This window comes from Vibrio ruber DSM 16370, assembly GCF_900163965.1.
GTDB classification, from domain to species: domain Bacteria; phylum Pseudomonadota; class Gammaproteobacteria; order Enterobacterales; family Vibrionaceae; genus Vibrio; species Vibrio ruber.
On sequence record NZ_FULE01000046.1, the window covers coordinates 1 to 163422 of the forward strand.

A 163422-nucleotide genomic window follows, 5' to 3' on the forward strand; every position below is an offset into this window, starting at 1 on the left:
AACTCAGTTTTACCAGTTGTTCCATGGCAATCACTCAGTTTTTTGCAACTTTACCGCTGACAAGTCCAGGTAATATCCCAAAACATTATGAATCCTTATTGGAACAAATGAGCTACTTTAAGCTTCCACCAAGGCGGGAAGACAGAACTTACCCAAGGTGGGTAAAGCCAAAACCCAGAAAGTATCCACATAAAAAGAACAATGCCAGTCAGCTTAACTGACTGGCATTACTCCTGAGAGTGCTTTTTAGATAAACTTCTATTTCTTGAATATGATTTAGAAACGATATTCTGCACCAATGGTTGCTTGTTTTAAATCAGTGTTGGTATCTGCGCCATTGTTAATATCATTGGCATTTAAGTCAACGTCATACCAAGTATATTCTGCATTGACTAAAAAGTTGTCTGTGACTTTAAATCCAACACCGGCACCAGCAAATACAGCCTCGTCATCTTCATCACCACTGACACCTAAGATATCGTAATCTGTGGTGTACCAAAGCTGGCCGCCTTTCGCGTAAAGTTCTACGCGATCACCAATCGGCGCCGTTAATTTTAGCGCGGCTGTATAACCGTCGGTTTCAGCGCTTGCTACGTTACCACCATACGAACCGAAGTCGATATAACTCCCTTCAATACCAATGTAACGATTTAATTTGAAACCAATGAGTCCTTGCATCACATCGTTGTCATCATCAAAATCGTCTTGGCCATCAATCTTGACGTAACCGTAGTTACCGCCAACATAAATCCCACTTTCATCGTCCAAAACTGCTGCGTTTGAAATGGTGCTGAACGTTGTTAAAGCCATGGTACTCGCTAGAATTGGAAGGATCTTTTTCATCTTTTTACTCCTAGTGATTTTGAATAAGTCATCATCGTTGATGCGCGACTGTTGTTTAGCGAAAGCTACATATTTTAAATAACAGCAACCATGCCAACATAATAATTTTCACTAAAATTAAAATATCATGTCCATAATGGTTATATTTTTTCTGGCGTTTGCTAAAACATACTTTTAATTTAACCGAAAAAAATTATGCCATGTTATTACTTTGTCATGAGTAAGTTAAAGTTGGACTTGAATATTCAGAGTGTATGGTTAGCACGTTATTTATAAATGCTGATTTTTTGTGTGTTGTTTAAACAGTGTTGACACACTTTAGATGGAAATCTCTCCACTCAATCGTCATATACAGGGAATTTTCATTCGTTCTGTTGGTCTTAACGAACGTGCTCAATCGGCTTCATGGTGATTGCTGAATATAACCGATTGTCCACACGAAGAAAAGCTGCGGTGGTTTGTTTGATATCGGATGTCTGTCTGACTCTCTGACAAGGATCTGTTGTGAGTGAGAAAGATTGCATGTCACCGCGGAATCGTGAATATTAATGCTGCGATTTATTTTACCGTGCTTCACGATGTTGCCATCAGCACGATAACTATCCATAAAATCAAGAAGAGATTGATATAGTGTTTGATTCTTTCTTTCCGAAACCTAAATTATTTTTCCTTAGCTTTGTGATTTGGGCATTACTGTGTGTGATCTGCTGGTACACCGGTGGGCGTGAGTTAGGTGCTGATTTTAGCCTCGGCTATCTGGTCGGGATGGGGTTTCCACCGCCGCTTCTTGTGGACGCCGCTCCTGCGGCTCAGGCTGCTTTTCAACAAGCACAGGAGAGTGCGACTAATGCCTGGCTGTATCAATATATGTTTGTCTGTTATGCCCTGTTTATTGGCGTCTGGTTCAAGTCCGGTGGGCAAAAATGGGCACGCTGGTCTGTTGTCGGGTCTGGTTTGATCGTATTTATTACTTGGTTTCAGGTCGAAGTCAGTGTGATGCTCAATGAATGGTATGGTAATTTTTATAACCTGATCCAGAATGCACTGACAAATCCCAACAGCATTACTCTCGGTGAGTTTTATGGTGAACTGACAACCGTTGCCGTGATTTTGCTTATTGCCATTATGGTCGCAGTTTGTAATCACTTTTTTGTCAGTCATTATGTGTTCCGATGGCGTACCGCAATGACGGATTATTATACTGCTCGTTGGCAACAAGTCCGCCATATTGAGGGGGCATCACAGCGGATTCAGGAAGACACGATGCGCTTTGCTTCGATCATGGAAAGTTTAGGGGTCAGCCTATTAAATGCGGTGATGACACTGATTGCTTTTTTGCCCATTTTATGGGGGCTCTCCGGCCATGTGAAAACCTTGCCATTCGTTGGTGAAGTATCTCAGGGGTTGGTCTTTGTTGCCATTATCTGGTCAATCATCGGTACGGTATTGTTAGCGGCTGCCGGGATAAAATTACCGGGATTAGAATTCAAGAATCAACGGGTTGAGGCCGCCTACAGGAAAGAATTGGTCTACGGTGAGGATCATGAACATCGTGCTGAACCGCAAACCTTAAAACAATTATTCAGTGATGTCCGGCATAACTACTTCCGCCTTTATAAACATTATGTGTACTTTAATATCGTCCGTTATGGTTACTTACAGGTTGGCTCATTCATTCCGATCATTGCTCTGGCACCGTCGATTGTCGCGGGGGCTTTTACATTGGGGGTCATGCAGCGAATTATCAATGCATTCGGGCAGGTTGAAAGCTCCTTTCAATATCTGATCAACTCATGGACAACGATTGTTGAATTATTGTCCATCTATAAACGTCTGAAAGCATTCGAAGATCAAGCGAATGATTTGGAAAATATCCCGCTCATCGAAAATCCGGCTGAAAACTAATCTTATCAAGGGCTTCTGCTAGGAAGCCCGAGTTATCCGCTGTGTTCTCTTCTGGCCTTTACTGTAAATATGACAGATCCCTGAATGATCGGGTGTGGTTATTGTTCTACTCGATTATGAGAGATTCCTTCCGCAGTTGATGACGATTTTGACATTTGCATTACACAAACGACATTATGTTATTACATTATATTTTTTCCTGTCACGATATCCTTGGTTAACAGAAGGTGCTTTCGTTGCAGACACAAAAATGGGCGGAAGATGGATGCGAAGCCGTGCTATGCTTTTGCCTGAGACGTTCAGTCAATAGAGAGGAGAGTATCAATGAAATATGGACTGATTGCTATATTCGCGTTGTTTTTGAGTGCTTGTTCTTCAACTTGGAACGGTGTGAAAGAAGACTCTTCTGCAATATGGGACACAACCAAAGAGAAATCGAGTGAAGTTTATCATTCAACGAAAGAAGCAATTCATGAGGCCACCGCTGAAGAATAACTTGTTCTCGCTATGATTTGATTGGGGTTTAACTGACCCGATATGTGTTGGACGCTGTTGTTATCGATGTCATTTTGCCGACATTGAGTATGGATGGATAAAGCGTTCTCAACAGCAGCGTATCTCTGATTGGCAGCCCACTGAACATAATACAGACAATCCCAGTCGTTTAAACGGGTCGTTATGCCGTCAACGTCTGATAGAAGTAGACCTGAGAAAAAAGAAGTAGAAAGAATGCCTGATAATAACGCTTTATTGCTGGATAACCAGCTATGTTTTGCCCTTTATTCGACCTCTTTGGCGATGACCCAGATGTATAAACCGCTATTGGAACCGCTGGGGCTAACGTATCCGCAATATCTCGTGTTGCTGATTCTTTGGGAGCAAGATGGTATCGGTCTGAAAGATATCGGTGAGCGATTAGGACAGAAATCCGGTGCTTTAACCCCCGTGATTAAGCGGATGGAGCAAGAAGGGTTGATCGATCGCACCCGACAGCTACACGATGAGCGTTCATTGAATGTGCGTCTGACCCCGAAGGGGCGGCAACTGAAATCCGAAGCAATGAAAATTAATCAGTGCCTCCTTGAGGCTTGTGGTATACCCACTCGGGAACTGATTGATATGAGAGATAAAATTACGACATTAAGAAATAACTTACTCAAGCACCAGCCCAAGTAGGTAATCTGTCAAAAAAATATATTGCGCAATAACTATTATTGCAATAATATTGTCTCATGAAAGAGAAAAGCTGTGGGCTTTTTTTAATTTGAATAATTATCGCAATAACTAACTGGAGGTTAGTCATGAATATTCTATATACAGCACAAGTAACAACCACAGGCGGACGTGACGGAAAATCTGTTTCTGACGATAACAAATTACAAGTGAATCTTAGCACCCCGAAAGAATTGGGGGGTGCCGATGGTGAAGGAACAAACCCAGAGCAGCTTTTTGCTGCGGGCTATTCTGCCTGTTTTATCGGTGCGATGAAGTTTGTCGCGATGCAGGAAAAGATCAAATTATCTCAGGATCTGAGTGTGACGGCAAAAGTCGGCATTGGTCAAAATGAGGCTGGTTCCGGTTTCGGGATTGATGTCGAGTTGCACATTTCTCTTCCGAATCTTGAGCGTAGCGTCGCACAGGCGTTGATCGAAAAAGCGCACCAAGTGTGCCCATATTCAAATGCCACTCGCGGTAATATTCGGGTTGAATTGGTGCTTGTATAACATCTTGAATGTGACATCTATGTCTATAGTGAAGATATAGCAAGGACAGGCACGCTTAGCGTGCCTGTCTGCTTTCGGTCGAAATATCACCCAATCTTTTATTGGCTTTTCAGCGACTCATCCAGCCACGCATTAAACTGAGAATAAGGTAGTGCTCCGTTGATCGTATTAAGCCGTTGCCCGCGGTGAAAGACCATGACCGTTGGAATACTGCGAATCTGAAATTGCGCTGCCAGTGTCTGTTGCGCCTCAGTATCAATCTTGATAAACCGAACCGCCCGGAGACGTTCTTGTGCCGTTTGCTCAAAGATCGGCGCAAACCCGACACACGGGTTACACCAGGGGGCCCAAAAGTCGACGACCACAGGGGTATCACTATTCAAAATGGCCTGAAAATTATCGACTGTCCCTTCAACAGGTAAGCCGTCAAGGAGGAACTGTTTACACTTACCACAGACCGGGAGCTCAGAAATACGCTCGGTGGGGACACGATTCATCGCCCGGCATGATGGACAGCGGGTTTTTATACTGGTCATAGGACGCTGACTTTAATCACTCGGTGAATAGGAAGTCATAAATTAGCACCAAATAAAAGTCGATAACAACCATGAATTAAGCATGGAAAAGCGTATACCTCTGGCGTGTGGTTGCCGATTGTCTGCTTTGATTGAATGGTTCGTTTATGCTGAATTTGTGGGATGGATCCATGCGCTTTTTTACCGGATAGCATATGCTTAAAGGATAATATATCTTAGGGTGGTTATTTGGTAATTTTGTCTCTGATACTTGATGGAGGTTAGGATGGCGTATAAAAAGCATGGCCTCACCATTGGACTGGAACGGGTCGATCACGAATTTTTTGTATCGATTAAAGCCGTCGGGACATTAACGCATCATGATTATGAGATGATCACACCACTTCTCGATGCTGCACTGGTCAAAGTGAATACTCCGAAAGTCGATGTGTTGTTTGATGCCTCCGAGCTGGAAGGATGGGAGCTTCGGGCCGCATGGGATGACTTCAAACTGGGGCTGCAACATGGTGCGGACTTTAATAAAGTCGCACTTTATGGTCATCAGGACTGGCAAGCTCTGGCAGCGCAGGTCGGAAGTTGGTTCATCTCAGGAGAGATCCGCTATTTTGACAATCATGATGAAGCGATTCGATGGTTGCAGGATTAACCGAACCGTGAAAGACGATTACTGTGATATGGGTCAAAGTTATGCTTTGGCCCATATTTTTATTACATGAATTTTATCGATTAACTTAACAATTTATTTACACTGGGTTGGTTTTAATTCCATTTTTGCAGGTCTGCACTCTCTAATTGTGCTTTTTATCACTAGACTTTAGTCATACATCCACTATTCAAATCAAACACTGAGCGTCATGTTGGTCATTTAAATTTCATCGCATTGGGTCTGTTTCGTATTCGAATAATAAGAAGTTTTACAGAAGCTGATGCACATTATTTTAGGATGCCATGATGTTTAGTAATTTTACCATCCGTATGCAGCTCGGCCTGTCTTTGGCCTTTTTAACTGCGATCATTGTTTTTTCCGGGTTACAAAACCGGAATTCACTGAACCTGCTGGAACGTAATATCCAACTATTTGCTGAACCTCTGAGAAAAGCTCAACGGGATGTGCTCAATGCTGACCGCGATTTGTATCAGGCGCTGAAGGGGCAGCAAGATGCGCTGCTGACGAATGACGAGAAGATATTAAAGGGAGCACACGGTGACTATCAGGAAAATGCTCAACAAGCTTATGAACGTATGCAAAACTATTTGCAATATATGAATGAGCGTCAACAAATTGTTGCGCAATTCAATGACTTCGACCGTATTTTTAAAGACTGGAAGGATCAGTCCGATCGGGTGTTTTCACTGATAGAAAAAGGTGATAAGACGCAGGCTTACACAAAATTTATCGAGTCTGAAAAATATTTTGAGCTCCTACGTAACGAGTATGATAAAGCCGGAGAGCTGGTCGATCAGCTGGGAAATGAACTCTATGGGCACTCAAGTGATGTTGTCGGACAGAGCATTTTCTGGAATATGATGATTTCTCTCATCTCGGTGGTGATTGGGCTGATATTGGTATTTTTCATTCCCAAAGCGATTACGTCTGCGATCTATTCCGTGAAAGATAAGATCGATGACTTAACTCAAGGGGATGGTGACTTAGTGAGCCGCTTGACGGTGAAGAAAAAAACCGAACTGGGAGATTTGTCTTCAAGTGTGAATCACTTGCTGGAGCAGCTCCAACAACTGGTGAAAAGTGTAATTGACGGGGTTGAGAAGCTGGGGGCGGATACCAGTCATCTTCAGGATGTTGTCAGTAAGACCGAAACGATTGGTCACAATCAGCAACAGCGACTGGAACTGCTATTTCAAGCGTTTGAGCAAATCAATCTGGCAATTCAGGAAATTACGACCAATGCACAGCATACGTCTTCTAAAAGTGAGGAGGCCAATCGCGCTGCGAGTAGTGGTATGACACTGGTGGATAAAAACGTCGCGTTGAACGATAAACTGTCAGTGAGTTTTCAAGAAGCCAGTCAGAAAATGTCATCACTTGCCGCAGATTCTGACAATATTACTTCAGTGCTGGATGTGATTCGTGGCATTGCTGATCAAACGAATCTACTGGCATTGAACGCTGCAATTGAAGCGGCACGAGCCGGTGAACAAGGACGTGGTTTTGCGGTTGTCGCTGATGAAGTAAGAACGTTGGCACAACGGACACAATCTTCGACAGAAGATATTCAGGAGATGATATCCGGCCTTATCACCGGCGTGAATGAAACGCAGGCGGCCATTCAAGGCGGGGAAGATGCTGTCACTGAATCAGTCGGTATGGCTGATGAAATGAGACATGCATTTCAGGAAATCAGTGAACTGATTTCCACGGTTCAAGAAATGAATATTCAGATAGCGGCAGCGACAGAAGAGCAGAGTTCGGTGATTGTCGATGTGAATCAAGGCATCTTTGAGCTGAAAGAACTGTCGGATAAAGCCACCAGTGTCCATCAGCGTGTGGCCGATACCGGTAATGTGGTGGCCGATATTTCGTTGCGCCTTTCTAACCTTGTGAGTCAGTTTAAAGTGTAGTTATCAGCGAAAAGATGAGCCGTAACACGGTACATCGGGGATGAAGCATTTTGTATAGGGGAGAGAGTCATGGACTCTCTCCCCTAACTTATTGTGTTTGATTGCATATTGACAATTTTTCTACAGTAACAGCGAACTGAAAAGAATGAGGGAGATCCCAAATACAGGGACTTTAAATTGATTTATATTCACTTTTGGCTGCAAATTGCCAAAAATGTGATCAAAATTTTTAAAATAGTGTTTTGAGCTAAAATTTGACAAATAATTGTCAGTTTATTGGACAGTACGATTTTTTAGTTTTTGCGAATAGGTGCCACGAATTACAGAATCTGTTCCGGCTGTCGATATACGTCGTATGATGTTTAAAAATGTCGGATATGACATTTTTTTGATATATCTAATTGTTATAATTTAAATGGAATACTTTTTGTTGATATACCACATTATGGAATGTAGCGACTGTTGTTGGCTACAAATTTGAGAAAGGGTCATGGATATAGTATGAAAAAGGTATCATTTAAAGCTAAATTGCTTGCCATCGTTGTTGCGATTATCTGTGTGACGATATTCACCGCCTACGTGAGTGCTAATTTTTATATCAGTCGCTATATACATCAAAGTGATAGTCAAGTGATCCGGACACAGATTGACACGATCCGTTCTGTGGTGGAAGGAAAGCTGAAAGACAATATCGTGCTGGCTCAGTCAACGAAGTTCAGTTTTTACGAGGTCAAACAGGCAATAGAAAAAACCGGCTTCAAAGATGCGATTAAAGTTGCCTTCGGTATGACCATCAACCGGGATGGTGCCATTAAAGATCCTCAGGCAGCGCAACCATATATGGATATCTTTAAACAGGCGAATGGTGAACTGACCGTCAGCGATGTTTTTATGGATGATGGTAAACCAACCATTACCATCACCGTGCCTGAGAACAAAGACTCCGGTAACATTTTCTACATTGATCTCTCTTATCTCGGTAATCTGCTCAGCTCAATGTCTACTGACGGCAGTTATCTGGAGTTGGTGGATGACAAACAAACGCAGATTTTTTCCAATAAGATTGAGGGGCATGATCTGACCCCACTGAATGCGAAGATTAATGTCGCCGGAAAAGAGTGGATACTCACCGGATACATCGATAACGACTATATTCAAAATGACACAGATGAATTGAACGGTAACATTACAATTGCGTTGATCATTGCCGCGATTATTTTGATCCCGATTGCGATTTTCCTGATTAACTGGGTGTTCAAGCCAATCCTTTTGTTGAAGAATTTGATTGCTGATCTGGCGAATGGAAATGGTGACCTGACCCATCGTTTGACGGTGGATTCAAAAGATGAGCTGGGCATGATTGCGGATGGTATCAATCAGTTTATCGAAAATCTGCAGAATATGATGCGACAGGTGAGGGAATCGACAGATACGATTAGCCGGGAAATCGCCCAACTTGAAGAGCAAACCGATTCGAATAGTAAGCTGCTTCAGTCACACAGTCAGGAGATTGAACTGACGGTGACCGCCGTGAACGAAATGAGTTCGACGGCATCTGTCGTGGCAGAAAATGCGGCCAACACCGCAAGCCAGACCGAAGCAACCAATAGTGAAGCTGAGCATTCTAAAGAGGTTGTCCAACGGGCTGTTGCACAAGTCGGTGCATTGGCAGAAGAAGTGGAAGAGACGGCGCGATTCATTGCTGATATGAACACCCATACAGAAGAAATCGGTAAATTGCTGGGTGAAATCGGCGGGATTGCTGAGCAGACTAACCTACTGGCTTTGAATGCTGCGATTGAAGCGGCGAGAGCCGGAGAACAAGGGCGTGGTTTCGCGGTAGTTGCGGATGAGGTGCGGGCGTTAGCTTCGCGGACTCACCGGAGTACCGAAGATATTGTCCAGATGTTGGAACGCCTGAAAGCCGGAACAGCAACCGTGGTTTCCAGTATGGAATCAACCCGCAACAGCTGTCGGACAACAGAAGAGTCAACCACTGTCGTGGTGTCTTCATTGGATAAAGTGACATCGTCAGTTAATGAAATTAATGACCTGTCGATTCAGATTGCAACATCAGCTGAAGAACAAAGCAGTGTGACCGAAGATATTAACCGCAGTATGGTCGCTATTCGTGAAGTGATGCATACCATTAACGAGAATGGTGACAACACCGCAGAGACAACCCGTCGTCTGATTACCATCAATCAGCAATTATTAGCGATTGTTAATAAGTTTAAAATTGAATAATTTGTGTCATGATGACTATCCGGCCTGAGCGTCAGCTCAGGCTGGTGATTTTCTCACCCGCATTCCATTCCTTATTTCATTTTGCCAGTCTTGGAGGGCATCAATGAAGCTATATATTGGTAATAAAAATTATTCAACGTGGTCACTCAGACCATGGATTTTATTGGCAAAATCAGACATTTCGTTCGATGAAGTGCAGCTATCGCTTGATACGCCACAGTTTTACACAGCTTTGGCATCCGTGACTCCGACACTGAAAGTTCCTTGTCTGATCGATGGTGACATTACGGTATGGGATTCGCTCGCAATCTGTGAATATATCAATGATACCTATCTTTCAGGAAAGGCATGGCCTGCCGATCCGAAGGATAAAGCCACCGCGCGTTCACTGGCGGCAGAAATGCATTCAGGTTTTTCGGCACTGCGTCGTGAAGCGCCGATGAATATTCGTGCGACTCGCTCATTGAAGTTGTCTGAAGCTGCGCAGCAGGATCTCAAGCGGATTGAAGCCATTTTTGCCGGGCAGATGACACGTTTCGCGGATCAGGGGGGATGGCTTTTCGGTCAGTACTCTATTGCTGATGCGATGTTTGCGCCGATAGTGATGCGCTTAAAAACGTATCAGTTGAGCTTCGGAGAAACAGCTCAGCAATATGTGAATCATGTATTGTCGTGCCCGGTGTTGCAGCAATGGATTGATGCTGCGCTTGAAGAAACTGAAATTGTTGAGGCTGATGAAGCCGGAGAGCCTGTCAGTCAGTGAGTCATACCGGGGCATCATGACTGAACGATTTGAGATCTTGATGCTTCTGTTTCACAAACGTCGATTTTGAGCCAGCAGCGATGCTAAATCGACATATCTTTTCGCGGGCTGAATACCCATTGAAAGCTCGCAACAGATTCCACTATCAATCAAGTCAATATGCCGTATATCTGTTTGTATTCATTCCAGAACGAATGAATACAAACTGGTGCGGTATTTTTTATTTTTAGCTTATTTTTGTTGTTTAATTGTGCATTAATAGTGAAAAAATTGTTATTCTGCATTAATATAGTGCATGAACGTGTCTTAATTGTGCATATATAAAATATCGATAAAATTGAAAATATCAGAAGCACTTTATATTTATATGCAGTAGAATCCCCGTTTTGAGGCATTTATTTAAGTATTCATGCATTTTAGGTGTTTAAATATATTCCTTCCTCTGAGGTTGGAAAGAATAGCCGCCGATGGCATGAATTGTGCTGTTTTCAATGTTTATCATATATGAGATATCACTATGAAAAGAATAACGAATTTGAGTCTGCTTCTGCTGACTCTCGCTGCTCCTTTTGTTCAGGCTGCGGATCAGCCGCTGGTTCGGTTGGGTGTTGAACCTGGGTACGCACCTTTTGAGATGAAAAAGCCAGACGGCACCCTGACCGGATTTGATATCGATTTAGGGAAGGAAATATGTAAGCGAATTGATGCGCATTGTGTCTGGGTTGAAAGTGATTTTGATGGCCTGATCCCTTCTCTGAAAGCGAAAAAAATCGATGCGATTCTCTCTTCTATGTCGATTACACCCCAGCGTCAGCAGGAAATTGATTTTACAGACAAACTGTATGGCACGCCTGCCCGTTTGATTACGCCTAAAGGTGTCTCTCTGCAACCGACGGCTGCATCCTTAGGTGGTAAACGTGTTGGTGTTTTTCAGGGCACCACGGCTGAAACTTATGCAAAAGAGCAATGGGCATCCAAAGGGGTGGATGTCGTGACTTATCAGAATCAGGATCTGGTTTATGCCGATTTAGTCAATGGTCGTCTTGATGCTGCATTTCAGGATGCTGTTGCCGCGAGCGATGGCTTTTTGAACCGTCCTGTCGGTAAAGATTTCGCGTTCAGCGGCCCTGAAGTCAATGATGAAAAATACTTTGGTGTCGGTGCTGGGATCGGGGTACGTAAAACCGATGAGGCACTCAAAAATAAAATCAATGCTGCTTTACGCGACATGCTGAAAGACGGCACTTATGATGAGATTGCTAAGCAATACTTTGATTTTGATATTTACGGTAAATAAGCCGTCACTCCTTTCCGCTCCTTCGTTCGAGGGAGCGTTATTTATTTAGGAAGGCATTATTTAGGAAGGCATTATGCTTTATGGATATGGTGGCATTATCTTTGATGGTGCAATCATGACGATTGAACTGGCAGTTCTTTCGGTAATTTTCTCGATTATTCTGGGGTTGTTCGGGGCTTGCGCCAAACTTTTTGGCAATCGCCCGATGATCGTACTGGCTCATGTTTATACCACGCTGATTCGCGGGATTCCCGACTTAGTGCTGATGATGCTGATTTTTTATGGTTTGCAGCTGGGACTCAATCAGATCACTGAAGCTCTGGGATGGCAACAAATTAATATTGACCCATTCACCGCTGGCGTTTTGACCATTGGCTTCATCTATGGTGCCTATCTGACAGAAACGTTTCGCGGGGCTTTTCTAGCCGTTCCCAAAGGGCAGATTGAAGCCGGAACGTCCTATGGTTTTACACCGTGGCAAGTCTTTCGGGTGATTTTGTTCCCACAAATGATGCGTCATGCCTTACCGGGGTTGTCCAATAACTGGCTGGTGATCCTCAAGTCAACCGCGCTGGTTTCCATTATCGGCCTTGCCGATGTCGTCAAGGCAACGCAGATGGCCGGCAAAGGAACCTATCAGTTTTTCTACTTTACGATTGTTGCGGCTGTGGTCTATCTGATTTTTACCACCTTATCAAATCTGGCATTTTATTGGTTGGAACGTCGCTATGCATACAGCCATAGAGGTCGTTTGTCATGATTGAAATACTTGAACGCTACGGCAAAGCATTTTTGTGGACAGATGGTTACCACTTTACCGGTGTCGCTGTGACGCTATGGTTACTGGTTATTTCGGTGTCGCTGGGATTTATTGTCTCTATCCCACTGGCGCTGGCCCGGGTGTCTGAGAATCGTTGGTTGTCGTTACCCGTCTGGCTATTTTCATATCTTTTCCGGGGCACACCGCTGTATGTTCAATTGCTGATTTTTTATACAGGGGTCTATACATTAGGGTTCGTCCGTTCAACGGAGTTTCTCAACTGGTTTTTCCGCAGCGGATATAACTGCACGATTTTTGCGCTGTTTCTCAATACTTGCGCTTATACCCTTGAGATTTTTGCCGGTGCAATCCGGGAAACCAGTCAGGGAGAGATTGAAGCGGCAAAAGCATATGGCTTCTCCCGCTGGAAACGCTATCGGTGTATTGTGATTCCTTCAGCATTGCGACGTGCCATTCCCGCGTATAGTAATGAAGTGATTATCATGCTTCATTCGACATCCTTAGCATTTACGGCCACGGTGCCCGATATTCTGAAAATCGCCCGGGATGTCAATGCAGCAACATATAAATCATTTCATGCCTTTGGGATTGCAGCCATACTTTATTTAGTGATTTCATTTTTGCTGGTAGCCCTGTTCCGGCGGGCAGAAAAGAAATGGTTGCGTCATCTGCATCCGATACCAGTCAAACATTAGAACATCGATTTTTAGGTTTCCGGTGGCGGCTCACATTTGACGGGCTTGAGAATTCAGGAAACTGATTTTTTCAGGAAACCGATTGTTAAGGAACAAGCATTATGCAAAACACAAAACTGGCCGTTAGTGATCTCCATAAAAAGTACGGCCAGCATGAAGTCATTAAAGGCGTTTCTCTACAGGCAAATGCCGGTGACGTGATTAGTATTATCGGCTCATCCGGCTCGGGGAAGAGTACGCTGTTACGCTGTTTGAATTTTCTTGAGAAACCATCGGCAGGCGCAATCTATATCAATGGTCAAGAAATCCAGATGAAACGCGATTCAGACGGACAACTTAAAGTCAGTGACCATAAACAGTTGCAGCTCCTGCGTACTAAGTTGACGATGGTGTTCCAGCACTTTAACCTGTGGAGTCATATGACGGTGCTGGAGAATGTGATGATCGCTCCGGTTCAGGTGTTGGGTATCAGTAAGCAAGAAGCACGAGAAAGAGCGATTGCTTATCTCAATAAAGTCGGTATCGATGAACGGGCGCAGCAAAGTTATCCGACCCATTTATCCGGTGGACAGCAACAACGCGTATCGATAGCCCGAGCCTTGGCGATGGAACCGGAAGTGCTGCTGTTTGATGAGCCGACTTCTGCGCTCGATCCTGAGCTGGTCGGTGAGGTGCTGAAGATCATGCAGCAACTCGCTGAAGAAGGGAAAACCATGATCGTGGTCACTCATGAGATGGGATTTGCCCGGCATGTTTCAAACCATGTCATTTTTCTTCATCAGGGAAAAATTGAAGAAGAAGGGCACCCGGAAGATGTATTCGGTCAGCCGAAAAGTGAACGTTTGCAGCAGTTTCTTTCCGGTGCCTTAAAATAACGAGAAAAAGCAGCATGACAAGGCTGCTTTTTCATATCCGTATTGACACCATAAGTGCTCTGAATGATAAATGCAGCCTCATCGATTTACCAAGTTGCGATCTATCTGCCCGGTCATTACTCTTGGTATGCTATTGGCTCGTTGGAAGCCCCTTTTCGCGTTGCCAACGAGATTCTCGGTGAAGAGCGGTTTCGGTGTATTTATGTGAGACCAGAGCACGAGTCTTCCGAACTATCTTGTTTAACCAATCCTGTCACGTTATCTGATGCCTTTACGTGTGATTTACTGGCAATTGTTTGTGAGTCGCTGCCGGACAAGGCTGCATCACCGCTGGAAAAGAAAAAACTGCAATATTTCTATCAACAGGGAAAAACCATTCTTGCCAGCAATGCCGGGGTATTTTGGCTTGCTGACAGTGGGTTGCTGGATCATCGGCGTGCCGCAGTTCATTGGTCTTTGATGGATAGTTTTAGCGAACGTTATGAATCGATTGAACTGTCCGATCATCTCTATGAGCGATGTGAGCGGCTTATCACCACAGCCGGGCTGTCGGCAACGCTCGACTGCCTGGTGGATTTTCTGGAAAATACCGAAGGTAAAGAGCTGGCCTATGCTGTGTCTGATCAGCTGTGTATGGATCGTATTCGGCCGGCAGAAGAGCGCCAGCGATTACCATTTAAGCAGTTTGGCGGGGATATCCAACCGCGTTTAACAATGGCTGTTGAACTGATGGAAAACAATCTGGAAGAACCGTTGTCAACGGATGAAATTGCCGAATTAGTGCATATCTCGCGTCGTCAGCTCGAACGCCTGTTCAAGCGTTATCTTGATACGATGCCTGCCCGTTATTATCTTCAGCTCCGTTTGAAAAGGGCGCGCCAGCTGCTGCTGACGACGCATACCTCAATTGTACAGATTGGATTATTGTGCGGGTTTTCCAGCGGGCCGCATTTTTCCAGCGCGTATAAAGCTTACTATCAAATCACGCCCCGTGAAGAGCGCTCGAAGATGTTACAGGCGAAATAGCCAGTAAACTGCTCTTTTAAGCACGGCTGGCGTTTACCGTAAGATGTCTCCGCCGGCGCTGATAATCAAATAACTTTGTTTTGCGAATAACTTTGTTTTTCGAATAACGACCTCTTCCTAATTATAATGTCTTGGCAATCATACTGCCTGCGGCTGCGAGCATCATGAGCCCTGCGCTGCGAAAGAGCAGCATCTGAGCATTTTGGCTGGCAAGAAATCGTCTGACCTTCAGTGCTCCCAGAATAAAAATCGAACCAACTGCAATTAATACCGCAATGGTGAGTGGTACCAGCAACAGTCCCCAGGTTTCTATCGAGACGGTATCCAAGGTGATAACCAGAGGTAAGATTGCCAGATAGAATGCGATCGTTTTGGGGTTGCCTAAAGTAATGGTGAAACCGGAAAACCATGCTGAGGTCAGCTCTCGTCTGGAAGCTTTTTGATCGATCTGGATACTTTCCGGCTTGCAAGTAATGAATTGCCATGCCAGCCAAGCCAGATAGAGAGAAGAGGCCCAACTGATCAGTGTGAATAAAGTACTGAAGTTGTGCGCGATCACTGCGAGGCCAAATACCGCAAATGAGAGGTAGACTAAATCACCCAGAATCAACCCGGCCAGCATCGTAAACCCGGTGATTGCACCGCCACTCACGCTTCTGGCCACCAATGCGGTCATTCCGGGGCCCGGAATTGCAGCTGCGATGCCGAGGGCTGCAATATAGGCAAATATCTGTGTTGATTCTAGCATGGTTATGTATCCTACTTATATTGAACTGATTCTATCTGAGCCGTGCTGAACATGACCTGTGCAACAGGCTCCTTCAGGTTGGGTTTGATTGATTCTGGTGGAGCACTTCTCTGGCAAAAACCAGATCCTGAACGGCAAGACCGACAGATTTAAATAATGTACGTTTAGGGCGATTTTCCGGAATATGTGTACCTAATTCACCAATTTCCCGGCTGAGATGTTCACTCGGCAGATAGCCTTTCTCTTTGGCTTGCTGAAGACACTGAGAGGCATTCCAGCATGACTCTTGCGAATCAACATAGTGTTCAACCGCACCATAGATTGCTGGATCCAATTCTTGAAATCCAATCGCTGATGCACCGACCGCATTGATATGGCAGCTTTGTGGCAAGTCACCGAGGTGCAGCAGTGGTGCCCGGGCTGCGGTGACGGTGCAGATAATATCGGCGTCGGAGACTGCCTCGGCTGGTGTCTCTGCAATCGTTATCGTGATGTTGTTGAGTACGGGATGTTCAGCACACCATGTTGCAAATTGATCAACGTTGGTCGGATTTCTGCCCCAGATTGTCACCTGCTCAATCGGGCGTACGGCAAGCATGGTGAGTAAGTGTTTACGTGCTTGCAGGCCTGTACCCAGTATCGCCAGTCTGGTTGCTTGTGGTGGAGCAAGTAAATGTGTTGCCCAGGCAGAGGCTGCCGCAGTTCTGAGTTCGGTGATTGAACCCGCGTCAACCGTTACCATTTCTCCGTTTGCCTGTTCATCGAATAACAGGATACATCCTTCATGAGAAGCCGCGCCTTGGTGCGGATTAAAATCGACCAAGACAGATTTCAGGCCGAAGCCTGAATATTTGCCCTCAGAGATATAAGCGGGCATTGTTCCCATCAGTCGTCCGTCAGGTGCCGGGATAATACTACGGACTGACTGCATCACTTTTCCCTGACTCTGTAAAGCAAAAGCAACCTGACTTAACTCAATCGCAAGCTGGATGGAAAGGGCTTGTTCAACATGTTCCCGGTTGTAGTAGCGCATACTATCCACCTTATGCTTCGACCATATCCAGAAATTGTGCCTCAACAGCGGTGTCTGCCAAACTGTTGAGTAAGGTTGACATGGTCTTCTGGGAGATACCTAAAATCACGTCAAGCATATTTTGTTGTGTGAAGCCTGCATCTAAAAAATGGCGCGCCTTATCTTTAGGAATGGATCCCTGAGCAAGAATGACCGCTTGTGTAAATTGGTGAAGTGCTGCTAACCGGGGGGGAAGTTGCTCCGGGCGGTGGATCATTTTATCGACAATGTCACTGGCGACACCTTGGTGAATCGCAATCCAGCGATGGGCTTTAATCGTATAAGGACATTGGTTAATCACACCGGTTGTGAGCCAGACAACCGCTTTTTCTGCTTCATCGAGTGAACATTGTGAAAATCGGTCATGTGCAAACTGATAAGAAGCCAGCAAGTCAGGGGATTCAGCCATGTATGCACTTTGGTTGGGGATCCACCCGAAATTATCAATCGAACTTTGCAGTAGTGGACGACTGTCATCCGGTGCGCTGTCAATTGTGTGTAATTTCATCTCTATCATTTTTCTCTTCCTTTTTTGGTTCTTCTCGATCAATCAGCAGGTGAATAAACAGCACTTTATTGCGAAGATTTACATCCGAATACAGACCACAACATATGGATGGGACGGACATTGGATATAAACGATAAATTGTGCAGATCTGCTGCAATTTCTGTCGTTAAAGCAATATCGGCCTCATGTTGAGTCACGGCATTGGCAGCTTCACTGGTGGAATTCTTTTCAATAATGGTTTCGATCTGCAAACCTTGCGGTAGCAACTCATGAATTAATGGGATCGGTGCCGGATGAGACGCAATTCTCAGTGGTCGGCGCGGTAATGTACGATTAGTCGCAATCCCGTATAAAGGGGTATCAAAAACAAATGTTGCTAACAGATTCAAATGAGAGTCCATATAGAAATCATTAATTTTTTGATAGGCATTGGCGACAATCAGTAATCCGTTGTCTTGTTTGGTATGATCGCGCGCCAGCTCATAAGTTTCGTTCAGATTGATGGGATTCAAACTGTCAGAATAGAATTCTTTCATCCGTTTACAAAAATACTTTGAAGCGAATTCACTACTGGTCCCCGGCGGACCTAATGTATAAACAGGGTGACATGTTGCGTGAACAAGCCCCATGTCCATAAAATGCGTGTTCATTGGTCTATCTCTCCATGATAATCATCAATTCACACTCGTTAACCAGTGTTTAAAATGGCTCAGTTGTCCCCGAACCGATTTGAGATACAAACGTTGAATTTCTGAGGTGAGACTGTGTGGTTCAGCACTATTGAAATAACAGTGATCAATCTGCTCTACAGGGGTGACTTCTATCCCCGTCCCGGTCAGAAAACATTCATTTGCAGCAAAGAGTTCGGAGGGGGAAATATCTCGCTCCTCAACTTCAAGACCTAACTCTTCTGTTGCCAGAGTAATCACCGTGCTTCTGGTAATACCCTCGAGAATGTGAGAGTTAATCGCCGGTGTAATGAGTTTATTTTTTTTGACTAAGAAGACATTCGATGTCGTCGCCTCGGCAATGTTGCCGTGAACATTGAGCATGATGGCATCATCGTATCCGGCGCGGTACGCTGACTCCATTGCGAGTGCCGAGTTGATATAGCTGCCGGTAATTTTTGCCCGTGCCGGAATCGAATTATCGGATACCCTTCTCCAGTTTGAAATGGTACAGCGCAGGCTCTTCTGTGCTGATACCGAAGGCATGTTTAAACTATTAATCGCCAGCCCTGAACTGACACCAGAGAGTTTGACCCCAAATCCTTGCCCGGGAAGCAGGCTCTTTTTAAAGGCAATCGGGCGGATATAACAATCTGTGCCGGCCTGATTTTTTCTCAGCAGCTCAAGAATAATTGCTTTCATCTCTTGATGAGATGGTAAGTGATCAATCAGGAGAAGTTTCGAAGAATTGATGAACCGTTCAATATGCGCATCTAACTGAAAAATGTTCAAAGTGCGCTGGTCTTCTGCAAGATAAGCCCGGATCCCTTCAAAAACCCCTGTCCCATAATTAAATGCTTGTGTTGTAATCGGAATCGAAGCTTCCATCGCTGGTTGGTATTCATCGTCCAGATAGATAAAAGGGTGGTGGATATCTGGATGCGCTTGCTGTGGTTTTGTTTGAGTGACGGTGTCGGTCATTATTGAAACCCCCGACCTAATAGTGCAATGGCTGCGTCGCGATCAGCGTTATCGCCTTGTGCTCTTAAATCATGCAGTCTGGCGGCTTTCCAGCTGACCATTGCAGATGTACTGGTAATATTGGTGGTCTCACCAACCTGAATATCGATTTCAACGTGGCGGATTTTGTCTGCCATATAAGCCTTGGTCTGCGCGAGCATCACGGCTTGTTGCGGGATATCGTCGATTAACTCAACGATAATATTTAAGTGATCGATACCATTTTTTTCATCAATCTGAATGGCATAATCTAAGCAGCCGGTCAGTTTTTCCAGCAGGGCGGCCTCAATATCCCACGCGCAGTAGTTGCAACCACCTAACGTTAATGTATCCCGAACCCGACCAATCGGAACAATCTTCAGCCGACCGTCAGACATGCGTGTTGCTCTGACCATATCTCCGGTACGATAGCGAATGAGTGGTTTCTGCCCCTGATATAAGTGAGTGATTACCAACTCACCGCTGGTTTCGGTTTCTGAAGCCGGGAGCACTTCACCACTGTTCGGATCGACTAACTCATAGTAGTTATTCATCGGGACGGTGTAGAGTGACTGGTCGCGGTCACAAACTGCTAAAATAGACGATTCCTGAGAGGCGTACATACAATTGTATACTTGTGCACCCCATGTTTCACCGATGTTCCGCAGCAAAGCCGGTGTGGTTAATTCTCCTAATGTCAGAATGACCCGTACACTTGTTTCTGCCGGAGATACATGATGTTTCTTGAGGTATCGGGCGAGGTTGATTGCCACTGCCGGTGTGCACACCAGTGCTGTAATTTGTAACTCGTTGATGAGTGCCATCGTGCGGTTCATACCGACAACCGGAGAGCGAGGCCACATTTTGACCACACTATGGCCTAAACTGCGGAATACATCTTCAAATGTATCACCCGTTGAGTGCAATTCGGTCGGCCCCATGACGCCAACAATATGCTTATCGCCATGCTGTTGAAAAATTTGTCCGTAGCGCAGAATCAGGGGCGTATTATTATAGATTGAGTCTATTTCACTCCGGGGACATGGTGTGGGTGCCCCTGTCGTGCCGGTTGTTTCGTAGTATATCCAACTTTTATCGAGTGGTGCCGAAGCAAGGCAATTTCTATTTTCACGGAGATCATTCTTGGTAGTAAATGGTAATGTGCTCAACGCAGAAAGAGAAAATTTATCGATATCTGACGCTGTTATTCCTGATAAATGTTTTTTATAAAAACCAGAACCATCGATAACATATTTTAGAACTTCTTTAAGATTTTTTTCTTGATGATGAATCAGTTGCTGTTGAGAATATTCGCCATTTTCAAATTTTTCATGTTGATGAAAAATATCTTTGGCTTGTTTTACCAATTCATCTTTAAAAATCGCATACATGAGATCATCCTTAATAAATTCTCTATATGTTTAATTGGAGGTTATTAAATGTCTGGCGGTTTATTTAAATAACGGCAGATTACCCGTTAATTTATTAATGGTTTTTTTCGGACCAATGATACCAATCGCAACCAGTTCAATATGTTGGCTCGTCACCGAAGATATTCTTTCACCATATTCATCATACGTTTTACATGATTGCGCCAATGCACTAAAAGGCATGGTATAAATCTGTTCATCTTGCTCAGCGATGGCAAGCAGGTTTTGGATATGTTCTCCGGTCGACAGTAGAACCGGGAGCGGTGCATATATGACGCCGGGGTAATTAACGTTATCCATACTGTGCATATCAGGGCCAACAAGATTTGTTACTGTTTTACCAAAACTGATACCAATGACACTGGCAGCATTAATGGCTAAGCCGGGGGGTAAGTCTTGATCAACAATAATGGTGCATTTGTGTTTGCTTGCATCAAATTCCATGAATTTATCTCTCATTTTTTAAATCGTATTTACAGGGTGGATAACAAATCCAGATATCCGGTTGCCAGAGAAAAATCGGTGGACAAGTCAATATCGACAATATTCCATTCAGCAATCGCTTTCCATTTTTCAACACCTTCTCTATGATTTGGATGAACGATATATTTTTCCAAATCATCTGTGTTGTTAAATATTCCAATGACGATAAAGTCGGCAGCAATTTCCCGGCGAGATATATTTCGTCCACATATCCATCCTTTTATTTCCTCAATATGGCGAGGATGATTACGTGTTGCTTGTTCTGCCTCGATTGCATTTGTGGAAGACCAACTCCAGTTTTTTTTAAAGGTAAATAGCACAACATGTAGAATCATTAAATTCCATCCTTGGTGAACTAATAAATTGTGATGAACTGTAACTATTGTTTTACCAACTATGTTTTACCAGCCATGTTTTGACGTTGTTGTTGTTAAACATTATGCATCAGAATGATAGAAATTTGTTACCTATATCACGTTAGGAAAAATGCTTGTAGGGCAAAATTACCCGATAAATGGCAAAAAAATGAAAGGATTTAACCCTAGTGGCGCTGACAAAGACAGATACTCAAATTTTGACCTTATTGCAACAAGATGCACGAATGACCAATCAGGAGCTGGCAGATCAAATCGGCATGTCATCTTCACCCTGCTGGCGTAAAGTCCGTAAGTTGGAAGACGATGAAATTATTCAAGGGTACCGTGCGGTTTTGGATCGGAAAAAAATAGGCTTGGGTGTGATGGTTTTCGTCCGGGTGACGATTGATAGCCACAGTGAAGCCGAAGCACGTAAGTTTGAGCAAGAAGTGACTGCGCTTGAGAATGTTGTTGCCTGTTACAGTATCGGGGGCGATGCTGACTTCTTGATTCAAGTCGTCTCTCATGATCTCGATTCTTATGCGGAATTTGCAATGTCAGTGATTCGGCGTTTACCGGGGATTAAAGAGATGCAGAGTATGTTCGTTTTGAAGGAAATTAAACCCTTTGCATCGCTGCCTGTCGGAACGGCAACCAGTGTGTAACAAGTACCACCTCTGGAGGTGATGATATCGTTTACATTCGGGGATGTTCACGGTCTACTTCGGTGCTGGTCTGTGTTGCAATGATCAATGGAAATAACTTTTTATCTCTACCTCTCTCTTGTGGAGATCCTATGATGTGCCTGACTTCAGGCGCATTTCTCTGCCTATCTTGAGGCTGTTTTATTCACGCTCCCGGACTATCTTTTCAGAGGCATAATGTGATCTCTTTCTGATAGTTGCATATCTGTGGAAACGTTTTCACTAAACGGTGAGACGATCACAGTTTTATTACAATTCACTCAATATAGTACGCAACATCTCCAACAACATAACGATAAAACATCCCTATGAATGAAACATATAACGAGACTCATATTGAGCTGAAAACCAAATTATCCTACGGTCTTGGCGCATTAGGTAAAGATTTTGCCTGTGCACCTATTTATATATTTCTGATGTTCTACTTTACCGATGTTGTTGAACTCTCTGCCGCATATGTCGGGATGGTATTTCTGGCAGCCCGGGTGATTGATGCGATCACCGACCCGATGATGGGCATTGTGGTCGATAACACGCGCTCTCGTTACGGCAAATTTCGTCCGTGGATTCTGATTGGGTCTGCCATCAATGCGTTTGTGCTGGTTGCTCTTTTTTGTTCACACATGTTTGAAGGCACCACGGCTTATGTTTATGCCGCGGTGATTTACATTTTATGGGGGTTGACCTATACCGTGATGGATATTCCGTTCTGGTCAATGATTCCTGCTATTTCCGGATCGCGCCGGGAACGCGAAAAGTTAGTCGTCTGGCCGCGGCTGTTTGCCAGCTTTGCCTGGTTTGTGATCGGTAGTTATGGTCTATGGATGGTGACAAAACTGGGCGGTGACGATCAGGGTCAAGGGTTCTTTGAACTGTCGCTCATCATTGCGGTTTTATTTATCCTCAGTGCACTGATTACGTTTAAGAACGTCAAAGAAAAGGTAGTTGCAGGACAGACGGTTGAGAAATTTGGCCTGAAAGACGCCATCAGTATTATTGGCGGTAATGATCAGTTGAAAGTATTAATTGCGACCGTACTGGCGTTTCAGATCGGTAATATGCTGGTTGGTGGCTTCGCCATTTACTACTTTACCTATGCTGTCGGTAATAAAGAGCTGTTCCCGGTTTATATGATGGTTGCCGGTGCGGCTGAAGTTGCCGGGATTTTCCTCTTTCCGCGACTGGCGGCATTATTGCCGCGCAAACATCTGTGGGTGATCGCCTGTATGTTCCCGATTTTGTCATGCCTGCTATTGGTCGTCATGGGCGTGGTTGATCCGGGCAACGTGTATTTAATTGGTCTTTCCGGTGCGGCGATCAAATTCGGTGTCGGGATCACCAACGGTCTGCAAACCGTGATGCTGGCTGACGTGGTCGATTATGGTGAGCATATTACCGGCCGCCGCAGCGAAAGTGTGATTTTTTCGGTTCAAACCATGCTGGTTAAATTTGCCAGCGCGGCTGGTGCATTTATTGTCGGCGTCGGTCTCTCCGCGATTGGTTATGTGCCGAATGTACAACAATCAGAAGGAACCATTCTCGGACTGCAAGCATTAATGATTGGTATTCCAACTTTATTGATGATTGTGAGTGCGTTAGTTTATAAACGTTATTATCGTCTGCATGAAGGATTCCAGCCGGAGGTGCTTGAAGATCATCCTTTCAATACGGTCAAAGAAACTACCGCGTAACTACTTAGCCACTTCAAAACAACTGCATTGATGAGAAAAACACAGGCAGGATGGATATTTCCCTCCTGCCGACAACGAGGTATTCATGCGAACTTTTCAAGATATTATTGCCAGTCGAGACTGGCAGAATCCGGGCGCTGTCCGGATGCATACTCTGTCAGCTCACGTTCCGCTACACAGCTATCGTCAAATCGAAGATGCCCGTCAGAGTCTTGCGAGTAGTCGCCATTATCTGAACGGACAATGGGCATTCAAATTCTATTCTGCCCCGGAAATGGTGGATGTATCGGTCATTGAGCCGGAAAGTGACTTATCGGCATGGGAACAGATTGAGGTTCCCGGTAACTGGCAGCTGCAAGGGTTTGATCATCCGATCTATACCAATGTGAAGTATCCGTTTCCTGACTGCGCACCCACGGTACCCGCACAGAATCCGACCGGGTGTTATGCTCGTGATTTTGTTGTGGAACCAGCCACCGGAGAACAGACTCGCATCCTGTTTGAAGGGGTAAATTCAGCGTTTCATCTGTGGTGTAATGGTCAATGGGTTGGTTATGCGCAGGACAGCCGACTACCGGCAGAATTTGACTTAACGGGTCATATCCATCCCGGTCATAATCGTCTTGTCGTCATGGTGATACGCTGGTCTGACGGTTCTTATCTGGAAGATCAGGATATGTGGTGGCTGAGTGGTATTTTTCGCGATGTATATATTTATCACAAGCCCGCTATCGCAATCAACGACGTTTTTATCCGTCCGGAACTGGATGCACTCTATCAGGACGGGGCACTGCGCGTGACGACGAAACTCAGTCAGCAGACAGCCAACCACCGGGTTGAGGTGATGCTGTTTGATGCCGCAGGCCAGCCGGTCGTCATGCAGGAAGATACGTGTTGCGCCACCAATCAGCATGCGGTTGATGAGAAAGGCGGCTGGGCGGATCAGGTCGAACACCATCTGACCATCTCTCGTCCCCGTCACTGGAATGAGCAAACCCCTTATTTGTACCGTTGTGTCGTCGCGCTGTTGGATGAGCAGTCACAGGTGATTGAGTGTGAAGCCTTCTCGGTCGGATTCCGCACCGTTGCCATTGAAGATGGGTTGCTCAAAGTCAATGGTAAAGCCCTGTTGATTCGCGGTGTGAATCGTCATGAACACCATCCGGAAACCGGTCACTATGTCGATGAAGCGACGATGGTCAAAGATATTCTGTTGATGAAGCAGCACAACTTTAATGCGGTGCGCACCTCGCATTACCCGAATCATCCGCGCTGGTATGAACTCTGTGATCAGTATGGTTTGTATGTGGTCGACGAAGCCAATATCGAGACGCACGGCCAGTTTCCGATGTGCCGTTTATCTGAGGATCCGCAATGGAATCATGCTTACATGCAGCGCATGATTGGCTTGGTGGAACGGGATAAAAATCATCCGTCAGTGATTATCTGGTCATTGGGGAATGAATCCGGTATCGGTCTGAACCATCATGCCATGTATCAGTGGACTAAGCAGCGCGATCCGTCACGCCCGATCCAGTATGAGGGGGGCGGTGCCGATACGGCTGCCACGGATATTATCTGTCCGATGTATGCCCGGGTTGACCAGCATCAGGGGGGTACGAATCCGAAATATGCAATTAAAGACTGGATTGGCCGGCCCGGTGAACAGCGTCCGCTAATTCTGTGTGAATATGCCCATGCAATGGGGAATAGCCTCGGCAGTTTTGATAAATATTGGCAGGCGTTTCGCCAGTACCCACGCCTGCAAGGCGGATTTATCTGGGACTGGGTTGATCAGGGGCTTTCAAAGTGGGATGAGCACGGCCGGCATTACTGGGCATATGGCGGGGATTTCGGCGATGAAATTAATGATCGTCAGTTTTGTATCAATGGCTTAATCTGGCCGGATCGTACGGTTCATCCGACATTATTGGAAGCGAAGCGAGCTCAGCAGTTCTACCGGATTGAATTTGATGGTCAACATCGGTTGACGTTGTTCAGTGAACATCAGTTTGCCGAAGAAGCACTGATTTGTTGCTGGACGGAGCTGGAAGACGGCGTCGCAATTTCGGCAGGGGAGCACACGGTTGTGATAGCACCTGAAGCGGAACACTGCATCGAATTGCCTCTTGAGCAGCGTCTTTATCAGCCGGAGAAAATTTATCATCTGAATATTGATTTACTGTTAGCGGGACAGACGCTTTGGGCGCCGGCTCGTCATTCGGTGGCGCAGGCGCAGTTTGAACTGAAGGCTGCATCTCCCCGCTTACCCATGGACAAGGTAACACCATCGACCGACATTCATGTCTCTGAATCAGATGAGCAGGTGATTGTCACGGTCGCAGAGCAACAGTGGACGTTCCACCGAGGCAGCGGTTATCTCACGCATTGGGAGCGACAGGGAGAGCCGTTATTAGCGGCACCGTTGAAAGATAACTTCTATCGTGCACCGCTCGATAATGATATCGGGACCAGTGAAGTAGATCGACCTGACCCGAATAGCTGGATGGCGCGCTGGAAGCAGGCCGGGCTTGATCGTCTGGCAGGACGGTGCGTCAGTATGACGGTTGAGTCAGGGCAGCATTGTGTGATGATTAAAACGCAATTTGATTATACCTCGCCGACCGGACAGGTATTGCGGACGCAATGGTGTTACACGGTGAATCAGCAGGGTGAAATGCGGGTTGATGTCGATGTGTATCCATGTACGACATTACCGTCTCTGCCACGAGTCGGATTTTCTTGTGCACTGCCGTTAACCGAGCGTGTGACATGGTTTGGCCGCGGGCCGCACGAAAACTACCCGGATCGTTGTCTGTCCGCACGCTTCGGACATTATGATGCGACAGTGAGCGAGATGCATACGCCTTATATTTTCCCGACGGATAACGGATTGCGTTGTGATACCCGAAAACTCGCGTTGGGAGGAATTACGGTGCAGGGGACGTTCTATTTCAGTGTCAGCCGCTACTCACAGGCAATGCTTGAAACCGCCAAGCATACCCATGAGCTGAGTGCTGATGATGTGATTTACCTGAATGTGGATGGCTTTCATATGGGGATCGGTGGTGATGATTCCTGGACACCGAGTGTTCATCCGGAATTCCTGTTAGATGCAGCGCACTATCATTATCATGTCGTGTTGTCATCAATGCGTCCATAATTGAATTCGTCCTCCGGTTTCCTGATTGACGCTCAGGAAACCGGTTCAATAACAGACTTTTTGAGATTTAATGGTGAAAAACGGAGCAGATAATTGATGTGATCAGCGCAGTGACCATTGCGCTTTATGACTACTTTCTATGACTACTCTTCATGAGGATCATGCCTCATTACCACGTAATATGGATCGGTGTGCCAACCGGCACCAAACGAATCAATTCATCCATCTCTTGATTGGTTAGGGCAATACAACCATTGGTCCAGTCAAAACTTTGAATAAACTCCGGAGGACGCTGATAACCGTTCTTCAAGCCATGAATATGAATATCACCACCGGGATTTAAGCCGTGTTGCTGCGCATAGGCAATGTCTTTGGCAGACGGATAACTGATGTGAAACGCTTTATAGAAATTGGAATGAAGATTAATCGCATCGAGCACATAGTCACCTTCGGGTGTCCGCTGATCACCTTCCTGATGTTTCGGATCTTGCGGAAACTTGCCGAGGGCAATGCGATAGGTTTTGATCGTCTCTCCTTGTTCCAGCAGATAAAGCCGTCGTTTGGACTTATCAACGAGCACCTGGTCGATTTGCGCCATAGCGGAAAAACTCAGGCAAGTGATGAACATCATTAGCACAAGAGAGGGAGATTTTGTCCGCATAGATGGTCTGAGTCCCTGATTGATCGTGAGATGGAAAGTCACCGTTAAAACCAGTGACATACGCAAGTGATACAGAAACAAGTTATACACCGGAAAGCGATCTGGCGAAAGCCAGCCCATATCATTGATCGCGGTTGGTCACAGGTTGGTTACATGATGACAGTTTGATACATGGCGACAATTTGATCGTGAGATTGGGAGCAATTGACAGGGCATCACTGCGCGAAGCGCAATAATGCCCTAAATGCTCAAACCCGCGGATTTAAAGGTCTGGTAAGGTCTTGTCCTGCTTTTTACGGTTTTTCTTGTGCTGTTTTTCCGCTTCAGCTAACAATCGCAGCAGTGGTTTCGGGTCGTAGGCTTCTTGCCGGGATGAGTAGATCGACGCCTGAAGTTTGCTCACTTCATTTTCGATCGGTTCTCTTTCTTGCGCAGATAATCCCAGCTCAGCCATTTGGACTTGCACCAGATGTTGAATGCGAATCCCGTCTTGCTGCTTTAAGGCGTCTTGCAGAGACAGATGCTCAGTGGCTGTCGGCAAGTCCGGTGTTGCTACGGGAGACAAGCGCTTGGTATGCCAAATACGATAGAGCCAGCAACCCGTCGTCATAATCCAGAGGAACGCAAAAAGCGCAGTCAGGTATGGCCAGATGCCGGGATCTTTAATCTGGATCTCCTGAGGGGCGGCAGATGCTTTTTCGGGGGATTGCGGCAGAGATATCACTGTATCGACCGGTGCACCTTTGGCGACATTGAGTGTCAGGCCGGTGAGCATCGCCCGGCGTTGGCGGTGTTTCTGCGTATTCCACCAGTTGAAAGACATCCCCGGTAATTTGATTTGGCCGGATTGATTGGGGATCAACACCTGTTTGAGCGTCATCACCACCTCATCGTTATCCAACGTTTTAAATTGCGGTTTTTCCTGATAGACACGCACGCTATCCGGGTAGTTGATTTGCAGGTCGGGGATTTTATCCTGACTTACGCCTTTGATCTTCAGTTCAAGCGTCCGGGTGATTGAGTCTCCCACTTTGAGCGCGGCACTGCTACCGGAGATTGGCTTCCCTTGACTATCCGTCCAGCGTTGTGTGAGGGATAGGCTGGCAGTCGGGAGCCAGACACCTTGATAGTTTTTCGGTTTTGCCATGACCTGAATCGGGAATTGCTTGGCCGTGGTACTGAGGGTCAGCACTTTGGTTTCACCATTCATGCCACTATAGAGCAAGGTACTGCGAAACTGAGGTTCTGTGATGGTAAAGCGCCCCGGCTTTTGGGCGGTGACCCTGAATGTCTGCTGCACGACGGTGACCGACAAGCCATTGATAATCTCGCGGTGTTGTTCTGAGTCACTGGCGGCTTCTAAATTCATGCCCTTCACCGACGGAGGCGTGATCTTGGTATCCTGAAGACGACGAGGGTTGACCTTCACCATCATTTTGACATGCAATAGCGTACTTTCATCCGGGTAGAGGGTCTCTTTGTCGAGGGTTGAATGAATTTCTATCAGATCACCAGTATTCGGTAATGTGGAGTCTTGGACGACCTGAATCGCAATCGGCTGGGTCTTTTCTCCATTGACTTCAAAGCTGGGAATGGTGACGATCCCGGTACGCGTTGCAGCAATCGAGACATCCCACTCACTCCGGACGCTGCGATCACCGTTGATAATGTTGGTCGATGTGCCAAAACTCGGACGATTGACGAAAAAGTCGGGGGTGAGTTTGTCAAAATTCACATCGTCGCCGGACGCTTTTTGATCGGTGATGATCTGAAGCTGGAATAATTCATTCCGGGTCACCTTATTCTTGCTGACAGTCGCATAGGTAGCAGCCTGAGTGCTCAGGCTGACCATCAGACCGATGAACAGGATCCAGAATATACTTTTAAGTGAGTGCCGGGGTCTGTTTACCATGATTTGTGATTGTCCTCTGGTGGTTCTTTCTGTTCAGCCTGAAGCATCAGTTCTGCCCGCAGCAGACGGCTGGGATCTCTGGCATTTTCAACCTGTTCCAATTTACGGAACTCAGGATCAGAGGGGCGTTTCTGTGTGTGAGATGGTGACGCCTGATCCGCTTGATTATTTGATGCCTGTTGCTGCTGAAATTGCTTAGCCGGCGCATTTTTTTGCGTTTGTTCATCCTTGGGCTGCACATCTTTGCCTTGACGCAGGGAGCGATTTTGCTCTGATTGCTGGCTTTGGCTTTGGCTTTGGCTTTGGCTTTGGCTTTGGCTTTGGCTTTGGCTTTGGCTTTGTTGCTGTGACTGATGACGCTGAGCTTGCTCTTGTTGCTGCGACTTGGCTGTCTGTGACTGTCTTTTTGACGTCTCTTTTGAAGACTGCCCCTGCTGAGACTTGCTCTGCTGTTGGCGCGAGGATGAAGATTGGTTTTGCGCAGCGGTGTTGCTATTTTTTTGTTGCTGTTGCTGTTGCTGTTGCTGTTGCTGTTGCTGTTGCTGTTGCTGTTGTGCTTTTTTCACCACATCAAGGTTATGCCGGGCATCCTGATTGTCAGGATCTTGCGCCAGCACCTGCTGATACAGATCAATCGCCTGTTGCAAATCACCGTGCTTAGCGTACGCATTTGCCAGGTTATACTGCTGACGTGGTGTCGGAGACTTGATGGATGAGAGTGCTTCAATCGCTCGCTGATAATCTCCGGAACGATAATAGGCCGCTGCTTTCCAGTCCGGGTCGGAAAACTGCTGCGCTGATTGTTGATAGTCCTTGGCATCGAAGAGACGTTTCGCTTCCTGATCGTGATTGAGCCACGGTGATGCTTGCACCCGGGGCACGATTCCCGTTGAAATCACCAAGACCACCCAACCAAAAATCAATCCTTTACGGAACATCATCAAAGCCGGAATCAGCAACAGCGGAATAAGCCAGTAACCTTGATTTATCCGGTCTGTCACTTGCTGCTTGCCGGAGATTTGATGTTCAGCGGTATTGATTTGCGTTGCATCAACCAGTGTATCTACATCCTGATTGTTGAGCTGAACTGAAATAAACGTGCCGTGTAGTGACTGAGCCAGAGATTTCATGTCACTGAAATTAGCTTTGGCAATCACGGTCTGACCCTGCGCTGTTTTGAGTAGTGCGCCATTTTCCGTTGGGATTGGTGCTCCGGAACGTGAGCCCATGCCTAATATTGCCAATTGCCAGCGTGTACCGGAAAGCAAATCGCTAATCTCTTGGCGCTCATTGGCGTCAAGTTCATCGGTGATTAAAATAATTGCGCCCTGATGGAGCCCGGCATCCTCCATCATTTGAATTGCTTGTTTGACACCTCGGGCGGCATCAGCGCCTTGATACGGCATAATATCAGGGGTCAGATTAGGGAGCAGGTTACGAATGGTCGCAGTATCGGTTGTCATTGGGCTGATGGTGTAGGCATCTGCCGCATAAGCCACCAGACCGGTGACCCCTTCTTTCCAGCGTTTCAGTAAATCAACGGCTTTATAGCGCGCTTGGATGAGTCGGCTGGGCTGATTATCGGTGGCATACATCGAGCGGGACATGTCCATCACCAGTACCCGGGCTGCGGTATTGCTATAAGTCGGGCGAAGCTGACGTTCGAAGCTCGGGCCGGAAAGGGCCACGATTGCTATGGTCCAACACAGTGCCAGCAGAATCAGTTTATATGTTGACGTCGCTTCATGATACAGACCGAGCGCCTGAGCAATGTGTGGTGCAATCAACGATTGCTGTTTTTTGCGCAAGGCCAGCCATGCGAGCAGCAAGGCGACAGGAAGGAGCCCGATCAACCAGACCGGATTGAGAAATACAAAATCAGACATGATTTCTCCTGACGATCACCAAAATAAATGAAAGGACTAAGGCCAGAGCCAGCGGATAAATGAACCACTCACTTTGTGGACGCCAAGTCTGACTGGCTTGTTGAACCGGCTCTAATTGATTAATGGTTGCATAGATATCTTCCAGATCCTGACTGTTGCGGGCACGGAAATATTTGCCTCCGGTGATGTGGGCAATCTGTTTGAGGGTCTTCTCGTCCAAATCACGAGCGGTATTGACTTTACGTGTGAACACAAAATCTTTCACCACCATTTCTCCGGCGCCAATCCCGACGGTATAAATAACCGCGTGATACTTTTTCGCAATTTCAGCCGCCTGAATCGGATCCAGCACCCCGGCAGTGTTGGTGCCGTCACTGAGTAAAATCATCACTCTTTGCGGTGCTTGTCCGTCAACAAACGTTTTTGTCGCCAGACCGATTCCTTCGCCTATTGCGGTTTCCGTACCGATTAATTTCAAAACGGTCTGATTCAACTGTCTGCGTACGGTCTCGCGATCAAATGTGAGTGGTGTTTGCAGGTAAGCGTGATCCGCGAAGAGCACCAGTCCCAGCCTGTCTCCCTGCCGTTTTTCAATAAATGGGTCGAGGACTTGCTTCACAGCGGTGAGTCGATCAATATACTCATCACCGTTTTTCATATCTTTCTGGCTCATTGAGTAAGACAAATCAACCACCAGCATTAGATCCCGGTGTTTCGGCTGAACGGTGATCGGGTCGCCAAACCAAGCCGGGCGGGCACAGGCAACGACCAGCGCCACCCAAATCGCCCCGGCCATCAATTGACTAAACCAATGGCTGGGTTTAGTCAGGCTGCCTTCTGTCGGGAGATAAGTGAGTTGAATCGCAGCCGGTTGCCGGTGCGGTGGCAGTAATTTAGTGACCAATAGTGGCAGTGGTAAGAGAAATAACATCCACCACCAAATGAATTCAATATGTGCCAAAGATTATCTCCTTCTTCTTCTCTTTGGCGGCAAGGCTTCCTGTACCCAAGTCAGGCAGTCATCAATCAGATGTTGTTGGGATGGTTCTGATTTTAATTTTTGATACAGCACCTTTTGCCACAGGGATTCATTGGGAATAAACAGGGGTTTATTGATTTGCTCGTCTAAAAATGCATACCAGTCATGTCCGGTTAAATGAGCAATTTCCTGACGCGGGAAGTAGCTCAGACACGCTTGTCTGACCAACTCCATGGCATCGGACGGGGTGACATGGGCATGTGAAGATTGCAGTAACCGTAACGCAACTTTTTTCGGAGCCATACGTCTGCGTTTCCACACAATGAGCCAAGTGATCAGCAATATCATGACGATCACACATCCGATGAGGCTTAGCCAACCCCAGGCCAGCGGCCACCATGAGGGGGCGTCCGGCAGGTGCAGGGGCTGAAGGTCAAGTAAATCTGAAATCGATTGTGCCATTTAATAACTTCCGGATAGTTGTTTCAGCAAAGGTGAATCACTTGAAAGCCGGGTATAGGGAATCCCTAAAGACCGACTGAGTAATTCTAGCCTATCTTTCTGAGATTCAAAGGCTTTTCTGATTCCTGCCCGGGTATGCTTTGCTGAAAAATTAAGCCACCGACTTTGTTGTTGGTCAGCGACGAATTCAATACCACGAAAATCAGTATCACCCCGCTCGAGGGGATCATAAATATGGATCAGTCGCACCTGATTATGTCGGCGGAGCTGATTAAATTGCGGTTTGAGATCATCATCATAACGGGTGTAATCACTGATCAGAATTACTTCACTGCCCTTGGGTGATAAGCGGTTTAAGGCGGTCAGGCTGTCTGACATTGAAGAAGCTGCCACGCCATTGGTGTTTGCTGAGACCTCAGTCTGGCTGAGTTGTAACTGTTCTTTCTGGCCGTCGATAATTTTTTGCAGGAGTGCCAGTACGCTGGGTTGATGGCTTTTGGGTTTTATCTCGATCAACCGGTGTCCCAAATCGATCAGGGCACCACACCGATCTTTCTGGGCAAGAGACATCCATGCGAGTAACGCTGCCATATGAGCCGCTTGAACCGATTTCAGGAGTAAACGTGACCCCATATGCATGGTGGCACTCAAATCAATATAGAGAATTACTGGTTTTTCCCGCTCTTCGCTGAAAAGCTTGGTGTGCGTTTTACCGGTCCGGGCTGTTACCCGCCAGTCGATGGTGCGGATATCGTCACCGGGCTGGTAGCGGCGCACTTCGGAAAAATCCATCCCGCGACCCAATTTGCGACTCTGATATTGTCCCGACATGGTTGACCACAGGCTTTTAGCCGGTGGTAACCAAGCGGCACAGTGCTGTTTATAAACCAGCAACTCTTCCAGACATAAAGTGACGCCATTACTATAAGCAGGCAGTTCCATCCCTATCCCTCATCGTTTTTGCTGAATCATGATGTTCCGGTGTCATCAGGCACTGCCGACCAGAGACAAAATATGATTGATAATCTGATTCGGATGAATGCCTTCGGCTTGTGCCTGATAGCTCAGCAGCAGACGGTGACGTAATACCGGGAAGGCCATGCTTTGAACATCTTCAGGGCTGACGAAATCGCGTCCGGCAAGCCACGCACTCGCGCGCGCGCAGCGATCCAGTGCAATCGTTGCCCGGGGGCTGACGCCCATTTCGAGCCACTGTTTGAGTTTGTCGTCATATTTCTCCGGCTGGCGGGTTGCCATGACCAGACGCACGATATATTGCTCGATACTTTCCGCCATATGGATGTCCAGCACCGCTTGGCGGGCACTGAAAATATCTTCCTGAGAGAGTTTTTCCGGCTGTTGTGGTTTTACGCCTTGTGCTTCACCGCGGTTGAGTCGCAGAATCGCCAGCTCACTTTCTGCATCGGGATAATCAACATGAAGGTGGAGTAAAAAACGGTCCAGCTGCGCTTCAGGTAGCGGATAGGTGCCTTCTTGTTCAATCGGGTTTTGGGTTGCCATGACCAAAAAAAGTTTGGGGAGTGCGTAGGTTTTTCGCCCGGCAGTCACCTGACGTTCAGCCATGGCTTCGAGCATGGCGGCTTGTACTTTAGCCGGAGCACGGTTAATTTCATCAGCGAGCAGCAGTGAATGAAACACCGGACCGGGCTGAAACTGGAATTCCCCCGTTTCCGGGCGGAAGATATCCGTACCGGTTAAATCGGCGGGGAGCAGATCCGGTGTGAACTGAACCCGGTGAAAAGAGCCTTCGATAGAATCGGCCAATGATTTGATCGCTCTTGTTTTCGCCAGCCCCGGCGGGCCTTCAACCAAAATATGTCCATCGGCCAGCAAAGCGACCAACACCTGTCTCACCAGTGCTTCCTGACCAATAACCTGACTGTTTAAGTAGTGTTGTAACTGTTGAAAAGCGGTTGCAGATTGCATGACCCGTATTGCTCCAATTTTTGGGATTGATAAAAAATTTGTTGTGATGGTTCAACGACTTCTCGATTAGTTTTACAAACGTCAGAAAAGTTCACTTTTACCCACGAACGGTTGCTGCCGTGATGCCGGTATATCGGCTCAAAACAAATGATAAAAGTATTACGTATGCCATTCACTATTGCTTAGGCGATGAAGTATACTACGCGGCTGATATCTGTCGGGGCAATGCCCGCACCGCAGATTTCGGCCAGAATCTATGTACTTTGGGGAGGTATTGCACCGTATGTCGCTGATAATTTCAACCTCAAAGTCGGAATGATGAATAAGCCCGTTGTCCGTTTTGTAATGATTCAATTGTATCGTGGTGTTATTCGATACCCGTATAGTAAGTAATTCCGGGGCAACCGGGAAAGCAATAAGGCAGTCAATATGTTGTTTTTTAATGCAGTGAGTATAAAAAAGAAAGTGATATGGAGTATGGCATTTGCCGTACTTGCCTCGACGATGATCGTCGGTGGAATTGCCCAGTACCAATCGAGAGACGTGCTGGAACATCGGCTGGTGGATATTGAACTGCCATCGTTTTTAGATGGGATTCGCCATCAGATTGACCGGGATGTTTCTGAGTTACTGTTGGCAGCAGAGCAGCTTGCCAATAATGAATTTGTCAAAGCAACGATTGATACGACCGACATTGACCCAAAGTCAGAAAAAGTATTGATTCAGCAACTGAACAATCTCAAACAGCAATACCATCTGAATGATGCTTCTGTTGCAAACCGCAAAACCGCCTATTACTGGAACCAAAATGGGTTCTTACGTCAGCTCAATCATCAACAAGATCAATGGTTCTATCAGTTTGTCGCTTCCGGAAAACCGACGATGGTGAGTATGTTTCAGGAGCCGAATGGTGATGTGAAGATGTTTGCTAATTACCAGTCGGCTGAGAGTGGCACTTTATCCGGCATGTCAAAATCGATGGATGATATGGTGCGCTTGCTGAACGGGTTCCGGATCGAAGACTCTGGTTTTGTGTTCCTGACTGATGCGCAAGGCAACGTGAAAATTCATCCGGACAAGGCGCAGGCGGCTAAAAAATTGTCGGCTCTTTATGGTGCCGAGGCTTCAGTATTACTTGGTAAGGATGGCTTTCATCTGATTGAGACTCAGTATCAAGGTGAGGCGGTCTTTGTCGCCAGTGAATACATTCCATCCATGCACTGGTATGTGATTGCATCGGTACCGAAGCGTGAAGTTTATGCAGAGATGAATCAGGCCGCGCAAAATATGATGCTGAGTACAGTCGTGATTGCTGCGCTGTTTATTTTTATGAGTGTGCTGCTGGCAAACAGTATTACCAAACCGATTCGACAGATTGCAGCCCGCTTTACCGCACTGGGTAAAGGTGACGGTGATCTTTCCCAGCGTATTGAGATCGTGGGTAACGACGAAATTACTCAGCTTTCGGTCGGCTTTAATGATTTTATCGCGAAAATTCATCAATCGATGCAGGAAGTCGCATCAACGAGCCGGACTTTGTCGCATGAATCCCAGGTGGTCGCAGAGAAAGCCCACTTGACACATGATAACAGCCAGAGTCAGCGTGATCAGACTATCCAGGTCGTCACTGCCATGAATGAGATGGGAGCAACCATCAGTGAAATCGCATCGAATGCCGCCGTTGCGGCTTCAACTGCCAACGATGCATCGGTGAGTAGTGATGCAGGTCAGGTTGTGGTCAATCAGGCCAAAGATGCCATTCATCGCTTGGCTGAAGATATGCAGAAATCGACGCAAGTGGTTGAAAAACTGGCTGCAACAACGCAGGAAATTGGGTCGATTCTGGCGGTGATTCATGAGATTTCCGATCAGACTAACTTACTGGCGCTGAATGCTGCGATTGAGGCGGCCCGGGCAGGAGAGCAGGGACGAGGTTTTGCCGTCGTGGCTGAAGAAGTCCGTAATCTGGCTGGCCGGACTGCGGCTTCAACGGAGCAGATTCAAGTGATGATGACTCAGTTGAAAAATGATTCGAGCAATGCTGTACAGGCGATGAATGCCGGGCAAGAGAGAACGCAAGAAGGGGTCGCGGCGGCTGAAAGTACGGTGGAACAATTACGCCAGATTTCGGAGCGAATTTACGAAATCACCGACAGGAATACGCAGGTGGCGACAGCCACAGAAGAGCAATCTGTGGCGGTGCAGAGTATCAATGAGAACATTGAAGAAATTAACGCAATTAACGAACTGACGACCACGGCCTCAGAGGAGCTGGCAGAAGCCAGCCGCGAACTGAAAAACCTTTCAGAACGGTTGGATCATTTAGTCGGTGGTTTCAGACTCTAATGGGTTCCCCTGGCCGTTATGAGAGTAACGTACAGGGGGACAGACAGGCTTCACCGTACGTTGAAATTGATTTGCGTTGTAATTACAGATCAGTGAACACAGATTAGTGAAGCCGGAGCAATCTGAGCACTGTGTTATTCTGAACACAATGTTATTCTGAGCACAGTGTTATTGCTGAAGTGTACAGCCATATGTGTTACTGAGAGCGTCGGACCGGGTGGTGGAATCGTATCGATCCGCGGCTGGAGCATTTATTGAGAGCAGTGTACACTCGCAAAAAGTTAGTCTGTTAAGATATAAGCAGAGGTGATGTATGAACGATTTTGAACAAGAGCTCGCTGCATTGGCAGAGCAGGATGGCGCTCAGGAAGAAGCGAAGCTGCCTTCTTTGGATGAACAGAAAGCCATTGTCGCAAAGCTGAAAGAGTTAGAAGCAAAAGGGGAGCTGACACCGGAAGTGTTAGAAGAATATTTCGGTCAGTTTGCCGCAGATGCGGGGGTTCCGGTTCACTAAATAAACCGCGCCTGCCTGAACGGGTTATCTGGTCATTCCGGTCATTCGTTCAATGATAACTTTAATAGAACAAATATAACTGAGAATCGCTGACAGGACAGCTCCCCTATCAAGTCTGACTGTCAGCTTTATTGCCAATACAGGAGAAGTCACGTGTTTCATCATATTACCCCTTATGCCGGGGATCCGATTCTGTCCCTTATGGAAGCGTTTATGGCGGATAACCGTCCGGATAAAGTGAACTTAAGTATTGGCCTTTATTATGACGAAGCCGGTCAGATCCCAACTCTGCCGAGTGTTCGTTTAGCAGAGCAAGCGTGGTTCTCCGCAGATAAAGAACCTTGTATTTATTTGCCGATGGAAGGGATTGCTGATTATCGTCAGGCGGTTCAAACCTTGGTGTTTGGTGCAGAACACCGGGCTCTCGGTGAAAAGCGAGTTGCTACCATCCAGACATTGGGTGGCTCCGGGGCACTGATGATTGGCGCTGACTTCTTGCATCGTTATTTTCCTGAGTCAACTGTATGGGTAAGCAACCCAACATGGGAAAATCATAATGCAATTTTTGAAGGGGCAGGTTTTACTGTCGGTAGTTACCCGTATTTTGATCCTGAAACGCGGTTGCTGGATTTCAGCGGCATGATTCAGGCTCTATCGCAATTGCCGGCCAAAGATATCGTGCTGCTACATCCTTGTTGTCATAACCCGACGGGGGTTGATTTAACACCACAGCAGTGGGATCAGGTGATCGATATCATCGAATCTCGTCAATTGATTCCGTTTTTCGATATGGCTTATCAGGGGTATGGCGAAGATAGCGATCAGGATGCTTATGTTATCAGAGCCTTGGCTGAGCGGACATCGGTTTCATTTTTTGTCAGTAACTCGTTTTCAAAGATCTTTTCGCTGTACGGTGAGCGAGTCGGTGGTTTGTCGGTTGTTTGTCGTGATGCGCAAGAAACCGTCAATGTACTGGGACAATTGAAAGCAACCGTTCGGCGTAACTATTCCAGCCCGGCAAAACACGGTGCGGTACTGGTCTCTCGGGTGCTTAACGATCCTGCGTTAAATACACAGTGGCACGCAGAAGTAACGGCCATGCGTGAGCGGATTGCTGCGATGCGACATCAGTTGCATCAGCGTCTGCAGACCTTGTGTCCGGCGCAGGATTTTGATTTTCTGATTCAGCAAAAAGGGATGTTCAGTTATACCGGTTTCTCTGTCGAGAGCGTTCACACACTACGTCAGCAGCATGGTATCTACCTGATTGATAGCGGGCGGATGTGTCTGGCTGGGTTGAATGAACATAACCTTGAGCAAGTTGCGCAGGCATTTGCAGCTGTGGCAGCGACTCTCGCCAGCTAAGCTTCATTATAATAAACGCGGTGCAGTGTTTAATGGAGTGACGGGAGTGTGTCTGCTAATCCGTCGATTGTTTGGTGGAGCTCGGTGATCGGCCGGGCGCCACACAACAAAATGTGTTGTTCGATAATCATGGCCGGCACCGCTTGTATACCGGCCTCAAGCCATTGTTGCTCTGTTTGCACCACCGCAGATGACCATCCCGGATCAGCGAGCACCCGCTGACAATCCCGGCGATCTAACCCCTGAGCAACTGCGATATCGAGTAATATATCGGTATCGTCCATTGCTTTTCCTTCCTGAAAATAAGCCAGAAAGAGTGCTTTTTGAAATGAGGTCTGTTGTTGACTACGCGCTGCCCACATCATTAACTGATGTGCTTTACGCGTATTATAAATACGCATATCCGCAGTAAACTGAAAATCAATGCCCAATTCGTTACCGAGCTCAGTGAGTTTTTGCTGACTCTGTCGGCGCTGTTTTGCGGTCATTTGATATTTTGTCTGTAGATGCTGGTTAAGTATTTCACCGCCTGCTGGCAAGGTGGGGTTGAGTTCGAAAGGATGCCAGTGAATCTCAGGCTGGAGCTGTTTATCCGCACTGAGCTGCCCGAGAACTTTCTCCAATCGTGTATAACCAATGAAGCACCATGGACAGACAACATCCGATAAAATGTCGATTCGCAGCTTCTTCATCGAGACTCTCCACAACCCTACCGATGCTCTCTAGTATACCGATGATTTTATGTTCAAATCGAGTCGTTTACTTAACAAGATGATATGAAAATGATGCAAAAAAGTGATCATAATGTAGCTTGTTCGCGTGTGTCAGCGTAGCGAGAGTGTTTGGTTGTCATAAAATATGATCGAAAGGGCTAAAGAAAAATACCTCTCGGGCGATAAGCAACGAGAGGCATAAATGGCGCGTTTATATGTGTTAAGCGAAGGGAACTTTGAGTTACTTTAAATCTAGTTGACGATGGGGGATTCGGCAAATTTATTTGTCGGATATTTTTGTTTTTTATCTAACTTACTGTTATTGGATGATTATTTTTAATCATGATTACTGAAATCATCATGTTAAATCTGATAGATAGTTTGAGTCAGGTCAGGTATTAACGAGATTGATGAGATTGAATGCGTAAAAACTGATTTACAACAACATCTTGCTGGACGGGGCACCCTAGTATGAAAAACGCCATATCTGATGGCAACACTGTGGGGTGTTCGTTCTTTAACCAGTGAGAGTTATGTTATGGAAAGTCTGATAGATCGCTTTCTGCACTATGTGTCATTTGATACACAATCCAATCCATACCGGAGCCGCTGTCCAAGCACGTCCGGGCAGAAAAAATTGGCGCAGGCAATATATGAGGAATTGCAGGCACTTGGGCTCAGTGATGTAACGCTGGATGCTCATGGTTATGTCATGGCTAAACTGCCGGCAAATGTTGACGGCGTACCACCAATCGGATTTATTGCGCATCTGGATACGTCGCCGGATGCTTCAGGTAAAAAAGTCGTGCCTCAGATTGTTGAAAACTATCAGGGGGGTGACATCGCATTAGGGCGGGGCGATGAAGTGTTGTCTCCGATCCAATATCAAGAGTTACACCAGTTGCATGGGTACAATCTAATCACCACTGATGGGAATACGCTTTTAGGCGCTGATGATAAGGCTGGTGTTGCCGAGATTATCACTGCCATGAAAGTGTTGCTGGAACATCCGGATATTCCTCATGGTGAGCTCTGTATTGCTTTTACTCCTGATGAAGAAATTGGCCGGGGAGCCGATCTGTTTGACGTCGAAAAATTCGGGGCTCAGTGGGCTTATACGGTTGATGGCGGACCGGTTGGTGATCTGGAATATGAGAACTTTAATGCGGCAACGGCACATGTCACCTGTTATGGCGTTTCAGTTCATACCGGAACTGCAAAAGGCAAGCTGGTCAATGCTATGAACATTGCGGCTCAATTCCAGATGATGATGCCCTCTGATGAGACGCCGGAGAATACCGAAGGGTATCAAGGTTTTTACCATTTATCCTCAGCGAATATGGGCATTGCCCGTAGTGAGTTGATTTATCTGCTGCGAGACTTTGATCAACAAGGGTTAGAGCGTAGAAAAGCGCAGATGAAAGATCGGGTGGAAACACTCAATCATCAATTACATCGAGGCCGGGTCGAACTCGAGATTACGGATAGTTATGCCAATATGAAGCAGGTTATTGCATCCAATCCACATATTATTGATATCGCCAAAGACGCAATGATCGATTTGGGCATTCAGCCGCAAATCAAACCGATTCGTGGTGGTACGGATGGTGCGCAGCTTTCTTTCAAAGGGTTACCTTGTCCGAATTTATTTACCGGTGGTTATAATTTTCACGGGATCCATGAATTTGTCACCATTGAAGGGATGGAACAGGCGGTAAAAGTCATTGTAAAAATAGCAGAGAAAACCGCACTGGCTTATCGTGGATAAGTGAGGATCAACGTACAGTATCATTATGATTTATTGACCCTTTGAGATGCCTTCGTCTTTTGAAGTGTGTCAGTTGTTTCGGGTTTATTACTCTACATTATGAAAAAACTCAGATAAACTTGCAGTCATTATATCGCCCCAAATCATCAATAAGGTTGAGCAGTCCCAATCAGTTGATTGCTCCAGACTAAAAGTTTGTTTCTTATTGATGATTGGGATACGCATACAGAGTCTTAAAAAAATCAGTTCTGTTTTTGTGATGTTTGGTTGTGAGAGAGATGCATGGACTATGTAAACAACGTGCTAGATTATCTGTTGTCCCATAAGCTGCTGTTTAGTGTCATTATTGTTGGTTTTATTCTGCTGATTCGCCGCAGTGCGCTTGCGCTGATCCGGGGCGATGGGGCATTTATTACCGAAAAACAGCGTAAGTGGATGTCTCAGACTAAAAACGGTACGTTCGCTACGCTGTTAGTTATCGGTTTTTTCTTGTGGAAAGAAGAGATCAATGAGTTTGCCTTATCAGTGACTGCGATTGCGGTTGCGATTGTTGTGGCATCAAAAGAGATTATTCTATGCTTTACCGGTTCGATTCAGCGGGCGAGCTCTCGCTCTTTCCGTATTGGCGACTGGATTGAAGTCGGTTCGTTATGTGGTGAAGTCATCGAGCACAATATGATGGCAACCGTGATCCAAGAGATTGACTTGGGTGGTGGTCTTTACCATTACACCGGAAAAACCGCAACGCTCCCCAATAGTATGTTTTTTACCTATCCGGTGAAAAACCTGAACTTTATGAAGCGCTATGTCTTCCACAATTTCGAAATCGTGGTGCGAGACTTCGTGAATTTATATACCATTCTTCCCCAATTCCGGAAGCGAATCGAAGTCCATTTTGAGCATTTTATTGAAGTCGCACGTCGTTATAATCTGATGATTGAGAAACATGCCGGTGTCGATTTGCCGGGTGCGGATCCGGTGATCCATATTAGCAGTACCGCAACTGGCGAACAGAAAGTCCATGTGATGATTTTCTGCCCGACAGAGCGGGCTCACGAGCTGGAACAGTTGATCCGGGCTGACTTTATGGCCGTTTATGATGAGCATTTCTCTCATCAAGGTGAACGAAATCAGCTACATGATGTATCTGATATCACCTGATGTCACATCTCCAGCTTGTGAGTTTTCTTGACCTGAATCCCTAACCGCTTTGCTAACCGGGTCAAATTGGCCCGATCTGTTTGGAGCAATCTGGCTGCCTGAGCCCAGTTATAATCTGACTGAATCAACGCCTCTTTGACCAGTTGTCGCTGAAAATCATCGGTTGCCTGCCGCAGGCCACCACTTATAGGGACATGTGAAGAGGTTGTCGTTTCAGAACTGTCTGATGTCTCTGGCGTATTAATGGGCAAGCTTTCTAAAACGCCCACATCCGTTAATGTAATCGTGGTTAAGGCTTGCTGCGGTTGACTGGCTCTGGCTTTTAGCGCTGCCCGATTAATCACATGCTCCATTTCCCGGACATTCCCCGGCCAGTTGTATTGAATCAGGTAATCAAGGACATCTTGTGCCAGTTTTAGGTGAGTCATGCCTAGCTTTCTTCTGGCTTGTTCAAGGAAGTAACCTGCCAGCAGGCTGACATCACCTTTGCGTTCCCGAAGCGGTGGGACATGAATCGGATACACACTGAGACGGTGATATAAATCGGCCCGAAAGCGACCCGCTTCAACCTCTTGTTTCAAATCGCGGTTCGTCGCAGCAAGCACCCGGACATCAATATGTTGGACACGATCCTGGCCGACGGGCTGAATCTCATTATTTTGTAAGGCTCTCAGTAGCTTACTTTGAGCGGCAAGTGGGAGTTCTCCAATTTCGTCAAGAAAGAGAGTGCCTTCATGGGCCAGCGCAAATTTACCGAGTCGGTTTCTGTCTGCACCGGTAAATGCGCCTTTGATGTGACCGAACAATTCACTTTCAATCAGGTTTTCCGGGATTGCAGCACAGTTGACATACACTAGTGGTTGCCGTTTTCTGGCTGACAGATGGTGTATCCGTCTGGCAACCAATTCTTTACCGACCCCGGTTTCACCGAAAATCAGGATATTAAAATCCGATGAAGCGACAACGTCTATCTCATCATGCATCGATTGCATCACACGACTGGTGCCGATGATATCGCTGCGGTCTCTTTCCCAACCTTCCTCATTGAGCTCTTGCAGTCGTTGTTGGGTCTGACGGGCTTGTGTTTCTAACTGAGAAAAGGTCAGCGCCATTTTCAGCGTTGATGCGGCAATCGCGGAAAGCACTTTTAGGTGGCGTGCCGGGATATGGGTAAAGACACCCGTTTCCAGACTATCTAAAGTGAGTACACCGAGTAATTTTTCATCAAAAATCAGTGGTAACCCCATACAGGAGTGAATCGGGACATCACCGTCGTGATGCAGGAGTAGTCCATCGAATGGGTCGGGAAGGGCGCAATCGGCATCAAACCGAACTGCTTGGCGGGCACTGCAAATTTGTTGAAAACGAGGATGTTCGTCGATAATAAAACGCCGTCCGAGGGTGTCTTTGGTCAAGCCTTGCATGGCCAGAGGAATCAGCGTGTCTCCTTGGCGGGACATCAGCGCCACACAATCACAGGGAATGATTTTGCGGATGGTTTCCAGCAGGCGGTTAAATCGATTTTCATCATTGAGACCACTGGCAAGATCTATGGTCATTTCAGCGAGCGTTGACAGCGTTGTGATCGAAAAATTTTGCATAAGATGGCGGCAGTTTTTTGTTCATTTTAATCGCTAAACGAGCGGATGAGAAGGGCGAACCCATAACTGTGACAGTATGATGGTGTCAGGCTAAGATGTTGACTGAAGTGGAGATGAATGAACATCCAATCATAGGAAATATGCGAAACGGTTCATGAAACCAAAAAGCTTGAGACAAAAAATTAGCCAGCATACAACGCTGGCTATTTTTAAAGATTCTTGCCTATATGTTTAATTATAGGACTTTGATGTTTTCAGCTTGAGGGCCTTTCTGTCCTTGTGAAATCACAAACTCAACAGTTTGACCTTCAGCTAAGGTACGGAAACCGTCGCCTTGGATCGCGCTGAAGTGAGCAAAAACATCGGGACCATTTTCTTGTTGGATGAAACCAAAACCTTTAGTTTCGTTGAACCACTTTACAGTGCCAGTCACTGTGTTAGACATAATATATTCCTGGTAAATCAAAGTAAAACTAAGCCGATACCGGCCATTCTAGCGTGGAAAAGTAGATTGCTATTGCGTACAGAACGACCGGGGAGTTACAAAAATCCAACAAGACGTTATGGTAAACAAAGAACTGCTTCCTAGCCTTAGGTGAGTGTAGAGTAATCCTGAGGGTTGTCAATCAAATATTACGGCGAAACGTAAATGTGGCTGATATTTTTGATCGTTTTAGATTTTACTGAGATTTTATTTTCATTGTTACATTATTATTTTTAATGCAGTCATAAAAAACATTTTTTTACTTTTAACGAATTGACATGTCAATACAATGACTCACAATACGTTGCTTTTTTATTCACCACTATAAGAGAAGTGTTTCAAATGAAAAGAGAAAAGAGAAATAAAAACGCCAATCAGTCTCATGAAGTTGAGATTCAACGCGGTACGATTACGGATAATGCACTGAAAGCACTGGTCACCAGTCCGGTGTTTAAAATGCGGGTCGAAAAACCGAAAAAAGGTAAAGGAAGCTTTCAGCGCAAAGCAAAACATCAGGTGCGGGAGCCCTACTCAAAAGCTGCATAACGTTGCTTTTGAATAGAGTTTCTTCACCGTTGTTTAGGGGCTGTTGATCTTTCGTGATGGTTTTTGCAGCAATTTGTCTCGCATTTAGTCAAGGCAGGTCATGTGAAGTGTAGCGATCTACATGAACCATGACCTAACGCTGGATAAATGAGCGACAAATGCTGCCCAGAGGGTTCATCTGAACGTGTCTTGCTCTTTGTTGCGGGTCATTTGCTTAGGATAGCTAAGCGGCATGCCCCGCGCCGCGATCAATACCCGTTCAGATTGAACAAAATTCAACCACGAAAGGTCAACAGCCCCTAGTATATAGAACACAGTGAATGGTGAATTCTTTCAATAGGCTACATTTCAATAGGCTATAGTTGAGAAAAGAAGCAGTGTGAAGGACACGCGACATTGCTTCTTTTCTGTCATATTGCGTTTTCGCTACCTTTTAGATCCGAAAAGGGGTTCAACATGGTCGTTACACTCTTTTGGCTGGAAAAATTACTGCTGACTCTGGGAATCATTCTGATTGTGATGAGTATGATTCGTTATGGGAGAAGAAGTCAGGATTGGCGTGGCGTTGCTACAATGTTCTTTAAACGTATTCCAATGACAATTGAAGAGTATCGTCGTTATCGTTTTGGTGTGGCATTGGTTGTGTTGGCGGTACTACTGCGGATTGTCACGCTGACATTATGGCCGACAGTATAAGCTGAATAAGCTGAGCCTTGAGGTCACAAAACGCATAAAGATTTGTTTGTTCTTCATCACTTTGTGCCTGTAGATGTTGAATTCCCGTATACACTTTGAATGATAAAAGAAAAAGGTAAGGCCGATTATGGCGTTTTCAGTATTAATATGTGATGACTCTGCGTTAGCAAGAAAGCAAATTGCGAGATCATTACCAGCCTTCCTCAATGCTGAGGTTCATTTTGCAGTTCATGGCTTAGATGCGTTGGAACAGCTCAAACAGCAATCGTTTCAGTTAATGTTTTTAGATTTAACGATGCCAGAGCTGGATGGTTTCGGTACCTTGGAAGCAATGCAAAAGATGGCTGATACCACACCGGTTATCGTTGTTTCCGGTGATATTCAGCCTAAAGCGCAAGAGCGGGTACTCGGTCTGGGAGCCAAAGCGTTTATCCAAAAACCGATTGCCGCAGATGTACTGAAAAAAGTGCTCAGTGAGTTAATTGAGCCTCCTAGCCAGCCGACGGTTGTGACCCCCAGTCAGATCGAATATCCGATCCTGAAACGGCGCGATATTTACATGGAAGTCGCCAATGTCTCTATTGGCCGGGCTGCTGATGCTCTCGCGCGTTACTTTGATGTGTTTGTCGAACTACCATTGCCCAATGTCAATATCTTTGAAGTCAGTGAACTTCATATGGCACTGCGAGATTTGGTCGATAATGATCAGGTTTCCGGGGTTTGTCAGGGCTTCAGTGGGGAAGGGATTGCCGGTGAAGCATTGGTGCTTTTAAGTGATTCCAGTGTTTCTGAACTGAAACGATTGATGAATATTCCCGCAGAAAGTGATGACTTAGAAGAGCTCGAACTCTTAATGGATGTGTCTAACATTCTGGTGGGATCATTTCTGAACGGGCTCGGCGAACAGGCCGAGATTCGTTTTTTCCAAAGCTCCCCCGTATTACTCGGGCAACATATTCCGATTGAATCGGTGATCCGCTCGACTGCGGGTTCGTTCAAGAAAACGATGACCTTTGAAGTCAGTTACAACATTGAAGGCACTGCTATTCGTTGTGATCTGCTCTTTATGTTTGTCGATGAGTCTCTACCGCTGCTGGATAATAAACTGGCCTACCTGATGGAGGATTTGTAGTCATGAGCCTGCCTGCTGAATTTGAACAGTTTCACTGGATGGTGGATATGGTTCAAAACGTTGATCTTGGACTGATCGTGATTGATAAAGACTATAAAATTCAGGTCTGGAACGGCTTTATGACTCACCATAGTGGCAAACAGCCACATGAAGTGATTGGTCATACGTTGTTTGAGGTGTTTCCTGAAATCCAACCCGATTGGTTTAAACTAAAAACGAAACCAGTTTACCATCTCGGTTGTCGTAGTTTTATCACTTGGCAACAACGACCCTATTTATTTAAGTGCCGTAATGTCCGTCCTGTGACGCAACAGTGTGAGTTTATGTATCAGAATGTCACTCTTAATCCGATGAGAACACCGACCGGTGCGGTGAATTCAGTTTTTCTGTCGATTCAGGATGCAACCGCAGAGGCACTGATAGCTCAGCGATGTGAGTGTTAGATTCTCAATTAAAACGATAAAGAATTCTCCCATGACGATGACGAATGTTTTTTATTCGACCCAACAGGTTCGTATTGGTGAACACAAAGCGGCAAGTGCCAAAGGGCTGGAAATGTACAGTCTGATGGAACGTGCCGGACAAGCGGTTTTTGCGATTGGGATGGCACAGTATCCCAGTTCTGAACACTGGCTAATCTGTTGTGGTGGTGGCAACAATGGCGGTGACGGTTATATTGTTGCCAGTTTGGCGAAGTCGATCGGATTGTATGTGACGGTCTGGCAAGTTGGTGACCCCGAGTCGCTGACCGGTGATGCCCGGATGGCCTACGAACATTGGCAAAATCATGGGGGAAATGTCTCAGAGCCTCAAGATCGCATCCCTGAGAGTGTCGATGTGGTGATTGATGCCTTACTCGGGACGGGGCTTAGTGGCGTAGTCCGGCCGGGAATGCTCTCATTGATTGAAACCATCAATCAAAGTATGAAACCCGTGATTGCCGTTGATATTCCCTCCGGCTTGTGTGGTGATACCGGTAGTGTCCTTGGCGGAGCGATCGTAGCAAAACATACCGTCAGTTTCATTGGCTTGAAACAGGGACTGGTGACCGGAAAAGCGCGGGAATATGTCGGAGAACTTCATTTTGCCGGTTTGGGCGTAGAAGATGCGTTCGATCAACAGAATCACCCGACAGTAAGAGCAATCCACACCAAAACGCCGGGACAGATGTTACCCAAACGTTTTGCCACGTCACATAAAGGGACGCATGGCAAAGTATTACTCATCGGTGGTAATGACGGGATGGGGGGCGCGATTATCTTAGCATCGATGGCTGCAGCCAGGTGCGGAGCGGGGATGACAGCGGTTTTATGCCATCCACATAATGTGACGCCGTTATTGGTGAGCGCCCCGGAGGTGATGAGTGCTTGCTGGGATAAGGCACAGGCGATTGAACGACGGTTATCATGGTGTGATGTACTGGCCGTCGGGCCGGGACTTGGGCGAGATGAAACTGCTTTTGCTATCTATCAGGCGGTTCATCGCATCGAAAAACCGAAAGTCGTTGATGCCGATGGGCTGTATTTTTTAATGCAGCAACCGGATCAAGATCCACTACGGGTAATTACGCCACATCCGGCGGAAGCTGCTCAACTATTGCAAGTTTCAGTCGAGGAGATTGAAGCGGATCGATATGCCAGTGTACAGGCACTGCATCGTCAATATGGCGGCGTTGTGGTACTGAAAGGCGCGGGAACTTTGGTATATGACGGCAAGCAAATCTCGGTTTGTATGGCCGGAAACCCCGGTATGGCGAGTGCCGGTATGGGAGATGTGCTGACAGGGGTGATCACATCATTGATTGCGCAGGGGTTACCTTTGGTCGAAGCCACCCAACTCGGGGTTCTCATTCACAGTATGGCAGCCGATCAAAACTCACAATCGTATGGTGAACGGGGGCTGCTTGCCAGTGACTTACTGTCCCATTTGCGCCAGTTAGTCAACCACTGAATCCTATATTGCTCACTAAAATACCAGTCTCATCCCATCAAAATTGTCGTCATCGGGTCATACCTGTATTTTTTTAGCCACGATGACGATTCCGGTCAAAAGCGATAATGGGTTCCCAGCAGGAATATCGGGCTCGTGACAGCATCTTGTTCCTGCTCCTGATAAGAAATCTCAAAATTCAGTTCTAATCCGGAGGTGAGCCCTGATGGAATTGTGGCTCCGAGGGTAAAATAAGGCGCAATATTTTTCGATTCGATGTTCGGTAGTGATGTCGTAATCCCCGGATTATTGCCAGCTCTTGTGAAACTCAACCCGCCTTTTGCGTATATCCAAGCAACATCGAATACGGTGTGCTGAATGACGGCACCACCAAATACTTCCTGATAATACAACGTGGGCTGATGAGGAAACTGTGAAGAGAGTGACGCCATTTGGTCTGGATGATCAGTATTTTTGGCATAACCTAAATCAAAGCCAATAGTTGATGTCAGATTATAGTTATAACCGTACTGTGTTACCCAAGCATCTTCCGTACCTGTATGTTTGGATTTTGTGATGCCGGCGCTTTGATAAAAATAGTTTGCATCCGGTCCGGCAACCGCCCGAACAGGCATCATACTGAGTAGAACTAACACTGCAATAATCAGAGAAATGGTCGATTCCATCCTGCACTCCATGCGATCTCTGAGGTGATTTTATCGGTATTTATTCTTATGGAGGCGGTTATGAGAAAGTCAAAGAGGGAGAAAACCTGCCAGCGTTTTTTAACTGTAGCAAATTCGGATGCTATATGCTGCGTTGATGGTGGAAATTTGTATGTTTTTTACGCAGGGCGCACAAAAGTTTATGTGAATGATGTAATAGTGTGAAAGTGGTAAGAATAGCCAATGAAAGACATAAGTATAATTAGGTGTAACTCATTGATTATGAAGCTAAAATGGTAATTGTTTTTGCTGTTTTACAGGTATGCAATCTCTCAGAGGGTAGCATAAAAAAAAGCATAATATCAGTCTTGCAGGAAATAAAGTGATGCCTATAATGCTGAAAACCGGAGCGTCTGCCAACGCTCCGGTTTTTTTGTGTCCGATAATCAGAGAAACTGGCGTCTGCCAACGTCAGATTCGTCGCACTGCGAAATTGAGGCACAAGGTGAATCAATTAAGGAAAAGATAAATGCGTATCGAACAAGAATTAAAATTGGGCTTTAAAGATGTATTGTTTCGGCCGAAACGTTCTACTCTGAAAAGTCGTTCCCAAGTTAATTTAACCCGCGAGTTTACCTTCAAGCATAGTGGGCGTCAATGGTGTGGCGTGCCCGTCATTGCTGCCAATATGGACTCAGTCGGTAGTTTCGGCATGGCTGAGGCTTTGGCGAAATATGATGTCATCACGGCGATTCACAAGCACTACTCGTTACAAGAGTGGCAAGCATTTGTGCAGGCTGCGGATGCCGAGACGCTCAAGCATGTGATGGTCTCTACCGGGACATCTGATGCTGATTTTACCAAAATGCAGGACACTCTTGCCTTGAGTGACGACTTGATGTTTGTTTGCATCGATATTGCCAACGGCTATTCGGAGCACTTGGTCGAGTTTGTGGAACGGGTTCGCAGCGCCTTACCGGACAAAGTTATTGTCGCCGGAAATGTTGTGACCGGTGATATGACTGAAGAACTGATCCTTGCCGGAGCAGATATCGTCAAAGTCGGTATCGGCCCCGGTTCAGTCTGTACCACCCGGGTCAAGACCGGTGTCGGTTATCCGCAATTGTCGGCCATTATTGAATGTGCTGATGCTGCTCACGGTTTAGGTGGTCAGATTATCGGTGACGGTGGCTGTACCTGCCCGGGAGATGTGTCAAAAGCATTCGGTGGCGGTGCTGATTTCGTGATGCTCGGCGGCATGCTGGCCGGACACAAAGAATCCGGTGGCGACATTGTCGTCAAAGACGGGGAAAGTTATGTAAAATTTTACGGGATGTCCTCGAAAAGTGCGATGGACAAATATGCCGGAGGCGTTGCGCAGTATCGCGCTGCAGAAGGCAAAACCGTGTTACTCCCTTACCGGGGCAGTGTTGAAGATACCATTCAGGATATTCTCGGTGGCGTGCGCTCCACCTGTACCTACGTCGGTGCCGCCAACCTGAAAGAACTCACCAAGCGCACCACATTTATCCGCGTTCGGGAACAAGAGAATAACGTGTTTGGCAAGGAGTCGTGAAACAGCTTGTTGATTGGTGTTGAAACAACCATAAAGTGATAATTACAGCTATATCTTGAAATTACTACAGCCCCTAGTGATGTCTGTTTATGACAACTTCATAAAGGGGCTGTTCATTCACCATCAACACGTTCACTTTCAATCACATCGGGCTGCACGATTGGTTTTTGTTGTGAGTATAGGAACCAGAATGAGATGGCTGGTTCTTTGCCACTCTTCGCGATTTTCGCCGTCAAAGATTTCTTTTAACCGTTCTGGTTCTGCAAAACTAATATTCATGATATTTATTGACTCATAATTTATTGTATTCGTTGTTGCTCGGGAGTTAGGGCTTTTGACGTAGGAGTGTAGCCCCCACGTTCCGCTTCTAGCTGCTGAACCCACTTTCGAATAAATAGTATTTTCATGGACATAAACAGCTCTTCCAACTTCTGAACAACTGTAACCCGGCTCGACAACAAAGCTGGCTGCATCATGTTTAAATTCCGGACTGAATGACCGGAGTCAACAACAACAAGTGTTTAAAGCGTGGCAATGGAAGAAAGGTGTGACTAATGAGTCGATTAAGGCTGTACGCTAGCTCATTCTTTGTTTATTTCAGTGTAAATGGAAAATTTCTAATTGTTAGCAACAAAATTGTTATTAAATAAATTGACTAAAATATTATTAATCGCAATGAGTATCTTTCCTATTGACTATTTATGTTTGCGTGTATTAGCATAAATTTTAATAAAAATTGAACAATTATCTTTTGTGTATTTTAATCACATAAAGATAATTTATATAATAATAAATTTCAAAGTCAGACTAGGTGATTTATCACCATCAAAGGATAAAGTATAATGAATTCTTCTTTTCAAGAGAGGATGATGCTATCTATTCGAAAGCATCGATTTGTTCTAGATGAAGCTATTTTTTACAGAAATGAATTGTCATCGAATAATATAATAAAAATATATATTGTTCTAGATAATGGTCATTCTACACTTGTTTGTCGAGAAAAAATATTATCAGATCTTTATCGTATTGATGGTTTTGAAAATACAATGTGGGATATATATTTTGTCTCAAACATTCCTGTTGTTGATGGAAGTGTTGATTTTGATAAATTGCTTTCCCAATCTATATTGGGTAATGAAATTTCAGATATAGAAAGTATCAATATACTACCATCTTCTGAAATTGCTGATATACGATTCGTACTAAAAGAGCATGTCAATCCAAGTCGTCGATTACACTTGTCTGATCTTTTTTTACACCAGTACTTATCTAATGATTATGATAATATTCAGATAGATTCTGCAGAGTATACTGATACTGATTCGAGTGAGTACTATAAGAATATTGTTCGGGAAAGACCTAAAGCAATTAGTTGTGGAGGGGATTTGCCGGAATTTAACCACTCAGCTCGTACAATGAGTGAAGCTTTACTCACTACAGCAAAAATGTATCCAAATCGTGCTATCACATGTATTGATGAATCTGGTCAGGTAGTAAGATTAACTTATCAAATGTTGTTAGCTGAGGCTCAAAAAGTTTTAGCAGGTCTTTCATCATCTGGGATCAAATCCGGTGATATAGTCATTCTTCAGATAAAGAAACTTGATACTTACTTCCCGGTATTATGGGGATGTATTTTAGCTGGTGTTCACCCTATTACTGTTGCAGTTCCTCCGGTCTATCATCCGGATCAAAATGTTGTAAAGAAGCTATTTAATATTTGGAGCCTGTTAGATAAACCTGTTGTTATAACCACTCCTGACTATTATACAGAGGTAGCAGATCTATCATTAATGATGGCAATGGAAGGGCTACGTGTTTTTTCAAGTGACAATCTGATTAAAAATGGCAGTTCTGATGTATATGCTGAAAGAACACCAAGAGATATTGTTTTTTTGCAGCTTAGTTCGGGAAGCACTGGTATGTCTAAGTGTATTCCAGAGACAAGTCGATCAATTATTAGCCATGCTCAGGGTGAGCAGATCTATAATGGAGTCTGTGATAAAAATATCACGTTGAATTGGTTACCTATGGATCATGTAGTTCCTTTGCTAACCTGCCATTTAAAAGATGTATATCTAGGTTGTGAGCAACTGCATGTTGATACCGGATATATTTTATCTAATCCTTTAAGATGGCTTGATTTGATTGATACATATCGAGTGACACATACTTGGGCTCCCAATTTCGGTTTTCGTTTAGTGAGTGAGAAATTATCCGAAGGAACATCGAAACATTGGGATCTTTCTTCTATTCAGTATTTTATGAATGCAGGGGAGCAGGCTACGCTCTCTGTTATTAAAGCATTTATTGACGCTGTTACACCATTTGGAGTTAAACCCCACTCGATGCAACCAGCTTTTGGTATGGCAGAATCATCAACTTGTATTACCTATCAAAATAATTTTGATGTTGATACAGGAATATATCAGGTTCAACCGGATAAGCTGTTCCCACATATACTGCATGCATACTCAGGATCTGGAGAAGAACATTTTTCCTTTGTTTCTTTAGGGAAGCCAGTTCCTGGAGTTGAGATACGTATTGCAGATGAAAATAATGAGACGCTTCCAGAAGGGGTTATCGGAAATTTACATATTCGAGGGGCAGTCGTAACTAGCGGTTATATTCGAAATGATGTGGCTAATACAGAAGCACTTGTCGGTGATGGTTGGTTTAATTCCGGAGACTTGGGTTTTATTAAAGATAAAAACTTAGTATTAACTGGCCGTAAGAAAGAACAAGTAATCGTTAATGGTGCAAATTATTATTGCTATGATATTGAAGATATTGTGTCTTCTGTTTCTGGTGTCTTATCTGGTTATGTTGCATCTTTTGGAGCAAGAAATTCCCAGACAGAAACACATTCGTTAATTATTTGTTTTGTCCTATCTGATGAATCTGTTTTGGACGATTTTTCTATACTATGCCCTATTATTGATGAAATTCGTAGCTGTTTGGCTCGTCAGATTGGATTAAGCCCAGAATTTATTATCCCAATGGCTAAAGATCATTTTCCTAGAACAACTAGTGGTAAAATTCAACGGACGATGATTTGTAATCAATTCATCCAAGGGAAATTTGATCTCTTGCTTAAAGAAATTGATTTATATAGCAATAATGCCAATACTATTCCAGATTATTTTTTCAGTCAGACATGGAGTACTCGAAATGATTGCTCGGTGATATCAGATAGCGATACTCAGCCAGTCGTTATTTTTACTGACACTTATGGTTTAGGTGATGAACTATCTTATCAGCTAAGAAAATCAGGTATTGTATCAATAATCGTTGAGCCCGGGGATCAATATAATATGGTCTCTGAGGTGCATTATACATTAGATCCTCAGGCTCCCTGTCAGATAGAATCTTTATTTCAGACACTCAGGCAAAAGAATCAATTTCCATCTTCTGTTATTTGTCTGTGGAATTATAGGCTGAATAATGTTGTTGATGAGCATTTGAATTTTTCAGGTAATCTTCAGACTATTTTTCATCTTTTATCTTTGGCCAATACACTGGGCAAAGTGACAAGAGAAGATGAGCAGATCCATCTTATGGTTGTTGGCAGTCAGATGTATTCTGTCCTTCCAGATGATACTGTTGACTGGCGGTTAGGGGCGTTACCGGGATATCTTAGAACACTATCTCATGAAAATCCATGTATATCATGTCGTTATGTTGACCTTGAACCTCGTTCATCATTGGAACGGATTGATTCTACCGTCTTAGCTCAAGAATTAAGAATAATTTCATCAGCGACTGAAGTAGCTTATAGACATGGAAAGCGATGGGTTCCACTGTTGTCAAAAGTTCTTTTCCCACAACAAGAAACCGAACTATTTTCCTCTCCTTTCCAGCAGCATGGATGTTATGTGCTTACCGGAGGTTTGGGAGGAATCGGTTTCTTGGTTGCCAGACATTTGTTGCAACATTACCAAGCTCGCTTGCTTTTGATTGGTCGTGACTTATCGTCAGATAAGTCAGAGAAATTGAAAATGCTACAAAGTTTGCAGGGTGATGTACTGTACGAAAGTGCAGATGTTTGTAATCTTGAAGCAATCAGAGCGGCAGTAGAAAAAACAGAGTCTAGATGGGGACAATCATTGAATGGTGCTATTCATCTTGCTGGTCATTATTCAGAAAGAAAAATTGCCAATGAAAAGATTGAATCTGCGCTATTGGACATGGCTCCAAAAGTTCAGGGGGCTTGGGTTTTACACCAAATATTAAGTGCTCGGGAAAATACATTCTGCTTGTATATGTCTTCAGTTATTGGTCTGTTTGGAGGTATAGACGTTGGAACATATGCAGCGGGTAACGCTTTTCTGGGAAGCTTCACTCATTACCAAAATAGTTGTACATCTGTGAGGGCCTACTGCTTTGACTGGAGCATGTGGAACAATGTTGGTATGAATACTGGCTATAAGTTTAAGGATTTATTTCTTGCGAAAGGTTATTTCTTGATCCCCCCACGTCAGGCTTTATTTGCTATGGAAGCAGCATTGCAAACTGGTCCGGGGCGGATTGTCATTGGCCTTGATAAAGAGAATAGAAATATTTCTGCTCGTCTGGATCAGTATCCGGTTTCTTCTGAGAGTTGGTATGGGTATTATGTTTTACGTGATCAGGGCGTTCCATTGCCTGACAAACTGATAAAACAATATAAAACCGACTATGGTATTGCTGGCTTTATTGAATTAGATGAATTTCCACTGACTGACTCGAAGGAAATTGATTATCGTGCATTAGCACTCTACCGGGCAGAACAAAAAGAATATGTTAAACCTGCGAATGACCTTGAATTCAAAATTGCAGAGATTTGGCAAAGAATATTACAAATAGAAGATGTTAGTGTATGTAGTACATTTTTTGAGTTAGGTGGAAACTCACTTTTAGCAATGAAGCTCATTGAGCGGTTGAGTGCTTTTACCGGACATCCCTTGATGTTGAATCAATTATTTGATTATCCGACAATCAGAGAATTTTCAGAGTGGATTGCGACGCTTGAAATTCAGGAAAACCTTTATGAGAACATGTTACTTTCAGGCGCTGAACAAGATCGCTACAAGGCATTTCCATTAACAGATATGCAGCAAGCATATTTTGTCGGACGGCAAAATGTATTTTCTCTGGGAGGAGTGTCATTACACTGGTATGTTGAAATTGAATGCAGCTCATTAGATGTTTCCCGCTTTAATCAAGCATGTAATTCGGTTATCCGTCGTCATGAAGCACTACGAACAGTGATTGTTGAAGATGATCAGCAGTGTGTTCTTGAACATGTACCGACATGGGAAATACCGATAGTGGATTATTCACATCTACAAGATGTTCAAGTTGATAAATGCTTATCTGAAATTAGGGAAGAAATGTCTCATCAGATTATTGATCTAAAAAAATGGCCAATGTTTGATGTTAGACTCTCGGTACTTTCTCCGGAAAAACAAAGACTACATATTAGTATCGATGGACAATTTTTAGACACGAGAAGCTTTCAGATTATCTTGCATGATTTACTGGTTCAATATCAGCAACCAGCGGATAACGATGTATTGGAGCCGTTTGCGTTTTCATTTCGTGATTATGTCCAATGGCAAGAAAACCGACGTCAGGTTCAGGGACAACAACAGTCATTGAACTATTGGCGAGAAAAGATAAAGACGTTAGCGCCGGCCCCTGATTTACCATTGGCAAAACAGCCGAATCAATTGACACAACATCAGACCCGAATTCTTCACCGGAATCTTGCGGTTGATCTGTTGAATAGTATTGAGTCTCAATCACAGGAATATGGTTTAACCTCCGCAGCTGTCTGGTTGACTGCTTATACGACAATATTGGAACGATGGAGTCATTCTCCTCGCTTTACCATCAATGTGCCCGTTTTGAATCGCCCATCTGTACATGATCAGATACATGATGTTGCCGGGTTGTTTTCGACATTTGTTCCTGTGGAAGTTGATTACTCAACTGAAATGACTTTTGTTGAAAAGGTAAAAGATATTCAGTACCGACTTGCTGAAGCGATGGCACATACTGATGTTTCCGGTGTTGAGATATTAAGGGAAATTTTTCAGCAACAGTCTCATATCTCAGATAATCTGATGCCGGTTGTTTTTACATGTTTCCCCACGGGGCTGAGCTCATGGGATAAGACGCTTAGCAAACGTATGAAATCCGTATTAGGGGAGCCGGTCTATGTTGCCAATCAAACGCCTCAGGTCTGGCTGGATTATTTAGTGACCCAAGAAGAAGACTGCGTTCATGTTAGCTGGGTTGTTACGGACGGTCTTTTCCCTGAAGGTATGATTGAGGATATGTTTGATGCTCATTATCAACTTTTGTGTCAGTTGGGCACGATGAGTGAAGCATGGCATTGGTTGCCTCAGTCAAGCTGTCGTTTACCCGAAAAACAAATGGCTGTCCGTCAGCAGAGTAACAACACCGCAACGTCATTTCCTACTCATATGCTGCATGAGTTGTTTGATGCTCAGGCGGAAAGTCAGCCGGAAAGTATCGCTCTGATAGGTGGTGGAAAACGATTCAGTTATCAGGAGGTATTTCATCTTAGTAACCATATCGGTCATCTATTGAGATTGCATGGTATCCAGCCAAACCAGCTGGTTGCAGTCGTTATGAAAAAAGGCTGGGAGCAGATAGTTGCAATTCTGGGGATCTTAAAGTCAGGTGGTGCATATTTGCCCATAGATGCTTCATTACCAGAGGAAAGGCAACATTACTTGCTGGAAAATGCAGATGTAAGTATCGTGCTCACACAGGAAGAATTTGAATATTCATTACGGTGGCCTGAATCTGTTCGAGTTGTTCGTATTAACGATGATATGAAATCTGACGCTTCAGGAAGTGATAAATTGCCTGTTGTACAGTCATGGAATGATCTGGCATATGTCATCTTTACATCGGGATCTACAGGTCAGCCTAAAGGAGTCATGATCGATCATCTCGGGGTTACGAATACGGTGTTAGATATTAATCAGCGCTATCGTGTAACAAACAATGATCGTACGCTTGCAATCTCCTCGCTTAGTTTTGATTTATCTGTCTATGATGTCTTTGGTGTACTGGCTGCTGGTGGCACAGTTATCGTACCTGATGCGGATAAACTACGTGATCCGGAACATTGGTTTGATCTAATCGAACGGGAGCGGGTCAGTGTATGGAATACGGTTCCGGCATTGATGCAAATGCTTGTTGATTATGCTGAAGAATGTCATGGATGTCTTCCTGAATCACTTCGTATTGTTCTGATGAGTGGGGATTGGATTCCTGTAAGTTTGCCGGAACGCATCTGGACGTTGGGGCGGAAAATTGAGGTTAATAGTCTGGGTGGGGCGACAGAAGCCTCAATCTGGTCAATACACTATCCTATACGGAATGTGGATCCTCAGTGGAAAAGTATTCCATATGGACAGCCCTTGCTTAATCAGACCTATCATGTCTTGGATCATCAGCTGGCTGAAAAGCCGGATTTTGTAACCGGGGACTTGTATATCGGTGGTATTGGTCTTGCCCGGGGATACTGGAAAAATCAGGAAAAGAGTCGGGAAAGTTTTATTCTTCACCCAGACACGAAAGAACGCCTGTATCGGACCGGTGACCGAGGTTGTTATTTGCCTGACGGAAATATTCTTTTTCAGGGACGAGAAGATTATCAGGTCAAAATTCAGGGATACCGAATCGAGCTGGGAGAAATCGAGAGTGTTCTAAAAGAATGTGAATCTGCTCAGGATGCTGTGGTTATTGTGATTGAACCTCGGAAGGGGAGTCGCCAACTCGCTGCGATTGTCCAGAAAGAAGGGGAAAAAGAGCTCACAAGTCAGATAATATCTGAAGTATTAGAGAAAAAATTACCGGAATATATGGTGCCTTCAGCCATTGTTGTGGTTTCGAAAATGCCGTTGACATCTAACGGTAAAGTTGACCGGAATGCTTTGGAAAAATTGGCCTGTGAAGCTTATGAACAAAGACAGAACTCACAATCTTCAGTGCCTGTGTCAGATTTAGAAGCAACCTTGGCGAGTGGACTGCAAGATATTTTATCGGTTCCTTCTGTTGATTTAGAAAGTAGCTTTTTCTCGCTTGGTGCGACTTCTGTGGATGTTGTAGCATTTTACCGCAAACTGAAACAGTCGCTGTCATGTGAACTGTCTACTTCAGATCTCTTTAAATACACATCTATCCGTAAACTTGCTGACTTTATTGTATCGAAAGATTCTAAGAATCTTGATTTATCAGTTGCGAAATCTCGTGCCAGTAAAGCTCGACAGTCATCCACCAATGCCCGTTCCCGCAGAAAAAGTCGGTTGGAGAATTACGAACTATGAAAGAATTAACACCGGAAGAGTTACATAGTATTGCTGTTATTGGAATTGGTTGTCGTTTCCCCGGTGCAGATAGTCCTCAGCAGTTTTGGGATAACATGGCTGCCGGTTTGAGTGGAATGGGAGAGTTATCTGAGGACTATTTACAAAATAAAGGTGTTACAAAAGCCGAAAGATTTGATGAAAACTATGTAAGAACATCAGGGGTTCTTAATGGTGTCGAGTTTTTTGATGCTCAGTTTTTCAAAATGCCGCCTTCTGATGTTCGGGTAACTGATCCGCAGCAAAGACTATTATTGGAGTGTGCATATGAGGCAATGGAAGATGCCGGTTATGCCTCTGAACCGGAGGGTTGCCCGGTAGCTGTTTATGCCAGTGTTGGACTGAATACATATTTCATCAATAATCTACACAGTGATTTTGTCCGATCGGATTCGATCGAATATTTAAAATTACTGGTCGGGAATGATAAAGATTATGCAGCCACGATGATTTCTCACCAGCTTAATCTGACGGGACCGAGTGTTAGTCTCAATACGGCTTGTTCTAGTTCTCTTGTTGCGATACATATGGCATGTCGGGCACTATTATCCTATGAGTGTGATATGGCTCTGGCTGGTGGGGCGAAGATTATTGTTCCCCATGGTGTTGGTTATCGATATGTAGAAGGCGGCATATTTTCTCCAGACGGACAGATTCGGGCATTTGATGCTGATGCCCAGGGACCTGCTCCTGGAAATGGGGTTGGGGTCGTTTTGCTGAAACGACTGGAAGATGCACTTGCTGATAAAGATCCTATCTATGCAGTTATTCGTGGTTCTGCCGTCAATAATGACGGTGGAGACAAAATGTCTTTTACGGCACCGAGTCAGGCTGGGCAATCAGCAGTAATTGCTGAAGCATTAGCTATTGCTAATGTATCGGCGGAGACAATAGGTTATGTCGAAGCGCATGGCACGGGTACCGCTTTGGGTGATCCCATTGAGATTTCAGCACTAAGTGATGTTTATACTCAGGATTCTACGAAAAAAAACTATTGTGCTATTAGTTCGGTGAAAACTAATCTGGGGCATTTAGATGTTGCTGCCGGTGTGGCAGGTTTCATTAAAGCGGTAGGCTCACTTTATCGTCAGCAATTATTTCCCAGCCTGAATTTTGAGCGGCCAAATCCTCAAATTGACTTTGATAATTCTCCTTTTTATGTCAACACCCGGTGTCAGCCGTGGATTAGCAATAATGTCAGACGTGCAGCTGTGAGTGCTTTCGGCTTCGGTGGAACGAACGCTCATTTAATTCTGGAGCAGGCTAAGCTTCCTCTGAGAAATGAAATGCACGTAGAGACTAAAGAGGACATCTATCCTCTGTGTTTGTCTGCAAAAACTCCCGATGCATTGCGTGATCTTGTTCGGTCTTATCACAATTTTTTGCAGAACTCTCCGGAAGTTTGTTTGGCTGATCTTTGTTATACGGCTTCTGTAGGCAGAAATCACTATCAATGTCGGGCTGGTTTTACTGCCAGAAATCATCGTGAACTGGAAATCGGATTGTGTGACTTTCTGAAGAAAAAAAGTCAGCCGATATGGGCACCCTCTGGAGTGATGGCTTGGTCTTTTACCGGACAGGGGGCACAGTACCCGGGGATGGGGGAACAACTTTACCGGCAATATTCCGTTTTCAGAAAAGCCATTGATCAATGCGCTTCTCTACTGGAAGTATACTGGAGTGTCCCACTTACCTCTGTTTTGTGGGGAGAACAGAGTACGCTTCTTTCCCAGACTCAGTATACTCAGCCTGCTATATTTGCCTTTGAATATGCGTTGGCACAACTTTGGCGAACATGGACCGGTTTACCTGCCTGTGTCCTTGGACACAGTATCGGAGAATATGCTGCGGCCTGTATTGCCGGCATTTTCTCGCTTGATGATGCAATTAAGATGCTTGTTGCCCGAGGGCAACTGATGGAAGAACTGACCCTATCTGGCAAAATGCTGGCGGTTTTTACATCGGAGGTATTAGTACAGAAACTATTGGCTCAGTTTGAGCATACATTGTCCATCGCCGCAATCAATGGTCCGGAACATGTTACGATTTCAGGTACAGCTGAATGTATTGACGATTTTATAAATATTTTGCATGAACATGCCGTTGACTACCGTCCTTTAGACGTTTCCAGAGCTTTCCACTCCACCCTAATGCAGCCGATGTTGAGCGAATTTGAGCGAGTCATCAGTACGGTGACATTTCACTCCCCCCAATTAAAGATGATATCTACTGTTACCGGGCAAAGTGAGAGAGAGCTCTTTTGCGATAAACAGTATTGGGTTAATCAGATCGAACAATGTGTACAGTTTGAAATGGCGGTACATACACTCCATCGAGAAGGAACACAGCTTTGTCTTGAAATCGGGCCTGTGGATATTTTAAATAAACTTGCACAGCGATGTGTTCCTGATGGTGTTCATTGGCTGACTTCAATTGCATTTCGATATCAGGAACATCATCTGCTTGAAGTACTGACTCGTCTGTATACATTGGGAATAAATATCCACTGGTGTTCTGTATATGCTGAAAACCAATTGCAACGTGTTCATTTGCCGACTTATCCTTTCCAGAGACAAAGGTATTGGGTTGAAGCTGACATCAAAGCAAAATCCGTTCTTCCGGAACCGATAGATTCATCTTCGCATTCTTCACCTTTACATCCACTGTTGGGGCGTCCATTCTCTTCTCCGTTGCTTGAGAAAGACACTTTCTTGTTTGAATCTCAGGTTTCAGCGGATATGCCGGATTTTCTATCCGATCATGTCCTTCATGGTCAGGTCTTTATGCCGGCCAGTGCAATGATAGAGATGATCTTAGAGGCATCGGTTCAGGTGACTGGCAGCACATCTTTGAGTCTTCTTCAGCTAAGTATTTATCAACCACTTCAATTACCAAGAGACGGGGTTGTAACCCTGCAGGTTTCCTTGGTTAAAACAAATGAAGGATATACGGCAAAAGTATTTTCTTTCGAGCTGGGAAGTCGCCGTATCGGAGCCAGTGCTCTGCTACATGCGGAATGTCAGGTTATTGCTGATGAAAACAATCGTATAGCTGATGCCGGATTTACCGGATTATCTCAACGATGTACGGAAGAGGTTAGTGTTAGTGAGCTGTATGATATTCTAAAACAGCAAGGTATTGAATTTGGTCACTCCTTCCGGTTATTACAAACAGTCCGACGGTCTGCAGATGAAGCGTTCGCGACAGTTGAACTACCTGAACATATGCAATCACAAATAGAACAGTATTCTCTCCACCCCGCACTCATTGATGCTTGTTTTCAGACACTGAGTGCATTGGATTTGGGGGGGAATGCTGATGAAACTTTCCTCTTTCAGGGATTTGAATCGATGCATTACCATTCGGGGAAAGTGAGTAAATTAAATTGTGCAGTCCGTATAAGAACCGGGGTAAGTACTTCTTCGGGTTTACGTGTGGCCGATATTCTGATCATGGATTCAGAGCAACAGGCCGTTGCTTCTGTTCTGGGGGTTAAAATTCGGATTGTTCCGAAACATTTGCTGCAAAACAATACCGTTATAGAGGATCAACTGCCTCTTTATAATGTTCAGTGGCAATACAAGCCCCGCAGTTTTGTACGGGCCCGGTTGGAATATTTACCCAGTATTGAAGAACTGATGGCAGAGGTCATACATCAGGATAAGTCTCAGAATAAAACAAGTATCGAAAGTTATTTTGAGCAGCTTAAGTCTGTTGAATCTATGAGTATCGTATATGTTCTGAAAGCACTGCTGAAGCTGGGATGGGGGTGGCAGGCAGGAGAATCGTTTACAACAGAGCAATGTGTCCAAAAATTGGGTGTTATTCCTAAATACCAACGGCTTATGGCCCGTATTCTTGCAATGCTAACTGAAGTGGGTTTTCTGGTTCAGAGTGAGTCGCATCTTTGGCATGTGGTGTCTTTGCCGGAAGACGATGAAGAAGTGATTACGAATCGGGTGTTGGATTCGGTGATTGCTGAGCTGAACATCCTGCACCGTTGCGGTCCGGTATTGGATCAAGTGCTGATAGGCGCTGCTGAGCCTTTGGATGTGTTATTTCCCGATGGGGATGTTACCGATGTCAACCAAGTTTATGAGCATACACCGTTAGCTCAGAGAATGAACCAATTGGTGACTCAAACAGTCATTCGTGTTTTAGATACATTTCCTCTTGATCAGGAAGCCAGTATTCTGGAAATTGGTGCCGGAACCGGTGGTACAACGGCAGCTCTTCTGCCTTCTTTACAGAAACATTCGGTACATTATGATTTTACTGATATCTCGCCGTTGTTTGTTGAAAATGCTAAAGAGCGTTTCAGTGCCTATGATTTTGTCAGTTATCAGACACTAAATATTGAAAGTGATCTGGCCGAGCAGGGTTTTTCCGAACACCAGTATGACATGATCATTGCTTCTAACGTGTTACATGCTACACGAGAGATGCATTTGACTATGGCTCAGGTCCACCGGCTTTTGAAGCCAGGGGGAATTCTCGTAATGCGTGAGGTGATTAAGCCTCAGCGCTGGGGCGATCTTAGTTTTGGCCTGACCGACGGATGGTGGCATTTCACTGATATAGATTTACGCCCGGATTATCCTCTTTTATCGGGTAAACAATGGCAATGTCTGTTGCAAGATAATCACCTGACGAATACACACGTTTACCAGCTTGACGAAGCCAGTGCCGAAGCTTTGATTGTTACTTCCCGGGAGCCGGATATTGAAGTGGTTCCGTCGGCTCATTGGCTGATTTTTGCTGATCATCAGGGTGTCGGTGAATCTATGATGAGATTGTTGACAGCTCGTGGTGATCAGGTGACCCGTGTTACGCAAGGGGATGACTTTGTGAAGACCGATGACGGTCACTTCATACTCAATCCATCGGTAGCGCAGCATTACGACATGTTGAGCCAGCATGTTCCTGTTTCCCGGATTACTTATGTCGTCCATCTGTGGAATCTGGATTTATTGACAAATTATGATTCGCTGGGAGCTTTCACGAAGCAAGTCTCTACAACTTGTGCGAGTGTTCATGCTCTTGAAACATTACTTTCCGCAATGGCAGAGAGTACCTCCTCCGGTAAAGCTTGGGTGGTTACCCGCGGTGCTCAGCAAGTTAGTTATGAGGGCGCTGATGGATTTACTCAATCACTTGCTTGGGGGATAGGAAAAACGCTTTCAGTTGAGTACCCGGATTATTGGGGTGGATTAATTGATTTAGATTCTCACCGGGAAGACGGTATTAATAATGATGCTGAAGCATCATGCTTATGGCGAGAGATCACGGCAAACGATGGCGAAGAACAATTGGCTTTTCGTGGCCGTTCACGCATGGTTGCCCGGCTCACTTCTTTAACATCTGATACCGAAGAACAAGCACAGAAATTCTCTTTTGACTCAGAAGCTAGTTATCTGATCACCGGCGGTCTTGGTAAGCTCGGTTTGAGTGCAGCGACTTGGATGATTGAACAAGGTGCAAAACACCTGATTTTAGTCGGTCGAAATTCTCCGTCACAGCAGGTAGAAGCTGCCCTGGAAGAACTTCGGGTAAAAGGATGCAACATATACCTTAGTCAGACGGATGTTACAGACAGAGAATCGATGACGCGGTTATTTACATCTCTGAAACAGACAATGCCAGAAATTAAAGGTGTTATTCATGCAGCCGGAATTTCCGGAGGAGTAACACAACGATTTGATATCAATCGCTTGGATGAAGTCTTACAGCCTAAAGTTGCTGGTGCTTGGTATCTTCATGAACTCACGAAAGAGATGCCTTTGGATTTCTTCATTTTGTACTCATCGATGGTCTCTGTATGGGGAGCATCCGGACAGGCTCATTATTCGGCTGCAAACGCTTTCTTGGGAGCATTCGGTGCATTCCGCCGACAGCAGAACCTTGCAGCGTTAACAGTCTATTGGGGGCCATGGAAAGACACGCTGGGTCACCATGAACAGGAAATGGCAGAGAAATCCGGAGCACGTTTACTTCGCTCTGATGCGTCGTTAAATAAAATGTTCTCTCTGATCGAACAAGATATAAGTCATGGGATCATTGTTGATATTGACTGGGAAAAATTTAAAGCGGTGTATCAGTCACGAAAAGCCCGCCCACTTTTTACCAATATTGTCACTGATACGTCAGTCGCTTCACCGTCGAATGCGTTAGTGCCTGATGATAATTTGCAACAGATCCTTGCTGAACTTCCTCCTCAGGAACGTTTACCTCGACTGACGACATTCATTTGCAAGGAAATACTGGATGTTCTCGGCTTGCCACCAGAAGATATTGTAAACCCAGAGCAAGGGTTCTTTGATATGGGGATGGATTCCCTGCTAATTATCGATTTACGGAAGCGATTGTCTCGTCAACTGGAAGGCAGCATTGCAGCACAAGTGATGTTTGATTATCCATCTGTTTCCCGGCTGGCTGAGTTTATTTTGTCATCATTGCTTCAACTGGAAAGTCAGGCACCGACAGTCTCAGGGCAACAGTCTATCAATGCGATACAGAATGAATCGGATAACTACGAAGATTTATCGTCAGATGAACTGATGGCTCTATTGGAAGATAGTCTGACTGACTGAAAATAATTATATAAAAAAGGATTTATATCATGGGCAACATCAATGATGCAGAGAAACAAAAGACAGTTATGGCTAGGGCTTTGCGTCAAATAAAGACACTATCAGCAGAAGTGGAAGCATTGAAAGAGCCGATTGCTGTTGTCGGCTTAGGATGTCGTTTCCCTGGTGCTGATGATATTACTCAATTCTGGGATTTGCTCCGCTCTGGCGTAGATATGACGACAGACATGCCGGAAACGCGGTTTGATTTATCCCGCGACTATCATCCGGATCCGGATGTTAAAGGAAAAATGTCAGTTTGCCGGGGAAGTTTTTTCTCTGCGATTGATCAGTTTGATCCGTATTTTTTTGGTATATCTCCAAGGGAAGCACAATCGATGGACCCACAGCAGAGATTGTTGCTGGAAGTCTGTTGGGAAGCTCTGGAGAATACAGGACTGTTGCATGAGAGAAATCTCCCGTCTGCAACTGGTGTTTTTGTCGGTGTCAGTACAGGTGACTATGCTTCACCGTCGTTAATGCTTAATGATTACAAGCAGATTGATGCTTACTCGCTCACCGGGAATGCTGCAAATGCTACTGTCGGTCGTCTCTCTTATGTTTTTGGTTTTATCGGGCCGAATATAGCAGTAGATACCGCATGTTCTTCATCACTGGTTGCTATTCACCAAGCCTGTCAGAGTCTTCGATCCGGAGAATGTGAGCAGGCGATTGCCGGAGGAATTAATCTGATTATTTCCCCTGCTAATACAATTGCGTTGTCCCAGAATAAAGTGTTGTCCCCTGACGGACGGTGTAAAACGTTTGATGCTTCAGCCGATGGCATGGCCAGAGGAGAAGGATGTGGCCTGATTGTGTTAAAGCGGTTAAGCAGTGCGCTGCAAGATGGCAATCCTATCTGGGGGATTATCCGGGGATCAGCGATTAATCAGGATGGGCCAACAAGTGGTTTTACCGTACCTAACGGGCGCTCTCAACAATCATTACTTCAGACAGCATTAGAAAAGGCACAGGTTGAGCCTGATGAGATCGATTATATCGAGGCTCACGGGACAGGAACACCATTGGGAGATCCGATAGAGATTAGTGCGATTCAGGCTGTATTCGGTCAGACAAGACAAAATGTACAGCCGTTAAAAGTGGGTTCTGTAAAAACGAATATTGCCCATACAGAGGCTGCGGCTGGTGTTGCTGGCATCATTAAAGTTTTGTTGTCGATGCACCATGAGAATATTCCGGCGCATTTACATTTTCACCAACCAAATCCTGAAATTGCTTGGGATTCCAGAGTTATTGATGTTGCAGTGAAGCAGACAGTCTGGCAACGGGGGAGCCGAAAGCGTTTGGCTGGGGTTAGTTCCTTTGGTTTTAGTGGTGTGAATGCACATGTGATTCTTGAAGAAGCGCCATTGTCATCACTTTGTATTAAACCGACACATGATATCAAACCGGATGGCGGTCAAAATCATGTGCTTTGCCTGTCTGCTAAAACTTCAGATTCATTACATCATCAGATACGGCGATATATCAGTTACTTACGTGACCAGCCGGAGATGTCTCTTGCCGACATCTGTTATTCGTTAAATACAGGTCGGTTACATTTTGAAAACAGATTATCCGTAGTTGGCCATTCGGTGAACGAAATAGTTTCGCAGTTACAACATATTGTTGAAAACTTTTCGCCGGATAAATTTCGCCCGGCTAATGTGCCTGAACTGGTGATGTTTTTTCCTGAGACAGGTCATTATCGGCCAGATGTTGTGAAGCGTATGTACCATGATTATGCTGTTTTTCGGCAATGTATTGATTACTGCTCCAAATTGCTTATCCCACATCTGAACTACCCTTTATACGACATTCTCTGGTCCGAGACGGCTACAGGTGATTTTGTCGGTACTCTTTTACACGGGCAGGTTATAGGCTTTGTCCTTGGTTATGCAACAGCAATATTATGGGAGAGCTGGGGAATACCGATCCATACAGTCACTGGTGTTGGTAGTGGAGCTTATGCTGCTGCCTGTGTAGCCGGTATTTTGATGCCAGAAGATATCATTGCTTTGATCGTTGCTCAGGATAAGGGACGAAAGGCCTTCACTCAGGCTGTAGAACAAGCGGTTTACCATATGCCGAGTCGTGACTATCTTTCTCTGGCAAGTGGAGAAAACATTGCTCAGCATATGGCGTCGGCAACCGGTTGGCTGGAACAGTTTGATATGGCTAGTGATATGGATCAGCGATCACTACAGATTCGGCTTGAGTCCTCTGGTTATGATGCCTGTCTGATAGTCTCAACTCCGCCTTTCTCTTTTTCATCAGTAATGACATGTGTTTCTGCTTTTCCCGATATGCAGGATGACCACGCCAGATGCGTATTGCTTTCCTCGTTGTATCAGGCTGGTGTCATACTGCGCTGGAACGATATCTATCCGTCGGAAGGTTATCATCGCCTCCATTGGCTGCCTACCTATGCTTTTCAGCGGCAGACCTATTGGAAAAATCTGCCGAAATTATCAGTACGAGGTGATGGTGAAGTACATCCTCTTCTGGGACGAAAAGTCTTGTTGCCGCCAGTTTCATCGTTCATTTGCTTGTTTGAAAACTGGCTTTCGGTTCATTCAGTTACTTATCTAGCTGATCATTCGCTGGATGGCCGGGTCATTGTTCCTGCTGCTGCTCTGCTTGAAATGGGAATGATTGCAGGAAAGGCAGGGCTTAACCAAGATTCTATTGAATTAGAGAATATTGAATTTCAGCAGCCGCTGTATCTTGCTGATGATGGTTGCCTTGTGCAGACAACCTTGTCTGAATCCAAAGATGATTGTTGCTATACGTTTGGCATCTACAGTCGAAATGATGCGGCAGATGAACAATCGTGGCTTTGCCATGTTCAGGGGAAAGTTGTTCTCGTTAGCGAGAAAGATACACCGTCCAATCACGTTTTAAGTTCACTACAGGATTCTTGTCAGCAGGTGCTGGATGTCGATGTTTACAATATTACTTCTGGTGTCTGTTTAGGTGAGAGTTTCCAATGTCAGCGACAGCTCTGGGGCGGTCTGGAGCAGGTTCTTGCAAAAATCGAGTTGCCAGTATCGGTTGAAATGTCCAGAGGAGATGTTCTGCATCCTGTTCTTTTAGATGGTGCTTTTCAACTACTGGCTGCTTTTTTGGACAAGAATGAAAGAGATAAATCAGCACATTTACCTGTTGGCGTAAAACGTTTTCGTGTGTTGTCTCACCCGACAGCAACTTTGTGGGGACATGCCCGTCTGATTCGTGCTCGGCAGAATTCAATTGAGTTAGATTTGTGCCTGTTTTCCGAATCCGGAGAGATAGTTGCCTGTATTGATGGTTTTCAGGTTGTATCACGCAATCCATCTCATACGGCTGCTCAGATTCAGCATCTTCTTTATCGTGAAGACTTGCAGCATATCGAATTATCTACTGATGTCTCGCCAAACCTTCCTGAACCGGGGAACACATGGCTGATTTTTGCAGATCAGGATGGACAAGGGGCAGCCATGGCTGTGGATCTGGAAGATTTGCAGCAACGAGTGTTGCTGGTCTATAAAGAACGGCTTCCGGAAAAGCGGGGTGATAACAATACTCCAGCAGTGGTATATACAGATGCCGACGCTCTTGAAGCCTTATGTCAGGAATACTTAGGCGGTGTTCCAAAACAGGTGGGTTACTTATGGGGGCTTGATATATCAGCGAACGAGGAAGATGTTGCTGACAAAGTCTTCCACACTTGTCGATTATGGATGGAAACAGTACAGGCGTTGAGTCGTTTTGACTTTGTTCTTCCGCCTCGGATATGGCTGATTACCCGGCAGGTTCAGGAGCTTTGTCATGAAGAATCAGCTTCTTTGACTTGTCAGAATTTAGCTCAGGCTCCTTTGTGGAATCTGGGACAGGTTATGGCTTGTGAATTTTCTCAATGGCGTTTTCGGTTTGTTGATATCGATTCGGTGTCAGTGATGTCAGGCCGGGAGTCTCCGTTTCTCCATACGCTGCTGGCTCAGGATGAAGAAGCTCATTTGATGCTCAGGGGAGAGCAAACTTATGCCCGAAGGATTGCGCCATATCAGCCAGAATGGGGAGATGGACATACTTCCGCCTCTATTGATCCTGAAGGTTTGTATGTAGTAACCGGTGGCTTGGGTGGATTAGGGTTTGCTGTCACCGAGTGGCTTGTCAGCCAAGGTGCAAAACATTTGCTGTTACTCGGTAGGAACAGAGCAGGAACTGAAAAAGAGAAACGTATCTCCGAGCTGAGTCATCAGGGAATTGATATTCAGGTAGAGTGCGCCGATGTCAGCCACTACCAGGATATGGATAGAATTTTTTCCGAGCATGGTTCCAGATACCCGATCAAAGGTGTTATCCATACTGCCGGGGTTTTGGACGATGGTATGATCAAAAATTATCTGCCTGAGCGATTGTCTGGTGTTTTAGCACCGAAAGTTGCCGGTGCCTGGAATCTACATCGTTTAACGCAATCATTACCTCTTGATTTATTTGTTTTATTTTCTTCAGCATCCAGTTATTTACCTGGAAATGGTCAAGGCGCATATGCCGCTGCCAATGGCTTTTTAGACACATTGGCATCGTATCGTCGTATGCATCATTTACCTGCACAGAGTATTAACTGGGGACCATGGCAGGACGTAGGTATGGCCTCTGCTTTGAATACCGCTGAACAGGAACGCCTGAAATCAATCGGAATGAAATTTATTTCCGTCAGACAGGGTTGTGAAATTATGCAGGCATTAATTCATGGTCAGTTAAAAGGTGTGCCGTCACAGGTTATGGCACTTGATATCCACTGGCCGCATTACGCCTCGCACTGCAAATTTCCTGCATTACTAAAAGCATTACCTGCCATGAGGGTTCAACGACTAGAGAAAGAAGAACAATCTCATCCGCTAACAAATAGCTCGACTTTGTCAAAGTTCCAAACCAGAACTACAACGTCTCCCTTGTTATCTGTATTAGAGCAGACCCCCGCAGATAATCGACACCGCGTACTAGCAACACATCTGGTTGATATGGTTGCTCAAGTCATGGGAATTGAGCAGGTTGAGATGATCGATATTGATAAGCAACTGTTTGATATCGGTATGGATTCGCTGATGGCAGTTGAGTTTAAAAATATGCTTCAAAATCAACTTGCGTACTCATTTCATTCCACGTTGATTTTTGATTTTCCGACAATTAAGCGACTTGCCGGGTACATAGTGGATGAATGCCTGTCATTTGGCCTGTCAGATGTTACTGACATAGATGAGGTTACCGAAGAAGAAAGTCAGATCGATACAGAGTCAGTTAGTACCCTTGGCATGCTTGAATCCATGACGGATGAAGAAGTTGCCGAATTAATGATGAGTCAGTTTGAAAGTTAATGGATGCATAAGAGAAAAATGACTAATACAGCCTTAGAAGAGCAAAGTTCCCAGCAATTATCTCCAATTAAGCGTGCTTTTCTTGAAATGGAAAAAATGCGCAAGGAGATCGCTTCACTGAAAAAGCAGACAAGTGAGCCGATTGCCGTTGTAGGTATGAGTTGCCGATTTCCCGGGGGTGTCAACAGTCCGGAATCATACTGGCAACTACTGTGTCATGGGATTGATGCTATTGAAGAGATTCCAGCAAGCCGATGGGATATTGAACAATATTACCATGCAGATCCCGAAGCATCCGGGAAAATGTATTGTCGCCATGGCGGTTTTTTAGCTGACATCGATCAATTCGATGCGGATTTTTTCGGAATCACACCTCGTGAGGCTGCAAATATGGACCCTCAGCAGCGTCTAATGTTGGAAGTCGGCTGGGAAGCATTAGAGCGCGCTTGTATTAGTCCTGATCAGTTAGTACAAACTTCAACGGGTGTGTTCATCGGTGTTAGTGGTTCCGATTATGTCAAGATTCACGGTGGAGAAGCCAATGCTTACATGGGGGTTGGTACATCTCTGAGTTCAACGGCAAGTCGGATATCTTATTTGTTGAATCTGAACGGTCCTGCTGTTGCAGTCGATACTGCATGTGCATCTTCATTGACTGCGGTGCATTTAGCCTGCCAGAGCCTGCACGCTGGTGAAAGCCATGTGGCTTTGGCTGGGGGAGTTTGTTTACTGCTCGATCCACATATGAATGTTGTGACTTCTAAAGCCAAAATGCTTTCAAAAGATGGTCGCTGTAAAGCATTTGATGCCTCGGCAAATGGTTATGTCAGAAGTGAAGGCTGTGGCATGGTTGTCTTGAAACGATTGTCACAAGCACAGAGTGATGGAGATACGATTCTTGCCCTTATCAAAGGCAGTGCGGTGAATCAGAACGGGACCAGCGGCGGGCTGACAGTACCCAGTGCCTACGCACAGGAGCAAGTCATCCGGAATGCTTTGAAACAGGCGGGGTGTTCTCCGAAGATGATCGACTATGTTGAGGCCCATGGAACAGGCACATCATTAGGAGACCCAATTGAGATCCGGGCATTGGAAGCTGTTTTTAATCAGGATCGCACGGCTCCGCTATGGGTGGGTTCTGTAAAAACGAACATCGGTCATACTGAGTCTGCTTCGGGGATTGCCGGATTAATCAAGACGATACTAGCAATGCAACATCGGCAATTACCACCTCATTTGCATTTGGATCATCCTTCCCCCCACATTCCCTGGGATAAATTGAATATTCGTATTCCTGTCCGGTTGAGTGAATGGGAGGCTGTGCAGAAAAGCCGAATGGCCGGGATCAGCTCTTTCGGTTTCACCGGAACAAATGCTCATGTGATTCTTGAAGAAGCACCAGTGCCTGCAACTGAGTCAAATCAGGAGCCAATGTCACCTTATGTTTTGACATGGTCTGCCAAAACGAAAGAAGGGCTTAGGGATGTTGCATCACAATTGTCTGCATGTCTGAGTCATACTCAGGAAGATCAACTATCATCTCTGTGTTATAGCGCGAATATTGGAAAGAAACATTTCAAATACCGTCAGGGGATTACTGCGACTTCAAAAGTTGAGTTGCAGTCTCAGTTACAGGAAATGGTTCATTCTGATAGTGAGAAGGTAACTACTACCGAAAGCAATATTGTGTTCTTATTTACCGGACAGGGTTCTCAATATGTCGGAATGGGGCAGACACTGTACCGGAGAAATAAACAATTCAAACAGTATCTGGATGAAATTGAAGATTTATTTATAGAACAGGTGGGTGTTTCCTTATTTAGTTTGCTCTGGGGAGAGTTTTCATCCAAATTGAGTCAGACTCAGTATACGCAACCTGCTCTTTTTGCTTTGGAATATGTACTTGGTCGATTATGGTTTGCATGGGGTCTCGAACCGATAGCCATGATGGGCCACAGTGTTGGTGAATATGCAGCAGCTTGTCACGCCGGTGTGTTCAGTTTTGAAGATGGATTAAAACTGATCGCAGCTCGGGGACGTCTGATGCAGCAGTTATCAGCAAAAGGCGAAATGTATGCAGTGATGGCTGATGCAAATATTGTGGAGACATTACTTGTGCCATTCGCCGGTCAAGTATCTGTCGCTGCATACAATGGACCGAAGCAAACGGTCATTTCAGGGGATCAAACTGCGTTACAATCGATCATTGAACAACTGGATAAGCAACAAATCAGATATTCTCAGTTAGATGTTTCCCATGCTTTCCATTCTCCATTAATGCAGCCAATGCTGGCAGAATTTGCAGTAGTGGCTGCAAGTATTCATTACGGGATCCCCAAGCGGACTTTGATATCTAATGTTTCTGGCCAAATAGCCCAGAATGATATTAGCACTGCGGATTATTGGGTTCGGCATATTCAGGCTCCGGTGAATTTTCTTCAAAGTGTCCGGGTGGCAGAGCAATCCGGAGGCAATATATTTCTGGAAATCGGTCCGCGTCCGACCTTGGTTTCATTAGGAAAGCAATGTATTGAGGATGAATCAGTCTTATGGCTGGGTAGTCTTCAGCCAGGCCGCCAAGAACCTGAACATCTGGCTGAATCTTTAGTCCACATATACCGGTGCGGAAGCCATATTTCCTGGGCTTCGTATTATCAGGGTTCTCGTTGGGAGAAAATGTTGTTACCGGTTTATCCGTTTGAACGTCAGCGGCATTGGTATTCTGAATCTGCATCCGGAAAGACAGCATTGCGTAACCCTGTTGCTCATTCAGAGATTTCTTTGCTAGGTTCTCCGGTTTCGATAGCAACCCTTTATGATGAATGGTGTTATGAGAAAACACTTTCATCTGCATCGTTGGGGTATCTGGCTGACCATAATGTCCATGATCAGATTATTTTTCCTGCTGCAGGATATTTGGCAATGATATCGGCGGCGATGAAGCAATTGCCGGGGGGGGCTGAAGACACCATCATCAACTTCAAAATAGAACAGCCGCTAGTGCTTCCGAAAACAGGCACTATCTCTGTTCAGACATCCCTGAAAAAGCAAGATGATGTCTATATCGGTCGTCTGTTCAGCACCGATGATTCCGGAGCTCAGTCGCAATGGTTACAACATGTAGAATGCCAGATAACATCAGTACATGATACGGTTCGGAATGATGGTCTCGCACAGTTGCACCGTTGGCAGCAATCCTGCCAACAGAGGATTTTCTCTGATCATTTTTATCAGCGTGCGGCCCGTCAGGGGGTGGAATATGGCCCTGCATTTCAGGCAATCGATGAACTTTGGGTTGGTGATCAGTCAGCACTTAGCCATATAAAACTTCCGGAACTGCTGGAAAATGATCTGGATTTTCATCCGGTGTTGCTTGATGCCTGTTTTCAGTCTTTAGGTGGGTTGTTACAGCATCAGGACGCCATCTACTTACCGACAGGCATTGAGCAAGTTTCATTTTACCACTCCAGTGAGCGAGAGTTGTGGTGTCACGTCTGCATTCAGTCACCTGTTCAGACTGACGGAACATCGCTTTATGCCGATTTAGACCTTGTGAATGCTGAAGGTCAGTGGGTCGCTCAATTCAAAGGACTGGTGCTTCGGCAGGTTTCCGGTTCGTCGAAACGAAGCATGACCTGGCAGCAAGCAGAACAGTTGCTTTACCAAGTGCAGTGGCAACAGGCAGACGTGGGTGAAACTCGCTCTGTTGCGGGCCAGTCTTGGATCATTGTCGGTAATGAATCTCAACCTGCCGAACAGGTTGCCAGATTGCTGCGGATGCAGGGATGTGACTGTGCTGTCTGCGATGCGACCGGAGTGGAGTCAATGCTTACTTCTCTTCAGGTTCCTTTCTGTCATGGTGTGATTGTTCTGAGTGAATTTCCTGTCACGGTATATTCGTCTGAGGTAGTGGATGATGGGTTGATTGAATCTTTGAGCGAAATGCCGACACAGATATTGTCTCTGGTGGAAGTTCTGTCCCGACGATTGCAGGATAAACCGCCACAGCTCATGTTGGTTACACATGGTGCCTGTGCTGTACCGAATGATCATCACACATATTCGGTCAGACAAAGCACATTGAATGGTTTGATTCAGGCTATCGATGCTGAGCATCCTGAATTGGCATGTTTGCATCTTGATTTAGACAGGGTTATGCCATCAGAAGACAATGATTTCCTGCCCATCGTTTCTGAGATAACTGCCAACGATGCTGAAATACAGGTTGCTTATCGTGGGAAACAGCGATTTGTCAGTCGTTTTCAACCCTTTGTGCATGATGTTAAAACCAAGACTCAGGATTTCAAAATTCAGTTGTCAGAATATGGTGTGTTTGACAATCTGCATCCGGTAACTATTCAGAAAAGAGAACCCCGGCAGGGAGAAGTTCAGGTTCAGGTTAGGGCCAGTGGCCTCAATTTTAAAGATGTTTTATATACGTTGGGGATGCTTGAAGAACATGCGGTAGAGCTTGGCATTCAGTCGGCAGAGCAACTACCTCTCGGATATGAGTGTGCTGGGGTTGTAACCGCTGTTGGTGAAGGTGTTGATCAGATTCGGGTAGGGACGTCTGTTATTGTATTTGCCGCCGGAACTTTTGCCAGCACAGTCACGGTTAATCAGGACTGTGTTGTCCCTATGCCGAAGACACTGGATTTTGTTCAGGCGTCAGTGTTGCCAACTGTTTTTATGACCGCATGTTATGCACTGAATCATCTGGTTTGTCTGCAGCCGGGAGAACGTATTTTAATTCATGCGGCTGCCGGTGGGGTTGGTCAGGCTGCGGTACAGATTGCTTTGTCACGAGGTGCGGAGGTCTTTGCAACAGCAAGTCAGCCGAAATGGGCTCACTTAGAAAGTCAGGGTATCTGTCATGTGATGGATTCTCGCAGCCATGAGTTCCGTCAGCAGATTCTGACACTAACGGACGGGCAAGGTGTAGATGTTGTTTTGAACTGCCTCAATGGGGATTTTATTCAGAATTCATTTGATGTGCTGGCATCGAAAGGCCGATTTGTCGATATTGGTAAGATAGGTGTGTGGAGTGAGGCGCAGGCTTATCAGTATCGGCCCGACGCTCAGTATTTTTCTTTTGATTTAGGACAGTCAATGGCAGTCACACCGGGGCTGCAGACTCAACTGTTATCGGAAATGGTTGATGGCTACCAGCAGAATTTGTATCAACCACTCCCGGTTCAGTCTTTCCCTGTGGAATCGGTTAAACAGGCATTCCGGCTTTTATCTCAGGGTAAAAATATTGGTAAAGTTGCTCTGTGTATGCCACCCAGAGAAATGGAGAGCAGACCTGAATCGATTGATCCCCTGGCTACATATATAATCACAGGTGGTTTAGGTGATCTTGGACTTGCCAGTGCAGCTCTGCTTGTTGACATGGGAGCTAAACATTTAGCTCTTCTTGGGCGTTCTGCACCTAGTGAGATGGTTTGTCAGGTTCTTGAAAGTTGGTGCTCCCGAGGTGTGAATGTTTCTTCATGGCAAGTTGATATTGCTGAAGAAACAGAACTTGCCTCTGCATTGAACAGTATTCGGGATACGATGCCATTAATAAAAGGAGTCATTCACACTGCAGGTGTATTACATGATGGTGTGATAGAGCAACAGACACGTAATACGATTGAGGAAGTCATAAGGCCTAAAGCAGTTGGTGCATGGTTATTACATCAATGGTGCCGACATGCCGATATCACTCTGGATTTTTTTATCAGTTATTCTTCTCTGGCATCGGTTGTGGGAGCAAAAGGTCAATCGAACTATGCAGCCGCTAACGCATTTCTTGATGGACTGGCACATTATCAAAGACAACTGGGCATTGCCGGATACAGTATCAACTGGCCTCTATGGCAAGATATGGGGATGGGAGCCAGACTTTCGTCTCAGGAGCAGCAGAGGCTTGTAAGGGCCGGATTAACCCCCTTGTCATCCACTGATGGTTTACAGATGTTGCAATTAATTCTGCAGTCACCATCACTTCCGGCTCGGCTTTGTGTGGCACAGATAGATTGGCCGACATGGCTGTCTTCTGTATCTGAACGGATGAAACACACATTTTATCGCCATTTCTATGAACGCTATCAGGAGCGCTGTGAAGCTGAGCATGATCTGCTGGCAGAAATTCGAGATGCTCACTTCAGTGATCAGCCTGTACTGATGTTGGAGTCAGTACTTCATGAAATCAAGAAAACTCTTGGCTTTGCCCATCATCAGACAATGGATGCGGACGCTCGTCTGACCGATACCGGTGTTGATTCATTAATGGCTGTCGAACTTAAAAATCAATTACAAAAACGTTTTTCCTGTCGCTTAGGTAGTACGTTGATTTTCGACTATCCAACTCCCCGGGCGATCGCACAGCATCTGTCAGAAATGTTGTTACCTCATCCGGAGACGGTGGAGGATGAACATGTTTCTGAAACATCACCAGCCCTCGTTACCGAATCTGCATCTGCAGAATTGGAGATAGCAGATAAGTTAGGAAATTTTGCAGAAGATCAATTGGATGAATGGCTCAATGATAAGTTGACTTTTGTCGATGGTTTAACGAATAGCGACTCAATCTAGAACAAGAACAAAATGGAATGATGTAATGAGAGATAATAGTCAGAATGATCGTCAGCGGTTACTCAAGGCTCTGACTGCGCTTGAAAAAATGGAAGGTAAATTAAAATCGTTGACGACAGCGCAAAATGAACCGATCGCAATTGTTGCTGTGGATTGCTGTTTTCCCGGTTCGGTCAATGATCCCGATGCTTACTGGCAAATGTTGCTTAGCGGAGAAGATGCTATTGACGATATTCCCGAAGGGCGTTGGTCGGCAGAAATATTAGAATCATTGTCTCAGGATGTTTCCATGATTCGTCAGGGGGGATTTATCGAACAGATAGAGCAATTTGATGCCGCATTTTTTGGGATTAGCCCCCGTGAAGCGATCGATATGGATCCGCGTCAGCGATTACTACTTGAGACGACCTGGTCAGCTTTGGAACGGGGGAATCTGTCACCGGAACGGCTCATGGGGTCAAATACGGGTGTCTTTATCGGTTACAGCGGTGCTGAATATATTAATGAACAAAATCGTATTGCCCCTGAACGAGTGAACGGTTATATGGGAACAGGCTCGGCACCAAGTGTTGCCGCGGGGCGGATTTCTTATATTTTAGGTTTAAAAGGACCGAGTAGTGTTGTTGATACAGCCTGTTCTTCCTCACTGGTTGCAGTTCACATGGCATGTGAAAGTTTACGCCGAGATGAGTGCAAACAGGCGATTGTCGGAGCGGCTAATCTGATTGTATCGCCACAGACCAGTATTATGTTTGCACGTTCGGGGATGCTCTCTGAAGATAGTCGGTGTAAACCATTTGATGACAGCGCTAATGGTTATGTCCGAGGCGAAGGTTGCGCAGTCATTATATTAAAAAGGCTGTCAAAAGCTATTGCTGATGGGAATGAGATTCTTGCTGTAATTAAAGGATCGGCAGTGAATCATGACGGTACAAGTTCTGGTCTGACTGTGCCGAATGTCCATGCTCAGGAGGAAGTCATTCGTCAGGCTTTGAAAAATGCCGGTATGACTCCGGATGATATTGATTATATTGAAGCGCATGGGACCGGAACACCACTAGGTGATCCCATTGAGGTTGGAGCGCTGACCTCGGTTTTTCATCAGCCTGAAGTCCGAAATCGTCCGTTATGGATAGGTTCGGTCAAGAGTAATATCGGTCATTTGGAAGTCTGTGCTGGGATGGCGAGTCTGATCAAAGTTGTTCTGGCGCTGAAAAATCGCCGGATACCAGCTCACTTGCATTTCCATCGCCCCAATACGCATATTGATTGGGAAGATACATCGGTTCAGGTGGTACGAGAAGAAATGGCCTGGCCTGAATCCGGTACAAACCTGCCATGTGCGGGTGTCAGTGCTTTCGGTTTTAGTGGTACTAATGTTCATATGGTGATTTCAAGTGCTCCGGATTATGAATCTCCCCTGAGTGTGAAGGAAAAGCCGCCAAGAGAACAGATTCTGACGCTGTCCGCAAAAAGTGGTCAGGCACTGAGTGATTTAGTTCAGCGTTATATTGACTTTTTAAAACCCTCAAATTCTGGCCGGGAATATCCACTAGAGCATATTTGCTATTCTGCGAATGTCGGACGGACACATTTCCGACACCGACTGGCACTACATGGTCATACTCATGACAGTCTGTATCGTCAGTTACAGGATTTTCAGAAAGCGTCTCTGGCGCAGAAAACTGCTCCATTTTCCGGGAACAAGGATATTGTATTGCTATTCACCGGACAGGGCTCTCAATATATTGGAATGGGGAAAGAACTGTATGACACCATTCCATATTTTCGTCAAGTCGTTGACCAGTGTGATGCAATTCTACAGCCAATTCTGGGATGTTCAATTTTGCCGATGCTATGGGATGAATCTCAGTCAGCACGTATCCATCAGACGCAATACACACAGCCAGCATTATTTGTACTTGAATATGCATTGACTAAATTGTGGCAGTCGTGGGGAATCCAGCCATCGGCAGTTGTCGGGCATAGTGTTGGTGAATATGCTGCGGCTTGTATTGCCGGTGTATTTAGTTTGAATGATGCATTATTGCTTATTGCAATGCGTGGAAAACTGATGTCCGAACTCCCGGGTGAAGGTGCTATGGTTGCAGTGATGGCTCCGGCGTCTGATCTGGTGGACATTATCCATCCTTTTGCCGAATCATTGTCGATTGCTGCCTGTAATACTCCGACTCAGACAGTGCTGTCCGGCAGCGAAGATGCGATGCAGCAAGTGCTTGATATATTAAAGCAACAAGATATCTCGGCTTATTCATTGGAAGTATCGCATGCTTTTCACTCCCCTCTAATGCAACCAATGCTGGATGAATTCCGGATCGTTGCCGAACGTGTGACTTACCACCGACCAACGATCAAGATTATTTCTAATGTCACGGGACATTTGGCAGATGAGCGATTGATGTCACCCGAATACTGGGTTGAGCATGTGACTGCCCCGGTTCGTTTTATGGAGAGCATCACCAATCTTCAGACTCAGTTACGTGGTGAGATTCGTTATCTGGAAGTCGGACCTAAGCCAGTATTACTAAAGATGGTGCAGCAGTGTTTTAAACAGCAACAGCTCTATGTGTTGGCGAGCATTCAGCCAGAGATACCTGATACCGAGTCAATGATGGCAACTTTGGGGCAACTCTATACCGATGGTGCAAGCGTGCTGTGGCAAAATTTTTATCAGAATTTTGCATTGCAGTTTTGCTCGTTACCGACTTATGCATTTCAACGTCAACGTTTTTGGTTTGATAGTTTTACTCAGTCAGAGCGCCCCCACAAAGAATACACATATTCTTCTGTCGCGACTCATTCCGGAGCTCATCCGCTATCGGGCAAACTGCTTCAGTCTCCTGTGCCTATTTTTGCTCTGGAGTTGTCTCGCATGAAAGATGCATTCTGGGATGACCACCGTGTTTATGATCAGGTTGTCATTCCAGGGGCTGCATTTCTAGAGACAGGATTTGCTGTTGCGAAAGCGCAATTTCCGGACAAAGTGTTCGTTCTGGAAGATATGAACATCCGAGCAATGCTAAGCTTTTCTGCACAGGATGCAGACCCTCTGCATTTGCAAACTGTGCTTCAGCCAGAGCAGAAAAGGACGCGATTTAGTATATACAGTCGTCAACAGGACGCATCGGAATGCGCTTGGACAGAACATGCGAGCGGTTTCTTCCAAGTAACTGAACCATCGGTAGAGTCATCCGAATTCCCTGAATGGATTGAGAATGCATCCGTGGTTGATGGAAAGACGTTGTACCATGTTCAGGACTCTGGCGTATTTTATGGCCCGGCATTTCAAAGTGTGTCATCACTTTATTTTAGTCGTACAGGGAGTGCAGCTGCCTGGCTGGAGGTTGCTGATGCGATAGATACAAGTGCATGGATATTTCACCCAACACTTCTAGATGGATGCTTTCAGACTGTCGGTGCGCTGATGAAACAGCAGAACATGCTTGATGGCCTATACATTCCGGTCAAAATTGGGCGGTTTTATATGCATCAGCCGGTGGGAGACAGTGTCTGGTGTGTCGTTGAGCAGGTAACCGACAACAGAGAGATTAAAGTTGCTGATTTAGTCTTTTATGACGCGGAAAAACGGCAGGTAGGTTATCTTGAAAGTCTCCAGTTACACTGGGTTGAGACACTGCATTTGCAAGAACAGTCGGAAATATCTGCCTCCGGTGATTTTTCGGATGACTGGCTGTATTCGATTTTTTGGCAGCAGAAACACCTGTATACACAGCAAGGCCAAATTGGATTATCTGTAGCGTTAAAGGATGTCGATTTTCAACGATGCATATTGAGTGAGTCGAGTCATGATTTGGGACTCATCAGTCAAGTTTTTGACCAGCTAAGTCTTGTCTATGTCAAACAGGCATTTGAAGTACTCGGGTGGTCATGGAAAGTTGGCGATGTCTTTTCTACGGGGCAACTTGCTACTGATTTTGCTGTTCATCCGAATCATATCCGTCTGTTGAATCGGATGCTTGAAATTCTATCTGAAGCAGAACTACTTGAATTAGATGGGGAAAAGTGGCGGGTTTGCCAGACTTTCGAGCCGTTGGATCTCGAAAGTGACATTGCAGATACGACAGATATGCTATTGGCACACTTTCCGGAAACAGTCAGTGCACTACGTTTGTTAAAACGTTGCGGAGAGAAACTGGCTGATGTCATTACGGATCGAACCGATCCTATCCAATTGTTGTTCCCGGGGGGGGATCTGTCAGATACGACCGCGGTTTATGAAAATATGCCGGAAGCACAGTTGATGAACCGGCAGATGCAATTATGTTTGCAGTCGTTGATTAAAAGTCGGCCGGCATACCGGGGGCTTCGTATTCTGGAAATCGGTGGTGGAACAGGTGGAACGACTTCTTCACTATTGGGAATGTTGGCTGATGTTGCCTGTGAATATACATTTACTGATATATCTCCATCATTTACTGCAAAGGCGAAAGTTCGTTTTAGTGATTATGATTTTGTGAAATATCAGGTTCTGGATATCGAATCTTTTCCACAAAGTCAGGGTTTTCAGCTTGGTGATTACGACATCATTATTGCAGCTAACGTTCTGCATGCAACACAGAACATGACCCGAACGATGACCCATGTGAAATCACTTCTGGCTCCCGGTGGTGTTTGCCTGATTCTGGAAGGTACGATTCGGCAGCGGTGGTTAGATCTGACATTTGGTATGACAACCGGGTGGTGGAGTTTTCAGGATGATGCACTTCGTCCTGATTATCCGTTAATGTCTTCCTCTCAGTGGCAATTGCTGTCAGAAGCGGTATCTCTGGAATCGTTTACTCTTGTTCAGCCAAAAGCTAAAACGTCACAGGCAGTTATCTTGGCTCAATCCCCAGCTGTCAGTGAATATAGTGATCACTACCTGTTTTTAGCCGAAGACTATTGCGCCCCGAGTTGTCATGAAGTGATGAATCATTACGGACTGAATTGTACGGTAGTTGTCCGAGGCGATGCATATTGCAAAATCGATGCGTACAACTACATGATTCGGGAAGATGAAGCAACAGATTACATCCGTCTGTTGCAGGACATCAACCATGAACAGGGCACGCAGACACAGATTCTATATGCATGGGAATCTGGTATTTCTCAGGATCTTGCTGAAAACCATCCTCTTGCTGCCGTCAGTCAGCAAAACTGTCGGAGTCTGTTGTACCTGACTCAGGCAATAACATCAGTCCAACTGCCTGCTTCTCTGACGTTTGCGACTCAAGGAGCACAGCCTGTTGCTGGTTTCGATTGTCCGAATGTTGCACAGTCAAGCTTATGGGGTATGGCGAAAGTTATTGCCATGGAACATCCTGAACTTCATTGTCGCCGGATTGATTTAGATCCTCAGGGTGATCATCATTCTAATCTTCTGTACCTGATTGATGAGTTGCTCAATGATTGTGGTGATGAGCAGGTTGCATTGAGAGACGGAAATCGTTATGTCGCTCGGATGGCGCATTACTATCATGAGAAGAAATTAGTTGCTGACGGGGACAACTGCCAGTTAAGGATTTCTGAGCCCGGTAATTTGTCTACAATGCAGTACGCTGTCTCTCACCGAAGAAAACCAACTGCCGGAGAAGTTGAAATTGAGGTGAAGGCTTCCGGACTGAACTTTATGGATGTTTTAGATGCATTGGGTCTGTATCCGGATCCCCGGCCCGGAGGATTAGGAGGAGAGTGCGCCGGTGTCGTCGTTTCAGTCGGAGAAAATGTTGAAGGCATTCAGGTTGGCGATAAGGTGATGGCTATGGCTCCGGGAGCTTTCGGGCGTTTTGTTTATACAAATGCCCATCTAGTGATGCCGATCCCCACTGCGATGACCTTTGAAGCTGCGGCAACAGTTCCGGTTGCTTTTTTAACGGCCATTTACGCGTTACGCCATGTCGCACAAATTCAACCGGGTCAACGGGTTTTGATCCATGCTGCTGCCGGTGGGGTAGGAATGGCTGCAATTCAGGTTGTTCAGGCCTGTGGTGGTGAAGTGTTTGCCACAGCGAGCCCGGAAAAATGGCCAGTGTTGGAATCACTAGGTGTTCGGCATGTGATGAACTCCCGGACTCTGGATTTCGCCGAGCAAATTATGCAAGAAACACAAGGTCTCGGTGTGGACGTTGTTCTTAATAGCCTGACCGGTGATTTCATCCCTAAAAGCTTGAACATTCTGGCTCATGAAGGTGTGTTTGTTGAAATCGGTAAACGGGATCGTGAACTGTGGGGAGAAGAGCAGATTCATCAAATACGTCCGGATGCACATTTCAGCCTGATTGATTTGATGGCGACTACTGGCTCACAGCCACAAATATTTGCTCCTTTGGCTCAGATGTTATCTGAAGGGTTAGAGCAAGGCGATTATCAGCCACTACCTTCAAAGATCTTTCCGGCAGACAAAGCTGTACAGGCTTTTCGTTTTATGCAGCAAGCGAGACATACTGGAAAAATTGTGTTGGATATGCAGATGTCGTCTGCCATACAGGAACGTAAATCCGGGCAAGCTTTTCTCTCTGTGGAGCGGAGCTATCTGATCACCGGCGGTTTAAAAGGGCTCGGTCTCTTGATTGCTCAGTGGTTGGTTGAATGTGGTGTCCGGCATATTGCTTTAATTGGCCGCTCAGCTCCTGACGATTCTGCTTTATCAACAATTCGTGCACTTCGCGACAGCGGGGCTGACGTTCAAATTTATCAAGTTGATGTGACATCGTATGATGAAATGGCAACACTCTTTCAGCAAATTGATCACGTAATGCCACCGCTTGCCGGTGTCATACATGCAGCCGGCGTTTTGCAAGATGGTGTGTTATCCAAGCAGAGTTGGGCACAATTTTCTAAGGTATTGTCACCAAAAGTGGATGGAGCCTGGCTTCTACATCATTTCACACAGCATATGGATCTCGATATGTTTACGCTGTTCTCATCAGCAACTGCATTGATTGGTAATGCCGGACAGAGTAATCATGCCGCTGCGAACAGTTTTCTTGATGCACTGGCAGGCTATCGTCACTCGCTTGGGCTCCCGGGATTAAGTATAAACTGGGGAGCTTGGTCTGATGTGGGGTCAGCCGCGTCACATTCACTCCTTGAACGTATTCAAATGAAAGGACTGGGTGTCATTACTCCACAACAAGGACTGCGTGCATTTGAATTCTTATGTTTGCCTCAGGTAGCTCATCAGGTTGGAGTCATGCCTGCCCATTGGGATGTGCTTCGTCAGGAATTAAAAAGTAAAGGAAGATGGTCAGATTTCCTGGAAGCTTTTGATGTGACTGATAACAGTACTGTTCCGATGATGCAGGAGCACTCGGCTCCAAAACACAATATCCGTGAGCAGCTTACTCAAAGCGCGCAGCAATCACACTTTGCTCAGATGTCCCGTTATCTCGAAGGTGTGGTTAAAACGATTTTGCAGTTGGATCAACATGATTCTGTAACGAGCGATCGTCCTTTACAGGAACTGGGAATGGATTCTTTGATGGCCGTAGAGCTACGCAATGTCATCGGTACCGGTACAGGGCTGAGATTAGCGTCAACCCTGTTGTTTACTTATCCAACGATTGAACAGCTCAGCCATTATCTTCTGTCAGAGTTATTTCCGGTGGAATCAGAGGAAGCGATTTCAGTTCCCGAATCATACTCAGATACTCCGGCTTCTTTATCGGACATTGATTCAATTACGCAGATTTCAGAACAGGAACTCGAACAAATGCTGGGGGGATTCTATCAGCCCCAAGAGGAAGTATGAGCCTTATGGAAAAATATTTACAGCAGATCGGACATTTATCCCGGAACCAGTTATTGCTGCTGGCTGCCCGCCAGCAGCAATCTTTGGAACATCAGCAGCAGTCAGCAGAGCAACGTTCGATAGAGAAACGACCGGACGTTCAGGAACCGATAGCCATTGTTGGTATGGCTTGCCGATTCCCTGGAGATGTCCGTGATCCTCAGTCTTTCTGGGAGGCTCTGGAAAATGGTCGCGATCTCATGTGCCAGCCTGAAGCGATAGGACGACAATTTGACTCGCGGCATCCGGAAGATCTTTGTATGGGATTACTCCGTGATATTGACTTATTTGATGCGGCATTTTTCGGGTTGTCTGAACGGGAAGTTGAGCAAATGGATCCGCAACAGCGTCTGCTGTTGGAAGTTAGCTGGGAAGCTTTGGAATGTGCAGGGTATAACCCTAGAGGGCAGAAAGAATCACTGACAGGGGTTTTTATCGGTATTAGTTCAAACGATTACGGGCGTTTTTCGACCGGGGGAGATAAGCCCTCTCTTTATAGTCTGACAGGAAATGCCGGTAGTGTCGCTGCCGGACGTATTGCCTACATGCTGGGACTCCAGGGGCCGACAGTATCCATTGATACTGCCTGTTCTTCATCTCTGGTTAGCCTTCATTTAGCGTGCCAGAGTTTAAAAATGGGAGAAAGCAATATGGCACTTGTAGGTGGTGTGAATCTGATTCTCGATCCCTACAATACAGCAAGTTTTTACGATGCTGGCATGTTGGCATCTGACGGTCATTGTAAAACATTCGATGCTTCAGCAGATGGGTTTGCCAGAGCCGAAGGCTGTGGAATGGTTGTTTTGAAACGTCTGAGTGATGCTCAAAGAGACGGGGATAATATTCGGGCTGTTATTTCAGGAAGTGCTGTTAATCAGGATGGGCGTAGTCAGGGGCTAACGGCTCCAAATGAACTATCTCAGGTCAAATTATTACGTGCAGCACTGAAAAATGCCGGTATGAGTACTTCTGATATTGATTATATCGAGTGCCATGGTACGGGAACGGCTTTAGGTGATCCGATAGAATTTTCTGCCCTTGCGACTGTATTTGGTGATGATCAGGCGCGCCGGGGAAATCTAATTATGGGTGCTGTGAAAACCAATATGGGCCATGCAGAAGCGGCTTCTGGTATGGCTGGACTTTTGAAAACTATATTATCGATCGAACATGGTGTTATTCCGCCAAATAAACATTTTCATCATCCCAGTCCTCATATTTTATGGGAGAAATTACCAGTAGAATTTCCGACACAATGTATGATGTGGAGTGATACAGAACATCCCCGGACAGCAGGGATTAGCGCGTTCGGATTTAGCGGGACGAATGCTCATATTGTATTGACACAAGCACCAGAGAAAACCTTGCAGAAAGTGAACCAGGCAGAGCGTTCCCATCATATATTGACATTATCTGCAGAAACCTCCGAGGCATTGGCGACGCTGGCAAAACGTTACAATGAAATGTTATCCGATAAGGAATATTTTGTTGGTGATGTCGGTTTCAGCGCCAATTTCGGAAGGTATGCTGCATCCCATCGGTTAGCTATTGTTGCCGAAAATACAACACAGCTTAAAGCTCTGATAACACAATATATTCAGGGAACTCCATCTTTACAGATTAACCATGCATACAGTGAAAACGAGAAAAAAATCGCATTTCTTTTTTCCGGACAGGGTTCTCAGTATGCAGGCATGGGATATGATTTGTACCGCTCTTCTCCGGTTTTCAGACAGGTGATCGACCGTTGTGAAACAATTCTGGCGTCAGAACTTGATTATGCACTTACTTCGTTATTATGGGGTGAACATACTCATCTTATGCGCCAGACTGAATATACACAACCAGTTTTGTTTGCGTTTGAATATGCACTGGCAACATTGTGGCAATCATGGGGGATTCAGCCGGATATATTAATCGGGCACAGTTTGGGGGAATATGTTGCAGCTTGCATTGCAGGTGTTTTTAGTCTGGAAGATGGTCTGAAACTTGTAGCAACAAGAGGACGTTTGCTAACAGTACGATGTCAGCCCGGCAGTATGATGAGTATTGCGGCACCAACTGATGTCGTTGCGACTATGATTCTTTCATTCCCTGGGGTCGTTATTGCCGCTGAAAATGGTCCGGCAAGTACAGTTGTTGCCGGAGATACCGATTGTATACTGGCATTGGAAGCCCATCTACAGGCACAGTCGTTGACGTATCAGATGCTGGTTGTTTCTCATGCGTTCCATTCACCGCTGGTCGAGCCGATGTGTGAAGCCTTTACGGAAGTGTTATCCCAAATTAAATGGGCTCGGCCTCAGCTTCCCGTGATATCTAATCTGACCGGCGAGCTTGCCGGTGAACAATTGTGTACCCCAGAGTACTGGCTTAATCATTTGTGTGAGCCAGTAAAATTTTATCAGGGAGTGCAACGGCTTGATGCTGATGGTGTGGATACCTATCTGGAAGTCGGTCCGTCGGCAACTTTATTGAGTATGGCTCGTCAATGTTTTCCATCCTCAATAAAACCAGTGCTCTGGTTACCTTCGCTTCGGCGGGGACATGACGAATGGCTGCAAATATTGACTGCAGCTTCTCAGCTTTATGTTTATGGACAGTCATTAGACTGGCAGTCACTTGAGCAGGGATTTCATCGTCAGCGAGTCACGTTACCAACTTATCCGTTTGAGGTTACTGGCCGATCATTCTGGTGCCAGAAGCAAGAGAAATCGTCTTTATCTCATCATGTAACAGCTCACTCTATTAATAATATTGATGATATAGACTCGGTATTATTGCCTCAGATTATTCCAATGGCTGAGGATGAATGGCTATGTTGTCTGACACTGGATCAGCATCACCCTGATTTTTTACAGGATCACCGTGTTCAGGGGACTGTTGTTGTACCTGCTGCCATGTTTATTGAACTGGCACTTGAAGCTGGAAGAGTCGTTCTGAAAGATGGACCTTTGTCTTTAAGTTCGATTGATATATTACGGATGCTGGTTATTCCTGATGGTGAAAAGATTGACGTTCAGGTTAAGATCAAACTGCTTCAAGATGGTACCTATCGTTTTTCGATCCACAGCCACCAGTTCCGCTGGGAGCAGCACTGTAGTGGAATCATTGAGTCTACGATACAGGTCAGGAACACCCCCCAGCACTCTTTGCAGCAAATTCAGCAGCAATGCCGCCAAGAGATTTCGATGTCGGAATATTATACACATATGGCTCAGGGCGGACTGGAACTTGGGCGTCAGTTTCAGACACTAAAGCAAATCTGGAATGGTGAGCAAGTGGCTTTGGCTCGGATTGGACTTTTGGAGGAAAGCGAGCAAAAGGGTTATTGTTTGCACCCACTGCTGATGGATGCTTGTTTTCAGATACTGTCCACATTAATTCCCGAAGATGATGAGGCTCTTTATCTTCCCCGTGCGGTCAATCAGATCCGACTTTTTTCTAAACCAGATTCTGCACAGGTATGGGCGACCGCCCGACTAATCTCGTATTCACCGGAACGGCTACAGGCCGATTTTGAGCTTATCACTGATGATGGTCAGCTTGTCGCTATGATCGAAGGGTTACAACTGGTTCCTTTTTCTGGTCAGCACGCTACACCGATGACCTTTTATCAGCGTCAGTGGATTGAGTGGAAGCCCGATGAGAATGAAGATTTCCCTCTGGTTCAGCAAACATGGCTCATATTCGCCGATCAGTCGGGATTTGCGCAAAAGCTGGCTGATATTTTGGCCGATGAAGGACATCAGGTAACTTTAGCCTATGCAGATTCAATACCGTCTGAATCGGTTGGTCATTCACACAATCAACTGGTATTAGATCCGAACGATAAGTGCGGATTTGAACAGTTGTTATCTATTTGGGGCGTACAGATAGAATCGACTGATAACTTGCATATTGTTTATTGCTGGAGTCTGGATACTTATGATGATGTGGTACAGAGTAGTCGTCTGAATGGTGCAGGCATCCTAAATCTGATCCAAGCGGTACCCAAAACGTTAGGTTCCGATATCCCTCAACTGACATTCGTGACGGAACAAGTTCACTCTGTTTTTAATGGAACAGAAGACCCGGTCATGAATCCGGCAAGCGCTATGTTATGGGGAATAGCTGATGTGATACGAATAGAACACCCTGAATTTGGTTGTCTTTCTGTGGATCTTCAGTGTGATGAACAGTCTGGATATATAGAACAGGCCCGACAATTATGTCGGCTGATCCACCGGCATGGCAAAGTGGATCAGGTTGCCATTCGTCGGGGAAGCTTGTGGAAAGCAGAACTTCGATCAGTGGTACCTTCGCAACAAAGTCATACCAATATTCGTCATGATCGTAGTTATCTGGTTACCGGTGCTTTTGGTGGTATTGGTCAGCAGGTTACAACATGGCTTGCTGAACAAGGTGCCGGGCATCTGATATTGCTGAGCCGGAGCGAGCCTCAGGAAGCACCGGATGTTCTGGAAGAACGGCTAGGTGTGCCAGTGACCGTTTTGACATGTGATGTCTCAAAGGCTGAGTCACTGAATTTTGCTCTTTCTCAGGTATCAGAACAGATATTCCCTCTGGCTGGAATATTACATTTAGCCGGAGAAGCACATGATACTGTTCTGATGAAACAGACGTGGGATGATTTTTCCCGGGTGCTCGCACCCAAGGTATGGGGAAGCTGGCATTTACATCAGTTCACTGAAGAACGTGCTATTGATCTCGACTTTTTTGTCTGTTTTTCATCGGTTGCTTCATTATTTGGTTCTGCCGGACAAGCTGCTTACGCATCAGCTAATGCCTTTATGGATGGGTTAATGCAGTACCGTTGCCAACGTGGTTTACCCGGCATCAGCATCAACTGGGGACGTTGGGATGATACCGGAATGGCAAAGCAGGTCTCCGGACACTTGGAGAAAGTGGGATTACTGCCTATCTCTGCTGAACAGGGGGTACAGGCACTTTTCTGGTTACTGGGTACAAATGAGAGCCAGATTGGAGCGTTCAATATCGATTGGGTACGATTCTTTGAGTATCTGCCTGAAGGTCTGCACCTTTCTATTCTGGATTCAGTTCGTCAGACTATTTCTACTCAAAGTACTTCTATTCAGAGTAATCATGCAGTTAGTCCAGAGATAACACAGTGGCACCATTTGCCACCGACAGAACAACAGCAACAACTGGAGATTTATGTTCGCCGACAGGTGACATCGTTGCTTGGTCATGGGACGGACCGACATGTCCGGCCAAGAGACAAGTTTTTTGATATTGGCTTTGATTCCATGATGGCGGTTGAATTGAAAAATCGACTTCAGTCTGGTTTAGGCCTGACTCTTTCTCCGACTTTATTGTTTGACTATCCCAACCTTCAGGCTCTGAGCTGCTATCTCGGAGAACTGGTTTTTGAACAAAGTCATGATGATGAGTCTGATCCGACACAGGCAGTTTCGGGGAATGTTGATGACATTAAATCACTGGATGACAGTGACATTGATAAGTTACTTGATGATTTAATTGAGGAAAATGTATTGTGATGAAGTCGTTTATTGATGAACTTAAGGGAATGTCTCCGAAGCAACTGATGTTATTGGCAGCTCAGATGAAACGTGAATTGACTGTGGTACAAAAACGACAACATGAGGCTATTGCCATTGTGGGAATGGGCTGTCGTTTTCCGGGGGGCGTCACAACTCCGGAAGTCTACTGGGAGAGACTTTGTGAAGGATATGATGGTATCTCAGATGTTCCTGCGGATCGCTGGGATAATGAGAAATACTACGATCCGGATATCCGGGCTCCTTGGAAGATCAGGACAAAAAAGGCAGGTTTCCTTTCTGATATTGATTTGTTCGATGCGGGCTTTTTTGAAATTTCTCCCCGAGAGGCGATGAATATGGATCCCCAGCAACGCATGTTGCTGGAGGTGAGTTGGGAAGCATTTGAACAGGCGGGAATGACTCAGGCACAACTCTATGGGAAAAATACCGGGGTATTCATCGGCATCAGTGGCGCCGAGTATTTATCTGCTCATATTCAGTCAAATCCGGATGATTTAAATGGTTACATGGGCAGTGGTTCAACGCCTAGTGTTGCTGCCGGGAGAGTTTCTTATACGTTTGGTTTGACCGGGCCCAGCATCACTTATGATACGGCATGTTCTTCATCACTTGTCGCACTCCACCATGCGGTTGAAAGCCTGAGACGTAGAGAGTGTGACAGCGCATTGGCCGGGGCAACCAATTTGATTTTGCTGCCAGAGACAAGCTCGGTCTTTTCTAAAGCACAGATGTTGTCTCCCGATGGGTATTGTAAAACATTTGATGAGTCAGCAAATGGTTTCGTCCGGGGAGAAGGATGCGGGGTCGTTGTGCTCAAACGATTGTCCGATGCTCAGGCGGATGGTGACAATATTCTGGCAGTGATTAGAGGGAGTGCAGTCAATCAAGATGGTGCAACAGCAGGACTGACAGTCCCCAATGGCCATGCCCAGCAGGCTGTGATTCGAGCCGCATTAGATGACGCCGGATTGACTCCAACAGCAGTTGGATATATCGAAAGTCATGGGACCGGAACGGCTTTAGGGGATCCGATTGAATTAGGTGCTCTGGGGCAGGTGTTTCGTCAGGGGTTTAGTCGGGAGCAACCGCTTTGGGTTGGCTCGGTGAAAACAAATGTTGGTCATCTGGAAGCAGCAGCAGGAATGGCGAGTCTGTGTAAGGTTGTGATGGCGTTACAAAAGCGCGCCATACCACCGCATCTGCATTTTCAAACACCGAGTTCGAAAATTTCTTGGGAGACACTTCCTGTCCGGATTCCGACACAGACTCAGGCATGGGAACCACGTGAGGAAACTCGGGTTGCCGGGATTAGTGCGTTTAGCTTTATGGGAACCAATGCCCATATTTTGGTTGAGCAGGCACCTATTCAAAAACAGCTTCCGGATGAACCGATAGCGGAACAACGAAAGGCATTCATGCTGAAACTGTCGGCTAAAAGTCTCTCGGCATTACGGGATATCGCAGCTGATTATCTGGCGAAGCTGCAAGGTGAAAATCTATCTGGCTTGGATAAATTATGTGCTGCAAGTGCTGTTAGACGCTCCGATTTTGCGTATCGGTTGGCTGCTATAGCTGAGACTTCACAGTCGATGGCGGAACAGCTACAAGCGTTTATCGATCAGCGCCAGTCGTCAGGTTTGCTCACTTCAGAGCAAGGGGAGCAGGAGCCGAAAATTGCATTTTTGTTCACCGGTCAGGGAAGCCAATATGTCGGGATGGGGAAGAATTTATATCAGTCGGAGCCTCATTTCAGACATGTATTGGATCAAATGAATGAACAATTTCTACAGCATATGGATGTCTCTTTGTTATCTGTATTGTGGGGAGAAAATCACCATCTTCTTGATCAGACTCAGTACACACAGCCCGCTTTGTTTTCTGTTGCATATGCATTGACAGCATTGTGGGAGCAGTGGGGGATTCAGCCTGATTTTGTTATGGGGCATAGTGTTGGTGAATATGTTGCAGCATGTACGGCCGGTGTATTTTCTTGGCAAGATGGATTCTCTCTCATTTGTGCCCGTGGACGTTTGATGGCCGAATTAGCTCAGCCGGGTGGAATGTTGTCTGTTCTCGCTTCTGTCGAACAAATTAAGCCATTGATCCTCGCAGACAAAGATAATGTTGCGGTTGCAGCCGATAATGGACCACGACAGGTTGTGCTTGCCGGCGATATTCAGACCTTAGAACGTATTCAGCAAACATTGCATACGATGGATATTACGGCAACGATGCTCAATGTTTCTCACGGTTTCCACTCTCCATTGATGACGCCGATGTTAGACGCATTTCGTGACGAGTTGGACAAGATCAGTTTTTCTGCACCGAAATTACCGATTGTTTCCAATATAACGGGTGAGTTGGCCGATGCTGATAAAATCTGTCAGCCTCAGTATTGGATTGACCATGTACTGGCTTGTGTTCAGTTCCGGAAAAGCATTCAGACTTTACAACAGTTTCATGTTGATACTTATATTGAAATCGGTACCGGGAATACTTTGTTGTCAATGGGGCGTCAGGTTTCTGAGAGGCATTCGGTATCTCGTCCTGTGGTATGGCTACCTTCTTTGGATCGGGGTAAGCAGGATGAATGGCAACTGATGAAAACACTGGGATATTTATATGTCCGCCATGCAAATATCTGCTGGTCAGGTGTTTATCCTAAGGGCTTTTCAACCCGCATCGAATTACCGAGGTATCCGTTTCAACGGCGGCGTTACTGGTTTTCAGACTCTCAGAAAACACTTCGGAAGTCTGACATGACCGCTTCATATATGTTTTCTGAAGGAAACTCATTGCTTGGAAAGCAGCTTTCTTTGCCAGCAGATGGTGATATTCGTTTTGAAAAATATGTCCAGTCTGACATGTCGGTGATACTACGCGATCACTTTTTGCTGGGACATTGTGTCATTTCAACATCCTACTATGCTGAAATGTTGTGGCTTCTGGGGCGTCAATTTGATCAAAGCTCTTGCTGGCGTCTTCAGGATCTGACATGGCACTCTCCCTGTATTGTCGCAGACGGGGAAGTAAAGCGGTTACATTCATTAATCACGAATACTCAAGATATGTCGAGGCAGGTTCAGGTATACAGTCAGTCAGTGGTTGAACATACCGATTCCATTGAACCATGGACAATTCATTTTTCTGCAGAGATGCATTCTGTCGATACGCAATCTCTTCAAGCTGTCCCTGAACAGAAAATAAAAGAAGTTCAGGAAACAGGGCGAGTATTTCAGGGGAAAGATTTTTACCAATATCTGTCAACGACAGGATATATGTTGGGAGATACATATCGTTGGCTGAAGAAAGGCTGGACGACTCAGGATCAATGTGTCGCTTATGTACAAATGCCGGAGACAGTGGCACTCGATACAGAAGTCTCTGTGTATCCCGGATTATTCGAATCTTGCTACCAATCCATGATGGTTTTGATTAACCAAATATATCCGGGGGTGCCTTATGCATTAAGCCGGATCAGCCAAATATCATGTTACGAGAATATTAAACCATCAGGCCAGTATAAGACTTGGGTGAAATTGACAACATTACCATCGGCTGCATCCGGGATTCCGGAGTCTCTCCGTGCAGATATCATCTTGATTCGCGATGATAAAGCTATTTGTTTGGTTTTACAGTCGGTTGAGGCTGCTCTGGTTAACGAAGACGCGATCCGAATGCTGGATAGTGCACTGCCAACTGCCGGGGATACTCGGATTTTTCTCACCGAGTTGTCACAGTTATCCGAAGAAGATCAACTTAAATCGCTCCAATTATATTTATGTGCGCTGATTGCTCCGGTTTTACAAATGAATGAACAGGATATTCCATTATATGAACCAGTCACCCGGCTTGGGATTGACTCATTAATGGCGATTGATATCCGAACCAAAGCCAAAAGAACGCTGGGAGTGATATTTTCATTAGAAGCTTTGCTGGGGCGGGGGACATTAAATGATCTGGCTGTTGATGCATTGCAGACACTAAAAGAGAGACATTTCTCGTTCGAAGGGGAAGCAGAAAGCCCGATACAGGATGTTGTTATAGATACACAGGAAGATGTGTTGAATTTATTGGTTGAGGGAGAAATATGATCCAGGAACTGTTTGATCAATTGATAGCTCAGGAAGTTGAGCTTTGGCTTGATGGTGATCGGCTTCGTTATCAGGGTCCGGATTCAGCAATTACTCAAGAATTACTTCATGTACTCAGAGAAAATAAACCTGAGTTAATTTCTTGTCTGAAAAAGTATCCGGAGAAGGGGCTGATTCGCTACCCCCTCAGCTATAGTCAAAAATCTCTTTGGGTCATCTATCAGCAGGATCCGGAAAGCCCTGCTTATAACGTAACTTTAGCAATCAGCTTAGTGCAGGATTGTGATCTGGATGATTTACACCGGGCTGTCCGTCTACTGGTTCAGCGTCACGCATCATTACGGACTATTTACATCGAAAGTGAGGGAAATCCAGTTCAGGTCGTTCAGCGTCAGGGAGCATTTGAATGGAATATTGAGTCCGCTGAAGCCCAAACCAGCCAATTACTAGAACACTGGATCGCTGAAAAAAGCGATAAGCCATTCGATTTGTCCAAAACACCGTTGCGATTTGATATTCGTCAGGATGCGTCGGATAGCTGGACATTGGTCATGACTGTACACCATATTGCTGCCGATTTCTGGTCGTTGGAAATTATGATGAGAGAGTTGATGACTCTTTATCAGGCAGTGAGAAATGAAGGAACGGCTTCACTACCTGCTTTACCGTATCAATACCATGAATGGGTTGAAAAAGAACAGCGTTGGTTGGCGTCGAGTGAAGGTCACATGAGCGAAGCTTTCTGGCTTCATGAAATGTCGGGTGGGCTCCCAGTTGTTCATTTACCTACAGATAAACCCCGACCAGCCAGAATGACCCGTCACGGAAATATCTGTCAGTTAACAATAGACAGCGCGAGAGTGAAACAAATTCGGTCATTATCAAAATCTTATCATGCGACGCCATTTGTTTGCCTGTTAACTGTTTTTCAGGTTCTATTACAACGGTTTACTAATCAGAATCAGTTGGTTATTGGCATACCGACTGCCGGCCGTATTGATGAGCATATGAATAATGTCGTTGGCCATTTTGTCAATACCGTAGTGTTTAAATCTGAGCTGAATTTGCAAGAACGCTTTGGGAATCTGGTTGAAGCATTTCATGTGCGGATTCTGAACTTGATGGAAAATCAAGGCTATCCGTTTCCAAAATTGGTTGAGCAGCTGAATCCTGAACGCGATTCCAGTCGTTCACCGATATTCCAGATTATGTACAACTGGAATCAGACACACGATAGTATCGATAAACGGGGACTGACGTCTGATTATCAGCATCTTATTGAAAAGATTTTATATACCTCCAGTTCTGGTGGAAGTGGGACAACTCATGATTTAGTTCTTACCGTGACGGATGAAGGGGAACAGTTCCAGTGTTCATGGTTGTATAACTCTGATTTATTTGAAGTATCAACAATAGAGAGGATGGCAGCATCTTTTCTTGAACTTGTCGATGAAGTGATTGCCCGACCGGAAAATTCATTATGTGATTATGAAATTATGCCCGGTGACGAGCGGGAGAAGATACTGCAACTCTGGAATCAAAATGTGTCAGCGATGCCTTCAGTTACAACTATCCATGAGTGGGTTGAAAAGCAAGTTGATATTCAGCCAGAGTCTGTTGCTGTCAAAGATAGTGATGGGAAGTCCTACAGTTATCGGACTCTCAATCAGCAGGCTAATCAACTGGCGCGGTATTTGAGGGAACAGGGCGCTGATGAACATACCTATGTTGGTGTGTTTTTGGAACGTTCATTTGACATGCTTGTCGGTATGTTAGCTATTTTAAAAGCTGGTGCTGCTTATGTTCCACTGGATCCTGCTTATCCAGAGAATCGTTTAGCAGCGATTCTTGACGACTCATCTCCTGTGATTGTCTTATCTCAGTTGCATTTAAAAGAGAAGCTTGAGTTTGACTTACTATCATCGGTCAATTTAGTCATTGCGATAGATGATTCTTTGGTAATGAAGACTGTCAGCCAGTTTATGACAACAAATTTGAATCTATCTTTAAGTGCTGATGCATTATCACATATTATTTTCACTTCTGGTTCTACCGGTCGCCCGAAAGGCGTGATGATCCAACACCAAAATGTGATTGCTTTACTAGACTGGGCACAACGAGAGTACCAGCAGACTGATTTATCCGGAGTGCTTGCCGCAACCTCGATTTGTTTTGATCTGTCAGTCTACGAAATTTTCTTCACTTTAATTTCTGGTGGAACGATTATTTTAGTAGAAGATGCATTGCAATTACCTGAGTCTCCGTGGCGCGAGTCGGTGACCTTGATCAATTCAGTTCCTTCTGCGGTGACAGCACTATTACAGCACCATGCTATACCTGAATCAGTCAAAATCGTAAATCTGGCAGGAGAGCCACTCGTTCGCCATTTGGTTGGGCAACTTTATGCCTTATCTCATATCGAGAGAGTCTATAACCTGTATGGCCCGAGTGAAGATACTACCTATTCAACTTATGAATGGGTTCCTAGAGACGAAAAGCGGGAACCAACAATTGGTCGTCCTATCAATAATACATCGGCTTATATTTTGAATGCTGATTTGAAACCTGTCCCTGTAGGTGTTTCTGGAGAGCTTTACCTAGGAGGGAGCGGTGTTTCTCTGGGTTACTTGCATCGTCCGGATCTAACTGATGAACGATTTATTCCAGATCGATGGAGTCATCAAAAGGGGAAAAAGCTATATAAAACCGGGGATTTAGTCCGCTACCTCCCTGATGGTCGTATTGAGTATCTGGGCAGAAGTGATTTTCAGGTCAAAATTCGTGGTTATCGCATTGAGTTGGGCGAAATTGAGAGTGTCATGCGTCGTCTAGATCATATTCTGGATGTAGTCGTAGTTGCAAAGACTGATGGGCAAGGAAATAGTCACCTGGTTGCCTATGTTATTCTTTCTGTTCAGTTGGATTCTTGGCAGGAAGGTATTCGACATCATCTGTATGAGTTGCTTCCTAAGTATATGGTTCCCTCTTTGTTCTTTGCGATTGATGAATTTCCTTTGGCGCAGACCGGGAAAGTTGATCGTCAGAAGTTAAGCGCTATGGTTCCGGAAAGTGGACCTTCGGAAACAGTTTATACTGCTCCTAGTTCGGCATTAGAGCAGGAACTGGCAGAAATATGGCAGCAGGTACTTGGTAAATCAGAAGTGGGGATCTATGATAACTTTTTTGCTTCGGGCGGAGACTCGATTATTGCATTGAAAGTCGTTTCCCGGATGAGGCAATCAGGTTATAGCATTGCTATGAAAGATCTTTTTGAATATCAGAGTATTGCTGAACTGGCTTACTTCATTTCTGAGTATACGACGGTATCCATGACCTCAGACTTTCAGGTAAAAACAATGGAGATCCCGGATTTCGGATATCGGGTTGAAAATTATGTTGATATCGGGAAAGTGGATTCAATTGAGTCTGTTTATCCATTAGCTTCTTTACAGGATGCTTTTCTGCAAGAGCTGGGTGTGGTGGAATGCTCTACTGTCGAGCGTTTGATTGTTCAATATATTGCTGAGCTGGATAAGATTAATGTTCAGGCATTGAAACAAGCTTGGGATAGTATTGTTCAAAGGCACGATATCCTAAGAACCAGTTTCCTGATGTCGGATTCCGGCGAGAAATTGCAATTGGTTCATCAAGAAGTTGTTCTGCCGTTTCAGGAGCTAGATTGGTCTAATCTTGAGCAATCTGAGCAAGAACAAAGTTTTGAACGCTGGCTCGATGAAGATCGACACTCAGGCTTTTTCTTCGAAAAAGCTCCGTTATTACGTGTTCAATTGATTCGGTTTTCTACCTCCTCGTTTAAAATGATATGGAGCTTTCATCATGCCCTATTGGATGGTTGGTCCGTTGATATTATTAAGCGTGAACTAGTATCGTTTTACGACCAATTTGCAAGCCAGCAACAACCGGATGTAACACTAGGGTATCCCTATTACCGTTATATTCAATGGCTACGAGACAAAGTTGCAGATCAGAAAGATAGCCGAAAGTATTGGCAAGACTATTTAGCAGGGAAAGAGCAATATACGCCTTATCCCGCATTGATGAAGCCGTCCGCAGATGACCAGAATTCACATGATTTTCTCCCTGCATATCATACGGTTGAGTTACTGGATTTGTTTTGTCTGAACCAACTGGAATCATTTGCACGGACTCAGCAAGTTACATTGAATGTAATTTTTCAGGCGGCCTGGGCATTATTACTCAGATTTTACTCAAATGAGGATGATGTACTTTTTTCTACTGTTGTTGCTGGACGTCCGTCGGAGCTGGATGGCTGTGATCAGATGGTGGGCTCTTTCTTCCAAGCTTTACCTGTTCGGATTCAAATGTCTTCACACTATGAAAAATCGGTGTGGCTAAAAGCATTACATCTCAATCAGATTTCTATGGAAGAACATAAATATGTCGGGCCAATGGTTATTCAGGATTGTAGCCAACTACCTGAAAATACTCATTATTCCAGTCAGACAATTCTAGTATTCCAGAAGTTTTCTGAAGAAACTAGTGAAGTCGATAGTTTAAATTCATCACATTGGCTCCATCGTCAGCCGGGAGCATCACTGCTGCATATTTCTTTAATTCCTCAAGATGAAACCATACAAGCCTATATACGTTATGACAGAAATAGTTATAGCCCTGAGTCTCTTAATAAAATAATGGAAAAATATAAGGATATAATATCTATTTTATCAATAGAAGGGGTTGAATATTTAGCTGATACCAGAATATTTGATTGATAAAACCAGATAATGCTGAATGTTGATGTCTTTTATTATTCATTTAAACCAGAAATGAAATGAGAGATGTTTAGATAATTATTCAATGAATGAATAATATTAAATATATTGATGACAATGAGAGGAACACTATGAATACCCAAATTCTTAATGAATTGATTTTTAACCCGACAGATAAAGATTTCTTATATAACCCATATCCATTTTATCGATGCTTAAGATGTGAAGATCCAATACATTATTCTTCTTTGGGGTTTTGGTTGGTGACTCGCCACAAAGATATTGAAGATGTACTGAGGAATAAATTTTTTGGTAAAAACTTCGGCGCAGTACTCGAAAAACAACTAAATACAAAAATAGCAGATGAACCTGCATTGAAGATGATTAATTTACAGGTTCTAATGTCCAATCCTCCGGCTCACACCAGGTTGCGAAAACTCATCATGACAGCTTTTGTTTCCAGTTCAATCAAGAAGCTACAGCCCATGATTGAAGAAACAGCCAACATGCTGATTGATCGGGTTGAGGCTGAAGGCAGTATGGACATTATGAAAAATTATGCTGAACGGCTTCCATTGATGGTCATTTGCAAAATGTTAGGGATTGATGCAGAAGCTGATATGGATTTTTTTGTCAGTCGGATTCCCAGTCGGTTGTTGGATTTAAAACCAGTTTCTCGTGAGGAACTTGATGAGATAAATCAGGATGTTATTGAGTTAAGTGCCTATATTAAAAAGCTGTGTGATGAACGTCGGGTGTCTCCTAAAGACGATTTAATTACCCATATGGTTCATGCCCGTGAAGATGGTGATATCTTATCTGATGATGAACTTGTTGCAAATATTATGTTAACACTGGGAGCTGGTTACGAGACCACAACATCACTGATCTCAAATGCGTTGCTGTTGTTGTTCCGTCACAAGGAGAGCCTTGAACAAATTAAAGCTGACCCTTCGTTAACTGCGAATGCAATCGAAGAAGCATTACGATATGAGCCTCCGGTACAGATTGCCGCGAGAACTGCTTTAGAAGATACATCTATTGATGGTCAAGTGATAAAAAAAGGAGAAACAGTGATCCTTGTTCTTTCTTCAGCAAACAGAGATGAAGAGGTTTATTCCAACCCAGATATTTTTGATATTTACCGGGAAAATATTCGTCCAATCTCATTTGGTGGCGGTGCCCACCTCTGCTTAGGGGCGCAACTTTCCCGTGTTGAATCAGCAATTGCTATTAATACAATATTAAAGAGATTGCCTCATCTCTCTTTAGATGATGTTGAACAGCCGAATTGGTCGTTACAATTTACAAGACGTATATTAAATAATTTAATTGCTCATTGGTAAAGCATGAACCATTATGAAGATAAAGAATATCCCAATTGACTTCAATTTGGTATAAACTGTTTGTTTCATCATAAATTGGAAGTCCTCTCATTTGATGCTAGGCTTGTAAGCTCTTCGGATGAAATAGAAAAATTTATAATTTTTATGGGACATTAATGGTTGTTTTACCAACAATGGTAGCTTGAGTGGTATCCTATTTATCTGGACATAAGAGGTCTCTGAAATATAAATGATAAAACTCATATTATTTGTTGAGCTTATAATTGGTTTTGTAAACCGTTAGAATCTGGTTTCACTGTAGTACAACTATCACTGTTGCTGTTCAATGGTAGTGACTTCCTATTTTATTGAGAATGATCTTTATTAAGAATATCTAATATAAAACTCTGTGTTAGCATCTAAATTAGATATTTGTTCTGTCTTTGTCATAGTTTTTATTGAAGGAAATTTTAAATCATGCCTGTTATCACATTTCCCAATGGAGAAAAAAGAGCATTCCCGGAGCCCGTCTCGGTTTTGGATATTGCTAGAAGTATTAGCCCAAGTTTAGCTAAATCTGCAGTTGCCGGGCAGGTGAATGATCAGTTTGTCGATCTCTGTGAACTGATTACCGATGACTCAACGGTACGTTTGATCAAAGATAAAGATCCTGAAGGAATTGAAATAATTCGTCATTCATTTGCCCATATGATAGGTCAAGCTGTTAAGCAACTATACCCAGAGGCTAAAATGGCAATCGGTCCGGTGATTCAGGATGGCTTTTACTATGATATTGAGCATGACCCCTTTACGACAGATGATATAGAAACGATTGAAGCGCTTATCCGAAATTTAGTGAAGAAAAATTACGATGTGATTCGGAAAAGAGTCACTGTAGATGAAGCGATTCAAGTATTCACTGAACGGAATGAACCTTATAAAGTGGAAATTATTCAAGAACTGGATAAAAGCATTACACATGTAAATCTATATATTCATGAAGAATATATAGATATGTGTCGGGGACCTCATGTACCGAACACTCGCTTCTTGCGCCACTTCAAATTGCTGAGAGTATCCAGTGCATACTGGAGAGGTGATTCAAGCAAACAGTCATTGCAGCGCATTTATGGTACAGCCTGGAACACTCAGGATGAACTGGAAGGGTATTTACATGCCTTAAAAGAATCAGAGAAGAATGATCACCGGAATATTGGTCGGCGACTTGACCTTTTTCATATGCAGGAAGAAGCTCCGGGGATGGTTTTTTGGCATCCGAGAGGATGGCGTATTAATAAGACAATTGTCAATTATGTAAGTGAACGGTTAGAAACATTTAACTATGATGAGATTCATACACCACAGTTAGTTGACAAGAATTTATGGAAGAAATCTGGGCATTCGGATAAGTATTCTGAAAATATGTTTGTAACTCATATTGATGGACGAGAATATGCAGTAAAACCGATGAATTGCCCTTGCCATATTCAGGTGTTTAATGATGGTCTGAAAAGCTATAAAGATTTACCGATCCGATATGCTGAGTTTGGATGCTGCCATCGCTATGAACCGTCTGGTAGTTTACGAGGTTTGATGCGTGTCAGATCAATGGTTCAGGATGACGGACATATTTTCTGCCAAGAGAAACAAATTCTTTCTGAAGTCGCTTTATTCACTTCTCAGGTGTTTCAGGTATATCAGGACTTCGGTTTTGAAGATAAAAACGTATCGATAAAAATTGCAACTCGTCCGGAAAAAAGAATTGGTTTAGATGAAGTTTGGGATCGAGCTGAAGCAATGTTGCAGGATGCTGTTACAAAAGCTGGTTTCGATTACGAGATACTTCCGGGAGAAGGGGCATTTTATGGACCTAAAGTTGAGTTCCATTTGAAAGATCGTATGGGACGGGAATGGCAATGTGGAACGGTTCAGTTAGATTACATGGTTCCTGAGCGTCTGGGGGCTGGTTTTATTAATGAAGAAGGTAATAAAGAAGTGCCAGTAATGTTACATCGGGCAATGTTAGGATCGGTCGAGCGTTTTATTGCTATTCTGATTGAACATTATGCAGGAGCGCTTCCAACATGGCTGGCTCCACATCAGCTTGTGATTATGAATATATCTGAGAAGCAATCAGATTATTGTCAGGCATTATATGAAACACTTAAGAAACAAGGAATTAAAGCTAAATTAGATATTCGAAATGAAAAAATCGGGTATAAAATTCGTGAAAACACGTTGAAAAAAATTCCTTACTTAGTTGTTATTGGTGATGCCGAAGTTGAAAGTAATCAGGTATCTTTACGGATCAATACTGGCGAAGACTTAGGAAGAATAGATATTTCAAAATTAATTAGTATTGTCTCTGATGATATTAAATTGAAACACCGTTCCCCATTAGTTGCTTTGGATGAGCAATTAGTAGCTATATAAATATTATTTTCTATTATAACCTAAAAGATTTGGCAATCTGTTAGGTTATAATTTGGTTAGGTTTAGGATATGGATTTAAATATAGATGATAGATGGTTGTATTGCCCCAAAAAAAATAAAGATGCAGAAAAAAGGATATTTATTTTTCCACATGCAGGTGGTACGGCTCAAGGATATAAAAAATGGGCAGAAGTATTATTTGAGAGAAATAATGTTGAAGTTTGTATCGTTCAACTTCCCGGACGTGCTGAACGGATGCATGAAGAACATGTAGTGCATATGCCTAGTTTAGTCAATGGACTTTTAGAATCAATCCAACATTTCTTGGACAAACCATATATATGTTTTGGACATAGTCTGGGATGTTTGGTTTGTTTTGAATTAATGAAGGAGATAAGAAGTAAAAGTCTTAGAATGGCTGAGCTCATGATACTTTCTGCGAAACGTGCTCCTCATTTACCTCGCCAATATGATAAGATCTCCAGTCAGTCAAAATTAGATCTTGTTCGTACACTGAAGACATTTGATGGTACACCTTCATTTATTTTAGATGATGATGATCTACTAAATATACTGTTGCCTATTATGCGGAATGATTTTTTATTAGATGAATCATATATATATAATGATTCAGAATCCCTAGATATTCCATTGATGATATTAGGTGCAGATAAAGACTTGCTAGCTAGTCAATCAGAATTGCTAGCTTGGGAAAAACATACATTAAATAAATTTAACTATAAAATATATAGTGGTTCTCATTTTTATATATTTGAACATGAAGATGAAATACTAAATTTAATGAGTGAGGTTATTAATGAAAATCATATTTAATGAACAAGGGGCTGTTGACCTTTCATGATGACTTTGAGCAGTATGGTAAAGGGTTATAATTTGTAATAAATTAACAACTCCATGCCAAAACTAATGCTAACTGATATGGTGGTAAAGCGGCTTCAGGTGATGAGAGCACAGGCCGCATATATAATAAATCCGAACACAGAATGATTTTTGAACACTACCTGAGTGTCCATCGCATTTAGCATCCTCGCTGCGAACATTCACCCACACAGGAGTGGTTGCGAAGTATCATAAAAGATGAATGTGGCAAGTTAATCGTCAAGCGAGTCGAAGATATGGGGTTGGATGACGTAGGCTCTGAATGGGCCTTGTTTTATAGAAATTTAAAGCTTGATTACGACATGGCCAGTTGTCTGGCCATTGGTGGTATCCTCAATATATTGAGGGACTTCATTTAACGTAATTTCGGTGCAAGTTTGCTCAAAATAACTAGTCGATAATAATTCAGCAATTTTTTCCTAGGCGGTAATCCGTCTGCCATGTGGACAGTTCACGGAATCAACACCTTACAAACGAATATTGCGCAAAATAAATGGCATCATTGTAAACACTGCTTACACCGTATGAAGGGTAAGGCAATTTTTATGATGATTCGTCACTCAATCAGTCTGAAATGCGAGGGGAAACACAAATCAGGAATAGGGTTTTAACTGACCTTAAACGTCAGAATATAGTGATCGGGGCAACCGTCGATATCAAAATCGATCACTTCAAACCCGGCTTGCCGAACTTCATTCATCGCTTGTTGGGGTGAGACCCGGGCATTGCTGCCTTTGTAATCGACGAAAACAAATTTCGTATCGCGGGTTGTCTGCTCGCGCATTTTGAGCAAAAACGCATCACGCTCCTGAATAAAACGGTATGTGTTGGCCATGAATACGGTCTCGACATCAGCAGGAATACATGGATCGTCGCGTTGCGATAAAATAACCCGGACATTGGCAAATGTCTCATCAGAAAACCGCTCTTGCATATAAGCTACCATATTAGGCTCACAATCAATCGCGTAGATTTTTCCCTGACGGATGATCTGTGAGAATAGATTAGAGAAGTAACCGGTGCCGGCACCGATGTCAGCGATGACTTCATGTTCTTTCAGTGCAAGGCTGCCAATGATATGGCTGGTTCTTTGCCACTCTTCGCGATTTTCACCGTCAAAGATTTCTTTTAACCGTTCTGGTTCTGCAAAACTAATATTCATGATATTTATCGACTCATAATTTATTGTATTGATTTATCTGTTCTTTTTTGGGCAGCGTATTGCTCGTGCTAACTCATTGGTTATCTGAACTCATCGGTTACCCGAACTAATTACTTGCCTGAAGTTCACGCAGTAGCGGGAATGTCTGACTGACATTGTCTTGCGTCACAACGAAGCCACAGAAGCGCTGATTCTGATCATAACCTTTTGCGACAATGCCTTGTTCGGTCATACTGATTTGCCAGCTGGCGGCCGTGTGACTGTTTCCCCCGAGCTGAATCGGATAGCGAGGTGTTTTCACTTTCGTAATCATGGGGGGAAGTGTCAGTTCACCGGTGTTAGTCAGCAACTGACTCGCCAGTACGTTGGCACTGAGCACAATCGGTTGTAAAAATGCCATGACCTGACCATTAATCTCAGCGCAGTCACCAAGCGCATAAATATCATCAACTGATGTTTTCATCTGCTTATCGACCACAATCCCACGATTGACTGCTACACCGGCTTGCTGTGCCAGCGCCGTATTAGGGATGATTCCGGCGGCAGAGATGATGCAGTCTGCCTGATATCGTGATCCCTGGCTGGTCACTGCGATGAGGCCACTTGCACCGTGTTCGACCGAGACCACATAGTCGAGACAGGCAATGTTTACCCCATCATGACGTAACTGTTTTTCAAGTGCTGTTGCAACAAAAGCAGGCATCAGGTTTTCCATCAGGTGAGCACTGGGTTCGACAATCTGTACCTGCTTACCGCTGGCACACAGATCCATTGCCAGCTCTGTACCGATCAGGCCACCGCCCATAATCACAATACGTTGGGCTCGGGCGATCCGGTGCTGTGATGTCCGGTATTCTGCCAGACTGTTCAGAGTCATCACTTGATTCACCGCGTCTCCGTGCAATTTCGGAATAAATGAGCTGCCGCCGGTTGCCAGTACCAGCTTAGAAAAATGATAACGGCTCCCGTTGGCCGTGATTGTGTGAGTGTTCGGATCAATTTCATCAACTCTGGTATTCGCGAAGAGCTCAATTTGATGCTGCATTGCAAATGCTTGTCCCTTGGCCGATATCAGGTCATCGGCGGTCTGCTGGCGGGTAAACACATGGCTCAGATCCGGTTTGTTGTACTCGTCGCCACTATCGGCGGTAAACAACTGGATCGGCAGATCGCTATTTTTACGCCGTAATGTTTTGACCAGTTGGTAAGCGGCAAAGCCGCTACCAATAATAATCAGCGGAGCATTCATTAAGCAGCCTCCTGACCATTGTTCCCGTGTTCAACAAACACCTCTTTGCCTAAATGGCATTCAGGGCAAAGAAAATAGTCCGGTACGTCGTCCCATGGGGTGCCCGGAGCGACTCCCTGATTGGGTTCACCGAGAGCCGGGTCGTAAACCCAGTTACAAACCGTACAGATCATACACTGGCAATCCGCCGGGTGTGAATCGGCTACCGGCGGTGTCGCGCTTTCAGTTGGTTCGGCAGCTGTCTGTCCGGGAGATTGTGTGACCAGTCCTTCATTGCTCAGTGCCCACAACTTCGCAACCTGACGGCCATGTTCACGGCAGGCACGCATGGCTTGACCGTCGGGACGCCACTTGGTTTTCAGGCTTAACGCGGTTTCAAATCCGGCATCGGTTAAACGCGCATGGATACGGTCAACGGCACCGCCATTCCAGCCATAACTACCAAATGCAGCAGCTTTTTTGTTTTTGAACCGTAACCCGGTGATCTCTTCCAGCATACCGGCAATTTTGGGCATCATCACGTTATTCATGGTCGATGAGCCGACAAAGATACCCTTCGAACGAAATACATTGGCCAGAATTTCATTTTTATCATGTTTGGAGACGTTAAATACTTTTACCGCCACTTTCGGGTCAACATCGTAGAATCCCTGAGCAATCGCATCGGCCATCATCCGGGTATTGTTCGACATCGAATCGTACAGAATCGTGATCCGATCTTCTTGGTAGTGATCCGCCCACGCTAAATACTGGTGCACAATCTGAGTCGGATTATCGCGCCACACAATACCGTGAGACGTGGCGATCATATCTACCGGCAGATTAAAGCTGAGCACTTCTTTTATTTTTGCCGTGACCAGGCTGCTGAACGGGGTCAGGATATTGGAGTAGTAACGCAGACACTGCTCCATCAATTCGTTCTGATCGACTTCATCGTTAAACAGATGTTCATCGCAGTAGTGCTGACCAAAGGCATCGTTACTGAACAGCACCGCATCGCCGGTGAGATAGGTCATCATACTGTCTGGCCAGTGTAACATTGGGGCTTCAACAAAAATCAGTTGCTTGCTATTACCAATATCAAGGGTATCGCCGGTTTTAACCGTTCTGAAATCCCACTCCGGGTGATGATGGTGGCCGACAATTGAGTCTATGGCCGCTTCAGTACAATAAATAGGAGTTCCGGGGATTTTATCCATCAGCGCAGACAACGCGCCTGAGTGATCTTCTTCAGCATGATTGACCACGATAAAGTCGATTGTGTTCAAATCGATTTCCATCTCCAGATTTTGCAGGAATTGAGTGCTGAAACGGTGATCAACCGTATCGATCAGAACGGTTTTTTCTTCGCGAATCAGATAGCTGTTGTAGCTGGTTCCTTTGGTGATTTTATATTCTGTACCGTGAAAGTCCTGTACTTCCCAGTCACGTTGTCCAACCCAGTGAATATTATTTTTTACATGAATCGTCATTGTTCTCTTACCTTAAAACGGTTATCACAGTTGTTTGGATAAGAGCAGGTTGTGTGCCATAAAATTAATCCAATAAATATCAATTGGTTAGTATTTATTGAATGCGGTTTTTATCTTTTTGACAAAGAAATATAATTGTCTTTATGATAAAGTTTTTGTCATATCGACAAAGTAAAGGTAAAAGCTATGGTGACGGAGCAGGTCGGCAAAGCGTGGGTACAGGTTGCATTGGATATTACATCCGGCATTTCTGATCAGGACAGATTCGACAGGTTACTGGCGACAATCCGGCAAACCTTGAAATGTGATGCGTCTGCCTTACTACTGTTTCGGGATCAGCAGTTCGTTCCTCTGGCAATTAACGGGCTCAGTGAAGATGTGCTGGGGCGTCGGTTTGATGTCCAACAGCACCCCCGTCTTGAGGCAATTGCCAGAGCCGGTGATATTGTCCGCTTTCCTTCCGACAGTGATATTCCCGATCCCTATGATGGTTTGATCCCCAATCATGAAGAAGAACTCAAGGTACATTCTTGTATCGGGCTGCCTCTGATGTTGGATGATCGTCTGATCGGTGCGGTGACGATAGATGCGTTTGACCCGACTCAGTTTGAGCGCTTCAAAGATGATGATCTGCGCATCATCAGTGCTTTGGCTGCCAGCAGTCTTAATACCGCCTTACTCATGGAGCAATTAGAACGGACGGCGGGGGTTGAAGCCAGCGCGTCAAGACGTTCCCGTACATTGAATCAGCAAGGAGACATGATCGGGCAGTCCCCGTCAATGCTGGCACTCAAATCACAGATTGATGCGGTTGCCGATACCGACCTTTCCGTACTGATCATGGGGGAAACCGGGGTTGGTAAAGAGTTGGTCGCGAATGCGCTGCACCGCCAGTCCGGTCGGGCTGAAAATGCTTTGGTGTATTTGAACTGTGCCGCATTGCCGGAGTCTGTCGCTGAGAGTGAGTTGTTCGGCCATGTCAAAGGCGCTTTTACCGGTGCGATCAGTCACCGAAAAGGTAAATTTGAACTGGCGGATAACGGCACACTGTTTTTGGATGAAATCGGTGAACTGTCACTCCCGCTTCAGGCCAAATTGCTGCGTGCGCTTCAGTACGGTGATATTCAGCGGGTCGGGGATGACCGCAACATTAAAGTCAATGTCCGGATTATCGCAGCCACGAACCGAGTGATGCATGATGAGGTCAAAGCCGGCCGTTTCAGAGCGGATCTGTATCATCGCTTGAGTGTTTTTCCAATCTTTGTGCCGCCTTTACGTGAGCGCGATAAAGATATCGTCCTGCTTGCCGGTTTTTTTGCTGAACGATGTGCACATAAATTAGGGGTAGCGAATATCAGTCTGGATGCGGCAACTCTCAGTATGATCCAACGTTACACTTGGCCGGGTAATGTCCGTGAGCTTGAACATGCCATCAACCGAGCCTCCGTAATTGCCAAGTCTGACTCTCCCTCAGAGCCGATTACGCTGTTGCCACACCATTTTAACTTTGCCGTCGAGGTTGCTGATCTCTCCGGGGCGGAAGAGCCGTCAGATCAAAGTATGTCTGAAAACCGGCTGGTCGAACTGCAACATCACGGACTCAAAGAAGCCATTGATCTGTTTCAGGCTCAGTTCGTCCAGTGTGCCTATCTGGAAAATGATAATAATCTCAGTGCTACCGCGAAACAGTTGAAAATGAATCCGGGAAATTTACACCGCCTGATGAAGCGCCTCGGCCTGAAATAAGGGGTGAAATTGTCTGACCCCCACACATAAAAGATTCACCAGTCGATGCAAGTCCGCAGCAAAATGTGGATTTTCTATCGGTCATGTTTTGCTGCTGCCTGATGAGCTGATTGAGTTGTATGCCATCAGGCTGAATGCAAAAATGTTATCTTCATTCAAAAAACAGCCTTCCCAAAATCAAACTGACTTGATAATGCGTGAATCCTGACCTGCATGTTGCATATAATGGTCCGACTTGCAGATCCATTTTTATTTCATATAAATCATCTGGCTGCGGTAGCGTGGTGAATCAGGAAAGGCTTGGTTGAAAAAATACCAGTCACCATGTTCCAACAATCATAAAGAAAGCAACACGAAGGGTGTTTACATGGCAACGTTAGGGTTCAGGCTCACCATCGATGGTGTCAATGATGAGACATTGGTGGTCCGTGACTATCAGGGGATCGAGTCCATCTCAGATTCAGTCGATGATCAAGGCCAGCCGGTTTATGGCTATCGCTATACCATCGATATTGCCAGTCGCAACAGCGACCTGAGTTTCGAGCAGATGGTCGATAGCACCGCACTGCTTGAAGTGCTGCGCGATCATGAGGTCGTGCAAAAAGTTCACGGCATTATCCGCAATTTCAGCCGGGGCGATACCGGTCACCATCATACCTTTTATTCACTTACCTTGGTGCCGTCACTGGAAAGACTGTCGCTGCGCCATAACAGCCGGATCTTCCAGCAACTGGACGTGCCGGAAATTCTCTCGGTGCTGTTTCAGGAAATGAATATCAATGATTACGCATTTTCGGTGCGGCGTGAGTGCGCCAAACGCGAATATTGCGTTCAGTACCGTGAAACCGATTTAGAATTCTTCCACCGTCTGGCGGCTGAAGAAGGGCTGATGTACCGCTTTGAGCATCAGCAAGACAAGCATGTTTTAGTCATCACCGACAATCCCGAAGGGTTCGGCCGTCTTGCCATGCCGGTGCCGTATAACGCCTTGTCCGGTGGGGTGTTTGAGCAACCCTACGTCTCAACTTTGACCGAGCACAAACAGACACAAGTCAGTGATGTGCAGCTGAGCGATTACAGTTTTAAAAAGCCGTCTTACAATATCACTCACTCAGCGACGGCTTCGGATATGAGTTACCAGCGTGGTGACTATGAACATTTTGACCACCCGGGGCGATTTAAAGATGACACCACGGGTCAGGCATTTACGCAGATCCGCCTTGAAGCGCTGCGCCGACAAGCACATACCTTCAGCGGTAAAAGTAACGACGCACAGCTTCAGGCTGGTCAGCGGTTTGATTTGATGGAGCACTTCGACAGTGAGATGAATCGCAATTATCTGCTGATTCAAGTCGCCCATCAGGGCAGCCAGCCGCAGGCGCTGGAAGAGTCCGGAGGCAGCGGTGCGACCACATATGCCAACCAGTTTGCTGCCATTCTCGGTGATCAGGTGTGGCAGATGACACCGCGCAGTAAACCGATCCTCAAATTCCCGACGATGGGGACAGTGGTCGGCCCCGAAGGGGAAGAGATCTACTGTGATGAGCATGGCCGGGTGAAAGTACAGTTCCCTTGGGATCGCTATGGCAGCTCAAATGAGCAAAGCTCTTGCTGGTTGCGTGTGACACAAGGTTGGGCCGGTGCGCAGTACGGGATGATGGCTATTCCGCGCATCGGGCATGAAGTGGTGGTGCATTTCCTTAATGGCGACCCGGATCAACCGATTATCACCGGGCGGACATACAATGCTAATAATGTCACGCCATATACGCTGCCGGAGCACAAAACCAAGACGGTGATCCGCACCGAGACTCACCAAGGGGACGGTTACAACGAGCTGAGTTTTGAAGACCAGTCGGGCAGTGAGAAAATCTATCTGCACGCGCAAAAAGATACCGACACGCTGGTTGAAAACGATGCAACCACGCATATCAAACATAATCAAAGTACCACCATCGATAATGACCGTTACAGCCATATCAAGGTCAATGACCATCACACGGTCAGCGGTGAAGCGCGCACCAAAATCGCCAAAAGCCAGACGCTGATGATTGAAGGCGAGTTGCATGTCAAAGCAGGCAAAGTGTGGGTCAATGACGCGGGTACAGAAATCCACATCAAAGCCGGTGAGCAAGTCATCATCGAAGCCGGGAATGAAATCACCCTCAAAGCCGGTGGCAGCTTCGTTAAAGTCGATCCGTCAGGTGTCTCTCTCAGCGGTGCCGGGGTGAATCTGAACTCCGGCGGTAGTGCCGGGAGTGGCAGTGGGTTTGCGGGTGAGATGGCAGAATTGCCGTTATCTGATGGGGATCGAGTTGAACTGGGAGTAAGTTATGCCGACTAAAAAACCATTGACAGAAATTGCGAGTCATCGTCAATGCCGTTTAGGTGAACGAATTAATTTACCGGATGGGACTCCGGTGAATGCGACCATTCATCTTATGGATGAACTAGGGCATATTTTGGATTCAATCTCTGAAGCACTAAAAGTTGTTGAGAAGAAGATTGAGCACTTCCTGAAAATTGATGATTTAGTGAAGCAAAAGAATATTCCGGTAGAGAAAGTCTCTCAGGTTAAAATCGAAGTAGACATCGATCACGATAAGGCAAAGCAGAAGAACAATCAGTTAGTGCTAGATGTGATTCCAACAGTATTGAAATCAGATTTATTAAAACCATCAGAAGCACTCAATAAGCTAGCAGTCAAGAAACGTAAATTTTATCGAAAAGGTGATAAGGGAGATGAAGTTGAGTTAATTCAGAAAGCTCTAATTCAGCTTGGGTTTGATTTAGGGGCTGCCGGTGCTGATGGTGATTTTGGGAGTGGGACGAAGAGTAAAGTAGAACTTTTTCAAAATAGCTATAAACCTAAAAATGATGTTCATCCAGATTATCAATTAGGTGCTGCTGATGGTATTGTTGGTCAAAATTCGATTAAAGCATTAGATGAGGCTTTGGTTGATGGGTGGAAATATGAAGTTAAATTATGGAAAATTATATTTAATAAACCAACCACTCTGACTGGTACATATAATCAATCAGTAGAGATTGTAAACTCCGATGGAAATGTAATTCTAAAAGTTAGAGGTAGTAGTAAACCTAATCCATTTAAACCTAAAAACTCGTCTATTAAGGGGGAAGATGCTTATCCTTATGTTCAATCTGGTACATATAGTGTTGACCACGGATTACATAAAGGAAAGCCTGCATTAGTATTAAATTCAAATGGTTATGTGCCTACTATAAATATAAACCCTAATCACCCATCATATGGAAAAAATGCTAATTATATCCACATACATTGGGGGTATTCTAAAACATGGAGAGGATCGGCTGGTTGTATGACAATCCATCCTGATGATTGGGCTTCATTTTTATCATCGGTTCCTGTAGGAAAAGGCGAGGTTATCATAAAATGAAAAAGATCATAATATTACTATTTTTATTCACGGATTTTTCTTTTGCACATGAGATAGTTGAAGAATATAAAAAACTTTCTTCAGATTTCATTGTAGAGTATATAAAAGGTAGTGGTAATGCTAAAGAAATTGCATTGAAGCAGTTGGATATAGATCCGTCTGATTCAGCGGCTTTATTACGATTGTCTATCTCTTTAGATGATAAACAGTGTAAAAATATTAAAAGTTATTATCTTGAATTAGGATCTGAAAATGAGATTCAAGATATTTCACGTGCGATTATACAAAGAAGATGTCACTTTAAATAATTATGTTAATAAAAATGGCAATATGGATAATTGGCTAATACTTTATTGATTTTGAATAAATACACATACAAAATAATCGAGCCACAAATGTAGCTCGATTATCACATCACAAATACCAGTCATGTTTTTATAAGATTAGTTTTTATAAAAGACTTTCATCCCCGTCTTCATGATACCGACAATAGTGGGTGGTGATTAAGTTATTGAGATAGAGTAAAACTTCACACATTTCATGTCGGTTTTCCCGTTGTTCCGCCAGAAAAATCTCTTCCAGTTGGCGTAAATATTCGCGGGCTTTTTGTGATAGTTGTGGATCATAGTGGATGGTTTCGAACATAGTAAATTCCCAGGTAAAGTTGGACTTTGTTCCACCACGGAAAGGGACCAATCTTTTGGTGGTGGACTGTATCGGGTTTGGTCCTACCGTTACCTAGGCTACGGCCAGCCCGGAGGCTGCCCAATCAGTCCACCATAATTTTCAGGCGGCACTGATAGTCGCATAAAAACAGTTCGCTGAGAACCGTTGTTTATGCACCTAAGTATTCAAAACGGGGGACCAATCCCGTCCCGGAGTGTTTCCGGTACAGGGTTAGATTAATGAACGTCGGGCACAGGTACAATAGACGCAAGTATGGAAAAAGTATGAGGTTCTTCGAGTCAGTTCACTTTTCTGATGGAATCTAAAAGAGAAGCGCTATTGATGATTAAAACGGGTATACAATCAGCCAGATGAGAATTGGATGAAGGTTATTCAGCGTACAATACAACTCAATTCATTATGGCAACGTTAGGGTTCAGGCTTACCATCGATGGTGTCAATGATGAGACATTGGTGGTCCGAGACTATCAGGGGATCGAGTCCATCTCAGATTCAGTCGATGATCAAGGCCAGCCGGTTTATGGCTATCGCTATACCATCGTTATACACAAAATATATCTTATGATTCTGGAAAGAAGAAAATATAACAAGATCTTAAAGGGGATATTTTGTTATGAAAAATGTAGTAATAAATAGTTTAACAGGAATTTTGGGATTAACATTATCGATGTTTGTCTTCTCATATACATTATATGACCCCCAAAAATTTGATGAAGAGTCATATGAGATAAAAAAAATAGACGTTAATTTTGATGGTAAATTAGACTATGTTGTTTATAGTAAACCATTTATGGGGGATGAGTTGTATTTCTTTGTCAATAAAAATAATAAATATTATCTATCTCTCAAAGGGTATAATTTTTCCCAAGATGGTGGATATATTATGACAAATATTTATCCTGCTTCGGACAAAAGTAATAGATTAAATATAAGGACTTCTTTTCCTGGTGCAGGCAATGGTGAAATAAATTATCTGATTTCATATGAAAATAAAAAATATTTTCTAGATGAAACAATTCATACAGTTAGATATTCATTTGATAAAGATGGACGAGTAGATATTTGCACTGTAAAGCAAAATATAGATTTACAAATGCTCTACTCTAAATCAAATATATCTCTCCATGAAATTCCTAGTGAAGATGAAAGAGATGAAAAATGTACTATATTATTTAAAATAACGGCATCCATTGATGACTTTATTCAAAGAGTACGTGAAGAACCATACAGTACATATGAGACAACTCAACGTTATGAAGCATTGATTAATAAGTATAAAATAACTAATAAAAATGTAACTCAGTATAATGATTTGGCTTACTTCCTAGAAAAGCGTGGAGCATACAAAGAATCCATTTTTGTCCTTAGACATATTGTTAAAGATTTTCCCTCTAGAACTGTTGCATATATAAATCTAGGTGATGCACTTTGGGGAAAAAAAGATAGAGATAAAGCGAAGGATGCATATCAAACTTATATTAAGCTAATGAAAGAGCGTGGGAATGAGAGTAAGATTCCGAAACAAGTATTTAAACGGGTGTCTCTGTGATATTTAAGAGTGTGCTCTTTTCCTTGATAACTATAATGTTATCTGGATGTGTTTCTATGACTAGTTTTAATGATTTGGTTCATACTGATAAAAATGAAATATATTACTTTGATGTGAATCGTGATGGGACTAAAGACGCTGTTATTAATGATCCATCCAATGATGAGATATTGGTATTTCTTAATGTAGATGGAGAATATAAGTATAAGTATAAATCTGGAAATTATAATTTTCAGGGTGTTTATATGGTTGTAAACATTAGAGAAGAAAAAGGTGATGATGTTAATTTATCTTTAATATCAATGTTTTCTGGTGCTGGTGGTCAAGAGAAAAAATACTTCTTAGGTATAAATGATAATAAATTAGAACTTGTTCAAACAGTGACGTTCGATTATTCTTACAATAATGAATCGTATTCATTACGTATCTGTGTAATAAAGAAATCGGGTAAAGAAAAATGCCACGTTAAAAAATCTGACAAGCCTTTTAATTCTAAGTATATAGACGAATACCCTTATACAAATGTTCCATAACTACTCATGTTTTATTGTTAATGCAAATTGCTCAAGAGCCAATAAATCATGTTCAAATCGAGCCGCAAAAGCGGCTCGCTGATCACAAACACCAATCATGTTTTATACAAAACTTTCATCCCCGTCTTCATGATACTGACAATAGTGGGTGGTGATTAAGTTATTGAGATAGAGTAAAACTTCACACATTTCTTGTCGGTTTTCCCGTTGTTCCGCCAGAAAAATCTCTTCCAGTTGGCGTAAATATTCACGGGCTTTTTGTGATAGTTGTGGATCATAGTGGATGGTTTCGAACATATAAACTCCAAGTAAAAATAGATGATGTTGTTCTACCACGGAAAGGGACCAATCTTTGGGTGGTGGACTGAGCCGGGTTTGGTCCTACCGCTACTTGGATGACGGCCAGCCGAAGCTGCCCGATTCAGCCCACCATGATTTAGGCGCACTGATAATCGCATAAAAACAGCTCGGTTAGAACCGTATTTATCTATCCAAGTATTTAACAACGGGGGACCAATCCCTTCCCGGAGTGTTTCCGGTACAGGGTTAGATTAATGAACGTCGAACGCTGGTACAATAGACGCAAGTATGGAAAAAGTATGAGGTTCTTCGAGTCAGTTCACTTTTCTGATGGAATCTAAAAGAGAAGCGCTATTGGATGATTAAGACGGGTATACAATCAGCCGGATGAGAATTGGGTGAAGGTTATTCAGCGTACAATACAACTCAATTTATTATGGCAACGTTAGGGTTCAGGCTTACCATCGATGGTGTCAATGATGAGACATTGGTGGTCCGTGACTATCAGGGGATCGAGTCCATCTCAGATTCAGTCTATGATCAAGGCCAGCCGGTTTATGGCTATCGCTATACCATCGATATTGCCAGTCGCAACAGCGACCTGAGTTTCGAGCAGATGGTCGATAGCACCGCACTGCTTGAAGTGCTGCGCGATCATGAGGTCGTGCAAAAAGTTCACGGCATTATCCGCAACTTCAGCCGGGGCGATACCGGTCACCATCATACCTTTTATTCACTCACCTTGGTGCCGTCACTGGAAAGACTGTCGCTGCGCCATAACAGCCGGATCTTCCAACAACTGGATGTGCCGGAAATTCTCTCGGTGCTGTTTCAGGAAATGAATATCAATGATTACGCATTTTCGGTGCGGCGTGAGTGCGCCAAACGGGAATATTGCGTTCAGTACCGTGAGACCGATTTAGAATTCTTCCACCGTCTGGCGGCTGAAGAAGGGCTGATGTACCGCTTTGAGCATCAGCAAGACAAGCATGTTTTAGTCATCACCGACAATCCCGAAGGGTTCGGCCGTCTTGCCATGCCGGTGCCGTATAACGCCTTGTCCGGTGGGGTGTTTGAGCAACCCTACGTCTCAACTTTGACCGAGCACAAACAGACACAAGTCAGTGATGTGCAGCTGAGCGATTACAGTTTTAAAAAGCCGTCTTACAATATCACGCACTCGGCCACCGCTTCGGATATGAGTTACCAGCGCGGTGACTATGAACATTTTGACCACCCGGGGCGGTTTAAAGACGACACCACGGGTCAGGCATTTACGCAGATCCGCCTTGAAGCGCTGCGCCGACAAGCACATACCTTCAGCGGTAAAAGTAACGACGCACAGCTTCAGGCCGGTCAGCGGTTTGATTTGATGGAGCACTTCGACAGTGAGATGAATCGCAATTATCTGCTGATTCAGGTCGCCCATCAGGGCAGCCAGCCGCAGGCACTGGAAGAGTCCGGAGGCAGCGGTGCAACCACATATGCCAACCAGTTTGCTGCCATTCCCGGTGATCAAGTGTGGCAGATGACACCGCGCAGTAAACCGATCCTCAAGTTCCCGACGATGGGGACAGTGGTCGGCCCCGAAGGGGAAGAGATCTACTGTGATGAGCATGGCCGGGTGAAAGTGCAGTTCCCTTGGGATCGTTACGGCAGCTCAAATGAGCAAAGCTCTTGCTGGTTGCGTGTGACACAAGGTTGGGCCGGAGCGCAGTACGGCATGATGGCTATTCCGCGTATCGGGCATGAAGTGGTGGTGCATTTCCTTAATGGCGACCCGGATCAACCGATTATCACCGGGCGAACATACAATGCCAATAACGTCACGCCATATACGCTGCCGGAGCACAAAACCAAGACGGTGATCCGCACCGAGACTCACCAAGGCGACGGTTACAACGAGCTGAGTTTTGAAGACCAGTCGGGTAGTGAGAAAATCTATCTACACGCGCAAAAAGATACCGACACGCTGGTTGAAAACGATGCAACCACGCATATCAAACATAATCAAAGTACCACCATCGATAATGACCGCTACAGCCATATCAAGGTCAATGACCATCACACGGTCAGCGGTGAAGCGCGCACCAAAATCGCCAAAAGCCAGACGCTGATGATTGAAGGTGAGTTGCATGTCAAAGCCGGCAAAGTGTGGGTCAATGAAGCGGGTACAGAAATCCACATTAAAGCCGGTGGCAGCTTCGTTAAAGTTGACCCGTCAGGTGTCTCCCTCAGCGGTGCTGGGGTGAACCTGAACTCCGGCGGTAGTGCCGGGAGTGGCAGTGGGTTTGCGGGTGAGATGCCGAAATTACCAGTAAGTTATGGTCGTCGACCAAATCCTTTTGATGAACAGGTTCGTTTAGTTAATGCTCAAAACAAAACTTTGGCGAATGTTCCTTATTATATAGAAACAAGTGCTGGCCAAATTTATAAGGGGATTTCAGATAAATCAGGAAAAATAGAAAGAATTCCAACTGAAGGTCAAGGGCAATATAAATTATTACTTGGTGTCAAGGCATTAGAAAAATGGTAAATATCAAACAGGTTAAAATATAATGAATTTAGAACATAGCATTGAAACAAATGATACTGATAATTCTTTATTAGATGTAACAACATCTGATATACCTGGTCGTGCATTCTTCTTTGTAGTTGTCGATGAAGTAGGTATTGATGGGCTATTAACAAGAAAAATATATGCAAGTTTAGATGATCCATATTTAAAGGCCATGAATTTACCTGAAGATAAAATGTTAAAAGAAGTGTTTCCAGAAAGATATGGGTTAAGTGGAAAAGACTTATCATCTTCATCCACAGTTGCTGAACATGTTATGGGTATTAATAAGTCAAAATATACTTCAACAAGTTCTCTTTTTCCTGACGGCTCTCCTCGATTCCAAGGTAAACCAATATATATAGATATAAATAAGGCAAAACAAGCTGGCGCTGAATTGGTTTCAACTCGTGAAATTATTGAAGCACTTGAAAAATATAAAGAGTTAGCACCAAAAAGAGTTAAACGAATTGATCAAATTATTAGCTATGTCAGAGATATCGATAAAGAAGTTTTAATTGCCAATAAAGTGCCTGCTCGAGCTATCTTTACCCCAGAGTCATATACCTTTGTGAAGAATATTGGTCGAGTGGGGAAAGCTGTTCAATTATTTGGTATTGTTCTTACGGCATATGATCTTACAGTGGCTACAAAGGAATCTATTAAAACTGAGAGTATGGCTCCTATAGGTGCTGAAGTTATTCGCCAATCGGGAGGATGGGGAGCAGGGGGTCTTGGATTAAAAGCTGGGGTTGTAGCTGGCGCTGCTTTAGGTATAGAAACAGGTCCTGGGGTTTTTATTACAGGAGCTATTGGTGGAATTATCTTTGGCGCAGCAGGTTATTTCGGAGCAGATTGGGTGGCAGATTTTATTTATGAAAATTAATTTATTTAAAAATTTATTTGGAAATAATAAACAGGATGAAAAACCTTCGTTAGAACTTGATTTCTCAAAGGAATATCCTAGGGTTACTTTATCTGAAGAACTAAAAAAACAGGCTTATAATCTATTTTTTTTAGTTGATAAAAATAATTTTAATGAATTGTCTACATTGCTATTACATCAATATTCAACATTTAATGTCAATTTGATGAGGCATCCTCAAGATCTATCGGATAATAATGGTGGCATATTTAAAATTAACTTATTAGATGATTTCAATGGCATTGTTGTTCATATAATATCTAATGATCATGATTTAATAGATAAAATCCAAAGCCTTAATTTAGCACCACCATTGCCATCTGTTTCTTTTCCTAGTTTAAATCCAGAGGAATATGGGAGTTTACAAGGTGATGTTGATTTTTGGTTTACATGGTTATGGACCCCATATTGGGTATCTCTGACTAGTGAACAACAATCTCAACTTCCTTTAAATGAAGAATGGAGAGAATTTATTGAGGTGAGAATAATATAGAAATTATAAATAACATAGAACATCTGATAGAGAATTGACTTTGTAATATAAAATTTATAACGAAAGCATTATTATCAATTATTATATCAGTAGTATTATTTTTGCTATTTTTAATCACTATTGAAAAAAGCTTATATCCACTATATGAAATCGTGATACTGAATGGGCATAAATATATTGGTGGAACATATGTGATTCATTATTTGACATGCTTAACATTAATGTTTTTATTATATTGATACTAAGCTTATCTCTCATTTTTTCAAAAAATATTATGGATTTCTAGATGTTACTAGTATCATAGCTTTTGATGGGAATGCATTCTTTTTGAAAAATAATGATCATTTAAAAATCATAAATACGTTGATAAATTCAAATAATTAAATTTTCTAGTTCTCTATATCTAAGAGTTACAATATATGAAATATATGCGAGCCGCAAATGCGGCTCGCTGATCACAAACACCAATCATGTTTTATACAAAATGCTCATCCCCGTCTTCATGATACTGACAATAGTGGGTGGTGATTAAATTATTGAGATAGAGTAAAACTTCACACATTTCCTGTCGGTTTTCCCGTTGCTCTGCCAGAAAAATTTCTTCCAGTTGGCGTAAATATTCACGGGCTTTTTGTGATAGTTGTGGATCATAGTGGATGGTTTCGAACATAGTTGTCTCCTAGACTGAGTTAAATTTTTCCATCATCCAAAGGGACCAATCTTTGGGTGGTGGACTGAGTCGGGTTTGGTCCTACCGTGTCTAGGAAAACGGCCAGCCCGGAGGCTGCCCAATCAGTCCACCATAATTTTCAGGCGGCACTGATAGTCGCATAAAAACAGTTCACTGAGAACCGCCAATATGCGCCTAGACTGGTTAAAACGGGGGACCAATCCCGTCCCGGAGTGTTTCCGGTACAGGGTTAGATTAATGAACGTCGAACGCTGGTACAATAGACGCAAGTATGGAAAAAGTATGAGGTTCTTCGAGTCAGTTCACTTTTCTGATGGAATCTAAAAGAGAAGCGCTATTGATGATTAAGACGGGTATACAATCAGCCAGATGAGAATTGGATGAAGGTTATTCAGCGTACAATACAACCCAATTTATTATGGCAACGTTAGGGTTCAGGCTCACCATCATACCTTTTACTCACTCACCTTGGCGTCATTACTGGAAAGACTGTCGCTGCGCCATAACAGCCGGTCTTCTGCAACTGGACGTGCCGAAAATTCTCTCTTTGAATACTTATGTCAATGATAAAAAATAATAACAGGGGTAATTGACTGGTGTTTTGTTTGCTTCGAATTAATCTTTGTATATATGTTCAGAAAGAAAAATTTCTATGGAAATAATTGCAAAAATATTTATATCGATAGTGGCTTGTGTTATTTATTTCATGTTTCATGAAATGATCTCTCAAGTATATATGTATTACTTTAGTCCTATTTCTAGAGGTGTTGGATTGTCTTTTGTTGCATTTTCTTACATATATATAGTTATCCCATATCTCCTGTTATTTACTTTTATTAAAAATTCATACCGATGGATTGTTTATTCTCTTATATCATTTTATTTTATTTATAGTTGGGGTGGTAGCAATCCATATAGAACGCTGCTTATTATTTTTTGTATAACTGTCGCATCCTTATTTATTTACATAGCTGATAAAAAGAATCGATATGTAAGGGTAAGTTAGGTGTTTTTGAGGTAATTAAATGAGGTTGTTAAAGAATATAATATTATACTCATTAGCATTCATAGGCTGTCTTTCACTGCTTTTCTTATCGGTTGTGAAAGTTGATAATACTAATTCTTTTGAAAAAGAAATTGTGAGTGGCATTCTGTGGATTCATGCACCAGATGATAGCAATGGTTTCAAAATATTATCATCTGAACATCCTATGTATAAGATGGTGATATTTAATAGAGAAAAAATGGTGTTGGCTAGTGGCGAGTTTTTATATAAGGGGCATAAGATGAATGAATTACATTTACCAGATATAATAGGATTTGATGGTAAGTATATCCACCTTAAAAACAATGAATATTTAGAATGTTGCAATGTAAAATGTGATTAATCATTTATTGTTTTTTTACAATGGGATATTGCCTGATTTTTCAATGTGACTATGTGAAAATTAAAATGAATATTCTAAAGAAGTTATTACTGTCAATGGCCATATCATCAATGTTATTTCTGTTATATCTGACGATAATTGCTAAAGAATTATATCCGTTGTATGAACGGTTTGTACTGGACGGGCAGAAGTATGTTGGTGAAACTTACACTATATACTACATAGAATATCTGGAATTGGTTTTTTGGGTGATATTATTTATCGTCAGTTGTTTAATATTTTTTATTAAACATACCGGTTACTCCCAAAATAGTAAATGATATCTTCCTGTGACTCATCAGCACTCAAGCCGAGCCGTAGAAGGGCTGATGTACCCGCTTCGTGCATCAGCAAGAAAAGCATATGTTAATCATCACCGGCAACCCCGAAGGGTCTGTCTTGCCATGCCGGTGATGTAGCGACAGCCCGAACATTGCGAGCTTTCATCGTATGGGTGTCTTATCTTAATGCTCCAAATCCTATCGAGCCATTACAATGAAGCCACTCTGAGAATGTACCACCCCCACACCTACCATTACCCCATGCGCCTGTATTATCGTTTTGATCTTCAGCTTGGCGAACCACACCATTGACGACAATATAATCCACTTGAACATCACGATTCCCGCCATCATTTGTAAAACCAACACGAATTTCACCGGTCGCATTCGTTTTTACAGTATAGTCAGCCATGTAATTTGTCGCAGTCCACTGCTTGATTGTGGTTCCTCCTATTTGCAGGTTAACGCTTTCATCGCCAACAACGCCACTTAACCGAACAACGATCGTGTTACTCCCCGTGCCATCATCAGCACCGGTATCTACTAATTGCAACATTTTGGCTGCATAGCGCCGACCCATTTCACGCGCACCTGCAGAATCAAAATGATATTGATCGTGAATATTCAATCCCGCAGCACTGACAACATGTGCGTTGGTAATTAGTGACGGCAATTGTGCGATTAAACGATTATGGCTAGAACAACAGGCCGGGTAAGGCAGCTCACCTGCAATGAAAGGAATATTACCAAGGCCCAAGTCGTTACGCATATCGGTCACTAACTGTTTTACACGTCCGGGCCAAGCCGGATCACCCGTATTACTTTCACCTTGATGGAAAATAATACCTTTTATGACACCTCTCTGCTGCGCTCTGCGTGCAAGATCGATCAGCCATTGATAGCCACCCCTAAAATTATTGGGTGTTGAACCAAAGGTCGGTGTACATGCGTTAAAATCACGACAATTTTTGAGGAAATATTCTATTTTTTGACCACCATGTGCAGCACCGACTAAACCAATCGTTACCTTCGGATCAGAATTGTTTGCCATGACTTTGCCAAAGTTATCGCCGGGGCCTAAAGCGCCAGAACAACGAACTAAAGGCGGTGATGCTACGCGCCATTGACCGTAATATCCGATGCCTCCACATGATTCGTCTTGTAATACCATGACTCTGGGATTCGTGATACGGTCTTGCGGTTCAACCGGTGAGGCGCCTTCCATATTTGATTGCCCGACCATCAAGTAAATATGAAAGTTTGGATCAGGCTCTGCTACAGCATACATCGACATCAAAGCAATAAGTGCCGTTATTATATATTTCATAATCATCACCTTAATTTGGTGTTGTGAGGTTTAATGCGGCAGTAAAAACACGCACTATCACATAATTATTTTATTCATATCGCCACCCATTATCGGGTGGCGAGAGCTTACTGCATGATTATTTTTCGCTGATTAAACCAAGTCTATATGGTAAGCGATTGTAATCTGATACACCTGAATTTGGATTTTGCCCTTGATACAAATACTGCATATTACATGCATTAATCGTAAGGGTTTGATCATATCCTGAACGTATCATCTCACCGTGACTAATATCATCCGTCCATTTTCCGCCTGGGAAAGAAACATTTGCTGCCCCTGCGAAAGGATTTGATTTGGTATCCGCCAAAGGTGTCCAGGGACCATCTAAACTCGTCGATGTCCAAGAGCGGAAATAGCGCGGAGCATATGCTTCCACTAATAATAAATATTTATTAGTGCCTTCCACTTTATAAACGTTAGAGGCTTCAAACAGTCTCGCAACGCTATCTTGCATCACAACTTCATAACCGGAAAAGTTCGGGAAGTTACCAATCGATACTTTTGAACGATACAACTTACCGTCGTCGCCAGAGAAGAATAAATGACAATAGTTATCGTCACAGATCACCCAATAATCGATGCCATTACTCAACCCATTTCTTAATAACGGTTTAGGTGATGTCCAACCAGCCGGATTACTGATATCGGTGTTAGTTGAATATTTAGCGCCCCATTGGTAAATCATGTACCATCTTTTTTCTGGTTCGAAATAGAATACTTGCGGTGCAACTGTATTGCCTGCCCGTGTGGTGCTCATATCGACTTGATTTGCAGAACCGGCTTGTCTCCAGTCACTAAAGTTGAAGTAAACGCCACCCCAAGTATTTCTGGCTGTATCAAATACCGTCGCAAATACGTGATATTTATTGTTGTACCTAACAATAGTTGGATCTTTAATTGACGCCCAATTCTGTCTTTGAGGCGCAATTAACGGGCCTGTTGATGTCCAGCTGTATTTCGATTTCAGATCACACACCTGATTGCCACCGCCGGCCTCACCCCCAATTGAAAAATCATCCGCATAAAAACTCACGGTTTCACTATCAGATTCAATAATGAAATGCTCAAAAGGTGTACCGCTTTGTGTATAAAAGCCGTGTAGTAACGTCCAGTGATTAGCCGATGCAACGGCAGTCGCAACCTGTTCATACTCATTGTACGTTGAGCTATCACCGTCTTCCTGACGTTTAGCAGTTAACGTAATGGGTACATCAGGTGAGCCTGCGGCTAATTTAACCCATACTGCGACGTCATATTGATTACCATTCACTAAGGAACCGACATTAAAGGTAATACCGTGCCATTTGGCAGTGCGTCCAGTAATGAATACACTTGATGAACCACTGTGACTTTGTGTATTGCTTAAACGGATAGAGCCGGCCGTTGTAGACCAATTCATTAAGCTGCCTTCTGCACCACCGTTGTCAGCAAAGTTATCACTGGGTACTTGATAATCACCGTCATCACCGCCGCTGTTATCAGCAAGCAGACGAATATTACCTTGTGCAGCATTGAGTGTAACTTTATCTAATTTAGCGCCATCTTCGCGTCGTAAAATTCTCAGCGTGTGGTCGCCGGCAGTCACGTTATTGAAAGTCTGAAGCCTCACGTTGCCCCAGCCATTGGTGGCGGTGTTATTTTGAGTGACCCAGCCACCCGAATCTAACTGATAATAAAATGAATCATCGTTGCCGCCAGCCAATGACGCCCGAATGTCCAAACCGACATTTGTTGTTTGAGAAACATTGAATTTTATTGCTACCTGTCCGCTGGCAGAATTGGAAGGGCTGCTTAATACTTGATTACTGCCGTTGTTTGACCATTCAATATATTGCCCGTTAGAAGCGCCATTATCTGATTTAACACTCAATGGACTAAAATTACTTTGTCCGGATAAAGACTCTAATTCCACGGACAGTGTGCCACTTCCGGGATTTCCGCCATTACCGATAAACTGATACCAGTTCAAGTTATGCCATCCATTGGCGCGCAAATATACATCATGCACACCGTTTATCGTGGTGTTTAATGCTGATAATTGGGTTTGCCACGTTTGCCAGCCACCCGTGTCATCAATATTAATTGTGGCCACTGGCGAGTTATTCAAATTATCCAAAATAACGTCTAAACTTGAGCCAGTATCTGTTGCTGCACGCAGTTTTAGCTCTTGAGCACCATTGCCAAAATTAACACCAGATACTTTTATCCAATCACCGGTACCCATCATTATATTTAAGGTACCATCAGCCGTGTTCTCAGTTTCTATGCCATTTTCTTCATCAAACATCTCAGCCTGATTGATATTAAATGCATTGACAGTTTTAAGTTGTGGTGCGCCAGCGCGCCCGGCATTCACTTGTTTTATGCTACCGTCAGCGTTGTACTCTAAAAGGTCAACATTGACAGAACGCTGAAAACTGCTCGCGCCACGTGCGTTAGCCACAGCCCGATTATGATAAAAAATGTAACTTTTACCTTTATAGTCAACAATTGAAGCATGATTGTTATTGGAGTTATTTTCCCATGGATTGGGTAAAATCGTACCTCGGTAGGTAAATCCTGTGGTCGGATTATTACTGGTCATATAATTAATTTTCAGACCCGAACTGGTATCGGAAGAATACGATAAGTAATAAGTGCCGTTATGCTTATGCATGTAAAGCGCTTCAAAGAAGTTTGGGACATCGATGGATATTGCACTGCCACTGGTGCTAATCATGTCATCATTTAATTTGATTACACGAGCATTCCCCGGACCACCGCCACCAAAATACAAATAGGCTTGACCATCATCATCAATAAACACGCCGGGATCAAAAATCCACTGCACACTACCGTTTGGTGTACTGCTATCCACCAGTGGGTGGCCTAGTGGGTCAACATAAGGACCTTCTGGGTTATCTGCAACGGCCACACCAATTGAACCGCCACCATCAGGAAAATATAAATAGTATTTTCCATTTCGTTCTATAAAATCAGGTGCGTAGGCCAAATTGGCCCAGCTAGTATTCGTTTTAGAATTCCAAATAATGCCATGATCTTGCCAATTCACCATGTCGTCGGAAGAAAACAAATAGTAATCTTTCAATTGGCTATAATCGGTTTGGTTATCCTGATCGTGCGTGGTCACTACATAGACCCGCCCATTAAAAACACGGGCGGCAGGATCAGCTGTATAGACATGTGATACAATAGGGTTCGCTGCAAGCGCGGTTTCAGGTAAAGTCACACTGCTTGCAAGTATTCCAAGCACCATGGCTGCCGATGCCTTGGCATACATGTTCTTAGAGAGACATTTTATATTCATTGTGTATTCCTTTTACAAATTAATAATGTCCGGTTAGATGTTGTGATGGTTCTCAATTCAGCGACCTGATTAAAATAAGGTCATTTGCTTCGTTAGCATTATTGAAAAAAATAATGTTCGTCAGTTAAGTGTGTCACGTAGTTGAATAAATTTTAGAGTGATTTTCTTGACTATTTTGTCAAATAAAAATCGACTTTTTACGATCATGTAAAACATAGTATTTAACTTTGAAAGTGCAATTTTTAGAATTTGTTTATGGATTATGTTATTTATTATTTTTGATCGCTGCCACTACTTATAGGTACACTATTAATACAATTAACAAAACCGTTTGTGTCTTAGATGAATTTTAGGCTAAGTGTGTATGTAGCACCTAAGTTTGAGTCGTGTTTTAATCATCCCTTAAACTAGGCTTATAGATTAAAATATATTTTTATTTCAATGGCTTAAAGTGATAAGCGCTGTGATAATACTGTAATAAGAGAGCCCCTGTATGTGTTTGCTGCAACCGATGCTTAACAGCCGTATGACAGAAGAATTTAATGATTTTTTTGATTTTAATCTGGCTGTAAATATATCCGGATTAGTTAAGCTCGGCTATTGATAGGTAGAAGGATTATATCTTTTATATTGTTGCCAATCTCTAATTACTGTGAATTTTTAGGACATTAAAAAATCTTTTCTCGAAATTTTAATGGTATATTTTTAGTTTCTGAATAAAAGCCGTTATTCTGTATATTAGTTTCAATTTTCCTTGCTACATCCACAACCGCCTTGAACCAGCCATAATCAGTCTTGCTAATTGTTTGAGTTTTCAACGATACGACTTTACGAACAATATCATGATGATGATGAGTCTCATCGATATCTGAATCATGACCAAATTAAATCATGGAGATCAAGCGGCGGAGCCAGTTTATTTTTTGCTTGTCGCGATACCTTTCTCAGCCCGGTTTTCAAGCTAATTCACTTTTTGAATTGGCTTTGATGTTAAATTTGGTTAGTTTGTGTTGAATGATGTTGGCGTGATTTGAATGAGTGATTGCAAGGAGAGATGTCTTGAACAACGTAAAAGTGATTTTAGTAAACGCTTTTATTGAAAATGGCAGCGGTGGCAACCCTGCGGGCGTAGTATTGGATGCTGATAAACTGTCAGACCAAGAAAAGTTAGCCATCGCACAGGCCGTCGGCTATTCCGAGACGGCCTTTGTCTCGCAAGCGTTATCTTCACAAGCATCGTCTTCACAAACACTGCCACAAGAGCGTGAAGCCGATTTTGAAGTCTCGTTTTTTACCCCAACCGAAGAAGTCGACTTTTGCGGGCACGCAACGTTAGCTACGTTTTCAACTTTGTATCACAGAGGATTGCTCACAGAAGGGCAATACACGCAAAAAACGAAAGCGGGATTGCTCGGTGTGATGATCGAACCGGATGGTCACGTCGTGATGCAGCAGAATTTACCGGAATATATCAAAGTGATTGATTATGAGGACATATCCCCGTTAATCGGTATTGATGCAGCTCTGTTGGCATCAACCGGATTGCCAATTGAGGTTCTCTCGACCGGGTTGCCGGATATTATTGTGCCGCTCCCGTACGGTTACCTCAATCACATCCAAGTCAATCACGATTTACTCAGCGACTTCTCACAACAACATCAGGTGACGGGAATGCATGTGTTTGAGTTATGTGAGGAGAATAGTGAATTTACGGCAAAGTGCAGAAATTTTGCGCCCTTAGTCGGAATTCCGGAAGAATCAGCCACCGGGAGTGCCAACGGTGCACTGGCATGTTATCTGACCAAACACCTGTATGCCGGTCATTCTCGCACTTTTACTTTCGAGCAAGGCAGGGCGATGGGCAGTCCCTCAAGAATTACAGCGTCCGTTGAGTCAGACATGTCAGGGGTCACTCAAGTCTCGGTCGGTGGTTTTGCACAAGCATTTGGGACGCGTTTACTGCCGTAAACATATCCGGGGGGCACGGGTAAAGATATGACTGACATGGATGAAGCTTCAGTGCTCCAAGAGCCAGCCGTAGCTGCTTCATCTTCTCCCGGCCCCACAATATATAACGCATGATATAACAGACGGTGCGTATAACTTAGTTCATACTACATGCAGTCATTTCCTGCCACTGACTGTCTTGATAACAGAGTTTCGGTGGTGCTGCCGATAAATCGTTGGTCTGGCGGCTGCCATTGTCACTAAAAATTACATTCAGGGAAGCGAGTTCCTGATTGAAATCATAGCAATAGCTGTTGTTTTCCTTCGTCATGGCAACACCCGGCCACGATACCGCATTGACAGGAGAGGCTGCTTTGACATTCCAGAAGTAAAGATAAGGTTGGTTAAAGTCCTGCCGGTTGTCATAACACACTTTGTTATTTTGCACCGTAGGATGATCGTTATCTCCGGGTTTAATGGTAAAGCCACACCCACTCAGCGATTTCCAGTTGCCGTTCATGTAACAAGTACCGGATTGAGTGGTGAGATCAACGGTCTTAGAGGCTCCCTGATCCGAGAAAATCACGTTAACTGTCGTGAGCTGGGCTCCGGGTTCAAAGCAAGCAAAATCACCATTTTTCGTCATCGCGACCCCGGGCCAAGTGGTTGCTTTTAATGCGCCTGCCGGGGCAACATTCCAGTAATAGATCGAAGGTGTATTAAACGCGGTATTTTTGTCGTAGTAGCAGATTGCCTGTGCACTCACTGCTGTTGCAGGAACGGGCTCATTCGGTTGCGGCGGTGTTGTTCCGCCATCGATTTTTGCCCCCATGTGAATCGCAGCCGCATTTTGCAAAGGGACACTAAATATGGCGTTACCCTGACTGTCCACGTGAATGATATTGCCGCTGCACGCACCATTATTCGGGTCAAAATTACCGGAGATAATATCGCAGTAGTCCCCTTCAGGCATGCCGGTATTCAGTGTTTTGTCCAGTGCCGCGGTATCACTGCGGTTAATGACGACAAACCCAAGTCCGCCACGGCCGAACGCGATCTGATTGCTACCGTTATCCCACCAGTGAGTAACTTGTTGCTGCGTGGCGGTGACGTTGCGAAAGGCAACCATATTGGCAACACCGCGCCATTGATGGGTACAGATCCAGTCACCGCCATTAAAGCGGCAGGCATTCCCTGAATGGACGCCAGTCGCCGGCGGTGCATCATCACTGTGATTAAATTGATAGCCGGACATAATTTTCGGATAACCGTAAGGGTAGGCCAACATAAACACATTGCCGAGCATGTATAAATTGCCTTGGTCTTTATAGGTCAGCTCGTTGCTGGCATTGGTGCGTTCATCATCATGGTTGGTGACGAATACGACGGCATCATCGCTGGGGAGCCAGCCGCTCCAATGATTCAGCTCTTTCAGCTCATTGATGTGGCCGTTTTTAAATTTACTGCCAAGGGTACGGGCAAAGTTAAACTCCGTGACATCCCCATTGCCAATATATTCTGAAGGCTGGATTGGTTCGCCACCTGCCCCAATCACTTCCTGAAAGATATATGGATTGCCGTTGAGTTTACTTTTTATTGCAGCAATATCGCCTGCCGGAATATGTTTGGCTGCGTCAATTCGGAAACCGGCAACCCCCATACTGATGGCATCATTCATATAGTCCGCAATTTTTTGCCGCACATAGTCTGATTCGGTTTTTAAGTCATTCAGCCCAACCAAATCGCAGTTTTGCACTTGCCAGCGATTCCCGTAATTAATATTGCCGGTACAGTTGTGAAAATCATTGGGGCCATAAGGCACATCGGGGAAGTTGCGATTTAACGCGGCCATATGATTGATGACAGCATCGAGATAAATATCAACGCCTGCCGCTTTACAGCGACTGACCATATCTTTGAACTGCTCGCGGTTACCACTGCGGTTATCAAACTGGTAACTCATCGGTTGATAACGAGACCACCAGGCTGGGTTATCAATACTCTTCTGCGGTGGCGAAATCTGGACAGCCGCAAACCCTTTTGGCCCCAGAAAGTCTTCACACTCGGTCGCAATGTCAGACCAGCTCCATTCAAATAGATGAACAAAGGCGGTTTTGGGCGCATCCTGTGCATATGCCGGAGAGATCCCCAACAGGCAGCTGCATAGCATGATCCCGGTCGATAGTTTGTTGTTCATATTCTCATCCTAACCATTTCAATTTGTCTTGATTGTTCCGTTACCATGTGTTCCGTCAATATGTCACTCAATCATTGGCAAACTGATGCTTGCAACATATCAACACCCATTATCATAGAAACAAATCATGGCGGAGAGCTCATCCACTGGTTCAAATGACCGGGAGGAATACGGCAGGCGTAGAATTGTATGCGCCAACCTTTTTGTGAGAACAGTCACCGAATTAGGGATGAGAATTATGTAACTGGATGAAATATTCATCCGAACTATTGGACTGATCACAAATTCATTTTATGAAGATGAGTTGTTTATGATTTTATTTGCGGGGCTAATGCGTAAAATAAATTTATTCTTAAAGTAAATGATACCATTCATAAATGTTTTATGGATGATGTTGTTGTTTAAACATTGGTTTTTTACGCTATTAATTATTATTTAATTGATTGTGGTCAGGTTTGTATAAATTATTTATGTGCTATGGTTGTTTACAATTTATTGTATTATCAATGATATATAAATATTTTGTTAGGCTAAGATCACATTTCTTTATTTTTTAATATATGGTTTTATCGATAGGGCAAATGGAATGAATTCAATGAGCACTTCCTTTTTACTCCTGAGTCTCGGCAGTTTGATATTTTTAATTACAGCGCTTCCTTTAGCTTTTGGTAAGGTAAAACCGAATCGTTTCTATGGTGTCAGAATAAAATTAACATTTAGCAATAAACAACAATGGTATCGGATTAATAAAATATATGGCTGGGCAATGACATTTTCTGTGATTGCCTTTTTTTCGGTCACACACTTAATGAATACATGGCAGGATGCACAATATGAGGTACTGAATCTTATTCTGTTTGTTGCTCAGGTCATGGTACCAACACTCGTTGTTGTTTTTTTTGTATACCGCTCAGGTAAGGAAAAGTAATTATGAGTCAATCTCCTAGTTTTTTGGAAAATGTAAACCACCTGCGAGCTGCATTTGTGCAAAGCTCACTTTCGTTGAAAGAATTTAAAAATGAGCCTGCGGCAATGATTGAGAAGCATAATCTTAATTTTGCGGTGAAAACAGGCGACCAAGAAATACTTTTTTCAGACTATCTCAACCGGATTTCACCGACCGCCAGACAAGTGGTGGTGAACTCTGTTATTGAAGGGTTGCACATGAGCGATCACCATCCTTCGATTGACGGATACGAAGCCAACGATGAGGATGATGGTTGGATTGATGATGTGCATGGTGGTGTCGCTCTTGCGATTGCTGTCGCGAATGCAGTTGCTCTTGCGAATGCACTTGCGAATGCCAATGCGATTGCTAACGCCAATGCGATTGCCAATGTGAATGCAATGGCCAATGTCGGTGGCGGTGGTGGTGGCGGTCCTTTAGCCTCTCCGCGTAGTCACGGTAACGATATGATGCCGGAAATGCGTATTTATCTGGATGATAGCGCTGTGAGTCCTGAGCTCTCTACTTATCTGAGTGAACGGGGGCTGAATATGTATCGACAGGCTGCTTTGATGAAGCACCTCGCGTGGAAACTCTTGTCACAGTCACGTCCTCACGATGTACAAGAGGGGGTACAACATGGTGCTCAGGTTGCATATAAGGATATGAGTATCCACTTAACTATTGCTACCACAGGTGATGCATATCAAATTACTCAGGCAGATATTGTTCATTAACTGATGCTGTTCCTGTTTGTCTGAAGCTTGTATCAAACATAGGTATAGCAATTGATGAGTGATATTAATCAACTGACGATTCTTACAACGAATCGGTGTACGGCCTCTTGTGAACATTGTCTGATGAACTCTTCCCGGCAAAGGCGGGAGAAACTGAGCTTAGCAACCATATGTGACACGGTTGATCAGTTACTGTCGGCTAGTCGTGATTTTGGACAGGTTATTTTTGCCGGTGGTGAGCCGACATTATTGCGCTCAGAGTTATTGGATGCTATTGCGTATTGCCATGTGAAAGGGCTGAAAACTCGCATTGTCACCAACGCGTCTTGGGCGAGTAGCCGGCAAACCGCAGAACAGATGATCGAGTCACTCCGAGAAGCGGGGCTGGCGGAAATTAATTATAGTGTCGATGACTATCATCTGCCTTTTGTGCCGTTCGAACGTGTTGCTAATGCGTGGCGTGCCAGTAAGAACAAAGGCTTTGAAAGTGTGGTGATTGCCAACTGTTACGGACCGCGATCAACGATCACCCATGAATATATCTGTGCTCAATTGGGCGAAGATATTGCAACATTCTGGGATGATAACGGTATGCCGGCCTCGTTGACGAATCCGGCACCGGACGGAACTCGCTATCTGTTGTCGAACGCACATTTGCAACGGCTGGGGCGTGGCGCAGATATTCCGGATACACAAGTGGTTTTCCCCAAGCATCAGGCGAGCCTGAATATCGCTTGTCCCTGGGCAGTGCGCAGTGCTGCACTGTCTGCTCAAGGGCACTTGGTGGCTTGTTGCGGCACGGAAGCTCATGGCCATGAGTTTCTCGATTTTGGTGCAGTCAACGATACCAACGTGGCAGAATTGCTGGAACGCGGTGATCGACAGTTGGTCGTCCGGGCCTTGCGAAAATTTGGCCCTTATTTCCTGATGCAGTTTGTCCGGGAATTTTCGGATGAGACTCTGTTTCATCCAAAAACCCGTTACAGCTCGGTATGTGAGATCTGTGAGAACGTCCTTAAAAATCCACAGGCGAGACATATTATTCATACACATTTGGATCAACTTTTTCCTCTATTTGAATGACTATGCAAAAACTTACCCAATACTTAAGTAACATTGGTTACGCAGATCTATGTAGCTCATTTTTTCCCGGAGCACCTCGTCTGAGTAACTGGCTGAATGTTCGTGACAATATTACGGATCCGGTATTACGACGTTTTTATCGATTGTTATTGATCAATGAAGCGGTGGATGACAGTGATTTTCTGCCTGAAGAAATGGCATGTTTAACACCGTTCATTGCAAAGCAGGTAATTCGTCATGAGCATGGTCAGTTAAAAGCGCAGAATATGTCCCTGTTGGTGGTGATGGGCAACTGGTTGCTTTTTGAAACACCCAATCCGAATCCGAAGGTCTACTATGGTGATGATTCATTCGGTTTGCTAAGTCGGCTGCGTCCTCAAATGAATGGCGCAACACTCGATTTATGTGCCGGCCCGGGGGTTCAGTCGATTTATAGTGCGGCGAAAGCATCCCGTGTTGTATCAGTCGAAATTAATCCGGTTTCTGCTGCAATTGCCGAGATTAACCGGGAATTAAACCAACTGGATCATTGGGATATTCGTGTCGGTGACTTGTATCACGCTTTGCAGCCGGATGAATCTTTTGATCATATTGTTTGTAATCCACCTTTATTGCCATTTCCCGACGATATTGAATACCCTTTTGTCGGCCATGGCGGTCATGATGGCTGGGCGGTCTCATGGCAGGTGTTGGATGGGTTGCCGCATCATTTGAATGATGGCGGACTCGCTCAGATTATCGGGACAACATTAAGTGACGGTATTGAACCTATCATTATGGAGCGTCTGCGCCAGTGGGCTCGAGCCACGCAGATGGATTGCCATTTATCATTAATTGCTCAGCATCCGCTCAAACCGGGGTGTGAATATTTTGACGGGTTGATTTTTTCTGCTGCCGCCATGGGCGCTGCGCATCCGAATCAACTTACCGAACGCTTTGAACAATTTTTAGCTGAGTTTCATGTCTCGATGTTGGTCAGCCATGTACTGTCCGTGCACCCGGGACGCGGTAAAGTGATGGTGACCGATTTCTTCCATGAATCGCGCGGATCATCCGGGCTCTGGTATATCTAGCTGACGCCTGATCGTCCATGCTTATTTTTCTCTACAGATGACTTTGGTCTCAAGACCTACTGTTCAACGATAAGATTATGGTTATGACTGTGACTGAGCTGATTCATCCCTGTTTGGTATCTTTCGTGGCACAGCCACGACCCGAAAGTCAGGTGCTCTATATGGCTCCGGAGTTGGCGCTTTCGGAGGATGCTGCCCGTGAGCGTTTTGCATGGGTGATTGAACCGCAAAAGTCGGATGGGGGTGAAAGCAAGATTTTTTATGCAGAAAGATACGGTGGTATCGGGATGGGATCTCACGGTGGTGGTGCCCGTTGTGGCTATGACGGAGAAAAATTTCAGCTCAAAGGTATCGGCCCGAATCCATTAGTCGGGGTTATTGATGCCGATAGTCTGAAGCAGAGTAACGGCGAGTTGACACTTGCTTCCGCGCTGTATGAAATGGTTTGGAGTCGGATTTTACAGCAGTGTCTGCCTTATGGCGTGAATGCCTGTCTTGCGGTTTTAGCCCTCCCGGATAGCGTCATTTCCGGTCAATCTCGGGCTTTACTGGTGCGAGAATTATTGATCCGTCCCGCTCATTTTGAGCGTGCTGCGGCATTTCGTCACCCCCGGCCGAGTCCGATTGCCGAGCGGTCGCAAGATGTACGGCGGGTTGCCGCGATGTGTAATCATCTTGCGCCAATCTTACAAGCAACATATTCCCTCGATACGGTTAAAGCGGCACAGGTTGTGCCAGCCGGGTTATGTCAGTTTGCCTGCCGACAAGCACACCAGTTAGCGTTTGCTCAGTCGCACTTTCTTTATCACAGTCTCTCTTCATCTAATTTTTCAGTTGATGGTAAATGGCTGGATTTTACGGCTACATCGCCCCTGAATCCGGCTGGTATTTTTTCTGCGCAAGGGATGGATAGTGCTTGGCTGTCACTGTGGGATCAGGACAGTATTATTGTCGATGTTTTATATTCATTGGTGATGCATTATAGCAAATATCAGCATTTATCCGATGCCACAAAGCAACATTGGATTGAGAAGATCATTACAACATTCAAGGATGAGCTTCACCAAGCATCCGCTTTGTATTTACTGCAAATGGCGGGAGTTCCGGCGCCGATAGCGAAAAAAATTGCTGCTGAAGCGGTCAGTATTGATTGGGCACACGCGCTGATTGAGGTGTTAAAAATTCTGCCGGTCTATCTCTGCACAGACGAGCAAGAGCTGATAAGTCTGGTTGATTTGACTTTCAGTGCGACTGCCCGAGCCGACTGGCCAAAATCATTCATTCAGCAGGAAGCAGTGCAACGCTATTTACAGTTCCGGGTGCAAGTGTGGCAACTCATCCTCATGACCGCGCAAGCTCTGGATATTTCAGAGCATCACCTACGAATCGGCATGACACTCAGTGCGATTAAGCGGACACAAAAACCAGACTATTTTTCATACCACGGCATGATGAATGAAATCGAAACCACACTGAAACAGCATGAGGACTATGCCACTGATAGATGGCAACTGCTTACCCATTCGCTCAGACAATGCTGTGATGCCCTTGTCGAGAGCGGTGTTTTTTACATGACGTATGAGGCTGGTCTCGATGTGGTTTGTTGGCAAGAAGACGGTTACCGTTTGATTTATCATATTGAAAATTATGACTTTTCCGTCGAATATGACAAGCGGCGTGTGTCAATCTCACGTTCGCAGTTAAACAAGATGAGCAATTCATATCCGTTTTTGAATTCATGTCTCGACTTTTACCGTCACCACCGTGCGGAGCAATACATGAATGGGGAGGTGGGATGAATTTGACCGGTGTGGTTCGAGAAGGTGATAAGAAAAGATTGATGCTGCTAGGGAGCGTCACCAGTATTCTTTCCCGACATCCGCAGTATGCAAATCGGCCTGTATCGTGGGTACGTCATCGTGTTGAAGATGCGATTGCACATCAGCAACTTGATCTGTTTTATTATCGGGGAATGCCTGTCGGGTATGTCTCTTGGGCCTATTTGTCCGAGGATATTATCGGGCGGATTTTATATAGTGATTATACCCTGCACTGGACTGAGTGGTATGAAGGCGATTACCTATGGATTGTCGATCACTGCATGTTACGTCATTGCGTTGAGGCGGAAATTATTGCGCAGTTTTGTCAGCTATTTGCCGGACATCGCTTTATTTATTGGGCTTCTCAACTGCCCGAATGTGATCTTATTTTCCGGTTGGATATTGCGAGACAGCGTATTTCGTCAATGCCGGCCGTACGGTTTATGGAGACGATTTCACGACATCATCGTGATCGGGATGAAGAGGATGAATCGCTGCGATGAATCGACCGACATTCCGTCAAGAAGCTATTGATGCACAACGAACACCGGTTGCCGGTGACATTATCCTGATCCGCCCTGTTTCCTTTAGTGTGATTACGACGGTGGCTGCGTTGATGATGCTCGCGATTATGTTGTTATTTACGTTTGGCAGTTATTCGCGCAGAACCACCGTAGAAGGTATGGTCGTCCCCGATAAAGGGATTGTGAAAATTTATCCGCAGCAGACCGGTATTGTGATGCGAAAATTAGTGAGGGAAGGGCAACATGTACAGCAGGGCGATGTGTTGTATACCATCTCGACTGAATTACAAAGCGTCAATGGGGATCGCACGCAAGCGGCTATTTTGCACCAGGTGACGCGGCTCAAACAGTCGCTGCAAGAAGAGTCTGAAAAACTACGCCTGCTCCATCAAGATGAAAACAAAATGCTGCAAGATAAGTTGATTAGCCTCAAACAACAGCGTCAGCGTCTAGATTCACAAATGCAAGCGCAGCAACAAAGAGTGGTGCTGGCAAAAGAGAGCGTCAAACGTTATCAGCAATTACTGAATCAAAATTATGTGGCTCACGAGTTGTTACAGAAGTATCAGGTTGATCTGCTTGATCAAAAATTAAAGCTAATGAGTTATCAACGTGAGTTAACCGGCCTTAAGCAGTCAATCAAAGAGGCCGAAAATCAGCGCGACAGCCAGGTACTCCGCCACCAGAATCAACTGTCACAAATAGAAAGAGACATCATTGATGCGAACCGGACATTGATTGAAATCGAGTCACGTCGCGAGCAGGCTTTTACCGCTCCGGTCAGTGGGATTGCCACGGCATTATTGGCAGAACCGGGGCAAAATATCGATACATTGCATCCTATTGCCACCATTATGCCGAGTCATGCCGTCTGGTTGGCTCATCTTTTTGTACCAAGCTCGTCAATTGGGTTTATCAATCAAGGCGATACAGTCTTAATTCGTTATCAGGCTTATCCTTATCAGAAATTCGGCCAGTACCGGGCTAAGGTGGCATCTATCACACGAACATCGTTATCGGCAGAGGAATTGTCGCGGAGCCACCTCTCGACGCTGGTGATGACCGAGCGAGGGGATGAATTTTATCAGGTCACCGCGGCGTTAGATTCGCAAACTATTACAGCTTATGGCCAGTCACAGCCCCTACAAGCGGGTATGGTATTGCAGGCCGATATTATGCAAGACAGCAGAAAACTATATGAATGGATTTTTGACCCGCTTTTCAGCCTGACCGGGAAATGGTAGCAAGATATGGTTTTCTTCGAACGATTATCACTTGGTTTAGGTAAGAAACTTCCCATCATTCTTCAGGTTGAAGCAGCGGAATGTGGCCTTGCTTGTTTGGCGATGATTGCCAGTTATTATGGTTACCATACCGATCTTGCGATGATGCGCTCTCGCTTTCCGGTATCGCTGAAAGGTACTGATTTGCGCCGGATTATGCACATCGCTCACAGTCTGCAGCTCGGTACGCGTGCCTTACGGATTGATTGCGCGAAAATCCCTCAAGTCCGCAAGCCTTGTATTTTGCACTGGAACTTCAACCATTTTGTGGTGCTCAAGGAAATGAATCGTAAATATGCAGTGATTTACGACCCAGCCAGCGGTATTCAGAAAGTTTCTCATGAGAAATTCTCACAATGTTATACCGGTGTGGCGCTGGAATTGTGGCCGACTCAAAGTTTTGAAACGCGGCGACCCAGCGCGCGGATTCGTTTGAGAGCGTTGATTGGACCAATGACAGGGTTGGCCAGGTCGCTCAGCCAGATTGTGATTCTGGCGTTGGTTCTGGAGATTTTTGCACTTATCCAACCGCTGTTTTTACAATGGGTGATTGATGAAGTGATTGTCAGTGCTGATCGAGATTTACTGACGGTGCTGGTGATTAGTTTCGGCTTGCTTTTGGTTATGCAACAGACGATTAGTGCAGTTCGCAGTTGGGCCATGATGTATTTCAGTACATCAATCAGTGTGCAGTGGCGAGCCAATGTTTTTTCTCATCTGTTAAGTTTACCGATTAAATATTTTGAGCGACGTCATCTCGGCGATGTAATTTCACGTTTTGGTGCTGTAGAAATTATTCAGAAAACCCTGACTACCTCATTTTTGAGTGCCGTGGTTGATGGCTTGGTTACGGTCATTACGCTTGCGATGATGTTCTTATATAGCTGGAAGCTCAGTTTTGTCGCGTTAATCACGATGACATTGTACGGTCTGCTCAGAGCGATTTGGTTTCAGCCGTTGCAGCGAGCTACGGAAGAAGAGATTATTCAGGGAGCCCGGCAACAGAGTTTCTTTTTAGAAACTGTCCGGGGGCTCAAAACCATTAAACTGTTCAATCGACAAAGTGATCGCCGGGAAGGGTGGTTGTCCCTGTTCATCGGCCAAATCAATGCTGGTTTACATATGCAGAAAATGCAACTGCTGTATCAACAGCTGAATGGGATCTTATTCGGGATTGAAGGGTTAGTGATTATCTGGTTGGGTGCATCAATGGTGATTGATAATGTGTTTACTGTCGGGGGACTGATAGCATTCAATGCCTATAAAATGCACTTTGACGGGCGAGTCAGCGGGTTGATTGATAAATATTTTGAAGTCAGGATGTTGCGGCTTCAGGGTGAACGTCTGGCCGATATCGTACTTGCTGAGCCCGAACAACACGAAGATGTACCCTATTTACTGCGGGAAAATGATCAGGTTGCAGCCGATATCCGGTTTGAAAATATTAGTTTCAAGTATGCTGAAGGGGAGCCGATGGTACTTGATGGTGTCACATTGGATATTCAGGCTGGCGAGTCTGTTGCAATTGTCGGTGCATCGGGGTGTGGGAAAACGACACTGGTTCATATACTGTTGGGGGTGTTAACACCTGAGCAGGGACGTATTTGTATCGGTGGTATTGAGCTCGGGCAACTGGGGCATGAGCAGGCGCGGAACTTGATGGGCAGTGTCCTTCAGGATGATGTCTTATTTGCGGGCTCCATTGCTGACAATATCTGCTTTTTTGATACCACTCCCGATTTGGAACGGATTACAGAATGTGCCCGAATGGCAGCAGTACATGAGGATATTACGGCCATGCCGATGGGATACAATACGCTGGTTGGTGATATGGGAACGGTGCTTTCCGGTGGCCAGAAACAGCGGGTCTTACTGGCAAGAGCGTTATATAAACAGCCGATTATTCTGGTATTAGATGAAGCAACCAGCCATCTGGATATTCAACGGGAACAGGAAGTGAACGCTGCGGTTGATCAATTACAGATGACCCGGCTGATTGTCGCCCATCGACCCGAAACGATCGCTTCTGCCTCACGAGTGGTGACCCTCGCCCAAGGCAAAGTGATCAGTGATTCGGATAATCAGCTGGTTGCTGAAGTGATGTGCAACTGAAAACTTGCTCACAGAAATGCCGTTGAGGGGGGTGAGCCAGAGATAAGAAAGGAGGCTGCGATGAAAGCAACGGTTTCATCTTGGGACAGTGCAACAACATTTTTTTGCACACCACTTGAAACAATGTTCAGACTGTCACCCAACGGACAGTGGCTGTCTTATCTGCATACCGATCCTGACCGGCACCATATTGGTCTCAGTCGTATTGATGAGCATTTGAACCTCGAACCGCAATACGATTATCCACTGAGAGATGATGAGTATGTCTTAGATGTGGTCTGGAAAACGGACGAGATATTGATTGTCACGACGATGGTATGTGGTGCGCAGCACAAACAACTCCATATGATCGACATCACTGCAAATCGGTTTACGGATTTATCCGGTGAATTGGCCATTTGTGAACTGGCCTGTATGTTACCCGCCCGGCCTGATGAAATCCTGACTTATGATGAAGATGAGCAAGGTTTAAGAGTCGTCTCCCATCTTAATCTTCGTACGCAGGAGCGAGTTACCTTACTGATCTGCCAGCCGGATGATACACAGCTGTTTTTTGATTGGGCCGGCCAGTTAAGACTGGTTCTGTCTGCGTCTGATTCGGGTTATCAAATCAAGAAGCCGATTCCACAGGAAGGACGGTTTGAGGTGGTCGGTATCTGCCCGTATGATGCGTCGTTTACTCCGATCTTTACCGATGTCGATCCTGACCATGATTTTTTCGCCCTCACCAATATTGAGCGGGACTCGCTCTCTCTGGCTCGGGTCAATATTGCTCAGGCCATGACCATACACTGGATTGAAACCGATGCAGACAAAGATATGACCGGAATTACGGGGGTTGATCCGAATGGTGATATTGAAGGGGTGGTCTTTGCGACGACACCGCAGCAGTATCATTTTTTTAATGCGGATACAGATAGGCTTTATCAGCGAATTAAAGCACGGATCGGGCTGCCGTTGTGTACTATGCTGGCGAAATCGGCAGACGGAGAGCGATTTGTATTTGCGGGGGCATCGGATGTACAACCCGAAATTAGCTATCTTTATGATGCTACAGTCGATCTGTTGGTGGTGCTCGGTAGTGCTTTTCCTCAACTGGATCCGACGACGCTCGCTACCACTCAATTTTATACAGTCCCAAGTTTTGATGGATTACGCATCGAGTGTTACCTGACTATTCCTGAGGTGCAAACACCGCGACCTCTTATCCTTTTCCCTCACGCTGGGCCGTGGGGGCATGACCGTTGGGGATTTAATGCGATTGTGCAGTATTTTTGTGCGGCCGGTTTTGCGGTATTACAGATGAACTTTCGGGGCTCGACCGGGTCGGGTCGTCAGTTTATTCAGGCCAGTATCGGGCACTGGGAAGATGATGTTCAGACTGATATTGAAATTGCATTGAAACATGCCTTACAACACGACGCGATTGACTCCCAGCATATTCATGGATTTGGTATCAGCTTCGGTGGCTATTCGGTGTTGATGCAGCTGATTCGTCACGCGATACCGTTTACTAATGCTGTCATTATCAATGCGCCGTCAGACATGGCATACCTGCTGGAGAATATGCCGAAAGACTGGCAGCCGATTCAAGAAGCGTTCTATCACTTGGTTCATGATCCCAGAATACCGACAGGCCAACAAGCGTTACAACAGGCCTCGCCTTTGCATCATTGTCATCGTATTCATTGTCCGTTGATGATTGTCCACAGCCGGCAGGATCGGATTGTACCGGTTGGTCAAAGTGAAACGCTTGCGGCAACCATGCAGGCGCAAAACCAGTCAGTAACGCTGCATGTGATCGATGATGAAGGACATGAGATTCTAAAACCACAGTCTCTTCGCCGAGTGATGCAGCAATCGCTAGATTTTTTACTTCAGCCTCTGCTCATCCAAAATAGTTGAGCCCTAAAAAGACCCCGGATATCAAAGGAAACCAGATGATTCACTTATATTTGCTGCGACACGGGAAAACCGAAGGCAAGCCGGCACTGAACGGGCATACGGATGTCCGTGTCGATGAAGTGACCCAACAAACTATGGCGCGTGCTTTACTGACCCATTATCAGTTTCAGGCCATCTATACCTCGCCTTTAACCCGTTGCCGCTACCTGGCGGAACAATTAACTGCATTGAATCCGGCCCTGAATTTAACGGTAGATGAACGGTTTAAAGAGCAGAATTTCGGTCGGTTTGACGGGGTGCCGTTTGATGCATTGAAAGACGAATGGGAGACCCTAGAACATTTCTGGGCGGATCCGGCGCATATGCCTCTGCCGGATGCTGAGCCATTGGCTCACGGTGTAGCACGAGTGACCGAAGCGTGGGAAGCCCTGATTGAACAGTGCCAGCATGATACCCTGATCATTGCCCATGGCGGGCCGATTCGCTACATACTGGCGCATGTACTCGGGTTAGACTGGCGCAACCCGCAGTGGTATACCGGACTGGCGATTCCGAACCAGAGTGTTACGCATCTCACTCTCAACCGCTATCAGGGGCAGTCTTATCTGACCGTTAACAGTATTGCATCTCCGCTAACGGTTTGACGGTCAGGATGTTCTCATCACGATTATGCTACGAACTCCGCTAACTCACTGATATGGCGACAAGTGGCCTGAAACGAAAGCGTGGTATGTTTTGCCGCAACACCGCCAATCACAATCAATGCGGGAGATTTGATCTGAGCTTCTTCTGCACGCTGGGCAATATTAGCAACAGTGCCGGTGACAACTTGCTGATTGTCCCGGCTGGCATAACGAACCACCGCCGCCGGGGTACTGACCGGCTTACCGCCATCCATCAGTTGTTGACAGATATGTTTGATTTGGCTCATGCCCATAAGAATCACCAGCGTCCCGCCCAGTCTGGAAAATTGTGACCAGTCGAGCGGGTCTTTACCCTGTTTCAAATGGCCGGTGACCACATGAAAAGAAGACGCACAATCACGATGTGTGACCGGAATTCCTGCACAGGCGAGTCCGCCAATCGCTGAACTGATACCGGGAATCACTTCAAATTCAATATCGAATGCTGCCAGAGCTTCGGCTTCTTCGCCGCCGCGGCCGAAAACATAAGGATCGCCACCTTTCAAACGAACCACATTGTGCCCCTGCAACGCAAGCTGGATCAGGCAGTCATTGATATCATCCTGAGGAATGGGATGATAATTAGGTAATTTGCCGACATTGACCATTTTGCAGTGGGATGGTGCTTCCTGCAAAATCTCATCACTGACCAGACGGTCATAGACGATCACTTCGGCCTGACGAATGCAGTAAAGTGCTTTCACTGTCAGTAACGTCGGATCGCCCGGCCCGGCGCCTACCAACCATACTTTGCCTTTCATCGTTTTACCTCATTTTGATTTATTGGTCGGAGTGACCGTTACGCTTATTGAACTTTTCGTTTATTGAACACTGCCCGTCAGAAAAGATCGTTGATCCAGACGGGGGTTTATATGCATAGACGAATATTTTTCGGGCAGGCGATGTATCGCTGAACAATCCATATCGCTGTGACTATATGACGATAAATTGATGATTATCAATGCAATCTGAAAACATTGTGTCAGTGTGTTCATACGAATAAACATCATTGCTTTGATGATAATCCGATATCCAGCCTCCCAAAGTATGGCCTGTCAATGTTCGGCAAGAACGACTTGCAACATATTGAGGCAATTTGGATACGGATCGGAAGTGAGGTGCAACTCCTCCACAGCCCCCGTTGCTGTAATGCTGACGACCTGATTAAACCACTGTGCAAACGGGAAGGGATCAGGAAGGTTGAAGCTAAGTCAGAAGACGAGTCAAAGCAATTCCGTAACTCCTTCGGTGGGAAGCGAGTAGGGTACAGCCGTCAAATCGTCGATTTGGGGGCGGTTGCTTTATACCCGCAATTCACCAGTAGAACAGAACTTGGTTAAACCGGTCTTGGTTGAACCTTTCTCAGTTAAACAGTGATTGGTGGTCTATGAAAGCAAACCCAAACCGATGCCAGACAACAAGTCAGCAACCGCAATCCTTTATTCAACAGCCGCAGCAAATTGAATCGACCAGTTTTGAGATCATTGATCAGATCATTGAGACCGATTTTCCGACCTATCGTTTCCATCATCCGCTTGAGAAAAAAATCATTACCCGGGCGATTCACACGACCGCCGACTTTGACTGGCTGGAAATTTTAAAATTCTCACCCACGATTCTGGCTGAGTTACCGGCCCGGATTGCGGCCGGATGTGTGTTTTATACCGACACCACCATGGTGCTGGCCGGTATGAATAAATCTCTGTTACGTCAGTTTGGCTGCGAGGTGCGTTGTTATATTGCCGACCCGGATGTGGCAGCGACGGCCAAGGCACAAGGCAAAACCCGTTCGATGGTGGCGGTTGAGAAGGCGTTGGCTGAAAGCGAAAATGCGGTGTTTGTCTTCGGCAACGCCCCGACGGCACTGTTTCAATTACTGCAAAGTGCCGGAGCAAACCGGCCTGTCACTATCGGGGTTCCGGTTGGATTTGTCGGTGCGGCTGAATCGAAACAAGCTCTGTATGACAGCGATTTCCCTTTTATTACCGCTCTCGGGCGCAAAGGCGGCAGTAACGTTGCTGCCGCGATTGTCAATGCGGTGTTGTATGACATGCAGGAGGCGCGATGACTGAACCTGCGCTTCAGGATCTTATCTGGCACCGGGGAAAAGCTTATCGCAAAGGCTATACCACCGGCTCGTGTGCGACCGCGGCAGCGAAAGTGGCGGCCTTGATGCTGCTGCGTCAGCAACTTATCCATCAAGTCTCTATCGTGACGCCTTCCGGCGTCCCCTTGAACCTGAGTGTTGAAGAAGCATCTGTGGCCGAGTCTGAGGCGGTTGCTGCGATTCGCAAAGATGGCGGGGATGATGTCGATGCCACCCACGGGATGTTGATTTTCGCCCGGGTGACCCGCAATCCCGGAACATCCATTGAGATTATCGGCGGGGTGGGGGTCGGTACCGTAACACGGCAAGGGGTTGGCTTGCCGGTCGGTGCTGCGGCAATCAATAAAACCCCGCGGCATACCATTGAGCAGGCCGTCCGTGAGGTCATCGGGCCCAATCAAGGCGTGACGGTCGAGATTTTCGCACCGGAAGGCATTGAGCGAGCCAGGCAAACCTACAATGCCAGGCTCGGGATTGAAAACGGCATTTCGATTATTGGCACCTCCGGTATTGTGACCCCAATGTCTGAAGAGAGCTGGAAACGTTCGTTAGCCATTGAGTTGGAACAGAAAAAAGCCCAAGGCCACCGTCGGGTTATTTTGGTGCCGGGCAATCATGGCGAACGGTTCGTGCGTCAACAGCTGCATCTGAATCACGAGATGGTCGTGACTATGAGTAATTTTGTCGGCTACATGTTGCAAGAGGCGAATCGTCTTGAATTTGAACAAGTCTTACTGGTCGGGCATATCGGCAAACTGATTAAGATTGCCGCCGGGGTTTTTCATACCCATTCGCATATTGCCGATGCACGGCTGGAAACACTGGTCACCCATTTAGCCTTGCTGGGGGCACCGAATGCCTTGTTGCAACAGGTTTATGCCTGCCTGACTACCGAAGAAGCGCTGGCATTGATTGAACAGCATGGCTATCAGGCGGTTTATACCGCGCTGGCGCAGCGGATCTGCACGCGGGTCGCAGACATGCTGCGCTATGCCACTCGTCCGTTCAGGTGTGATGTGGTGCTGTTTTCTTATGACAATCAGGTCTTAGGTGCTCATCGTCCGATTGACGAGATTGTGGAGGATTACCAATGATTTATGTAGTCGGCACCGGACCCGGCCGGGATGACATGATGACGGTCGCCGCACGTCAGTTGATTGACCGTGCCGAGGTGTTGGTCGGCTGGCCGAGATTATTGCGTCTGTTTCCTGATTTTCAGGGGGAACGGATTGCGATGTCGGGCTGTATCGACGTCATCATGCAATCTCTGGCTCAGCTCGCATCGCGTCAGGTGGTGGTGCTTGCATCGGGTGATCCGATGTTATTTGGGATCGGTAAACGTATCTGTCAGCATTTTCCGCCCGATGAGCGGCAAGTCATACCCGGGATCAGTTCGATTCAGATGCTGTTTACTGAAATCGGCATGGATATGAACGATCTGTATATCACCAGCAGTCATGGCCAGTCACCGGATTTCGATTTTCTGTTTGCACACGACAAGGTTGCGTTAGTGACCGACCAATATCTCGGGCCGTATCGAATCGCACAGCAAGCGCTGGTTCGTCAACTGAAACGGACATTTATTATCGGTGAGAATCTGGGCTATGCCGACCAACGGATTTCGATGCTACAGGCAGAGCAGGTGCAGCGTTCATATGACATGAATGTTGTCATTGTCCTAAATGAATGCTCTGAACGAATGTACTGAACGAAAGAGGGAAAGATGAAAGATAGCGAATTTCTCAGGGCCGACAAAGTGCCGATGACCAAGCAGGAAGTCCGCGCTGTAGTGTTGGATCGTTTAGCGCTCGGTCAGGCACAGCGATTTGTCGATGTGGGCGCCGGAACCGGAAGTGTCGCCATTGAAGCGGCACTGCGTTTTCCTGAACTGGCCGTCACCGCGATTGAAAAGAATGACCATGCGGTTGCGATTATGCAGCAAAACCTCAGCCACCACGCTGTTGCGCATATTGAACTGGTACAAGCAATTGCGCCTTGTGAGCTGTCGGTAGCGGCGGATGCCATATTTATCGGCGGCAGTGGTGGCAACCTCACAGCGATCATTGACTGGGCTCTGGCTCATTTGACGGAACAAGGCCGGTTAGTGATGACATTTATTCTGCAAGACAATCTGCATCAGGCGTTAGAGCACCTGAAAAACTGCCCGATCCGAGATCTGGACTGCACACAGATCATGGTGTCTCCGATGACCCCGCTGGGGAGCAGTTACTACTTCAAACCCAATAACCCCACGTTTGTGATTTCATGTACTCGGTGTACGAAAGGGAGCGCACAATGACGGAAACGCTGGACAAAAGCAAAGTCTATTTTGTGGGAGCCGGACCCGGTGACCCGGAGCTGATTACCCTCAAAGGTTATCGCTTGCTGCAACAGGCGGATGTGGTGATTTATGCCGGTTCACTGATTAATCCGGCCTTACTGGATTACTGCAAACCGGAAGCCGAATGCCATGACAGTGCTTACTTACATTTACAGCAGATTATTCAACTGATGGTGGATGGTATTCACCATAATAAGCTGGTGGTGAGACTGCAAACCGGAGACTTATCACTGTATGGCTCGGTTCGCGAACAGGGTGAAGAACTTGCAAAACAGCAGATTGGCTTTCGCTGTATTGCCGGGGTGTCTTCTTTTCTTGGCGCTGCGGCGGAACTCGGGGTTGAATACACCGTGCCGGAAGTATCGCAAAGCCTCATCATTACCCGGATGGCAGGGCGGACGCCGACTCCGGAACTGGAATCGCTGATACGCTTTGCCGGTCATCAGACTTCAATGGCAATTTTCTTGTCCGTCCAGGGGATTGGGGCGGTGGCCGAGCAGCTGGTGCAGGGCGGATATCCGACAGAGACCCCGGTCTCTGTGGTGTATAAAGCCACTTGGCCGGACTGCCAGATACTCAAAGGTACGCTGGCCGATATTGCTCAGACTGTGACGGATGCAGGCATTCAAAAAACAGCGTTAATCTTGGTCGGTCGCTTTCTGGGAGAAGAATACCACTACTCCAAACTTTATGATGCGGCGTTCAGTCATGAATACCGTTAACGGTTTTTCCGTCTCACTGTTCAGCCTGACCCCGGGCGGCCAGCAGATTGCCCGTCAGATCCGTCAGGCGTTTCCGGCATTGTCGATGCATTGCTACTGTGCTGAAAAGTATCTACAGGCCAATTTTCTGCCATTTGACGGCAGCCTAAAGCAGACTGTGGCGCAACGGTTTGGCTGCGATAGCGCCCTGATTTTTATTGGTGCCTGTGGGATTGCCGTCAGAATGATTGCTCCGTTGCTGCAAGATAAATTCACCGACCCGGCGGTGTTGGTGATTGATGAACAAGGGCAGCATGTCATCAGTATCTTATCGGGGCATGTTGGCGGCGCGAATGAACTGGCCCGGGAGGTCGCAGCACGAATTGGTGCGCAGCCGGTGATCTCGACGGCAACCGATGTCAATCAAACCTGTGCTTTTGATGTGCTGGCGCAACAGATCAATGCGGCCAGTGAGCAGTTTCGGGTGGCGACTAAAACCGTGAATCAACTTTTGGTCAGCGGACATGCTGTCGGGATTTATGTTGATCCATGGCTTACAGCAACACTTGGTTTTGATATTCGTCAGTTTGATATTCGCGGCTTAACCATTGTGACTGAACACGATGTTGGCCGTTATGAGTTGTCCGCGCTGATCGATGTGTCGATGCAACATACGCGGCCTGACTGGCCGATCCCCAGCTTTCAGTTGATCCCGAAACGGCTTGTGGCCGGGATTGGTTGTCGGAAAAATATTTCCCCCGTACAGCTATTGACTCTTTTTCAGCAACAACTGCAACACATCAGTATTCACCCGCTCGCGCTGGCTGCGATTGGCAGTATTGACCGCAAATATGATGAGCCGGCGATCCTGCATCTGGCGCAGCAATATCAGGTGCCATTCAAATTATTCAGCGCAGCCGAATTAAGTGCGTGTTCCGCACCGTTTCCTCAATCGGAATTCGTCCGACAGACGGTAGGCGTCGGCTGTGTGTCTCAACCGGCAGCCTGGCTGCTCAGTGACGGTTGTCTGTTGGGAGAAACCCTGAGACAACAAGGTATTACCCTGACCTATGGAGTCATGAAATCATGTTATATGTCGTAGGAATTGGCCCCGGTGGTCCGGAGATGATGACCGCAGAGGCGCGCGCTGCCATTGAAGCGGCTGAAGTGATTGTCGGATATAAAACTTATACCCACCTTGTCAAAGCCTTGGTGGGCGATAAACCGGTGATTAAAACCGGTATGTGCAAAGAGATCGAACGGTGTCAGGTCGCTCTTGATATCGCCCAGTCGGGTAAAACCGTCGCTTTGATCAGCAGTGGTGATGCCGGGATTTATGGCATGGCTGGCTTGATTCTGGAGATGGTAACCAAGCAGACGTGGCATGTTGAAGTGAAAATTGTCCCGGGCATGACCGCGAGTATTGCTGCCGGTGCGGCGCTGGGGGCGCCGCTGATGCATGATTTCTGTCATATCAGTCTGAGTGATTTGCTGACGCCATGGTCCGTGATTGAGAAACGCATCCGCGCTGCCGCTGAAGCGGACTTCGTGATCTGTTTTTACAACCCGCGCAGTCGGGGACGGGAAGGGCACCTGCGTCACGCGTTTGAATTAATGTCCCCTTATAAAGCAGCGGACACCCCGGTCGGGGTCGTTAAAGAAGCGGGACGTCGCAAAGAAACCAAATGGCTGACCACCTTTGCCGACATGGATTTTGAACGGGTCGATATGCGCACCATGGTGATTGTCGGCAATCAGTCTACTTATGTTGAGCAGGGGCTGATGATTACGCCGCGAGGCTACACACTATGATGAGCCCCGCGCATGTGCTGGTTTTCGGCGGCACATCCGATGCTGTCACACTGTGCCGGATGCTGGAGCAGTACCGGATCCGCTATACGTTGTCGGTAGCAACTCCGGCCGGGCTGGCCACGGTACAGTCACTGACGGCACCGGTGATTCAAGGCCGCTTAGATGCTGAAACAATGCGGACATGGATCCTGGATCATCAGGTCGATTGTGTGATTGATGCCGCCCATCCTTATGCGCAGCAATTACGGGAAACCATCGTCGCTGCCAGCCTGAAAACCGGGTGTCCGGTGATTCGTTATGAGCGACCGATACCGGTTGATGTGGCGGCTCATCCGTTGCTTATCAAGGCCGGTAGTATTGCGGATGCCTGTGACCAGATCACGTCGGCACAGCAGAAAATTTTGCTGACCACCGGCAGTAAAGACCTCGCTCAGTTTTGTCAGCGACTTAACGACAAAACAGTGTATGTCCGCGTTTTGCCGACCACTGAGGTCGTCGCGGAATGTGAGTCCCTCGGGTTGAGTTATGCGCAAATTATTGCGATGAAAGGCCCTTTTTCTGCAGCGATGAATCACGCGCTGTACGACATGATCCAGCCGGATGTGGTGATCACCAAAGAGTCCGGTCAGGCAGGCGGATTTACTGAAAAAGTGCAACCGTGTCTTGCACTCGGGATTCCCTGCATTGTGATTCAACGGCCTCCGCTGCGTTTTGTCACCCACTATGTTGAAACGTTACACGATCTTGACGCGTGCGAAGCATTGTTTTGCGCGTGGCAACAGAAGGAATCATTTGATGAAAAAAGCACTGTTAGTGATTAGTTTCGGAACCAGTTATCCGCAAGCGCTGCAAAAAAATATTGCGGCGAGTGAACAAGCTTTAGCCAATGCATTTCCCGACCGGGATTTTTTCCGGGCTTTTACTTCATCGATGATTATTAACAAGTTATCGCAGCGGGACGGGATCGACATTGCTCATCCGCGTGAGGCTCTGGCAGCACTCAAACGTGCCGGATATCGGGATGTGTTGATCCAGTCACTCCATATTATCAACGGGGACGAATATGAAAAAATTGTCCGGGAAGTGGCACATTGCCGACACCAGTTTGAGCGCATCGAAGTCGGTGTCCCTTTGCTGAGTGACTGTGATGACTATCAGCGCTTGATTGACGCGATTGAATACCAGTCACCACCACTTGCAGCGGATGAACGCTTGGTGCTGATGGGGCACGGAACGACCCATCATGCGTTTTCAGCCTATGCCTGTCTCGATCATATGATGCAAACGCATCAGCGACCTTTTATTGTCGGTGCGGTGGAAAGCTATCCGGGTATCGAGACCGTTATCAGTCGGTTGCAACAGGCGCAGGTGCGTAAAGTTTATCTGATGCCACTGATGCTGGTGGCCGGTGATCATGCGATTCATGATATGGCATCCGATGACCCCGATTCATGGAAAGTCCTGATTGAACAGGCTGGGATTACCGCCGAGCCGATTGTGCAGGGATTGGGCGAAAATCCGCTGATTCGTCAGTTATTTATTGATCATTTAACCGCGGTTTCATCCTCAGACATGGCATCACAGCAAGCGGGAGCAGCAAGCCAGACGTCGCAGACTATTCAACCATCCGTCATGACGTCAATGCATGTGAAGGAGCCAGTCGCATGAGTGATGGAAAGTTAATGAATGGTGAAATGTTAAAAAATGGCGGAAAGTTATTTGCAATGGGCACCGGTCCGGGTGCCAGTGACTTAATCACCGTCCGTGCTACCCGGATTCTGGGTCACCTCGATGTGCTGTACGCACCGGCTGGCCGTCGGAAGGGGGACAGCCTGGCCTTGTCGATTGTACGCGAGTATCTGGGGGAGCAGGTGACGGTAAAAGCGCGCCATTTTCCGATGACCAACGATGCCGGAGAAAAACGTCAGGCCTGGGAGCAAATTGCCGCAGAGATAACTCAAGATGTAGCCGCCGGGAAACAGGTTGGTTTCATCACTTTAGGTGACAGTATGCTGTTCAGCACTTGGGTTTTTTTACTGGAACGCCTTGCCCCGCAAGTTGAGATTGAAGTGGTGCCGGGGATTACGTCATTTGCTGCGATTGCTGCCCGGGCGCAATTCCCGTTGTGTATGGAACAACAATCAATGGCGGTGATGTCTTGTACTGCAAATGAAGATGTGTTGCGTCGTGCTCTGGCTGAGCATGAATGTGTGGTGTTGATGAAAGTATATGGCCGGTTTGAAACAATCCGTACCCTGCTGGAAGAACTGGGCTTGCTGTCATGCGCGATTTTGATGGCGAACGCGTCGATGGATAATGAAATCTATTATCCCGATCTGAGCGCTATTCACCCGGGAGATGGTACGGGGGAGTCGCTGCCCTACTTTTCGACTATTTTAGTCAATCGCCGTTTTGCCCATCACCGTTTCGGTCATCAGGGTGCAGAAAAAGCCAATGGTTGCGAGCAACTACAACCGTTCGCCCCCGTATCAACCGACAAATAAGGAACAGACTGATGTTTGCTCGATTCTCCCGCATTCCTTCCGGGGTATTCCTCGGGATGATGATGTTTTTAATGTTCCCCGCCAGTGCCAATGCCATGCATATCATGGAAGGTTTTCTGCCACCGGTATGGGCGCTGAGCTGGTGGGTCTTCTTTTTACCCTGTTTGATTTTGAGTATCAGAAAAGTAAAGCATCTGGTCGCCAGTGACAGTGACAGAAAGGTGTTGTTGGCGCTGTGCGGGGCATTTATTTTCGTTCTGTCGGCGTTAAAGCTGCCTTCGGTGACCGGCAGTTGCTCTCACCCCACGGGGGTTGGTCTGGCGGTGATTCTGTTTGGCTTTATGGTGGTACCGCTGCTCGGCGGGATTGTTTTGCTGTTTCAGGCGCTGTTACTGGCGCACGGTGGTTTATCAACTTTAGGCGCGAATGGGATGTCGATGGCCGTCATCGGGCCTTTGGTCGGTTATGTCTTGTGGGTCATGGCAAACCGACTTCATGTCAGAAAGGATATTGCCGTGTTTTTGTGTGCCGCCGGGGCGGATCTTGCGACGTATTTGGTTACCTCAGTTCAACTCGGATTGGCCTTCCCTGATCCGCAGCTCGGTATGGTTGCTTCGGTGAGTAAGTTTATGGGGGTTTTTCTGCTGACACAGGTACCAATTGCCATTGCAGAAGGGCTACTGACCGTGTTGATTTATGAACAACTCAATAAACGGGCACTGCTCGGAACAACACAAGGTGGACTGAGATGAAAAAGAACATATTGATTCTGTTGTTGGTCGGCTTGGTGATTGTCATGCCGTTCGTATTAGGTGTTTCCGGTGAATTCGGCGGTTCGGATGGTGAAGCGGAATCGGTGATTAGTGAAATCGCACCGGATTATCAGCCATGGCTTGAACCGATATTTGAACCGGCCAGCGGTGAAATTGAAAGTTTGCTATTTACATTACAGGGCTCACTTGGTTCGGCGGTAATTTTTTATATCCTCGGCTTCTATCAAGGGCGTCGGCGTCGTCATGCTATTGATCGATAAATATGCTTATCGGAGCCGGTGGGTTGGTGTCTCACCGGTCTATAAAGGCTGGTTTTATCTCGTCTCGTTGTCGCTGGCACTCACGCTGCCGGTTATCTATCAGGGGGGATTATTTCTGGTGTTAATGATGCTGACCTGTATCGGTGGCCGAATCTCGCTCAGGCAATATCTGCGTTGGCTGCGCTTACCCGGTGGATTCTTGCTGTTCAGCATCATGGCGATGGTACTGACTTATCATCAACGGCCGGACGAGTTGATCATCAGTATGCCGGTTGCTGACGGATTTGTCGGGGTCAGTGGTGAACTTTGGGGGATGGCTGAGCATACATTAATGCGCTGTTTATGCTCGATTGCGGCCACTTTCTGTTTTGTGGTATCGACACCGTTCAATCAGTGTATCCGGCTGCTGAAAGCCACCCGATTGCCATTGGTATTGATTGAACAGGTACTACTGACTTATCGGTTTATTTTTATCTTGATTGAAGAAGCGCACGCCATTTTTACCGCCCAAACGCTGCGCTTCGGTTATATTCGTCGCCGCCACTGGCTGAAATCGCTGGCTCAGTTAGCGGGGATGTTATTGCAGCGGGTTTTGATACGCCATCAGCACATGAAAGCGTCCCTTTTTGTCAAGTTATACCAAGGAGAGTTTCTCTGATGACGTTATCGGTTCAAGCGGTTGATTTTGCCTATGAGGATGGCTCACCCGTGCTCAAGCGAGTGGCGATGAATTTCGCAGCGCATCCTGTTGTCGGTGTCGTTGGGGCTAACGGTTGTGGTAAATCGACGCTGTTTAAGTTATTGCTTGGCTTATATCGGCCACATCACGGTAACGTCTTATGGCAAGGTCAACCGCTGACGTATGCTAAAAAAGCGCTGTTTGAGCACCGTCAGCGTGTCACTCTGGTATTTCAGGAACCGGAGCAGCAAATTTTTTATACCGATGTTTTCGATGACATTGCTTTTAGTCTGAGAAATCTCGGGGTAGACGATACTGAGATCCAGCGACGTGTCAGCGATGCATTATCCTTGGTGGATGGTCAAAACTTAATCAATAAGCCGGTGCAGTATCTCAGTTACGGGCAAAAGAAGCGGGTCGCGATTGCCGGTGCACTGGTATTAGACAGTCAGTATCTGTTACTGGATGAACCGACTGCCGGGCTGGATCCTGCCGGCACGCGGCAGATGAAATCTCTGATTGAGAGATTTGCAGCGCTCGGCAAGCATGTGGTGATGTCCAGCCATGATATTAATCTGATTTATGAGTTGTGTGATTACGTGTATGTGATGGCCGACGGGGAAGTAGTCAGCGAAGGCAAACCAGACACGATTTTTCTCGACCGGGTTGCGATGGAAAGGATTGGTTTGGCACAGCCGTGGCTGGTTCAGATGCATCAGGCGCTGGGTCTCCCGCTATTTCGTAACGAGCAAGAGATGCACAGTTATGCAGCACTCACCAAATGACAACCAAAGACACAATGAATACGGCGTCGGGCCGAGTAACAGAGTGAGCAGAGTGGGGCGGAGCCCACTCTGCGCTGGTTCGGCGCGTGTTGAACGGCCGGTATTACTTCCGGCATACAGAAAAGATATCTTGTGTCGGCCGATAGAGTTGTGTTGACACATTGAGTGCGCCAAGCAGTGAATCAAACAGATTATCATGTGACACCTGAGCGGTTTGAGCCTGCTGTTTCAGGCACGATTGGTCAATATGCTGCGCGGCCCGGTATCCATCGGATAACCACACCATCAACGGGACGTGTTTCTGTTCCTGCGGTGCGATCGAGTAGGGTAAGCCATGTAGGTAGATACCATTTTCCCCTAATGATTCCCCATGGTCAGAGAGATAGATCAGCGCAGTATTATATTGCTCGGAGAGTTGTTTTAACCGGGTAATCGTTTGAGCAACCACGTAATCGGTATAGCGAATAGTGTTGTCGTAAGTATTGACCAGCTGCTCATGGGTACAGTTTTCAATATCGTCCCGCTGACAATCCGGCTGAAAGTAAGCAAATTGTTGTGGATAACGCTGAAAATAGGCCGGCCCATGGCTGCCGATTAAATGAAGAACCACTAAACGATTCCCCTGAAGTGCATTCACATCCTGCTCAAAATTATTGAGCAGAGCCATATCTTTACACCCGGCGAGACTGCATAACGGATCCTGAGAATTGCGTTTCAGCTCCTGATATTTGACATGTTTTGGAATCCCTTTGCTGGCACCATCATTCTCTTTCCAGAAGATATCGATACCCGCCCTTTTTAGCACGTCGAGCAGGTTGTCCTGATGATAGGCGCGTTGCTCGTTATAATTTTTCCTGTCGAGGCGAGAAAACATGCAGGGAACAGAGACTGCGGTTGCGGTACCACAAGAGGCGACATGCCGGTAGGAGATCACCGGCAGCGTATCGGTGAATGGGGTCGTGGGTCTTGGGTAGCCGTTTGCATGGTAATTGTATGTTCTGGCAGTTTCACCCAGAATGAAAACAACCAAAGACGGTTTTTGGCCGGGAGCTGCCGTTTGTTTGGCATCCAATCCGATATGAACATAAGGTAATGGCCGGTAAAAATAGGTTTGATGAATATATTCAGCAATGCCATTAATGTAATACGTCGGAATAATCATCCGTTTGATATAACCATTATTGCGGCCGACCGATGCATAATCCTGATAATATGCCGAGGCAATCAGCACGATTCCCAGTCCGGAAATGAAAATGACACCCAGTTTTTTCGCAATCAAAGGCACTAATTTTTCATGTCTAATGGGGGTTAAAATTAACAATATGGTTGGCAAGACCCCCAGCCCGAGAAACCAGATCACGGAGCGAAAACTCAGATAAGACGAGGCCTCACCGACGTTAGTCTCAATAAAGTTTTCTATCATTTCAGCGTCGAATATCGTGCCATAATTATAAGTGGCATAACTGACAAGGCTCGATGTCAAAAGCAGAACGGAAAAGAATATTTTGGTGATTTTCGGCCACGAAAATAAACTGAAAATTATTGTTAAAGCGAATGTAAAAAAGAATGGAATAGAAATAACGAATCCAGTATTAACTGCATCTAATTGATTAAATATTTCATGCAGTGATTTATAAACCGGCAAATTTAAGATAACAGCAAAATAAATCGCAATGATGATTGTGATGGCATGATGAGATAATTTTAATTGTTTGATCGTATTTATTATTTTCATTTTGTCATGATTCGTTAGTCAGAAAATACTGCGAAATATCTACAGCGTTCAAGTGGTACAAGTTCAGTTACCTATGATTCAATTCCATATGAAAAGTTGCGTAACGTTATAGGTAAAGATGTGATCTAGTCAACAAAAATTAGATCGGATTGAGTTTGATACACAATTAAATTCGTATTTATATGATGGAATAAGACCATTGTCTTGAGATGAGATATGTTTTTATCTTATTGATTATTCAATGAATAGTCACAAAGTAGCGTGGCCGGATAGAAGAAGGCTGTCTGCTGGTATGAACAAAATCCTGTCACGCCGATACATGAGTAACCCTGCGCGTCATCATGCATCGGTGTGACCAGAATTTAATATATTTACTTAATTTGACTGGCGAGCCGGGCTGTTTTATCCAACCAGTTTTTTCGATGTTTGCTACTGGCGCTGATCATTGGGCCAAAATAAGTTGAAGAGGTGTTTTTAATTCCACAGAATTCCAGAATAGTATGTTTTAACTGTTTGTATATTGGGTTACCGTAGATAAGCTTGTACCAGAAAGGAGGCGTATCAAGGGTAATAATGAGTTGAGATGTACGCCCTTTTAATAGTTTTTGAGGAATCGATTTACCCTCTAAATATTTGAACGAAAAGCCCGGTAAAAAGGTTCTATCTATTGCACCTTTGAATTTGGCTGGCATGGCTCCCCACCAGACAGGACTAATAATCACAATATGTTCTGACCATTGGACTTTATTTTGAAAATCTAATAAATCAGGTTCTAAGGTTGTTATTTCACTGTAGCCTTCATCTAAGCTGATTTTGAAATTCAAATCACCAATATGAATTTGTTCAACGTCATGTTTATCTGCCGCAACCGATGTATATTGCTCAGCTAAAGATTTACAAAAACTGTTAGATTTGGGATTGGCATTGATGACTAGAATTTTTGTCATGATCTGATAGCTCCGTATTGTGTCCAGACGGGTAGTTTAAACTCTTACCTAAAGGTCAGAGTCAACCCCTCGAACACACTGATCAATCGAAATACGATATTCTGCGATACGTTGCTTTTGTATTTCCAGCGCTTTTATTTTTTCTTCAACGAGTTCTTGCTGCTGAGCCAGAAAATCACTCACTAACGCCCAATCTAGATCTTCTTGCTCACTTTTTAAGGCGACCAGATCGGAGAGCTGAATCCCAAGAGTTTGTGCTTCTTTAATGATTTTAATCAGGCTGATGTGTTGCTGATTGTAAACACGATATTTGCCAGAGCGGGAAACATTCAATAGCCCGAGTGATTCATACAGTCTGATTGCCCGTTGAGTCGCGCCGGATCGTTTTGATGCTTCATTAATGAACACATTTATCCCCTTGTTCTTTAACCACTTCACATTCTGTAAGAATTGTTGCATATCGTTATGAAAAGACAAGTCAGATCATCCCAAGAATACATTGAAACTCAAGTGTCTTATGCAGTGCTTTTATCTGTGGGGTGTGTGATAGATAGTTTGTCAGAGGAAGAATTTAGTGGGTAGAGAAGGGAGGTCAGACATATTGGTTTTTGACTTGTGTGGCACCAACGGGTGCTGATGCCACATAAAGTATTACATCACAGTGACTTGCGCTGCTTGTAATCCTTTTTGACCTTGTTCAACCACGAACGATACTTTTTGGCCTTCGTTCAGTGTTTTGAAACCAGTTGAAACGATAGATTGGAAATGAACGAAAACGTCATCACCACCGTTGTCAGGAGAAATAAAACCAAAGCCTTTCGTTTCGTTGAACCATTTGACTGAACCAGTTGTTTTATTAGACATAGATACCTCTATATTTGATAATTTTAATTTAAGTGTTGTTAGCTAATAAGCGCTATTATCTATTTTAGAGATATATATTTTATCGTAGGTACGCAAACGAAAAAATCGATGTAGAACCGAGAGAAATTTGATCTTAAAGTAAATAAATAGCTCTTTTCTTAAGAGCTGGTAAGCAGTATACCGATAAAACAGATAAAGGCTAGCTTTTTCTTGTTTTATTTTTTTATAACCCTTCAATGTTATCGGATTAAGCTTGTGTTTAAGTGTAAGGTGTTGATATATATTGATTTTATGGTTTGTTTTGCTTGCTGAGCCAAAAGGGAAATTGGACTTGATTGTAAAAAAACGAAAATGACTATCTATTTGCTATAATGTGTGTATAGTGACTCCAGCTCCTAAACGTGAGTTATTGATGAAACATATAGTTCGAGTATCTTCTTCGCTTTTTTCGAGTCATTTCGTTATACAACGCCTGTAGCAACTTATTCTTTATCTTCCATTAAATAGCCTCATTTTCATCCGTTTAGGTAAATGATGCCCCTGAAATAAATATAGTTCTGGGGGAGTGTTCACAAACATCATTAGCAATATATATAAAGGATATGGATTCAGATTTTTTAGATAATAAATATCAATTTTGGCTGTATAACTGGAATATTCAATTTATCTTGGTGTCAATTATTTTGGTAAAAATAAAAATGACTCTGATTCAATCGTTACCCATTTCCTTGATGTGATCTGTTTAGAAAAGGAACAAGAATGAGAAAGAAACACGTTAAATCTCCCAAAAAACATAAGAAAAGCAACTACGAAGCCAAGTTCGAGCTGATGGTTAAAGAATACCATAGTGCCCAAGAGGTCCTAGATGGAATGTCCGAGGACTCTGCTGACTACGCGCAGCAGAAAAAACACTGTGAATCTCTCTTTGCCAGCGCTGAACGCTTTTTCAAGCAGAATCAATAATCTTCAACTTATCTTCATAAACTGCTGACTCTGATTTACAGCAATCGCCTTGTATGGTGGGCATAACACAATGGCATGGCGAATGCTGTCAGTTGAATGTATGAACGGTGGACTCATGAAAGTCTCCGGCTTATTGGTAAAGTGAGCCTAAAATCATCACTATCGTGAGAGACGGATGTCATCCTTATATTATACGCTTGAATTATTTATCTTTTTTCAGATACTGACTTGTTATGCTTTTAACTGCACTAAGTTACGAAAAGAAGTTCATAAAATTCAATTTTGATGATGTTTATGCTATGTTTCTGATAATTTTGGGGCTGGACATGGTTTTTAATGTAGATGAGTAAACTACTAAATATTCAGGGTCTTCGTGGAATTGCCGCATTATTGGTCGTTTGTTTTCATTTGCTTCCGATAGAAGAAAAATATGGTGATGGGAGAGTTGTACTTCCCGATTTTTTCATACATGGGATGTTCGGTGTCGATCTTTTTTTCGTAATAAGTGGCTTCATAATGGTCTCTATTACAAAAGGTCAGTTTCAACACACGTCAAATGCACTGAGTTTTTTATATCATCGTGCTTCTAGAATATATCCAACATACTGGTTTTATAGTTCATTAGTATTGATTTTTTTTCTTATAAGGCCTGAGTGGGTTAATAGCGCTCAAGGAAACCATGTCAATATTATTTCTTCTTTTTTATTGTGGCCAGAAGAGACACTTCCTCTCATTAATGTAGGATGGACTTTAATTCATGAAGTTTATTTTTATATGGTTTTTTCTATTTTATTAATATGTATTCCTGAAAAACGACTGAGTATATTTCTTTTCATATGGGGTGCTTTAGTTGTTTTTGTTAATTTGTATGTTGTTACAGATAGTTCTGTTATTCATTTGATTGCTCATCCTCTAACAATGGAGTTTATTGCTGGAGCCCTTCTAGCGATTCTTTATCATAAAGACAGTAGCTGGAAATTCGCTGTGTTTTTAATGGTTGCTTCAGTATTATTTTCATCGATATTGATTTTGTTCAATCAATCAAAGTTTCCTAGTGATTGGTGGAGAGTCGGTATCTACGGTACGCCAGCCGCAGCCATTCTTTATTGTCTTGTTATAGCAGAAAGAAGAAATATTGTGTTCAATAAATATTTAGTAAAGATTGGTGATGCATCTTATTCTATATATTTATTGCACATTCTTGTGTTGAGTGCTGTTGGTAGAGTGATTTATGTTCTGTCATCACGAACTGAATTTTCTATACCTAATTATGCTTTGCTTATTGTGTTATTATTTTGTGTTATTATCTCTGGGTTGATTAGTTACAGAATTATTGAACGACCATTATTGAAAATATCCAGAAAATTATACGAATCTATCAGAACGTACAAGTCAAATATAAAAATTAAGGATGATAGGCTTCATTAATCTGATATATTCTTTCAAAATTAATTTATCAGTATATGAAGATTACACAAATCATACTCTTATTCGACTCTGATTTACAGCAATCGCTATGTATGGTGGGTAAAAAAACATAATGTCATGGCGAATACTGTCAATGATGTGAGAAGAAGAGGCGCTATAGGCCCCCGGTCAAATCCAAATAGTTGCCTGTGGAAAATGATGATTTTTCACAGGCTAGCCAATAAATTGCCTCGGCAACCTCTTCAGGTAAACCGCCTCTTTGCAGAGGAATGACACTTTTTAGTCTCTCGATGCGCTCAGGCTCACCACCGTCAGCGTGCATATCTGTGTAAATAAAACCGGGACGAACACAATTGACCCTGATCCCTTCAGCTGCAACTTCTAACGACAACTCTTTGGTCAAAGTGTCAATTGCTCCTTTTGAGGCTGCATAATCAATATACTCATGAGGCGAACCCGAACGTTCTTGTGTCACATGATTGGCAGCCTTTGTATTGGATTTATAGTTGATACAGACGGCGTAGCCATGGTGAGCGAAAAGTTTTGCAGTTGCAGCTGTAGTGGTACGGTGAATTTGGCCACCTGATTAGAGGTGTTAAAATACACCTCATAGCATGACAGGTGAAACTATGACCAAGCGTACCAGACGCACTTTCAGTGCGGAATTCAAACTCGAAGCAGCGCAACTTGTTCTCGATCAAAACTACACCGTTGTTGAAGCTGCAAAAGCCATGGGTGTTGGTAAATCGACAATGGATAAGTGGGTAAGGCAGCTCAAGCAAGAAAAAA

113 protein-coding genes, 5 pseudogenes and 1 riboswitch are annotated in these 163422 nt (G+C 44.9%); of the genes and pseudogenes, 79 read left to right on the forward strand and 39 right to left on the reverse strand.

Annotated elements, in window-relative coordinates; all coding sequences use genetic code 11:
* A pseudogene (locus VR7878_RS21310) lies at positions 1-221 on the forward strand (IS4 family transposase); the annotation flags it as partial.
* A 55-nt stretch (positions 222-276) separates the two neighbouring features.
* Here VR7878_RS21310 and VR7878_RS15940 read toward each other — a convergent pair.
* The gene (locus VR7878_RS15940; RefSeq protein ID WP_077337037.1) at positions 277-843 is read right to left on the reverse strand and encodes a porin family protein; all 567 of its coding nucleotides are present in this window, start codon (positions 841-843) and stop codon (positions 277-279) included.
* 630 nt (positions 844-1473) lie between these two features.
* On the opposite strand from VR7878_RS15940, the gene sbmA reads away from it, so the two are divergent.
* The 4 genes from sbmA (at position 1474) to VR7878_RS15955 (ending at position 4472) form a co-directional block, all read left to right on the forward strand.
* Positions 1474-2748 (forward strand): peptide antibiotic transporter SbmA, encoded by a 1275-nt coding sequence (sbmA, locus tag VR7878_RS15945; protein WP_077337038.1) that lies wholly within the window; start codon positions 1474-1476, stop codon positions 2746-2748.
* Between the two features lie 324 nt (positions 2749-3072).
* Entirely contained in the window at positions 3073-3243 is a 171-nt protein-coding gene (locus tag VR7878_RS21245; RefSeq protein ID WP_162841943.1) for a hypothetical protein, read from the forward strand.
* 234 nt (positions 3244-3477) lie between these two features.
* A complete protein-coding gene (locus VR7878_RS15950; RefSeq protein WP_077337039.1) occupies positions 3478-3924 on the forward strand; it encodes a MarR family winged helix-turn-helix transcriptional regulator in 447 nt (148 codons plus the stop codon).
* 125 nt (positions 3925-4049) lie between these two features.
* Positions 4050-4472 carry an organic hydroperoxide resistance protein gene (locus tag VR7878_RS15955; protein ID WP_077337040.1) on the forward strand — a complete coding sequence of 141 codons (423 nt, stop codon included), beginning with the start codon at positions 4050-4052 and terminating at the stop codon, positions 4470-4472.
* A gap of 98 nt (positions 4473-4570) precedes the next feature.
* On the opposite strand, the gene trxC is transcribed toward VR7878_RS15955, so the two are convergent.
* Positions 4571-5008, reverse strand: a complete 438-nt coding sequence (trxC, locus tag VR7878_RS15960) for a thioredoxin TrxC (RefSeq protein ID WP_077337041.1) — start codon at positions 5006-5008, stop codon at positions 4571-4573.
* A gap of 265 nt (positions 5009-5273) precedes the next feature.
* Here trxC and VR7878_RS15965 point away from each other — a divergent pair, with 265 nt between their 5' ends.
* From VR7878_RS15965 to VR7878_RS16005, 9 genes are all read left to right on the forward strand, one after another.
* Positions 5274-5654, forward strand: coding sequence for a SpoIIAA family protein (locus VR7878_RS15965; RefSeq protein ID WP_077337042.1), 381 nt, complete (start codon positions 5274-5276; stop codon positions 5652-5654).
* A 302-nt stretch (positions 5655-5956) separates the two neighbouring features.
* A complete protein-coding gene (locus VR7878_RS15970; RefSeq protein ID WP_077337043.1) occupies positions 5957-7588 on the forward strand; it encodes a methyl-accepting chemotaxis protein in 1632 nt (543 codons plus the stop codon).
* Between the two features lie 501 nt (positions 7589-8089).
* On the forward strand, positions 8090-9835 hold the full coding sequence (locus tag VR7878_RS15975) for a methyl-accepting chemotaxis protein (RefSeq protein ID WP_077337044.1): 1746 nt from the start codon (positions 8090-8092) through the stop codon (positions 9833-9835).
* A 103-nt stretch (positions 9836-9938) separates the two neighbouring features.
* Positions 9939-10598: a glutathione S-transferase family protein gene (locus VR7878_RS15980; RefSeq protein WP_077337045.1), complete on the forward strand. Its 660-nt coding sequence runs from the start codon at positions 9939-9941 to the stop codon at positions 10596-10598.
* A gap of 517 nt (positions 10599-11115) precedes the next feature.
* Positions 11116-11895: an ABC transporter substrate-binding protein gene (locus tag VR7878_RS15985; RefSeq protein ID WP_077337046.1), complete on the forward strand. Its 780-nt coding sequence runs from the start codon at positions 11116-11118 to the stop codon at positions 11893-11895.
* 73 nt (positions 11896-11968) lie between these two features.
* Entirely contained in the window at positions 11969-12655 is a 687-nt protein-coding gene (locus VR7878_RS15990) for an ABC transporter permease (protein ID WP_077337047.1), read from the forward strand.
* A complete protein-coding gene (locus tag VR7878_RS15995) occupies positions 12652-13371 on the forward strand; it encodes an ABC transporter permease (RefSeq protein WP_077337048.1) in 720 nt (239 codons plus the stop codon). Before VR7878_RS15990 ends, VR7878_RS15995 begins: the two co-directional genes overlap by 4 nt.
* Positions 13372-13472: 101 nt before the next feature.
* Complete coding sequence (gene hisP, locus VR7878_RS16000; RefSeq protein WP_077337049.1) at positions 13473-14246, forward strand: histidine ABC transporter ATP-binding protein HisP; 774 nt, start codon at positions 13473-13475, stop codon at positions 14244-14246.
* 63 nt (positions 14247-14309) lie between these two features.
* A complete protein-coding gene (locus VR7878_RS16005; RefSeq protein ID WP_077337050.1) occupies positions 14310-15272 on the forward strand; it encodes a GlxA family transcriptional regulator in 963 nt (320 codons plus the stop codon).
* 121 nt (positions 15273-15393) lie between these two features.
* Here the strand turns inward: VR7878_RS16005 and VR7878_RS16010 are convergent, their stop codons facing one another.
* The 8 genes from VR7878_RS16010 to VR7878_RS16045 all read right to left on the reverse strand — a co-directional run bounded on the left by VR7878_RS16010 (position 15394) and on the right by VR7878_RS16045 (position 21515).
* Positions 15394-16020: a LysE family translocator gene (locus VR7878_RS16010; RefSeq protein ID WP_077337051.1), complete on the reverse strand. Its 627-nt coding sequence runs from the start codon at positions 16018-16020 to the stop codon at positions 15394-15396.
* Between the two features lie 73 nt (positions 16021-16093).
* Positions 16094-17053, reverse strand: a complete 960-nt coding sequence (locus VR7878_RS16015; protein ID WP_077337052.1) for an ornithine cyclodeaminase family protein — start codon at positions 17051-17053, stop codon at positions 16094-16096.
* 10 nt (positions 17054-17063) lie between these two features.
* Positions 17064-17609: a carboxymuconolactone decarboxylase family protein gene (locus VR7878_RS16020; protein ID WP_077337053.1), complete on the reverse strand. Its 546-nt coding sequence runs from the start codon at positions 17607-17609 to the stop codon at positions 17064-17066.
* Positions 17610-17665: 56 nt separating this feature from the next.
* Positions 17666-18250, reverse strand: coding sequence for a type 2 periplasmic-binding domain-containing protein (locus tag VR7878_RS16025; RefSeq protein WP_077337054.1), 585 nt, complete (start codon positions 18248-18250; stop codon positions 17666-17668).
* Positions 18251-18274: 24 nt separating this feature from the next.
* Positions 18275-19249, reverse strand: coding sequence for a branched-chain amino acid transaminase (locus tag VR7878_RS16030; RefSeq protein ID WP_077337055.1), 975 nt, complete (start codon positions 19247-19249; stop codon positions 18275-18277).
* The gene (locus VR7878_RS16035; RefSeq protein ID WP_077337056.1) at positions 19249-20658 is read right to left on the reverse strand and encodes a phenylacetate--CoA ligase family protein; all 1410 of its coding nucleotides are present in this window, start codon (positions 20656-20658) and stop codon (positions 19249-19251) included. The genes VR7878_RS16030 and VR7878_RS16035 overlap by 1 nt, the downstream gene beginning before the upstream one ends.
* 60 nt (positions 20659-20718) lie before the next feature.
* A complete protein-coding gene (locus tag VR7878_RS16040; protein WP_077337057.1) occupies positions 20719-21141 on the reverse strand; it encodes a DUF2000 domain-containing protein in 423 nt (140 codons plus the stop codon).
* A 29-nt stretch (positions 21142-21170) separates the two neighbouring features.
* Positions 21171-21515 (reverse strand): Dabb family protein, encoded by a 345-nt coding sequence (locus VR7878_RS16045; protein ID WP_077337058.1) that lies wholly within the window; start codon positions 21513-21515, stop codon positions 21171-21173.
* Positions 21516-21724: 209 nt separating this feature from the next.
* Between VR7878_RS16045 and VR7878_RS16050 the strand changes: the two genes are divergently transcribed.
* The 3 genes from VR7878_RS16050 (at position 21725) to VR7878_RS16060 (ending at position 27094) form a co-directional block, all read left to right on the forward strand.
* Positions 21725-22201, forward strand: a complete 477-nt coding sequence (locus VR7878_RS16050) for an Lrp/AsnC family transcriptional regulator (protein WP_077337059.1) — start codon at positions 21725-21727, stop codon at positions 22199-22201.
* 347 nt (positions 22202-22548) lie between these two features.
* Entirely contained in the window at positions 22549-23931 is a 1383-nt protein-coding gene (gene melB, locus VR7878_RS16055; protein WP_077337060.1) for a melibiose:sodium transporter MelB, read from the forward strand.
* 85 nt (positions 23932-24016) lie between these two features.
* Positions 24017-27094 (forward strand): beta-galactosidase, encoded by a 3078-nt coding sequence (locus tag VR7878_RS16060; RefSeq protein ID WP_077337061.1) that lies wholly within the window; start codon positions 24017-24019, stop codon positions 27092-27094.
* Positions 27095-27263: 169 nt separating this feature from the next.
* Here the strand turns inward: VR7878_RS16060 and VR7878_RS16065 are convergent, their stop codons facing one another.
* From VR7878_RS16065 to VR7878_RS16095, 7 genes are all read right to left on the reverse strand, one after another.
* On the reverse strand, positions 27264-27755 hold the full coding sequence (locus VR7878_RS16065; protein ID WP_077337140.1) for a L,D-transpeptidase family protein: 492 nt from the start codon (positions 27753-27755) through the stop codon (positions 27264-27266).
* A 262-nt stretch (positions 27756-28017) separates the two neighbouring features.
* On the reverse strand, positions 28018-29667 hold the full coding sequence (locus VR7878_RS16070) for a BatD family protein (protein WP_235862903.1): 1650 nt from the start codon (positions 29665-29667) through the stop codon (positions 28018-28020).
* The gene (locus tag VR7878_RS16075; protein ID WP_077337062.1) at positions 29661-31553 is read right to left on the reverse strand and encodes a vWA domain-containing protein; all 1893 of its coding nucleotides are present in this window, start codon (positions 31551-31553) and stop codon (positions 29661-29663) included. Before VR7878_RS16075 ends, VR7878_RS16070 begins: the two co-directional genes overlap by 7 nt.
* Positions 31546-32514 (reverse strand): vWA domain-containing protein, encoded by a 969-nt coding sequence (locus VR7878_RS16080; protein WP_077337063.1) that lies wholly within the window; start codon positions 32512-32514, stop codon positions 31546-31548. The genes VR7878_RS16075 and VR7878_RS16080 overlap by 8 nt, the downstream gene beginning before the upstream one ends.
* Positions 32515-32517: 3 nt before the next feature.
* Positions 32518-32994, reverse strand: coding sequence for a DUF4381 domain-containing protein (locus tag VR7878_RS16085; protein WP_077337064.1), 477 nt, complete (start codon positions 32992-32994; stop codon positions 32518-32520).
* Positions 32995-33936 (reverse strand): DUF58 domain-containing protein, encoded by a 942-nt coding sequence (locus VR7878_RS16090; RefSeq protein WP_077337065.1) that lies wholly within the window; start codon positions 33934-33936, stop codon positions 32995-32997.
* Positions 33937-33981: 45 nt separating this feature from the next.
* Positions 33982-34941, reverse strand: a complete 960-nt coding sequence (locus VR7878_RS16095) for an AAA family ATPase (protein WP_077337066.1) — start codon at positions 34939-34941, stop codon at positions 33982-33984.
* 189 nt (positions 34942-35130) lie between these two features.
* Between VR7878_RS16095 and VR7878_RS20905 the strand changes: the two genes are divergently transcribed.
* The 4 genes from VR7878_RS20905 (at position 35131) to VR7878_RS16110 (ending at position 39166) form a co-directional block, all read left to right on the forward strand.
* Positions 35131-35334: a hypothetical protein gene (locus VR7878_RS20905; protein WP_139344120.1), complete on the forward strand. Its 204-nt coding sequence runs from the start codon at positions 35131-35133 to the stop codon at positions 35332-35334.
* Positions 35335-35370: 36 nt separating this feature from the next.
* Positions 35371-37287 (forward strand): methyl-accepting chemotaxis protein, encoded by a 1917-nt coding sequence (locus tag VR7878_RS16100; RefSeq protein ID WP_077337067.1) that lies wholly within the window; start codon positions 35371-35373, stop codon positions 37285-37287.
* A gap of 313 nt (positions 37288-37600) precedes the next feature.
* Positions 37601-37801, forward strand: a complete 201-nt coding sequence (locus VR7878_RS16105; protein WP_077337068.1) for a restriction endonuclease subunit S — start codon at positions 37601-37603, stop codon at positions 37799-37801.
* 153 nt (positions 37802-37954) lie between these two features.
* Positions 37955-39166, forward strand: a complete 1212-nt coding sequence (locus VR7878_RS16110; RefSeq protein WP_077337069.1) for an amino acid aminotransferase — start codon at positions 37955-37957, stop codon at positions 39164-39166.
* A 29-nt stretch (positions 39167-39195) separates the two neighbouring features.
* Here VR7878_RS16110 and VR7878_RS16115 read toward each other — a convergent pair whose 3' ends face one another.
* Positions 39196-39858 carry a DsbA family oxidoreductase gene (locus tag VR7878_RS16115; protein ID WP_077337070.1) on the reverse strand — a complete coding sequence of 221 codons (663 nt, stop codon included), beginning with the start codon at positions 39856-39858 and terminating at the stop codon, positions 39196-39198.
* 559 nt (positions 39859-40417) lie between these two features.
* Here VR7878_RS16115 and pepT point away from each other — a divergent pair.
* Positions 40418-41647 carry a peptidase T gene (pepT, locus tag VR7878_RS16120; protein WP_077337142.1) on the forward strand — a complete coding sequence of 410 codons (1230 nt, stop codon included), beginning with the start codon at positions 40418-40420 and terminating at the stop codon, positions 41645-41647.
* A gap of 282 nt (positions 41648-41929) precedes the next feature.
* Positions 41930-42808, forward strand: coding sequence for a mechanosensitive ion channel family protein (locus tag VR7878_RS16125; protein ID WP_077337071.1), 879 nt, complete (start codon positions 41930-41932; stop codon positions 42806-42808).
* Between the two features lie 2 nt (positions 42809-42810).
* Here VR7878_RS16125 and norR (VR7878_RS16130) read toward each other — a convergent pair whose 3' ends face one another.
* A complete protein-coding gene (gene norR / locus VR7878_RS16130; RefSeq protein ID WP_077337072.1) occupies positions 42811-44409 on the reverse strand; it encodes a nitric oxide reductase transcriptional regulator NorR in 1599 nt (532 codons plus the stop codon).
* A gap of 235 nt (positions 44410-44644) precedes the next feature.
* Positions 44645-44854, reverse strand: a complete 210-nt coding sequence (locus tag VR7878_RS16135) for a cold-shock protein (protein ID WP_027694422.1) — start codon at positions 44852-44854, stop codon at positions 44645-44647.
* A gap of 381 nt (positions 44855-45235) precedes the next feature.
* On the opposite strand from VR7878_RS16135, the gene VR7878_RS16140 reads away from it, so the two are divergent.
* The 5 genes from VR7878_RS16140 to VR7878_RS16160 all read left to right on the forward strand — a co-directional run bounded on the left by VR7878_RS16140 (position 45236) and on the right by VR7878_RS16160 (position 49217).
* Positions 45236-45439: an alternative ribosome-rescue factor A gene (locus VR7878_RS16140; RefSeq protein WP_077337073.1), complete on the forward strand. Its 204-nt coding sequence runs from the start codon at positions 45236-45238 to the stop codon at positions 45437-45439.
* Positions 45440-45895: 456 nt separating this feature from the next.
* A complete protein-coding gene (locus VR7878_RS16145; RefSeq protein ID WP_077337074.1) occupies positions 45896-46135 on the forward strand; it encodes a hypothetical protein in 240 nt (79 codons plus the stop codon).
* Between the two features lie 127 nt (positions 46136-46262).
* The gene (locus tag VR7878_RS16150) at positions 46263-47267 is read left to right on the forward strand and encodes a response regulator (RefSeq protein WP_077337075.1); all 1005 of its coding nucleotides are present in this window, start codon (positions 46263-46265) and stop codon (positions 47265-47267) included.
* A gap of 2 nt (positions 47268-47269) precedes the next feature.
* A complete protein-coding gene (locus VR7878_RS16155) occupies positions 47270-47710 on the forward strand; it encodes a PAS domain-containing protein (RefSeq protein WP_077337076.1) in 441 nt (146 codons plus the stop codon).
* Positions 47711-47741: 31 nt separating this feature from the next.
* On the forward strand, positions 47742-49217 hold the full coding sequence (locus VR7878_RS16160) for an NAD(P)H-hydrate dehydratase (RefSeq protein WP_077337077.1): 1476 nt from the start codon (positions 47742-47744) through the stop codon (positions 49215-49217).
* A gap of 95 nt (positions 49218-49312) precedes the next feature.
* On the opposite strand, the gene VR7878_RS16165 is transcribed toward VR7878_RS16160, so the two are convergent.
* On the reverse strand, positions 49313-49882 hold the full coding sequence (locus VR7878_RS16165; RefSeq protein ID WP_083960870.1) for an outer membrane beta-barrel protein: 570 nt from the start codon (positions 49880-49882) through the stop codon (positions 49313-49315).
* Positions 49883-50390: 508 nt separating this feature from the next.
* Between VR7878_RS16165 and VR7878_RS16170 the strand changes: the two genes are divergently transcribed.
* The gene (locus VR7878_RS16170) at positions 50391-51437 is read left to right on the forward strand and encodes a GMP reductase (RefSeq protein WP_077337079.1); all 1047 of its coding nucleotides are present in this window, start codon (positions 50391-50393) and stop codon (positions 51435-51437) included.
* Positions 51438-51575: 138 nt separating this feature from the next.
* Here VR7878_RS16170 and VR7878_RS21115 read toward each other — a convergent pair whose 3' ends face one another.
* A complete protein-coding gene (locus VR7878_RS21115; RefSeq protein WP_159440485.1) occupies positions 51576-51716 on the reverse strand; it encodes a hypothetical protein in 141 nt (46 codons plus the stop codon).
* A gap of 23 nt (positions 51717-51739) precedes the next feature.
* Positions 51740-51938: pseudogene (locus VR7878_RS21415) on the reverse strand (transposase); the annotation flags it as partial.
* 341 nt (positions 51939-52279) lie between these two features.
* On the opposite strand from VR7878_RS21415, the gene VR7878_RS16180 reads away from it, so the two are divergent.
* From VR7878_RS16180 to VR7878_RS21420, 12 genes and pseudogenes are all read left to right on the forward strand, one after another.
* On the forward strand, positions 52280-59785 hold the full coding sequence (locus VR7878_RS16180) for a non-ribosomal peptide synthetase (protein WP_077337080.1): 7506 nt from the start codon (positions 52280-52282) through the stop codon (positions 59783-59785).
* Complete coding sequence (locus tag VR7878_RS16185; protein WP_077337081.1) at positions 59782-66414, forward strand: type I polyketide synthase; 6633 nt, start codon at positions 59782-59784, stop codon at positions 66412-66414. The genes VR7878_RS16180 and VR7878_RS16185 overlap by 4 nt, the downstream gene beginning before the upstream one ends.
* A gap of 29 nt (positions 66415-66443) precedes the next feature.
* The gene (locus VR7878_RS16190) at positions 66444-71816 is read left to right on the forward strand and encodes a type I polyketide synthase (protein WP_077337082.1); all 5373 of its coding nucleotides are present in this window, start codon (positions 66444-66446) and stop codon (positions 71814-71816) included.
* A gap of 18 nt (positions 71817-71834) precedes the next feature.
* On the forward strand, positions 71835-78395 hold the full coding sequence (locus VR7878_RS16195; protein ID WP_159440486.1) for a type I polyketide synthase: 6561 nt from the start codon (positions 71835-71837) through the stop codon (positions 78393-78395).
* A gap of 25 nt (positions 78396-78420) precedes the next feature.
* Entirely contained in the window at positions 78421-86166 is a 7746-nt protein-coding gene (locus VR7878_RS16200; protein WP_077337084.1) for a type I polyketide synthase, read from the forward strand.
* Positions 86167-86171: 5 nt separating this feature from the next.
* Positions 86172-91727, forward strand: coding sequence for a type I polyketide synthase (locus VR7878_RS16205; protein WP_159440487.1), 5556 nt, complete (start codon positions 86172-86174; stop codon positions 91725-91727).
* Positions 91727-95845 (forward strand): type I polyketide synthase, encoded by a 4119-nt coding sequence (locus tag VR7878_RS16210; protein WP_077337086.1) that lies wholly within the window; start codon positions 91727-91729, stop codon positions 95843-95845. Before VR7878_RS16205 ends, VR7878_RS16210 begins: the two co-directional genes overlap by 1 nt.
* Positions 95842-100599: a non-ribosomal peptide synthetase gene (locus VR7878_RS16215; protein ID WP_077337087.1), complete on the forward strand. Its 4758-nt coding sequence runs from the start codon at positions 95842-95844 to the stop codon at positions 100597-100599. The genes VR7878_RS16210 and VR7878_RS16215 overlap by 4 nt, the downstream gene beginning before the upstream one ends.
* Positions 100600-100730: 131 nt before the next feature.
* Positions 100731-101945 carry a cytochrome P450 gene (locus VR7878_RS16220; protein WP_159440488.1) on the forward strand — a complete coding sequence of 405 codons (1215 nt, stop codon included), beginning with the start codon at positions 100731-100733 and terminating at the stop codon, positions 101943-101945.
* Positions 101946-102401: 456 nt separating this feature from the next.
* Positions 102402-104357, forward strand: a complete 1956-nt coding sequence (gene thrS, locus VR7878_RS16225; protein WP_077337089.1) for a threonine--tRNA ligase — start codon at positions 102402-102404, stop codon at positions 104355-104357.
* Positions 104358-104426: 69 nt separating this feature from the next.
* Positions 104427-105191, forward strand: a complete 765-nt coding sequence (locus VR7878_RS16230; protein WP_077337090.1) for a thioesterase II family protein — start codon at positions 104427-104429, stop codon at positions 105189-105191.
* 209 nt (positions 105192-105400) lie between these two features.
* Positions 105401-105505, forward strand: a pseudogene (locus VR7878_RS21420) (LysR family transcriptional regulator); the annotation flags it as partial.
* A gap of 36 nt (positions 105506-105541) precedes the next feature.
* On the opposite strand, the pseudogene VR7878_RS21425 reads toward VR7878_RS21420, so the two are convergent.
* From VR7878_RS21425 to norV, 4 genes and pseudogenes are all read right to left on the reverse strand, one after another.
* Positions 105542-105763: pseudogene (locus tag VR7878_RS21425) on the reverse strand (oxidoreductase); the annotation flags it as partial.
* Positions 105764-105864: 101 nt separating this feature from the next.
* On the reverse strand, positions 105865-106419 hold the full coding sequence (locus VR7878_RS16245) for a class I SAM-dependent methyltransferase (RefSeq protein ID WP_077337091.1): 555 nt from the start codon (positions 106417-106419) through the stop codon (positions 105865-105867).
* Positions 106420-106525: 106 nt separating this feature from the next.
* On the reverse strand, positions 106526-107668 hold the full coding sequence (gene norW, locus VR7878_RS16250; protein WP_077337092.1) for an NADH:flavorubredoxin reductase NorW: 1143 nt from the start codon (positions 107666-107668) through the stop codon (positions 106526-106528).
* Positions 107668-109140 (reverse strand): anaerobic nitric oxide reductase flavorubredoxin, encoded by a 1473-nt coding sequence (norV, locus tag VR7878_RS16255; RefSeq protein ID WP_077337093.1) that lies wholly within the window; start codon positions 109138-109140, stop codon positions 107668-107670. Before norV ends, norW begins: the two co-directional genes overlap by 1 nt.
* 186 nt (positions 109141-109326) lie before the next feature.
* On the opposite strand from norV, the gene norR (VR7878_RS16260) reads away from it, so the two are divergent.
* The 4 genes and pseudogenes from norR (VR7878_RS16260) to VR7878_RS16275 all read left to right on the forward strand — a co-directional run bounded on the left by norR (VR7878_RS16260) (position 109327) and on the right by VR7878_RS16275 (position 114613).
* Positions 109327-110886: a nitric oxide reductase transcriptional regulator NorR gene (gene norR / locus VR7878_RS16260; RefSeq protein ID WP_077337094.1), complete on the forward strand. Its 1560-nt coding sequence runs from the start codon at positions 109327-109329 to the stop codon at positions 110884-110886.
* A gap of 367 nt (positions 110887-111253) precedes the next feature.
* A complete protein-coding gene (locus VR7878_RS16265; RefSeq protein WP_077337095.1) occupies positions 111254-113230 on the forward strand; it encodes a type VI secretion system Vgr family protein in 1977 nt (658 codons plus the stop codon).
* Positions 113231-113537: 307 nt separating this feature from the next.
* A pseudogene (locus tag VR7878_RS21650) lies at positions 113538-113882 on the forward strand (peptidoglycan-binding domain-containing protein); the annotation flags it as partial.
* A gap of 419 nt (positions 113883-114301) precedes the next feature.
* A complete protein-coding gene (locus VR7878_RS16275; protein ID WP_077337096.1) occupies positions 114302-114613 on the forward strand; it encodes a hypothetical protein in 312 nt (103 codons plus the stop codon).
* A 142-nt stretch (positions 114614-114755) separates the two neighbouring features.
* Here the strand turns inward: VR7878_RS16275 and VR7878_RS16280 are convergent, their stop codons facing one another.
* The gene (locus VR7878_RS16280) at positions 114756-114950 is read right to left on the reverse strand and encodes a hypothetical protein (RefSeq protein ID WP_077337097.1); all 195 of its coding nucleotides are present in this window, start codon (positions 114948-114950) and stop codon (positions 114756-114758) included.
* Between the two features lie 655 nt (positions 114951-115605).
* Between VR7878_RS16280 and VR7878_RS16290 the strand changes: the two genes are divergently transcribed.
* Positions 115606-116541: a tetratricopeptide repeat protein gene (locus VR7878_RS16290; protein ID WP_139344123.1), complete on the forward strand. Its 936-nt coding sequence runs from the start codon at positions 115606-115608 to the stop codon at positions 116539-116541.
* 56 nt (positions 116542-116597) lie between these two features.
* Complete coding sequence (locus tag VR7878_RS16295; protein WP_077337100.1) at positions 116598-117074, forward strand: hypothetical protein; 477 nt, start codon at positions 116598-116600, stop codon at positions 117072-117074.
* 102 nt (positions 117075-117176) lie between these two features.
* On the opposite strand, the gene VR7878_RS16300 is transcribed toward VR7878_RS16295, so the two are convergent.
* The gene (locus VR7878_RS16300) at positions 117177-117371 is read right to left on the reverse strand and encodes a hypothetical protein (RefSeq protein ID WP_077337101.1); all 195 of its coding nucleotides are present in this window, start codon (positions 117369-117371) and stop codon (positions 117177-117179) included.
* 439 nt (positions 117372-117810) lie between these two features.
* On the opposite strand from VR7878_RS16300, the gene VR7878_RS16305 reads away from it, so the two are divergent.
* Genes VR7878_RS16305 through VR7878_RS16315 form a run of 3 tightly spaced genes read left to right on the forward strand, consistent with a single transcriptional unit; the run spans position 117811 to position 121349 of the window.
* A complete protein-coding gene (locus VR7878_RS16305; RefSeq protein WP_077337102.1) occupies positions 117811-119910 on the forward strand; it encodes a type VI secretion system Vgr family protein in 2100 nt (699 codons plus the stop codon).
* Positions 119911-119932: 22 nt separating this feature from the next.
* Positions 119933-120817, forward strand: coding sequence for a hypothetical protein (locus tag VR7878_RS16310; RefSeq protein WP_077337103.1), 885 nt, complete (start codon positions 119933-119935; stop codon positions 120815-120817).
* On the forward strand, positions 120807-121349 hold the full coding sequence (locus tag VR7878_RS16315; RefSeq protein WP_077337104.1) for a hypothetical protein: 543 nt from the start codon (positions 120807-120809) through the stop codon (positions 121347-121349). The genes VR7878_RS16310 and VR7878_RS16315 overlap by 11 nt, the downstream gene beginning before the upstream one ends.
* Positions 121350-121824: 475 nt before the next feature.
* Here the strand turns inward: VR7878_RS16315 and VR7878_RS16320 are convergent, their stop codons facing one another.
* On the reverse strand, positions 121825-122019 hold the full coding sequence (locus VR7878_RS16320; RefSeq protein ID WP_077337105.1) for a hypothetical protein: 195 nt from the start codon (positions 122017-122019) through the stop codon (positions 121825-121827).
* A gap of 1046 nt (positions 122020-123065) precedes the next feature.
* On the opposite strand from VR7878_RS16320, the gene VR7878_RS16325 reads away from it, so the two are divergent.
* Complete coding sequence (locus VR7878_RS16325; protein ID WP_077337106.1) at positions 123066-123428, forward strand: hypothetical protein; 363 nt, start codon at positions 123066-123068, stop codon at positions 123426-123428.
* Between the two features lie 498 nt (positions 123429-123926).
* Here the strand turns inward: VR7878_RS16325 and VR7878_RS16335 are convergent, their stop codons facing one another.
* A complete protein-coding gene (locus tag VR7878_RS16335; protein ID WP_159440489.1) occupies positions 123927-125075 on the reverse strand; it encodes a sialate O-acetylesterase in 1149 nt (382 codons plus the stop codon).
* Positions 125076-125193: 118 nt separating this feature from the next.
* Entirely contained in the window at positions 125194-128424 is a 3231-nt protein-coding gene (locus VR7878_RS16340; RefSeq protein WP_077337109.1) for a non-reducing end alpha-L-arabinofuranosidase family hydrolase, read from the reverse strand.
* 1059 nt (positions 128425-129483) lie between these two features.
* Here VR7878_RS16340 and VR7878_RS16345 point away from each other — a divergent pair.
* The gene (locus VR7878_RS16345; protein ID WP_077337110.1) at positions 129484-130392 is read left to right on the forward strand and encodes a PhzF family phenazine biosynthesis protein; all 909 of its coding nucleotides are present in this window, start codon (positions 129484-129486) and stop codon (positions 130390-130392) included.
* 136 nt (positions 130393-130528) lie between these two features.
* Here the strand turns inward: VR7878_RS16345 and VR7878_RS16350 are convergent, their stop codons facing one another.
* Positions 130529-132568 carry a starch-binding protein gene (locus VR7878_RS16350; RefSeq protein ID WP_077337111.1) on the reverse strand — a complete coding sequence of 680 codons (2040 nt, stop codon included), beginning with the start codon at positions 132566-132568 and terminating at the stop codon, positions 130529-130531.
* Between the two features lie 586 nt (positions 132569-133154).
* Between VR7878_RS16350 and VR7878_RS16355 the strand changes: the two genes are divergently transcribed.
* The 10 genes from VR7878_RS16355 to VR7878_RS16400 all read left to right on the forward strand — a co-directional run bounded on the left by VR7878_RS16355 (position 133155) and on the right by VR7878_RS16400 (position 144695).
* Complete coding sequence (locus tag VR7878_RS16355) at positions 133155-133496, forward strand: SdpI family protein (RefSeq protein ID WP_077337112.1); 342 nt, start codon at positions 133155-133157, stop codon at positions 133494-133496.
* A gap of 2 nt (positions 133497-133498) precedes the next feature.
* Positions 133499-134251: a hypothetical protein gene (locus VR7878_RS16360; RefSeq protein ID WP_077337113.1), complete on the forward strand. Its 753-nt coding sequence runs from the start codon at positions 133499-133501 to the stop codon at positions 134249-134251.
* 54 nt (positions 134252-134305) lie between these two features.
* On the forward strand, positions 134306-135334 hold the full coding sequence (locus tag VR7878_RS16365) for a radical SAM protein (RefSeq protein ID WP_077337114.1): 1029 nt from the start codon (positions 134306-134308) through the stop codon (positions 135332-135334).
* A 2-nt stretch (positions 135335-135336) separates the two neighbouring features.
* On the forward strand, positions 135337-136407 hold the full coding sequence (locus tag VR7878_RS16370) for a methyltransferase (RefSeq protein ID WP_159440490.1): 1071 nt from the start codon (positions 135337-135339) through the stop codon (positions 136405-136407).
* Between the two features lie 125 nt (positions 136408-136532).
* Positions 136533-138206 carry a hypothetical protein gene (locus VR7878_RS16375; protein ID WP_139344125.1) on the forward strand — a complete coding sequence of 558 codons (1674 nt, stop codon included), beginning with the start codon at positions 136533-136535 and terminating at the stop codon, positions 138204-138206.
* A complete protein-coding gene (locus tag VR7878_RS16380) occupies positions 138203-138730 on the forward strand; it encodes a toxin-activating lysine-acyltransferase (protein WP_159440491.1) in 528 nt (175 codons plus the stop codon). The genes VR7878_RS16375 and VR7878_RS16380 overlap by 4 nt, the downstream gene beginning before the upstream one ends.
* Positions 138727-139995: an HlyD family secretion protein gene (locus VR7878_RS16385; protein WP_077337118.1), complete on the forward strand. Its 1269-nt coding sequence runs from the start codon at positions 138727-138729 to the stop codon at positions 139993-139995. The genes VR7878_RS16380 and VR7878_RS16385 overlap by 4 nt, the downstream gene beginning before the upstream one ends.
* Positions 139996-140001: 6 nt before the next feature.
* Complete coding sequence (locus tag VR7878_RS16390; protein WP_077337119.1) at positions 140002-142146, forward strand: peptidase domain-containing ABC transporter; 2145 nt, start codon at positions 140002-140004, stop codon at positions 142144-142146.
* A 60-nt stretch (positions 142147-142206) separates the two neighbouring features.
* Positions 142207-144051 (forward strand): alpha/beta hydrolase family protein, encoded by a 1845-nt coding sequence (locus VR7878_RS16395; protein WP_077337120.1) that lies wholly within the window; start codon positions 142207-142209, stop codon positions 144049-144051.
* A 35-nt stretch (positions 144052-144086) separates the two neighbouring features.
* The gene (locus VR7878_RS16400; protein ID WP_077337121.1) at positions 144087-144695 is read left to right on the forward strand and encodes a histidine phosphatase family protein; all 609 of its coding nucleotides are present in this window, start codon (positions 144087-144089) and stop codon (positions 144693-144695) included.
* A gap of 23 nt (positions 144696-144718) precedes the next feature.
* Here VR7878_RS16400 and cobA read toward each other — a convergent pair whose 3' ends face one another.
* Positions 144719-145495 carry a uroporphyrinogen-III C-methyltransferase gene (cobA, locus tag VR7878_RS16405; protein ID WP_077337122.1) on the reverse strand — a complete coding sequence of 259 codons (777 nt, stop codon included), beginning with the start codon at positions 145493-145495 and terminating at the stop codon, positions 144719-144721.
* A gap of 320 nt (positions 145496-145815) precedes the next feature.
* A riboswitch (cobalamin riboswitch) is annotated at positions 145816-145976 on the forward strand.
* Between the two features lie 145 nt (positions 145977-146121).
* Between cobA and VR7878_RS16410 the strand changes: the two genes are divergently transcribed.
* Genes VR7878_RS16410 through VR7878_RS16475 form a run of 14 tightly spaced genes read left to right on the forward strand, consistent with a single transcriptional unit; the run spans position 146122 to position 156696 of the window.
* Positions 146122-146802 (forward strand): cobalt-precorrin-8 methylmutase, encoded by a 681-nt coding sequence (locus VR7878_RS16410; protein WP_077337123.1) that lies wholly within the window; start codon positions 146122-146124, stop codon positions 146800-146802.
* Positions 146799-147935 (forward strand): cobalt-precorrin-5B (C(1))-methyltransferase CbiD, encoded by a 1137-nt coding sequence (gene cbiD, locus VR7878_RS16415; RefSeq protein ID WP_077337124.1) that lies wholly within the window; start codon positions 146799-146801, stop codon positions 147933-147935. The genes VR7878_RS16410 and cbiD overlap by 4 nt, the downstream gene beginning before the upstream one ends.
* Entirely contained in the window at positions 147932-148549 is a 618-nt protein-coding gene (locus tag VR7878_RS16420; protein ID WP_059121927.1) for a cobalt-precorrin-7 (C(5))-methyltransferase, read from the forward strand. The genes cbiD and VR7878_RS16420 overlap by 4 nt, the downstream gene beginning before the upstream one ends.
* A 15-nt stretch (positions 148550-148564) precedes the next feature.
* Entirely contained in the window at positions 148565-149140 is a 576-nt protein-coding gene (locus VR7878_RS16425; protein WP_077337125.1) for a decarboxylating cobalt-precorrin-6B (C(15))-methyltransferase, read from the forward strand.
* Positions 149137-149904, forward strand: coding sequence for a cobalt-precorrin-4 methyltransferase (locus VR7878_RS16430; protein WP_077337126.1), 768 nt, complete (start codon positions 149137-149139; stop codon positions 149902-149904). Before VR7878_RS16425 ends, VR7878_RS16430 begins: the two co-directional genes overlap by 4 nt.
* Positions 149891-150985 carry a cobalt-precorrin 5A hydrolase gene (locus VR7878_RS16435; protein WP_077337127.1) on the forward strand — a complete coding sequence of 365 codons (1095 nt, stop codon included), beginning with the start codon at positions 149891-149893 and terminating at the stop codon, positions 150983-150985. Before VR7878_RS16430 ends, VR7878_RS16435 begins: the two co-directional genes overlap by 14 nt.
* On the forward strand, positions 150970-151695 hold the full coding sequence (locus VR7878_RS16440; protein ID WP_077337128.1) for a precorrin-3B C(17)-methyltransferase: 726 nt from the start codon (positions 150970-150972) through the stop codon (positions 151693-151695). The genes VR7878_RS16435 and VR7878_RS16440 overlap by 16 nt, the downstream gene beginning before the upstream one ends.
* Positions 151692-152516, forward strand: coding sequence for a precorrin-6A reductase (gene cobK, locus VR7878_RS16445; protein WP_077337129.1), 825 nt, complete (start codon positions 151692-151694; stop codon positions 152514-152516). The genes VR7878_RS16440 and cobK overlap by 4 nt, the downstream gene beginning before the upstream one ends.
* A complete protein-coding gene (cbiK, locus tag VR7878_RS16450) occupies positions 152491-153363 on the forward strand; it encodes a sirohydrochlorin cobaltochelatase (protein WP_077337130.1) in 873 nt (290 codons plus the stop codon). The genes cobK and cbiK overlap by 26 nt, the downstream gene beginning before the upstream one ends.
* Positions 153360-154199, forward strand: a complete 840-nt coding sequence (locus tag VR7878_RS16455) for a cobalt-factor II C(20)-methyltransferase (RefSeq protein ID WP_205409479.1) — start codon at positions 153360-153362, stop codon at positions 154197-154199. Before cbiK ends, VR7878_RS16455 begins: the two co-directional genes overlap by 4 nt.
* Positions 154200-154210: 11 nt before the next feature.
* A complete protein-coding gene (locus tag VR7878_RS16460) occupies positions 154211-154951 on the forward strand; it encodes an energy-coupling factor ABC transporter permease (protein ID WP_077337131.1) in 741 nt (246 codons plus the stop codon).
* Positions 154948-155232: an energy-coupling factor ABC transporter substrate-binding protein gene (locus tag VR7878_RS16465; protein WP_077337132.1), complete on the forward strand. Its 285-nt coding sequence runs from the start codon at positions 154948-154950 to the stop codon at positions 155230-155232. Before VR7878_RS16460 ends, VR7878_RS16465 begins: the two co-directional genes overlap by 4 nt.
* The gene (gene cbiQ / locus VR7878_RS16470) at positions 155216-155890 is read left to right on the forward strand and encodes a cobalt ECF transporter T component CbiQ (protein WP_077337133.1); all 675 of its coding nucleotides are present in this window, start codon (positions 155216-155218) and stop codon (positions 155888-155890) included. The genes VR7878_RS16465 and cbiQ overlap by 17 nt, the downstream gene beginning before the upstream one ends.
* Positions 155890-156696 (forward strand): ATP-binding cassette domain-containing protein, encoded by an 807-nt coding sequence (locus tag VR7878_RS16475; protein ID WP_077337134.1) that lies wholly within the window; start codon positions 155890-155892, stop codon positions 156694-156696. Before cbiQ ends, VR7878_RS16475 begins: the two co-directional genes overlap by 1 nt.
* Before the next feature lie 103 nt (positions 156697-156799).
* On the opposite strand, the gene VR7878_RS16480 is transcribed toward VR7878_RS16475, so the two are convergent.
* The 4 genes from VR7878_RS16480 to VR7878_RS16495 form a co-directional block, all read right to left on the reverse strand.
* Positions 156800-158431 carry a phosphoethanolamine transferase gene (locus VR7878_RS16480; RefSeq protein ID WP_077337135.1) on the reverse strand — a complete coding sequence of 544 codons (1632 nt, stop codon included), beginning with the start codon at positions 158429-158431 and terminating at the stop codon, positions 156800-156802.
* Between the two features lie 371 nt (positions 158432-158802).
* Positions 158803-159378 (reverse strand): NAD(P)H-dependent oxidoreductase, encoded by a 576-nt coding sequence (locus VR7878_RS16485; protein WP_077337136.1) that lies wholly within the window; start codon positions 159376-159378, stop codon positions 158803-158805.
* A 48-nt stretch (positions 159379-159426) separates the two neighbouring features.
* Positions 159427-159786 carry a MerR family transcriptional regulator gene (locus tag VR7878_RS16490; protein WP_077337145.1) on the reverse strand — a complete coding sequence of 120 codons (360 nt, stop codon included), beginning with the start codon at positions 159784-159786 and terminating at the stop codon, positions 159427-159429.
* A 243-nt stretch (positions 159787-160029) separates the two neighbouring features.
* The gene (locus VR7878_RS16495) at positions 160030-160242 is read right to left on the reverse strand and encodes a cold-shock protein (RefSeq protein ID WP_038177868.1); all 213 of its coding nucleotides are present in this window, start codon (positions 160240-160242) and stop codon (positions 160030-160032) included.
* 759 nt (positions 160243-161001) lie between these two features.
* On the opposite strand from VR7878_RS16495, the gene VR7878_RS16500 reads away from it, so the two are divergent.
* Positions 161002-161205, forward strand: coding sequence for a hypothetical protein (locus VR7878_RS16500; protein WP_077337137.1), 204 nt, complete (start codon positions 161002-161004; stop codon positions 161203-161205).
* 342 nt (positions 161206-161547) lie between these two features.
* Positions 161548-162633, forward strand: coding sequence for an acyltransferase family protein (locus VR7878_RS16505; RefSeq protein WP_077337138.1), 1086 nt, complete (start codon positions 161548-161550; stop codon positions 162631-162633).
* 154 nt (positions 162634-162787) lie between these two features.
* Here the strand turns inward: VR7878_RS16505 and VR7878_RS16510 are convergent, their stop codons facing one another.
* Positions 162788-163207, reverse strand: coding sequence for an SDR family oxidoreductase (locus tag VR7878_RS16510; RefSeq protein ID WP_077337139.1), 420 nt, complete (start codon positions 163205-163207; stop codon positions 162788-162790).
* A gap of 55 nt (positions 163208-163262) precedes the next feature.
* On the opposite strand from VR7878_RS16510, the gene VR7878_RS16515 reads away from it, so the two are divergent.
* Positions 163263-163422, forward strand: a 160-nt coding sequence (locus VR7878_RS16515; RefSeq protein WP_077333472.1) for a transposase, incomplete at its 3' end; no start/stop codon positions are given.

Coding starts and splice junctions, on each gene's coding strand:
- VR7878_RS15940 (WP_077337037.1), bottom strand. CDS start 843: ATGAAAAAGATCCTTCCAATTCTAGCGAGTACCATGGCTTTAACAACG.
- VR7878_RS21245 (WP_162841943.1), top strand. CDS start 3,073: ATGAAATATGGACTGATTGCTATATTCGCGTTGTTTTTGAGTGCTTGT.
- VR7878_RS15950 (WP_077337039.1), top strand. CDS start 3,478: ATGCCTGATAATAACGCTTTATTGCTGGATAACCAGCTATGTTTTGCC.
- VR7878_RS15955 (WP_077337040.1), top strand. CDS start 4,050: ATGAATATTCTATATACAGCACAAGTAACAACCACAGGCGGACGTGAC.
- trxC (WP_077337041.1), bottom strand. CDS start 5,008: ATGACCAGTATAAAAACCCGCTGTCCATCATGCCGGGCGATGAATCGT.
- VR7878_RS15965 (WP_077337042.1), top strand. CDS start 5,274: ATGGCGTATAAAAAGCATGGCCTCACCATTGGACTGGAACGGGTCGAT.
- VR7878_RS15970 (WP_077337043.1), top strand. CDS start 5,957: ATGATGTTTAGTAATTTTACCATCCGTATGCAGCTCGGCCTGTCTTTG.
- VR7878_RS15975 (WP_077337044.1), top strand. CDS start 8,090: ATGAAAAAGGTATCATTTAAAGCTAAATTGCTTGCCATCGTTGTTGCG.
- VR7878_RS15980 (WP_077337045.1), top strand. CDS start 9,939: ATGAAGCTATATATTGGTAATAAAAATTATTCAACGTGGTCACTCAGA.
- VR7878_RS15985 (WP_077337046.1), top strand. CDS start 11,116: ATGAAAAGAATAACGAATTTGAGTCTGCTTCTGCTGACTCTCGCTGCT.
- VR7878_RS15990 (WP_077337047.1), top strand. CDS start 11,969: ATGCTTTATGGATATGGTGGCATTATCTTTGATGGTGCAATCATGACG.
- VR7878_RS15995 (WP_077337048.1), top strand. CDS start 12,652: ATGATTGAAATACTTGAACGCTACGGCAAAGCATTTTTGTGGACAGAT.
- hisP (WP_077337049.1), top strand. CDS start 13,473: ATGCAAAACACAAAACTGGCCGTTAGTGATCTCCATAAAAAGTACGGC.
- VR7878_RS16005 (WP_077337050.1), top strand. CDS start 14,310: ATGATAAATGCAGCCTCATCGATTTACCAAGTTGCGATCTATCTGCCC.
- VR7878_RS16010 (WP_077337051.1), bottom strand. CDS start 16,020: ATGCTAGAATCAACACAGATATTTGCCTATATTGCAGCCCTCGGCATC.
- VR7878_RS16015 (WP_077337052.1), bottom strand. CDS start 17,053: ATGCGCTACTACAACCGGGAACATGTTGAACAAGCCCTTTCCATCCAG.
- VR7878_RS16020 (WP_077337053.1), bottom strand. CDS start 17,609: ATGATAGAGATGAAATTACACACAATTGACAGCGCACCGGATGACAGT.
- VR7878_RS16025 (WP_077337054.1), bottom strand. CDS start 18,250: ATGAACACGCATTTTATGGACATGGGGCTTGTTCACGCAACATGTCAC.
- VR7878_RS16030 (WP_077337055.1), bottom strand. CDS start 19,249: ATGACCGACACCGTCACTCAAACAAAACCACAGCAAGCGCATCCAGAT.
- VR7878_RS16035 (WP_077337056.1), bottom strand. CDS start 20,658: ATGTATGCGATTTTTAAAGATGAATTGGTAAAACAAGCCAAAGATATT.
- VR7878_RS16040 (WP_077337057.1), bottom strand. CDS start 21,141: ATGGAATTTGATGCAAGCAAACACAAATGCACCATTATTGTTGATCAA.
- VR7878_RS16045 (WP_077337058.1), bottom strand. CDS start 21,515: ATGATTCTACATGTTGTGCTATTTACCTTTAAAAAAAACTGGAGTTGG.
- melB (WP_077337060.1), top strand. CDS start 22,549: ATGAATGAAACATATAACGAGACTCATATTGAGCTGAAAACCAAATTA.
- VR7878_RS16060 (WP_077337061.1), top strand. CDS start 24,017: ATGCGAACTTTTCAAGATATTATTGCCAGTCGAGACTGGCAGAATCCG.
- VR7878_RS16065 (WP_077337140.1), bottom strand. CDS start 27,755: ATGCGGACAAAATCTCCCTCTCTTGTGCTAATGATGTTCATCACTTGC.
- VR7878_RS16070 (WP_235862903.1), bottom strand. CDS start 29,667: ATGGTAAACAGACCCCGGCACTCACTTAAAAGTATATTCTGGATCCTG.
- VR7878_RS16075 (WP_077337062.1), bottom strand. CDS start 31,553: ATGTCTGATTTTGTATTTCTCAATCCGGTCTGGTTGATCGGGCTCCTT.
- VR7878_RS16085 (WP_077337064.1), bottom strand. CDS start 32,994: ATGGCACAATCGATTTCAGATTTACTTGACCTTCAGCCCCTGCACCTG.
- VR7878_RS16090 (WP_077337065.1), bottom strand. CDS start 33,936: ATGGAACTGCCTGCTTATAGTAATGGCGTCACTTTATGTCTGGAAGAG.
- VR7878_RS16095 (WP_077337066.1), bottom strand. CDS start 34,941: ATGCAATCTGCAACCGCTTTTCAACAGTTACAACACTACTTAAACAGT.
- VR7878_RS20905 (WP_139344120.1), top strand. CDS start 35,131: ATGAAGTATACTACGCGGCTGATATCTGTCGGGGCAATGCCCGCACCG.
- VR7878_RS16100 (WP_077337067.1), top strand. CDS start 35,371: ATGTTGTTTTTTAATGCAGTGAGTATAAAAAAGAAAGTGATATGGAGT.
- VR7878_RS16105 (WP_077337068.1), top strand. CDS start 37,601: ATGAACGATTTTGAACAAGAGCTCGCTGCATTGGCAGAGCAGGATGGC.
- VR7878_RS16115 (WP_077337070.1), bottom strand. CDS start 39,858: ATGAAGAAGCTGCGAATCGACATTTTATCGGATGTTGTCTGTCCATGG.
- pepT (WP_077337142.1), top strand. CDS start 40,418: ATGGAAAGTCTGATAGATCGCTTTCTGCACTATGTGTCATTTGATACA.
- VR7878_RS16125 (WP_077337071.1), top strand. CDS start 41,930: ATGGACTATGTAAACAACGTGCTAGATTATCTGTTGTCCCATAAGCTG.
- norR (WP_077337072.1), bottom strand. CDS start 44,409: ATGCAAAATTTTTCGATCACAACGCTGTCAACGCTCGCTGAAATGACC.
- VR7878_RS16135 (WP_027694422.1), bottom strand. CDS start 44,854: ATGTCTAACACAGTGACTGGCACTGTAAAGTGGTTCAACGAAACTAAA.
- VR7878_RS16140 (WP_077337073.1), top strand. CDS start 45,236: ATGAAAAGAGAAAAGAGAAATAAAAACGCCAATCAGTCTCATGAAGTT.
- VR7878_RS16145 (WP_077337074.1), top strand. CDS start 45,896: ATGGTCGTTACACTCTTTTGGCTGGAAAAATTACTGCTGACTCTGGGA.
- VR7878_RS16150 (WP_077337075.1), top strand. CDS start 46,263: ATGGCGTTTTCAGTATTAATATGTGATGACTCTGCGTTAGCAAGAAAG.
- VR7878_RS16155 (WP_077337076.1), top strand. CDS start 47,270: ATGAGCCTGCCTGCTGAATTTGAACAGTTTCACTGGATGGTGGATATG.
- VR7878_RS16160 (WP_077337077.1), top strand. CDS start 47,742: ATGACGATGACGAATGTTTTTTATTCGACCCAACAGGTTCGTATTGGT.
- VR7878_RS16165 (WP_083960870.1), bottom strand. CDS start 49,882: ATGGAATCGACCATTTCTCTGATTATTGCAGTGTTAGTTCTACTCAGT.
- VR7878_RS16170 (WP_077337079.1), top strand. CDS start 50,391: ATGCGTATCGAACAAGAATTAAAATTGGGCTTTAAAGATGTATTGTTT.
- VR7878_RS21115 (WP_159440485.1), bottom strand. CDS start 51,716: ATGAATATTAGTTTTGCAGAACCAGAACGGTTAAAAGAAATCTTTGAC.
- VR7878_RS16180 (WP_077337080.1), top strand. CDS start 52,280: ATGAATTCTTCTTTTCAAGAGAGGATGATGCTATCTATTCGAAAGCAT.
- VR7878_RS16185 (WP_077337081.1), top strand. CDS start 59,782: ATGAAAGAATTAACACCGGAAGAGTTACATAGTATTGCTGTTATTGGA.
- VR7878_RS16190 (WP_077337082.1), top strand. CDS start 66,444: ATGGGCAACATCAATGATGCAGAGAAACAAAAGACAGTTATGGCTAGG.
- VR7878_RS16195 (WP_159440486.1), top strand. CDS start 71,835: ATGACTAATACAGCCTTAGAAGAGCAAAGTTCCCAGCAATTATCTCCA.
- VR7878_RS16200 (WP_077337084.1), top strand. CDS start 78,421: ATGAGAGATAATAGTCAGAATGATCGTCAGCGGTTACTCAAGGCTCTG.
- VR7878_RS16205 (WP_159440487.1), top strand. CDS start 86,172: ATGGAAAAATATTTACAGCAGATCGGACATTTATCCCGGAACCAGTTA.
- VR7878_RS16210 (WP_077337086.1), top strand. CDS start 91,727: ATGAAGTCGTTTATTGATGAACTTAAGGGAATGTCTCCGAAGCAACTG.
- VR7878_RS16215 (WP_077337087.1), top strand. CDS start 95,842: ATGATCCAGGAACTGTTTGATCAATTGATAGCTCAGGAAGTTGAGCTT.
- VR7878_RS16220 (WP_159440488.1), top strand. CDS start 100,731: ATGAATACCCAAATTCTTAATGAATTGATTTTTAACCCGACAGATAAA.
- thrS (WP_077337089.1), top strand. CDS start 102,402: ATGCCTGTTATCACATTTCCCAATGGAGAAAAAAGAGCATTCCCGGAG.
- VR7878_RS16230 (WP_077337090.1), top strand. CDS start 104,427: ATGGATTTAAATATAGATGATAGATGGTTGTATTGCCCCAAAAAAAAT.
- VR7878_RS16245 (WP_077337091.1), bottom strand. CDS start 106,419: ATGAATATTAGTTTTGCAGAACCAGAACGGTTAAAAGAAATCTTTGAC.
- norW (WP_077337092.1), bottom strand. CDS start 107,668: ATGAATGCTCCGCTGATTATTATTGGTAGCGGCTTTGCCGCTTACCAA.
- norV (WP_077337093.1), bottom strand. CDS start 109,140: ATGACGATTCATGTAAAAAATAATATTCACTGGGTTGGACAACGTGAC.
- norR (WP_077337094.1), top strand. CDS start 109,327: ATGGTGACGGAGCAGGTCGGCAAAGCGTGGGTACAGGTTGCATTGGAT.
- VR7878_RS16265 (WP_077337095.1), top strand. CDS start 111,254: ATGGCAACGTTAGGGTTCAGGCTCACCATCGATGGTGTCAATGATGAG.
- VR7878_RS16275 (WP_077337096.1), top strand. CDS start 114,302: ATGAAAAAGATCATAATATTACTATTTTTATTCACGGATTTTTCTTTT.
- VR7878_RS16280 (WP_077337097.1), bottom strand. CDS start 114,950: ATGTTCGAAACCATCCACTATGATCCACAACTATCACAAAAAGCCCGC.
- VR7878_RS16290 (WP_139344123.1), top strand. CDS start 115,606: ATGAAAAATGTAGTAATAAATAGTTTAACAGGAATTTTGGGATTAACA.
- VR7878_RS16295 (WP_077337100.1), top strand. CDS start 116,598: ATGACTAGTTTTAATGATTTGGTTCATACTGATAAAAATGAAATATAT.
- VR7878_RS16300 (WP_077337101.1), bottom strand. CDS start 117,371: ATGTTCGAAACCATCCACTATGATCCACAACTATCACAAAAAGCCCGT.
- VR7878_RS16305 (WP_077337102.1), top strand. CDS start 117,811: ATGGCAACGTTAGGGTTCAGGCTTACCATCGATGGTGTCAATGATGAG.
- VR7878_RS16310 (WP_077337103.1), top strand. CDS start 119,933: ATGAATTTAGAACATAGCATTGAAACAAATGATACTGATAATTCTTTA.
- VR7878_RS16315 (WP_077337104.1), top strand. CDS start 120,807: ATGAAAATTAATTTATTTAAAAATTTATTTGGAAATAATAAACAGGAT.
- VR7878_RS16320 (WP_077337105.1), bottom strand. CDS start 122,019: ATGTTCGAAACCATCCACTATGATCCACAACTATCACAAAAAGCCCGT.
- VR7878_RS16325 (WP_077337106.1), top strand. CDS start 123,066: ATGAGGTTGTTAAAGAATATAATATTATACTCATTAGCATTCATAGGC.
- VR7878_RS16335 (WP_159440489.1), bottom strand. CDS start 125,075: ATGAAATATATAATAACGGCACTTATTGCTTTGATGTCGATGTATGCT.
- VR7878_RS16340 (WP_077337109.1), bottom strand. CDS start 128,424: ATGAATATAAAATGTCTCTCTAAGAACATGTATGCCAAGGCATCGGCA.
- VR7878_RS16350 (WP_077337111.1), bottom strand. CDS start 132,568: ATGAACAACAAACTATCGACCGGGATCATGCTATGCAGCTGCCTGTTG.
- VR7878_RS16355 (WP_077337112.1), top strand. CDS start 133,155: ATGAATTCAATGAGCACTTCCTTTTTACTCCTGAGTCTCGGCAGTTTG.
- VR7878_RS16360 (WP_077337113.1), top strand. CDS start 133,499: ATGAGTCAATCTCCTAGTTTTTTGGAAAATGTAAACCACCTGCGAGCT.
- VR7878_RS16365 (WP_077337114.1), top strand. CDS start 134,306: ATGAGTGATATTAATCAACTGACGATTCTTACAACGAATCGGTGTACG.
- VR7878_RS16370 (WP_159440490.1), top strand. CDS start 135,337: ATGCAAAAACTTACCCAATACTTAAGTAACATTGGTTACGCAGATCTA.
- VR7878_RS16380 (WP_159440491.1), top strand. CDS start 138,203: ATGAATTTGACCGGTGTGGTTCGAGAAGGTGATAAGAAAAGATTGATG.
- VR7878_RS16385 (WP_077337118.1), top strand. CDS start 138,727: ATGAATCGACCGACATTCCGTCAAGAAGCTATTGATGCACAACGAACA.
- VR7878_RS16390 (WP_077337119.1), top strand. CDS start 140,002: ATGGTTTTCTTCGAACGATTATCACTTGGTTTAGGTAAGAAACTTCCC.
- VR7878_RS16395 (WP_077337120.1), top strand. CDS start 142,207: ATGAAAGCAACGGTTTCATCTTGGGACAGTGCAACAACATTTTTTTGC.
- VR7878_RS16400 (WP_077337121.1), top strand. CDS start 144,087: ATGATTCACTTATATTTGCTGCGACACGGGAAAACCGAAGGCAAGCCG.
- cobA (WP_077337122.1), bottom strand. CDS start 145,495: ATGAAAGGCAAAGTATGGTTGGTAGGCGCCGGGCCGGGCGATCCGACG.
- VR7878_RS16410 (WP_077337123.1), top strand. CDS start 146,122: ATGAAAGCAAACCCAAACCGATGCCAGACAACAAGTCAGCAACCGCAA.
- cbiD (WP_077337124.1), top strand. CDS start 146,799: ATGACTGAACCTGCGCTTCAGGATCTTATCTGGCACCGGGGAAAAGCT.
- VR7878_RS16420 (WP_059121927.1), top strand. CDS start 147,932: ATGATTTATGTAGTCGGCACCGGACCCGGCCGGGATGACATGATGACG.
- VR7878_RS16425 (WP_077337125.1), top strand. CDS start 148,565: ATGAAAGATAGCGAATTTCTCAGGGCCGACAAAGTGCCGATGACCAAG.
- VR7878_RS16430 (WP_077337126.1), top strand. CDS start 149,137: ATGACGGAAACGCTGGACAAAAGCAAAGTCTATTTTGTGGGAGCCGGA.
- VR7878_RS16435 (WP_077337127.1), top strand. CDS start 149,891: ATGAATACCGTTAACGGTTTTTCCGTCTCACTGTTCAGCCTGACCCCG.
- VR7878_RS16440 (WP_077337128.1), top strand. CDS start 150,970: ATGTTATATGTCGTAGGAATTGGCCCCGGTGGTCCGGAGATGATGACC.
- cobK (WP_077337129.1), top strand. CDS start 151,692: ATGATGAGCCCCGCGCATGTGCTGGTTTTCGGCGGCACATCCGATGCT.
- cbiK (WP_077337130.1), top strand. CDS start 152,491: ATGAAAAAAGCACTGTTAGTGATTAGTTTCGGAACCAGTTATCCGCAA.
- VR7878_RS16455 (WP_205409479.1), top strand. CDS start 153,360: ATGAGTGATGGAAAGTTAATGAATGGTGAAATGTTAAAAAATGGCGGA.
- VR7878_RS16460 (WP_077337131.1), top strand. CDS start 154,211: ATGTTTGCTCGATTCTCCCGCATTCCTTCCGGGGTATTCCTCGGGATG.
- VR7878_RS16465 (WP_077337132.1), top strand. CDS start 154,948: ATGAAAAAGAACATATTGATTCTGTTGTTGGTCGGCTTGGTGATTGTC.
- cbiQ (WP_077337133.1), top strand. CDS start 155,216: ATGCTATTGATCGATAAATATGCTTATCGGAGCCGGTGGGTTGGTGTC.
- VR7878_RS16475 (WP_077337134.1), top strand. CDS start 155,890: ATGACGTTATCGGTTCAAGCGGTTGATTTTGCCTATGAGGATGGCTCA.
- VR7878_RS16480 (WP_077337135.1), bottom strand. CDS start 158,431: ATGAAAATAATAAATACGATCAAACAATTAAAATTATCTCATCATGCC.
- VR7878_RS16485 (WP_077337136.1), bottom strand. CDS start 159,378: ATGACAAAAATTCTAGTCATCAATGCCAATCCCAAATCTAACAGTTTT.
- VR7878_RS16495 (WP_038177868.1), bottom strand. CDS start 160,242: ATGTCTAATAAAACAACTGGTTCAGTCAAATGGTTCAACGAAACGAAA.
- VR7878_RS16500 (WP_077337137.1), top strand. CDS start 161,002: ATGAGAAAGAAACACGTTAAATCTCCCAAAAAACATAAGAAAAGCAAC.
- VR7878_RS16505 (WP_077337138.1), top strand. CDS start 161,548: ATGAGTAAACTACTAAATATTCAGGGTCTTCGTGGAATTGCCGCATTA.